The sequence below is a fragment of the Pseudomonas asiatica genome, assembly GCF_040214835.1.
Classification (GTDB): Bacteria; Pseudomonadota; Gammaproteobacteria; order Pseudomonadales; family Pseudomonadaceae; genus Aquipseudomonas; species Aquipseudomonas putida_Z.
Genome location: NZ_CP157874.1, coordinates 3,683,712 through 3,914,397 on the forward strand (window position 1 = coordinate 3,683,712; position 230,686 = coordinate 3,914,397).

Sequence of the window (230,686 nt, forward strand, 5' to 3'; positions counted from 1 at the left end):
ATTTGATCTGATCCCACGGGATCGTGTGGCGCTGCGCGTACTCTCCCTCGCCATCGCATATCTCACAGCCCTCAATCGGCTCATCCAGTTCGCGGCATTCCGGGCATTCCTGGGTGACCTCCAGCTTGAACTCACCGAGCAGCAGCGCCTTGGCGCCGTTCTCGGCCGTGAGCCGCTTGGGCATCAGGCAGTATCCTTCAGGGATGGATACCGACGACCCAACAGGGACAATCGGCAGCCCAGTCGCAGCCGCATCCCGTTCTGCCTCTTCTTTGGTCCACCAGAGGGCAGTACCAACCATCCAGGCTATAGGCTCGGGGTGGGGCTGCGGCTCGGCATGCGTTTCGCGGTAGCCCGCCAGGAACAGCAGGTAGTCGCTGTGGGTGCGCTGGTCTTCGAAGCCGGTGCTGTCCTTGCGCAGTGCTTGCTCGCCCAGGCCGAGCGGGTTGAGCCTAATGAACACATCGCGTGGGTCGGTGTTGCTGGATCGGTTTTCTGTGGGCATGGAGTACCTCAAGCCGGGTACGTCCGGCTGCGTCAGTGGCATTTTGATATTGAATTGTGGTTTATTGCTGCACTTAGTTTTCGATCTAGAGGCAGAGGCTGGTGGGTATAGAAAATTTGATGATGACAGTTAACAGAATTCCTAAAATTGAACTGGATACTGGAACGGACTGGACGGCTGTTTGGACTGCGGTAGGAACTTCTTTTGCGACGATAGCTGTAGTTCTGGTGACCACTATCTATACAGCTTATTCCTTTCGTAAGACTATTAGAGCTCAAAAAGAATTGGCCGATGCACAAGAGGCTAGTCGCATAGCGCACTCTAAAGCTGAGGCTGTTGCGCGCAGCAGGCAGGAGTGGATCAACAGCTTGAGGGATGTGGTTGCATCGTTCATCTCCACAGGTGACGATCTCGCAACCGCGTCCGTGAAGCTTATTGACAATACGGATCAGACACCCCGTCTTGCTCAAATTATGCAGCGCGCAGATCTACAGAATCCATTTTATGTAGAGTATAGTCGAATTTTATTGGCGGCAAAATTGCAACGCGCCAAAGTTCAGTTGTTTACAAATCCTCGTGAAAAAGAAACCGGTGAACTTATAAAGGCTATGGATGCATACATACAAGCGTCTATGGTGGCCGACTCCACTGCTCATTTAGGTGAAGAGGTGATTAGAAATACCCAAGTAATCATAAAAAACGAATGGGTGAGAGTTAAAGAGATGAAATAGTTAATCGCCACAGAGGCAGTCGATGTCTTCGCCCAGGTGATTGAAATCAAAATCGGTCTGCCTGGCTCGCTGGTCCGCTGACCAGGCCAGCGACCGGTAATTGGGCCGGTCCTGCCGGAACACCTGGCCGAACCGCTCCTCGGTGCCAGACCACCAGATCACCCGGGAAGGATCTTCCTGAATGGTCCTGATCAGCTTCGCCTCGTTCTTCTTCCAGCACAGATCGCAGTTGCCGTAATCCGAATCCATGCGCAGTTCAAAGGGCTGCGCTGACCAGAAGGCCGCCACCTCCTCTTTGGTGATGCCGGCGACGTACGAGGGGCAGACGCTATCCCAACGTGCATTGCCGCGTTCGTTGGCCGTCATCATCCGGCTGTAGCGTCGGGGCTCGTCGTAGCGGATTCCGACGATGCAGTCCCACTCGTCGTAGCCCAGGGCGCGCATGTGCTTCTTGCCAATCTTCACCTTGAGGTAGGCGGTGCACATGTTGTTGCTGAAGTTCGGCAGCACGGCCGGCAGCTTCTTTTCAGCCTTCCGGTACGACTGGTAGTACTCGAGCATCATGGTGAAGGGTTCGCCGTTGCGGCTGGCTGTCTCGAAGTCGACGATCTTGTACCATGGCGCGTCGTCCGGCTGGCCGTACACCCGGCACCACTCCATCCAGACGATTTTGACGCCCCAGTGCTTGGCCATGGCGTCGATGAATACCAGCGTCTCCTCGCGTTCCTTGCCGGTGTTCTGGAAGAAGGCGTGCACATCTGCCGGGAGCTTGCCGCCGTGGGCCTCGAGGATTTTCCAAAGCATGTGCCCGCTAGTGCGGCCACCACTGACGCCGATCTGCGCCGGCCCAGTGATCTGGTAGGGGTTCATGGCAAATCTCCTTTGTAGGCTCACCTAGGAGGCTATTTCTTCGATGAGTGTTATGATCTTTGGCCCGCCATGGAGGAGCCAATTAGATGGAAGCGCTATCAGTAGTCTATATCGAGAATGTATCTCAATACGTAAGCGCGATAGTTAACATCAATAGACATGAAACGAAGGGCTCTTTATATCGCGGGCAACCCGATTACAGCTTTGGCTTGACTTCAACTTTGCAAAGAGCGCTGACTCGTGAGGTAGGTCCTATCCATCTGCAAAGCGCAAAAAACGCTTGGTGGATTTTTAAAAAAGAGCGCCACCTCTATCATCCTAGTGGTGATCTGGCTCCTTGGGATGAACTTTGTCTTGCTCAGCATTACGGGATGCCTACGCGGTTGCTGGACTGGACTCTCGATCCACTTATTGGGCTGTATTTTGCCTTGGAGTCAGTCGAAGATTTTCTACCAGAAGCCGATGCATGTGTTTATGTAATTCCTGCCCGAGGTGATGTGGGGTGGGTAAATAGTGAAGATCTAGGAGCTGATGTATTCGCTGAATTATCGCTAGCGGGAAGCTCTTATGAACATTATATTCTTGTGCCTGATTATAGAGAGATTAGAGTTCGAAGTCAGTCGGGGGTTTTCTCTTTGACGAAAAATATCAGTGACGAGTTTCCTAAGTCCTTGACTCATCACGTTGTTATTCCTGCCGCTTGTATCAACACCATCAAAAAAGAATTGATCATGTTTAACGTTACTAGAAAGAGGGTATATTTAGACGCCGCATCGTTGTGTCTTGATCTAAAGTCCTCGTATTTTTAGTCCGCAATCCACGATCTCCTCTCGCGCGGAAGGCGTTCATGGTTTGAGAGGGGAAGGTGCTGGCGGGCAGCGCCGGAGGGTCAAGCGGCTTTGACCTCGTCCTGTTGGGCGACGATTGCCTTGGCTGCGTGATTGAGCAGGTACAGCCGGCTGATCAGGCTTTCGCGCGGCTTGTCGATGGTGATCTCCCAGTAGTCGCAGCCCAGGCCCAGCTCTTCGTGGTGCTCGCTCATGAACATGCTGGCTTGCTCGGCGTAGCAGATGTCGTCGGCCTCGCTCAGGAGGTCATTCAACGAGTCCCAGAAGTCGCGGCCATCCCCGCCATATTCAATGGCTGCGAGATGCTCTTTAACCAGCCTGCGGAGTTCGTTCCAGCGACCGGCCTCATGGCGTCCGCCGTCGTTTCGCATCCACTCAGGCAGGGCGCTGTACTGGTCCTCGTCGATTTGCTCGCAGACCTTGTTGCATACGCCAGTCACCAGTGCCGCGCGAAAGGCTTGCTCGTCAAACTCACGCTCGCGGCAGTGCTCTTCAAGCTTCGAATGGATGTAGTAGCCGATGTCGTCACCGGCCAGGAACTCGATGCCGTAGGACAGGCCGACGTTGAAGGTCAGGCCGTCGATGTCACCAATCGTGGCGATACCGAAGCGGGTGATCAGGATGTCGAATGCGTAGCTGGTGGTTCGCGGTGCCTTGCAGCGCCAGACCTTCAACTGGTCGGTGTCAGCCAGCACGGTGTATTCGTGGTCCTTCAGGCACTCGGCGGCGCGCTCGCGGCGCTTGGCCTTTTCGGCTTTTCGCTGGTCGATCCATTCTTGGTGGCGTTGTTCATCGTTCATGGCTTTCTCCATGCATGCGCCGCCCTCCGTGGCCGGATGCGGCATGGTGGCAATTTGGTTTGGGATGGGGTATTACGGGTGACCGGCATGGGGCCGGCGAGGGAGAAAAAGGTGAAAGTTTTTATCAGTTGGTCTGGCAGTCGCAGCCGCGCTGTGGCTGAGGTTTTGAGTGACTGGATCAAATGCGTATTGCAAGCGTCTGAGCCTTGGATTTCCACGCGCCATATCGATCGAGGCTCGTTATGGTTTTCGGAAATTAACGAGAAGCTACGTGACATCTCAGTAGGTATCGTTTGCCTAACGCAGGATAATAAAGATAAACCTTGGATTTTATTTGAGTCTGGAGCACTTGCAAAAGGCCTGAGTGGAAACAGGGTTTGCACTTTCCTTGTGGATCTTCAGCCTCACGATCTTACAGATCCCCTCGCTCAGTTTAACCACACAAAGCCTGACAAGGAAGGTGTCTGGGAACTTGTGAGGACGCTTAATGCGTGTTTGGCTGATAGGGCCCTCGATGAAAGAGTGCTTGAGAAAGCGTTTCTAGTTTACTGGCCTCAGTTCGAAGCAGATTTTGCATCGGCGTTGGCTGCCAATGAGCCTGATAAGGTGACAAAGCCACGCTCACAGCAAGATGTTCTTACCGAGATCTTGGGTGCAACCCGAGAGCTCACTAGGCGTATTTCTAAAATTGAAAGTGCTCAGCGTTCAAATGCGAATACTGATCGTGCCGCTATCAAGGATTTTGATAATTTGCTAATTTCGCCTAGCAATTGGGTGCACAACGTTTTTCGTAGTAAGTACACGGCAGAAGAGTTGGATAACCTTGCGAAATTAGTTAAAGATGGTCGTGCTGCTCCTATAGAAACACCGAAGGAAGATGAAGATTAAATGGTCTTGGCCATTAGGTAGAGATGAATAGGCTGATTTAGTGTTGCTAGAACAGCCGGGCGAGCATGCTGTTGGGCTTGCGCTTACTCATTGTATGCCGCCTTGCTTGTTCGCCGCACCTGCCTCCATCGCCTCCACAAACCGCATTGCAGTGCGGTAGCTGAAGGCGAAAACGCGTCACGGCCGCCATGCTTCGCCATCGCTGGGACGATGCCCGGGAGGAAGCAGTGAAAGCAGCGGTAGCCGCCGGCGACCAGATGCTGGCTGGTCGTATTAGCCAATTCCAGTTCCGTGACATCCGCCCTAAAGCAGCATCCGAAATTGTCGATGTCGACCACGCCAGCCTGCTGCTGGGCCACACCAAGGGCGACATTACCGAGCGGGTATATCGCCGAGTTGGTGCCCTGGCGAAACCGACCAAGTAAGAAAGTATCGGAAGCGCTTCCGAAATAAACCATTCCCAAGGGTGTTCCCATGGGTAGTTTTTCTATGCCCCAGAAACGCAAAAAGCCCTGAATAATCAGGGCTTTGAATGTGGCGGAAGCGTAGAGATTCGAACTCAACAAAATGGCGAAAGCTGGGCTGAAGGCCTTGATTTCTGTGGGCTGGAGCGTGCGTTTGTGAGCGTTTTTGTTCCCAGAGTGTTCCCAAGGTGGGTGTGCACGTCATCTGCCAGGGTGCTTCCCAATAGGGAATCGCCGTTTAAGGTTGACCCCTCAAAAAAAGGTAATTTTGGTAATTGAGATCTGAAAATGGTCTGGAGGCCGCGTAAATCAAGGGCTACAGGGATTTTGGAAAAGGTAATTTTTTGGTAATTGAAAGGTAATTGGATTACCTCCATCACTGGTTGTATGACGAAAAAACCCTACCCTTTAAAATCAAACACTTACGGAAAAATTACCTTTCTCCTTACCTTTAATTACCTTTTTTGGTAATCGCTCAAACCTTTGTCCCATAAGGCTTGCAGGGGTGTTATACCCCCCTCCTAACCGAAATTACCTTTTTTTGATGGGTCTCCCTAAAAATGGAAGGACGCGAGCCCTGTGCCCGCAAAATCAGGCCTTGCTGCAGGGATACGCAGAAGCGCGCCCTCCCCTATACCTACCCGGCCGCCCAGTAACTGCGCTGAGCTGGCGGTCGTGCAGGTGCGCAGAAATTCCGACACGTTTAGCCCGCAGGCGTGGCGGGGGGACGAGGGCGCGCGCCGGGGTAAGCATCAAGTTGCTTCCACTCCTTTAGTCGGTGAAACTACGGTTCTCTGCGGGTGCCTCTATCGATTCAAGACCCAGCTTTCTCACTACGTAGCCAACCCAGGAAGCTGACCGCCCTTCCCGTCCCAACGCGACTACAGCCAGATAAGGAATATCATGTCGAATTACAATCCTTTTGAAAAAGGGATTCACGAACTAACGATCGATGATCTCAACGCTCTGCGCTTCGTTTCGGAGGGCTGGTATATAGAGTACAAACAGGAGCTTTCTAAAGCTGACGCAATCGCTAAGTCTATCTCTGCGCTGGCCAATAGCTATGGGGGCTGGATTTTCTATGGAGTTGCGGAAGAATCAAAAGAAAACTCTGTAGCTGGTTCTTTTCCCGGAATAGGGAAAGATGAGATTGACGGAGCCTTACAGCGTATTCGACAGGCAGTCGCCACTAAAATAAGTCCGGACTCTCACTATGAAGTGGTGGCATTGTATGGACCCAGTGAAGTCCTTAGCCTTGAAGCGGGAAAAGCTATAATATGCGTATCAGTACCTCAAAGCTTAGAGGCTCCCCACATACACAGTAAGGGAGTAATCTACAGACGCGTAGCCGACGGATCAGAACCGGTACCTGAAAACGATCGACACATGATTGAAAAAATGTTCGACCGTTCGAAGGCTACAATTGATTTATACAAGGAGTGGGTATCAGAAGACCCTGAACTTTCAAAAGCCGAGGCCACCAACCCACATGTCAGGATTATCATTTCAACACACCCATGGAAGAAACCCAGACCAAGCTTCCACCTCAACATTGAACGAGCAAGGGAAGCGCTTGGCGCTGATAAAAAAAATTTCCGCTCGGTCACCTTCGATACTTTCTACTCAAGTACTCAAGGTATAGTTGCCAGGCAATGCGGTGGATCCGACCCTACAACTACGAGACTAACGTGGAACATTTACCCTTCACTGAGCGGTGATGTGTCAATTCCTCTGCAGATGATAGATCTACCTACTAGGCGAGTCGCTGAATTATTAAGCAAATTCGAAACAGGGAGAGAATTTGCAACAATATTCACCGACTCAAAGGCCGAGAATTTACGCCTAGTAGATATGAACGTTCTATTCCATGTCATAATGGGCATTGTACAATCGCATAGAGCCCTTTTAAAAACTGGAGGGCTACCTTGCGAATTTTATATAAAAATAAAATTAATCAACACCTGGAGAACAACCCCATTCCTCGACGCAAACTTCTACTTAGATCACATCAAAAAAAATGGAATTCCGCTGTGCTTGACGGAAGAATGCATCAACCCACCTGGCTCACACCCTGACACCTTCATACATGTTAAAGACGTGCCAGATGCAGAAAGCGATGAAGTAAGTGTAGCCATACAAGCCGTGAACATATTTACACCGATAGCTGAAGCATTTGGAATTCCAATGAAGGAGCTGTGGCTAAACTACTCCTCTGAGACCACCACAATTTACAGCGAATTGATTGGTGCCGGAGAACGTTCCGTAGCCCTTGGGGCGATACGGGAGTAAATTGTTAAATCGAAGCTGCTTCGGTCATTGAAGGGAATACAACTGCCCGCCCAATATGGCGGGCAGTATTGCTTGAATTTCAGTGAACTCATGCCGTATCGAGCTGTTAGATCTACCTCAATTACCATTTGATATGGGAATCTCATAGGGCTTAAAGCGGATAATCTCTTCACCCATCCACTCATTGATCTGATGCAATCGAGCCTGTTCCGGCTCCAATTCATTCATAGCCCATACCTCAGTGGCATCCCGGACAGAGCCAAAGCCGCCTGCGTTCTGAGGCACCACACCCATTAACTGCGGTGGGATGCGTAACATGGCCAGTTGGTCGTCGCGGCTGATATTCTTTATCGCGCCGAAGTCATCCTTGGCTGCAACTTCGCTGATCGGTATGAGTTGGATACCGTCCTTCTTGCCGTTTGGCGCGTACATGAACAGGTTGCGGAAGTTGCCCGGGCCCTTGCTGCTCTTCATCGCCGTGCGCAGGTCGTCGACGAAGTCTTCATTCTGGGCTGCGTCGGTCATGTACAGAATGAAGCCCGCATGGCTCCCGTTCTGGTAGTACTTTCGGCGGAACAACGTGGCCGACTCATTGAGCAATGCGGCCTGCAGCGCTGGCAACCACTCCGGCAGGCCATACACCTCTTGGTTGATATCAGCCACTCGCAGGTGGCAGATGCTGCCCGCCCTGAACTCATGCTCATCACGCCAACCGCGCACCTGGTAATACGTCTCCAGATCCGCACCGCGGCGCATGTACTTCGCCAGGCAAGGCCGAAGCCCCATCGCTCGGCCCAACATGTTGTCGCGCTTTTCCAGGTAAAGATTGCCCGACCACCCCAGATCCATGACGATCTGCTCGAACGCTTGGCGGGTCAGCAGCCTGTGGGGAATGAATGTCCGCGCCAAGGCGTTGCGCTTGAAGATCAGCCCAGACTGCAGGTAGACGCTGGCCTTCGACGATCGGGCCAGTCCGTCCAGCGAAACTGGCGGCTCATACCACCGACCGTTGCTGTAGCACTCCAGGTAATCCAGGATCTCGCGCCCGTCCAGGACCGGTACCGGATCGCCAAAGGTGAAGGCCTCAGCCCGGGTGTTCGGGTTGGCGAGCAGCTCGCCGGCAGTCGCCGGCGCGGCGCCGGCCAGGTCGATGTTGCCCATCAGAAGATCTCCATGATGCGAGTATTGGTTGCGGTCTGCCCTTCAAGCGGCTCGTTGTGCAGCGCGTGAAAGAGCGCCCAGGCCAAGTCGGCATGACCGGTGGCCTCGTTCCGGCCTGCTGTGTAGGTAAATTGGCGACCACCAGGTGTAATGGTTTTGCGAATGGCCATGAGGGACTGCGCTACGTCTGTTGCACCGGCATCGAACTCCAACCGCCCTTTGCTGATGACGTCCCACGCTTTCATGACCAGGCGGGTTTTAACCTCGGGGCTGTAAGTGAAGGTGCGCAGCGCTGGGAAGAATTGGCGCACCAGCTGGGCCACGGCGCTGCCCATACCACGGGCACCGGAAGACGACCAGGAGCAACTTCGCCAGCGCGCTGACGATTTGGCTAAACAGGCTCCCGCCTTGGTCAACCCCAAGGCCGGCGGTTACATCGGCGGGACGTCCGAGCATCAACGGCTCGCCCAGGCTCGCCAGATCGACGAGATAGCAGCTCTTGAATCGGCCAGCTGGGGCGCCTTCCAGGTGATGGGTTTTCATTGGAGGCGCCTCGGATATGCCAGTGTCCACGACTTCGTGGCAGCGATGGTCAGGAGCGAAGCCGACCAGCTGGAGGCCTTTGTCCGCTTCATCGAGACCGACGCAAGCCTCCTCAAGGCACTGAAAGGGCTGAAATGGGCGACAGTGGCCAAGCTCTACAACGGTCCGGACTACCAGCGAAACCTGTACGACGTGAAGCTTGAACGGGCATTTGAACGGCACCAGGACCGCGCCATGGTGGCTGCCTGATGGACGTTCGCGCCGGCCTTCTGGCTGCGGCCCTGATAGCAGCCGTGGCCTCCGGCCTTTGGGGCTGGGGGCAACGCAGCATGCTGGCCACCGCACAGGCGACCGTCGAGCGCGTTGAGGACCAGCGCAAGCGTGCGCAAGAGGACGCTGATCGAAACCTAGCAACCGCCAATCACCTGAACGTCACCCTGCGGCATCGCTACGCCAGAGTGGATTGCAGACCAGATGGGGCACACGTCAACGGCGATGATCTTCAAGCACTACGCGAAGTGGATCAGCGAGGACGGCCCGGACGTGATAGGGCTATTGAACAAAGCGCTCAGACTAGCCTGAGAAAATGGTGCTGAAATGACTTCATATCGCCATTGACGAAGGTAATCGATGTTGAAAAAATTGCGCCCCTAAAAATCGAGCAAGGCTATGGCTGTGGAAATGGAACTTAAGTGGCTCGTCATGGAAGGGGCGGTGCCTCTTCTTGGGGCTGCAGTGCTCTACACCGCGCTGGGTATCTGTACATACATCGTTTCGACGGCCAAGGGGACCTTCGCCTTTCAGTGGTCTCAAGCGCTAGACTCGCTAGGCTGGCTGTATGGCGGTGCGATTTTGGCGATGCAGTCAGGCATGAAAGGGTGGGATGTCAAGAACGTTGGGGTGCTTCCTCAAGCGTGCTTCGCTGTAGCCGTAGTGTGCCTGCTGATCTTGATTGCAGCTATGATGGAAAGAGGGAAGAATCCCAGTTGGCAACCGCCGAAGCTGCTCAAAGCACTTTCGGCCCTACTCGTTGTCATCATCCTTTATGCAGGCTTTGAGACTCAGCTGACCATCAAGGGAGCTCAACAATGAACGCAGTGAAAAAAGAAGACGTTACACCTAGCCGGGATACTCAGCTGAAGGAAGCTGACCTGGAGGTTATCCTTCACTACCTGCGGAGCGCCCATCCTCGCCCTGAAGATCTAAAGATCAAAAATTTCAAGCGCATACTCATAGACGCTCGCAAGCACGAAGCAGACGAAGACGCTGAATTTGATACAAAGAGCCTGTGGTCTCATCACCTTGGATCGAAGTGGGCGACCGCACTGAGTAGCTCCGCTGTTGCTGGCCTAGCTACGGCGATTACGGCACCGACCATTCCATTTCTCGTGGTCGCTACTGCGGCAGCAGGACTAGTTGCCGGCTGGGTAGCTGCAAACAAGATTGAAGACACCGCGTCTGATGCCAAAAAGCCTGACTGATCTCGTCAAATCCGGTCTCATTGAAAAGCCACCCTCCTAGGGTGGCTTTTTTGTGGGTTAGCTTGACTGATGTGGATCAGCAAACGAAAAAAGGGGCCTAGAAAGGCCCCTTTTTTTGCTCATGATTCCCAGAATGTTCCCAAAACGTTCCCTTTTCGCGGGATGCGGGCGGCGAACACCAATGAAATCAAGCATTTGTATGGCGGAAGCGTAGAGATTCGAACTCTAGGATAGTTGCCCATCGACGGTTTTCAAGACCGTTGCCTTAAACCACTCGGCCACGCTTCCAGCTCGTTTTGCGGCCGCCATAATACCGTAATGAAACAAGCTGTCAAACTCTCTGTGTCGCGGGTTGCGGGAGCTCTGATAGACTCCTAGCATCTGAACGTCTGAAAACCACAGGTTTACCAAGGAGTGTCGCCATGCGCGAACAGGATTACGCCGTACACCACGGCCAGCAGGTCGAGCAGCAGGAGATCAGCAAGGTCCTGCGCAACACGTACAGCCTGCTGGCGCTCACCCTCGCCTTCAGCGGTGTCATGGCCTTCGTGGCCCAGCAGATGCGCGTCGGCTACCCGAACGTGTTCGTGGTGCTGATCGGCTTCTACGGGCTGTTCTTCCTTACCAACAAACTGCGTGATTCGGCCTGGGGCCTGGTGTCCACCTTCGCCCTCACCGGCTTCATGGGCTTTATCCTGGGCCCTATCCTCAACCGCTACCTGGGCATGGCCGGTGGCGCCGAGGTGGTCAGCTCGGCATTTGCCATGACTGCCTTGGTGTTCGGTGGTCTGTCGGCTTATGTGCTGATTACCCGCAAGGACATGAGCTTCCTCAGCGGCTTCATCACTGCGGGCTTCTTTGTCCTGCTGGGTGCTGTAGTGGCCAGTTTCTTCTTCCAGATCAGCGGCCTGCAACTGGCGATCAGCGCTGGCTTCGTGCTGTTCTCGTCGGTCTGCATCCTGTTCCAGACCAGCGCGATCATTCACGGTGGCGAGCGTAACTACATCATGGCGACCATCAGCCTGTATGTGTCGATCTACAACCTGTTTGTCAGCCTGCTGCAGCTGTTTGGCATCATGGGTCGTGATGACTGATTGATTGCTGCAGGAGAAAGCCCGCTTCGGCGGGCTTTTTTGTGGGAGCGGGTTCACCCGCGAACACCGGCGCAGCCGGTGCCAGGCACCGCGTTGGTTTCTTCGCGGGTAAACCCGCTCCCACAGGGTCCGCGCAGGTTTCAGGCTTGAACAAACAGCACCAATAATTGACCATAAAGTCAGATAATCAGGCAAATGGTCGTCGATCATGCCGCCATCGTGCTTTTCTCTACCCCAATTCGCCATCACCCCGTAGAATGCGCTCCTTTTTTCTTCCGGGGCAGCTTTTCGCAATGAGCTCACACGAACACAGCCCAGGCGCGGCGGCGCCTGCCAATGAACTGGTGCTTGGTCTTGAGGACAAGCCACGGCTGTTGATCGGCCTGCTGGCAGCACTGCAGCACCTGCTGGCGATCATCGTCCCGATCGTCACCCCTGGCCTGCTGATTTGCCAGGCGCTGGGGGTTTCCGCACGTGATACCAACCTGATCGTCTCCATGTCGCTGGTCATCTCGGGTATCGCCACCTTCGTCCAGTGCAAGCGCTTCGGGCCGTTCGGTGCCGGGCTGCTGATCGTCCAGGGCACCAGCTTCAACTTCGTCGGCCCGCTGATTGCCGGCGGGGCGCTGATGGTCAAGCAAGGTACGCCGGTGGAAGGCGTGATGGCGGCCATCTTTGGCGTGGTAATCGCCGGCTCGTTCGTCGAGATGGGCGTGTCGCGCATCCTGCCCTTCGTCAAACGCCTGATTACCCCGCTGGTAACCGGCATCGTGGTGCTGATGATCGGCCTGACCCTGATCAAGGTCGGCCTGATCAGCATGGGTGGTGGCTTCGGCGCCATGGCCAATGGCACCTTCGCCAATGGCGAGAACCTGCTGCTGTCGGGCGTGGTGCTGGCGATCATCGTCATCCTCAACCGCATCCCGGTGGTGTGGATGCGCAGCTGCGCCATCGTTATCGCCCTGGCGGTCGGCTATGCGCTGGCCGGTTACCTGGGCCGCCTGGATTTCACCGGCATGCACGAAGCCGCGCTGTTCCAGGTGCCGACGCCGCTGCACTTCGGCCTGGGCTTCTCCTGGGCACTGTTCATCCCGATGCTGGTGATCTACCTGGTAACTTCGCTGGAAGCCATCGGTGACGTCACCGCCACCAGCAAGGTGTCGCGCCAGCCGGTCGAAGGGCCGGTGTGGATGCAGCGGATCAAGGGCGGTGTGCTGGTGAACGGGGCCAACTCGCTGCTGGCCGGCTTGTTCAACACCTTCCCGAGCTCAATCTTTGCCCAGAACAATGGCGTGATTCAGCTGACCGGGATCGCCAGCCGCCATATCGGTATGTGGATTGCCGTGATGCTGGTGCTGCTGGGGCTGTTCCCGAGCGTTGCCGGGGTGATCCAGGCGGTGCCGGAGCCGGTGCTGGGTGGTGCGGCCATGGTCATGTTCGGGGCGGTTGCGGCTTCGGGGATCAATATCCTGGCCAGCACTCGCCTGGACCGTCGTGCCCTGCTGATCATCGCTGTATCCCTGGCCCTGGGCCTGGGTGTGGCGCAGGTGCCGGAGTTCCTGGCGCACATGCCGGCGGCGATTCGCAATGTGCTGGAGTCGGGCGTGGCTACCGGGGGTATCTGTGCCCTGCTGTTGAACTGGTTCTTGCCGGAGAGCAAGGAACAGGCCTGAGCCTGGAGTCCTTCTGTCAGGGCCATGGGGCTGCTTTGCAGCCCATCGCGACGCAAGGCCGCTCCTACACGAGGCCGCGTAGACCTGAAGATTGGTGCAAGACAGAAAGCCCGCCCCGCCATGCACAAGCGGGCGCGGGCTTTTTTGCTTTATCATGGCACCATTCCTTTTGCATGAGTTATCCATGAAATTCGCTATCGCGGTGTTCTCCCCGGCCCATGCGCCCTCCTCGCGGCGCGCCCTGCGCTACGCCGAGGCGGTGCTGGCCGGCGGGCATGAGATTGCCCGGCTGTTCTTCTACCAGGACGGGGTACACAGTGCCTCGGCCAACGTGGTCGCCCCCCAGGACGAGCTGGATGTTGCCGGCCAATGGCGCGCCTTCATTGCAGCCAACCAGCTGGACGCCGTGGTGTGCATCGCCGCCGCGCTGCGCCGTGGCGTGCTCGACGAGGCCGAGGCCAACCGCTACCAGCGCCCGGCCGTGAACCTGCCCAAGCCTTGGGAGCTGTCGGGGCTTGGCCAGCTACATGAGGCGGCACAGGTTGCCGATCGCCTTGTCTGCTTCGGAGGCGACTGAAATGGCCAAATCCTTGTTGATCATCAGCCGCCAGGCGCCCTGGAACGGCCCATCGGCCCGTGAAGCACTGGACATCGCCCTGGCTGGCGGCGCGTTCGATTTGCCGCTGGGCATGCTGTTCCTCGATGACGGCGTGTTCCAGCTCGCTGCAGACCAGCAGCCCACCGCCGTGCAACAGAAGAACCTGGCCGCCAACTTGCAGGCGCTGCCAATGTTCGGCGTCGAGGAACTGTTCGCCTGCAGCCACAGCCTCACTTGCCGCGGCCTGGCAGCCGACACTCTGACACTGCCGGTGCAAGTGCTGGACGACGCGGCCCTGACCGCACTGATCGCCCGTTTCGACCAGGTGGTAACGCTCTGATGACGACCCTGCATGTAATTGCCCACTCCCCGTTTGGCGACGAGCGCCTGGCCAGCTGCCTGCGCCTGCTCGGCACCGACGACGCCCTGCTGCTGTGCGGCGATGCTGTATATGCCCTGCGCAGCGGCAGCGAACCGCACCAACAGCTGCAAGCCGCCGGCCTGGCCCAGCGCCTGTTCGCCCTGGAAGAAGACGTGCAGGCCCGCGCGGTCGGCAACGAGCTGGCCAAGGCCGTGGACTACGCCGGGTTCGTCGAACTGTCGCTGCATTACGACAAGGTCAACAGCTGGCTATGAATACCCTCAACGTTGGCGATCAGGCGATCGCCCTGGACAAGGACGGCTTCCTGGTCGACCTGCAAGACTGGTCGCATGCCGCCGCCGAGGCTTTGGCCGCGCGCGAGGGCATCCCGTTGACGGCGGACCACTGGGAAATCCTCGAACTGCTGCGCCAGTTCTACCAGGAATTCCAGCTGTCCCCGGCCACTCGCCCGCTGATCAAGTACACGGCCCTCAAACTGGGCCCGGACAAGGGCAACAGCCCGCACCTCAACCGCCTGTTCAACGGCACTCCCGCCAAACTGGCCGCCAAGCTGGCGGGCCTGCCCAAGCCGACCAACTGCATATGACAGAACCTCGCCCGCTTACCCTGGAAACCCCTGCCGAACACCCGTTCGCCGAGTTCGTGCGCATTCTTGGCAAAGGCAAGCGCGGCGCGCGTGGCCTGACCCGTGAAGAAGCTCGCACGGCCATGACCCTGCTGCTGGAAGGCAAGGTCGAAGATGCCCAGCTCGGTGCCTTTCTCATGCTGCTGCGGCACAAGGAAGAAAGCGCCGAAGAACTGGCCGGCTTCACCGAGGCCCTGCGCGCCCACTTGCAGGCGCCGCGCATCGCCGTTGACCTGGACTGGCCCACCTACGCTGGCAAGAAGCGCCACCTGCCCTGGTACCTGCTGGCTGCCAAATGCCTGGCCAACAATGGTGTGCGCATCCTGATGCACGGTGGCGGTGCGCATACCGCCGGGCGCATGTACACCGAGCAACTGCTGTCCCTGCTGGAAATTCCACTGTGCCGTGACTGGGCTGCGGTCAGCCGGGCCCTGGACCAGCAGCGCCTGGCCTTCTTCCCGCTGCAGGACTGGGCCCCGCAGTTGCAGCGCATGATCGATCTGCGCAACACCCTGGGCCTGCGTTCGCCCATCCACTCGCTGGCCCGGGTGCTCAACCCGCTGGCTGCGCGTTGTGGCCTGCAGAGCATCTTCCACCCCGGTTACCAGGCGGTGCACCGCGAGGCCAGCCGCCTGCTGGGCGACCATGCCATGGTAATCAAGGGTGATGGCGGCGAGATCGAGGTAAACCCCGATGTCATCAGCCATCTGTACGGCACCACCGCCGGCGAAGCCTGGGACGAGGAATGGGCAGCGCTGAGCGAACGCCGCCACGTGAAGCCGCCAAGCCTGCAACCCGAGCAATTGCTGGCGGTCTGGCGTGGCGAGGCCGAGGACAGCTACGGTGAAATGGCCGTGGTCGCGACCATCGCCCTGGCCCTGCGCGGCCTGGGCCAGGACCGTGAGCAGGCTTTCGCCACGGCACGCGGTTACTGGGGCGCACGCAACCAATCGAATAACTAGATAGTAAGAGTGCAGTCTTTGCGCTAGTTATTCGAACGTTTTCCCCTAGACTGGGCTCCAACGACAAACAACTTTGTTCCGAGGAGCTCACCATGGGCCTTTTGATCGACGGCCGCTGGCATGACCAGTGGTATGAAAACGGCAAGGACGGCACGTTCAAACGCGAAAACGCCCAACGCCGCAATCAGCTGCCCGCTCCCGAAGCTGGCCGCTACCACCTGTACGTCTCGCTGGCCTGCCCATGGGCGCACCGCACCCTGATCTTCCGTGCCCTCAAGGGCCTGGAGCCGTTGATCGATGTGTCGGTGGTCAGCTGGCTGATGCAGGACCATGGCTGGACTTTCGACCAGCAGCAAGGTTCCAGCGGCGACCACCTCGACGCGCTGCAGTACCTGCACCAGCGCTACACCCAGGATGACCCGCACTACACTGGCCGCGTGACTGTACCGGTGCTGTGGGACAAGAAAGAGAAACGCATCGTCAACAACGAGTCGTCGGAGATCATCCGCATCTTCAACAGCGCGTTCAACGAACTGACCGGCAATACACTGGACCTGTACCCAGAGCCGCTGCGCCCGACCATCGAGGCGCTGAACGAACGCATCTACCCGGCGGTGAACAACGGCGTGTATCGCGCAGGCTTTGCCACTACGCAGGAAGCCTACGAGGCTGCGTTTGACGAAGTGTTCAACGAACTGGACTACCTGGAAGACTTGCTGAGCCGCAACCGCTACCTGGCCGGGGAATACCTGACCGAGGCCGATGTGCGCCTGTTCACCACCCTTGTGCGCTTCGATGCGGTGTACCACGGGCATTTCAAGTGCAACCTGCGCCGCCTGAGCGATTATCACAACCTGTCGAACTGGCTGCGTGAGCTGTACCAGTGGCCGGGGGTGGCGGGCACAGTGGACATGGAGCATATCCAGAAGCACTACTACATGAGCCACAAGACCATCAACCCGAACGGGATCGTGCCCAAGGGGCCGCTGCAAGACTTCAACCTGCCACATGACCGGGAGCGGTTGGCAGGCAAGGGGATTTGGCAGGCTTGAGATTGCAGGGGCTGCTCTGCAGCCCATCGCGACACAAGGCCGCTCCTACAGGGGATCGCTATCTCCTGTAGGAGCGGCCTTGTGTCGCGATGGGCCGCAAAGCGGCCCCAACGATTTCAGCTGTTCTGCGAACCTTCGAACCAGGCCAGCTTGTCACGCAACTGCACCACTTCCCCGACAATCACCAGGGTTGGCGCATGCACTTCATGCTGGGCCACCAGGTCCGGCAAGTCCGCCAAGGTGCCGGTGAACACCCGCTGATTACGCGTAGTCCCCTGCTGCACCAGCGCCGCCGGGGTACTGGCCGCGCGGCCATGGCGAATCAGCTCGGCGCAGATGGTCGGCAAGCCCACCAAGCCCATGTAGAACACCAGGGTCTGTGCCGGCGCCACCAGGTCATGCCAAGGCAGGTTGCTGGTGCCATCCTTCAGGTGCCCGGTCACGAAACGTACTGACTGGGCATAGTCGCGGTGAGTCAGCGGAATTCCACCATAGGCGGAACACCCACTGGCCGCGGTAATGCCCGGCACCACCTGGAACGGGATGCCATGCTCGGCCAGTTCTTCGATCTCTTCGCCGCCCCGGCCGAAGATGAACGGGTCGCCGCCCTTCAGGCGCAGCACACGCTTGCCCTGCCGGGCCAGGTCGACCAGCAGGCGGTTGATCTGGTCCTGAGGCACGGCATGGTCGGCGCGACGCTTGCCCACGTAGATACGCTCGGCATCGCGGCGGCACATCTCGATGATCGCCGGTGCCACCAGGCGGTCGTACAGCACCACATCCGCCTGCTGCATCAGGCGCAAGGCACGGAAGGTCAGCAAGTCCGGATCGCCCGGGCCCGCACCCACCAGGTACACCTCACCGCCCTGCTGCACCGGCGCACCGTCGACCATCGCCTGCAACAGGCGCTCGGCCTCGGCGCCCTGCCCGGCCAGCTGACGCTCGGCAATCGGCCCCTGGAACACGGTTTCCCAGAAGCCACGGCGCTGGTTGACGTCCGGGTACAAGGCCTTGACCTTGTCGCGGAAGCGTGCGGCCAGGCCGGCCAGTTCGCCGTACGCGGACGGGATCCAGGCCTCCAGCTTGGCGCGAATCAAGCGCGCCAGCACCGGAGCATCACCGCCACTGGACACCGCAACCACCAACGGCGAACGGTCGACGATCGCCGGGAAGATCACCGTGCACAGGGCCGGCGCATCCACCACGTTGACCGGCAGGCTGAGGGCCTGCGCATCCGCCGACACCTGGGCATTGAGCCCGGGGTCGTCGGTGGCCGCGATCACCAGCCGGCAACCGACCAGGTCGGCTGCCTGATAGCCGCGCACCAGCACCTCGCCGCCACCTTCCCGGGCCAGCGCGGCCAACTGGCCGTCGACATCCGGTGCCACCACGCGCAGCGCGGCGCCGGCATCGGCCAGCAGGCGCGCCTTGCGCAAGGCGATCTCACCGCCGCCAACGACCAGCACGCGGCCGCCCTGCAGCTTGTGGAACAGCGGCAGGTAATCCATTTAGCGGATAACCTCGACGCCGCCCATGTAAGGCTTCAGCACTTCCGGCACACGGATCGAACCGTCGGCCTGCTGGTAGTTTTCCAGCACGGCAACCAGGGTACGGCCTACGGCCAGGCCGGAGCCGTTGAGGGTGTGCACCAGCTCTGGCTTGCCGGTTTCCGGGTTGCGCCAGCGGGCCTGCATACGGCGCGCCTGGAAGTCACCGCAGTTGGAGCACGAGCTGATTTCGCGGTACTTGTCCTGGCTTGGTACCCACACTTCCAGGTCGTAGGTCTTCACCGCACCAAAGCCCATGTCGCCGGTGCACAGGGCCAGCACGCGGTACGGCAGCTCCAGCAGCTGCAGCACGCGCTCGGCGTTGGCAGTCAGGCCTTCCAGGGCTTCCATCGACTTGGACGGCTCGACCACCTGCACCATCTCGACCTTGTCGAACTGGTGCTGGCGGATCATGCCGCGGGTGTCACGGCCGGAAGCACCGGCTTCGCTGCGGAAGCACGGGGTGTGGGCAACCAGTTTCAGTGGCAGCTGCTTGGCGTCGAGGATTTCACCGGCCACCAGGTTGGTCAGCGACACTTCGGCGGTCGGGATCAGGTAGAAGTCGGCCTCGCCTTCGCGGCTGATCTTGAACAGGTCTTCCTCGAACTTCGGCAGCTGGCCGGTGCCCTGCAGGGCCGGGGCCTGGACCAGGTACGGGGTGTAGTGCTCCTCGTAGCCGTGCTCGCCGGTGTGCAGGTTGATCATGAACTGCGCCAGGGCGCGGTGCAGGCGGGCGATCGGGCCGCGCAGCACGGCAAAACGTGCGCCAGACAGCTTGGCGGCGGCTTCGAAGTCCAGGCCACCGCTGACTTCGCCAAGGGCGACGTGGTCCTTGATTTCGAAGTCGAAAGCCTTCGGCGTGCCCCAACGGCGCACTTCGACGTTGTCGTCTTCGCTGGCACCGACCGGTACGCTGGCGTCCGGCAGGTTGGGGATGGTCAGCAGGATGCCATCCAGTTCGGCCTGAATGCCGTCCAGCTCGGTCTTGCCGGCAGCCAGTTCGTTGGCCATGCGCTCGACGTCGGCCATCAGCGGCGCAATGTCTTCGCCCTTGGCCTTGGCCTGGCCGATGGACTTGGAACGGGCGTTACGCTCGGCCTGCAGCTGCTCGGTGCGGGTCTGCACAGCCTTGCGGCGCTCTTCCAGTGATTCGATGCGCGCGACATCCAGGCTGAAGCCACGGGAGGCCAGGCGATCCGCCACTTCCTGAAGTTGGCCGCGTAACAGTTTGGAATCGAGCATATCGTTCTCTCGTTATGTGTAGGTGTTGGTTCAGAATCGGGTCAGGGACAGGCCGGCCCAGGTCGCGAGCAGCCCGCCCACCACGCTGATACCGGTATAGCCCAGAGCCAGCGGCACTTGCCCGCTTTCCAGCAGGCGTACGGTATCCAGCGAAAAGGAGGAAAAAGTCGTCAGGCCACCGAGGAAGCCGACGATCAGCCCGGCGCGCAGCTCGACCGGCACGATCGGCTTGTGCAGGAACAGGCCATAGAGCAGGCCGATCAGCAGGCAGCCAATCAGGTTGACCGCCAGCGTACCGAGATAGAAGTGCCGTGGCCAGTGGGCAGCCACCCAGTTGGTGGTAGCAAAGCGCAACAAGGTACCGGCAATACCGCCAGCGCTGACGGCGGCAATCAGTGCAATCACGGTTTTCTCCGCTGGCGGGGGCTGTTGCGGTCAAGGTCGGCCAAGTGGCGCAGCTTCTCGCCAATCTTCAGTTCCAGGCCACGAGGCACCGGCTGGTAGTACTGGCGCGGCTCGAGCTCCTCGGGGAAGTAGTCTTCGCCGGCGGCATAGGCGTCGGGTTCATCGTGGGCATAGCGGTACTCGTCGCCATAGCCCAGTTGCTTCATCAGCTTGGTCGGGGCGTTGCGCAGGTGCAGCGGCACTTCCAGCGAACCGTGCTCGGCGGCCTCGCGCAGGGCGGTCTTGAAGCCCATGTACACCGCGTTGCTCTTCGGTGCGCAGGCGAGGTAGGTGATGGCCTGGGCCACTGCCAGTTCGCCCTCGGGGCTGCCCAGGCGCTCTTGCACATCCCAGGCCGCCAGGCACAGGCTGAGCGCGCGCGGGTCGGCGTTGCCGATGTCCTCGCTGGCCATGCGCACCACGCGGCGGGCGATGTACAGCGGGTCGCAGCCGCCGTCGAGCATGCGCGCGAACCAGTACAGGGCGCCATCGGGGTTGGAGCCGCGCACCGACTTGTGCAGCGCGGAAATCTGGTCGTAGAACGCCTCGCCCCCCTTGTCGAAGCGGCGGCGGCTGTCGCCGAGCAGGCTCTGCAGCATCTCGACGTCGATCTCGCTGCCGTCTTCAGCCAGGTCCGAGGCGTTTTCCAGGAAGTTGAGCATGCGCCGGCCATCGCCATCGGCGGCGGCCATCAGCATCTTGAAGGCGTCGTCACCAACCCGCAGGTTGCGCTTGCCCAGGCCGCGCTCTTCAGTCAGCGCGCGGTTGACCAGCTTGCGCAGCGCCGCCTCGTCCAGGCTCTTGAGCACATACACCCGCGCCCGCGACAGCAATGCGTTGTTCAGCTCGAACGACGGGTTTTCGGTGGTGGCGCCAATGAACAGCAGGGTGCCGTCTTCCACATAGGGCAGGAAGGCATCCTGCTGCGACTTGTTGAAGCGGTGCACTTCGTCGACGAACAGGATGGTACGGCGGCCGTACTGGCCAGCCTGCTGCTTGGCCACTTCGACCGCCTGGCGAATCTCCTTCACCCCGGCCAGTACCGCCGACACCGTTTCGAAGTGCGCGTCGCAGAACTGCGCCAGCAGCCGCGCGAGGGTGGTCTTGCCCACCCCTGGCGGCCCCCAGAAGATCATCGAGTGCAGCGCACCCTGCTCCAGCGCCTCGCGCAGCGGTTTGCCGCGCGCCAGCAGGTGCTCCTGGCCGACGTACTCGTCCAGGTTGGACGGGCGCAGGCGAGCGGCCAGGGGCTGGGCGACGGGTTCGCTTCGAAACAGGTCCATGGCGAGCTCTGGTTACTCCTTGATGACGTCCGCGCCTTTGGGGATGTCGAACTTGAACTTGCTGTCCGGCACCGCCTGGTTGGCTTTCACGCCATTGAACAGGATGTTGGTGCGCTGGCCGACGCTGTCGATCAGCTGCATGTCGTTGATCAGGCCCTTGCGGAACGACACACGCAGCGAGTCGAACAGGGTGTCCTTGGTCTTCGGCTTGAGGGTGAAGTCCATCACTTCGCCCTGCTCCTTCGAGCTGATGTCGAAGCTCTGGCTGATCTTCGACACGTCACCGGACAGCAGCAGCGCCGGGGTCTGGTTCAGGCGCTGGTCAAGCTTCTTGATGGTCGCCTGCTCCAGGTCCGGGTCCCACAGGGTGACGTTCTTGCCGTCGGATACCACCACCTGCTCCTGCGGCGCATCGGTGTGCCAGTAGAACAGGCCCGGGCGCTTGACGGTCATCTTGCCGGATGTTTCCTGCAGGCTGGTGCCGCCGGCGTCCAGGGTCAGCTGGGAAAAGTTGGCCTCGATGGTCTGCGACTTTTCCAGCAATTGGGTCAGGCGTTGTACGTCTTGCTCACCGGCATAAGCCGATACGGTGGCCGACACAGAAACCGCGGCCAGGGCAGAAACCAACAGCATGCGAATCGCGCGCATGGGAGTCCTCATCGAGCATTGAAAAGGCCGGGCGCCACCGTTGGCGCCCGGCAAGGTGTTCGTCAGTCGCGCGGGCCGCCCGGGGCTATCACTTCCCGCGAGCCGTTGCTGTTCATGGGGGTGACCACGCCGGCCATTTCCATGGCTTCGATCATGCGGGCGGCGCGGTTGTAGCCGATCTTCAGTTTGCGCTGCACGGCCGAGATGGACGCGCGGCGGCTTTCCAGCACGAACTGCACGGCCTCATCATACAGGGCGTCGCTTTCCGAATCTTCGCCATCGCCACCACCGCCGCCGCCTTCGAAGCCGCTGCCGGCCTCCTCGACGCCGTTGAGGATGTCGTCGTTGTAGTCCGGGGCGCCGCGCAGCTTCCACGCTTCCACCACGCGGTGCACCTCGTCGTCGGAGACGAACGCGCCGTGCACACGAATCGGCAGGCTGGTGCCCGGCGGCATGTACAGCATGTCACCGTGGCCCAGCAGCTGTTCGGCACCACCCTGGTCGATGATGGTCCGCGAGTCGATCTTGCTCGACACCTGGAACGCCATGCGGGTCGGGATGTTGGCCTTGATCAGGCCGGTAATCACGTCCACCGACGGGCGCTGGGTAGCGAGGATCAGGTGGATACCGGCCGCACGTGCCTTCTGGGCGATACGGGCGATCAGCTCTTCGACCTTCTTGCCGACGATCATCATCATGTCGGCGAATTCGTCGACCACCACCACGATGGTCGGCAGGGTTTTCAGCGCAGGCGGCTCATCGTCCATGCTCTCGCGGCGGTACAGCGGGTCATGGATGATCTCGCCGGCTTCCTGGGCGTCCTTGATCTTGCGGTTGAAGCCGGCCAGGTTACGCACGCCCATGGCCGCCATCAGCTTGTAGCGCCGCTCCATCTCGGCCACGCTCCAGCGCAGGGCGTTGGCGGCATCCTTCATGTCGGTGACCACCGGGCACAGCAGGTGCGGGATGCCCTCGTAGATCGACAGTTCAAGCATTTTCGGGTCGATCATGATCAGCCGCGCGTCTTCCGGGCTGGACTTGAACAGGATCGACAGGATCATAGCGTTCACACCCACCGACTTACCGGAACCGGTGGTACCGGCCACCAGCAGGTGCGGCATCTTGGCCAGGTCGGTGATCACCGGCTTGCCGCCGATGTCGTGGCCCAGGGCCAGGGTGACCGGCGACTTCTGCTCGTCGTACTGCGGCGTAGCCAGCACTTCGGAGAAACGCACCATCTGCCGGTTCTCGTTGGGGATCTCGATACCCACGGTGGTCTTGCCGGGGATGACCTCGACCACACGCACACTGGTCACTGCCAGCGAGCGCGCCAGGTCCTTGGCCAGGTTGGCGATACGGCTGACCTTCACGCCGGCGGCCGGCTGGATTTCGTAACGGGTAATCACCGGGCCCGGGTGGATCGAGTCCACCGCCACTTCCACGCCGAATTCCTTGAGTTTGATTTCCAGCAGCTGGCCGACACCGGCCAGGGATTCAGGCGAGTACTCGATCTTCTTCTGTTCGGCCGGGTCGAGGATGGAGATCGACGGCAAGGTACCTTCCACCGCGCTGTCGACGAACAGCGGCGCCTGCTTCTCCTTCATCACCCGCTTGCTCGGCTCCGGCGCCCTGGCGGGTGTCGGCGGCACGATCATAGGGGCCGCGGCAGGTTGTTCGCGGGAGATTACCGGCTCACGTGGTGCCGGCGACTCGCGTGGCACCACAGGCTCGCGCGACAGGGTTGGCTCACGTGGCTCGACCGGCTGGGCAGGTGCTTCTTCACGCTTGAAGATGCGCTCGCGCAGCGCCGGCTTGGCCGGTTCGCGCTTGTCGGCGGCCATTGGCGCGGCCTTGACCACCGGTTCATCCTCGCGCAGCTGCGCCTCCAGGCGCTTGCGTTCGTTGCGTGCTTCCCACCAACGGTTGGCGGCGCCCTGCACCAGCTCGAACAGGTCGAGGGTGATCTTGCCGGTCAGGTCCATCACCTTGAACCACGACAGGTCGGTGAACACGGTCAGGCCGAACAGGAACAGGGCAATGAACATCAGCGTGCTGCCCTGCACGTTCAGCAGGTTGCGCGCCAGGTCGCCCAGGCTCTCGCCCAGTGCACCACCGGCGGAGAACGGCATGCTCGCAGGCGGGTGGAAATGGATATGCGCCAGCGCCGCACCAGACAGCACCAGGAACACCAGGCCGATCAGCCGCCAGGAGAACAGCCAGCCGCTCCAGTCCCATGGCTGGTGGCGTTCGCGGAAGATCTGCCAGGTCTTTATCGCCAGCAGCAGCGGGAAGATGTAGGCGAAGTACCCCAGCACCATGAACAGGATGTCGGCGAAGTAGGCACCGGCACGCCCGGCGGCGTTCTGCACCTGGTCGATGTTGCTGGTGTGGCTGAAGCCCGGGTCGGACGTATCGTAGGTCAGCAGCGCCATCCACAGGTACAGGCACAGGGCGCCGACAGCGATCAACGCACCTTCCTTGAGGCGATAATGCAGCTGCTGCCGCCACAGGGGGACGGGCAAGGGAGCTGGAGTTGCGGTGGATTTCTTCAAAACGCGTCTATTCCTGCGCGTGCTGCGCGTCCAATAGTGATCGGCCGACGGTGCGGCCAATGAACCACTACTTTTAACATTACTGCCCGCCAGCCGCCATGGCGGCACGCCAGATGGGGGTATGGCCGGGGGCGACTTTCATATAACTGCAATTTGAGCATGCATTTTCTTTTGTGACAAAGGCTTATGCTGTGTTTTTGCACAGGTGTGACAGCAAATGTAGCGGATGGTGCCTGCTGTTCCATGAATGTGTAGGAAATTGCCTATTTTCATCGCCTGTGCCGGCCTCTTCGCGGGCTTGCCCGCTCCCACAGGTACCCCAGCAGGCTTCAGCGCCTGCACATGGCCTGTGGGAGCGGGCGCGCCCGCGAAGAAGCCAAAGAGATTGACCCTGCTTTTCACCCGCGCCATGCTGCCCTCTCCCCTCCCCCACCGCACGATAGACCATGCTCACCTGGCTGACCCGCGACTCGCTGACCTTCCCGCCCCTGGAAAAGGCCCTGCACGACCCCAACGGCCTGCTCGCTGCCGGCGGCGACCTGAGCCCCGAGCGCCTGGTGCAGGCCTATCGCCATGGCTGCTTCCCGTGGTATCAGGACGGCCAGCCGATCCTCTGGTGGTCGCCCGACCCGCGCACGGTGCTGCTCCCGGAGCAGCTGCACGTGTCGCGCTCGCTGGCCAAGCTAATGCGTCAGGGTCGTTACCAGGTCAGCTTCGACACCGACTTCCCGGCGGTGATCGCCGCCTGCGCCGCGCCACGCGACTACGCCGACGGTACCTGGATCACCGACACCATGCGCGCCGCCTACTGCGAGCTGCACCGGCGCGGCATCGCCCATTCGGTGGAGGTGCGCCAGGATGGCGAGCTGGTCGGCGGCCTGTACGGCCTGGCCATGGGCCAGCTGTTCTTCGGCGAATCGATGTTCAGCCGCGCCGACAATGCCTCCAAGGTCGGCTTCGTGACCCTGGTCAACCACCTGCGCCAGGCCGGTTTCGTCCTCATCGACTGCCAGATGCCGACCAACCACCTGCACAGCCTGGGCGCCCACGCCATCAGCCGCGCCGAGTTCGCCGGCTACCTGGCACGCCACCTCGACCAGCCCAACAGCGCCACATGGCGTCCCTAGGCGAGTTCCCATAGCTGGCTTACACTTAAAGCAAAGTCTCACCGAGGGGGTTGATCATGACAGAGTTGGCGCGGTTGAAGTTCTATGCCACTCAGCCCCACTCCTGCAGCTACCTGCCCGACGAACAGGCAACCACACTGTTCCTCGACCCCAGCCAGCCGATGGATGTGCACGTGTACGCCGATTTGTCGGAAATGGGCTTCCGCCGCAGTGGCGACCACCTGTACCGCCCGCATTGCCAGAACTGCAATGCCTGCGTGCCGGCACGCATCCCGGCGGCGCGTTTCATCCCCAACCGCCAGCAACGGCGCATCCTCAAGCGCAACGCCGACCTGACCGTGACCGCCGCGCGCCCGGCGTTCAAGGAAGAGTACTTCGAGCTGTACCGGCGCTATATCGAAACGCGCCACGCCGACGGTGACATGTACCCGCCCAGCCGCGACCAGTTCTCCACCTTCCTGGTGCGCGACCTGCCGTTCTGCTGGTTCTACGAGTTCCGCCTGGAAGGCCGCTTGGTGGCGGTAGCGGTGTGCGACCTGCTGCCCAACGGCCTGTCAGCGGTGTACACCTTCTACGAGCCGGACGAAGAACGCCGCAGCCTGGGCCGCTTCGCCATCCTCTGGCAGATCACCGAAGCCCTGCGCCAGGACCTCGAGGCGGTTTACCTGGGTTACTGGATCAAGAACTGCAAGAAAATGAACTACAAGACGCAGTATCGGCCTATCGAACTGTTGATAAATCAGCGCTGGGTCACCCTCAACTGAAAGGCATTGGCTTGACACACAGTTTTCGGGCATAATCCACGCCACTTTTTTGCCCGGTGCGGTTATGCGTCGGGCCAACACTGGATCCGAGGGCTCTACTGCATGTCGAAAGAAGACAGCTTCGAAATGGAAGGTACTGTCGTCGACACCCTGCCCAACACCATGTTCCGCGTGGAGTTGGAAAACGGGCACGTCGTAACCGCGCACATCTCCGGAAAGATGCGCAAGAACTACATCCGTATTCTCACTGGCGACAAGGTCCGCGTCGAACTGACGCCCTACGACCTGAGCAAGGGCCGCATCACCTACCGTGCGCGCTAAGCTCAAGCCATGAAAAAGCCCGGCCATGTGCCGGGCTTTTTTGTGCCTTCAGGATTGTAGGGGCTGCTTTGCAGCCCTTCGCGGGCACGCCCGCTCCCACAGGTATTAACTATCCCCCTGTGGGAGCGGGCGTGCCCGCGAAGGGCCGCATAGCGGCCCAATCTGTCACGCAACCTCAGCCGTGGTCTCGAAGTCGAACACCAGCTCGCCATCGCGCAGGTCGACGTGCACCACACCACCATGCTCGGCCAGTTCGCCAAACAGGATCTCCTCGGCCAGCGGCCGCTTGATCTTGTCCTGGATCAGCCGCGCCATCGGCCGCGCACCCATCTGCACGTCGTAGCCCGAGGCCGCCAGCCAGCCGCGTGCATCATCGCTGACTTCCAGCAGCACACGTTTGTCTTCCAGCTGCGCCTGCAGTTCGATAAGGAACTTGTCGACGATGCTCTTGATCGTCTCGTGGCTCAGGCGGCCAAACTGGATGATGGTGTCCAGGCGGTTGCGGAACTCCGGCGTGAAGCTCTTGCGGATGACTTCCATGGCATCGGACGCATGGTCCTGATGAGTAAAGCCGATCGAGGCCCGGGCGGCGGTTTCTGCGCCAGCGTTGGTGGTCATGATCAGGATCACGTTGCGGAAGTCGGCCTTGCGCCCGTTGTTGTCGGTCAGGGTACCGTGGTCCATCACCTGCAGCAGCAGGTTGAAGACTTCCGGGTGGGCCTTCTCGATTTCGTCGAGCAGCAATACGCAGTGCGGTTGCTTGGTGATCGCCTCGGTCAGCAAACCACCCTGGTCGAAGCCAACATAGCCAGGAGGCGCACCGATCAGGCGCGACACGGTGTGGCGCTCCATGTACTCGGACATGTCGAAGCGCACCAGCTCCACGCCCAGCGCCTTGGCCAGCTGCCGTGCTGCTTCGGTCTTGCCGACGCCGGTCGGGCCGGCGAACAGGAACGAACCGACAGGCTTGTCCGGCGACTTGAGGCCGGCGCGGGACAGCTTGATGGCGGTGGCCAGCGAATCGATCGCCTGGTCCTGACCAAATACGGTCAACTTCAGGTCACGCTCGAGGTTGCGCAGCAGTTCCTTGTCGGAACTGGTGACGTGCTTCGGCGGAATCCGCGCGATCTTGGCGACGATGTCTTCGACCTGCGGCACGTCGATGCGCTTGACGCGGTTGGCCTCCGGCTGCAGGCGCTGGTAGGCACCGGCTTCGTCGATCACGTCGATGGCCTTGTCCGGCATGTGCCGGTCATTGATGTAGCGCGAGGCCAGTTCAGCGGCGGCGCGCAAGGCTTCGTCGCTGTACTCGATGTTGTGGTGGCTTTCGAAGCGCCCTTTCAGGCCACGCAGGATGCCCACGGTGTCTTCGACCGACGGCTCGCTGACATCGACCTTCTGGAAGCGCCGCGCCAGGGCACGGTCCTTCTCGAAGATGCCGCGGAATTCCTGGAACGTAGTCGAACCGATGCAACGGATCTCACCGGACGACAGCAATGGCTTGAGCAGGTTGGACGCATCCATCACCCCGCCCGACGCCGCACCGGCACCAATGATGGTGTGGATTTCGTCGATGAACAGGATCGCCTGCGGGCGCTTGCGCAGCTCGCCGAGCAGCGCCTTGAAGCGCTTCTCGAAATCGCCACGGTATTTGGTACCCGCCAGCAGTGCGCCGAGATCGAGGGAATACACCACGCTCTGCGCCAGCAAATCGGGCACCTGGCCATCGACGATACGCTTGGCCAGGCCTTCGGCGATGGCGGTCTTGCCCACGCCTGCCTCACCCACCAGCAGCGGGTTGTTTTTGCGCCGACGGGCTAGGATTTGCGCCACGCGCTCAACTTCCTGCTCGCGGCCTACCAGCGGGTCGATACGGCCGGCACGGGCCAGTTCGTTCAGGTTGCTGGCATAGGCATCCAGCGGGTTGCTCGAAGAGGCGGTATCGCCGCCCTCTTCATCCTGCATTTCCTGGTCGTTTTCGGAATGCGGACCATGGCCCGGCACCTTGGAGATGCCATGGGCGATGTAGTTGACCACGTCGATGCGGGCCACGCTCTGCTGCTTGAGCAGGAACACGGCCTGGCTTTCCTGTTCGCTGAAGATCGCCACCAGCACGTTGGCGCCAGTGACTTCACGCTTGCCGGAGCTTTGCACGTGGAACACGGCACGCTGCAGTACACGCTGGAAGCCCAGGGTCGGCTGGGTTTCACGATCTTCGTCGTTGACCGGGATCAGGGGTGTGGTGGAATCGATGAACTCTTGCAGGTCGTGCTTGAGTTTGTCGAGATTGGCGCCACAGGCGCGCAGAACGGTCGCGGCAGCCTCATTGTCAAGGAGTGCCAGCAGCAGATGTTCGACGGTCATGAACTCATGACGCTTCGAACGAGCCTCCTTGAAGGCAAGATTGAGGGTGACTTCGAGCTCGCGGTTTAACATAGCTTCACCTCATACCCAAGTGGTCGGCGATTAACCGTCCTTCTCGATTTCACAGAGTAGCGGATGCTGGCTTTCCCTGGCGTATTGGTTGACCTGCATAGCCTTTGTTTCGGCGATGTCACGGGTAAACAATCCGCACACTGCCCGCCCTTCGGTATGGACGGTCAGCATGATCTTGGTCGCCAGCTCGCGGTTCAGATTGAAGAACGTCTCGAGCACTTCGACGACGAAATCCATCGGCGTGTAGTCATCGTTGAACAAAACCACCTTGTACATCGGTGGCGCCTGCAGGATCGGCTTGGCTTCCTGAACTGCAAGACCCGAGCCGTCGTCCTCATTCGATTGCGGGCGATCCTGATTGAATGTTAGTCGAATCTCACTAGGTGCATGCATGGAAAGAATTTCATCATGAGCGACAGGTTAAGGTTGTGGGTTGACTGCGAAGGGCACGGCCAGCGCAGGCGCCGGGCGACCTTGACTATCGGCAAAACGGTGTTACAACCAATAAGAACCCACCGTGGTCGATAAAGATCCGCGCAGTCAACCAGATTTTTCGCATGGTTCGTATGCGGATGAAGTGGATGATACTCCAGTGATGGAGTCCTTTGCAGAGGGACATAGGGATGGCAAGCGGTAAAGTCAAGTGGTTCAACAATGCCAAGGGCTACGGATTCATCAATGAAGAGGGCAAGACTGACGACTTGTTCGCTCATTATTCAGCCATCCAGATGGACGGGTACAAGACGCTCAAGGCCGGCCAGGCCGTGAGCTTCGACATCGTCCAGGGCCCCAAAGGCCTGCACGCGGTGAATATCAGCAGCGCCACTGCCGCCGCGGCCGCCAGGGCTCCGCACACCAGCAGCACTGCCGACGCCTGAACTGCCGCGCTGCCTGCCGGTACACGAAAAAAACCGGCCGCCTCCTGACTGGAAGCGGCCGGTTTTCCGTTGCCTTACATATGCTTGATCATTTCATCGCCAAAGCCTGAACTGCTCACCAGCCTGGCGCCGTCCATCAGGCGTTCGAAGTCATAGGTCACGGTCTTGGCAGCAATCGCGCCATTGGTACCCTTGATGATCAGGTCCGCCGCCTCGGTCCAGCCCATGTGCCGCAGCATCATCTCCGCCGACAGGATCACCGAACCCGGGTTGACCTTGTCCTGCCCGGCATACTTGGGCGCGGTGCCGTGGGTGGCCTCGAACATGGCCACGGTGTCGGACAGGTTGGCACCCGGCGCAATGCCGATACCGCCCACTTCCGCCGCCAGGGCATCGGACAGGTAGTCACCGTTGAGGTTGAGGGTGGCGATCACGTCGTACTCGGCCGGGCGCAGCAGGATCTGCTGCAGCATGGCGTCGGCGATGGCGTCCTTGACGATGACCTCGCGGCCGCTCTTGGGGTTCTTGAACTTCATCCATGGGCCACCATCGAGCAGCTCGGCCCCGAACTCGTCGCGCGCCACTTCATAGCCCCAGTCCTTGAAGGCACCCTCGGTGAACTTCATGATGTTGCCCTTGTGCACCAGGGTCAGCGACTCGCGGTCGTTGTCCACCACATACTGCAGGGCCTTGCGCACCAGGCGCTTGGTGCCCTCCTTCGACACCGGCTTGACGCCAATGCCACAGTCCTGGTCGAAGCGGATCTTGGTAACGCCCATTTCCTCCTTGAGGAACTTGATCACCTTGTTCGCCTCGGGCGAACCGGCCTTCCACTCGATGCCGGCATAGATGTCCTCGGAGTTCTCGCGGAAGATCACCATGTCCACATCGCCGGGTTTTTTCACCGGGCTGGGCACGCCCTGGAACCACAGCACCGGGCGCAGGCACACGTACAGGTCCAGTTGCTGGCGCAGGGCCACGTTGAGCGACCGGATACCGCCGCCCACCGGGGTGGTCAGCGGCCCCTTGATCGACACCACGTAATCACGCACGGCATCGAGGGTTTCCTGGGGCAGCCAGGTGTCCTGGTCGTACACCTGGGTGGCTTTTTCGCCGGCGTACACCTCCATCCAGGCGATCTTGCGCTTGCCGCCGTAGGCCTTCTGCACGGCGGCGTCGACCACCTTGATCATTACCGGCGAGACATCGACGCCAATCCCGTCGCCCTCGATATAAGGAATGATCGGGTTGTCGGGAACGTTGAGCGAATGGTCTGCATTGACGGTGATCTTCGCGCCGTCGGTCGGAACCTTGATTTTCTGGTATCCCATGCTTGCACTACTCCGCTGTCGGGTGTGATTGGACATCATGCGATCCACTGAGCCTAAACCACATCTGCCGACCTGCAAGGCATGCGACAACCCGCCACATTGCCGCTTAGTCTTTGGTCTTATAAATGGGCCGATATCACTTGGCCTTGCTGATTAGCCCGAATGGTTTGGTATACTCCGCCGCGACCGAAGGGTCATCGGGGCGATCCCTTGGAAAAATGCGGACCGCCCTTGGCCATGAATGGACACAAAGCCTGGCCACGAAGCCTGGACTGTTACCGCAGCCCAGCACTTGACGCTCGACTGATGCATCCACCATCACCGCTCGCAGCCTCTCGACTTTCCGCTCATGGCGTTGCCAGGGCGATGCGCCTACCCTGCGCACCACGAGACTCGAGCACGCTCAGCACACAGAGAGTTAACCCGCATGCCCACCCGTTCCAAGATCATCTATACCTTCACCGACGAAGCCCCCGCCCTCGCCACTTACTCGCTGCTGCCGATCATCGAAGCCTTTACCGCTTCGGCTGACATCGCCGTCGAAACCCGCGACATCTCCCTGGCTGGCCGTATCCTCGCCGCCTTCCCGGAGCAACTGGGCGCAGAGAAGCAAGTAGGCGATCACCTGGCGGAACTGGGCCAGCTGGCTACCACCCCTGAAGCCAACATCATCAAGCTGCCGAACATCAGCGCCTCGGTACCGCAGCTGAAAGCCGCGATCAAGGAACTGCAGGGCAAGGGCTTCAACATCCCTGACTACGCCGACGAGCCGGCCACCGCGGAAGAGAAAGAATCCCGCGCCCGCTACGACCGCATCAAAGGTTCCGCCGTGAACCCGGTCCTGCGCGAAGGCAACTCCGACCGCCGCGCGCCGCTGTCGGTCAAGAACTACGCCCGCAAGCACCCGCACAAGATGGGCGCCTGGGCTGCCGACTCCAAGTCGCACGTTGCCCACATGACCCAGGGCGACTTCTACGGCAGCGAGAAAGCCGCACTGATCGAGGCTGACGACAGCCTGCGCATCGAGCTGGTCGGCAAAGACGGCAACACCACCGTACTGAAAGAAAAGACTGCGGTAAAAGCTGCCGAAGTCATCGACTGCGCCACCATGAGCCGCAAGGCCCTGAAAGCCTTCATCGCCGAGCAGATCGCCGATGCCAAGGCTTCCGGCGTGCTGCTGTCGGTACACCTGAAAGCCACCATGATGAAGGTCTCCGACCCGATCATGTTCGGCGTCATCGTCGAAGAGTTCTACAACGACGTGCTGGCCAAGCACGCCGCCGCCCTGGCTGAAGTAGGCTTCAACGCCAACAACGGCATCGGCGACCTGTACGCCCGCATCAAGGACCTGCCAGCCGAGAAGCAGGCCGAGATCGAAGCCGACATCCAGGCCCTGTACGCCCAGCGTCCGGCCCTGGCCATGGTCAACTCCGACAAAGGCATCACCAACCTGCACGTGCCGAGCGACGTCATCGTCGACGCCTCGATGCCGGCCATGATCCGTGACTCGGGCAAGATGTGGAACGCCGCCGGCGAACTGCAGGATGCCAAGGCGATCATCCCGGACCGCTGCTACGCCGGCATCTACCAGGCCACCATCGAAGACTGCAAGGCCAACGGCGCCTTCGACCCGACCACCATGGGCAGCGTACCGAACGTCGGCCTGATGGCACAGAAGGCCGAAGAATACGGCTCCCACGACAAGACCTTCCAGATCAAGGCCGACGGCGTCGTGCGCGTGGTCGACAGCAAAGGCCAGGTCGTTCTCGAGCAGAACGTCGAAGCCGGCGACATCTTCCGCATGTGCCAGGTCAAGGACGCGCCGATCCAGGACTGGGTCAAGCTGGCCGTCAACCGTGCCCGCCTGAGCAACACCCCTGCAGTGTTCTGGCTGGACCCGGCCCGCGCCCACGACGGCGTGATGATCGAGAAGGTGCAGAAGTACCTGAAGGATCACGACACCTCCGGCCTGGACATCCGCATCCTGGCACCGGTAGACGCCATCAAGTTCTCCCTGGCCCGCATCCGCGAAGGCAAGGACACCATCTCGGTGACCGGCAACGTGCTGCGCGACTACCTGACCGACCTGTTCCCGATCATGGAACTGGGCACCAGCGCCAAGATGCTGTCGATCGTGCCGCTGATGAGCGGTGGTGGCCTGTTCGAAACCGGCGCCGGCGGTTCGGCACCGAAGCACGTGCAGCAGCTGGTGGAAGAGAACTTCCTGCGTTGGGACTCGCTGGGTGAATTCCTGGCCCTGGCCGCTTCCCTGGAGCACCTGGGCAACACCTACGACAACCCGCGCGCCAAAGTGCTGGCCAACACCCTGGACCAGGCCACCGGCAAGTTCCTCGACACCAACAAGTCGCCTTCGCGCAAAGTCGGTGGTATCGACAACCGCGGCAGCCACTTCTACCTGACCCTGTACTGGGCCCAGGCCCTGGCTGCGCAGAACGACGACGCTGCCCTGCAGGCACGCTTCGCACCACTGGCCAAGACCCTGACCGAGAACGAGGAGACCATCGTCGCCGAGCTCAACGCCGTCCAGGGCAAGCCGGCCGACATCGGTGGCTACTACGCTCCGGATGCCGAGCTGACCGCCAAGGTGATGCGCCCAAGCCAGACCCTGAACAGCGCCATTGCCGCCCTGTAAGGTTCGCTTGAAGTAACAGCACAAACCCCGGCCACGCACCGGGGTTTGTGCTTTCTGGATAAACGATTTCTGGCCGCCAGCGCGGACCCTGTGGGAGCGGGTTTACCCGCGAATGCGATGGCGAATCCACTGACGCATTCGCGGGTAAACCCGCTCCCACAGGGGCTGTGCAGGCCTCTAAGGAGCTGTTCATGACCTGGCAACCCCACATCACCGTCGCCACCATCGTCGAACACGAAGGCAAGTTCCTCTTCGTCGAAGAATTCAAAGCCAACCAGCACGTCTTCAACCAGCCCGCCGGCCACCTCGAACCCAACGAGACCCTGCCCCAGGCCGCCCTGCGCGAAACCCTCGAAGAAACCGCCTGGGAAGTCGAGCTCACCGGCGTGGTCGGCATCTACCTGTACACCGCCCCAAGCAACGGCGTGACCTACCAGCGCATCTGCTTCGCCGCCCGCCCCGTGCGCCATCACGCCGACCTGGCGCTGGACAGCGACATCGTCCGCGCCGTGTGGCTGACCCGCGACGAACTGCTGGCCGACCCCACCCGCTGGCGCAGCGAGCTGGTGCCACGCTGCCTCGACGACTACCTGAAAGGCCCCTTGCACAGCCTCGACCTGCTGCGCGACTGACGCGCCGCCGCAGGTTTGATAGAATCGGCGTTTTTCCCCCTTGATACACACCGGTAACCATGACCAGCCCAGCACTCAAAGACCCCGCCAAGACCCGCGTTATCGTCGGCATGTCCGGCGGCGTGGACTCTTCCGTCTCCGCCCTTCTGCTCATGGAGCAGGGCTACCAGGTGGAAGGGCTGTTCATGAAGAACTGGGAAGAAGACGACGGCACCGAATACTGCACCGCCCGTGAAGACCTGGCCGACGCCCAGGCCGTGTGCGACCGCATCGGCATCAAGCTGCACACCGCCAACTTCGCCGCCGAATACTGGGACAACGTGTTCGAGCACTTCCTCGAAGAGTACAAGGCCGGCCGCACGCCCAACCCGGACATCCTCTGCAACCGCGAAATCAAGTTCAAGGCGTTCCTCGACTACGCCCTGTCGCTGGGTGCCGACCTGATCGCCACCGGCCACTACGTGCGCCGCCGCGACACCGGCGAGCTCACCGAACTGCTCAAGGGCCTGGACCCGAACAAGGACCAGAGCTACTTCCTGCACGCCGTCGGCGGCAAGGAAATCGCCCGCACCCTGTTCCCGGTTGGCGAGCTGGAAAAGCCCGAAGTACGCGCCATTGCCGAAAAGCACGGCCTGGCCACCGCCAAGAAGAAGGACTCCACCGGCATCTGCTTCATCGGCGAGCGCCGCTTCAGCGACTTCCTCAAGCAATACCTGCCGGCCCAGCCGGGCAACATCGAGACCACCGACGGTGAAGTGATCGGCCGCCACCACGGCCTGATGTACCACACCATCGGCCAGCGCCAGGGCCTGGGCATTGGCGGCCTGAAGGACGCCGGTGACGAGCCGTGGTACGTGCTGCTCAAGGACCTGACCCGCAACGTGCTGGTGGTCGGCCAGGGCAATGAACACCCGTGGTTGTTCTCCCGCGCCCTGCTCGCTTCGGAAATCTTCTGGGTCAACCCGGTCGACCTCGGCAGCCCGCGCCAGCTCACCGCCAAGGTGCGCTACCGCCAGAGCGACCAGCAGTGCACCCTGGAACTGACCGAAAGCGGTTACCGTGCGGTGTTCGACGAACCGCAACGTGCCGTTACCCCGGGCCAGTCGGTGGTGTTCTACGACGGCGAAGTGTGCCTGGGTGGCGGCGTGATCGAAGCCGCCGAGCCGTGGAGCCCGCGCGCATGAGCAACCTGCAGGAGCAGCTGATTGCGTTGGGCGGTGTGTTCCAGGCCGCTGTACTGGTCGACCGCATTGCCCGCACCGGCCAGGCCAGCGAGGCCAACATCGGCTGCATGCTGGGCAGCCTGCTGGTCCGTGACCCCAAGGACACCCTGGAGGTGTTCGGCGGTGACGACCTGAACCTGCGCGACGGCTATCGCGCGCTGGTCGGCGCGCTGGAGCGCGACCCCAGCAGCCTGCAGCGCGAGCCGCTGCGCTACGCCCTGTCGATGCTGGGCCTGGAGCGCCAGTTGAACAAGCGCGGCGACCTGCTCGACACCATCGGCAACCGCCTGCCGCAAATCCAGTCCCAGGCCGAGCATTTCGGCCTGGTTCATGAAAACGTCATTGCTTCCAGTGGAGCCTTGTACCAGGACACCCTGAGCACCTTGCGCCAGCGCATCCAGGTACATGGCGACATGCGCTTCCTGCAGCAGGCCAGCAACGCCTCGAAGATCCGCGCCCTGCTGCTGGCCGGCATCCGCGCCGCACGCCTGTGGCGCCAGCTGGGCGGGCACCGCTGGCAGCTGGTATTCAGCCGGCGCAAGCTGTTGAACGAACTGTACGACATGATGCGCAGCCCCTCCTGACAGGGGCTGACAGTTCCGGCCTCATCGCCGACAAGCCAGCTCCCACAGGATATGCACTGTGCTCAAGACCGGTGCAGTACCGTGGGAGCTGGCTTGCCGGCGATAGGGCCAGAACAGGCAATGCACAATGCACAGCTGATTTATGGCCCGACCTTTGGTCAGCCACCCGACCTGAGCGCATTTTTCATGTATGATATGCGCCCTTCCAAAAGCCTGACTGTCCGAGAACACCCCATGCAGCTTTCTTCGCTCACTGCGGTTTCCCCTGTAGACGGCCGTTATGCCGGCAAAACCCAGGCCTTGCGCCCCATTTTCAGTGAATTCGGCCTGATCCGTTTCCGCGCCCTGGTCGAAGTGCGCTGGCTGCAGCGCCTGGCCGCCCACCCGCAGATCGGCGAAGTGCCGGCGTTCTCCGCCGAAGCCAACGCCCTGCTGGACAGCCTGGCCACCGACTTCAAGCTCGAGCACGCCGAACGCGTCAAGGAAATCGAGCGCACCACCAACCACGACGTCAAGGCGATCGAATACCTCCTCAAGGAGCAGGCCGCCAAGCTGCCTGAGCTGGCCAAGGTCAGCGAGTTCATCCACTTCGCCTGCACCAGCGAGGACATCAACAACCTGTCCCACGCCCTGATGCTGCGCGCCGGCCGTGACGAAGTGCTGCTGCCGCTGATGCGCCAGATCGCCGACGCCATCCGCGCCCTGGCCCACGCCCACGCCGACGTGCCGATGCTGTCACGCACCCACGGCCAGCCGGCTTCGCCGACCACCCTGGGCAAGGAACTGGCCAACGTCGTGTACCGCCTGGAGCGCCAGATCGCCCAGGTTGCCGCCGTACCGCTGCTGGGCAAGATCAACGGTGCCGTGGGCAACTACAACGCCCACCTGTCGGCCTACTCGCAGATCGACTGGGAGCAGAACGCCCGCGCCTTCATCGAAGACGAGCTGGGCCTGCAGTTCAACCCGTACACAACCCAGATCGAGCCGCACGACTACATCGCCGAGCTGTTCGACGCCATTGCCCGCTTCAACACCATCCTGATCGACTTCGACCGCGATGTGTGGGGCTACATTTCGCTGGGCTACTTCAAGCAGAAGACCGTTGCCGGCGAAATCGGCTCGTCGACCATGCCGCACAAGGTCAACCCGATCGACTTCGAAAACTCCGAAGGCAACCTGGGTATCGCCAACGCGCTGTTCCAGCACCTGGCCAGCAAGCTGCCGATCTCGCGCTGGCAGCGTGACCTGACCGACTCCACCGTGCTGCGCAACCTGGGCGTGGGCTTTGCCCACAGCGTCATCGCCTACGAAGCCAGCCTGAAAGGCATCGGCAAGCTGGAAGTCAACGAAGCCCGCATCGCCGCCGACCTGGACGCCTGCTGGGAAGTCCTGGCCGAGCCGATCCAGACCGTGATGCGCCGCTTCAACATCGAAAACCCCTACGAGAAGCTCAAAGAGCTGACCCGTGGCAAGGGCATCACCCCGGAAGCGCTGCTGACCTTCATCGACGGCCTGGACATGCCAGCCGAAGCCAAGGCCGAGCTCAAGCAGCTGACCCCTGCTACCTACATCGGCAACGCGGCAGCACAGGCCAAACGCATCTAAGCTGACCGTCGCGTTCAACGCCCGGCCTGGCCGGGCGTTTTTATTCCCGAACGAAAATTACATTTTTTCAATAGGTTGAACATGAATCCTGATACTCCACTGCAGCTGCTGGGCGGCATCTCGGCCCGCGAATTCATGCGCGACTACTGGCAGAAGAAGCCGCTGCTGGTGCGCCAGGCCTTCCCGGACTTCATCAGCCCGATCGACCCCGACGAGCTGGCCGGCCTGGCCCTGGAAGAGGAAGTAGAGTCGCGTATCGTGCTCGAGCACGGCGCGCACCCGTGGGAGCTGCGCCGCGGCCCGTTCACCGAAGATACCTTTGCCGAGCTGCCGGAAAAGGACTGGACCCTGCTGGTGCAGGCCGTGGACCAGTTCGTCCCGGAAGTAGCCGAACTGCTGGAAAACTTCCGCTTCCTGCCCAGCTGGCGCATCGATGACGTGATGATCAGCTTCGCCGCCCCCGGTGGCAGCGTCGGCCCGCACTTCGACAACTACGACGTGTTCCTGCTGCAGGGCCACGGCCAGCGCAACTGGAAAATCGGCCAGATGTGCAGCAGCGACAGCTCGCTGCTGGAGCACGCCGACCTGCGCATCCTCGCCGACTTCGAGCAGAGCGATGAGTGGACCCTGGAGCCGGGCGACATGCTCTACCTGCCACCACGCCTGGCCCACTACGGCGTGGCCGTGGACGACTGCCTGACCTACTCGGTAGGCTTCCGCGCGCCAAGCGCCGCCGAAGTGCTGACCCACTTCACCGATTTCCTCGGCCAGTTCCTGCCCGACGAAGAACGCTACAGCGACGCCGATGCCCAGCCGGTCAGCGACCCGCACCAGATCCAGCACGACGCCCTCGACCGCCTCAAGGCGCTGCTCGACAAGCACATGGGCGACAAGGACCTGCTGCTGACCTGGTTCGGCCAGTTCATGACCGAGCCACGCTACCCCGAGCAGATCGTCGGTGAAGAGCTGTCCGAGGAAGAGCTGATCGATGCCCTGGAACAAGGCGCCATCCTGATCCGCAACCCGAGCGCGCGCCTGGCCTGGTCGGAGTTCGAAGAAGACCTGCTGCTGTTCGCCAGCGGCCGCAGCTGCCCGCTGCCGGGCAAACTGCGCGAGCTGCTGAAGCTGGTTTGCGCGGCCGACGCCCTGCACATCGACAACCTGGGCGAATGGCTGCAGGATGAAGATGGCCTTATGCTGGTACAGCAGCTGGTCAAACAAGGAAGCCTGGGATTCGCCAATGAATAAGATTCGTGTGCGCCTCGCCGACTGGCACAAGGACAACGCCGACATCCGCCGCATCCGCGAAGCGGTGTTCATTGCCGAACAGCACGTGCCGCCGGAGCTGGAGTGGGACTCGGACGACCCGACCGCCGCGCACTTCCTGGCCCTGGAAGGCGACTACCCGATCGGCACCGCGCGCCTGCTGCCTGACGGCACCATCGGCCGGGTCTCGGTGCTGAAGGACTGGCGCGGGCTGAAGGTGGGTGACGCGCTGATGAACGCGGTGATTGTCGAAGCGCAGAACCGTGACCTGAAGCAGCAGATGCTCAGCGCCCAGGTGCACGCCACGCCGTTCTACGAACGGCTGGGCTTTCGCGTAGTCAGCGAAGAGTTCCTCGAAGCCGGCATCCCGCACGTGGACATGGTGCGCGACTCGCGCGCCTGATCCACGACCTTCCCACAGGCCCCCACAAATTCTGAAAATTGTGGGGGCCTGTGGGAGCGGGTTCACCCGCGAAGAGGCCGGCACAGCCAAGACATCCCCTCTGACAAAAAAACCTGTACATCCATCCAGATAAAACTTGCCTCCGCGCCCTCGCTTGCGCATCCTATCGCCCATCACCCCCGATGAAGCGTCCCCGGCCATGCGCCTGTTCCTCTGCGAAAAACCCTCTCAGGCAAAAGACATCGCCAAAGTGCTCGGCGCCAACCGCAAGGGCGATGGCTGCTGGCAAGGCACTGACGTCTGCGTGACCTGGTGCATCGGCCACCTGCTGGAAACCGCCCCGCCCGACAGCTACGACGAACGCTACAAGCGCTGGAACCTGGCCGACCTGCCGATCATCCCGGAAAAGTGGAAGATGCTGGTCAAGCCCAAGACCGCCAGCCAGTTCAAGGCAGTCAAGCGCCTGCTCGGCGAAGCGCGCGAACTGGTAATCGCCACCGACGCCGACCGCGAAGGCGAAATGATCGCCCGCGAACTCGTCGAGCATTGCCGCTACCGCGGCCCGGTGCAGCGCCTGTGGCTGTCGGCACTGGATGACGCGTCCATTCGCAAGGCCCTGGCGCGGCTGCTGCCGGGCCACGAAACCTTCAACCTGTACCACTCGGCGCTGGGCCGTTCGCGCGCAGACTGGCTGATCGGCATGAACATGAGCCGGCTGTTCACCCTGCTGGGCCGCCAGTCGGGCTATCAGGGCGTGCTGCCGGTGGGCCGGGTGCAAACGCCCACCTTGCGCCTGGTGGTCGACCGCGACCGCAGCATCGCCGACTTCGTGCCGGTACCGTTCTGGGCCATCGACGTGCAGCTCGAACACGCAGGCTTTGGCTTCAACGCCCAGTGGCGCGCCCCCGAGGACGCCTGCGACGACCAGGGCCGCTGCCTGAACCAGGCCCTGGCGCAGCAGGCGGCCGCCGACATCGGCAATGCGGGTACTGCCCGGGCCGTAAAGGTGACCACCGAGCGCGTGCGTGAAGCGGCACCCCTGCCCTTCGACCTTGGCACCCTGCAGGAGCTGTGCTCGAAAAAGTTCGGCCTCGGCGCCCAGGAAACCCTCGACATCGCCCAGGCCCTGTACGAAACCCATAAGCTGATCACCTACCCGCGCAGCGACTGCGGCTACCTGCCGCAAAGCCAGCACGCCGAAGCGCCAGCCATCCTCGCCGCCCTGCAACGGGCCGATGCCAGCCTGGCGCCGCTGCAGCCCTACCTGGAGCCGCAACGCCGTTCACGGGCGTGGAACGACGCCAAGGTCAGCGCCCACCACGGCATCATCCCCACTGCCGCCGCCAGCGACCCGTCGCGCCTGCCGGCCAAGCACAAGGCGGTGTACACCCTGATCCGCGCCCGCTACCTGGCGCAGTTCCTGCCCAACCACGAGTACGACCGTACCCAGGCCGACTTCGACTGCGCCGGCCATGCCCTGCGTGCCGTAGGCAAGCAGATCGTCGAACCAGGCTGGCGCCGTGCGCTGCCCGAGGCGCTGACCCCGTCCAAGGGCCGCGAGGCAGCACCGGCCCAGGTGCTGCCGGCGCTGCGCGAAGGCCAGGACTGCACAGTGCAGGGCCTGCAACTGAAAGACCTGTGGACCCAGCCGCCCAAGCCGTTTACCGAAGGCGACCTGATCAAGGCAATGAAGAACGTGGCCAAGCTGGTGGACGACCCGCGGTTGAAGCAGAAGCTCAAGGAAACCACCGGTATCGGCACCGAAGCCACCCGCGCCAGCATCATCCAGGGCCTGCTTGACCGCGGCTACCTGGTGAAGAACGGCAAGGCGCTGTCCGCCACCCCTGCGGCCTTCAGCCTGATCGACGCCGTGCCACGCGCCATTGCCGACCCAGGTACCACGGCTATCTGGGAGCAGGCGCTGGACATGGTGCAGAGTGGCGAGATGACGCTGGAGGAGTTCGTCGCCCGGCAGTCGGCATGGATGGGCAAGCTGGTCGAACGGTGCAGCGGCATGCGCATGACCATCAGCGGGCCGGCAGCCGGGGCTGCGCCGCCGTGGAAGAAGAAGCGTCGGGGTGGCGGGAAGGGCAAAGCGGCCGCAGGCAAGCCAAGACAGCCTCGAAAAAAGGCGACAACCTGAAGATTTTGCACTTTCAGGTCAGGCCCCTTCGCGGGTGAACCCGCTCCCACATTTACAGCACCAACCTCGAGACCGGTGATGACTCTGTGGGAGCGGGTTTACCCGCGAAAGGGCCAGGACAGGCAACACAACAACCCGAGGTAAACCACAAACCCGGCCAATGCATTGGCGACATGAAATTTACATGCTAAATTTTCATGAAAATAAACACAATAATTTTCATGAGCCCCCTGCATGTTCAAACAATCCGCCCAGCACGTCGCCAGCTACTACGCCCAGACCTACCCCGCCAGCATTCCCCTGCACCCTACCCTGCAAGGCAGCCACGACACCGAAGTCCTGATCATTGGCGCCGGCTTCAGCGGCCTGCACACCGCCTTGCGCCTGACCCAGGCCGGCAAGCGCGTAACGCTGCTGGAAGCCAGCCGCGTGGCCTGGGCCGCGTCCGGCCGCAACGGCGGCCAGGCACTGCTCGGGTGGTCATGCGACATGCCGCCGCTGGAAAAGGCCCTGGGCGTCGAACGCACCCGACGCCTGTGGGCCAGCATGTGCTGGGCCGCCGATGAAATGCGCGAACTGCCCGAGCGCCATGGCTTCGACATCGACTACCGGCAGGGCAGCCTGTGGACCGCCGTGCTGCCGCGCCGGGTGAAGATGCTGGAAGAAGCCCTGCACGAGGCCGAACACAAATGGGGCTACGACGCCCTGCGCCTGATCGGCCGCGACGAGCTGCCGCAATGGATCGACAGCCCGCGCTACCAGGCCGCGCTATACGATGCCAAAGGCGCCCACCTCAACCCGCTGAAGCTGGCTCAGGGCCTGGCCAGCACCATCGAGGCTGCTGGCGGGCGGATCTACGAACAGAGCCAGGTGCTCGACTACCAGAAAGCCGGCGACGGCTATGTGGCCCGTACCGACCGCGGCGAAGTACGCTGCCAGGTGCTGGTGCTGGCCTGCAACGCCTACATCGATCGCCTCGACCGCAACCTGTCGCGCCGCCTGTTGCCGGTTGGCTCCTATCAGGTAGCCACCGCACCGCTGGATGCCGACTTCGCCCAATCGCTACTGCCGCGCAACAGTTGCGTGATCGACAACCAATTCGTGCCCGACTATTTCCGCCTCACCCCGGACCATCGCCTGCTGTTCGGCGGCGGCTGCACCTACCTGGGCGGTATTCCCAAAGATGTCGCCAGCGCTACCCGCCCCTACCTGGAGCGGGTGTTCCCGCAGCTGGCCGGGGTGGCCATCGACTATGCCTGGGGCGGCCATATCGACTGCAGCATCCAGCGCACCCCGGATGTCGGTCGCGAGGGCCAGCGCTACTGGCTGCAGGGTTTCTCTGGCCATGGCGTGCTACCAACACTGGCGGCGGCGCGGGCGGTCAGCGATGCCATTCTTGGCGACGACGACCTGCTGACGCTGTACCAAGGCATCAACAACGGCCGCTTCCCCGGCGGAGACCTGCTGGCAGCACCGCTGGAAGCTGCGGCCAAGGCCTGGTACCGGATGCGCGACCGCGTCTGATCGGTTGACACGGCCCGTTGTAGGAGCGGCCTTGTGTCGCGAAAGGGCTGCAAAGCAGCCCCAGGGTTTCAGCACAGATGCACACATTGCCGGGGCTGCCTTGCAGCCCTTTCGCGACACAAGGCCGCTCCTACAGGGGACCGAGCAGAGCCGGGAGTGCCCCACAAATTCCAGCACCAGGCAAAATACCTCCTATTCTCAATAGCTCCCTTCGCTTCCTGCACACAGGAGACCCGACCATGAGCTATGTAACCACGAAGGACGGCGTACAGATCTTCTTCAAGGACTGGGGCCCGCGTGACGCACCGGTCATCCACTTCCACCACGGCTGGCCGCTCAGCGCCGACGACTGGGATGCCCAGCTGTTGTACTTCCTCGCCCATGGTTACCGCGTGGTCGCCCACGACCGTCGCGGCCATGGCCGCTCCAGCCAGGTATGGGACGGCCACGACATGGACCACTACGCCGACGATGTGGCGGCGGTCGTCGCTCACCTGGGCATCCAGGGCGCCGTGCATGTCGGCCACTCGACCGGTGGCGGTGAAGTGGTGCGCTACATGGCCCGGCACCCTGAAGACAAGGTGGCCAAGGCCGTGCTGATCGCCGCCGTACCGCCACTGATGGTGCAGACGCCCGCTAATCCCGGTGGCCTGCCCAAATCGGTGTTCGACGGCTTCCAGGCCCAGGTTGCCAGCAACCGTGCGCAGTTCTACCGGGATGTGCCGGCCGGGCCGTTCTACGGCTACAACCGCCCCGGTGCAGAAGCCAGCGAAGGCATCATCGGCAACTGGTGGCGCCAGGGCATGATTGGCAGTGCCAAGGCTCATTACGATGGCATCGTGGCGTTTTCCCAGACCGACTTCACCGAAGACCTGAAGGGCATCCAGCAACCGGTGCTGGTGATGCACGGCGATGATGATCAGATCGTGCCGTATGAGAACTCCGGGGTGCTGTCGGCGAAACTGCTGCCCAATGGCACGCTGAAGACTTACAAGGGCTACCCGCATGGCATGCCGACCACCCATGCCGATGTGATCAATGCGGATTTGCTGGCGTTTATCCGTAGCTGATGTGATCAGCTTGTCCCAGCCTTTTCGCGGGCACGCCCGCTCCTACAAGTACTGCACAGGTCCTGAATACTGTGATGTTCCTGTAGGAGCGGGCGTGCCCGCGAAAAGGCCGCTACTGTCATACCCCTGTCCAGTCAATATAAGCAACTGACAATTTTACCAGTTGTGCATCTGCCCCTTTTATCCGAGATTAGTCTCAATTAAATATTCCACCCGCAAGCAGCCTGATCATGCCATCGAACCGGAAGTATTTATTCTACAAGAGTGGCCAACTGTCCTCGGAGATGAGCAGCGGTCTAGACGTAACGTTACTTTCAGCGGATGACATACCGTTGGCGGAGCGTTCTGCCAAAACAATGCTAATGGCATCAAACGCACAGCGCTCCATCGTTAACGCAAATCGCAACAACTGTAAAGATATCATCTATACCGCTTATGGGCACAGTCAGATGCACTGCATCTTGGGATTCACCGGGCAGCGCTATGATCGCTTCACAAAGTGTTACCTCCTTGGGAACGGGTACCGCGCGTTCAGCCCGTGCATAATGCGTTTTTTTTCGGCCGATAGCCTGAGCCCCTTCGGAAGCCGCACCCTTAATGCCTACGCCTATTGCATGGGGGACCCCATCAACCGGGACGATGCCTCTGGTCACATGTGGCGAGCCACGAAAACCAGAACAAAAAAAATGTACACCGCTGCAAAGGCACGATTTAAAAAGCCCGACTACCGTGATGAAGCTAACGCGGCGCTTGCTTCAAGCCCTGAACTGAACGCCAAATACGGGCATGTGATTGGCGCGCCGGGTGTAACCCGTAAGCATTATAAGGCCATCGCCCTGATCCCAAAAATAGAAACCTCACTTGAAAAACACAAACAAACGGCCTTCAGAAACCTGCGCCTTTGGAAGCGCGAAGACGCCCTGCCTTTAGACAGCGAAAACATTGACATGGAAAAATATCTGGATTTCGAAGACTTTCTCAATTACTCAGGCCTGACGTTAGACCTGCATAAATATGAGGAACGGCTAAAACATTTCACACCTTCATCATCTACTTCGCAAGCAGCCATCGATCAAATCCGAAAAGGATGGGAAACATTTGAAAGCTGAGCCTGAATTTAGTCGAAGAGAATGGGTGGACCTGAGTCAATAATATAGACTGTCAAGTGTGCGCTTTTGCCTTTATCATTACCTCTCATTTGCGCTCCCTACCCAGCCTGCCCTTCAGCTTGAAGCCCCCATGCCCTTCGAACTCACCGTAGAACCCCTCACCCTGCTGATCCTGGCCCTGGTCGCCTTCGTCGCCGGCTTCATCGATGCCATCGCCGGCGGTGGCGGCCTGCTCACCACCCCGGCGCTACTCACCGCCGGCATGCCGCCACACCTGGTACTGGGCACCAACAAGCTCAGCTCTACCTTCGGCTCGGCCACCGCCGGCTTCACCTACTACAGGCGCAAGCTGTTCCACCCGGCGCAATGGCGCCCGGCATTGTTCGCCACCTTGGTCGGTGCTTTGCTCGGTGCAGTGATCGCCCACTACATGCCGGCCGAATGGCTGAACAAGATGCTGCCGGTGATCGTCTTCGCCTGTGGCGTCTACCTGCTGTTCGGCGGCACGCCCAAGGCGCCGCTGGATGCCGATGCGCCGATCAGGAAAAAGTGGCAAGTGCCGCAAGGCTTCACCCTGGGCTTCTATGACGGCGTGGCCGGCCCGGGTACCGGGGCGTTCTGGACGGTCAGCACCCTGCTGCTCTACCCCATCGACCTGGTCCGTGCCAGCGGCGTGGCACGCAGCATGAACTTCGTCAGCAACATCGCAGCGCTGACGGTATTCATCATTTCCGGGCAGGTGGACTACATCGTCGGCCTGTGCATGGGCCTGTCGGTGATGGTTGGCGCCTTCTTCGGCGCACGCACGGCGATCAGTGGCGGCAGCAAGTTCATCCGCCCGGTGTTCATCACCGTGGTGCTGGCATTGACCGTGCGCCTAGCGTGGCAGCACTGGTTCGGCCAAGCCTAAGCGTCTGGCTACATAAAGGTCGATCAGATACCGGGCAATCGACCGCCCGGCCGGCAGCGGCGGCAGGTCGTGGACGCTGAACCACTTGGCATCCTCGATCTCGTCCGGCTGCATGACGATATCGCCGCCGGCATACTCGGCATGGAAGCCCAGCATCATCGAATGCGGAAACGGCCAGCACTGGCTGCCGACGTACTGGATGTTCCTGACTTCCACCGCCACTTCCTCACGCACCTCACGCACCAGGCAGTCCTCGGCCGACTCGCCCGGCTCGGCAAAGCCTGCCAGTGTGCTGTACACCCCGGTGACGAAGCGTGGCGAACGCGCCAGCAGGATTTCGTCGCCACGGGTCACCAGCACGATCATGCTCGGCGAAATGCGCGGGTAGCTGCGCAGGTCGCAAGGCTGGCAGTACATTGCCCGTTCCCAGCGGATCTGCGTCATTGCCTGGCCGCAACTGCCGCAGAAACGGTGCTCGCGGGCCCAGGTGCCGATCTGCGCGGCATAGCCCAGTACTTTGTAGGTGTCGAAGTCACCCTCGAGCATGAACGCGCGCAGGCCGCGCCAGGCGCAGCCGGGCACGTTGGTGGCGCTGCGCAGCTCCAGCAGGAACACCGGCTGGCCGTCGAAGTGGCCGATGCCGTGCTCGCACAGCACGTCGAGGTCCTGGCGCTTGAGCCAGTCGCGAGGGAACAGCGCGCCGTTGTCGTCCACCAGGAACCCTTCCGGGCTGCGGGCCACGGCCAGCCCCCCGGTGATCTGCGGGTCGAGTACTGCGGTAGTCCAGCGTGCTGACATGTCGGGGGTTCCCTTACTGCGCGTCCCCCGGCCTGATCAGTCGGCGAACGTCGGTTTCTGTTTGCTCATGTGCGCCGCCACCGCCACGCGCAGGTCTTCGGACTGCAGCATCGCGGCGTTCCAGGTGGCGATGTACTCCAGGCCATCGTCGATGCGATGGTCACGCATGTAGCTGAGCATTTCCTTGGTGCCGGCCACGGCGATCGGCGATTTTGCGGCAATCTCGCCGGCGATGGCAAAGACCCCGTCCATCAGCGCGGCCTGATCATCATAGACCCGGTTGACCAGGCCGATGCGCAGCGCCTCTTCGGCCTCGACATTGCGCCCGGTGAAAGCCAGCTCACGCATCATGCCGTCACCGATGATACGAGGCAAACGTTGCAGTGTGCCGACATCGGCGGCCATGCCCATGTCGATTTCCTTGATCGAGAACTGCGCGTCGCTGCTGCAGTAGCGCATGTCGCAGGCCGAGATCAGATCGATGGCGCCGCCAATGCAGTAACCCTGCACCGCGGCCAGCACCGGCTTGCGGCATTTGTCCACGGCATTGAACGACGCCTGCAGGCGCAGGATGGTGCTGCGCAGGAAGCGTGCGTTACGGCCGACGTCCTTGCCCATCTGCCCGGCCAGCGAAGCCAGCATCATCAGGTCGATACCAGCGGAAAAATGCTTGCCGGCTCCGCTGATCACCACCGCCCGCACCGCGTCGGTGTCGTCGACCCACCGGAAGATGTCGATGATCTCCTCCCAGAAGGCCGCGTTCATCGCATTGCGCTTGTCCGGGCGGTTGATCTGAACGTGGGCGATGCTGTTGGTCAGTTCGACCTTGAATGCGCTGTACTCGGTCACGGGCGGCACTCCTGCGGGTGAAGGGTTCATGGCACGGATGGTAACCCACCCCGATGACCGCACTTGTGCCAAAAACGGGACTGTACGCCTTGCCTAAGACGCGCTGATCCGGCACCGTGCGCCATCGCCGAATCATAAGGATACAAATTCATGTCGCGCTCCCTGACCGGCGCCCTCGCCCACAGCTTTCTGGGCCAGTCGCCGCTTTGGTACAAGGCAGTCATCTGCCTGTTCCTGACGCTCAACCCGCTGCTGCTGGTGACCGTAGGCCCGGTCGCTGCCGGCTGGGCACTGGTGCTCGAATTCATCTTCACCCTGGGCATGGCCCTGAAGTGCTACCCGCTGATGCCTGGCGGCCTGCTGCTGGTCGAAGCCCTGCTGTTGCAGATGACCACCCCGCAAGCCCTGTACGAGGAGCTGCAGCACAACTTCCCGGTGATCCTGCTGCTGATGTTCATGGTCGCGGGCATCCACTTCATGAAGGAACTGCTGCTGTTCCTGTTCTCGCGCATCCTGCTGGGGGTGCGTTCGAAGGCGATCCTGGCGTTGCTGTTCTGCGTGCTGTCGGCATTCCTCTCGGCGTTTCTCGATGCGTTGACCGTGACCGCCGTGATCATCAGCGCCGCGGTCGGTTTCTATGCGGTGTACCACCGCGTCGCCTCCGGGGCCAACCCGCGCGAAGACAGTGCGCTGGACAGCGACCAGCAGGTCGCACAGTTGCACCGTGAAGACCTCGACCAGTTCCGCGCCTTCCTGCGCAGCCTGCTGATGCATGGCGCGGTGGGTACCGCCCTGGGCGGCGTGTGCACGCTGGTGGGCGAGCCGCAGAACCTGCTGATCGGCCATGAGATGGGCTGGCACTTCGCCGATTTCTTCCTGAAGGTGGCACCGGTGTCGCTGCCGGTGCTGGGCGCCGGCTTGCTGACCTGCGTGCTGCTGGAGAAGTTGCGCCTGTTCGGCTACGGCACGTTGATGCCCGAGCCGGTGCGTCAGGTACTGGCCGCCTACGCTGCCGAGGACGATGCTGCACGCACCACTGCCCAGCGCATCGCGCTGTGGGTGCAAGGGTTCGCCGCACTGATCCTGATCGTCTGCCTGGGGCTGCACGTCGCCGAGGTCGGCCTGATCGGCCTGATGGTGATCGTGCTGATCACGGCATTCACCGGCATTACCGACGAACACCGCCTGGGCCGTGCCTTTCAGGACGCCATGCCGTTCACCGCATTGCTGGTGGTGTTCTTCGCCGTGGTGGCGGTGATTCATCAGCAGCAATTGTTCAGCCCGTTGATTGCCTGGGTGCTGGCGCTGCCGGCCGAGCAGCAACCGGGCATGCTGTACCTGGCCAACGGCCTGCTGTCGGCGATCAGCGACAACGTGTTCGTTGCCACCATCTACATCACCGAGGTGAAGCAGGCGTTCCTCAATGGCGGCATGAGCCGCGAGCATTTCGAGACGCTCGCGGTGGCGATCAACACCGGCACCAACCTGCCGAGCGTGGCGACGCCGAATGGGCAGGCGGCGTTCCTGTTCCTGCTGACTTCGGCAATCGCGCCGCTGATCCGGCTGTCGTATGGGCGAATGGTGTGGATGGCCTTGCCCTATACCGTAGTGATGGGTGGGCTGGGGTGGTGGGCGGTGACCTACTGGCTGTGATGTAGCTTGTACCGGCCCTATCGCCGGCAAGCCAGCTCCCACAGGTTTTACGCTGCACTCAAGGACTGTGGTGCACCTGTGGGAGCTGGCTTGCCGGCGATAGGGCCAGTGCAGACAAAGCACAAGGCCCTGTCGATTCTGCTGCCTGCCATTCGACTATCCCATGCCCCCAGCCACCCCGGCTGCCAACAGGAGAGTCCCCATGCGCAAACTCATCGTAGCCGCCTTCATCAGCCTCGACGGTGTCATGCAGGCCCCCGGTGGCCCGCAGGAAGACACCAGCGGCGGCTTCACCTACGGCGGCTGGATCGTGCCCTACGCCGAGGAAGTCTTCGGCCAGGCCATGCAGGCCCTGTTCAGCCAGCCCTTCGAGTTGCTGCTGGGCCGGCGCACCTACGACATCTTCGCCGGCTACTGGCCAAAGGTAAAAGACAGCTCGGAAGACTTCTCCATCGCCAACCTGTTCAACAGCGTGCCCAAGCACGTGGCCACCCACACTCCCGCAACCCTCGACTGGCACAACAGCCATGCTCTGGGCGAAGACATCACAGCAACGGTCCGCGCCCTGAAACAACAGGACGGCGCCAACCTGCTGACCCAGGGCAGCAGCGATGTGGTGCAGCAACTGCTGGCGGCGGGCCTGGTCGATGAACTGCAACTGCTGATCCACCCGTTGCTGCTCGGCCACGGCAAGCGACTGTTCGGGGACGATGCTGCAGCGGCGGCCTTCACCCTGCAGCACTCGCAGGTTTCGCCCAAGGGCGTGGTCATCGCCCGTTACGTGCGTGCCGGCGAAGTGCAGACCGGTTCGTTCTGAAAGGCACGATTGCGTACAACTTTTGCCTCTCGCTCGCATCGAAACACAGGTAAGCCCCGTCCGTATCAAGGAGGTTCACCATGGCGCTACGCACCACGCTGCTGTTTTGCTGCATGACCCTGGCCCTGCTCGGCTGCGCCGGCAACGATCACCCGGCGCCGCCGCGCACCCAGCAGGTCGACCTGCAACGTTACCAGGGCACCTGGTACGAACTCGCGCGGCTGCCGATGTTCTTCCAGCGCAACTGCGTGCAGTCCGAAGCGCACTATGGCCTGCGAGAGGACGGCCGCCTCGACGTGACCAACCGCTGCCAGGAAAAGGACGGCCAGTGGAACCAGGCCAAGGGCATCGCCGAAGCCCAGCAACCGGGCAGCACCGACAAGCTCTGGGTGCGCTTCGACAACTGGTTCAGCCGCCTCGCGCCCGGCCTGACCAAGGGCGAGTACTGGGTGCTGTACCACGACCAGGACTACCGCGTAGCCTTGGTCGGCCACCCGAACCGCGAATACCTGTGGCTGCTTTCGCGCACGCCCGCGGTCACCGACCAGCTGCGCGAGCAACTGCTGACGATTGCCCGGGAGCAAGGCTATGACACCAGCAAGCTGATCTGGCGGCAGGCCGAGTAGGCAACACCTGGCGGGCCATCGACGACATGCGGCAATCCGGCTAAGGTGTGCGCCCTTACTACCTCGAAGGAACGAGCCCGTTGAGTACCACGCCGCTACCTGCACCCCGTATCCGTCCGACACCCATCCGCCCGCTGGTGCTGACGTCACTGCTGGACTGAAACAAGGAGCCAGACCATGGATTTGCTGTTCCTGGGCACCTCCGCCGGCGTGCCGACCAAGGCACGCAACGTCAGCGCCACCGCAGTGATCGAAGCCAGTGGCAGCCACTGGTACCTGGTCGACTGCGGCGAAGGCACCCAGCACCGGCTGCTGCATACGCCGCTGTCGATCCGCGACCTGCGCGCCATCTTCATCACCCACGTGCACGGCGACCATTGCTTCGGCCTGCCGGGCCTGCTGGCCAGCGCCGGCATGAGCGGGCGCACCCAGCCACTGGACCTTGTCCTGCCCGCCGCCCTGCACGACTGGGTGCGCCAGGGGCTGGTGGCCAGCGATACCTTCCTGCCGTTCGAACTGCGCCTGCTGGCCGTGGAAGAGCTGGTCGAATGGCGCAATGACGCCCTGCAGGTGACCAGCGTGCAGCTTTCGCACCGGGTGCCGAGCGTCGGCTTCGTGTTCACCGAGCTCAACCCCGAACCGCGCCTGGACATCCCGCGCCTGGAAGCCGACGGCATCCCCCGCGGCCCGCTGTGGGGCGAGCTGGCCAAGGGCTTGACGGTGCAGCATGGCGGGCAGCGGCTGCACGGCTGTGATTACTTGCGCCCTTCGCGACCGCCACGGCGAGTGATCGTGTGCGGCGACAACGACAACCCCGAATTGTTGGCCGACGTCGCCAAGGGCGCGGACGTGCTGGTGCACGAAGCCACGTTCACCCAGGCGGTGGTAGAGCGCACGGGGGTAACCTTCGGCCACAGCACCGCGGCTGCGGTGGCGCGCTTTGCCGAAACTGCGGGCGTGCGCAACCTGGTGCTGACGCATTTCAGCGCCCGCTACCAGAACGACCCACGGCGCAGCCCGAGCATCGACAATGTGCGCGACGAAGCCCTCGCCCACTACAGCGGGCAGCTGACCCTGGCGCAGGACCTGCAGCGCTATCACATCGGGCGCGATGGCTGTCTTGAGCCCGCGGGATGAATTGTGGCGAGCACATGCGAAGCCCTCCACAACCAGCCGCTCCACTATGCCGCCAACCGCCCACTGGCAATCGCCTCCGACGCTGCCAGCATCGCACGCAGCAACACCGCGCAGCCCGCGGCCAGGTCCTCGGGCGTGGCGTTCTCGATCTCGTTATGGCTGATACCGTTCTCGCACGGCACGAAAATCATCCCCGCCGGCCCCAGTTCGGCCAGGAAGATCGCGTCGTGCCCCGCGCCGCTGACGATGTCCATATGCGGCAGGCCCAGCGCCTGCGCCGATTGGCGCACGGCTTCGACACAGGCCTTGTCGAAGTACAACGCCGGGAAATCGGCCGTGGGTACCAGTTCGTGGCTCAGGCCATGCCGGGCACAGGTCGCCTCGATCACCGCGCGCACATCGGCAATCATCGCATTCAGCTGCTCACCCTCCAGATGACGGAAATCCAGGGTCATGCGCACCTCGCCCGGGATCACGTTGCGCGAGCCCGGGTAGGCCTGCAGGCAACCCACCGTGCCACAGGCATGGGGCTGGTGGCCGAGGGCGGTGCGGTTGACTGCCTCCACCACCGCCGCCGCGCCGACCAGGGCGTCCTTGCGCAGGTGCATGGGCGTAGGGCCGGCATGGGCCTCGACACCGCGCAGGGTCAGGTCGAACCACTTCTGGCCCAGCGCGCCCAGCACCACGCCGATGGTCTTGCGCTGATCTTCGAGGATCGGGCCCTGCTCGATATGCGCTTCGAAGTAGGCACCCACCGGGTGGCCTGATACGGCGCGCGGGCCGGCGTAGCCGATGGCGTTCAACGCCTCGCCAACGCTGACACCCTGAGCGTCGCGCTTGGCCAGGGTTTCCTCCAGGGTGAACTTGCTGGCGAACACCCCGGAACCCATCATGCACGGCGCAAAGCGCGAACCTTCTTCGTTGGTCCACACCACCACTTCCAGCGGTGCTTCGGTTTCGATGCCCAGGTCGTTGAGGGTGCGGAGCACCTCCAGCCCAGCCATCACTCCGAAGCAGCCGTCGAACTTGCCACCGGTGGGCTGGGTGTCGATATGGCTGCCGGTCATCACCGGGGGCAGCTTGGGGTTACGCCCCGGGCGACGGGCGAAGATGTTGCCGACGGCGTCGATGCTGACCGTGCAACCGGCGGCCTCGCACCACTGCACGAACAGGTCGCGGGCCTGGCGGTCGAGGTCGGTCAGGGCCAGGCGGCAAACGCCGCCCTTGGCGGTGGCACCGAGACGGGCCAGGTCCATCAGGGACTGCCACAGGCGGGTGCTGTCGATGTGGTGCTGGGTGGATTGCAGTACATGTTGGGCTGGGGTCATGGGATTTTCCTCAGGCATTTTTGTTGTCTGTGCCGGCCTCTTCGCGGGTAAACCCGCTCCCACAGGTACAGCGTTGGCCTCAGGACCTGCGCTGTACCTGTGGGAGCGAGTTTACCCGCGAAGAAGCCAGCGCGGTCTCACGGCAAGGGCTTGGCCACCCGCGCCGGGCTGCGCGCGACCACGCCGGCGAAGAGGTAATACAGCGCCCCGCCCAGCAGCGAACCGGTGAACCAGCCGTAGTCGTAGAACCAGCTGAAACTGCTGTTGCCAATGGCCATCACGGTCAGCGCGACCGGCAACGCAAAGGCGGCAAAACCGGCCCAGTTCCATGCCGGGTACACGTCGTCGCGGTACAGCCCGGCCAGGTCCAGCTTCTGCCGGCGGATCAGGAAGTAGTCCACCACCATGATCCCGGCGATCGGCCCCAGCAGGCTGGAATAGCCCAGCAGCCAGTTGGAGTACACGCTCTCCAGGCTCAGGTCGGAGACGATCCAGCCCAGCTTCTTCAGCAGCTCATGGCCCATCAGCGCCAGGCCGATGAAGCCGGTCAGCCACACCGCGCGGCTGCGCCCGATCAGGCGTGGGGCGATGTTCTGGAAATCGTTGGTCGGCGACACGATGTTCGCTGCGGTGTTGGTCGACAGCGTGGCGATCACGATCAGCGCCATGGCCAGGGCCACCCAGAACGGGCTGTGGATCTTGCCGATCAGGCTGACCGGGTCGGACACGGTCTCGCCAACCAGCGATGCCGAAGCAGCGGTGAGCACAACGCCCAGCGCGGCGAACAGGAACATGGTCAGCGGCAAGCCGAAGATCTGCCCGAGAATCTGGTCCTTCTGGCTGCGTGCGTAGCGGCTGAAGTCGGGGATGTTCAGCGACAGCGTGGCCCAGAAACCGACCATGGCGGTAAGCCCGGCGCAGAAGTAGCCGAACATGTTCGCCCCTTCCGGGCGCTTGGGCGGCTGGGCCAGCAGTTCGGTCATCGACATGTGCGGCAAGGCCCAGAACAGCAGGCCGACGCCGACCGCCACCAGCAGCGGTGCCGAAAGCGTTTCGAGCCACTTGATCGACTCGGCGCCGCGCAGCACCACCCACAGGTTCAGGCACCAGAAGATCATGAAGCCGATCACCTCGCCGGTGCCGCCCAAAGCTTTCCAGCCGTCGAACACCGAGCCCAGGAACAGGTGGATGGCCAGGCCGCCGAACATGGTCTGGATGCCGAACCAGCCACAGGCGACCACTGCCCGGATCAGGCATGGCACGTTGGAGCCGAGGATGCCGAACGACGAACGCAGCAGCACCGGGAACGGAATGCCGTACTTGGTGCCAGGGAAGGCGTTGAGGGTGAGCGGGATCAGCACGATCAGGTTGGCCAGCAAAATCGCCAGCAAGGCCTCGCCCACGCTGAGGCCGAAGTAGGCGGTGAGCACGCCGCCGAGGGTGTAGGTGGGCACGCAGATGGACATGCCCACCCACAGGGCGGTGATATGCCATTTGTTCCAGGTGCGCTGGTGCACCTTGGTCGGGGCGATGTCGTGGTTGTAGCGCGGGCTGTCGAGGACATCGCTGCCCTCGGACAGCTCGAACAGGCCATCCTGCTCGACCACTTCCGATCTGCTCTGCTGCATGGGGGCCTTCTCCAGATGTTCTTGTAGTTGTTTGCCCATCGGGTTGATGCGATGGCCGGAGTACACACGCTTTATGTGCTTGAAAATCTCGACCAGATTTTCATCTTGTCAAGTCAGTCAACGTTTCAAAAAGCCCCGTAGTCAGCACCGCAAAACAGATAATCTCCTTAATTTCAATGAGTTAAAAACCACAAAATTAATGGGAAAATTTTCTTGCTGAATACCGTATCTGCATCTAGCCTCCAATCTTGTCAGGTCTGACAGGATTAACCGCCCTGCCCGCCCTGCATCAAGACAATTCCAAGAACCGGCCCAGACCGGTCAGCCTGCGAGGAAAACGGCATGTCCCTGTTGATCCGTGGCGCCACCGTGGTCACCCACGAAGAGAGTTACCCCGCCGATGTCCTGTGTGCCGATGGCCTGATCCGCGCCATCGGGCAAAACCTCGAACCGCCCACCGACTGCGAGATCCTCGACGGCAGCGGCCAGTACCTGATGCCCGGCGGCATCGACCCGCATACCCACATGCAACTGCCGTTCATGGGCACCGTGGCCAGCGAGGACTTCTTCAGCGGCACCGCCGCGGGCCTGGCCGGTGGTACCACCTCGATCATCGACTTCGTCATCCCCAACCCGCAGCAGTCGTTGCTGGAGGCCTTCCACACCTGGCGCGGCTGGGCGCAGAAAAGCGCCAGCGACTACGGCTTCCATGTCGCCATCACCTGGTGGAGCGAGCAGGTGGCCGAAGAAATGGGCGAACTGGTGGCCAAACATGGGGTAAACAGCTTCAAGCACTTCATGGCCTACAAGAATGCGATCATGGCCGCCGACGACACCCTGGTGGCCAGCTTCGAGCGCTGCCTGCAACTGGGTGCGGTGCCCACCGTGCATGCCGAGAACGGCGAACTGGTGTACCACCTGCAGAAAAAACTGCTGGCCCAAGGCCTGACCGGGCCGGAAGCCCACCCGCTGTCACGCCCCTCCCAGGTCGAGGGCGAGGCGGCCAGCCGCGCCATCCGCATTGCCGAGACCCTGGGCACGCCACTGTACCTGGTGCATGTTTCCAGCCGCGAAGCGCTGGACGAAATCGCCTATGCCAGGGGCAAGGGCCAGCCGGTGTACGGCGAAGTCCTGCCCGGCCATCTGCTGCTGGATGACAGCGTCTACCGCGACCCGGACTGGGCCACCGCCGCAGGCTACGTGATGAGCCCACCGTTCCGCCCGCGCGAACACCAGGAGGCGCTGTGGCGCGGGCTGCAGTCGGGCAACCTGCACACCACCGCCACCGACCATTGCTGCTTCTGCGCCGAGCAGAAAGCCATGGGCCGCGACGACTTCAGCCGTATCCCCAACGGCACTGCCGGCATCGAGGACCGCATGGCGGTGCTGTGGGATGCCGGGGTGAACAGCGGGCGCCTGTCGATGCATGAGTTCGTCGCGCTGACCTCCACCAACACCGCGAAAATCTTCAACCTGTTCCCGCGCAAAGGTGCCATTCGTGTTGGTGCCGACGCCGACCTGGTGCTGTGGGACCCGCAAGGCACGCGCACCATTTCGGCCAAGACCCACCACCAGCAGGTGGACTTCAACATCTTCGAAGGCCGTACCGTGCGCGGCATCCCCAGCCATACCATCAGCCAGGGCAAGGTGCTCTGGGCCGATGGCGACCTGCGTGCGGAAAAAGGCGCGGGCCGGTATGTGGAACGGCCGGCGTATCCGTCGGTGTACGAGGTGCTGGGGCGCAGGGCCGAAGTGCAGCGGCCGACGCCCGTCCAGCGCTGAAGCCATTGGGGCTGCTGCGCAGCCCATCGCGACGCAAGGCCGCTCCTACAGGAGTGCGCGGTTCCTTGTAGGAGCGGCCTTGTGTCGCGATGGGGCGCGCAGCGGCCCCAGAAACCACCGCAATGCTTGTCGCCTGCATCCATAAAAATAGAGAGGCTACAACCGTGATCGACGCCCTGAACCACTTGCCGCGCCCACGGGCCGGCGCCGACCAGCTGGCCGAGCGCTTCAGCGACCTGGCCCCACCCCTCACCGCCCGCCAGGCTGCAGTCGAAAGCGCACGCTGCCTGTATTGCTATGACGCCCCTTGCGTCAACGCTTGCCCCAGCGACATCGACATCCCGTCGTTCATCCACCGCATCAGCGACGAAAACCTGCAAGGCGCCGCCGAGCGCATCCTCTCGGCCAACATCCTCGGCGGCAGTTGCGCCCGCGTCTGCCCCACCGAAATCCTTTGCCAGCAAGCGTGCGTGCGCAACAACGCGCAGGAATGCGCACCGGTGCTGATCGGCCAGCTGCAGCGCTATGCCCTGGACAACGCCCAGTTCACCGAGCACCCGTTCCAGCGCTCGCCGGCCACTGGCAAGCGCATCGCCGTAGTGGGTGCCGGCCCCGCCGGGCTGTCGTGCGCCCACCGCCTGGCCATGCACGGGCATGATGTGGTGGTGTTCGAGGCCAGCGACAAGGCCGGTGGCCTCAACGAGTACGGCATCGCCCGCTACAAGCTGGTGGACGACTACGCCCAGCGTGAAGTGGAATTCCTGCTCGGCATAGGCGGCATCGAGATCCGCCATGGCCAGCGCCTGGGCAGCAACCTCGGCCTGGGCGAACTGCGCGATCAGTACGACGCAGTGTTCCTCGGCCTGGGCCTGAATGCCGTGCGCCAGCTCGGCCTGCCGGATGAAGAGGCCCCCGGCCTGCTCGCCGCCACCGCATACATCCGCGAACTGCGCCAGGCCGACGACCTGAGCCAGCTGCCCCTGGCCGACCGCTGCCTGGTGATCGGCGCCGGCAACACCGCCATCGACATGGCCGTGCAGATGAGCCGCCTGGGTGCCCGTGACGTCAACCTGGTGTACCGCCGTGGCCATGCCGACATGGGTGCCACCGGCCACGAGCAGGACATCGCCAAGGCCAACCAGGTACGCCTGCACACCTGGGCCCGCCCCGATGCCGTGCTGCTGGACGACAGCGGCAAGGTGCGCGGCATGCGCTTTGCCCGCACCGAGCTGGCAGACGGCCGCCTGCGCGACACCGGCGAAACCTTCGAACTGGCCGCCGATGCCATCTTCAAGGCCATCGGCCAACGCTTCGACGACGCCAGCCTCGGCGACCCGGTGGCCGCACAACTGGCTCGCGACGGCGAGCGCATCCGCGTCGACGAAAGGATGCAAACCAGCCTGCCGGGCGTATATGCCGGCGGCGACTGTACCGCCCTGGGCCAGGACCTTACCGTCCAGGCGGTGCAACACGGCAAGCTGGCCGCCGAAGCCATCCATGCCCAACTCATGCTCAACGTGGAGGCTGCGTAAATGGCCGACCTGTCCATCGAATTTGCCGGCATCAAGGCACCCAACCCCTTCTGGCTGGCTTCCGCACCGCCAACCGACAAGGCCTACAACGTGGTCCGCGCCTTCGAGGCCGGCTGGGGTGGCGTAGTGTGGAAAACCCTGGGCGAAGACCCGGCGGCAGTCAACGTGTCGTCGCGCTACTCGGCGCATTACGGCCCCAACCGCCAGGTGCAGGGCATCAACAACATCGAGCTGATCACCGACCGCTCGCTGGACATCAACCTGCGCGAAATCACCCAGGTGAAGAAGGACTGGCCCGACCGCGCGCTGATCGTGTCGCTGATGGTGCCGTGCGTGGAAGACTCGTGGAAGTTCATCCTGCCGCTGGTGGAAGCCACCGGGGCCGATGGCATCGAACTGAACTTCGGCTGCCCGCACGGCATGCCGGAGCGCGGCATGGGTGCTGCGGTCGGCCAGGTGCCGGAGTACGTGGAGATGGTCACCCGCTGGTGCAAGACGTACTGCTCGCTGCCAGTGATCGTCAAACTCACGCCGAACATCACCGACATCCGCCAGTCGGCGCGCGCCGCGCACCGTGGTGGGGCCGATGCAGTGTCGCTGATCAATACCATCAACTCGATCACCAGCGTCGACCTCGATCGCATGGTCGCCCACCCCATCGTTGGCGACCAGAGCACCCATGGCGGCTACTGCGGTTCGGCGGTGAAACCGATTGCCCTGAACATGGTGGCGGAAATCGCCCGCGACCCGCAAACGCGCGGCTTGCCGATCTGCGGCATTGGCGGCATCGGCAGCTGGCGTGACGCAGCCGAGTTCATGGCCCTGGGCAGTGGCGCCGTGCAGGTGTGCACGGCAGCGATGCTGCACGGCTTCCGCATCGTCGAGGACATGAAGGACGGCCTGGCGCGCTGGATGGACCAGCACGGGCACCGCAACATCGAGGCGTTCCGCGGCCAGGCGGTGGGGCATACCACCGACTGGAAGTACCTGGACATGAACTACAAGTCGGTGGCGCACATCGACCAGCAAGCATGCATTGGCTGCGGGCGCTGCCACATTGCCTGTGAGGATACTTCGCACCAGGCGATTGCCAGTACGCTGAAGGCAGACGGCACGCATGCCTACAGCGTGATCGAGGAGGAATGCGTGGGCTGCAACCTGTGCCAGATCACCTGCCCGGTGGAGAGCTGCATCGAGATGGTGGCTCAGGATACCGGCAAGCCGTACCTGAACTGGACGCAGGACCCGCGTAATCCCTACCGCGAGGCCAGTTGAGGCAATTGGGGCTGCCTTGCAGCCCTTCGCGGGCGTGCCCGCGAAGGGCCGCAAAGCGGCCCCAATCGCTCAGCGTACAACGACCTCAAGGCTCCAGCCCAATCCCCCGCAAGATCACGCTGGTCACCGTCTGTACGGCATTTTCAAAGGCCATGTCCGACAACGCCTCCCCGCCATTGAGCAACGTCACCTGGTAACCAAAGTCGGCATAGTGCTGGGTCGAGGCCCAGATCATGTACAAAAGCGCCGACGGCTCCACCGGCAGGATGCGCCCCTCCTCCACCCAGCGGCGGATCTTGGCTTCCTTCAGCTTGGCCCAGGGCACCAGACTTTCATCCAGGTTCACTCCCAGCACCGGCGCCCCATGCAGCATCTCTTCGGCCCAGATCTTCGAGCCCAGCGGCCGCGAGCGCGAGTGGCCCATCTTCGCCCGGATGTAACTGGTCAGCACCACGCGCGGGTCGTCGAAGTTCTCGAAGCACAGCGCGTCCTGCTTCCACACATCCAGCAGGTCCTGCAGCACCGCGCGGAACAGGTCGTCCTTGGTGCTGAAGTAATAATGCAGGTTGGAACGCGGCAACTCGGCCTGCTCGGCGATATCACCCATCGAGGTGGCGCCGTAGCCCTTCTCGGCGAACACCTTTTCCGCCGCCTGCAGAATCTTCTCGATATTGCGCCGGCGGATTTCGATCTTGTGGTTGGCCATCAGGCTTGGGCCGTCCACACCGCCAGCTCATAACCGTCTGGGTAGATGAAAATGAACACCATGTTGTCGATCTGCCGATCAGTACCGCGAATGCCCATGTGTGCTCCGTGCCGAAGGGGTTTGCCCTAGTCTACTCCGCTTACTCCAAGCCAGCGCAATCCCTGTAGGAGCGGCCTTGTGTCGCGAAAGGGGTGCGTAGCGCCCCCGGGATTTCAGCCTCACTGCATGAATTGCCGGGGCTGCTTTGCAGCCCGATCACGCACCGGGCACTGTGCGCGGTGCAGGTTCAGTGCGGTGTTGATGATGCCGATATGGCTGAACGCCTGGGGGAAGTTGCCGAGCATGCGCTGGCCCGCCGGGTCGTACTGTTCGGCCAGCAGGCCAAGGTCGTTGCACAGGCCGGTCAAGCGTTCGTACAGTGCCTGCGCTTGTGCCTGGCGGCCCAGCAATACATACACGTCGGCCAGCCAGAACGAACACACCAGGAAGGTGCCCTCCCCGGGTGTCAGGCCGTCGCTGCAGCGGTCACTGTCATAGCGCAGCAGCAGGCCGTTTTTCAGCAGGCGCTGCTCGACCTGTTCGAGCGTGCGCAAGAAGCGTGGGTCATCCGCCGGCAGGAAGCCGGTCAGGGCGATGTGCAACAAACTGGCGTCCATCTCGCTCGAGCCATAGGCCTGGACGAAAAAGCGGCCGCTGGGGTCCAGGCCCTGCGCGCACACTTCACGACGAATCTCGTCAGCTACCTGGCGGTAATGCCGCCCGCGCTCGCGGCCTTCCTCGGTGGTGTCGGCCAGCCCCGCGGCACGGTCGAAGGCCACCCAGGCCATGACCTTGGAGTGCACGAACTGCTGCCGGCCGCCGCGCACCTCCCAGATGCCCTCGTCCGGCTGGCGCCAGATGCGCTCGACGTAAGGCAGGATCGAGCGGGCGATGGCGGCGCTGCGCGGGTGGCGGGGCAAGCCGCCCTTGATTGCCTGGGTCATGGCATCGGCGAGTTCGCCATAGATGTCCAGCTGCATCTGCGCTGACGCTGCATTGCCCACCCGCACCGGTTGCGAGTGCTCGTAACCGGCCAGCCACGGCAAGGTGTATTCCTGCAGGTCGCGCTCGCCGGCCAGGCCGTACATGATCTGCATCTGCTCGGGGTTGCCGGCCACCGAGCGCAACAGCCATTCGCGCCAGGCCTGGGCTTCGTCGAAGTAGCCGAGGTTCATGAAGGCCAGCAGGGTCATGGTCGCGTCGCGCAGCCAACAGAAGCGGTAGTCCCAGTTGCGCTCGTGGCCGATGCGCTCGGGCAGTGAGGTGGTGACGGCGGCAACGATGCCGCCGGTGGGCGCGTAGGTCATGGCCTTGAGGGTCAGCAGCGAGCGGCGCACCAGGGCGGAGTATGGGCCCACCTGTGGGCAGCGGGCGGCGAAGGCCTGCCATTGGTCGATGGTCTGCGCCAGCGCTTCGTCGCTATCACAACCGGGCTGCACTGGCAGGTGCGAGGGCTGGTGGCGCAGGCTGAACACCTGACGTTCGCCCGCACCAACGCGAAAGCGCGCGACGGTGTGCTGGTCACGGGCATGCGGGGGGACGGTGCTGCACAGGATCAGCCGGTCGGGGCCGGCGACGGCGCTGAGGGTCAGCGGGTCGAGCCGTTCCACCCAGGGCACGCTGCGGCCGTAGTCGAAGCGCATGACCAGGTCCATTTCGAAGTTGGTTTCGCCAGCGAGGCCCTCGACGATGCGCACCAGCGCGTTGGCCTCGCCCAGCGGCATGAAGTCGAGCACACGGGCGCGACCGGTGGCGGTGACCCAGGTGGTTTCCAGCACCAGGGTGTCGTCCAGGTATTGGCGGCTGCTGTGTTCGACCGGGTCGCAGGGGGCCAGGCGCCAGCGGCCGTTTTCCTCGTTGCCCAGCAGTGCGGCGAATACCGCGGGGGCGTCGAAGCGTGGCAGGCACAGCCAGTCGAGCGAGCCATCGCGGCTGACCAGGGCGGCGCTGCGGCAGTTGCCCAGCAGGGCATAGTCTTCGATGTGGGCAGGCATTGGGGCTCCTTTGTGTGTTTGCCTGTGCTGGCCTCTTCGCGGGTAAAACCCGCTCCCACAGGTACATCACAGGCCTTGAAACCATCGATATCCCTGTGGGAGCGGGTTTACCCGCGAAAGGGCCGGCACAGGCTCTACAAAAAACTCACCCCAACCGATGCCACTCGCGCTTGTCCCGCACCAGCAACTCATTGCCGGCCTCGGGCCCGTCTTCACCGGCCGGGTACTCATGCACCTCGCCGCCCTGGGCCCAGGCATCGAGGAACGGCTGCACCGCGCGCCAGCCGTTCTCGATGTTGTCAGCCCGCTGGAACAGGGTCTGGTCACCGGTCAGGCAGTCGTAGATCAGCGTCTCGTAGCCGGTCGCCGGGGTCATCTTGAAGAAGTCCTTGTAGGCAAAGCCCAGCTCGACGTTCTCCATCACCAGCTCCGGCCCGGGGCGCTTGGCCTGCAGGTCGAACCACATGCCTTCGTTGGGCTGGATCTGGATCTTCAGGTAATTGGGCTTGGGCCGCTCCAGCTCCGACTCGCGGAACTGCGCATAAGGCGCCGGCTTGAAGCAGATGGCGATCTCGGTATCACGCACGCTCATGCGCTTGCCAGTGCGCAGGTAGAACGGCACGCCGGCCCAGCGCCAGTTGTCGATCATCACCTTCAGAGCCACATAGGTCTCGGTCTGGCTATCCGCCGCGACGTTGGCCTCGTGGCGGTAGCCGGGCAACTGCTTGCGCCCCTGCTTGCCGGCACTGTACTGGCCACGCACGGAGTTTTTCAGGGCCATCTTCGCCGACCATGGGCGGATGGCGCCGACCACCTTGGCCTTTTCGCTGCGCACGGCATCGGCGGCGAACGCGGCCGGGGGTTCCATGGCCACCATCGCCAGCAACTGGAACAGGTGGTTGGGCACCATGTCGCGCAACGCCCCGGTGCTGTCATAGAACGCACCACGGGTCTCGACGCCGACGGTTTCCGCGGCGGTGATCTGCACATGGTCGATGTAGTGGTTGTTCCAGAACGATTCGAACAAGCCGTTGGAGAACCGGCTGACCAGGATGTTCTGCACCGTCTCTTTGCCCAGGTAATGGTCGATGCGGTAGATCTGCCGCTCGCCCATCACCTTCAGCAGGCAGGCGTTGAGCGCCTCGGCGCTGGCCAGGTCGGTGCCGAAGGGCTTTTCCACCACGACCCGGCGAAAGCCGCCGGCCGATTCGTCGAGCAGCCCGGCCTGCCCCAGGCGCTGCGCCACTTCGGGGAAGAAGCGCGGCGAGGTCGCCAGGTAGAAGATGGCGTTGCCGTGGCGGGTTGTGTCGATGCGCCTGGCGAGGGCCTGGTAGGTGGCCGGGTCGAGGAAATCGCCGGTCTGGTAATCCAGGCGCTTGGCCAGGCGTGCCCACAGCTTCTCATCCAGGCACTTGGCCCTGCCCTCGCCACCTTTGTCACGCTCGACCATGAACGCATGCAGGCGCTCAGCGAATTCCTCGGCAGTGGCCGGGTTGTGGTCGACACCGACGATACGCAGGTTGCGGTCCAGCAGACCGTCACGGCTGAGGTTGTAAAGCGCCGGCATCAGCAGGCGCTTGACCAGGTCGCCATTGGCGCCGAACAGGAACAGAGTACATGGCGGAGCGGCCGGAATGCTCTGTTTGGTCATTCGGCTTTTTTCTCGACGTGGCCACCGAAGCCCAGGCGCATGGCCGAGAGAATCTTGTCACCATAGGTGCCTTGCTGCTGGCGCGAGCGGAAGCGGGCGAACAGCGCGCTGGACAGCACCGGTACCGGCACCGCCTGCTCGACGGCGGCGTCGATGGTCCAGCGGCCTTCACCACTGTCGGACACCGAGCCACTGAACTGCGACAGCTGCGGGTCGGCCACCAGCGCATCGGCGGTGAGGTCGAGCAGCCACGAGGTGACCACGCTGCCACGCCGCCACACTTCGGCGATTTCGGCCACGTTCAGGTCGAAACGCTGGTCTTCCGGCAGTTCGTTGCCGCCCTTGCTGCGCAGCAGGTCGAAACCTTCGGCATAGGCCTGCATCAGGCCGTATTCGATGCCGTTGTGCACCATTTTCACGTAGTGCCCGGCACCGGGTGGGCCGGCGTGGATGTAGCCGTGTTCGGCACGCTGGTGCTCGCCGCTGCGGCCATGGGTACGCGGGATGTCACCCACGCCCGGGGCCAGCGCCTTGAACAGAGGCTCCAGACGCTCGAACACGTCCTTTTCGCCACCGATCATCATGCAGTAGCCACGGTCCAGGCCCCACACACCACCCGAGGTGCCAACATCCAGATAATGCAGCCCGCGCTTGGCCAGCTCGGCGGCGCGGCGCATGTCGTCCTTGTAGAAGGTGTTGCCGCCATCGATGATCGCATCGCCCGGCTCCAGCAGTTCGGCCAGTTGGGCGATGGTCTGCTCGGTGGGCTCGCCAGCGGGCAGCATGACCCACACCGCGCGCGGTGCTTTCAGCTTCTGTACCAGCGCACCGAGGTCGTGCGCACCCTGGGCGCCCTCGCCCTCCAGGCTGGTGATGGCCTCGCGGTTGCGATCGTGTACCACGGTGCGGTGGCCGGCGCGCATCAGGCGCCTTGCGATATTGCCGCCCATGCGGCCCAGCCCGATGATTCCCAGTTGCATGAGCCGATGCTCCCCTTTCGAAATAAATGACAACACAATCCAGCTTTTCAGATTAGTCCAGCGAACCGCTCGAGGGTTCAGCGACGAACGGCGAGACCACGATAAACAAAAAAGTTCCCAAGACCTGCGAAAGAATTCAAAATGCGCCCGCGTGAAGCGTCTACGCTTTGACTTGTCACTAGCCAATACCGCGAGGTGTGCTCATGGGTACCTTGATGCCTGCAACCCCAACCCAGACCCTCTATGTCTCCGTGCGCCGTGATGAGCTGCGTAAACTGAAGGACGAACGTGACCAGCTGCGTCAGCAGGTCGCCCAACTGAACCTGCTGCTGGCGCAGGCGCGCACAGACGGCAAAGCCGTTACCCTCTGAGTTTGCCCCTCCCCTGTGGGAGCCGAACTGCTCCCACATCGCTCAATCGAGCAGCCAGCTATTATCGCCATTTTCCAAGGTACCGCCATGACTGGTGGCATCGCCGACCCTGGCAAGCGGCTGCCCATCATCCATCATCAGTGCCGAGCCGCTGGTAATCACCGCCCCACACCCGAGCCTGTCGCCAACCCTGGCGGCTGCCCTGCCGTTGACGAAGAACAGACTGGAGCCGCTGCTGATGCTGGTCGGGCCGCACAATGGGCAGTGGTGAGTGTGACCCAGCAGAACGATGGCAGGCATTGTTGCCACTCCCGAATCATGTGAGGCGCCAGGCACGCATGCCGGCAGCGCCAATCAGAACGTTCTCGACAGCCGCCAGTGCACGACCTGGCCATCGATCTCAGGGAACGGTACCTGGTGCATGAACACCTGCTCGCCCACCATGCGCTCGACGCAGACGTAGTACCCTGGCCATGGGCAAGGCGTGCCGGAAGGCCAGCCTGGGGCATCCTCGCGCCTGGCGGTTTCCGGGTCGCGGAACTGCTTGCCCAGGCGTCGGTAATGCGCCCTTTCGACGAGCGCCTGCGGGTAAAAGCGGGGAGCGCTTTCCAGGGCATCACCCTGCACAGACCATAAAAACGCCACCAGTGCCGCCTCGAAGGCCCAATAACCCAAGTGGTCACTCCGTGCCCGGGTGTGGCGCTCGTGCCAGTAGCAACCGTGCGCATTGGCGTACCACTGCCCGAGATAGTGCATGAGCGCGTCATGCTGCGCGGGGCCTTTCAGGTCGAGGCACTCCAACAAGGCGCCGTAAGGTTCGGGGTGAAGCAATGAGGTGCCTGGGTAGGCCTTGCCAAGCCGCTGGAACAGGCGATGCAGCAGCAGGTCGGGGCTGCGCTCGTCGTCCTGGTTCAGCCAGCCCAGTACCTGGTCGACACGCTCGGGGTAACCGCACAGCACCGCCAGCGACAGCAGCCACAAGGCAAGCCGGTATTCATCCGACACCCACGGGCGCAACTGCTCGCTGGTTGCCGGGTACGCCGAAAAATGCCGGGCGAACTGGGCAAACGCATAGTCTGCATAGGCCTCCACCAACTCCATCGGCTCGCCACCGGAATACCGCTGCACTGTCAGCTCCAGTGCCATGTGTGCCCAGTCGCGGCTAAGGCCACGGTAGTGATGCCTGTGCTCGGCTGGCCCGATCAGCAATGCCTGGGCGTCAGGGTCGGCGAATTCCTGCTCTTTTTCACGCGTCGAAGCCAGGTAATGCTGCTCGACCATCCACGGGTCGCGCTTGATGCTGTCGAACTGGCCCATTGGCCCTCCCGCACGCTATAAGCCTTTCACCAAGCGCCAAACCAGAGAGCGCCCATTTTCGCTCGGCATCTCTACACCTTGCATGAATGTCTGAGGCCCCACCGCCCATTCATCACATACCCACACCCCCGTGCGCGGGCAAATTTCGCCCGACCTGGCAAGCGCATCCGAATACGGCGCGCTTTGCAGTTGTTCAGGGAAGCTTTTGATAACTTGACGCTTGCGAGCATCGTCTACCAAATCCTTCGGGTAGAAAGGAAGATCTCTATAGGGCGTATCGTCGACGCCCCACAACACAGTGACCAATCCTGCCTCAAAGGCCCAATAGCCGAAGAAACCCGCATCGCTTCGTGCCTTGTGCCGGTCATGCCAATAACAGTTGCGCATGCCGCGATACCACTGCTTCAGGTAACTACGCACTGCCTGTTGCTGCTCATCCTTCTCGGTAGTTACGGCATTGAGCAATTCATGGTAGGGGCGCTCATGAATCAACGTACTCCCGGGGATCGTCACCCCCACACGGGAAAACAGTTGCCGCAACAGGATGTCCTCACCGTCATCTGGGGCTTCACTCAAAAAACCTGCGATTTGCCTGATGCGCCCGGGTTTGTTGAACAGCACTGCAAACGATAGAAGCCAGAGTGTGTACTGATAGGCATCCGACTCCCACAGTTTCAAGCTGAAACTCGGATAAGCTTGCTTGTGACGTTGAAACTGGGAAAACAGGTGATCCGCGTAAAACTCAAGCGCTTCAATGGGTTCCCCTCCCGAATATAGAGCAATGAGCAACTCCATAGACTGAAAGCACCACCTCCAGCTCAACATCTTGACATTTACATACTCGGGACGCTCAATTTCGAGAAAAGACTCAGCCTGGCGCTCTACATAATTCTCCTTCCAAAAAGAAACACTATCGAGATAGGCTGCCTCTTGCAAAAAAGGCTCACGCTTGACCCGATCAAATCCAGTCATTACACACCCCTATTGGATCACATCACCGATAAATTTAGCATTTTCGTCGAGCTTGACTATTTCCGTTACCACACCACCTTCATCTACGATCATTAACCAACGTTCATATCCGGCGAATGCAACTTCTTCCGCCTGTTTTTTCCCAAGCTCCAAGTCAAGTCTCGGCTCAATCCACGCATCACTCATCTGCCTGGCGCTCGGAAACCCCTTACTCCTTTTTTGTAACCGGCAAACTACCCGGCGAAAACGCGCCCCCGTTCAGGGTTGGCGAACTCCCGCTCTTTTTCACAGATCGAGGCCAGGTAACGCTGCTCGTCCATCCACGGGTCGCGCTTGATGCTGTCGAACTGGCCCATTGGCCCTCCCGCACGCTATAAGCCTTTCACCAAGCGCCAAACCAGAGAGCGCCCATTTTCGCTCGGCATCTCTACGCCTTGCATGAATGTCTGGGGCCCCACCGCCCATTCATCGCATACCCACACCCCCGTGCGCGGGCAAATTTCGCCCGACCTGGCAAGCGCATCCGAATACGGCGCGCTTTGCAGTTGTTCAGGGAAGCTTTTGATAACTTGACGCTTGCGAGCATCGTCTACCAAATCCTTCGGGTAGAAAGGAAGATCTCTATAGGGCGTATCGTCGACGCCCCACAACACAGTGACCAATCCTGCCTCAAAGGCCCAATAGCCAAAGAAACCCGCATCGCTTCGTGCCTTGTGCCGGTCATGCCAATAACAGTTGCGCATGCCGCGATACCACTGCTTCAGGTAACTACGCACTGCCTGTTGCTGCTCATCCTTCTCGGTAGTTACGGCATTGAGCAATTCATGGTAGGGGCGCTCATGAATCAACGTACTCCCGGGGATCGTCACCCCCACACGGGAAAACAGTTGCCGCAACAGGATGTCCTCACCGTCATCTGGGTCTTGACTCAAAAAACCTGCGATTTGCCTGATGCGCCCGGGCTTGTTGAACAGCACTGCAAACGATAGAAGCCAGAGTGTGTACTGATAGGCATCCGGCTCCCACAGTTTCAAGCTGAAAGCCGGATAAGCTTGCTTGTGACGTTGAAACTGGGAAAACATGTGATCCACATAAAACTCAAGCGCCTCAATGGGCTCTCCCCCCGAATAAAGTGCTACTAGTAACTCCAGAGATTCAAAGCACCAATCCCAACTCAACCCTTCAACACTTACGAAATCTGGGCGTTCCAACGCTAGAAACTCTTCAGCCTTTAGCTCCACATAGTATTTTTTCCAAAAATCAACAGAGTTTAGATAGGCTGCCTCTTGCAGCAAAGGCTCACGTTTGATCTCATCAAATTTCTTCATTTTCAGACCCTACTGAATTACATCACCTATAGATCTCGCATGCCCATCAAGCTTGACTATCTGGCTTACAGCACCCCTCTCATCTACGGTTATCAACCAACGCTCATATCCAGCCGAGCGAATATTCATTGCCTGTTCTTTCCCCAAACTTTCGGAAAGCCTTGGACGAATCCACGCATCACTCATCTGCCTGGCACTCGGAAACCCCTTACTCCCCTTTGTAACCGGCAAACTACCCGGCGAAAACGCGCCCCCCGTTCGATACTTGGTCTCGGTAATGATGAACGGCGGCGGTGGATGGGCATTACGATAGACGCCATCCAGCCCGCGCCCGGTAGGTTTCATTTGCAGGCTGCGAGGCCCACGAGCGGCCGACAGCAGGTTCTCATGGCCTTTGCCGAGCATGTACTGATCACTGACCACCTCCCCATAAATGCCCTTCTGCGTCCGGGTCGCCGTGGAATGATCGAACACGTGCACATTGGCGCCATGCGTGGCAGCTGCCGCAGAGGTGGGCACTGGCGGGCCGAGCGCACCTTCGGGGCGCTCGAGGTAACGCGGACGCATGCCAATGCCAGAAGTCACCCGCCCACCACTCATCGCCATGGGCACCGGCTTAGGCGCATGCACCCCGGCCTGCGCAACCTGCGCGGGCAGATCGCTGGCCTGTTCCAGCACCTTGGCCAGCCTGGCGTCGAGGTGCATCAACGCCCGTGGGATTTCCCGCACTGCATGCACCTGCACCGCGTAGAACTGGGCTTCCATGGCCTGCAGCCGCACCAACAGGTGCGCGGCCGCCTGGTTGAAGGGCCAGTTGCCCAGGTAGCTGCGAAGCTTTGCCGTTGCCGCGATGACCTTGGTCAAGAACTGGTTCAGATAGGCCAGCAAATCCTTTTCATAGCTCGTGAACCTGACCTGGCGCAGCCAGAACTCCACGCTGCCGCGGGTGAACTTGCCAAGAAACGCAACCACGGTCCGCAAGATGATCTGGCTTTCACGGATAAGCAGCAGGCACAAACCTCGCAGAAACGCTGCCGCTTCCTGGCCGACCAATGCACCTGCCACCGAGCCCACGGGGGTGCCCACCGCCCCCACCACGGCACCGATGATCGGCGCGATCAAGGTAAGCAGGCAGGCAACCAGCAGCACCCACTCCTGCCACTGTGGCGGCTGCGCCGTTGCCTGGCTGTCATCCGCCGTGTAGCGCTTGCCCAAGCGCAGGCACACTGCGGCCAGGTCACGGGCGCTGAGCACGATCACCACCCTAGGCACCAACGACAGCAGCATGTCGGCAATGACCACGCTCAGTGGCCGTTCCTCGGCAAACTCGCCCAGCACCAGGTCACGCAGCCAGCCAAAGCCGCCTGCCACCCTTTCTACCGCTTCATCCAGCCAGTCAGCGGCGGAGTTCATGACTGGCCACCTGCCGAGGTGCAGCCGGCAAGCAACGCCTGCAAGGCAGCATCCGGCTCGGTTGCGGTCGTCAGCTGCAGCGAGCCTTGGCCAACCTCGTAGCGCACCTGGGCGCTGCAACCGGGGGTAACGCCAGCCAGGCGGGCATAGCCGTTCTGGTCGACCATACCCTGGCGCTGGGTGCCATCGGACAACGTCGCCACGTAGGCCGTGCCCGCAATTGGCGTACCGTCGGCATGCACCAGGCGAAACTCGATTTCCTCCTGCGACGGTGCAGGCGGCTCACCGTAACGTGCAGGCGCCTTTACCTGGGCGATGGCATGCAACAGCAGTGGCTCGGGGCAACCGATTTCGATGCGGCCATCACCCAGCTTGATGAACGCCCCGCCGCAACTCAGGGTCAGCGACGTTCGGCTATCGATGTGCACATGGCCGTGATGGCTGGTGATCGACACATCGTCATTGGCATCGACCCGCAGTTGCCCGCCGACCTGCACACGCTTGTCCTGCGCGACCTGCTCGCTGGCCTCGAGGCCAACCATCACGCTCAACGCCCCGCCAACGGCCAACGACTTGCCCAGGCCTATGCTTTCGACTTTGCCAAGGGCGACCGTTTCGCTCTTGCTGGCGCCGACCTTGACACTGCGGTTGCCACCTATGTGCACCACTTCGTCATGCTCGACGCGCTCGCTACGGTCATTGCCGATGAGCGTGGTTTCGTTGTGTTTCACGACGTTGTTCTGGTCGCGCTCGGCATGAATGAATACTTCCTGGCGCCCCAGTTCGTCCTCGAAGCGCAACTCGTTGAAGCCATCGCCTTTATGGGTCTGGCTCTTGATGGTCATGCGGGTCTTGTGTTCGGGCAGGTCGTAAGGCGGCAGCTGGTCACCGCAGTAGGTGCGCCCGGTGATCATCGGCTGGTCAGGGTCGCCATTGACGTACTGGACAATCACATCCTGGCCAATACGTGGAATGGCCATCGAACCCCAACTGCCACCGGCCCAGCCTTGCGACACCCGCACCCAGCAGGAACTGAATTCGTTGTTGCTGCTTTCACGGTCCCAGGGGAAGCTGACCTTGACCCGCCCCCACTGGTCGCAAAAAATCTCTTCGCCCGGCGGGCCGACTACGGTGGCCATGTGCGGGCCATCGATGCGCGGCTTGGCCAAGGGTGCCGGGCGCCATTCGGCCATGCCTTGCACCAGCAGCGCATCGTTCACATAGCAGGTACCTTGTTCGGCGCCGGCGGCTTCTTCCTGCAGGCTGGTGAACTGCGTACCTTCGTGGCACAGGCTGATCACGCGCCAGTGCACATTGAGGTCTTCACGCGGGTGGCCGACGAGGGTGAAGCTCAGGCCTGGCTGCAGGCGCACGTCATCGCCCTGTACTTCGGCCAGGCGGGCGTCATGGCGCAGGGCCGTCAGCCGCGTTTCAGTGAAGGGCTTGCCGACCGCATCGCGCTTGTAGCGGCCCGGGTAATCAAAAAACTCGTAGTCCAGCGACTGGTGCGTGATTCCGCTGGCCTGAGCCTTGTGCTCCTGGCGATAGGCCGGGTTGGTGAAGGTGTAGTCGCGCTGCACCTGCTGCGCGGTACGCACCTGCTCGCAGTAGCGCAAACGCCGCAGGCAGGCACGGGCTTGGTCGCCACCGCTACTGGCGTGGTACAGCACCTTGTCGGGGCCGAGATCATCTTCATCCAGCCAAAGCGCCTCCTCATCTACGGTCTTTAGCGTGCCCCGGCTGAGCAACCCAAGCGATAGCAGGCGATCGGTAACGATCAGCGTGTGGTGCCTGGCGCAGTGCACAAAGCGGTAGACGAAGCCCTCTTCAGCGGCAAGGCGATGGATGAAGTCGAGGTCGGTTTCCCCTGCCTGGACACAGAACTCACGCACCTGGTGTTCGGCGCTGCTATTGAGCTCAAACCGGGCAATGCCCTGACGCTTGAACATCAGTTCAAGAATCTGCGGCACGGTTTTCTGCTGGAAGATGCGCCAGTTCGAACGCAAGCGGGCACGGGCCAGTTGCGGCTCGACCACAGCGTGGTAGCGCGTGCGACAGAAGCCGGTTTCACCTTGGCTGAAGGCACTGACCAAGCCATGCACATGACGCAGTGGCCGGTCTGCGCAATAAAGGGTGAATAGCGCAGGCTTGTCGAGCACCTGGCCGAAGTCGACATCACTGTCGTAGCTGACAAGTTCAAGGTTCAGCACAAATGGCTGGCTGATAGCTTCTTCCAGCTTGAATGAAACCACTTCGAACTCCGTGCGCCCGGCAAGCGCCTGAAATCCGAAACGAAAGTCCGACTGTTTCATGAGTTGCTCTACCCGCCATCATGTTTACCGGCGAAAAAACAACCACATCCTGGCTTTCTTCAAGATGAGTACGTCGAATGAAAGTTGCCCGTCGCCAACGTTCAAGCCGGCTAGATCCGTGGCATTTGCGGACTTGACCGATGACGACAGTGAGGATGAGGCAGTGACTGAAGAGCAACTTAAACCGTACCGCCCCGGCATGACAGGAACGATGGGTTTCATGCATTGACGATTTCGTAGGAAATTTCTTAAAGCATCAACTTACAAAATTTTGCCCGCGCGAGTCCGATCACTGAAACAGCAGAAATTCAAGCCAGGAAAATAATAAATACAGTTACTGAAAAGTTCGCGAAACAGCCCCTTTCATTCATCCTGAAATCACTTGGAATCCGAAATGCACCATTCTGTTGGAGGGCGATGACCTTGGCACCCCTCAAGCGCACCAAAAAGGTGCATGACTGGCAGAAATTGGGGCATGCCGTCTGCCCCCCATCCACCGCTCCAGCCCCTGCATTCACATCCGGTCACAAACGCCAACGTTTGCGTCTATTCCGCGGCACGACAATGGTGACCAGCGGGTCACCTTTTTATCTCTTTCTCTCCTACACTCGGGTTTCGGCCCGCCATTTGCTCAACGGAAGAGTGACGAAAAAAAGTCGAACTTTCCGGAACGCGGGCAGGTCAGGAACTAAGTAGGCCAAACGCAAAGGGACTTCCCAGCATCGGCCCACACACCCCAACCAGCGCAATCGCCTTCGGCCGGAATGCCGATCGCGCCGTGCCTGCGCGCACGACCCTGGGGCATGGAACGCACTACGCAGAATCCAGAATCAGAGAGAACCAACACGAAACATCGCCACGGGTGCCAGCACCCGGCCAAGCATAGGGACGGAGAGAAGTATGATCAGTGCCGCTGTCGAGCCTCACGTAGATTCATTCAACCCGGACAACCGCGAACCGCTCACCCCGGACTTCGCCACGACAGGCAAGGCACCCGGCGCCCAGCGCCAGCACAACCGCAACAAGCGCAAGATTTTGTTCGTGACCTCGGAAATCGCCGACCTGGTGAAAACCGGTGGCCTGGGTGACGTGTCTGCAGCCCTGCCCCGTGCCCTGGCGCACCTGCATGATGTACGGGTACTGATCCCCGGCTACCGCCAGGTGATGGAAAGCGACAACCCCATCCACATCGTCGGTGAACTGGGTGGCCACGCCGCCCTGCCGCCGTGCAAGATCGGGCGCATGGACATGGCCGACGGCCTGGTCATCTATGTGCTGATCTGCCCCGAACTGTACCAGCGCGACGGCACCCCCTATGGCGCCAACAACGGCCGCGACTGGCCCGACAACCACATCCGCTTCGCCCGCCTGGGCCTGGCCGCCGCCGAAATCGCCGCCGGCGAAGGCAGGATCCACTGGAAGCCCGAAGTGGTGCACGCCCACGACTGGCCCGCCGGCCTGGCTCCGGCCTACATGCACTGGCGCGGGCTGAGTACGCCAACCCTGTTCACCATCCACAACCTGGCCTACCAGGGCGTGTACAGCCGCGGTTGCAGCCCGGAACTGGCGATCCCCGAGCACGCCATGCAACAGGAAGGCATGGAGTTCTACGGCAAGCTTTCGTTCCTCAAGGCCGGCCTGGCCTACGCCAGCCACATCACCACGGTCAGCGCCACCTATGCCCGGGAAATCACCACCCCGGAATTCGGCTGCGGCCTGGACGGCTTCCTCGCCAGCAAGGCCCAGCAAGGCCTGCTCGGCGGCATTCCCAATGGCATTGACGAAAGCTGGGACTCGGCCACCGACAAGCACCTGCAGCACAACTTCAGCATCAACGACTGGGAAGGCAAGGCGCGCAATGCCCAGGAAGTGCGCGAGCTGTTCAAACTGCAACCCTCCGAAGGCCCGCTGTTCGCCGTGGTTTCGCGCCTGGTCTACCAGAAAGGCCTGGACCTGACCCTGGGTGTGGCCGACTACATCGTCGAGCAAGGCGGGCAGATCGCGATCATCGGCCGTGGCGAGCCGGAAGAAGAGCAGGCCATGCGCGAACTGGCGCTACGCCACCCGGGCCGTATCGGCGTACGCATCGGCTTCAACGAGACCGATGCCCGGCGCATGTTCGCCGGCAGCGACTTCCTGCTGATGCCGTCACGCTACGAGCCATGCGGCCTCAGCCAGATGTACGCGCAGCGTTTCGGCTCGCTGCCGGTGGCGCGCAACACCGGCGGCCTGGCCGACACCATCGAGTGCGGCGTCACCGGTTTCCTGTTCAACGAGTCCACCGTCGAGAGCTATCGCCAGGCACTCAGCCGCGCCTTCTATGTATATGGCAAGAAGGACCTGCTGAACGCCATGCGCTGCCTGTCGATGACCCAACCGTTCAACTGGTGCCAGGCCGTGGAACCCTACGCACGCCTGTACGAAGACTTGGTCAAGCAGGCACAGCACAGCCACTACTGAACGGGGAATCGAAGATGCACAGACATGGCGCACACCTGCTGGACGCCACGTCGGCGCGCTTCGCCCTCTGGGCCCCGGATGCGCGCAGCGTGAGCGTGGAACTGGAGCAGCAGCCGGCCATCGAGCTGTTGCCCGACGATGATGGCTGGTTCACCGGCGTGGCCCCGTGCCAGGCCGGTGACCGTTACCACTACCGTATCGATGGTGCACTGCAGGTGGCCGACCCGGCCTCGCGCTACCAGCCCGATGGCGTGCAGGGGCCGAGCCAGGTGGTGGATGTGGCCAGCTATGCCTGGCAACACCCCTGGCAAGGCCGGCCCTGGCACGAAGCGGTCATCCAGGAGCTGCATGTCGGCCTGCTCGACGGCTACGCCGGGGTCGCCCGGCAACTGCCGCGCCTGGCCGAACTGGGCATCAGCGCCGTCGAGCTGATGCCGCTGGGGCAGTTCCCTGGCGAGCGCAACTGGGGTTACGACGGCGTGCTGCCCTATGCGCCGCAAAACACCTATGGCAGCCCCGAGCAGCTGTGTGCGCTGGTCGACCAGGCACATGGCCACGGGCTGATGGTGCTGGTCGATGTGGTGTACAACCATTTCGGCCCCGACGGCAATTACCTGCACCAGTACGCCAGCCCGTTCTTCCGCGAAGACCGGCAGACCCCCTGGGGCGCAGCCATCGACTTCCGTCGCCCGCAGGTGCGCGAGTACTTCATCCAGAACGCCCTGATGTGGTTGTGCGACTACCGCTTTGATGGCCTGCGCCTGGATGCCGTGCACGCCATCGACCAGCCCGACTTCCTGGTCGAGCTGGCGCAAAGGGTACGTGCTGCGGTGGAACCCGGCCGCCACGTATGGCTGGTACTGGAGAACGAGCACAACCAGGCCTTCCTGCTGGAGCAAGGCTTCGACGCCCAGTGGAACGACGACGGCCACAATGCCCTGCATGTGCTGCTCACCGGCGAAACCGAAGGCTACTACGCCGACTACCAGCAGCGCCCCATCGACCAGCTGGCCCGCTGCCTTGCCGAAGGTTTCGTGTTCCAGGGCCAGGCCAACCGCCATGGCACGCCCCGCGGCGAGCCCAGCGCGCACTTGCCACCCAGCGCCTTCGTGCTGTTTCTGCAGAACCATGACCAGGTCGGCAACCGTGCCCTGGGCGAGCGCCTGACCCGCCTGTGCCCACCGCAGGCGCTGCGGGCGGCCACCGGGCTGTTGCTGCTGGCACCGATGATCCCGCTGCTGTTCATGGGCGACGACGATGGCAGCTGCCGGCCGTTCCTGTTCTTCACCGACTTCCATGACCAGCTGGCCGACGCCGTGCGCGAAGGCCGGCGCGGCGAGTTCGCCCATTTCGCCGCCTTCGCCGACCCCGAGCAACGCCAACGCATCCCCGACCCCAACGCCGAACAGACCTTCGAGGCCTCCCGCCCGCAAGGCAAGGAAGTAATCGCCGGCTGGCACGGCCTGTACCAGCACCTGCTCGAACTGCGCCGCCGCCATGTGATCCCGCACCTGCCCGGCAGCCGCGCGCTGGGCGCCGAAGTACACGGCGACAAGGCCCTGACCGCACGCTGGTGCCTGGGCAATGGCACCACCCTGCGCATCGACCTGAACCTGGCCTCCACCCCACAGGGGGTCGAGTTGCCCGCGCCGGCCAACCGCCTGTTCGACAGCAGCGACACCCGGCACCCCGATACCCACCTGGCCGCCTACAGCTGCGTGGTCAGCCTGCTTCCCCCTGCACTGGAGCGCCCATGAGCGAAACCGCCCTGCACCGCCTGGCGACCCGCGTCGGGCTGAGCCGCGACTGGATCGACGCCAATGCCCGGCCCCAGCGTGTCAGCGACGAGGTACTGCGCAACATCCTTGAAGGCCTTGGCCACCCGGCCAGCGATGACGCCGCCATTGCCGCCAGCCTGCGCGCCGTGGACGCTGCCGAAGACAGTGAGCACCTGCCGCCGCTGCTGACCGCCGACCTCGGCCAGCCACTGGCATTGGCGCGCTACTTCAGCGCCGCCAGCGTCGCGCACTGCACCTTGGAGGACCACAGCGCCCTCACCCTCAGCCTTGACGACCAGGCCCGCCTGCCCGGAGCGCTGCCCATCGGCTACCACCAGGTGGAAATCGACAGCCGCCGCTTCACCGTGGCTGTGGCCCCGCCACGCTGCCACAGCCTTGAAGACCGCGTGCAGCAGCCGCCACCGCGCTGCTGGGGCCTGGCGGTGCAGCTGTACAGCTTGCGCCGCCCCGGCGATGGCGGCTACGGCGACTGCCTGGCCCTGGAACAACTGGCCCGCGCGGCCGCCGAGCGCGGTGCCGATGCCTTGGCCATCAGCCCGATCCACGCCTTGTCGGCCATCGACCAGACGCACTACAGCCCCTACTCGCCCTCCAGCCGCCTGTTGCTCAACACCCTTTACGCCAGCCCTGCCGCGCTGCTGGGCGAGCGGGAGGTGCGCGTGGCCATCGAAGCCTGCGGCCTGGAGCAACAGCTGGAAGACCTGGAGCAAGGCCCGCTGGTCGACTGGCCGCGTGCCGCCAGCGCCCGCCTGCGCCTGCTCGAAGCCCTGTATCAGGGCTTCAGCCAGGGCGACCACCCGCTACGCAAGGATTTCGACAGCTTCCGCGAAGCCGGTGGCCAGGCCCTGGAGCACCATTGCCGCTTCGAGGTGCTGCAGGCCCAGGCCGTGGAGCATGGCCTGGGCGCCGATTGGCGCCACTGGCCCAAGGCCTGGCACGACCCGTACCACCCGGAAGTGGAGGCCTTCGCCAACGCCTACCCGGCCAAGGTCGAGTTCCATGCCTTTTGCCAATGGCTGACCGAACGGGGCCTGCAACGCGCCCAGGAAGCGGCGCGCGGCAACGGCATGGCGGTCGGCCTGATCGCTGACCTGGCGGTGGGCGCCGACGGTGCCGGCAGCCAGGCCTGGAGCCGCCAGGACGAGCTGCTGGCAGGCCTGAAGGTAGGCGCACCGCCCGACATCCTCAACCGTGCCGGCCAGGACTGGGGCATCTGCGCCTTCTCGCCCGAAGGCCTCAAGCGCAACGGCTACCGCGCTTTCATCGAAATGCTGCGGGCCAACCTCGCCCACGCCGGCGGCCTGCGCATCGACCATGTCATGGGCCTGCGCCGGCTGTGGCTGATCCCGCAGGGAGCCAAGCCCAGCGAAGGCGCCTACCTCAACTACCCGCTGGACGACCTGCTGCGCCTGCTGGCGCTGGAGTCGGTGCGCCACCAGGCAATCATCCTCGGCGAAGACCTGGGCACCGTGCCGGACGGCCTGCGCGAGCAACTGGCGGCCAAGGCCGTGCTGGGCATGCGTGTGCTGCCCTTCGAGCAGACCCAGCCCGGCCATTTTAAGCCGATTCTCGACTGGCCGGACAACGCCCTGGCCACCACCGGCACCCACGACCTGGCGCCGCTGGCCGGCTGGCTGGAAAACCGCGACATCGACTGGAGCCACCGCCTGCAACTGATCGATGCTGCCACCGAACTGCACTGGCGCCACGAGCGGCAAAAGGAGCACGACGGCCTGCGCCGCACCCTGGAGGCCAACTACGGCACGCTACCGGACAACGATGCGCTGATCGACGCCGCCATTCGCTACGTTGGCCACACCCGCGCACCGCTGGTGCTGGTACCGCTTGAAGACCTGCTGGGTTGCGACGAGCAACCCAACCTGCCGGGCACCACCTCCGGCCACCCCAACTGGCGCCGACGCTTCGCCCGGCCGGTACGTGAACTGCTCGACGACGAAGACGCCGCACGGCGCCTGGAACTGCTGGCCCAGGCCCGCGAACAAGCCTGGGAGCGTGACCGATGAAAGCGCTGACCGCGACCCTGCGCCTGCAGTTTCACAGTGATTTCACCCTCGATCACGCCGTGCCGCTGGTGCCGTACTTCGCCCAGTTGGGTATCAGCCACCTGTATGCCTCGCCCATCCTCAGGGCCCGCGCCGGCTCGCGCCACGGCTACGACGTGGTCGACCCGACCTGCGTCAACCCCGAGCTGGGCGGCGAAGCGGCGCTGCAACGGCTGGTTGCCGCCCTGCGCCAGCACGGCATGGGGCTGATCCTCGACACGGTGTCCAACCACATGGCCGTGGGCGGTGCCGACAACCCCTGGTGGCAGAGCCTGCTGGCCTGGGGCCGGCGCAGCCCCTATGCAGAATTCTTCGACATCCAGTGGCACTCCAGCGACCCGCTGCTGGCCGGTCAGTTGCTGTTGCCGTTCCTCGCCAGCGACTATGGCGTGGCACTGAAGAATGGCGAGATACCGCTTGAGTTCGACAAGCACCATGGGCTGCTGCAAATCGCCCATTACCAACACCGCTTCCCGATCTGCCCTGTCGACTATGGCTGGATTCTCGCCCTCAGCCCGGAGCCGGCGCTCAAGGCCCTGGCCGAACGCTTCACCGCGTTGAACGCATCGGCCACGCCGCTGGCCGACGCCCTGCCCCTGCAAGCCGAACTGGCGCGCCTGGCAGGCGAAGGCGCCGACCTCGAATCGGCCCTGGTGGCGTTCGACAGCCGTAGCGAGAATGGCTTCAAGCGCCTGCACCTGCTACTGGAGCGCCAGACCTACCGTCTGGCCAGCTGGCGTACCGCCGCCGACGACATCAACTGGCGGCGCTTCTTCGACATCAACGAGCTGGGCGGCCTGCGGGTGGAACGCGCGGTGGTGTTCGAGGCCACCCACGCCAAGCTGTTCGAACTGATCGAGCGCGGCCTGGTGGACGGCCTGCGCATCGACCATATCGACGGCCTGGCAGACCCGCGCGGCTACTGCCGCAAGCTGCGCCGGCGGGTCGATGGCCTGCTGGCACGGCGGCCGTTGAACGCTGCCCTGGAGCATTTCCCGATCTACGTGGAGAAGATCCTCGGCGCCAACGAGCACCTGCACCGCGACTGGCTTACCGACGGCACTACCGGCTATGAATTCATGAACCAGGTTTCGCTGCTGCAGCACGACCCGGCGGGCGAAGCAGCGCTGACCGAGCTGTGGGCCAATGTGAGCGAACGCCCCGACTTCCCCGAAGAAGTGCGTCAGGCCCGCCACCTGGTGCTCAATGCCAGCCTGGCCGGCGACTGCGAGTCGGTGGCCCAGGCGCTGTTGCAGGTGGCGCGCAACGACCTGATGACCCGCGACCTGACCCTTGGCGCGATCCGCCGCGCCTTGCAGGCGCTGGTGGCGCATTACCCGGTGTACCGCACCTACTTCAATGCCTGCGGGCGCCCGGCAGAAGACGAAGGGTTTTTCCAGCAGGCCCTGGCCAATGCCCGGCAGGACCTGGGCGAAGCAGACTGGCCGCTGCTCGAGCACCTGCAACAATGGCTGGGCGGGCAAGCCTGGCGCCGCCTGCCAGCAGGCCGGGCGCGCAAGCAGCTGCGCCACGCCTGCGTGCGCTTCCAGCAACTGACCGCGCCCAGTGCCGCCAAAGCCGTGGAAGATACCGCGTTCTACCGCAGCGCGCGGCTGCTGTCGCGCAACGATGTGGGCTTCGACGCCGAGCGTTTCAGCGCCCCGCTCGAGCACTTCCACAACGAGGCCCAGCGGCGCCTGCGCGATTTCCCCGACAACCTGCTGGCCAGCGCCACCCATGACCACAAGCGCGGCGAAGACACCCGTGCGCGCCTGGCCGTGCTCAGCGAGCGCGGCCCGTGGCTGGCCAGCCGCATGGAACACTGGCGCGAACTGGCCACGCCGTTGCGCACGCAACTGGATGACGGCCCGGCGCCCAGCCCCGGCGACGAGCTGATGCTGTTGCAGACCTTGCTGGGCAGTTGGCCGCTGGACCTCGACCTGCACGATGACAACGCCCTGCTCCAGTACGCCGAACGCATCCGCCAGTGGCAGCAGAAGGCCCTGCGCGAGGCCAAGCTGCGCAGCAGCTGGAGCGCGCCGAACGAAGCATATGAAAACGCCTGTGCCGGCTACATCGACGGCCTGCTGCTGGACGGCGAGAACCAGCAGCTGCGCAAATCGCTGGCCGATGCCGCCCACCTGCTGGCCTGCCCCGGTGCCCTCAACGGCCTGGTCCAGGCCCTGCTGCGCATGACCACGCCGGGCGTGCCGGACCTGTACCAGGGCAACGAATACTGGGATTTCAGCCTGGTCGACCCGGATAACCGCCGCGCCGTGGACTACGCTTGCCGGCGTCGCACCCTGGACGATGCAACGCCGGTAGCCGAGCTGCTGGAACACTGGCGCGACGGCCGCCTCAAGCAGGCGCTGATCGCCCGGGTGCTGGACTGCCGCCGGGCCCATGCCGAGCTGTTCCGCCGTGGCGCCTACCTGCCGCTGACCGTGCATGGCCGGCATGCCGACAAGGTGGTGGCGTTCGCCCGCCTTGGCGAAGGCGAACGGGCCGTCATCATCGCGCCACGCCTGGCCAGTACCCTGCTGGCAGGTGCACCGATACCCCTGATCCCGGCACAGAACTGGGACGACACCCGGGTAAGCCTGCCGTTTGCCTTGTCGCCTGCCAACTCGACGGGACTTTTCCCCAGTGCTGCGGTCAGCTCTTCCAAGGAGCTGATGTTGAGCGCCGTGCTGGCGGAGTTTCCGGTCAACCTGCTGATACAACAATCTTGAGCATCAGGAGCGTCATGATGAGTGTTGATGAAAAGCGTATCCGCGAATTTGCCTACCAGATCTGGGAATCTGAGGGTAAGCCCGCCGGCCAGGAAGAGCGCCATTGGGACATGGCGCGCAAGCTGGCCGAAGCCGAGGCGCTGGCACCCAGGGCGGCGCCGCGCAAGCGGGCGCCGGCCAAGCCCAAGGTAGCGGCTGAACCGGTTGAGAAGGCCGTGGCTGTGAAGAAACCCCGGGCGGTGAAAAAGCCGGCTGCCGGTTGAGCCTGCACCGGCCTCTTCGCGGGTAAACCCGCTCCCACAGGTACACCGTCATACTCAAGCCTGGCGCTATCCCTGTAGGAGCGGGTTCACCCGCGAAGAGGCCGGTACAGGCCTACGCAGCTCCCTCCACCACCACGGCCACAGAGGACCGCCATGAGCCCCCGCACCCCGAAGAAAACCCGCTCGGTCGCCCCGTCGCGTATCCGCGAAGGCCTGCCCTTCCCCCTCGGCGCCACCTGGGATGGCCTTGGGGTCAACTTTGCCCTGTTCTCGGCCAACGCCACCAAGGTCGAGCTGTGCCTGTTCGACTCCACCGGCGAGCACGAAATCGAACGCATCGAGCTACCCGAATACACCGACGAGATCTACCACGGCTACCTGCCCGACGCGCACCCAGGGCTGGTCTACGGCTACCGCGTGCACGGCCCGTACGAGCCGGAGAACGGCCACCGCTTCAACCCCAACAAACTGCTGATCGACCCGTATGCCAAGCAACTGGTCGGCAGCCTGCAATGGTCCGAAGCACTGTTCGGCTACACCATCGGCCACCCCGACGGCGACCTGTCGTTCGACGAGCGCGACAGCGCGCCGTTCGTGCCCAAGTGCAAGGTGATCGACCCCGCCTTCACCTGGGGCCGCGACCAGCGCGTGCTGATCCCCTGGGAGCGCACGATCATCTACGAGGCCCACACCCGTGGCATCAGCATGCGCCACCCGGCGGTACCGGAAGAACTGCGCGGCACCTTCGCCGGCCTGGCCAATGACGAGTTGCTCAAGCACATCAAGGAATTGGGCGTTTCCAGCATCGAGCTGCTGCCGATTCACGCCTTCGTCAACGACCAGCACCTGCTGGACAAGGGCCTGAACAACTACTGGGGCTACAACAGCATCGCCTTCTTCGCCCCCCACCCGCGCTACCTGGCCAGCGGCAAGATCGCCGAATTCAAGGAAATGGTCGCGCACCTGCACGACGCCGGGCTGGAGGTGATCCTCGACGTGGTCTACAACCACACCGCCGAAGGCAACGAGCGCGGCCCGACGCTGTCGATGCGCGGTATCGACAACGCCTCCTACTACCGCCTGATGCCGGACGACAAGCGTTACTACATCAACGATTCCGGCACCGGCAACACCCTGGACCTAAGCCACCCCTGCGTGCTGCAGCTGGTCACCGACTCGCTGCGCTACTGGGCCGGCGAAATGCACGTGGACGGCTTCCGCTTTGACCTGGCGACCATCCTTGGCCGCTACCACGACGGCTACAGCGAACGCCACGGCTTCCTCGTCGCCTGCCGCCAGGACCCGATGCTGAGCCAGGTGAAGCTGATTGCCGAGCCCTGGGACTGCGGCCCGGGCGGCTACCAGGTGGGCAACTTCGCCCCGGGCTGGGCAGAGTGGAACGACCGCTTCCGCGACACCGTGCGCGCCTTCTGGAAAGGCGACGAAGGCCAACTGGCCGACTTTGCCTCGCGCATGACCGCCTCGGGGGACATGTTCAACAACCGTGGCCGGCGCCCCTATGCCTCGGTCAACTTCGTCACCGCCCACGACGGTTTCACCTTGCGCGACCTGGTGTCGTACAACCACAAGCACAACGAAGACAACGACGAGAACAACCAGGACGGCACCGATAACAACCTGTCGTGGAACTGCGGTGTCGAGGGGCCGACCGACGACCCAGCCGTGAATGCCCTGCGCATGCGCCAGATGCGCAACTATTTCGCAACCCTGCTGCTGGCCCAGGGCACGCCGATGATCGTCGCCGGTGACGAGTTCAGCCGCACCCAGCACGGCAACAACAATGCCTATTGCCAGGACAGCGAGATCGGCTGGGTGAACTGGGACCTGGACCAGGAAGGCGAAGAGCTGCTGGCCTTCGTCAAGCGCCTGACCCGCCTGCGCCTGGCCTACCCGGTATTGCGCCGCTCGCGCTTTCTGGTGGGCGACTACAATGAGGCGATCGGCGTCAAGGACGTGACCTGGCTGGCACCGGATGGCAACGAGATGAGCGTTGAGCAATGGGAAGACCCGCACGGGCGTTGCCTGGGCATGCTGATCGATGGCCGTGCCCAGGTCAGCGGCATTGCCCGGCCAGGCGCCGAGGCCACCGTGTTGCTGATCGTCAATGCCCACCATGACATCGTTCCGTTCGAGTTGCCGACCGTGCCCGAAGGGGATTACTGGAGCTGCCTGGTCGATACCGACCGGCCAGAGCTGCGCAAGGGGCAGCATCTGCAGTTCGACAGCACCTTTGAGGTGAAGGGGCGATCGTTGCTGCTGATGGTGTTGCAGCGTGATGAGGAGTGAACCTGAACCCGCTGGTATGTGTCCCTTGTGTAGGAGCGGCCTTGTGTCGCGATCGGGCCGCACAGCGGCCCCAACTATTCTTGCCTTGGTGCTGACAAACGGGGCCGCTGCGCGGCCCGATCGCGACACAAGGCCGCTCCTACAAGGATCCGCGCAAACCCGTTGCCCGAGGAGTAACCGTGAACCCCGAAGCCGGCAGTAAAGGTTTCGCCAGTGTCAACCAGGCCCCGGCCGTGAAGCGGCTGCAGGTGCTGACGGTGAATACCCACAAGGGCTTCACCGCCTTCAACCGGCGCTTCATCCTGCCGGAACTGCGCGAGGCGGTGCGCAGCACCCAGGCCGACATCGTCTTCCTCCAGGAAGTGCTCGGCAGCCACGACCGCCACGCCGCGCGCTACCCCGGCTGGCCGCAGACTTCGCAGTACGAGTTCCTCGCCGACAGCATGTGGAGCGACTTCGCCTACGGCCGCAACGCGGTCTACCCCGACGGCCACCACGGCAACGCGCTGCTGTCCAAATACCCGATCATCGAACATCGCAACCTCGACGTGTCGATCACCGGCCCCGAACGACGTGGCCTGCTGCACTGCATCCTCGATGTGCCCGGCCAGCACCAGGTGCATGCCATCTGCGTGCACCTGTCGTTACTGGAAAGCCATCGCCAGAAACAACTCCAACTGCTGCGCAAGCTGCTCGAGTCCTTGCCCGCCGAGGCCCCGGTGATCATCGCCGGCGATTTCAACGACTGGAAATCCCACGGCAACCGCACCCTGGGCCTGCAGCGTGACCTGCACGAGGCCTTCGAGCGCCACCATGGGCATCTGGCCCGCACCTATCCTGCGCGGCTGCCGCTGTTGCGCCTGGACCGCGTCTACCTGCGCAACGCCGAAAGCCATGGGCCGCGGATTCTGGGGCACAAACCTTGGTCGCACCTGTCGGACCACCTGCCGTTGTCGGTCGAAGTCAGGCTTAGCAATCATTCTTCATAGCCACGCCACGACAAATAGCGAACCCCGCTATACCTCGCAGACTTATCAAAAGAATCAACACGTTGAACAAAACCACGGATCCTGAACACTTCCTTCACACTTTCTTGACGCAAGCGGCGGCCTCTCCTTAGCTGAACATATCAAGCAGTAAAGATCTCGCGCCGGGCCTCTAGCTCGCGCCTTCGTGCGCGCTGGCGAAAGCCTGGCGTGCTGGTTTGGGTCGCCCACTGTTTTTGCCGTACAGCTCGTGACAACAGGCCAGGTCCTAGGGCTGTAACACAAAAACAAAGGAGATCCGCCATGAAAAGCACCTCGAACCTCTTGCGCTTCGACAGCATTTTCTACGCGGTTTCCACGTCGCTGCTTCTGGCAACCCCGGTGGAAACTATCGCGTATGAACTGCAGGACGACCCGGCCTCGCCCGGTTTCCTGCACCAGCCGGCAGTACCACAGCTGTCGCTCGACCCGGTCAGCGCCAGTGGCTTGAGTATCGGTACCTTGAATGCGTTCTCGCAGAAGATGAGCGAGCGCCACGGGCAGGCTGCACCGGACCTGGTCGCCAGCCAGTGGGCGCAGTTCTTCCCCACCACCGCGCGCGGTGGCGCGCAGCCCCCGGACCAGCTGGAGGCACCCAGCCAGCAACTGACGATCGGCCCGGACCTGTTCGTGCGTGAAACTGCAGCGGGCAATGTGCACCGCGCGGGGATCTTCGTGGGGCAAAACAACCTGCAGACCAGCTTCAACGGCATGCGCCGGCTGTTGGGCGACAAGCAACGCAACGCCGTGAACCTCAGCGGTGAAAGCCTGGGGGTTTACTGGAGCATGACCCATGAACAGGGCTGGCACCTGGATGCCGTGGCCATGGGTTCGCGCATCGACGTCAATGGCCGTGGCGAGAACGGCCAGCGACTGGACGACAGCGGCCACGCGATGACCTTCTCGCTGGAAGGCGGCATCCCCATCGGCCTGGGTGGCGGCTGGGTGATCGAGCCGCAGGCGCAGTTGATCAACCAGCAGTTCTTCCCCGGCAGCCGGGCGCAGGAAGAGACCTTGCAGGCCTTCGACAGCCAGCCGAGCTGGAGCGGCCGAGTCGGCGCCAGGCTGTCCGGGCGTTATGAAGTACGCGGCATGCCGATCGAACCCTATGTGCGGACCAACGTGTGGTATGACTTCAGCAATGCCGATGAGGTGAAGCTGGACCAGGTCGACAAGATCTCCAGCTCGCGCTACTCGACCACGGTGGAACTGGGGTTGGGGCTGGTGGCGCGGGTGACGCCTTCGGTGGCGCTGTTTGTCAGTGCCGATTACAGCAGTGATGTGGACGACAATGATCTGAATGGGTTGATTGGCAGCCTAGGGGTGCGGATGCGGTGGTAGGCAGGTTCGGCCCTTTCGCGGGTGAACCCGCTCCCACAAGGACCGCACAGGGTCTGAAGCTTGTGCAATACCTGTGGGAGCGGGTTTACCCGCGAAGAGGCCAGTACAAGCAACACATCAGGCTGGTTTCATTATCAGAACCCCAAGCGGCGGCAGGTTCAGGGCCAGCGACTGCGGCTGGCCATGGCTGGCAATCTCGTTACTCTCCACCACCCCCAGGTTGCCGACATTGGACCCGGCATACAGCTCTGCGTCACTGTTCAACAGCTCCTCCCAGCGCTCACCAAACGGCACGCCAATGCGATACCCCTCGCGCGGCACCGGGGTGAAGTTGGCCACCACCAGCACCGGCTCGCCACTGCTGCTCCAGCGCAGCCAGGCATACACGCTGTTCTGCGCATCGTCACCAATCAGCCACTGGAACCCCTGCGGCTGGCAATCCTGCTCGTGCAACGCCGGCACCTCGCGGTACAGGCGGTTGAGGTCGCCGACCAGGCGCTGTACGCCCTGGTGCTCAGGGTACTGCAGCAGGTACCAGTCCAGCTCGCCATCGTGGTCCCACTCGCGCCACTGGCCGAACTCGCAGCCCATGAACAGCAGCTTCTTGCCCGGATGCGCCCACATGAAGGTGAGGTAGGCACGCAGGTTGGCGAACTTCTGCCAACGGTCGCCGGGCATCTTGTCGATCAGCGAATGCTTGCCGTGCACCACTTCGTCGTGGGAAATGGGCAGGATGAAGTGCTCGGAATAGGCATAGATCAACCCGAAGCTCATCTCGTTGTGATGGTAAGTGCGGTGCACCGGGTCGTTCTGGATGTAATGCAAGGTGTCGTGCATCCAGCCCATGTTCCACTTGTAGGCAAAGCCCAGGCCGCCCTGCTGAGTCGGCTGGCTGACGCCGGGCCAGGCGGTGGACTCCTCGGCGATGATCAGCGCGCCCGGGGCCTCGTGGGCCGCCACGCCGTTGAGGTGGCGGATGAAGTCGATGGCCTCCAGGTTCTCGCGCCCGCCGTGGCGGTTTGGCACCCATTCGCCGGCCTTGCGCGAATAGTCGCGGTACAGCATCGAGGCCACTGCATCGACACGCAGGCCATCGATGTGGAAGTGCTTCAGCCAGTGCAGCGCCGAGGCCATCATGAAGCCGCGCACTTCGTTGCGGCCAAGGTTGTAGATCAGTGTGTTCCAGTCCTGGTGGTAGCCCTCCAGGGGGTTGTCGTATTCGTACAGGGCGGTGCCGTCGAAACGCGCCAGGCCGTGTTCATCGGTGGGGAAATGCGCTGGCACCCAGTCGAGCAGCACGCCAATGCCGCCCTGGTGGCAGGCGTCGATGAAGGCGGCGAAGTCCTCGGCGCTGCCGTAGCGCGAGGTGGGCGCGAACAGCGACAGCGGCTGGTAGCCCCAGGAGCCGCCGAACGGGTGTTCCATGATCGGCAGCAGTTCGATATGGGTGAAGCCCAGCTCCTGAACGTACGGCACCAGGCGCTCGGCCAGCTCGCGCCAGTTGTAATAGCGCCCCACCTCGCCCGCCTCGTCCAGCTCGCAGCGCCACGACCCTGGGTGCAGCTCGTAGATCGACAGCGGCGCACTGTAGGCATGGCGCTGCGCGCGTTGCGCCATCCAGTCGTGGTCTTGCCAGTCGTGGCTGAGCGCCCCCGCTACCTTGGAGGCGGTGCTTGGCGGCAGTTCGGTCGCGCGCGCCAACGGGTCGGCCTTCAGGGGCAGTATGCCGTCCTTGCCCAGCACCTCGAACTTGTAGGTTTCGCCCACGCCCAGGCGCGGCACGAACAGCTCCCACACCCCGGCGCTGTGGCGCAGGCGCATGGGGTGGCGGCGGCCATCCCAGTTGTTGAAGTCACCCACCACCGACACCCGCCGCGCGTTCGGCGCCCACACCGAGAAACACACGCCGTCGACACCATCGACCTGGATAGGCTGGGCGCCGAAGCGCCCGGACAGGTCGCGGTGGTTGCCTTCGGCAAACAGGTACAGGTCCATGTCGCCCAGTTGCGGGCCGAAGCTGTAGGGGTCTTCGGTAATCTGCTCGCCACCGGCCCAGCCGATCTGCAGCAGGTACGGGTGTGCCTCATCGAGGTGCGCGGTGAACAGCCCCGGCAGGCTGCCCTGCTCCATTTCGGCGAGGATGCGCCCGTCATGCCGGGCCAGGATGCGCACATTCAGGGCATTGGGCAGGAAGGTGCGGACCACCTGCCCGCCCGCGCCGTCGCCATGGGGGCCGAGTACCGCAAATGGATCGGCGTGCTCGGCGCGGGCCAGGGCGTCGAGGTCCCGTTGCCGAAGGCCGCCGTTTTCACGCGTGGTTGCATTCATCTATGACTCTCCCCAGGTACTGATCAGTCCATGCAGGCCATGCAAAGGCACGGCCAGCCAGCTCGGACGGTTCTCGGCTTCGTATGTGATTTCGTAGGCAGCTTTTTCCAGGCAGAACAGCTCCAGTGCGGCACGCTCGCCCTCGGCCTGTTGCCAGGCGTGGGGCATGGCCGCGGTGGCCAGGCCATAGGCTTCGACAAAGGCATGCCGCGATTGGTGCAGGTACTGCCTGGCAACCCGTTGCCGGGCTTGGCGCGCCGGGTCGGAAAGGTCGACCGCAGACGCGCTGCGCAAGATCATGGCAGCAGCATAGTCGAAGGATCGCAGCACGCCGCTGACATCCTTGTACGGGCTGTGTCTTGCCCGACGCTCTTGCAGCGGCCGGGCCGGTTCACCTTCGAAATCGATGAGGTAGGCGTCGCCCTGCACCACCAACACCTGGCCCAGGTGCAGGTCGCCGTGCACGCGCATCAGCAGGCCGCCCTGGGCCTGGCGGGTCAGGTTGGCGATGTGCTGGGCCAGGCCGTCGCGCTGTTGCTGCAAGTCGTCGACCAGCGCCTGGCTTTCGCTGTCGAGGCTGTCGCGGTGCTGGGCCAGCAGGTCGAGGGCATGGGTGAGTTCGGCGCTGATCTGCGCACTCCAGCGTTCGCTGTCGTCGGCATCGCTCGGGCGCGGCTGAAAGGCCTCGTCATTGGTCGGTGCAGCCAGCAGCAGGTGCATCTCGCCCAGGCGCTGGCCGAGCAAGGCGGCAAAGCCGGTGAGTTCGGCCAGTGCATCGGTGTGCGCATCGGCGTCGAGGCTGGAAGGTTCCATCTGGTCGCGGATGGCCCGTTCCAGGGTGTTCTGGGTCCAGGCCCAGGCGTCGCCCTGGTTGCTCAGGTAGCCTTGGGCGATCATCAGCAGGTGTGGCGCACCCTGCTCATCCACCCGGCTGACCCAGGCCAGCAGCGGCGAAATGTTGGCAAAGCCTGCGGCGGTCAGGTAGGCACTCATTTCCAGCTCTGGGTGCACACCCGGGTTGACCCGGCGAATCAGCTTCAGCACCACCTGGTCGCCGATCACCACCGAGCTGTTGGACTGCTCGGCGCTGAGGTAGCGCACGCTGCTTTCGTCGCTCAACGCCAGGCCCGCCAACTGCTGCGTGCTTTCGAAGCGCAGCTCGCCCTCGCCGTTGCCACAAGGCAGACGCATGCCGCCCTCACAGGCACGCAGCACCGCGCGGATGAATGGCTCGAGGACGAAGGCATCGGTGATCAGCCCAACCTGATGGGCACGGCGCACCCGTGACAGGGCCAGCTGTTGTGGCAGTGCGCTGTTGATCTGCTCTTCGGGCAGCAGGCCGAACGGCAGCTGATAGCGGGTAGCTACACCCTCGCTGAGCACTTCGATTTCACTAAGCAGCACCGGTGTGGTGGCGGTGCCGAAACGCACGCCGTAGCACAGGCGCACCTGGTCGATCGGCCCTTCCTTGCCGGCGAACCAGCGCCGCTTGGGCAGGTACTGCGGCAGGATGGCGCTTTGCAGGGTATCGCTGGAGGGAGCCTCCAGCAGTTCTTCCAGGCGTTTGCGCAATACCAGTGTGGTCAATTCGGGTAACCCCTCGGTGGCCTGGATGTGCCAGCTGGGCATGCGATCGTGGCTGGCCAGCAGGAACCAGTAGAAGGCGTAGGGTGGCAAGGTCAGCAGGAACGGCAGTTGCCCGATTGGCGGGAAAGCGCTGCCGCCGAGCATCTCCACCGGTACTTTGTCGGCGTATTGTGACAATTCCAGTTCAGCCGCCTGGGCGGCGCGGGAAACGTTGGCCACGCACAGGATGACTTCGGTGTTGCCATCGGCGTCGGTGTACTCGCGCAAGTAGGCGAGGATGCGCCGGTTGTTCGGCGTGAGGGTGCGCAGGCTGCCGCGGCCGAAGGCCTTTTGCTGCTTGCGCACCGCCAGCATGCGCCGGGTCCAGTTCAGCAGCGAGTGCGGGTCGTTGGCCTGGGCTTCGACGTTGACGGTCTGGTAGCCGTACAGCGGGTCCATGATCGGCGGCAGCACCAGGCGCTGCGGGTCGGCGCGGGAGAAACCGCCGTTGCGGTCCGGCGACCATTGCATGGGCGTGCGCACACCGTCGCGGTCGCCCAGGTAGATGTTGTCGCCCATGCCCAGTTCGTCGCCGTAGTACAGGGTGGGCGTGCCGGGCATCGACAGCAGCAGGCTGGTGAGCAGTTCGATGCGCCGCCGGTCACGCTGCAGCAACGGCGCCAGGCGGCGGCGGATGCCCAGGTTGATGCGGGCGCGGCGGTCTTCGGCGTAGTAGTTCCACAGGTAGTCGCGCTCGCGGTCGGTGACCATTTCCAGGGTCAGCTCATCGTGGTTGCGCAGGAAGATCGCCCATTGGCAGTTGGCGGGGATTTCCGGGGTCTGGCGCAGGATGTCGGTGATCGGGAAGCGGTCTTCCATGGCCAGGGCCATGTACATGCGCGGCATCAACGGGAAGTGGAAGGCCATGTGGCATTCGTCGCCCTCGCCTTCGCCAAAGTACGGGCGGGTGTCCTCGGGCCATTGGTTGGCCTCGGCCAGCAGCATGCGGTCGGGGTAGTTGGCGTCGATTTCGGCGCGGATCGCCTTGAGCACGTCGTGGGTTTCGGCAAGGTTCTCGTTGTTGGTGCCATCGCGCTCGATCAGGTAGGGGATGGCGTCCAGGCGCAGGCCATCGACACCCAGGTCCAGCCAGAAGCGCATCACCCCGATCACAGCCTTGAGCACTTGCGGGTTGTCGAAGTTGAGGTCGGGCTGGTGCGAGTAGAAGCGGTGCCAGAAGTACTGGCCGGCGACCGGGTCCCAGGTCCAGTTGGACTTCTCGGTGTCGAGGAAGATGATGCGCGTGCCGTCGTACTTCTGGTCGTCATCCGACCACACGTAGAAGTCCCGTGCCTTGCTGCCGCGCTTGGCATGGCGGGCGCGCTGGAACCAGGGATGCTGGTCGCTGGTGTGGTTGATGACCAGCTCGGTGATTACCCGCAGGCCGCGTTTGTGCGCCTCGGCGATGAAGCGGCGGGCATCGGCCAGGTTGCCGTAGTCGGGGTGCACGGCCTTGTATTCGGCGATGTCGTAGCCGTCGTCGCGGCGTGGCGAGGGATAGAACGGCAGCAGCCACAGGGTGTTGACGCCCAGCTCGGCAATGTAGTCGAGCTTGCTGATCAGGCCGGCGAAATCGCCGATGCCGTCGTTGTTCGAATCGAAGAACGACTTGATGTGCAGCTGGTAGATGACGGCGTCCTTGTACCACAGCGGGTCGTCGATGAAGGCTGCCGGGCGGGAACGCTTGGCCATGTGCGACTCCTTTCAATTCCTGGTTGCTCTGGCCCCAATGCACAAGCAACTGACTTGACACGACCCCTGTGGGAGCGGGCGTGCCCGCGAACACCGGCGAAGCCGGTGCCATGCTCCGCGGCGCCTGCTTCGCGGGCACGCCCGCTCCCACAGGTTAACGGGCCTTTTCGATGCGCCAGATACCGAACGGCAGATGCCAGGGTTCGATGCGCATCCATTGGGTCTTGCCGTACCACGACCAGCGATGGCCGTTCATCAGATCTTCACCCTGGGTTTCGGCGTTGTCATCCAGCCCCAGCTCCCACAGCGGCAGCTCGAAATGCGCCTCCTGGGCGTTGTGCGGGTCGAGGCTGATTGCCACCAGGATGTAGTTGTCGCGCTCGGGCGTGCGCTTGGCGAAGTACAGGATGTTGTCGTTCCAGCAGTTGAAGAACGCCACGCCCAGGTGGGTCTGCAAGGCGCGGTTCTGCCGGCGGATACGGTTGAGCTGGGCGATCTCGGCAATGATGTTGCCGGGCTGGCTGAAGTCGCGTGGGCGAATTTCGTACTTCTCCGAATCCAGGTACTCCTCCTTGCCCGGCAGCGGTGTGCCTTCGCACAGTTCGAAGCCCGAGTACATGCCCCACAGCCCCGAACCCATGGTGGCCAGCGCCGCGCGGATGAGGAAGCCGGCACGGCCGGAGGTGTGCAGGAAGTACGGGTTGATGTCGGGGGTGTTGACGAAGAAGTTGGGCCGGTAGCACTGGCTCCATGGCGGCTGGTTGAGCTGCTCGAAGTACTCGCGCAGTTCCTGTTTGTGGTTGCGCCAGGTGAAGTAGGTATAGCTCTGCGCGTAACCGACCTTGCCCAGGCGGGCCATCATCGCCGGCTTGGTGAAGGCTTCGGCGAGGAAGATGACCTCGGGGTGCCGGCTGCGCACATTGGCAATCAGCCATTGCCAGAACGGCAGTGGCTTGGTGTGCGGGTTGTCGACGCGGAAGGTTTTCACCCCCTCCTCGACCCAGCCGACCACCACGTCGCGCAGGGCCAGCCACAACGAGGGCACGGCCTCGGGGGCATAGAAATCGACGTTGACGATGTCCTGGTACTTCTTCGGTGGGTTCTCGGCATAGCGGATGGTGCCGTCCGGTCGCCAGCTGAACCAGCCGGGGTGCTGCTTGAGCCAGGGGTGGTCCTGGGAGCACTGGATGGCGAAGTCGAGGGCGATTTCCAGGCCATGCTCGGCCGCTGCGGCCACCAGGCGGCGGAAGTCGTCGCGGCTGCCCAGCTGCGGGTGAATCGCCTCGTGGCCGCCTTCCGCGCTGCCGATGGCATACGGGCTGCCCGGGTCGCCGGGCTCTGCCGTGAGGGCATTATTGCGGCCCTTGCGGTGCTGCATGCCGATGGGGTGGATGGGCGGGAAGTACAGCACGTCGAAGCCCATGTCGCGGATCATCGGCAGGCGCTCGTGCACATCATTGAAGGTACCGTGGCGCTCGGGGCTGTCGGTGATCGAGCGCGGGAACAGCTCGTACCAGCTGGCGAACTGCGCGGCCGGGCGGTCGACATCGACGGGGAATTCACGGCTGCGGGCCAGGTAGCTGCGGTGCTCGGCATCGCTCATCAGGCGGGCGGTGGCGGGGTCGAGAAACAGCGCCACCTGGTCGTCGGCATTCAGCGTGGGCAGGCGCTGCTGCAAGGCCTGGAGCTCCTCGCGCAGGGCACCGTTGCACAGCTCGATGCCCTTGCCCAGCATCAATCGGCCCTCTTCCAGCTCCAGCCGGACCTCGACACCGGCGTGGTACTTCTTCTCCAGGTCGTGGCAATAGGTAGCGAACGGGTCGATCCAGGCCTCGATGCTGAACAGGTGCGGGCCCAGTTCGGTGGGGGTGAACTCGGCCAGCCACAGGTCGTTGCCCGGCGAGTGCATGGGTATGCAATGCCAGCGCCGGCTGTGGGCCTGGCGCCAGTTGAGCATCACCGCCAGGCGGTCGTGGCCGTCGCTGTAGACCTTGCTGCTGACCGCCACCGGTTGGCCGCTGATGGCCTTGGCGGCGAAGGTGCCGGCTTCGAGCACGGGTTGGGTGTCTTCGATCACGATGCGCGGCGCCAGCAGCGCCTGGGACAGGCTGATGGCCTGGTCCGGGTGATCGTTGGCCATGGGCACGCTTTCGAAGGGCTCGTTTCGTGACATCGGACCTTGCTCCCTCAGGCTGGTGGCGGTAAGGGTTCAGAGCCGGGCACAGGCGTGGGGTTCAAAAAAATTGAGCGAACGGCAGCTGCCAGGGGTCGAAGCCTGCAGCACCTCTTCAATTACCCAAGCGAGGTCAGGCCATGAACATTCCCATTCCACCGGAGACTCCCGATCCCAACATCGACGACCCGAGCCTGCCGCCGCCCGTGCCGGAGGAAGACCCGGACGAGCTGCCGATCAAGCCGACCGTGCCGCCGACGGTGGGTGACCCGCCGAGCCAGGAACCACCGGTGAAGGCTTAAGGGTAGACCAGGATCGACATAGGCAGGACCGGCCCTTTCGCGGGTGAACCCGCTCCCACAGGTACAGCGCCGCGTTCGAGGTCGGCGCGGTCCCTGTGGGAGCGGGTTCACCCGCGAAAGGGCCGGCAGCATCAATGCATCAACCAGCAGTTGAAGCCGATATCTCCGCCACACTGATCTCCCGCATGCGGAACTTCTGCACCTTGCCGGTCACCGTCATCGGGTACTCGTCGACAAAGCGGATATGCCGCGGCACCTTGAAGTGGGCAATGCGCGCCTTGCACCAGCCCTGCAGTTCCTCGACCGTGGCACTGTGCCCCGGGTGCAGCTTGATCCAGGCGACGATCTCCTCGCCATAACGGCTGCACGGGATGCCGATCACCTGCGCATCAGCTACCGCCGGGTGGGTGTAGAAGAACTCTTCCAGTTCACGCGGGTAGATGTTCTCGCCGCCGCGAATGATCATGTCCTTGTTGCGCCCGACAATGCGCACGTAGCCGTGCTCGTCCATCACCGCCAGGTCGCCCGAATGCATCCAGCCGGCTGGGTCGATGGCATCTGCCGTGGCCTGGGGGTTGTCCCAGTAGCCGAGCATCACGCTGTAGCCGCGGGTGCACAGCTCGCCGATCTCGCCGCGCGGGACGATGCAGCCGTCTGCGTCCACCAGCTTGTTCTCCAGCTGCGGCTGGGTGCGGCCGACGGTGGTCACGCGCAGCTCCAGGTCGTCGTCCGGGCCGGTCTGCAGCGACACCGGGCTGGTTTCGGTCATGCCGTAGGCGATCTGCACTTCGGCCATGTGCATCTGGTCGATGACCCGGCGCATCACCTCGATCGGGCAGGTGGCGCCGGCCATGATGCCGCTGCGCAGGGTCGACAGGTCCATTTGCGCGCGCGCGGGGTGGTCGAGCATGGCGATGAACATGGTTGGTACGCCATAGAGAATGCTGGCGCGCTCTTCGGCCACGGCGCGCAGGGTGAGCTCGGCGTCGAAGGCGTCGTTGGGGTAGATCATGGTGCTGCCGTGGGTGATGCAGCCGAGGTTGGCCATGACCATGCCGAAGCAGTGGTACAGCGGCACCGGGATCACCATGCGGTCGCGTGCGGTCAGGCCCAGGCTTTCGCCGACCATGAAGCCGTTGTTGAGGATGTTGTAGTGGCTGAGCGTGGCGCCCTTCGGTGCGCCGGTGGTGCCGGAGGTGTACTGGATGTTCACCGGCTGGTCGAACTGCAGGCTTTGCTGGCGCTTCGCGTAAGCCTCGACGCAGGTCTGCCCTGCCCGCGCGGCCAGCGCTTGCCAAGGCAGGAAGCCTGCCGGCGGGTTGGCGGCCAGGCTGACCACACCGCGCAGGTCGGGCAGGCGTTCACTGGCCATTTCACCGGGGGTGGCGCTGGCCAGCTCCGGCGCCAGCTCCTGGACCATGGCGTGGTAGTCAGACGTCTTGAAGGCATCGGCACACACCAGCCAGCGGCAACCGGACTGGCGCAGCACGTATTCCAGCTCGCCCACGCGGTAGGCCGGGTTGATGTTGACCAGAATCGCGCCGACCTTGGCGCTGGCCAACTGCAGGATGCACCACTGGGCGCAGTTGGGCGACCAGATGCCGACCCGATCGCCGGTGTTCACGCCCAGGGTCATCAGGGCACGAGCATGCACCTCGACCTGCTCGGCCAACTGCCGCCAGCTGTAGCGCAGGCCCTGATGGTGCGACACCAGGGCCTCGCCGTCGGCACAACGGGCCACGGTGGCGTCGAAGGCCTGGCCGATGGTCTGGGTCAGCAAGGCTTGGTCCTGGCGACCGCGGGTATAGCTTGGTTGACTCATGGGTGTCCCTTCTTGTGGTTGTTCTGGGCACGACTGAAGCAAGCGGGAATACTCTGGCGCAGATTTACGTTTACGTAAAGGTGATGAGTCGATTGACAGTAAGCGCATGCAGGTTTACGTTAACGTAAAGGTGAAAACGACATCGGGTTTGTCGGCGCACCACCGACCCTGTGGGAGCGGGTTTACCCGCGAATGCGATCATCCAGGCAATGACGGTGGCCCTGCTGACGTATTCGCGGGTAAACCCGCTCCCACAGGGCCGGTGGATAGCCCTTGAGCTACGGTGTTACCCAATTTCAAGAACAAGAAGGTGCCCCCAGCATGCATTACCCCACCCTGAACTTCGCCCTGGGCGAAACCATCGACATGCTCCGCGACCAGGTGCGCACCTTCGTCGCCGCCGAACTGGCCCCGCGCGCCGCGCAAATCGACCACGACAACCTGTTCCCGGCCGACATGTGGCGCAAGTTCGGCGACATGGGCCTGCTGGGCATCACCGTGCCGGAAGAATACGGCGGTGCCGGCCTGGGCTACCTGGCCCACGTGGTGTCGATGGAAGAAATCAGCCGTGGCTCGGCCTCGGTGGCCCTGTCCTACGGTGCCCACTCCAACCTCTGCGTCAACCAGATCAACCGCAACGGCAGCCACGAGCAGAAGCTCAAGTACCTGCCCAAGCTGATCAGCGGCGAGCACATCGGCGCCCTGGCCATGAGCGAGCCCAACGCCGGTTCCGACGTGGTATCGATGAAGCTGCGCGCGGAAAAGCGCGGCGACCACTACGTGCTCAACGGCAGCAAGACCTGGATCACCAACGGCCCGGACGCCAACACCTACGTGATCTACGCCAAGACCGACCTGGACAAGGGCGCGCACGGCATCACCGCGTTCATCGTCGAGCGTGACTGGAAAGGCTTCAGCCGCAGCAACAAGTTCGACAAGCTGGGCATGCGTGGTTCCAACACCTGCGAGCTGTTCTTCGACGGCGTCGAAGTACCGGAAGAAAACATCCTCGGCCAGCTCAACGGTGGCGTGCGCGTGCTGATGAGCGGCCTGGACTACGAGCGCGTGGTACTGTCCGGCGGCCCGACCGGCATCATGCAAAGCTGCATGGACCTGGTGGTGCCCTACATTCACGACCGCAAGCAGTTCGGCCAGAGCATCGGCGAGTTCCAGCTGATCCAGGGCAAGATCGCCGACATGTACACCCAGCTCAACGCCAGCCGCGCCTACCTGTATGCCGTGGCCCAGGCCTGCGACCGTGGCGAGACCACCCGCAAGGACGCCGCCGGGGTGATCCTGTACACCGCCGAGCGCGCCACGCAAATGGCCCTGGAGGCGATCCAGATTCTCGGCGGCAACGGCTATATCAACGAATTCCCGGCAGGCCGCCTGCTGCGCGACGCCAAGCTGTACGAGATCGGTGCCGGCACCAGCGAAATCCGCCGGATGCTGATCGGCCGCGAACTGTTCAACGAAACCCGCTGAGCACAAGGGGACGGGCGCACATGGCTACCTTGCACACCCAGATCAACCCGCGTTCGGCGGAGTTCGCCGGCAACAGCGCGGCCATGCTCGAACAGGTCCAGGCCCTGCGCGGCCTGCTCGCCCAAGTGGCCCAGGGCGGCGGGCCCAAGGCCCAGGAGCGGCACACTTCACGTGGCAAGCTGCTGCCGCGCGAGCGTATCGACCGCCTGCTGGACCCGGGCTCGCCGTTCCTCGAAATCGGCCAACTGGCTGCCCATGAGGTATATGGCGAAGACGTGCCTGCTGCGGGCGTGATCGCCGGCATCGGCCGCGTCGAAGGCGTGGAATGCATGATCGTGGCCAACGACGCCACGGTCAAAGGCGGTTCCTACTACCCGCTGACGGTGAAGAAGCACCTGCGGGCGCAGACCATCGCCCTGCAGAACCGCCTGCCGTGCATCTACCTGGTGGACTCCGGCGGCGCCAACCTGCCACGCCAGGACGAAGTGTTCCCCGACCGCGAACACTTCGGGCGGATCTTCTTCAACCAGGCCAACATGAGCGCACTGGGCATTCCGCAGATTGCCGTGGTGATGGGCTCGTGCACTGCCGGCGGTGCCTACGTGCCCGCGATGGCCGACGAAGCGATCATGGTGCGCCAGCAAGCGACCATCTTCCTCGCCGGCCCCCCACTGGTAAAGGCCGCCACCGGTGAAGTGGTGAGCGCCGAAGACCTCGGCGGCGCCGATGTGCACTGCCGCACCAGCGGCGTGGCCGACCACTATGCCGACAACGACGAACACGCCCTGGCCCTGGCCCGACGCAGCGTGGCCAACCTCAACTGGCACAAGCTGGGCAAGCTGCAGCGCCTGGCCCCGGTGGCACCGCTGTATGCCGCCGATGAGCTGTATGGCGTGGTGCCGGCCGATGCCAAGCAACCGTTCGACGTGCGCGAGGTGATCGCGCGCCTGGTCGACGGCTCGGTGTTCGACGAGTTCAAGGCGCTGTTCGGTACCACCCTGGTGTGCGGCTTCGCCCACCTGCACGGCTACCCGGTGGCGATCCTCGCCAACAACGGCATCCTGTTCGCCGAGGCCGCGCAAAAAGGCGCGCACTTCATCGAACTGGCCTGCCAGCGCGGCATCCCGCTGCTGTTCCTGCAGAACATCACCGGCTTCATGGTCGGCAAGAAGTACGAAGAAGGCGGCATCGCCAAGCACGGCGCCAAGCTGGTCACTGCCGTGGCCTGCGCCCAGGTGCCAAAGTTCACGGTGATCATCGGCGGCAGCTTCGGCGCCGGCAACTACGGCATGTGCGGCCGTGCCTACGACCCGCGCTTCCTGTGGATGTGGCCCAACGCGCGGATTGGCGTGATGGGGGCCGAACAGGCCGCCGGCGTGCTGGCCCAGGTCAAGCGCGAACAGAGCGAGCGCAGTGGCCACCCGTTCAGCGCCGAAGACGAAGCCCGGCTCAAGCAGCCGATCCTCGACCAGTACGAGCACCAGGGCCACCCCTACTACTCCAGCGCCCGCCTGTGGGACGACGGTGTCATCGACCCGGCACAGACCCGCGACGTGCTCGGCCTGGCGTTGTCCGCCGCGCTGAACGCACCGATCGAACAGAGCCGCTTCGGCATTTTCCGGATGTGACCCATGAGCGATTTCAGCACCCTCGAAGTGATCCGCGACCCGCGCGGCTTCGCCACCCTGTGGCTGAGCCGCGAGGACAAGAACAACGCGTTCAACGCCTTGATGATCCGCGAACTGATCATCGCCCTCGACCAGTTGGCGGAGGACGCCAGCCTGCGCTTCGTGCTGCTGCGCGGCCGCGGCCGGCACTTCAGCGCCGGCGCCGACCTGGCCTGGATGCAGCAGTCGGCGCAGCTGGACTTCAACACCAACCTGGATGATGCCCGCGAGCTGGGCGAGCTGATGTACGCCCTGCACCGCCTCAAGGCGCCGACCCTGGCCGTGGTGCAAGGCGCGGCCTTTGGCGGCGCGCTGGGCCTGATCAGCTGCTGCGACATGGCCATCGGCGCCGAAGACGCCCAGCTGTGCCTGTCGGAAGTACGCATCGGCCTGGCCCCGGCAGTGATCAGCCCGTTCGTGGTCAAGGCCATCGGCGAGCGTGCCGCGCGCCGCTATGCCCTCACCGCCGAGCGTTTCAGCGGCGTGCGGGCCCGCGAGCTGGGCCTGCTGGCCGAGGTCTACCCGGCCAGCGAACTGGACGCCCAGGTCGAAGCCTGGGTGAGCAACCTGCTGCAAAACAGCCCGCAAGCGCTGCGCGCCACCAAGGACCTGCTGCGTGAAGTGGACGACGGTGAACTCAGCCCGGCCCTGCGCCGCTACTGCGAAAACACCATCGCCCGCATCCGCGTCAGCACCGAAGGCCAGGAGGGCCTGCGCGCCTTCCTGGAAAAACGCCGCCCCGCCTGGCAAACCGACGACAAGAAGGAGCCGCGCCCATGAGCCGCCCCGCTTTGACCACCCTGCTGGTCGCCAACCGCGGCGAAATCGCCTGCCGGGTGATGCGCACCGCCAAGGCCATGGGCCTGACCACCGTGGCCGTGCACAGCGCCACCGACCGTGATGCCCGGCACAGCCGCGAAGCCGATATCCGCGTCGACCTCGGCGGCACCAAGGCTGCCGAAAGCTACCTGCTGGTCGACAAGCTGCTGGCCGCAGCCAAGGCCAGCGGCGCCCAGGCCATCCACCCGGGCTATGGCTTCCTGTCCGAGAACGCAGGCTTCGCCCGCGCCATCGAAGAGGCCGGGTTGATCTTCCTCGGCCCACCGGCCAGCGCCATCGACGCCATGGGCAGCAAGTCGGCGGCCAAGGCACTGATGGAAGCCGCTGGCGTGCCACTGGTGCCGGGCTACCACGGCGAAGCCCAGGACCTGGACACCTTCCGCGCCGCCGCCGAACGCATCGGCTACCCGGTGCTGCTCAAGGCCAGCGCCGGCGGCGGTGGCAAGGGCATGAAAGTGGTCGAGGAAGAAAGCCAGCTGGCCGACGCCCTGGCCTCGGCCCAGCGTGAGGCACAGTCGTCGTTCGGCGATGCGCGCATGCTGGTGGAAAAGTACGTGCTCAAGCCGCGCCATGTGGAAATCCAGGTATTCGCCGACCAGCACGGCAACTGCCTGTACCTCAACGAGCGTGACTGTTCGATCCAGCGCCGCCACCAGAAGGTGGTGGAAGAAGCCCCTGCGCCAGGCCTGTCGGCCGAATTGCGCCGGGCCATGGGTGAAGCGGCGGTACGCGCGGCCCAGGCCATCGGCTACGTGGGCGCCGGCACCGTGGAGTTCCTGCTCGATGCCCGTGGCGAGTTCTTCTTCATGGAGATGAACACCCGCCTGCAGGTGGAGCACCCGGTCACCGAGGCCATTACCGGGCTCGACCTGGTGGCCTGGCAGATTCGCGTGGCCTGCGGCGAGGCCCTGCCGATCACCCAGGAACAGGTGCCGCTGATCGGCCATGCCATCGAAGTGCGCCTGTATGCCGAGGACCCGGCCAACGAATTCCTGCCCGCGACCGGCAAGCTGGCGCTGTACCGCGAGTCGGCAGCCGGCGAGGGGCGACGGGTGGACAGCGGGGTCAGCGAAGGTGATGTGGTGTCGCCGTTCTACGACCCGATGCTGGGCAAGCTGATCGCCTGGGGCGAAGACCGCGAGCAGGCGCGCCTGCGCTTGCTGGCCATGCTCGACGAGTTTGCCATTGGCGGGTTGAAGACCAACATCGCCTTCCTGCGGCGCATTCTCGCCCACCCGGCGTTTGCCGCAGCGGAGTTGGATACTGGCTTCATTCCGCGTCACCAGGAGGTTTTGCTGCCCGCGCCTCGAGCGCTGCCGGCAGGCTTCTGGGAAGCCGCGGCCGAGGCCTGGTTGCAGGGCCAGGCCGTACACCAGCGAGAGGACGACCGCAGTTCGCCGTGGGCCGAGCGCAACGGCCTGCGCCTGGGCCTGCCGGCGCGCAGCAGCCTGCACCTGGCGAGTGGTGGGCAGGACCAGGCGGTTGCCCTGGAACGCAGCGCTGCGTCTACCTGGCAGTTGCTGGGCGAGCAATTGGTGCATGACCAGGCTGGCGTGCGACGCCAGCATCTGGCGATTCGCCGCGGTGGCACGTTGTACTTGCAGTGGGATGGCGAGATGCATGCCATCGAAGCCTTCGACCCGATTGCCGAGGCCGAGGCCAGCCACAGCCACCAGGGCGGCCTGGGCGCGCCCATGAACGGCAGCATCGTGCGGGTGCTGGTGGAGCCTGGGCAGGTGGTGGAAGCAGGTACGGCGCTGGTAGTGCTGGAGGCCATGAAGATGGAGCACAGCATTCGCGCGCCACATGGCGGCACGGTGAAGGCGTTGTTCTGCCAGGAAGGGGATATGGTCAGCGAAGGGACGGTGCTGGTCGAACTGGCGGAGTAAGACTCCTGGGGGGCCGCTTTGCGGCCCTTTCGCGACACAAGGCCGCTCCTACAGGTACGGTGCATGCCCTGAGGTTGGTGCGGTACTTGTGGGAGCGGCCTTGTGTCGCGAAAGGGCTGCGCAGCAGCCCCGGCAATCTAGAAGGAGCCATGCACTCGCACGACCACCCCCAGAAACTCGCAACCATCCTCACACAGCAGCGCCGGGTAGTTGCTGTTGAGTGCCTTCAGGTACCGTTGCCCACCTTCCTCCGCCAGCTCACGGAAAATCGCCGGTTTGCCCGGCTGACGAGCGATAACCAGACGCCCTGGCTCGGCATCTACCCCAGGGTCCACCAACATCCGCATGCCCTGCGGCACACTGCGGCCACTGGCGGCACTCATCGCATCATTCTCGACAGTCAGCCAGAACGCCTTGCCTTGGGCCAGATAGTCCGTCTGCTCGAACACACCTGGCTCCGCCCCATCTGCGATACCTAGCTCATCCCAGCCCAGCACCGGGTAGCGGAAGCACACGATGTATTGCATGAGGTCCAGGTCATCATCGGAGTCATCGACCTCGTAAATGCCACGCTCCTCGCCAACCTGACCAACAATGCGCAACTGTAGGCTGACGTTGTAATGGGGCATGCCAATCTCGACGAATGTGCGATTCATCGACTCGATCTTCGGCTGACGCCGCTTGTTCACCCAATGCCCCACGCTGCCTTGAGACACGCCAACGCGCTCGGCAAGCTGCTCTTGAGTAAGCCCTAGCTCCTCCATCCGGTCACGGACGAGGGCAATCCATTTATCCATATTCATCGCTGGCACGATACGGACTGCCTTCTAGCGCTCAATAAACATTCAGTATTATTTATCGGAAAGCACAAAAATACTTTAGGTATTAGTATCGACCTGAACCCTTTCCCTACTGGTGTTAGCAGGTATCAGGATGAAACCACCGAAAAACGACGAAACAGATCTCGACAGCGAAGCCGCCCGCCGCGCCCTCGACTACTACCTCAACCCCAACCCGCCGCGCCCCACCCTGGACAACAGGATCTGGACCCTGCACGAGGGTGTAACCGGCGACCAGGCCCATGAACACGCCATCGCCCTGCTGCGCTGCGCCGCCGCCACCGCGCAGGAAACCGCCACCCACCAGCACGGCAGCCAGCGCGAACTGACCTTTGCCCTGATGCACATGATGGACATGGCGCGCGCACTGCTCGAGCACAAACGCACCGTGGAGTCGGGTTTGTAAGCAGGAAAGAAGGGAGAGAACGTGATGGCCGGGTAACGGCGAAGGCCCCGATTGCCGGGACAAGGAAGCGCACCGGTAAACTTTTTTACCGGATTAGCGAAAATTCATTTGACCGGCAAATGATAACGATTATTATTGCACTCAGCTGATCGCGAGATCTGCTGGATAACCTGGAGCTTAGGTCGCTCTCAGATTATCTCCTCATCAGGCTAATCACGGTTTTTGACCCAGCTTTTTGCTGGGTCTTTTTTTTGGCTCTTCAGGCTAATGAAGATCGTGATGGCGCGCATGATAGCAAAGGTGTTTCAGGGCGTGAACGCTCATTACAAAACTTTGCGGAATCAGCACTTGAGAATCAATCTCGTTTCACCTACGCTGATCACGCATCACGGAAGATGCCCCCATCCCTCCCCCTCCATAGAGCAAGGAGCTGTCCATGACCCGTCTGCTGCTGCCCCTTGAGCACCCAACCCCTGCTGCCGAACATCATGCCGACGACGCCTTGCTGCACGCCCTGAAACGCCTGCCACGGCGTGTGCAACAAGTATTCCTGCTCAACCGCCTCGACCAACTGGACTTCGCCAGCATCGCCGCCCGCCTCGACCTGCCATTGGCGAGCATCGAGCGGCACATGGACAAGGCACTGCAGGCCGGTCGCTCGCGCCGGGATGTGCTGGCGAGTGTTGCCGGGCAATGGTATGTGCGCTTGCAGAGCCCACAGGTGACGGCGTGCGAGCGGATCGATTTTCGCCGTTGGCTGGATGCGGACATGGCGAACTTGCAGGCGTTTCATGACACGGAACTGCACTGGCGCAGCCTGTTGGCACCGGCACGGCAGCTGGGCCAGGATGGTTGGTACCGGCAAGGTCGGGCGGCACTGTCGTTGGGCGGCTGTTCGGTTGCGGTCGGGCTTGGCGTGGCGGCGTTGGTGCTGTTTGGTTTCTGGGCCTGATCAACACCTGCGCTACACCGTTATCGTTTTCACCGCGGATGGCTCGTTTGTTACTTCCGATAGAGTTGTAGGGCTTTTCCCTTGTCACTTATTACCGTTGAGTTCTGGTGCTATCCAGCCTTCTGCTGACTTGATAGCCGGCCCCTACCGCAGTTCATCTGTTGTGCAAACTGCTCTCAGTAGTTGAAATCATGACCGAGCTGGCCCTGCACCCATTCAAGGAATTGTCGAACCCTGGGGGTTTCAGCATGGCCTCGCGGAAATACCAGGTGGTGGGCACTGACGGGCGTCGCCAAGTCTTCCGCAAATACCGGTACCAACTCGCCCCGGGCGATATAGTCCTGCGCCAGCAGGGAACTCTCCAAGGCCAACCCATACCCATGGCTGGCGGCCTCCAGGCTCATGTAGGAGCGATCGAAGCTCAGGGCGTAGGGGGTTTGTGGCAACGCCACGCCTTGCTGGGCGAACCATTGGGGCCATTGCACCAATGCGGCTTCCGACAGGATCAGGTTCTGCCCCAGCAGATCGCCCGGCTGCTTGATAGGCGTACGCTCGAGAAGCTGTGGCGAGGCCAGCACAGTTGCACGCTCATGCCGGATGGTGCGCACTTCCAGGCTGGGCCAGTTGGGGTAGCCATGGCGGATATCCAGATCGATCTGATGGCGGCCGAAGTGCAGCGACTCGTAGGAGCACGACAGGTTGATCTGGATCTGCGGATGACTGTTCCGAAAATGGTCCAGGCGCGGCAGCAACCAGAGCAGGCCAAAGCTAGGCGCGGAATGAAGCCGCAAGCAATCGAAGCCCACCGAGTTGCCGGCGCGCTCGGTGGCCGTAGCCAAGCTTTGCAATATGCCTGACACCTCGCGCAGGTACTGCTCTCCGGCCGGGGTCAATGCAACACCGCGCGCCTCGCGAATGAACAATGGACGACCGATCAAGGCTTCCAGATTAGCTATCTGGTGGCTCACCGCAGAGGGCGTGAGGTTCAACTGCTCTGCGGCCCGTGCAACGTTGCCGAAGCGAGCGACTTGCTCGAAGGCCTGAATTGCTTTCAGGGAAGGGATCTGAGGCGATTTTCTGAGGATGTCCAGGCTCATGACCATTTCCTGAAAGATTCGAAGCGATACCAAGGCTTTTACCTTCCTGTAAGCCCAGGGCACAAGTCGAGGGCTGAATTTTTTTCAGCACCGGGTGAAGGAGGCAGCGTTGCTCGGGGTCCTGTCCCGAACGAAGCTGTGCCTATCGGTTCTGCCGGAACCGCCGCTCACAACAACAACCATCTGGAGCACCTTCGATGCTGTTAACAGGAAAATTTGCCGTGATCACTGGCGCGGCCTCTGCCCGCGGCATCGGCCGCGCAACAGCCCAGGCGTTTGCCGCTCAGGGCGCCAAAGTCGCGATCCTGGACCTGGACGCCTCTGCCGCAACCGAGGCTGCCGCTTCACTGGGCGAAGGCCACCTCGGCGTGGCTGCCAACGTTGCCGATGAAGCACAAGTGCGTGATGCCATCGCTCAAGTGCTCGCGCAATTCGGCCGGATCGACGTGCTGGTAAACAACGCCGGCATCACTCAACCGGTGAAAACCCTGGAAATCACAGGGGCTGACTATGACCGGATTCTCAACGTGAACCTTCGTGGCACCTTGCTGATGTCCCAGGCGGTGATCCCAACCATGCGGGCGCAACGCGCTGGCAGCATCATCTGCATGTCTTCTGTGTCTGCCCAGCGTGGTGGCGGCATCTTCGGTGGCCCTCACTACAGCGCGGCGAAGGCTGGCGTGCTTGGATTGGGCAAGGCGATGGCCCGTGAACTGGGACCGGACAATATTCGCGTCAACTCGATCACACCAGGCCTGATTCACACTGACATCACCGGTGGCCTCATGCAGGATGAGCGCCGTCACGCCATCATCGAAGGCATCCCGCTGGGCCGCCTGGGTGAGGCGCGCGATGTCGCCAATGCAGCTTTGTTCCTGGCCAGTGACCTGTCCAGCTACATGACGGGCATTACCCTGGATGTCAACGGCGGGATGCTGATCCACTGAGCACCCGGTGCATCGTGACCTGCACCCGAGCCCGGCGCAGGCCACGCGTTCGATAACAACAAGAGATCAGAACGAATGACCACATTAGCGCTCGATGCGGTATCCGCCGCGCGCAGCAGTGCCTACCGTAAAACGGCCTGGCGACTGATGCCTTTTCTCATGCTCTGCTACCTGTGCGCCTATCTGGACAGGGTCAATGTCGGCTTTGCGAAGCTGCAGATGATGGACGACCTGGCCCTTTCCGAAGCGGTCTACGGACTGGGCGCCGGCATGTTCTTCATTGGCTATTTTCTCTGCGAGGTGCCCAGCAACATCATTCTGCACAAAGTGGGCGCTCGACGCTGGATCGCTCGCATCATGATCACCTGGGGCATCATCTCGGCGATGTTCGCCCTGGTGGAGACAGCCTGGCAATTCTATACCCTGCGGTTTTTGCTGGGGATCGCCGAAGCAGGCCTGGCACCAGGGCTTCTGCTGTACCTGACCTATTGGTTCCCGTCTTACCGCCGGGCGAAGATGACCGCGCTGTGGTTCATCGCGATTCCGCTCTCGGGCATGGTCGGTGGCCCGTTGTCGGGTTGGATCATGGAGCGCTTTGCCGGCGTTCACGGCTGGGCGGGCTGGCAGTGGATGTTCCTGCTCGAAGCCATCCCAACGGTACTGGTGGGCGTTCTGGTGCTGAGCTACCTGAAGGATGGCGTCGATCAGGCTCACTGGTTGAGCGACGAAGAAAAAGGCCTGGTGCGCAAGGAACTGGCTGAAGACGAGCAACACAAGGTAAACCACGGCTCGGTGGCCGACTTCATCCGCGACCGTCGGCTCTGGTTGCTGGCGGGCATCTACTTCTGCGTAGTGATGGGCCAGTACGCAATCACGTTCTGGCTACCCACACTGGTACGTAATGCCGGCGTCAGCGAACCTTTGCACATCGGCCTGCTGACCAGCCTGCCGTACCTGTGTGCCATCGTCGCGATGCTGTGGGCCGGGCGCAGCGGCGACCGTCACCGTGAACGCCGCTGGCATCTGGCGATCCCCATGCTGATCGGCGCACTGGGCCTGAGCCTCGCCGCAGCACTGGGCAGCAGCCTGACGCTGTCGATCCTCAGCCTGTGCCTCGCAGCAGCTGGAGTGCTATCCGCCTCTTCACTGTTCTGGATGCTGCCCACCACGCTGCTGGGAGGTGTATCGGCGGCGGCAGGCATCGCGGCGGTGAACAGTTTCGCCAACCTTGCCGGCTTCTGCTCGCCGTACCTGATCGGCTGGGTCACTACCACCTTGGGCAGCAATGCCATCGGCATGTATCTCATCACGGCCGTACTCATGTTTGGCGCCTTCCTGGTGTCGCGAGTACCGGCTCATCTGGTCAATCGTTGATTCGATAAAGGAGTCACTTCAATGACTGCTGTGCCTACCTACACCGAGGCGCTGCCGCTGGCTGTGCGCGCTCGCAATATTCGCCGCCACGCATTGCGCATGGGGCAAGTCCAGGGCCAGGGCTATGTCGGCCAGGCGCTGGGCGCCGCCGACCTGCTGGCGGTCGCGTATTTCCATGCGCTGCGCCTCGACCCCGGCAACCCCGAATGGGAGCAGCGCGACCGCTTCTATCTGTCCATCGGGCACTACGCGATCGCCCTCTATGCCGCACTGATCGAGGCCGGCGTAATCCCCGAGGAGGAGCTTGAAACCTACGGTAGCGACGACAGCCGCTTGCCCATGTCTGGTATGGCTGCCTATACCCCAGGCATGGAGATCACCGGTGGCTCGCTCGGCCACGGCTTGGGCATCGCCGTCGGCGCTTGCCTCGGGCTCAAACGCAAGGGTTCGGACAGCTGGGTCTACAACCTGCTGTCCGATGGCGAGCTCAACGAGGGCTCGACCTGGGAGGCCGCCATGTCGGCCAGCCATTGGCGCCTGGACAACCTGATCGCCATCATCGATGTGAATAACCAGCAGGCAGATGGCCATTCCAGCGAGGTACTGGCCTTCGAGCCAATCGTCGACCGTTGGCAAGCCTTTGGCTGGTTCGTTCAACGCGTGGACGGCAATGACCTGGATGCGCTGGTCGGCGCCTTCGACCAGGCCCGCGCCCACACCGGGGCGCAACCGCGCGTGATCATATGCGATACCCGCATGGGCAAAGGCGTGCCTTTCCTCGAAAACCGCGACAAGACGCACTTCATTCGCGTCGATGAAAACGAATGGGACCTCGCCCTCAAGGCGCTGGACGCCGGGAGCCAAGCATGAGCACTGTGAACTCACCCAAGAAACGCCTGACCACATCGGCCATGATCGCTTCGATTGCCGCCGACGGCCAGCCGACCCGCCCTGCCCCGTTTGGCCATGCCCTGGCAAGCCTTGCCGAGCAACGTCAGGATATAGTTGGGCTAAGTGCCGACCTGTCCAAGTACACCGACCTGCACATCTTCGCCAAAGCCCACCCCGAGCGCTTCTATCAAATGGGCATGGCCGAACAATTGCTGATGAGCGCCGCTGCTGGCATGGCACGGGAAGGCATGACCCCCTTTGCCACCACCTATGCGGTATTCGCTTCCCGTCGGGCCTATGACTTCATCTGCATGGCAATCGCAGAAGAGAACCTCAACGTCAAGATCGTCTGCGGGCTGCCCGGCCTGACCACCGGTTATGGTCCTAGCCACCAGGCCACGGATGACCTGGCCATCTTCCGGGCGATGCCCAACCTGATGATCGTCGACCCCTGCGATGCGCTTGAGATCGAACAGGCTGTGCCAGCGATCGCTGCCCATCAAGGGCCGGTCTACATGAGGCTGCTGCGCGGCAACGTACCCTTGGTGCTCGATCGCTACGATTACCAGTTCCAGCTGGGCAAGGCACAGGTGCTGCGCGGTGGTCGGGATGTGCTGTTGATTGCCAGCGGCCTCATGACCATGCGTGCGCTGGAGGCTGCCGAGCAGCTGCAAAAGGACGGTGTGGATGTATCGGTGCTGCATGTACCCACCATCAAACCGCTCGATGAGCAGACCATCCTCGCCGAGGCACGCAAGCCTGGTCGCCTGGTGGTCACTGCGGAAAACCACTCGATCATAGGCGGCCTGGGAGAGGCCGTGGCGGGCGTGCTGTTGCGCAATGGGGTCACTCCAACCTTCCGCCAGATCGCGCTACCGGATGCATTTCTCGATGCGGGTGCACTTCCGACCTTGCATGACCGTTACGGGATCTCCACTGACGCTGTGTCCAGGCAAATCAAGGCGTGGCTTTAACCGCAGTTATGGGTAGCATTTTCTGAAGCAACGAAGATAGCGTTAACGGGGCTGCTACGCAGCCCATCGCCGGCAAGCCAGCTCCCACAGAGATCGCTCTACTCCTGAGTTCTGCGCAGTACCTGTGGGAGCTGGCTTGCCGGCGATGGGCCGCAAAGCGGCCCCCAATTACTTAGCTGACAGGTATTAGCCTTCCAGCCCTTTCTTCAGCGCCGCCAGGCCATCTTCATAGATGCCAGCGAACAACGCAGTTGCCTCAGCATCGCTGACACCCACCGGCACGAACGAACCGGACCATTCCACACGAGAGCCGCTACCTTCAGCCACCACGCGCAGGGTCGACTGGTAGTCACGCACCGGCGCCGGGCCCGTGAGGATGGTGTAGCTGTAGCTGCGGCCGGCTTCGTTGAAGTCCAGCAGGCGCTCGATGATGGTGTCGCCAGCCACGCTCTTCAGGGTGCGGACGCGGCCGCCTTCGCTCAGGGCGCTTTCGGGAATGAACGGCAGCCAGTCGGGCAGCGCGTCGAAACCGCCAATCAGTTGCCAAACGCGGTTGGCATCGGTTGCCAGGGTGATGGAAGCTTGTGCAGTTGCCATGATGATTCTCCTGGGGCGCGGCCCCATTGATTCGGGTAGGCAGGGCCGCGCAGCGGCCCTTCAAGATCGGTTTAAATAGCAGGTACCGGGGCCTGGGCGTTGATCAGCCCTTGCTGGCGCAGGTCATTCCAGAAGGCCATCGGGATCACCTTGCTCAGGGCGGCGAGGTCTTCGTTGGCGTGTGCCGGACGGGTGGAGCCCGGGATCACCGAGACCACGGCCGGGTGGGCCAGGGCGAACTGCAGGGCGGCCGCCTTCACATCCACACCATGAGCACGGGCCACGGCGCGGATGCGCTCCAGCTTGGCCAGCACGGTCGCGTTGGCCTTCTGGTATTCGAAGTGCTCGCCACCGGCGGTGACACCCGAGCTGTACGGGCCGCCCACGACGATGCCTACACCCTGCTCCACCGCTTGCGGCATGACGCGTTGCAGTGCGCGGTCATGGTCCAGCAGCGAGTAGCGGCCGGCGAGCAGGAAGCCATCCGGACGGGCTTCTTCGAGGTCGAGGGTCAGCTCGATCGGCTCGACGCGGTTCACACCCAGGCCCCAGGCCTTGATCACACCCTCTTCACGCAGACGGGTCAGTACGCGGAAGGCACCGGTACGGGCGGTTTCGAACTGGCTCAGCCATTCGTCACCGTAGAAGTCCTGGGCGATGTCGTGAATCCAGACGATGTCCAGGCGGTCGGTCTTCAGGCGGCGCAGGCTATCCTCGATGGAGCGCAGGGTGGCGTCGGCGCTGTAGTCGTTGACGATGCGGTTGCGGTTGCCGTGCTCGAACAGGCCGCTTTTTTCGCCCAGTTCACGGGCTGCCGGGTCTTCCAGTTCGTCGAGGATGATGCGGCCAACCTTGGTGCTGAGCACGTACTCGTCACGTGGGCGGCCGACCAGGGCATTGCCCAGGCGAGTTTCGGACAGGCCGGCGCCGTAGAACGGGGCGGTATCGTAGTAGCGCACACCGTTGGCCCAGGCGGCGTCGATGGTGGCCTGGACTTCAGCCTCGGGAACATTGCGGAACATGTTGCCCAGCGGTGCGGCACCGTGGCCCAGTGGATTGGCGATAAGGGATTTGAGGTTCATGTGCGTTTTCCTGATGGGGGAGTTGGTTGTGAACTCCAGTGGCTGCAATCCTATGCCCCACCCACCAAGACCGTCCAAGTCATATTTCGAACGACTTGAGACCTTTTATGCAACACCCAACAACCTCCGGAATGGACTGATGCATGCCCCGCCCAATGACTAGTCCGCCAAACGCCGGAACACCAAACCGGAAATTCCACACATGACAGCGCACAGCAACATCACCGTGGCGATATCTGCCACCGAGGTTTCGCTACGCCCATCCATCCCGGCCAGCATCCCCAACAGCCCCCCTGCCAGGCTCACCGACATGGCCATGGTCAACTGCACGGACATCGCCGACAACGAACTGGCCGCCGCCGAACGCTCACCGGGCACGTCCTGATAACTGGCAGCCCCCAACGTCGAGAACTGCAGTGAACGCACCAGGCCTGCGGCGAACAGCACCGCAGCCATCAGCCACACAGCGGTATCACGATCAAAACTGGCGCACAGGGCAATCCCCACCCCACTGAGCACGGCATTGCAACTGAGCACCCGTCGATAGCCGTAGCGCCGTACCAATGGCACTGCCAGCAGCTTCATCAGCAGCGCGCCAGCGCCACCACTGACCACCAGCCCCCCCGCCGCCAACGGGCTCAAGCCCAGGCAGTTCTGCAGCAGCAGCACGATCAGGAACGGCTGGGCTGCCGAACCCAGGCGGAACAGCCCGCCACCCGCCTGGGCCACGCCAAAGCTGCGCAGGCGCAGCAGCGACAGGTCCACCAACGGACTGGGGTGTCGCCGCGCGTGCAGCAGATACCCCAACGCACAGGCTGCTCCACCGGCCACCAGCACCATGGCCCAGGCCTGGGGCAACTGCCCCAGCCCCAGTGCTTCCAGGCCGAACACCAGCATGGCCAGGGCCCCGCCGCTGAGCAGCAAGCCACGCACGTCCAACGGTGGCACCGGTCGTGCCGGATAATCCGGCACATGGCGCAGGATCAACCAGCAACCGAGCAGGCAGATTGGCAGGTTGATCAGGAAGATCCAGTGCCACGACAGCACCGTCACCAGCAAACCGCCGAGCAACGGCCCCACCAGCGGCCCCACCAGCGCCGGCAGGGCCAGCCACGACATGGCCTGCAGCAGCTGCTCGCGGCTCGACCAACGCAGGATGATCACCTGCCCCACCGGTGTCATCAATGCCCCGGCCGCCCCCTGCAGCATGCGCCCCAGGCACAGTTGCCAGAGCGTATCGGCCAGGGCGCAGGCCAGCGACGCGCAGGTGAACAAGCCCATCGCCGACAACATGACCTGGCGCGGGCGAAAGCGCTCGGCAGCCCAACCGCTGACCGGCACGCACAGGGCCAGGGCAAGCATGTACAGCGACACCACCAGATTCATGCGCAGCCCCGGCTCGCCGAAATCGGCGGCCATCTGCAGCAAGGCGGTCATCACCGCTGTGCTGTCGAGCAGCTCCATGAACAAGGCGGCACCGATGATCACCGGGACCTTGGGGCTTTGCACATGGCCGGCCAGCAAGGCCGGCTGGGCAGTCAAAACAGCCCCGAGACAGGTGGGCGAGTGCCCTTGAGCTGCCAGGCACCGACCACCGCCGCCTTCCATTGGCGCGGGTTATGATTGGCCACGGTGCGAGCGTTGCGCCAGTGGCGGTCGAGGTTGTGCTGGCGGCCGGTGGTGGAGGCACCGCCAACGTCGAACAGCGTTTGCGCAGCCTTGAGTGCCAGCTCGGCGACCAGGTACTGGGTCTGCGCCACCTCGATCGCAGCCTGCTCCACGGCGGCTTCATCCAGTTGCGTGGCCCAGGCCTTGTCGATGGTTGCAGCGGCCTTGAGGACCATGGCCTCAGCGCCATAGGCACGGGCGGCGATATCACCTACCGACAGCTCTACGTAGGGGTCGTCCACCGAGCGGCTGGCCGTGCTGTGCTTGATCGGGCGGGCATGCTCGCGGGCGAAGCGGGTGGCGTCGTCCAGCGCATTGCGGGCGATACCGGCCAGCACGGTGGCAAGGAACAGCTGCAGGAACGGCGTGACGATGGTGCGCTTGCCTTCCTCCACGGTACGCGTGCGGATATCGCTGGCCTCGACGCGCACATTGCGCAAGTGAGTGGTGCCGCTGGCGGTCAGGCGCTGGCCCATGGCGTCAAAGTCATCGACCAGCTCCAGGCCCTCGCGGTCGCGCGGCAGGATGAACGAAACCGGCTGCTCGTCCTCGTCCAGGGCAACGGCGCTGACGTAATCGGCGAACAGCGCACCCGTGCTGTAGAACTTGCTGCCATTGGCGCGAAAATGCTCGCCCTCGCGCACCAGGCGCGCGGCGATGGCGCCGTTGGCACCGCCCAGTTCCCAGCCGGCATTGCCGATTACCGCACCCTGCAGATAGCGCGCGAACCAACGCTCGCGCTCCTGCTCGGCGCCTTCGGCCTGTGAAGCCAGCAGGCCTTCGACAAATGCAAAACCCGGGCGCAGGGCCTGGGCCACGTTGGAGTCGACCGAGGCGATTTGCAGCAGCAGTTCGATCACATCGCTGACACTGCCGCCGGGGCCGCCGTACTGGCCTGGGATACGCACGGTGTAGAGCCCGGCTGCCGCAAGCTGGGCGATGGCCTCATGGGGCAACAGGCGTTCGCGTTCGCGCTGCGCGGCGCCTGCGCCGATGGCGGGCAGCAGGGCTGCGATGCGGGCTTTCAGCTCCGCGACGCTGGTGGCCGGAGCCTGGGTTGGGAAACGTTGAAATGTAGTCATGGTTCAGTCCTTTAAGTACATCTTTCGTTTAGGCGACCCGAGCCCTGTGGGAGCAGCGCTCTTGCCAATTTCCTGAAGCTGGCGCTATCCCTGTGGGAGATTACCCAGCCCTTTGGGCTGCGCTGTCGCGCAGAGAACTCAGTGCGCAAGCGATCCGCGTGTGGGAGCGGGCGTGCCCGCGAAGAATCCAACACGGTGCCTGGCACCGGCTCCGCCGGTGTTCGCGGCGGTTCGACGCCTCGACACGCCCGCTCCCACAAGTTCGGTGCAGGGCTTGGCGTCTCAGTTCAAATGGCGATCTTCCACAGGCGGGTTTCGTCGAACAGGTCGAAGGCTTCGTGTTCCAGGTCCAGCGGCGGCACCACCAGTTCGGCGCCGCTGCCGGGCAGGCGCGGCACCGCGCCGAGCAAGCGCTGGGTGTATTCGTGGGCCGGGTTATCGAACAACTGCTCGACCGGTGCCTGCTCCACCACCTGACCGTGGCGCATCACCAGCACGTCGTCGCTGACATGGCGGATCACCCCCAGGTCGTGGGAGATGAACAGGTAGGCCAGGCCCAGTTCGTCCTGCAGGTCGGCCAGCAGGTCGAGCACCTGGGCCTGCACCGACACGTCCAGGGCGGACACCGGCTCGTCGCAGATGATCACCTTGGGTTCGCTGGCGATCGCCCGGGCGATTGCCACCCGCTGGCGCTGGCCGCCCGACAGTTGCAACGGCCTGCGCTGGCCGAGATCTGCCGGCAAACGCACCTGGTTGAGCAGCACAGCGATACGTGCGGGCCTGGCTGGTGCCTCGATACCGGCTACCTGCAAGGCGTCATCAAGAATCTGCGCCACGCTCCAGCGCGGGTCGAACGAGCCCAGCGGGTCCTGGTAGATCACGCTGATGTCGCGCCGCAACGGCCTGCGCACTGCCTCGCTCACGGCGTTGGCCGGGCGGTTCCAGGGTTGCCCGCGATAAAGCACTTCGCCCTCATCGGGCTGCAGCAGGCCGAGGGCGATGCGTGCCACGGTGGTCTTGCCCGAGCCGGACTCGCCGACAATGCCCAGGGTACGCCCGGCACGCAGGGTGAAGTCGACGCCCTGCACCACCTGCCGCACCAGCCCGTCCGGGCCGAGGTAGCGCTTGCCCAGGCCACGGCCTTCGAGCAAAACGTCGCTGTGCGAGCGTGCCCGCGGCTCACTGCGCACGCCAACCCGCTCGGGTGACAGCCGGCTGCCGCGCGGGTGCTCGGCGGGTACTGCCGCCAGCAAGGCCTGGGTGTAGGCGTGACGCGGCTGGCGCAGCACCTGCTGCATCGGCCCCTGCTCCACCACCTCGCCATGGCGCAGCACCACCACCTCATCGGCCAGTTGGGCGACCACTGCCAGGTCGTGGCTGATGATCAGCAGCGAGGCGCCACGGGCCTTGATCTGCTGGAACACTTCAAGAATCTGCGCCTGCACGGTGGCGTCCAGCGCGGTGGTCGGCTCGTCGGCGATGACCAGCGCGGGGTCCATGGCCAGGGCACTGGCAATCAGTGCACGCTGGCGCAGGCCACCGGACAACTGCCCGGGCCGCTGGCGAGCACGCAGTTCGACATCCGGCACGCCTACCCGTTCGAGCAACTCATGCACGCGCGCAGTACGGGTATGGCGGTCACCGTATCCGTGGGTCTGCAGCACTTCGAGAATTTCCTTGCCCACCGGCCGCAGTGGGTCCAGCGACACCAGCGCATCCTGCAGCACGAAGCCGATATCCTTGCCACGCACGGCGCGCCACTGGCGCTCGCTGAGGTCGAGCAGGTCGTGGCCGCCGAAACTCAAGCGACGGGCACTCACCTGCGCTCGCCCTCCGGCCAGCCCGACCAGGCAGCGGGCACTGACGCTCTTGCCCGAGCCAGACTCACCGACCAAGGCCAGGCAACGGCCAGGCGGCAAGGTGAAGGACAGATCACGGACCACGCTGGCGCCATCAAAGGCCACGTTCAGCCCTTCGACGATCAAGGTCTTGTCGCTCATGGCAGGCGCCCCTCCAGACGTTGTTGGATGTAGCGGCCAGTCACGGTGGTCGCCAGGGTGGTGAGGACGATGAACAGGCCAGGGAAGAAGGTGAGCCACCAGGCATTGGCGATGAAGTCACGCCCCATGGACAACATGGTCCCCCACTCCGGCGCCGGCGGCCGCGCGCCCAGGCCGAGGAAGCTCAGCGCCGAGGCCCAGACGATGGCCTGGCCAACGCCCATGGTCAGCGTCACCACCAATGGGCGCATGGCGTTGGGCAGCAATTGGCGCAGCACGATGCGCGAAGTCGGGTGCCCCAACGCCCGCGCCGCTTCGATGTAGCCGGCGTTGCGTACCGCCAGCACCTGGCCACGGACCATGCGCGCGTACCCCGGCGCACCGCCCAGCCCGGTGGCGACGATCAACGGGCCGACACCGCTGCCGAACACCGCCACGAACAGCAGCGCCAGCACCAGGCTGGGGAAGGCGAACAGCACTTCCAGCAACCAGCCCACCGCACGGTCCACGCGTGCGCCGCCAAGGCCACCGAGCAGGCCGAGGGCGATGGCGATGACCATGGAAATGGCCGTAGCCGCAAGGCCGATCAGCAGGCTCTGGCGGGCGCCGTGGATGATCCGCGCGAAGATGTCGCGGCCCGACTGGTCGGTGCCCAGCCAGTGCGCCCAGCTGGGTGGCTGGAAAGCCTCTCGCGGCACGATGGCCAGTGGATCAATGCGGGTGAACAGCCCCGGCGCCAACGCGGCCAGAAGCAATGCGAACAGGAACAGGATCGCCAGGCTTGCGCCCAGCGGCGGCAGTTTCACTTGGCGCTGCCGGCGCAATGGCGCGAGCACTTGGCCATGGGTCAGGTCTGTCATGCTGCAGCCTCCTGCTGCCGAGGGTCGATCCACTGGTACAGCAGGTCGACCAGAATGTTGGCCAGCACATAGCCAGCCGCCACTACCAGGCTGATGCCGATCACCAGCGGCAGGTCCTGGGCCTGCACCGCCTGGTACAGCTGGCGGCCCACCCCCTTGCGGGAAAAGATCACCTCGCACACCACCGCACCACTGATCAGCGCGCCGATGGCCCAGCCCGACAGCGACACACCTGGCAGCAAGGCATGGCGCAAGGCGTGCCGAAAGCGCACGGCCAGGTCACTGAGGCCACGTGTGCGGGCGGTGAGCACGAAGGGTTGATCGAGGGTCAGTTCCAGCGACTCCCGGGTGACCTGGGCAATGAAACCGGCCAACGGAATCGCCAGGGAAAACGCCGGAAGTATCAGGCTGGCAAAGCTGTCGCTACCGGCCGGCGGGAACCAGCGCAGGCCGAAGGCGAATACCGCCAGCAGCACCACGCCGAGCCAGAAGTGCGGCAGCGCCGCGCTGAGGGTTTCCGCCAGCGAGGCGATACCGCCGACCAGCCTGCCGCGCCCGGCAGTGACCACTGTCAGCAGCAGCACCAGCAACCAGGCCAGCAGCAGGGCGGCGATGGTCAGTTCCAAGGTCGCCCCGCCCTGCTCGGCCAGCACACGGGTGACCGGCAGGTGCTGCGAGTAGGACACCCCCAAGTCACCTTGCAGCAGGCGCCCGAGGTAGAACACGTACTGCACGGCCAACGGCTTGTCGAGGCCGTACTCCACGCGCGCAGCTTCAATCGCTTCCGGCGTCGGGTTGCCACTGGGGCCACCGAGAATCGCCAGCACCGGGTCACCCGGCATCAGCCGCAGTGCGAAGAAGGTCAGGGTCGCCACCGCCCACAGCACCAGCACGCCACCGGCCAGGCGGATGGCAGCGCGCCGGCCCAGGGCGGCAAGGCGTTCGCGACGCGGGTCGGTCACTGCGAGTGTCGTCGTAGTCATTTGTTCACCCATGCGTCGTAGAGGTAGGTCACCGCCAGCGAAGGTTCCAGTCGCACGCCATGGGCGCTCTTGTAGATACCCAGGCGCGTGCTTTGTGGGTACGTGGTGAGTTGCAGGTACTGCGCGGCGGCCTGTTGCTGTGCCTGGAAGTAGCGCTGGCGGCGCAGGTCCGCGTCCTGGGTGGCCAGGGCACTGTCGAGCAGTGCGTCGTAGCCCGGGTCGGCGTAGCCGGAGGAGTTCTGGTGATAGCCGCCAACCCCGGCTGGCTGCACGAACGCGGTGGTGAAGATGATGCGCAGCACGTCAGGGGTGTTGGTGTTCCAGTAGCCGGTGCGGATGTCATAGTCCCAGGCGGCCTGGCGGGCGGTGACCTGGGCATCGCTCATCTGGTCCAGCACCAGTTCCAGGCCGGCCTGCCGGGTAGTGGCCTGTACCTGCTCCCACAGGGTCAGTTCCGACGGCGGCGTGCGCGCGCCGATCAGCACGACGGCGCGCAGCCGCTGGCCGTTCCTGGTGCGGTAGCCTTCGCTGTCGCGGCCGGTCCAGCCAGCCTCGTCGAGCAGCCTGGCGGCGCGGGCAGGGTCATAGTCCTGGCTGCGCTCGAAGTCACCGCTGTAGAACGGCGTGGCCAAGCTCAGCGGCCCACCGGCGCGGGGGAACTCGCCGAAGTACACACTTTTCAGTGCACCCTCGACATCGGCGCTGCGAACGAAGGCCTCGCGTACACGGATGTCGTCGAACGGTGCGCGGCGCAGGTTGAAGGTGCCATTGGTGGGGTTGCCCGGGCGCTGGGCGATGATCAGTTCCACGTCCGGGTTGCGCCGTGCTGCTTCGTGCGACTCTGGTGGCAATGCTTCGATCACATCGACCTCACCGGCCTGCAGCGAGGCGAAGCGCACCGACGGTTCCTGGATGAACTTCCAGACGATGCGTTCCAGGTACGCCGGGCCTTGGTGGCGTGCGGTAGGTGGCGCCCAGTTGTAGGCCGGGTTGCGCACCAGCTCCACCTGATTCTGCCGGTCCCAGCGCACCACCTTGAACGGCCCGCTGCCAACCGGGCTTTCGCAGTTCTGGTCACGGCTGCGTTGCAATGCGGTGGGCGACTGGATGCCGAGAAAGCCCTGGGCCAACACTTCGAGGAAAGCCGCATAGGGCGTCGCCAGAGTGACTTCGGCCGTGTAGGTGTCGAGCACCTTGGTGCCGCGGTACTGGCGGATGTAGCCACCGGCGGTACTGGATTGGGTCTTGGGGTTGGCCATATGGTCGAGGTTGGCCTTGACCGCTTCGGCATTGAACGGTGTGCCGTCGGTAAATTGCACGTCGCGGCGCAGGTGGAAGGTGTAGCGCAGGCCATCTGGCGAAACCTCCCAGCTTGTCGCCAGCCAGGGGCCGATCTGGCCGTTGCTGTCCATCGACACCAGCGAATCGAGGTACTGCTGGGCAATGAAAACCTGCGGCATGTCGCCGGCCACATGCGGGTCCAGGCAGGTGGGCTCGCGGTCGGTGGCATAGACCAAAGTGCCGCCCTGCTGCGGCTGGGTACTTTGCGCCGTGTGCTGCTCGTTCGGCTTGCAGCCGAGCAAGGCCAGTACGGTGCAGAGCGGGATCAGGGGGAGGATGGGTGTGTTCAAGGGCGCTCCTGCGGTGACTGGGCTTCGATAGGCCTGTTGCAGGAGTTGTGCCGGGTTCAAGAGGTTGATTTTGTTGGGGTTTGCCGAGGGTGAGGTGCTGTTGCGGGGGCAAAGTGTGTGAGGGCTGTTCGAATGGCAACAGTGCTGTTCCGGCCTGTCGCCAGCCAGCTGGCGACAGGCCGCGCTCGGGGGCCCGTTGCGGGGCTCAGGCCGCCTCCCCTTGCCGGCTCCACAGCCGATGGTAATACCCCCGCCGCGCCAGCAGCTGCGCATGGCTGCCATCCTCGACAATGCGCCCGTCCTCGAACACCACGATCCGGTCAAGGTGCGCCACGGTCGACAGCCGGTGTGCCACCACGATCACCGTCTTGTCGTCCATGATCTCGTCGAGCTTGTCCTGGATATAGCGCTCGGTGATCGAGTCGAGGCTTGACGTGGCTTCGTCCATCACCAGGATCGGCGCGTTCTTCAACAGCACCCGGGCGATGGCGATACGCTGACGCTGCCCGCCGGACAGCTTCACACCACGCTCGCCCACCAGCGATTCGAAGCCCTGCTCCATGGCTTCGATGAAATCCCGGGCACCGGCCCGGTCGATGGCAGCGGCCAACGCATCGTCGCCAGCTTCCAGGCAGCCATAGTGGATGTTCTCGCGAATGCTGCGGTGGAACAGCCCCGGCTCCTGCGGAATCAGCCCGACCTGCTGGTGCAGCGAATGCTGGGTCACCGTGCGCACGTCCTGCCCGTCGATCAGCACCTGGCCCTCATCCACGTCGTACAACCGTAGCAACAACCCGAGCAAGGTCGATTTGCCCGAGCCGGACGCCCCCACCAGGCCGACCCGTTGGCCCGCCGGAATATGCAGGTTCAGGTGCTGAAAGATCGGCCGCCCGGGGTGATAGCCAAAGGTCACGTCGGCAAAATGCACCTCGCCCCGCTCCACTTTCAACGACGTTGCGCCGGCCGTGTCGCGTACCTCGTGTGGCCGCACCAGGGTGCGCACGCCATTGGCGATATTGCCCATGGCCTCGAAGAACTCCAGCAAGCGCCGCGACAGCCCGGCCACATCCGTGATGATCATCAGCGACAGGCTGGTAGCGGTAACGAAGGTGGCGATGTCGATGCTGCCGCGCTGCCACAACCACAGCGCCAGCAGCAGGATGCCAAGCTTGAGCAGCACCCCGCAGCTGTTCTGCAACCAGCGAATCTTCTCCATGTAACCGAGCGATCGGTCTGCCGCTACCACCTCGTGGTCGAGGAACTTGCCCAGGTAGCCATGCTCGTAGGGGTGGCGGGCGAACAGCCGGATATTGGTGAGGTTGGTCACCGCGTCCACCACCTTGCCGGTGCTGACGCTGCGCGCTGCGGCAAAGTCGCGGGCCAGCGGGTGGCTGCGCCTGGCCAGGAACCAGCACAGGATGAGAAAACCGACCGCCCACAGGCCCATGAATGCCGCCAGCCAAGCGTTTGCGGTGGCCAGCAGGATGACTGCCAGGGCCAGGGTCACAAGCAGCGGGATGAGATCGAAGATCAGGATCGCCAGGGTCTGCGTAGTGCCGATCGAGACCTCGCTGATACGGTGCGCCAATGCCCCGGCGAACTCGCTGGTGATGTAGCGATGCGAATGGCGTTGCAGGTAGGCGAACAAGGCCTGGGTCACCGCGCGCCGCTGACGGGGCACGGTGTAGATATGCAAGCCACTGGCGGCACGCGTGCTGACCATCTCGAGCACCAGCATCAAGGCAAAACCCGCCAGCGGCCAGCGCAATGCCGTGACGACCTGGCTCGCGTCCAGGCCCTGGCTGACCAGACGGGTGATCTGGCCAAGTTGCCAAGGGACCAGCACGGCGCAGACCATGGCGAAGGTCTGCAAGGCGAGCATGCCGGAGTAGGCCACCGGGTGGCGCAGGATGAATGCGCGAAGGAAGGCCTGCGGGGTGTCTGGCAGGTGACGGATGTCCCAACCATCGGGCAGGCGGCGGGTAGATGTCACAGTGTTCTCCTTGTGTCTTGCCTACACGGCGATGCGACTGAACCAGCTTGGCCGCGCCGCCGGAAGATGAGGCACGGCGTCGAGCAAGGCGCGGGTATAGGCCTGACGCGGCTGGCCGAGCACCTGGGCTGCCGCCCCTTGCTCCACCACCCTTCCCCCTTGCATCACCAACACGTGGTCACTGACCTGCTCCACCACCCCAAGGTCGTGGGAGATGAACAGGCAAGCCAGGTTCAGCTCCGCCTTGAGTTCGGCCAGCAATGCCAGGATTCGCGCCTGCACCGACACATCCAGCGCCGAGACCGGTTCGTCCAGCACCAGCACCCTTGGCTTCATGGCCAGCGCCCGGGCAATCGCGATGCGCTGCCGCTGCCCGCCCGACAACTCCAGCGGGCGGCGGTCGAGCAACCCCACCGGCAACTGCACCCGCTCCAGCAACGCCGCCGCCTCGGTGCGCTGCAACGCACGCGGTACACCCGCATGCGCCAGCGCCTCGGCCAATACCCGCAGCACGGTGTAGCGTGGGTCGAACGAGGCCTGCGGGTCCTGGAACACCACCTGGATCCCCTGCCGTGCCTGGCGCTGCTGCGCGGCAGACAACGCAAGCCAATCCTGCCCGGCCAGTTGCAGGCTGCCTTGCTCCGGCCGCTCCAGCCCCAGCAGGATGCGCCCCAGCGTGCTCTTGCCGGAACCGGACTCGCCCACCACGCCAAGGGTTTGCCCGGCGCGCAACTGCAGCGACACATCGTCCAGCACCTGACGCAGCCGGCCGTCCGGCCCGACAAAGGCCTTGCTCAGGCCGCGCGCCTCCAGCACCACGGGTTGTTCGTCCACGCCATCCTCCACCAGCGCCAGGGCCGGCGCCGCCGGACGTTTGAAATGTACCGCCCGAGCCGCGCTCAGCAGGCGCTGGGTGTAGGGGTCCTGCGGGTCCTGCAGGATCTGTTCGACACTGCCCTGCTCCACTACCACCCCATGGCGCATCACCGCCACCCAGTCGGCCAGGCGCGCGACCACGGCCAGGTCATGGCTGACCATCAACAGGCTGTTGTCGCGCTCGCGCAGGTGCTCCAGCAGGTCGAGAATCTGTGCCTGCACGGTCGCGTCCAGCGCGGTGGTGGGCTCGTCAGCGATCAACAGGCGTGGCTGACAGGCGATGGCCGAGGCGATCAGGGCGCGCTGCCTGAGGCCTCCGGAAAGCTGCCACGGGTATTGCCGGGCACGGACTTCGGGTTCAGGCACCCCGACCTGGCGCAACAGCTCAAGTACCCGCAGACGGCGCTGCTCCGCGGCCAGGTCGGTGTGCAACAGCAATGGCTCTTCGATCTCTGCACCCACGCGTCGCAGTGGGTCGAGCGAACCCAGCGCATCCTGCATGACAAAGCCGATGTGCTCGCCACGCAAGCGCTGCCACGCGCGCTCATCGAACTGGCGCAGGTCCTGCCCGGCAAAGGCCAGGCGCTGCGCCTGCACATGGGCACCGGCCCCGGTCAGGCCGACCAGGGTACGCGCCGTGACGCTCTTGCCCGAGCCCGATTCGCCCACCAGTGCCAGGCACTGCCCTGCGCGCAACTGCAGGTCGACGCCGTGCACCACTGGCACACCATTGAAGCTCACGTGCAGGCCGCAGATGTCCACCAGCGGTGCCTGGTTCTTCTCGAAGATGTTCATGCGCGTCTGCCCTCGCTACGGCGCAGCCAGTCTCGGCCGATGACGGTGATGGAAATGACGGTCAGGGTGATCGCCAGCGCAGGCCAGGCCATCAGCCAGGGCGCGTTGGCCATGAAGTTGCGCGCCACTGCCATCATCGCGCCCCACTCCGGCGCGGGCGGCGGTGCGCCGAAGCCGAGGAAGCTCAGCGCAGCGGCGGCGGTGATGGCGCCACCCAGGCCGATGCAGGCCAGGATCAGCACGGGTTGGACTGCGTTGGGCAGCACATGCCAGAACACCACCGCCAAGGGCCTGCGGCCCAGCGTGACGGCTGCTTCGACGAAGCTGGCACGCCGGATGGTCAGGGTCTGGGCGCGTACCAGGCGCGCATAGCGCGGCACTGAGGCGATGCCGACGGCAAGGATCAGGTTGCTGGTGCCTTGGCCGAACAGGGTGATGATGACCAGCGCCAGTAGCAGGTCCGGGAAGGCCAGCAGCACATCGACGGCGCGCATCAGCAGGTTGTCCAGCCAGGCTGGAGCCAGGCCGGCGAGCAAGCCGAGCAGCGTGCCCAGGCCAAGCCCGACCAGGGTGGCGGCCAGGCCGATGAAGAGCGATGGGCGGGCGCCATGGATCAGGCGGCTGAGGACGTCACGGCCGTTCTCGTCACTCCCCAGCCAGAAGGCGGGGCTTGGCGGGTGGTAAGCCAGGCGGGCGTCGGCGGCCAACGGGTCGGTTGGCGAGAGCCAGTCGGGGAAGGTTACTGCCAGCAGTATCAGGCCCAATGTGATCCAGGCCAGCGCCAGGCCAGGGCGAACCTGCCAGCTGCTGGTCACTGTGTTTGGTATGGATACGATCGCGTTCATGTCTGTCCTTCTTGTGTCGCCTGTACTGGCCTCTTCGCGGGTAAACCCGCTCCCACAGGACCACCGAAAAAGCTGAATCCGTGCGGTCCCTGTGGGAGGCTAGGGCGAACCTTCCAGCTACTGGGCACTGTGTTTGGTATGGATACGATCGCGTTCATGTCTGTCCTTCTTGTGTCGCCTGTACTGGCCTCTTCGCGGGTAAACCCGCTCCCACAGGATCACCGCAACGGCTGAATCCGTGCGGTCCCTGTGGGAGCGGCTTCAGCCGCGAACAAGGGCGAAGCCCTTGCCATGTGGGCTACGGTGCCGGGTTGGGAATACGGCGGTGCACGGCCTGGATCTCGGCCAGTACTTCATCGCTCAGTTGCACATCCAGTGCACTCAGGTTTTCCTGCAGCTGCAGCAAGGTGGTCTGCCCGGTAATGGCACTGGCCACGAACGGCTGGCGTATGACGAAAGCCAGGGCCAGTTGCGCCGGTGTCAGCCCATGCTCCCGCGCAATCCGCACGTAGCTGGCAATCGCGTCGTTGGCCTCCTCGCTGCCGTAGCGATTGAACGTGCGATACACCGACGACAATCGCGAACCCTCCGGCCTTGCCCCGTTCAGGTACTTGCCGGTCAACGCCCCGAACGCCAGCGGCGAATAGGCCAACAGGCTGATCCCTTCGCGATGGCTGAACTCCGACAGGCCATTCTCGTACAAGCGATTGAGCAGGCTGTACGGGTTCTGGATGCTGGCAATGCGCGCCAGGCCCTTGTCCTCGCTGTGCCGCAGAAACTGCGCCACACCCCACGGTGTTTCGTTGGAGACACCGATATGGCGCACCTTGCCGGCCTTTACCTGTTCGTCCAGCACCGCAAGGGTTTCTTCGATGGCTGCCGTCTGCGGATGGTCATCGACGTAGGGGTATTCACGGATGCCGAAGAAGTTGCTGGTGCGGTCGGGCCAGTGCAGTTGGTAGAGGTCCAGGTAGTCGGTGTGCAGGCGGCGCAGGCTGCCCTCCAGGGCCGCGACGATGTTCTTGCGGTCGTGGTGCGACAGGCCATCGCGGATGTGCACCTGGCCGCCTGGGTCACGGGCCGGGCCGGCGATCTTGCTGGCCAACAGGACCTTGTCGCGGTTGCCGCGGGCCGCGAGCCAGGTGCCGATGTAGCGCTCGGTGGTGGTCCAGGTTTCAGCGCGGGTAGGTGTGGGGTACATCTCGGCGGTGTCGATGAAGTTGATGCCTGCAGCAAGGGCAGCGTCCAGTTGCTGGTGAGCATCCTGTTCGCTGTTCTGGTGCCCCCAGGTCATGGTGCCGAGGCTGAGCAGGCTGACTTGCAGGTTGGTGTGGCCGAGTGGGCGGTAGCGCATGGGTGCATCCTTTTGAATGTGTGTCGGGTTTCAAATCCTGGGGCTGCCTTGCCGGCGATTGGGGCGCAAAGCGCCCCCTAAGCAGCGAACTGGTTGTGTGCCTTGGGCAACCCCAGGTGCTCACGCAAGGTGGTGCCGGTGTATTCGGTGCGGAACAACCCACGTTTCTGCAGCAGCGGCACCACCTCTTCGACGAACACCCGAGCACCCGACGGGAACATGTCGGGCATGATGTTGAAACCATCCCCCGCCCCCGCCAGGAACCACTCGGCCAGGGTATCGGCAACCTGTTCCGGGGTACCGACGGCCAACCGGTGCCCGACCAGAATCCGCCGCGACAGCTGGCGAATGGTCAGGTTCTCGCTGCGCGCCAGGTTCAACTGGGCCTCCAGAAAACCATGCGACCCCCGCTCGAAATCTGCCACCGCGCCAATTCGCGCCCAAGGCAATGGCGCATCCGGATCCAGCTCGCTGGCATCGATGCCGATACGCCCCGCCACCTGCTGCAACAGGCCGTGCTCGCCATGCCAGGCATTGAGTTCGTCGAAGCGTGCATGGGCCTCGGCCTCGGTGCTGCCGATCACGGTCGACAGGCCGGGCATGATCTTCAGGTGCTGCGGGTCACGGCCCCAGGCTTTGGCCCGTGCCTTCATCTCCCGATAGAACGCCTGCCCGTCGGCCAGGGTGGTCTGGGTGGTGAAGATCGCATCGGCATAGCGCGAACCCAGTGCCTTGCCACCTTCGGAAGAGCCAGCCTGCACCAGTACCGGCCTGCCCTGCGGCGAGCGCGGCAGGTTCAGCGGCCCCTTGACCTGAAAGTGCTTGCCCTTGAAATCCAGGGTGTGGACCTTGCCCGGGTCGGCGAAACGGCCGGCGCTGCGGTCACCGATGATCGCGTCGTCCTCCCAGCTGTCCCAAAGCTTCAGGGTCACGTCGACGAACTCCTCGGCCCGCCCGTAGCGGTCCACATGCAACGGTGCGCCAGCCAGGCCGAAGTTGTGTGCTGCCGCGTCACCGGCATTGGTCACCACATTCCAGGCTGCGCGGCCGCCGCTGATGTGGTCCAGCGAGGCAATTCGCCGGGCCAGGTTGAAAGGTTCGTTGTAAGTGCTGGAGCAGGTCGCGATCACCCCGATGCGCTCGGTGGCGGCCGCCACTGCGGTAAGCAGCACGGTCGGCTCCAGGCGCCCGCCGGGCTGGGCGGACACATCCGGCGGCAACGCCGGGCCATCGGCAAGGAAGATCGCATCCAGGCAACCGCGCTCGGAAATACGCGCGATATCGCGGTAATAGTTGACGTCGATATAGGCGTCGATTGCCGCCTCACCCTGGCGCCAGGCGCCGGAATGCGAGCCGAAGCCGAGGATGTTCATGCCCAGGCTCATCTGTTTCATGGTCATGCCGGTTCTCCTGATCAGACTGCGCTGGCTTCGTCGCCGCTGCCCTGCCCTTCGCTGGCGCTGGCATGAAGGGCACGCCAGGCCTGGGCCGGGCTGATGCCATTGAGGTAGTAGTTGCCCAACGCCTGCTCGCGGTAGATCGCCGGGTTGTGCGAAGCCAGGGTGCGGGCATTGCGCCAGTGGCGGTCGAGGCGCCGGGCATTGCTGGTGGCCGATGCGCCGCCGACTTCGAACAACAAGGTGCTCGCTTCCAGCACTTGCGGCAGGACGATCTGCTGCGCCTGAAAGGCATGGATCTCGGCGTCGGTGTAAAGCTGCTCGGCTACCTCCCCGTGCTGGCCGGCTTCGTACACCGCCTGCAGGCTCTGGCCCACGGCGGTGACTTGCGCATTGGCGGCGAAGGCCAGGCTCGACAGGCGACCGATCACCGCCTGCACCCGCGGGTCTGCGGCCGGCTGCGACTGCCCCGGCACACCGAAGGCGCGGGTGCGGCCCTGGACGAACGCTACGGCATCGGCCAGTACCGCCTGGCCGATACCCGCCAGGGTGGCCAGATGCACCGCCTGGTAGAACGCGGTGAGGTACGACTCGGCACGCAACTCGCCCTTGGCGAAACGGCGCAGCAAATGCTGCGGCTGCACGCTGACCCGGGTGAAACGGGTGGTGCCACTGCCAGTCAGCCGCTGGCCGAAGCCGTCCCAATCGTCGACCCGCTCCACGCCCGGCGCACGGGTCGGCACCACGAGGCTGACAAAGTCGTCGCCATGGTTGGCCACTGCCGCCACCCAATCGGCGTACAACGTGCCGGTGCAGTAGTACTTTTCGCCGTCCAGGCGGTAACCGCCTTCGTCTTCGCTCAACTGCACGCTATTGCCGGTACTGTCGGTGCGCTCGGCCATGGCCGCGCCCCATAGTTCACCGGCGACCACGCGGGCTAACCAGTAGTCCTGGGAGGCGGCGTCGCCGGACGACAGCCGCCCTTCGACGAAGCCGAAGTGGGCGCGGAAGATTTGCGGCAGGTTGGAATCGGCCTGCCCCAGGCGCACCAGCTGGCGCAGCAACTGCGGCAAGGTTGCGCCTGAGCCGCCGTGGCTGCGTGGCACGCGCAGGGCACCGAAGCGGGCCTCGCGCAACCAGGCCACCGGCTCATGGGCCAGGGTGCGCTGCTGCTCGCGGGCCACCGCGCCTTCGGCAATACGCGCATAGATCGGCGCAAAACGCGCATCCAGTTCGGCATCGGTAATCGTGGTTTGGCTCATGATGGTTCCTTTCTCGTGAATTCAGACGCGTGCGGTGCGCGGGTCGATGGCCTGGGTCGCCAGGTCCACCAGCAGGTTGACCAGCACGTAGATCGCTGCCGCCAGCAGGGTTACGCCGAGCACCAGTGGCACGTCCTTGCTGGCGGTAGCGTCGAGCATCAAACGGCCAATGCCTTGGCGGCCGAACAGCAGCTCCAGCACCACGGCGCCGCCGAGCAGGCTGGCGAACACGTAGCCGGCCAGGGTCACCAGCGGCACCAGGGCATGGCGCAGGGCGTGGCGCAGACGCACAGCGATATCCCCCATGCCACGTGCACGGGCCTGGGTGATGAAGGGTTGTTCCAGTACCTGCTCCAGCGACTGGCGCAACACTTGTGCAAGCACCGCCGCGATCGGCAGCGCCAGGGCCAGGCTCGGGAGCACCAGCGAGCGCCAACCGCTGGACCCGGACGGCGGTAGCCAATGGAAGTGAAACGCGAAGGCCAGCAGCAGCACCGTGCCGATCACGAAGTTGGGGGCCGAGGACAGCAACAGCTCGATGCCCGACACCACCGCGCGTAAACGCCGCCCGCGGTTGGCGGTGAGCAGCGCCGAGGCCACTGCCAGCAGCACCGCCAGCACAGCCGCGCTGCTGGCCAGCGCCAAGGTCGCGGCGGCCTGCTCGCCAATCGCCTGGCCAACCGGTATGCGCAACCGGTACGACTCGCCCAGGTCGCCCTTGGCCAGGCGCGCCAGGTAGTGGCCGTATTGCACCCACAGCGGTTGATCGAGGCCGTATTCGGCGCGCACCTGGGCCAGCAGCGCCTCGCTCGGCATGGCATCCGGGCCGCCGAGGATCGCCAGGGCGGTGTCGCCACCGCTGTGTTGCATGCCAAGGAAGGTCAGGCTGGCCGCCGCCCATAGCACGATCACACCGTCACGCAGGCGGCGCAGCAAGATGATCAGCAGTTTCATGGTTGCTCCTTTGCCAGCCACACGCTGGTAAACAGGGGAACGTTGTGCGAACCATCGAACAGCACGCCGCCGACTGCGTTGCGGTACGCCAGCAGCATCTGGCTTTCCACCGAGGGCACGGCCGGCACGGTCTCGCCCAGGCGTTGCTGGGCCCGGCGATACAGCTCGCGGCGCTGCGTCGGGTCGGTGCTGCGCCGGGCGGCACCGAGCAACTGGTCGAGGGTGGCGTCACGGAAGTGGCCGACGTTCTGGCCGATCATTCGTGCGCTGGGGATGGATTGGCTGTGGTAGAGGATGTACAGGCCATCGGCCGTGTTGGTGTGCCAGTAGCCACCGCCGATGGCGTCGAAGTTGCCGAGGTAACGCAGCTCCATGACCTTGCTGAGCGGCAGCAGCTCGATGCGCAGGTCGAAGCCGACCTTGCGCAGGTCTGCCTGGGCAGCCACCGGAACATTGGCCGGGAACGCCGGGTTGTCATAGGTCAGCAAGGTCGCCCCGAGGCGCCGGCCATCACGGCTGCGATAGCCTTCGCCGTCACGCCCGGTCCAGCCGGCGGCGTCGAGCAAGCGCCCTGCTTCGACCGGGTCGAAGGCCAGGGCATCGCGGGCCACCGGGTCATAGCCGGGGGTATTCACGGCGAGGAAGTCCCCCTTGGCCAGGTACTCGCCGAAGCCGGAGATCCATGCCAGGCCATCACGGTCGATGGCCTTGGCCACGGCCTGGCGCACCCGCACGTCATCGAACGGCGCACGGTCGACATTGAAGGTGATGCTGCGCGACGGGTTGCCCTTGCGAATGCGGTTGCGCAGGGTCAGCTTCGGGTTGGCGCGGATCGCCGCGGCATTCTGCGCCGGTGCGTCCAGGGCCATGTCGCTGTCGGCAGCCTCCAGGGAGGTGTAGCGGATCATCGCTTCGGGCACGTAGCTGAGCTCGATGCCGTCCAGGTAGGCCTCGCCCTGGTGGTTGATTGCCGGCGGTGCCCAGTTGTACCCCGGGCGGCGGACAAAGCTGGCACGCTGGTCGCGCACCCAGCCGGTCAGCACGAAAGGCCCGGTGCCGATGGGCTGGCTGGCGATGGTCTTCGGCGCCTCGAGGATCTGCCGTGGCGAGATCATCCCCAGCCAGGCCTGCGACAGCACATCGAGAAACGGCGCATAGGGCGCACGCAGGGTCGCCTCGAATGTGTACTCGTCCACCACCCGCCCCTTCAGGTACGGCGCGATATAGGCGGCGGCCAGTGGCGACTTGGTCACGGGGTCACGCATGTGTTCGAGGTTGACCCGCACCGCCTCGGCGTTGAAGCGCTCGCCATCGCTGAAAGTGACGTCGTCACGCAGGTGGAAGGTGTAGGTCAGGCCGTCGGCGCTGATGTCCCAGCTTTTCGCCAGCCACGGCGTGAGGGTGCCGTCCTCGGCCTGGTACACCAGGCAGTCGAACAGGATGCGGCCCATCCACTGCATGTTGCCATTGGACAGCGCGTGTATATCGAAGCTGCCAGCGTCGCTCGCCGCCGACACGCGCAGGATGCCACCGCGCTTGCCGGGCTGCTGCTCGACGAAGTCGCTGGCCGGGTAGCGCATCACGCCGTTCACTTCGCTGAGCGCTTCGCCCTTGAGCAGCGCCTGGCTCTGCGCGGACGTGGCGGGTGAGCAGACGGCAACCAACAGCGCACTGGCCACCAGGCATGTATTGAATAATCGGGAATTCGGCTGCACAGCGGGCCCTTTGTATAGACGGCTACATAAAGGGCTATTGCAGTTGTCGTGCCAGCGTTAACACTGCGCATTCATTGAGGCTAGTTCAAACCGCCTGACGCATTAACCATACAAACTGTTTCATCCCTGTTGCGCTGACAACATCCAACCCTTTGGGCTGCGCTGTCGCGTAGATAACTGAAATTGCAAGCAATCCGCATCCCCTGTGGGAGCGGCTTCAGCCGCGAATAATCCAACGCGGTGCATGGCACCGGCTGCGCCGGTGTTCGCGGCTAAAGCCGCTCCCACAGGTTGCACCATAGCATTCGGATATTTGGATATAACCTGCACTGTTCCGCAAACAACAGGAGCGCAACAAAATTTGCTGTTTTATTCAGCACTTCACACTAAAACTTTGGCCACACCCCCAAACTTCCGGCCTTTCGCCAGCTGGCACAGAAACTGCTCTTACACATTTCGACAGGCCTGACTATTCCCATAGAACGCCGAGGACCTACGATGACTTGCAAGGAATTGAACGATGCGTGCGATTCAACCCCAACCACTGCGCCTGGCCATCCGCCACGCCGCCCTGGCCACCGCGGCCACGGCCCTGCTGGCCCCGGTCACGGTACTGGCCGCTGAGCAAACCCTGGGCACGGTGACCGTGCAGGCCGCCAAGCAATCCGAAGTACAACAGGCCGCCAGCGCCCTGGCCGAGGTGCCCGGCGGCACCAGCGTGGTCGACAGCGAAGAGGTCGCCAAAGGCCGCACTGCCACACTGCAGGACACCCTCGGCTACCAGCCCGGGGTATTCGTGCAGTCCACCGGCGGCAACGACGCGGCGAAGATCTCGATCCGCGGCTCCGGTGCCAATACCTCGCCCGGCTATTTCCGTGAGGGCATCAAGTTCCTGTTCGACGGCCTGCCGCTGACCGGCCCTGGCGGCACACCCTATGAATTCCTCAACGCCAGCGGCGTGAACTACACCGAAATCCTGCGCGGCGCCAACGCCTTTCAATATGGCGCGCTGACCCTCGGCGGCGCGGTCAACTTCGTCAACCACAGCGGCTACAGCGCCCCCGGCCTGCGCGTGCGCGCCGAAGCCGGCAGCTACCACTACCAGAAGCAGAGCATCAGCTACGGTGGGGTCGAGGGCGACCTGGACTACTACCTGCAGGCCGACAACTACCGCAACGAGGGTTTCCGCGACTACAGCCTGTCGAAGAGCTCGGGCATCGTCGCCAATGCCGGCTACCGCTTCAGCCCCAAGCTGGAAACCCGCCTGCTGCTGCGCTACCGCGACGAAACCCACAACGACCCCAGCGCCACCACCCTCGACGCCGCGCTGCACCACCCGCGCCGCGCCAGCGCCACCGCCGAGACCAGCGGTGCCGGTGCACGCCGCCCGGGCAGCATCTGGGTGGGCAGCAAGACCACTTATACCTTTGACGACGATGCACGGCTGACCTTCGGCCTGTCGTATCACGACTATCGCCACACCAACAGCCCGCGCAGCCCGAGCAATCCCAGTTACTGGGACTGGCACGACCTCGGCCTGCTGCTGGGCTACGACCGGGTCGACTACCTGTTCGGCCACGAAAGCCGCAGCAGCATCGCCTTCACCTCCACCCAGCACCTGCGTGGCGGGGTGAACTCGGCCAACGACGACAAGCTGTCGCTCAAGCAGGTCAACTACAAGGATTCGTTCGACCGGGTGATCGCCCTGGGCAACGATATCAACCTGGTCGACAACCTCTGGCTCACCAGCGGCGTGTCGTTCATCAACGTGCGGCGCAAGATCAACATCGACCACGCGGTGAACCCCAACACCACCAACTTCCCGCAGCATGTGGACTACGACAACTGGAGCGTCGCCCCGCGCATCGGCCTGCGCTACGAGTTCAGCCCGAACCTGCAGGTATTCACCAACTTCAGCCGCAGCATCGACCCGCCTGCTTCCTGGGAATATTCGGGCTCCGGGCCGACCCTGCCTTACATCCGCCCGCTGGTGGAGCAGAAGGCCAACACCTTCGAGGTCGGTATCAAGGGCTCGCACGGCATCTTCGATGGCAGCCTGGCACTGTACCGCTCGTGGATCCACGACGAGCTGCTGAATGTGCAGATCATCCCCGCCACATCATCGTCGGCAGCGGTCACCGGTGCCTTCAACGCCTCACCGACCATCCACCAGGGTGTCGAGGCCGGCCTCAACACCCGTCTCTGGGAAAACCCGCAGGGCGACCTGGTACGCTGGCGCCAGGTGTACACCTACAACGACTTCTACTACCGGCATGACGACACCTTCGGCGACAACCAGTTGCCGGGCGTGCCCAAGCACATCTACCAGGGCGAGCTGCAGTATCAGGACCACAGCGGCTGGTACACCGGAATCAACGTGCAGTCGGCCTCGCGCACGGCAGTGGACTATGCCAATACCCTGTATGCGCCGTCGTACACCATCTGGGGGGCGAACCTGGGGTATGAGGCACCGAAGGGCAACTGGAAGGTGTCGCTGGACCTGAAGAACCTGGCAAACAAGGCGTACGTGACGGCGGTGACGCCGGTGTACAACGCGCGCGGGCAGGATACTGCGTCGTTCTGGCCCGGGGATGGGATTGGCGCGTACGTGGGGGTCGAGTTCAGGTACTGACCACGCAGCAACGTGGTTGATAGCGCGTCCATTACGCATTCGAAATCGAGCGCCGCCCCACGGCGCTCGGTTTCCAGGAGCGCTGTTCGCACCGAAGGGCTTCACAGGGCAAGTGGAAGGTTTCAGCATTGACCTGAATCAATCAAACGCCATAGGCGGTGTTGTAAACAGCACACCAAACATATGGGAATGCAGTTTGATGAGCGAGTCCAACCCGGCAACCAGAATTATCTGCAACAATCTTGAACTGGCCGATCAATTGCGCCAGCTGTTGGCGCCTATAGCACCTGATTGCGAGGTACTGAGTACGCCTGGCAATTGCAGCGCCGTGCCGCTTTGCCGCTGGCTCGGTGAAGCAAAGTTGGGCTCGGCTGGGCAGGTACAGGCCGCTTTGCTGGATGCCACCGAGGTTCTCGAACAGACCCGACACGCCTTCAAATCCCGCGAACTGGGGCTGCTGCGGCGACGCTTGGTTGCATTGCTGGATAAATTGTCGGAAGATCCTCAATGATGTGAATGTGCCATCACCAGGTTCCGCCCTGCGGGAACCGGCTTTGCCGAGCAGGATAATAGGCCTGAAAGACGAAGCGCCGTGGCAACAAGTTCTTGAACAGAACTTGTTGCCACGGCGCTTTTTTTTGGTTCAGCGGAAAGGAACTTCACCAACACCGGGGGAAGCGAATGAAGGTTACAAAAGACCTCGAGGAATTGCTCAAGCGTATCCGTCTCGATCACGCGGAGATTGCCGAACGCTTTCGCTTTCTCGACTGGAGCGCCGAAGACGCCAGGCGACTAGGTGCGGCAGCTCAGTACATGGCCCCGTCCCAGCAGGCTTTCGTCGACCATCTGTACCGTCACCTGGCGGAATTCTCCACGCCCTCTGCATTGCTTCGCACACCGGAGGTCACCGCCCGTTTGAAGCAGAGCCAGGCCGAGTACTACCAGTGCCTGTGGGGCGGCCCCTACGATGAAACCTACGTCAACGGCCGCCTGCGTATCGGCGTGATCCACCAGCAGATCGGCCTGGAACTGAAGTGGTACCTCGGCAGCTATCGGCTGTACCTCGACGACATGCTGGAAAGCGTGTTTGGCAACAGCCCGGATGCCACGCTCTATTCAAGCCTGTTGAAGGCGGTGTTCTTCGACATGACGCTGGCCATCGATACCTACAGTGCGGCCCAGCACAAGGCGCTGGAAGATAGCGAGGCTCGCTTCGCCCGCGCGCTACGCGGTGCCAACGACGGGCTGTGGGACTGGCACGTCGACCAGGATCGGCTTTACGTCTCGGAGCGCTGGGCCAGCATGCTCGGCCTCAGCCGCGATAGCATCGGCGAGAGCAGTTCCAGTTGGTTCGGCCGCGTGCACCCGGATGACCTGCCGGATTTTCGCCATGCCATCGATGCCCATCTACAAGGGCAGATATCGTCCGTTCACCATGAGTACCGTATCCGCAAGCACAACGGTGACTACATCTGGGTCCTCGTGCGAGGGGTCGCCGAAATGACCACCCCTGGCGAGCTACGCATGGCTGGCTCGCAGTCCGATATCAGTGCGCGCAAGGATGCCGAGCAGCGCCTACAACATACCGCCCAGCACGACCCGTTGACCGGCCTGGCCAACCGCATCCGGCTTGACGAGCAGATGCAGAAGACCTTCAGGAAGCAGCGCAAGGGCGGTGACTACGAGGCGTTGCTGTTCATCGACCTGGACCGCTTCAAGCTGATCAACGATAGCCTCGGCCACAACGTCGGTGATCGCGTGCTGGTGGAAGTGGCTGTGCGCTTGAAAGAATCCCTGCGCCCCACTGACCAACTGTTCCGCTTCGGCGGCGACGAATTCATCGTCCTGCTTCACGACCTCACCTGCGACCGCGACGCCGAGCAGATATCCCAGCGCATCCTCGACAATCTGCATCAACCGCTGCACATGGACGGTCGTACCCTGGTGGTCAGCGCCAGCATCGGTATCGCGCCATTGCACGACAATGGCAAAGCCCTGGATGTGCTGCAGGCTGCCGACCTTGCCCTCTACCGAGCCAAGTCTGCCGGCAAGGCGCGCTTCGCCCACTACGACGAAACATTGCAGGACACCGCACAGCAGCATCTGGAACTGGAGTCCGCGCTAGGCCAGGCACTGCAACAGAATGAATTCGAACTGTACTACCAACCGATCTATCGCCTGGACCAAGGGACACCGCTGGTGACCGGGGTCGAAGCGCTGCTGCGGTGGCGCCATGGCGAACGCTTGATCTCGCCACTGGAGTTCATCCCTGCGCTGGAGGAGTCGGGAGAGATCATCCGCGTCGGCGAATGGGTACTGCGCCAGGCTTGCCAGCAGACCCGAGCCTGGCAACTGGCCGGGCATGAGCGCCTGCGCTGTTCGGTGAACATTTCCAGCACCCAATTGCAACAAGCCGACTTCACCCTCCGGCTGATCGATATCCTGCAAGAAAGCGGCCTGCCTCCCGCCAGCCTGATCCTGGAGATCACCGAAAGCCAACTGATGCATGACGACATGGACACATTGGCCTGCCTGCATGAGTTGACCAGCCTTGGTGTTCTGCTGGCGCTTGACGACTTCGGCACGGGTTACTCCTCGCTTGGTTACCTCACACGCTTTCCGCTGCACATCCTCAAGCTCGACAAGAGCTTCATCACCGGCGTTCCTTACGAGAACAAACAGAGCGCGATCAGCCAGGCGATCATCGTTCTCGGCCGTAGCCTTGGTCTGGAAGTAGTGGCCGAAGGCATCGAGAGTTCGGCACAACTCGAATTCGTGGTGGGTGAAGGCTGCCATTACGCCCAAGGCTACTGGTTCAGTCGGCCACAACCTGCCGCCCAGATACAACATCTGCTCAGCACAGAAGACCGTTTCGAGGGGAGCGCAGTTACCCGGCGGGTACCCATCAGTTCAGGAGAAAAACAATGAAAACCAATCTTCCGGTCAGTGGTCGTGCCGTCGAATTCAGCGCAAACGCGAACATTCTTTCAACAACCAACCCCAAGGGCGCCATCACCTACGTCAATCCCGACTTCATCAACATCAGCGGGTTCAGCGAAGCCGAATTGCTCGGCGTCAATCACAACATCGTGCGCCACCCGGACATGCCGCCAGAAGCTTTTGCGCATATGTGGCAGACACTCAAGGATGGGCGCTCGTGGATGGGGCTGGTAAAGAATCGCTGCAAGAACGGTGACCACTACTGGGTCAGCGCCTACGTCACGCCGATGCAGCGCAATGGCGAAACAGTGGAATACCAATCGGTTCGCACGCTACCGGCCAAAGCGCTGGTGGATGCTGCTGAACATCTCTATGCACAGTTGCGTAGTGGTAGAAAGACCAACTGCCTGCGTATGTCACGGCTGTCCGTCGGCATGCGCCTGGCACTTGTCAGCACTGGCGTGAACTTGCTGTTCTTTGCGGCCTTGGGATTACTGGGCGCGTTGTCCTGGAGCCATGCCGCCCTCTCCATGCTGCTATCGAGCTTGCTGCTCGGCGGCCTGTTACGCTTCAGCCTGCGCCCCCTCGACGCCCTTGCCCGAAAAGCCAGGAATATCGCCGACAACCCTCTGAGCCAGATACTTTACAGTGGCCGCCGCGACCAATTTGGCCAGATCGATTTCACTCTGCAGATGCTCGAAGCCGAGACCCGGGCAATAGTCGGACGCATTGCCGATTCGTCCCGCCAGTTGAGCAAGGAAGCCGAAGAGCTCGTGTCTGCAGTGGACAACAACAATTGCGCGACCCTCCGCCAGCAGGGGGAAACTGCCCAGGTAGCCAGCGCAATAACCCAGATGGCCAGCAGTGTGCAGGAAGTGGCGCGCAACGCTCAGCTCACCGCCAGCGCCGCGAACCTGGCCAACCAGGAATCCGACCGCGGCCACCAACTGGTCGAGCAGACCCGCCAGCACATTGATAGCCTCGCCAGCGAGGTACAACAGACCAGCATGGTGATTCATCAACTGGAACAGCATGGCAATGAAATTGACCGCGTACTCGAGGTGATTCAAAGCATCGCCGAACAGACCAACCTGCTTGCCCTCAATGCCGCCATCGAGGCTGCCCGCGCCGGCGAGGCCGGCCGCGGTTTTGCAGTGGTCGCCGACGAGGTGCGCGGGCTGGCTTCGCGGACCCAGCAATCTACCGCGCACATCCAGGGCACCATCGATACCTTGCGACGCTCCACCGGGGATGCCGTACTTGCGATGCAGCGCAGCCACAGCAAGGCCGGCGTCAGCGTCGAGCAGGCACTGCTGGCCGCCCGGGCGCTGGACGGGATCACCCAGCGTGTCGATGAGATAAGCGGCATGAGTGTGCAGATCGCTGCCGCCGTAGAGGAGCAGAGCGCGGTGGGTGACAGCATCCAGTGCAACCTGGCCGGTATCAGTCAAACCACCCAGAAAAGCGTGCTTGCCAGCAACCAGAGTCGCACCACTGCCGCCCACGTCGCCAAGCTGGCCGAACGCCTTCAACTGCTGTCGGCGCAGCTTTGGGGGCGCAAGCGCAATGATGGCAGCCACTCCCAGCTGGACGTTGCTGGCTGGGAGGGGCTGGACTCCGAGACTGGTCAGTTGAGGGTCAAATCCCTGTGTTCTGCGAGTGGCAGGGCCAGCACGATGTACCCTTCGAAAACACCGTAAGCACCGCTGTCGTAGGTAGCGCTGATCAAGGCGAAGCGCGCCTTCTGGTCACTGCCTGGGGTGTAGACGCCCGCCTCGGCGCTACCGGGGCCGTAGCGCAATTGCCAATCGATTTGATTCGGCTCCTGGAGGTTGCCATTGATCCTTGCCTCCAGGACCGCCTCCCGGCCCGTCGGGTCAACTTTGGCACTGATCACTATCGGGGTTTTACTCCCCATTTCGGTGACCAGCACACATTCGCAAATTTGTTTGCTCACGGGGTCCTGCACCTGGACCTCTTCAACGACAAAGGCAGCTGTGCCAGTGTCCGCAGGGCTGGTGACCGACATGGCCTGCCCCTTGCCCAGGGGCTTGCCTTGATATTGCCATTGCAATGCAAGGGGGTCACCGAGCACCCAGGCATTGAAGTCCACTTTGCTGTTGGGCGGTGCAACCACGATCGAAGGGTTGGCGTGCAGTGTCTGGCTCACCACCGTTATCAAGGCGCAACGTTGAATGGCGCGGTTCGCCTTGTCGGTCGCCGTCACCAGCACCTGGGCAAACGACTTTGTCATGTCGCTGGCCGCTGGTGCGGTCAGAACACCCTTGGGGTCAATGGAAATCCGCACATTATCCGCCAAACCAGACACTGCTTCGGCGGACCACTCCACATTGCTTGAGGCAGGCTCGGTCACGAATGACTGCCTAGCAGTTGCAAGCAGGGTTTTCTCCATCGGGCTGATAGTGAAACTGGCTGCTGCAGGGTTAACCTGGCCGAAATAGACTGTGTCGCTTGGTGTCTGCAGGTTTGTGCCCTTGATGGCGTTATCAAAATTGAGCCGCACAATGTCGTTTGCCAGTGCCTGTGTGGTAGGTAACACAGACATGTCGTGTTTCAACTTCGCTAACAGGATGTCCTGAATACTGGTCAACTTCGGAGAAGCAAGCCCTTTGAAAAGGTCTCTGAGTCCGCTTGTCAACTGACTGATAATAGGCCACAACAGCAAGTTTGTTATAGGGTCTACCCCCCAACCTGCAGGCGGCTTGATTTTAGCGAAAGCAGGCTGATAAGCGATCGATTCGCTAAATGCATAGGAATCATGTACCAGGCGCATCTCGGCACGACCATCCAGATGATATTCGAACAGCATATGATAATGAAATCTGCCTTCGGCAGGTTTCAGAAAATCACTTTGATCAAACTTGAACTCATCCAACATCCGCTGGAGGTCGCCAGTGGTATCATCGAAGGCCAGGATCTCGGCGAACACGGAGCCATGCGGAGACAGACTAAGCGTAACCTTGTCAGCGGTCTTGGAGATAACCACCTCACCGCGCATGTCCAGACTGGCTTCTTTCAGTTCAAGTTCCGCGTTGACCTTCCAAACCCTGGAAGGCGTTGTAATATCGAACGTCTCTTTCACCCGCTGTGTCGGCAAATGGATATGTCCCGCCGTACAGGAAAGGAATTGCCGTTGATCAAGGGCTTGACGCATTGTGAACTCAGCCCCTTCGATCACTTTCTTCAGTTGCTCTGCCACTTGGGCCAGCATCAGGCGTTCTGTATCAAACAATATGCTAGCGGAATAATCACCGTCATTGGGTATCGCATACCTGTAATCCGCACCGGGGTAATTCCCGCCTGCCCCATCCTGCATGTCGACAAGAACCATAACTCCACCTGCCGCATCGGACGACGACCTTGCCCTGGCCCGAGTACGCAGGGCAAACGAGGCCGGGCGGTGCAGCTCGATCGCACTTCCTGCCAACTTGCCGAGAGGAAGCTGACGTTGAGCATCACCCCATGCAGAAAACTTCTGCCTGAAAAACTCGGTCAACAGTCGACTTTCACCGTTATAGTACGGCATGGAAAATTCTTCACTGTTGCTGAGGTCAAGTTTTATCATGCAATCGGAGTCCACCGTACCGCCTGACGCCGCCAAAGCAATATCCAGGTTCAGTACAGCAGCTTGCACAGGCGCTATCACATTCAGTTGGAGCAAACGCCATTGACCGCCTTTGTTCACCATTGAGTACGCATTCGCTTCTGCAATTGCCATTTGCAGGTGAGCCTTGTTCTGGGCAAGGTCGGCATCAAACACCAATCTTGGCAAATTCAGGCTACACTTGGACAAGGCAAAGCGATGGGCCGCCCCATTGCGGATATAACCGGAAATGGGCGGCCATTTTTCCGCCGTTCTGGAGCGCCTGATGGATTCTTCCTTCAAGACAAGGTTGATCTTGTCTCCATCAATAAAGCAGAGCATATCCCATCCCAGCAAGCGTGTTTCCTTGCCCAGCCATGCGAGGAGTTCGGAGGTTGAATAATCCATGTTCTTCTCCGTTGGTGTTCTCAAAACGGTAAAGCCTATTACGCCGAGAATTTGCTTACGCAACAACTGGCAGTTCTGATAGGCGTCATGCCTGGAGCACGGGGGTAAACTACTGCGCTGCTTCTTCAGAGCAGAAAACGAGACGCCAACCTCACAAGCCGGCCTGCGTGGTCGGCCCCAGCTTGGGCGACTTCTGCAGCAACCCTCGTGGCAACTGGAAACCTTTGAAAGGCTCTTGCGTGATAGGGTTGAAGGCTTTCTGCGCGTTAAGCCTGTAGCGCATCACACCATCGCCGGCCCTGAAGCTCAGGTCCACGCTGGTCGCCGTGCGCCCATTGAGCGAGCCACGGCTGAGCAAGCGGAACATCGACCAGGGGCCACGGTACTCAAGGCTGCTGCTGTTCCCGTTCTGCCGGAGCAAGGTCAGGTTACTGCGCACCTGCTGCCCCAAGGTATTGGGCCAGACGATACCGGTGATCTGGCTCGGGCCATGGGTGTAGGGAATCAATTGACCGTCCAGGTCCAGCAAGCTTGTACGCTGGTTGGCACTCAGGCCCAACGGCTCGATGCTGAACTGCACACTGAGGTTGCCGCGCTGATCGAAGAAGGTCTCACGGATACGATCTGCCCGCTCCAGCTGTTCGAGCACATCACTGCGGATCAGCGACTGCCCCTGCTGGCCGGCCTGCAGGGCTTCGAGGTTATCCCTCAGGAAGACCTTCAGGTATTGATCATGGAACTGCTGCAGCCGCCCCTTCGGCCCGAAGAAGGCTTCAAAGTCGTCCAGCGAAGCGTCGGGAGCTTTCACGACGAAGGGGTAGCGCCCTGCCAGGCGCTGCTGGAAGAAGCTGTACACCTCGGCGTCCCAGCGTCGCTCCAATTCGCGCAGGGCTTCGACATTCAGCACTTGTGCTGTTTGATCGGCCATTTTTCTGACCTGGTGGTTGATCGGTTCCGGTAAGCCGGTGGCCACCCGCTGCAGGGTGCCGATGGGGTCTTGCCCTGTCATCGAGAATCGCTGATGCACGGCCTGCAGCGCGGCCTTGCCTCGGTCGGGGCTGTCCTGCACCGCCTTGGCGTAGTCGTGCACGGCCGCGATGGCAGCAAGAGTCTCGTCGTAGTAGCTGGGTTTCTCACCGGTTGCCTGCAGCATGGCACTCAGCCCGGCAAAGGCCCGCTGAATGGCCCAGGCCTGTTGTTGATCAGGCCTGCCACTTGTCGGCTGCAACGCTTCGACCTCCCCGGCTGCCTCAGCGACAACGGCTGATGAAAGCGAAGTGTTGTCCCTCACTGTGTCCAGCAACCGATGCAGGGGCGCTGCTGACCCGGTCAACTGCTGCAGGATTGCGACACCATGATCCAGGTCGCGGAAGTCGGCCACCGAGAAGGCGTTCAAGGCACGCCGCCAACTGTCAATGAAATCGGCGCTGTACAGGTTACGTAGCCGCTCGCCCAGCGCCTCCCGGTCGGCATCCGAGTAATCGAGCTGGTCGCGCTCGCCCAGTGCCCACTGGTCGATCATCGCCATCTCTGCAAACCGCTGGCTACGTGGCTCGAAGTACTCTTTGAAGCCCTTGGCGGTGAGCATTGGCGCTATCAGGACACCCTCCCCCTGCCTGAAGCCGGGTGAGGACTGATACACCAAATCGAATGCTGGCCCCACCTGATGACGCAGGTCCAGGCCGGCATTCAACTGCTCGCCAGCCTGCTGTTTCAGGCTCGCGTAGACCCGCTCTGGCAGTGGTACCTTGCGCAGCACCTGCTGCACCTGTGCCATACGCTGGCTGTACTGCGGAAGTTCGGTATCTGCATAGGCCAAGGCATACTTCAAGTGCCGCATGAGGTCGCGTTGCAATTGCCCCTGCCCGGGGAACTTCTGTTGCCACTGGCGGGCCATCCAGTCCTCGACCCATTCGGGGCGGCGGCTCTGGCGGTCCTCCAGCATTCGATAAACCCGAAGCGCAGCCATCTGCTGTTCGCTGCCCGGCGGCGCGGCGTCCATGGCATCGATCACACCGCTGGCCAAGGCTGGCAGAAAGCGCCTGGAGAGCAGGCTCAGGTAGGCCTCGTCGACGCGTGGGCCAATGGCGCGCCCCTGATACAAACCAAGGTCGGAAACACCCGGCCACGCGGCACGATAGTTGCCAAACACCGACACGGCATCGCGTATCTGGTCCAGCGGTTCCAGCAGGTTGCGCCCGGAGGGGTCCAGACGCTGGTCCACCTCGTGATGACTGTACTCTCTGCTCTTGGCGAGCACATTGGCGGCCTTGGCGCCATTGATGTCAAAGTAGCGTTGCCAACTGGCGGTGGCGACACTGAAGGCCAGAACGCCTACTGCAGAACCCACCCAGAGCAACCGACGTTTGCTGCGCGCTACCTTGATGTTGTCCCCGGCAAGGCCGGCCTCCTGGTAGATGACTCGCCGGAAGGCGTGCTGAATGAAGTAGACCAGCGCCTGCCCCTGCGCCTTGCCTTCACGCAGCGGAAACTCGGTCTTGTACGGCTGTGCCGCCTCACGCACGAACGCATTGAGCATGTCGCCCTGCTGCATGACCGAAGACCAGTACACGCCGCGTACCAAGGCAGGCGTGGTGAAGCGGTCACTTGCGAGGGTTTCTTTCAGGAAGGCCAACAGTATCGGACGCAGCCCGATCAACTGGGCATGCAACGAGAACAAGCGAACTCGCAATGGCGCACCGCCCAATACATCGAGCCGGTCCACTACCTGTTCAAACAATCGCCTGATCAACCGATCGTAATGATCGCCATATTCGTCCAGCCAGGCATCGAACGTGCCGACCGCATCCAGTTTGAAGGTGAAGCCCAGCATGTTTTCCCGCATGGCGGCGGGAAGCCCAGCGTAAAGCTGGTCGAAACCGTCCAGCAGATCGAATTTGGCCAGTACCACATACAGCGGCAAGCGCGAGCCCGACTGACTGCTCACTTCATACAGCCGCGTGCGTAGCACATGCGCCAAGGCGACACGTTGCTCAGGCGTGCCATGCAATAGCGCAGGCAGGTCAACGACCAACAGCAAGCCGTTGAGTGCTCTCTGGCTTCGGTTACGCACCAGCCAGCCCAGCATGTGTTCCCACAACCTGGCCGAGGTGGCGGGTGGTGCTTTCGACGTGTCCGACTCCTCGGCTGATGACCCTGCCAACGATTCCTGACGGACGAAAGCGCCCGGCGGGTCGATGATCACCGCATCGTTGCTGACCCACCAGCCTATCGGATAAGCCAGCACTTGCGCTTGCCTGCCTCGCGCTTGTGCCTTGTCGATACGTGTCAGGGAAAAACTCTGTTCGGTACGGTCGATGAAGCTGGTCTTGCCGGCCTGTTGGTCGCCCACCACCAGGTACCACGGCAGTCGGTACAAGGCACGCCTGCCACCCGCATTGTCCAGATAGCGTGCCAGCCCTTGGTCCAAGGCTTTCTCCTGTGCCTGGACGAAAGGCAACACGTTGTCCAGTTCAGCGTCCACCGCCTGCTTGCGTTCGGCCTGCAAACGGCGAAAACGCCTGCGCAGCACCAAAAGCCAGCAGAGTAGCGGCACCAATACAAGCGCCAGGCTGGCCAAGCCGCGATGCGCCACGCTAGCCAGCGGCTGCTGCTCGCGCCAGACCCATTGCGGGCCGAGCCACCAGATTGCAACCAGCATCAATGCGGCACCCAGCCCGAGCAGCAGCGGCATGGCCAGGCCGATGCGGGCCAGCAGGGGCAAGCCCCAACGTTTAAGATGCTTCCACAGTTGATTCATCCTGACTCCCGTTCCTTGTTCCAATCAGCCCGTGATGGACCGTGCACGCGTACTGCTGAAGGCGTTGAAACACCTCAGGCTCCCAGGCGCTGGCGGTGGTTTCCTGCATCGTTCGGGCAACGCCTGCGCACAAGTCCTGGGCTAACCAGGACACGCCCCGAGCAGCCAGCAGGTCAGCCGCGATCACCGTGGTATGGCAGCGCTCACGCAGGCTGCGGAAGCCTGCCTGCATGCCCTGCAGCCTGAGCAACACCGCTTCCACGCCGCTGGTTTCCAGTTGGCAGGCCAGCTCCTCTCGCAACGTGGCGAACTCCTGAGAGGCTGCGTCCGAATCGGATTGCCCTTGTGCGCCCCTGAGCCACGCCAGACATTGGTCATCGACAAATACCTTGCCGTCGCTGAAGCACAACTGCTGCAGCGCGGGCATGCGCTGCACGAACCGCGCGGTCGCAGCGCGAATGGCCTCAGCCACCTCGCCCATCGCCAGCCGCGTGGCAGCGCTCGCTGCCAGAAAGCTGCCGCGAATCCAGTAGGGGCAAGCCGTCACGCTCTTTTCGATCCGCTGCAGCAGGGCCGCGTCGATTGCAGTAGCGGCAATGGCATCTTCATAGTCCCCGGCAATGTCCTGCGGCACCGCCATCAGTTCCGTGCGGTTGCCCTGCCTGGTTTGAGGCGGCGTCTGGATGTGCGCCCACAAGCCGAACCGACGCAATTGGTAGCCAGCAGGATCGTAAGGGTCCTGTTGGTTGATCAGCTCGGCCATGGTCAGCATGGCCCTTCGTGATTCCCGCTCGTTGCCCAACGACACACGGGGCATTGGTGTGGCGATGACCTCGGCCAGTGGCGCAGCCTTGATGCCTTTTGCAGGGGGCTTGTCCGTGGTGGGCTCGGCAAGGCCGTTTGAAAGTTCCGTGTGCTTGCGTAGCAGGCGCTCCAGTTCGCCAAGGGCCGCTTCATCGAGCTGCGCTGCTTCCCGCTGCTGTTGCAGGCGTTGCAACGCGCCCTGAGCCGCCGCGGCGTACGCGGGGCTGAACGTGAAACGGTCCAGGCGCGGCAACGCCACGAGCAAACGGTTGATCATCAGGCCAACCAGCTTGCGCTTGCCGAGGAACCCTTTGGGGCCCGGTTTCGGGTATGCGCTTTCCCAATAGGCTTCGACCATGCCGGCCAGCAGTGCGAGGGTAAAACCCCAGCGCTCCCAGCATTGGCTGCGCAGCCAAGCGACACCCAGGTGGGCGGCGATGCGCAGGTGCTTGCACTCTTGGCCCAGGTACTGGCGGGACGCTTCTTCGATATACGCCCAGTCGATGGAAGGCTCCTGCAACCCACCCAGCTTGACCATTTCCTGGTCGATGGCCTGGTAGGTTTCGTTCTCCGCATCGAACAGGCCGGCAGGGTTCTGCGCGTCGATGGGCGCAAGCAACCGGGCAATTTCCTGTGCGGTGACCTCTGCTACCAGCGACATGCCTTGCGCGCCTCATCGATGAGTGGGTCCAGCCCCTGAGCGTCGAAAACCAGCCCATCAACGGCTGGGTTGTCGCTCTCGACCTGAATGCGATGGGCCCCGATCAGTGGCTTGATCTGCTCGATGCCCGGCAAGCCCCTGCCAGCGTCAAGCACCTGGCCGTTCTCCGTCACCTGCCAGGGGGTAGCGAGAGTGGAGCCACGCTCCCCCTGCAATCGCACCATCACCCGGCCGGCATCGATGGGTTGTGCGGTAACCAGTTGCAACCTGGAAATGTTCTGCACACAACTGATCACCAGGTAGGGGTACGGTGCGACCGAAGCGATTGCGGGCGCCGAGATCATCAGCCCGTCATCCCCTTTTTCGAGGCGAAACGTCAGCTCTTCCGGCGACCGCCCCGCCTCATGGGTCATCACACGGCGCAGCGTGGGCGAATCCTGCTCCGGCGCGGACCATTGCAGTTTCGTCACATGCGCCGGGGTGCCAGCGGCCTGGTCGAAACAAGCCAGACGTTCGATGTTGGAAACGATCTGCGGGCAGTCCCTGGCCTGGCTTGCCAAACTTGGCGCCAGGGAGAGCAACATCGAAAGCCCAACGCCATATGCATAGCGGACAATCATTGGTTTCACTCACTCATCAAATACGGCAACAGCGCTACCCGACTGGCCAGTCACGCTTCAACAGTAGTCATCAAATACAATTACTGGATAGTGGAGCATCGAAACGAAACAAAGGCTAGTACAGACAAAACAATATTCACAACCAAATATTTCCTTACACTTTCACGCTCGACGCACAATATTTTTTCGGTGCATGGTTTTTTACACGCACATAGCGAGAAGCCAATTACGTTTAATTTAAACATAACTTTGTAGGACGCTTCCTACATATATTAAAACTTCACGAAGGCTGAAACTCATGAGTAAAAGCTCAGGCTCCGTTGCACCCAAAGAACGCATAAACATCAAGTACGTACCGGCCACCGACGGCGAACAAGCCGAGGTAGAGCTGCCGCACAAGATGTTGGTCCTAGGCGATTTCGGCCTGGATGATGCCCGCGCGCTGGAAGACCGTTCGATCATGCGAATCGACAAACACAGTTTCAACAATGTGTTGAACGACGCCGATGTCAGCCTCGCCATGTCCGTGCCATCCATGCTCAGCACTGCCCCCGACGCAGAGCTGGCGGTCAACCTGCAGTTCAAGTCCATCAACGATTTCGGGCCAGACAGCATCGCCCGCCAGGTACCGGAGCTGAACAAGCTGCTGGAGCTTCGCGAGGCATTGGTCGCACTGAAAGGCCCACTGGGCAACGTGCCCACGTTCCGCAAGCAACTGCAGCACCTGCTGAACAACGAACAGGCACGCAAACAACTGGCAGAAGAACTTGACCTGGTGCTCGAGGCGCCAAAAGAAGACTGAGACAACGGAGCGTCCCCATGCCAAAGCAAAACAGCACGACCGTCGCGGTTGAAACAACAACCGAAACACTGAGCAACGCCACCCTGCTCGACCAGATCATGGCAGAAACCAAGTTGGTACCTACTCAAGAGGGCTATCAAGTCGCTCGCCAGGGTGTATCTGCTTTTATCGCCGAAATCCTTAAAAGCCATGACCCTGATCAACTCATCAACAAACATCGCGTCGACCAGATGATCGCTGAACTGGATCGGGTGCTCAGCAGGCAGATGGATGCAATCCTGCATCAGCCCGAGTTCCAGCAACTTGAATCCGCGTGGCGCAGCCTCAAACTTTTGGTCGACCGAACCGACTTCCGCGAGAACATCAAGCTTGAAGTCTTGCATGTCAGCAAAGATGACTTGCTCGATGACTTCGAGAATGCCGCCGATATCACTTGCAGCGGCATCTACAAGCATGTTTACACCGCAGGTTATGGCCAATTTGGTGGTGAACCCGTTGCTGCGATGGTTGGCAACTACAGCTTCGGCCCCTCTTCTCCCGATATAAAACTGCTGAGTTACATGGCCTCGGTCGGTGCCATGGCACACGCACCTTTTCTCGCGGCGCCCTCTCCTGAGTTCTTCAACCTGAGCAGCTTTGAAGAGCTGCCCAATCTGAAGGAGATCAAGGACATTTTCGCCGGCCCCCGGCATGCCAAGTGGCGTGCGTTCCGTGAAAGCGAGGATGCCCGTCATACCGGGCTGACCGGGCCGCGATTCATGCTCCGCTCTGCCTATCACCCGCAAGAAAACCCGGTCCAGAGCTTCACCTACGACGAGGACATCGCCGGGCGGCACGACAACTATCTGTGGGGCAACTCCGCCTTCCTGCTGGCCAGCTGCATCAATGACAGCTTTGCCCGCTACCGCTGGTGCCCGAACATCATAGGCCCGCAGTCGGGTGGTGCCGTCGAGGACCTGCCGGTGCACCTGTACGAGTCACTGGGTCAGCTGCAGGCCAAGATTCCGACCGAAGTCCTGATCTCCGACCGCAAGGAGTTCGAGCTGGCCGAAGAGGGCTTCATCGCCCTGACCATGCGCAAGGACAGCGACAACGCCGCGTTCTTCTCGGCCAACTCGGTACAGAAGCCGAAGAACTTTCCCAAGACCCCGGAAGGCCTGCAAGCGCAAACCAACTACAAGCTCGGCACCCAGCTGCCCTACCTGTTCATCGTCAACCGGCTGGCCCACTACATCAAGGTGCTGCAGCGCGAGCAGATCGGTAGCTGGAAAGAGCGCAAGGACCTTGAGTCCGAACTGAACAAATGGATCCGGCAGTACGTCGCCGACCAGGAGAACCCGTCAGCCGATGTGCGCAGCCGTCGCCCATTGCGTGCGGCAAGGGTCGAGGTGTCGGACGTTGCCGGTGACCCGGGCTGGTATCAGGTCTCGCTCGCCGTGCGCCCGCACTTCAAGTACATGGGGGCGAATTTCGAGATCTCCCTGGTCGGTCGGCTTGATACCCAATGAGTGGATTTTTCGACCGTTTGGTGACGGATCAACTCGCAAGCCGGGTGCCCTCCAGGCAAGAGAACGCTACCCAGAAGTTCGCCGCCATCAAGCGCCACCTGGAAACGCTGCTCAATGCTCGCCAGGGTTGCTCGCAAAGCAGCCCTGAGCTGGGCCTGAGTGACTTCAACGGGCACGACGCAAGCAGTGGCGACCTGCTGAAACAGGTGAGCGCGGACATCCGCCGCACCATTCAGCGCTTTGAGCCGCGTGTGCACGTGCGCGCGCTCAAGGCCGTCCCCGATTGCCATGCCCCGCTGGAACTGCATTTCAGGCTGGACTGCCACGTGCAGGTCAACAACCACACGGAGCAGCTGCAACTGGAGCTGCTGGTCAATGGCCATAACCGCCACACCCGAGTGAGGTGACCTATGTCACTCAAGGACCGATTCAGCGAAGAGTTGCGTTACCTCCATGAACTGGGGAACGACTTCGCCCAGGACAACCCACAACTCGCCCGCCTGCTCGGCAAGGGTGGCAGCGACCCGGATGTCGAACGCCTGATGGAAGCCTTTGCATTCCTCACGGCCAAACTGCGGCTCAAGCTGGAGGACGACCTGCCCGAGCTGACGCACCCCATGCTGCAGTTGCTGTGGCCCAACTACCTGCGGCCCCTGCCGAGCGCCACGATCATCCAGTTCACGCCGCGCAAGCAAGCGCTCAGCCAGTCGCAACCCATCGCCAAAGGCTCGCGGTTGTTCTCCAGCCCCGTGGATGGGGTGCCCTGCGAGTTCCGCACCTGCACGGCGGTGGACATTCACCCGTTCGAGATCGAGTCGGTGAATGCAACCCAGACACTCGACAGTTCGGTGGTTCGCATCGGCCTGCAAACCTTGGTCGAGCGGCCGCTGAACACCCTGGGCTGCGCCAGCCTCGACTTTCACCTGAGCGGTGACACCCAAACTGCCCGCACGCTGTACCTGTGGATCGCTCAATACCTCAAGCATGTCTGCGTGACAGTCAATGGTGGGGTACGCCGGCTGCCGGCCAGCAGCATCGTGTTCCCAGGCTTCAGCCCGGACGAAGCGCTGCTGCCTTACCCACAGAACGTCTTTGACGGTTACCGGATCCTGCAGGAGTACTTCGTATTTCCCGAGCGTTTCCACTTCGTCAGCATCACCGGCCTGGAGAAAATCTGGCCTGATCAAGCGACTCAGCGGGTCGGCCTCGAATTTCACTTCACCCGACAGTTACCGGATTCGCTGCGTGTCGGCAAAGCAGACTTCCGCCTGTTCTGCACCCCGGCAGTGAACCTGCTCAGCCACAGCGCCGAGCCCATCGACCTGTCCAACCGGCCCGCCCAGGTCGAGCTTGTGCCCAGAGGCAAGGAGCGGCACGCCTATGAAATCTTCAGTGTCGATCGGGTCATCAGCACCCGCACCACGACTGACGGAAGTACCGGTGAGCACCTGAGAACCTTCCGCCCCTTCGAGTCGTTCGCCCATGAGATCGAGCATGTGCAAGGGCGCACGGCGCTGTACTACCGCTACACACTCGAGGACTCCCTGCGCGGTGATGGCGTCACCCACCGCATCGCTTTCGTGCGCGCCGATGCCAACGCCTACATCGGCGAGCTGGAAACAGCGTCCATCGACCTGACCTGCACCAACCGCGACCTGCCGCTGGCGTTGGGTATCGATGACATCAACGTGCTCACCGAGATCACGCCGCCCCTGACCACCTATACCAACATCCGTGCCCCCACCCGCCCCTACCGGCCGGTGCTGGATGGCCAGTTGCAGTGGGCCCTGATCTCCAACATGTCGCTCAACTACCTGTCGCTGCTCTCGGCCGAGCCACTGAAAGCGGTCATCCGCGCTTACGACTTCGCGGCCTTGCACGACATCCAGCAGACACGCACCACCCGCAAACGCCTCGATGGCATCCGTGATGTGCAAACAGAGCCGCTGGACTGGCTGATCAAGGGCCAGCCCATTCGTGGCTTGCGCACGCGGCTGAAGCTGGATCAAAGCGCATTCCTCTGCGAAGGCGACCTGTACCTGTTCGGTTGCGTGCTCGCGCACTTCTTCGCCCTGTACGCCAGCATCAATTCCTTCCACCAACTGGAAGTGATCAACACCACCAACAACGAGCACTACACATGGCCAATCCAGACCGGCAAACAACCGCTGATCTAGCCGACAAGCTGTTCGCCGAGGCGCACCAGTACAACTTCTTCCAGTTGCTGGAACGCCTGCACGGCTTGCACGGGGATGACCTGGAACCACGCTGGCCAGATCAGGCCACCCGGCTGAGGGTGCGGCTTGCCAGTGACCCGCGGCTGAGTTTCCCGGTTTCCGACATATCCAAGGTCGAACGCATGCCCGGGGAAGCTGACCGCTACCGCGTGTGCACCACCTTCATGGGTTTGCATGGCACCGACTCGCCGCTGCCCACCTATTATCTGGAGCAGGTGGCATACGAGCATGCACAGGGCATCGGTGTGCGGCCGGCGTTCTTCGATTTCTTCAACCACTACCTGCTCAGCCTGCTGCATCGCATCTGGCGTAAATATCGCTACTACATCCGCTTTCAGCCGGGAGCTACCGATGGGTTCTCCCAGTACATCTTTGCCCTGCTCGGGTTGAATGACAGACAGTTGCGCGGGGACACGGCACTGCCGTGGAGCCGGCTGCTCAGTTTCGCCGGCGTCATTGCCAGCCGCAGCCGTGCGCCGGGCACGGTCGCCGGCATCATCGCCCACTGCTTCGACTTGAAGCAGGTACAGATCCGCGAGTTCGAAACCCGCTCGGTCCCTACTGCCGCCAAGCAACTGGTCAGCCTTGGCCGCAGCAACGGCGAACTGGGCAGCACTTTCATGGTGGGCAGCCGCACGCGAACACGCAGCAGCAAGTTCACCATCGTGATCAGCGAACTCGACCCAGCGCAATTGCATGACCTGCTGCCCAGCGGCATCAACTTCGGCCGGTTACGGGCATTGATCGACTTCCTGCTGCGTGATGGCCTGGCCTACGACCTGGAGCTGCGCCTGAAGCAGAACGCACTGCCGCCCTTTTGCCTGCACCGTAGCCTGGGTGCCTACCTGGGCTGGACCAGCTTCGTCGATGACCGTCACGGCCAGAGCAGCCCTGTGGTGCGGTTCCGGGGGCGCTCATGAGCATTTTGACCTTGAGCATCACCAACCTGGATCAGTTGCAACACAACGTCACTGCCCGACATCAGTTCGATCGCACAGGCGGCACCATCGGCAGCGCGACGGCCACCTGGCAGATCAACGACCGTGACCAGACCGTTGCACCGATCCATTGCGAGATCCGCTGGATCGAGGGCAGCTTCTGCGTCATCGATCGCTGTCAGCGCACCTACCTGAACGACAGCCTCCACAGCCTGGGGTCGCTTACCGCCAGGCGGCTGCTCGAGGGTGACCAGTTGCGCATTGGCGCCTATCGGCTGCAGGCCCAGCTTGCGCAGGCCGACGCACGCTCACTGGAGGACCTGTTCAGCCCTGAACAGAGAACCCTTGATCACTGGTTGCTGGATGTTCCACCCGAGGCTTGTCATGCCGCTGCAACCGCCCCCCAGACTGTCGCGGACATCTGCTCGGCATTCGAACCGGGCATGGGCAACGACCCCTTGGCGGCACTGGACACAGAGGCAGCGCCAGCGCAGCAGAGCCCACTGGAACACCTGATTGCAGGAGAGCGACCATGATGCGTCCAACATGCGTGGCCGCCCTGCTGACGGCGCTGATCGGGCTCTCGGGTTGCACCTCCCTGAGCAAGATTGGCCAGGTGGTGATGGACCCTTCATTGCCCGTCGGACCGCCCGGGGAACACCCCACCCAGGTCGCGTTCAGCATCAACGCCAGCCCAACGCTCAATGGCAACCCGAACAGCCTTGAGGTGGCGCCCGAGCCCGGGCCGGTTGTGGAGCCCAGCCCTTACGCGGTCAGCCTGAGTGCAGGCGACCCCTACGTGCTGACCGAGAAAGTCGGGGCCTTGTTCGAGTACCTGCAGGAACAATTCCCGGCCATGTCGCCTGTCGATTCGCCAGTTGACGATGGCGAGGATCCGGCGCGCTCCCCCATGGAAGAAAGTACCCCGGGCAGCTACGACGACCCGACCGTGGTGCTGACCTTGCCGCACACCACCACCGTAGCCGCCGAGCCCGTCGCCACGCCCATGGCCGTGAAGATCCTGCAACTGCGCGACGACTCTCTCTTGCGCAACAGCGTTTACGAACTGCTGGACAAGGACCCTGCCGAGGCGCTGCGCAGCACCTACATACGCGATGACGATTACCTGCTGCGCCCTGGCCAGTTCAAGTTCATCCCCTTTGCGCCCATCGAGGCCGAAACGCGCTTCGTCGCGGTGATCGCCGACTACCGGAACCAGGAAAACGCCACCTGGAGCCAAGTGCTGCGCATTCCGCCCCGCGGGCACCAGATCATCCTGTCGGTGTTGCTCAACGACACGCAGCTCCTGCTCAAGGAGGAAGACTGATGGCGCCTGTAACCCTGCCCTTCTCGCTTACTCACGCTGACATGGAGCGCTCATGAGTTCACGTAACCCTGTCCTGTGGCCGGAAGGCCTGTTCGTCAAACCACAGCATTTCCAGCAAGCTGCTCGTGCCGCCGAAGCGTCCCTGCATCAACGTCTTGGCAGCCTGAATGCAGCCTTCTATGGCTTCAGCGAGCTGCAGTTGAACGACGAGTATCTGAGCCTGGGCAAGGTCGCCATCACCCGTGCACGGGGTATCATGCCGGACGGCACGGTGTTCGATATCCCTGCAGACCTGCCACCACCGCCACCGCTGGAAATCGAAGACGACGGCGCGAAAGACAGCGAGATCTACCTGTGCCTGCCGCTGCGCACCGAAGGTGGCCGTGAAGTAAGCTGGCCCGATAACCCCGCCAACTTCCGTTACAGCGCCCAGGCCCTGGAAATCAAGGACACACACAGCGCCGACGGTGACCTGGTACAGGTTGACCTGGCGGTGCCCAACCTGCAGCTCAAACGCAAGGCCGACGACAGCAGCGCCTACACCCGCCTGGCCGTGACGCGCATTCTGGAACGGCGCCCCGATGGCAGCCTGCAACTGGATGAAGGCTTCTATCCCACCAGCGTTTCAGTGCGCGCCGTACCCGCGCTGCAACGGTATCTGGAAGAAATCACCAACTCCCTGCGCGAACGTGCGCGCAACCTCGCCGCCCGCATTGGCGCCTCAGGGCAGTCCGGCATCGCCGACATTCGCGACTTCAACTTGCTGCAGGCCATGAACCGCTGGTGGCCATGCTTCCAGCATCTGGCCAGGCAAGGGCAGACCCACCCCGAACAGTTGTACCTGTGCATGAGCCAGGCCTGTGGCGAGTTCGTGACGTTTACCGACGAGAGCCGGCTGCCGCAGGAATACCCCGCCTATCACCATACCGCGCTGCGCACCTCCTTCAAGCCGCTGGAGGACACGCTACGCCGGGCACTGAGCACGGTGCTGCAACCCCGCGCCGTTTCGCTGCCGCTGGAGACGCTGGAGTACGGCTTGCTGACAACCACGCTGGAGGATCGCCGCCTGATCGACGAGGCCGACTTCATTCTGGCAGTGCGAGCCAACATGCCGCCTCAGACATTGCGTCGAATGTTCGTGCAGAAAGCAAAGGTCGTCTCGCTGGAGTCGTTGAACGAGGTAGTGCCGCTGCAGCTTCCGGGGATTCCACTGGTGCCGCTGCCCGTGGCTCCTCGGGATCTGCCCTTCCATGCAGGCTTCACCTACTTCGAGCTGGACCGTCGTTCCCCGGCCTGGGCGGGCATGGAGGCATCCAGTGGCTTCGGTATCCATGTCGCAGGGGAGTTCCCGGGGCTGGAACTGCAGTTCTGGGCGATCAGGAGTGAATGAAATGAAAGAAGAAAACAGCCCCCCAACTGATGCCGAACAGGTCGAAAGCGAGCAACTGCACGCAATGCTCGAGGCGTCTTTGTCCAACGACTCACCCGCACCAGCAGCGGCTGATGGCGCTGAGCGAAAGCCGAAGGCAGAGCCGGTGTATGAAGGCTACCCGGCAGACCCAGATTTCCAGCTACGTGGCGGCTACGACAACCTGATGCTGGATGCAGCCGCGCCACTGTTCGGCCTGGTGATACGCCTGCGCACACTGGATGCCTTGCCCAACATCAAGCAGGTGCACCAGCAGGTGCGCAACCAGATCGAAAACGTGCGGGAAGAGATGCGCCAGCACGGCTACGAGCCCGCTCAGTTGCTGGCGTACTCATACGGTCTTTGCCTTTTCATCGACGAAGCTGTCATGGACAGGCCTTGGGGTAAAACCAGCTGCTGGAGCCAGGAACCCCTGCTCAGCATCTTCCACGACGAAACCTGGGGTGGAGAGAAAGTCTTCACCGTGCTGTCGCGCCTCATGCAGGAACCCAAACGTTACCAGGACGTATTGGAGTTCATGTACTTCGCGCTTTGCCTCGGTTTGAAGGGCAAGTACGCCATCGCGCCGAAGGGCGAAGAATCCCTCAACGCATTGATACATCAACTGCACGGGATCATTCGCGAGCTGCGCGGCCCTACGCCGGAGACCGTCTGCGATCCGTACACCAACGTCGCCCCAAGCAACTTCCGCATGAACCGGCAATGGCCGTGGTGGAGTCCGTTGGTCATTTCCGCCCTCGCCATGGCGGTGGCCTACGGCATCTACAGCTACCGCCTGCACCTCATTACCACCGAGGTGCTGGAGTCGCTGAACGGCATCTTGCAGCAGTAGCGAGCCCACACACGGCTCAACTGATTTCAAGGAATTAGCGAAGCGTTTGCTTCGTTGACAAGCCCATCGTTCCCGATGGCCACGCCACCCTGGGTGCGCGTGTTTATATCCACATGGACGCAGGAGAAACTGCCATGCCAACACCCGCTTACATCAAGATCATTGGTCAAACTCAAGGCAACATCACTGCTGGCGCATTTACCGCTGAATCCGTCGGCAATGTTTACCAGGAAGGCCATGAAGATGAAATCCTGGTTCAGGAAATCCAGCATGAGGTGACCACGCCTACTGACCCGCAGAACGGCCAACCCACCGGTCAGCGCGTGCACAAGCCGCTCAAGTTCACCAGTTCGCTGAACAAGGCCACGCCTCTGATGTATCAAGCGCTGGCCACTGGCGAAATGCTGCCGACCGTTGAAGTCAACTGGTACCGCACTTCAATGGAAGGCAAACAGGAGCACTTCTTCACGACCAAACTCGAAGACGCCACCATCGTCAGCATCAACACCGTGTTACCTCACGCTCAAGACAAGGAGAACGAAAACTACACGCAGCTGATCGAGGTTGCGCTGACCTATCGAAAGATCACTTGGGCGCACGATGTGGCCAATACTGAAGGGTCTGACGACTGGCGCGCACCCGCCGCCTGATATTTACGAATGCTCCGGGTGGGTATACCTGCCCGGACTTTGTATTACTTCAGACGGCGGACAAGGATTGCTTATGCCTAGCCAATCTGATTTGCGTTACAGCTTCCAGCCTTTAGTTGGAAAAGCTGAATTCGAAGTGGTGTCGTTCGAACTCCGAGAGGGGATCAGCATGCCCTTCGAGTTGGAGCTGAAACTCATCAGCTTCGAAAACGATATCGACTTCGGCCACCTGCTCGACAAGCCCGTACTTTTTACCATCTGGGACGGCGAACGCCCGGTGCGCTACGTGCACGGCCTGGTCAGCCGCTTCAGCCAGGCTGAAAGCGGCTTCTACCGCACCTACTATCACGCGCTGGTCGAGCCCCAGCTGGCCCGGGCCGACCTGCGCTCGAACTGGCGCATCTTCCAGCAAAAGACTGTCCCGCAAATTCTCGAGATGATGCTCCAGCGCCAGGGCATCAACCAGTACGAACTGCGCGCCAGCATGGACCATCAGGTCCGCGAGTTCTGCGTTCAGGCCGGTGAGACGGACCTGGCGTTCATCGCCCGCCTGGCTGCTGAAGAAGGCTTCGTCTACCGCTTTGCGCACAGTGAAAAGCTGCACAAGCTGATCATTACCGATCGGCTGCAGTCATTCGGGCTGATCAGCCATGGGACCATCAAGGCCGAGGATGACGACGAGGGCTTCTTTGATGTCGACGAGCCTGTAGACCCTGACAGCGTGCTGTACCAAGCCACCGGCGGTGGCGACCAAGCCATGCCGTGCCTTCGCCGCTTGCGCTACAGCGAGCAGGTGCGCACCGCTCGCCAGGTTCAGCGCGACTACACCTTTACCAACCCGGCCTACCGCCAGGAACACAGAGCTGCCGGGCCCTTCTTGGAGCATCAGTCCAAAGAGTACGAATTCTTCGATTACCCAGGCCGTTACAAACGCGATGCCGTCGGCAAGCCGTTCACTGAAAACCGCATCACTGCGCTCCGCCATGATGTCCGTATTGCCGAGGTTGAGGGTGACGATGTTCGCCTGCAACCGGGCCTGAGCTTCACCCTGACAGGTCACCCACGTGACGACCTCAACGCGCATTGGCGGGTGAACACGGTTACCCACAAAGGCAAACAATTCACCAGCCTGCAGGAAGAAGCCGCCGGCGCAGATGTAAGCACGCACTACGAGCAGACCGCCGTGCTGGTCCCCGGCCGGACCGAATGGCGCCCTGCCCCACTGTCAAAACCACGCGTTGATGGCCCGCACATGGCTACCGTGGTCGGCCCGAAGGGAGAAGAGATCTATTGCGATGAGTGGGGCCGGGTGAAGGTCAGCTTTCCCTGGGACCGTGAAAGCCAGAACAACGAGTTCAGCTCCTGCTGGGTGCGTGTGTCGCAAGGCTGGGCCGGTGGCAGCTGGGGCGCGATGGCGATCCCGCGCATCGGCCAGGACGTGATCATCCAGTACGTCAACGGTGACCCCGACCAGCCGATGATTACCGGGCGTACCTATTGCGGCGATCAACTCCCGCCCTACGACCTGCCCGACCACAAGACCCGCATGACCATCAAGAGCCAGACCCACAAGGGGGATGGCTTCAACGAGCTGCGTTTCGAGGATGAGCTGGGTCGGCAAGAGGTGTTCATCCATGCCGAGAAGGACCAGAACAACGTCGTCAAGCACAACGAAACCACTTTCGTCGGCAACGACCGCAGCGAGCGCGTCGATCACAACGAAACCATCTCCATCGGCGACCACCGCACCGAAGACGTTGGCAAGAACGAAACCATCAGCATTGGCGCCAACCGCAGCGTGACCATCGGCGCCAACAAGACCGAAACCATCAAGCTGGCCAAGGCAGAAACCATCGGTTTGGCCAAGGCCCTGACCATCGGTGCCGGATACCAAGTGAGCGTGGGCGCGGCCATGAACACCACTGTTGGGCTTAGCCAGAGCGAACAGGTGGGGATTCATAAGTCAGTGGTGGTCGGAAACAAGTTCAGCATCACCGCAGGCGACGAACTGAGCATCACGGTTGGCAAGGCCACTTTGGTGATGAAGTCCGACGGTACCGTGCTGATCAACGGCAGCAACTTTGACTTCAGTGCCACAGGGCCTGTGCAAATCAACGGCAAGGATGTCGATCTCAACTGAAGGGGGCAACCCGACATGGAATTTCGCAACCTGACGCCATTTGACGTCATGTGCTTCAGTGCGCTCGCGCCCGACGGACAGGAACATCCTGTCATCGCTATGAAGGTCGGATATCGACTCAGACCGATTGAGGGCTGTCTTGGTCGACTCCGGGCCGTCGTCATCGATGATGAACCACTGCCGCTGTGCATGGCCGACACTTATTACGCAGAAACCGGCAGCAGCTCCATCCTCGAAGAAAGCGACCTGGCGCCATTCAAGCCACGCTGCGATGTCATCGTCGTCGGCCATTCCTATGCGCCGGCAGGGCAACCTGCGACTTCGTGGCAGGCCGGTGTCCGTATTACATCAACCCGTCCCAAGCAAGTAATCCCTGATCCGCCACCTCCGAAGCGGGCGCCAAATGTTTACCTCACAGCCGATGAATTACAGGCGCACCAAGCAAGAATACTCGAGGTTCGACAACGCAACAGAGAGCAACTTACACCACACATATTGTTGGACAAGACCCTGCGCTTCACCGGTCCACGAGAGTTTCATCACAACTTTTTCGGCTGGCATCTCACCGACCCAGAGCTTGCCACACGCGTTCCTCTGCGCTGGGAACATGCTTTTGGTGGCGCCAGCCAGTTCGCCAACCCCGAATATGGGCATAGCCCCGATGCCTCTGAGTTCCTGATCAATGAAGTCTGCTTCAGTAATCCGCTGGGCTGTGGCTGGCTGGAACATCGCCATGAGAAGCTGCACTACGAGCAGACCGGCGAAAAGCTCGCCAGCCTGCCTGCACCTCAGATCGAGCATTTGGACGACCCAATCGAGCGGCTGCTGCGCTCGCGGCATCCATCTGGCCCGCTAAATGCCGCTGCCATGGCGGAGGTGGCGGCCTCTTATGGCTGCAGGCCGGCCGGCTTCGGCATCGTTGGCCGCGCTTGGGCACCGCGCTTGGCACTTGCTGGTACTTATGACGAAAGCTGGGAATACAACCACTGGCCGGGATTGCCACAGGACTTCGATTTTGGCTATTGGAACGGATCCCCGGTTGACCAGCAAGTTGCTTTTCCTACACCAGATGCACGCGTTGCCCTGTTCAACCTGATTGATCCATCCCTGAGCCAGGATGGGCAATGTGAAGTCCAGCTTCCAGGCCATCGCCCCTTCGTGCTCATGCGCATGACCAACGGCGTAATGCTGCCGCTGCCGATGCTCACCGACACATTGCGCATCGACACCGATGCCATGACCCTGTCGATGACGCACCGCATCAGCCTGCCCAGTTCGCTTGATATTCGCGTGCTCGAAGCGCGTTTCGAAACCAATCCCGACGCTCCCATCATTCGGCGCGCCCCACACCGCAGCAGGGAGCACGTCTGATATGGCCGATAACGTAATGGCTCGACAACAGACGAAATGGACGGTCATCAGCATCGCGCCAGACGTTTGCAAAACACCGATGGGCAGCAGCGTTCCACCCGTTCCCTATCCGGTCACGGCCGAGCTGGATACCAGCACCGGTGTAGCAAAGAGCGTTCGCGCCAATGGGCATCCGGTAGTCGTGTACAAGCGCAGCTTCACACCCAAAACCATCGGTGACGCCGCCGGCCAAGCCAAAGGCGTCAAGAGCGGTACCGTCGAGGGCAAATGCCACCCGTTGGAGCACAGCGGTTCCGTGCGGGCGGAAGGGCATCACTTGGTTCGCCATGGGGACCTGTTCTGGATGAATGGGAGCTGATGCCGTGAGTGAACAGCCCATTCAACTGGACACACTTGTCGTTCGGGTTCGCGAAATACCACTGCGTAAGATTCGAGGCGGACCGGACAGGATGTTCGTGCAAACCGATGGCACCGGCAAAGTCCTGGTCGACTTTGCCGACGGGGTGGACGTTTGGGGCAAAGCCCTTGAGCTTAACGAAGCCGAGTACGAAGCCGTGCGCCAGGAAGCCTTCCGTATGGAGCTGGCAGACCTGGATGACATTCCGACCTACACTGAGCTCTATCCTTCGTCGCGCAGTGGTGGCGCTGCTACCACGCCGAATGGCAATACGCTGGGTCGGGTGAACGGTGAAACACCTGCTTCCGGTAAAGCCGCCAATGACGCCAACACAGAGGTTGCAAGCGAAACACCGGCGGAAGGCGTTACGGGTGAAGAGATACTCGATGGTGTTCAGCTGGGGCTGGATATCGTTGGCCTGATTCCGGTGGTGGGCGAAATCGCCGATATCGCTAACGCGGGTATCAGCCTTGCTCGGGGGGATTATGCGGGCGCGGCGCTGTCCCTGGTTTCGGCTATTCCCTTTGCAGGGTATGTTGGCACTGCAGGCAAAGTCGTGCGACATGCGACAAAGGCAACGGCGGAAGCTTCGGCCAAGGCTGCGAAAGAGGTAGCCGAGCGCTCAACTAAAGAAACAGCAGAGAGGACTGCAAGGGAAGGCTCAGAGCAATTTACTAAACATGCCGAGGACATACCTTACAGAGGAAAAGATGGCGCAAAAGTAAATGAGCTTGTCGTCCGAGATGGTTCACACCTCGGACCAAACGGAAGACCAAAACCCAACAGCAGATACAAGACTGGAGAGCACGAATATATTTATGAAACCGACAACCTAGGTCGAATCAAAGAAGTAACAGCCAACGACCTTAAATTGACGAACAGGGAAAAACGACTTCCTCACAGCCCAAACTCGCCAGAAAAAATGAGCGGCGATCACGCAGGACATCTGATTGGCGATAGATTCGGCGGATCTCCCAAATTGGACAATATTGTAAGCCAATCAGCCTCTACCAATACCGGACCATACAAAAGGCTTGAAAATGAGTGGGCAAAAGCAATAAAAAATGGTAAAAATGTCTCTGTAAAAATCACCCCAAATTACTCAGGAGCATCATCAAGACCAAACAGTTTCACCATCGAACAAGTCATCAACGGAAAAACCAAAAGAGTCAGATTAAAAAATTAGAAGGCATAATCATGGAAAAAATCTTTGAAGATCATCTTTCCAAGATCCAAGCAGACATGGTCAGCATCGCACTAGAATATATCGAGCACAGGGCCGATGAAATTTACATCTATGCCGCAAACGAAGATGGAATAACTGCGTTCGATGTTCTTTATAAAATAAACGGAACCATAGTAGAAAAAGAAAATATAAATAGCGCCCTGAAAACAGGAGAACCCAAATATGATACATCAGAAAACAGAATGAACTCCATGCTGGACATAGGTCTCGACGACCTGGAAGCCCTTGAAGAAAAATGCAACGAGTTCAACCAAGAAGTACCTAGTGAAATGCGTATCCACTACGTCGTAAAAAGCAATGAAATGCGAGCAAAGCTCAGATACGATAAAGTATTTTCTGGAGACGCTGAATTAACACCGGGACACATATTCGACTCTTGGGTTCAAAGCATAACTCAAGGAAATTCTGCACTTTAGCTCAATCACCGATACCAATATCCATCTCGGCGCAGAAGATTCCTGTCTGCGCTGATAATGGATCAGGAGAGTTTTTTAAATCCACTAACGCAGCTAAGAGCGCCTGGGGTTTACCTCACGGTAGACGAGCTGCAAGCGCATCAGGCCCGGATCCTGGACAACTTATGACGAAAGCTGGGAATACAACCACTGGCCGGGACTGCCACAGGACTTCGATTTTGGCTATTGGAACGGAGCCCCGGATGACCAGCAAGTTGCTTTTCCTACACCAGATGCACGCGTTGCCCTGTTCAACCTGATTGATCCATCCCTGAGCCAGGATGGGCAATGTGAAGTCCAGCTCCCAGGCCATCGCCCCTTCGTGCTCATGCGCATGACCAACGGCGTAATGCTGCCGCTGCCGATGCTCACCGACACATTGCGCATCGACACCGATGCCATGACCCTGTCGATGACGCACCGCATCAGCCTGTGCCCAGCTCGCTTGATATTCGCGTGCTCGAAGCGCGTTTCGAAACCAATCCCGACGCTCCCATCATTCGGCGCGCCCCACACCGCAGCAGGGAGCACGTCTGATATGGCCGATAACGTAATGGCTCGACAACAGACGAAATGGACGGTCATCAGCATCGCGCCAGACGTTTGCAAAACACCGATGGGCAGCAGCGTTCCACCCGTTCCCTATCCGGTCACGGCCGAGCTGGATACCAGCACCGGTGTAGCAAAGAGCGTTCGCGCCAATGGGCATCCGGTAGTCGTGTAATACCAAGCATTTGTAGAAGCGGCACAACTCAAGGGCAGCGAACACTCAGAACGGAGGCTCACTGCCCTTCCAAATAACTAGCGCTATGGAATACACAATCTGTTCACCCTATAAAATTTCAGCATAGGCCTTCCCACCCGCTCCTTAAAAAATCGACAAAGGCATTCAAGTAGTTAAAAGGCTGAATTCGAAGTGGTGTCGTTCAAAGTTTGCCCGGGCGTTGGAGCTAGCCAAAAAATCTCGCCAACGTCTGACCAAAAGTCAGATTGATGCATTAAAAGGAAAAATTGAACGCCACGCACAAGCAGTCAGCGTTCCAGTAGAGATCCACCGTATAGGCATAACGAACAGCAATCCTGAAAATAAAAATACCCTGGGGATTTACAAAGTATTGCGAAAGACGAGAGCAGAAACCATCGAGAAAACATGAGACGAAGCGATAAAAATCATCGCTGCCTTGGCGCCCTCCAAAAAAGCAACTGGAGAAATAGGCAAAATCACGGACAAGCAGTATGATGATTTTCTTGAAAAATCAATTAAAGACTCGGTGAGAGGTTCAAGAACAACCAACCCATGGAAAGGCATACTCTAGGAGCAGAAAAATGAACCACCCAACATTTGAAGAATTCGCTTGCGCAATAAATAAAAATTCAGAATCCGCCGAACTCAACCTTGTATTTTCAAAGATTGGCATTACAGTCCAAAACCTTCACGACTATAAACTTGATGTCCCAAGACAGCGTTTATGGTCAGACGATGCTGCGGCTCTGCAACTAGAATTCAAGGACGTCGGAATACTGAATGAAATTCCCTATCATGATATTGATGAAGGTCCTTGGGTGCTAACCGATGTTATCTTTTGGGGCTGGCAAAGAGAGACAAACTCCTACTACACAGGCCCCCTACCATACGAACTAAACTTCCAATTAAATCGAGACTCAATCAGAGACAAGCTGCTCAAGAAACTGGGGAAACCTAGCGTATACGGAATCTCAGACAACGTCGATGTATGGACACTGGAAACAATCGAGATGGCTATCGATTACGATGGAGAAAAGGGAATACGCTGCATTAGCCTTGGACTCCCCCCAGACTGATTAACCAGCAGCATCTAGGCTCTGTACGAAAAGAGATATCGCAAACACCGCATGGAACAAGCTAGCGAGACCATGGCGGCATAGCTTTTCGCGAGCTTGTCGAAGCGTGTCACGATCCGGCGGTTCTCTTTCAGCCAGCCAAACATGCGTTCGGATGTTGCGCTGTCGATACTTGGGCCGATCAAACAGTCTGGGTAAGCCAGGCTTGGGCTTGCGCTTCATCGAGCGCATCGGAATGACGGGCTGCACTGTCAGGCCACCGCGACTGCGGCCTAGAGCGTGATCGGCAGGCTCGTCAGCCCCCCTTTTTTCCCGGCGCCAGAAGAGGCTCGGGCTGCTTGTACAGCAGCTGAGTCGATCATCCAGGTTTGCAAATCGATCAAGCCTCGCTCATTCAATCTCAGGTGCAAGCGTTTGAGCATCTGATCGAATGTGCCCTGCTTTCGCCAACCACGGAACCGTTGATACACAGTTGACCATGGGCCCAAGCGTTCCGGCATATGTCGCCACGCTGCGCCCGAACAGAGTATCCAGAGCACGCCAGCGAGCATCAGGCGGTCGCTCAGGCGGGCTGCCCGCGGCCATGGCTTTCAGTGATGAGATCGGCGACCACAGTCCAAGCCTCATCCTAGAGTTCGTAACGCTTTGCCATCACAGAATGCCTTTCCGTCGATGCGGGCGGACTCTGCAGTTTCAGCGTTCGAGGGGCGGTGATTGGGTTACTTGGGATTTCGTACAAAGCCTGGAAAGGCCCGAATGCCCATGGATCCTGATGGATCTGACTGAAACGAAAAAAGACGCCGAAGCGTCTTTTTTCAATGATCTACAGACTTTCATGAAACCCTGTAAATCTATATTTGGAGCGGGAAACGAGACTCGAACTCGCGACCCCGACCTTGGCAAGGTCGTGCTCTACCAACTGAGCTATTCCCGCGTCGTGATGGGTGCCATTCTAGCGATTTCTAAAACAGCGTCAACCCCTTGATTCAAAAAAACTTTTATTTCTGCTCAGAGCCTTCGCGCAGGTGCGGCCAGGCGGCCAGCAGGTAGTGCACCATCGACCACAGGGTCAGCCCCGCCGCCACCAGCAGCAGCGCGTAACCGAGGATTACCCAGAAGGTCACCGCCGGCGGGTTGCCCAGCAGGATCACCAGCGCCAGCATCTGTGCCGCGGTTTTCCACTTGCCAAGGTTGGACACCGCCACATGCGCGCGCGCGCCCAGCTCGGCCATCCACTCGCGCAGCGCCGAAACCACGATCTCGCGGCCGATGATCACCGCAGCCGGCAGGGTCAGCCAGAAGTTGGCGTGGGTCTGCACCAGCAGCACCAGGGCCACCGCCACCATCAGCTTGTCGGCCACAGGGTCTAGGAAGGCACCGAACGGCGTGCTCTGCTGCAGGCGGCGCGCCAGGTAGCCGTCCAGCCAGTCGGTGGCGGCGGCAACGGCGAACACGCTGCTGGCGGCCATGTAGCTCCAGTGATAGGGCACATAGAACAGCAGGATGAAGATCGGGATGAGCAGGACGCGTAGAACGGTGAGCAGGTTTGGAATATTCATCGGTACGACTGGCCGCAAGTTGAGCCCGCATTCTACTCGCTATGCAGGCTGGCATAAATCGACTCGGCAAGCTTTTTACTGATGCCGGGTGCTTTGGCGATCTCATCGACACTGGCGCGGTTGAGCTCCTGCAGGCCGCCGAAATGTTTCAGCAGGTCGCGCCGGCGCTTGGGCCCTACCCCTGCCACATCCTCCAGGCTGGACACCCGGCGGGCCTTGCCGCGGCGGGCGCGGTGGCCGGTGATGGCGAAACGGTGGGCCTCGTCGCGAATCTGCTGGATCAGGTGCAAGGCCGGTGAGTCGCCCTTGAGGGTGAACTCATGGTGCACGTCGTTCAGGTACAGGGTTTCGAAACCGGCCTTGCGCGTCACGCCCTTGGCCACGCCAAGCAGGGTCAAGTCGCTGAAGCCCAGCTCCTGCATCACGTCACGGGCCATGTTTAGCTGGCCTTTGCCGCCGTCCACCAGCAGCACGTCGGGCAGCTTGCCCTCGCCATCCTTGATGCGCCCGTAGCGGCGGGTCAGGGCCTGGTGCATGGCGGCGTAGTCGTCACCAGCGGTGACGCCTTCGATGTTGAAGCGGCGGTAGTCGGACTTGAGCGGGCCTTCGGGGCCGAACACCACGCAGCTGGCCACGGTGGCTTCGCCGCTGGAATGGCTGATGTCGTAGCACTCCAGGCGCTGCGGCACCTCGTCCAGGCCCAGCACCTCGGCCAGGGCCTCGAAACGTGCGGCCATGTGCTGGCGGTTGGCCAGGCGGGCATTGAGCGCCTGCTCGGCGTTGGTCACCGCCAGCTGCTGCCAGCGGGCGCGGGTACCGCGTACCCGGTGGCTGATGGTCAGCTCGCGGCCGCGCAGGGTCTGCAGGGCTTCGCTGATGGCGGCGAAGTCTTCGTGCACCACGTTGACGATCAGTTCGCCCGGCAGTTCGCGCTCGGCATTGCCCAGGTAGTACTGGGAAAGGAACGCGGCCATCACTTCGGCCACTTCCTCCTCGATGCCTACCTGCGGGAAGAAGTTCTTGCTACCCAGCACCCGCCCGCCGCGCACGCTGATCAGGTGCACGCAGGCGCCGCCGGGGTTGACGAAGGCGGCGATAACGTCGACGTCGCCGCTGCCGCCTTCGATGTACTGCTGGTCCTGGACGCGGCGCAGCAAGGCGATCTGGTCGCGCAACTCGGCGGCCTTCTCGAAATTGAGGGACATGGCGGCCTTCTCCATCTCGGCATTGAGCTCGTTGCCCAGTTGCTGGCTACGCCCTTCGAGGAACATCACCGAGTGGCGCACATCCTCGGCATATTCCTCGGCGGTCACCAGGCCCGTGCAGGGCCCTTTGCAGCGTTTGATCTGGTACTGCAGGCATGGCCGGGTGCGGTTGGCGTAGTAGCTGTCTTCGCACTGGCGCACCGAAAAGGCCTTTTGCAGCAGGCTGAGGCTTTCGCGAATGGCGCCGGCGCTGGGGTACGGGCCAAAGTAGCGGCCCTTGGCCTTCTTCGCCCCACGGTGAATGCCCAGCCGCGGGAACTCGCCGTCGGAAAGGAACACGTAGGGGTAGGATTTGTCATCGCGCAGCAGGATGTTGTACGGCGGCCGCCACTCCTTGATCAGGTTCTGCTCAAGCAGCAGCGCCTCGGTTTCGTTGGCGGTGATGGTGGTTTCGACCTGGGCGATGCGGGCCACCAGCGCGGCGGTCTTGGGCGCCAGGCCGGTCTTGCGGAAATAGCTGGCCAGGCGCTTCTTGAGGTTTTTGGCCTTGCCCACGTAAAGCAGCCGGGCTTCGCCGTCGAACATCCGGTAGACGCCCGGGCGACCACTGCAGGTAGCCAGGAATGCGCTGGCATCGAAAACTTGGGACATGAGGTTTTACAGGCTTGCGTCGACCATACCGTGGCGAACGGCCAGCAAGGTCAGTTCGACGTCGCTGGTGACCGAGAGTTTTTCAAAGATCCGATAACGGTAAGTATTGACGGTCTTGGGCGAGAGGCACAACTTGTCGGAGATGATCTGCACTTTCTGGCAGCCGACGATCATCAGGGCAATCTGGATTTCCCGCTCCGACAAGGCATCGAACGGCGAGCCCTGTGGCTGGAATGGCTTCAGCGCCATCTGCTGGGCAATCTGGGGGCTGATGTAGCGCTGGCCGGCGAAGGCCAGGCGGATGGCCTGGACCATTTCGTCAAGGCCGGCGCCCTTGGTCAGGTAGCCAGCAGCGCCGGCCTGCAGCAGGCGCGTGGGGAACGGGTCTTCCTCGCACACGGTCACGGCAACCACCTTGATGTCCGGGTGGCTGCGCAGCAGCTTGCGGGTGGCCTCCAGGCCGCCGATGCCGGGCATTTTCACGTCCATCAGCACCACATCCGGCTTCAGTTCACGGGCCAGCCTGAGCGCCGACTCGCCCGAATCGCCCTCACCCACCACCTGCAGGCCATCGATGTCGGCCAGCATGCGTGTAATACCGGTTCGTACCAGATCGTGATCGTCGACCACTAAGACCCTAATCAAGCACACACCTCGTCAGCAGGGCGATTGGATCCCGCCACCTTAACAAAATTTTTCACGGCGGACCTAACGCATTCCTTCCGTAAGAAACGCCTGACGTTCAACCGTGAGCGGCCTCACTGTCTGCCGGGATTTGTCGTTGTTGGTCAAACGCCGCAACAAGTGCCAGAGTGCGGCCTGATCGTCGCACGACAACTGCCGGAAAGCCCCCAGCAAACCGGACTCATCGGCGCTCAGCCCCTCGAGCGGTGCCGGGGTGCGGATACCGCTGAGCACATAGAGTGCATCCACGCCCTGGGTTGCCAATGCCGCCAGGTAATCGACCCGCGGCGAGCGTTCACCACTCTCGTATTTGCCCTGGGCATTGGGTTCGACCCCGCCGATATCGCCAAACACGCGCTGGGTCATCCCCAGACGCTCACGCTCTTCCCGCAGCCGCGGACCGATTCCATTCATGGGGGTCTCCTTATCCCTGATCACACTCATGTACGGCCTACCCACCTGCAGGCGGCCGTGAACGCCTGGGTTCACTATGCCGATGCTCACCAGTCGCGACAAGCCATCATTGAGCTATTAGTCGATCGTGCGCTGCATGCGCACAAAGCATTCGTCCTCACCCATTTCGACGAAGCCGTGGCGCTGGTAGAGCACACGCGCCGGGTTGCTGCGAAACACCATCAGCCGCAGCAGCGGCAGGTGCCGCTGGCGGGCCCACAGTGCCAACTGCTCCAGCACCCGGCTGCCGACCCCACGCCCACGGTGCTCGGGTAGCAGGTGCAACTCGCGGATGAACAACGCCTGGCGGTCCTGGCTGAGGCTGCAGAAGCCGAGTACCGCGTCGCCTTCGGTCACCAGCCACTGCTCGCGCCAGCCCCAGGCTTCGTCGAAGGCTTCCTCTAGCCACAGCAGGTCGTATTCGCGGTAGTACGGCAGCATGGCGCGGCGCGTGAGGTCGCGGGCGAAGGTGCGGTGGGAGTCGTTGGCGGGGGTCAGTTGTAGAGGCATGGGTTCTCTGGTCTGGCAGCTCTTGCACTGTCGTTTGTAGGAGCGGCCTTGTGTCGCGACAGGGCTGCACAGCAGCCCCGGGATTTCGGCATGGAGCCATTATTGCCGGGGCCGCTCTGCGGCCCTGTCGCGACACAAGGCCGCTCCTACAGGGGTCAGCACAGTCCCGATAAATCATTATCGCTCATTGGGCGTAGCACACGGGCGAACTGCCGGGCCCACGGCGATCCAGTTCGTCCTCCAGCCATTCGGCCAACACCCGGGCATTGTTGTGCTCGGTATCCTTGCCCGCATAAAGCAATGTCAGCGTGCCCTTTCCGGCCAGGTCCAGCAGCGGATACCAGTGCTCGGGGTGGGCCGCCAGCTCTTGCTGGTAACGCTTGGTGAAGCCGGCGAAATCCACTTCACCCTGGTGAAACGCCTTGCGCAACTCATCCGAGGGTGCAACTTCGCGCAACCACTGCCCGTGCAGGTCGTCCTTGCGTTTGTTACGCGGCCAAAGGCGATCGACCAGCACGCGCTGGCCGTCGTCTTGCTCAACCGCATCGTAGACACGCTTGCAGCGAATCACGGGTTTCTCCTGCCACTACCGTCCGTCTTGAGCCTAGATAAATCATTGATCGAGGTCACGGCCGGGTTACGAATTGTTTCTATGCTCAAGGCCTTCGGCACCCTTGCCCCACCCCGACCGGAGCCACCATGGCAACCCCTTCACTGGCCAGCCTGCCGCAACTGGCCCAACGCGATGCACGCCCGCAACTTGCCCACAAGCCCGGGCGAGCCACCCTGGTGTTGTTCTTCGGCCTGCTGCTGGCCGGTATCGCCTACACCGCCTGGAGCCTGAAGCAGGATGTGACGGCCAGCGGCACGGTAATCACCACGGTCACACCATTCCTGCTGCTGGGCCTGGCGTTGCTGATTGCCCTGGGCTTCGAGTTCGTCAATGGCTTCCATGACACCGCCAACGCAGTGGCCACCGTCATCTACACCCACTCGTTGCCTGCCCCCGTCGCCGTGGTCTGGTCCGGGCTGTGCAACTTCCTCGGCGTGCTGCTTTCCAGTGGCGCGGTGGCGTTCGGCATCATCGCCCTGCTGCCGGTGGAGCTGATTCTGCAGGTCGGCTCCTCGGCCGGCTTCGCCATGGTCTTCGCCCTGCTGCTGGCGGCGATCATCTGGAACCTCGGCACCTGGTGGCTGGGCCTGCCGGCCTCATCCTCGCACACCCTGATCGGTTCGATCATCGGCGTGGGCGTGGCCAATGCGCTGATGCACGGGCGCGACGGTACCAGCGGCGTGGACTGGGCCCAGGCCAGCAAGGTCGGTTATGCCCTGCTGTTCTCGCCACTGCTCGGCTTTGCCTGTGCCGCCCTGTTGCTGCTGGCCCTGCGCACGCTGGTCAAGCGCAAGGCACTGTACCAGGCGCCGGAAGGCCAGACACCACCACCGTGGTGGATTCGCGGCGTACTGATCCTGACCTGCACCGGGGTGTCCTTTGCCCACGGCTCCAACGACGGCCAGAAAGGCATGGGCCTGATCATGCTGATTCTGGTTGGTACCCTGCCGATGGCTTACGCATTGAACAAGACCATGCCCAATGAGCAGGCCATGCAGTTTTCCGCGGTCGCCGAGGTTACCCGCCAGGCACTGGTGCGCGGCGCCCGGCAAGCAGCACCGGCCGACCCACGCCAGGTGCTGACCACGTTCATTGCCGAGCCCAGGGCCAACCCGCAACTGATACCGGCGCTGGCGGCACTGGCCGGCATGATCGGCGAAGAGGTCAAAGGTTATGGCTCGCTCAAGCGGGTACCGGCCGAAGCCATGGCCAACGTGCGCAACGACATGTACCTGACCAGCGAAGCCATCCGCCTGATCGAGAAGAACCAGCTGGTGGTGTTCGATGCAGGCACCCGCAGCCAGGTGCTGCTGTTCAAGACCCAGCTGGACGATGCCACCCGCTACATCCCGCTGTGGGTGAAAGTGGCCGTGGCCATCGCACTGGGGCTCGGTACCATGGTCGGCTGGCGGCGCATCGTGGTGACGGTAGGCGAGAAGATCGGCAAGACCCACCTCAGCTATGCCCAAGGGGCTTCGGCCGAAGTGGTGGCAATGTGCACCATTGGTGCGGCGGACATGTTCGGGCTGCCGGTGTCGACCACCCACGTGCTGAGTTCCGGGGTGGCCGGGACCATGGTGGCCAACGGGTCGGGGATACAGAAGCGCACGCTGGTCAACCTGCTGATGGCCTGGGTGCTGACCTTGCCGGCAGCGATGCTGTTGGCCGGCAGCCTGTACTGGCTGCTGCACCACATTTTCTGAAAAGCTCGAATACGCCCCTTGTAGGAGCGGCCTTGTGTCGCGAAAGGGCTGCAAGGCAGCCCCAGCGATTTATGCATCAGTGCTGAAATCCCGGGGCCGCCTTGCGGCCCTTTCGCGACACAAGGCCGCTCCTACAATGGCCGGTGCATGCACATAAGGCCAGTGTTGCCTGATCAGCCTGGGATTTTCAGGCCCCGCTGCACGGCCGGCCGCTCGAGGAACGCCGCCAGCACCCGCTGCACTTCCTTGAACTGATCGAAGCCAACCAAATCTCGGGCGTTGTAACGCTCAACCAGGTTACGCACCCACGGGAAGATCGCGATATCGGCAATGCTGTACTCGTCGACCATCCATTCCCGGCCTTTCAGATGGCGGTCCAGAACACCGAGCAGGCGCTTGGACTCGTTGACATAACGGTCCCGCGGGCGCTTGTCCTCGTATTCCTTGCCAGCAAAGAAATGGAAGAACCCGACCTGGCCGAACATCGGCCCGATGCCACCCATCTGGAACATCAGCCACTGCAAGGTCTGGTAACGCTGGGCCGGGTCGTGGCTGAGCAACTGGCCGCTCTTCTCCGCCAGGTACTGCAGGATCGCTCCCGACTCGAACAGCGGCAGCGGCTGGCCGCCCGGGCCATTGGGGTCGAGGATGGCGGGGATCTTGTTGTTGGCGCTGAGCGAGATGAACTCGGGGCTCAGCTGGTCATCGTTGTCGAAGCTGACCTTGTGCGGCTCATAGGCCAGGCCGATCTCTTCAAGCATGATCGACACCTTGACGCCGTTGGGCGTCGGCAGCGAATACAGCTGCAGGCGCTCGGGATGTCTGGCGGGCCACTTGCGGGTAATGGGGAAAGCACTGAGATCGGTCATGATCAACCTTGCCTGGGGAATGAACCTCTCACTTTAGAGACATCCCCGGCCGCTGACCATCACCGACCACTCATCAGCACCGGCGGCTCAGGCCTGGCCGTGGGCCTTGAGCTTGAGCTTTTCGGTATCGACGCGAACGAACACCGAGTCGGCAGTCACTGTCAGCACATCGTCGGCCCAGACTTCGCAGAGCACCCGGGTCTTGCGCCCTACCTCACCTTCCACACGCGCCTTGAGCAACAATTCGACGCCCATGGGCGTGGGCTTGAGGTAGTTCAGGCCAAGGCTGCCAGTGACACAGTCGATGCGCGGCAGGCTGCCCGCTTCGCGACCTTCGTTGCGGTAGTGGTAAGCCATTGCCGTCCAGTTGGAGTGACAGTCGACCAGCATCGCCAGCAGCCCACCGTAGACCAGGCCGGGCCAGCCGATGAAGGTGCTGTCAGGCGCGTGTCGGCACACTAGGTGGATGCCGTCGGTGTCCCAGTGGCTTTGCAGGTGCAGGCCGCTGGGGTGGGAGCAACCGCAGCCGTAGCAAGTGCCGTCGGGTGCGGCAAGGGCCTGGAGGGAAAGGGGGTGGTCGTTCATACGCTTCCTGTGCTTATTGATATGGGGGGCGCGCAACGCCCCCACATTAAAGCAGAAACATCAGGCCGTCTGGGCAACCACCCTGGCGCGCCGCTGGGTCAGCGAAACCAGCAGGATGAACGCGGTCACCCCGGCGGTCATCAGCGTCTCGTAGCGGTAGGCATCGCTGAACAGCATGTAGCCCAGCACCATGACGATGGTGCCGATCACCAGCCAGGTCAGCCATGGGAACAGCCACATCTTCAGCTCCAGCGGCCGCCCTTCACGCTCGGCACGGGCCCGCATGCGCAGCTGCGAAACGGCAATCACCAGGTACACCAGCAAGGCGATGGCGCCGGTGGTGGACAGCAGGAAGCCGAATACCTTGCCCGGGAACACATAGTTGACGAAGCACCCGGCAAAGCCGGCCAGGGTCGAGAAGATGACCGCCACGGTCGGTACGCCAGAGCCGGAAATACGCTTGGTAACGCTCAGCGCCTGGCCGCGGGCACCCAGCGAATAGAGCATGCGCGACGCGGTGTACAGGCCCGAGTTCATGCAGCTGGTCACGGCCACCAGCACCACGATATCCACCAGCAGCTTGGCGCCCGGCACGTTCAGCACTTCCAGCACGCGCTGGAACGAACCCACTGCTTTCAGGCCCGGGTCGTTCCACGCCACCAGCGATACCACCAGGAAGATCGACGCCAGGTAGAAGATGGCGATGCGGTACACCACCAGGTTGGTAGCGCGGCGGATCTTGTCTTTAGGGTTGGCGGTTTCGTCAGCGGCAATGGTGACGATTTCGGCACCGAAGAACGAGAAGATGGTGATCAGCACGCCACCGAGCACGGTGCCGAAACCGTTGGGCATGAAGCCGCCGTTATCCCACAACCGGCTGACCCCGGACACCTCGGCCAGCGGCCAGACGCCAAACACCGCCAGGCTGCAGACCACGATGAAGGCGATGATCGCCACCACCTTGACCAGCGCGAACCAGTACTCGAAGGCACCGAAGTTCTTCACGCTGATCAGGTTGGTACCCGACAGCACCAGCATGATCAGGAAGGCGAACAGCCACGACGGCACGCCAGGGAAGTAGGCATGCAGGATGTCGGCGCCGGCAATGGCCTCGACCGGAATGATCAGTACCCAGAACCACCAGTACAGCCAGCCGATGGTAAAGCCCGCCCAAGGGCCGATGGCTTCGGAGGCATAGGTGGAAAACGAGCCGCTGTTGGGGTTGGCGATGGCCATTTCGCCCAGCATGCGCATCACCAGCAGGACCAGCAGGCCGGTCATGGCGTAGGAGATGAGGATGGCCGGGCCGGCGGTGGCGATGGCGTTGGAGGAACCGATGAACAGGCCGGCGCCGATGATGCCGGCGATGGAGATCATGGATACCTGACGGGACGTCAGACCGTGCTGCAGGGAGCGCTGTTTGTTGTTGTGTAGCGAAGCCATGAAGAACCCTCGAATGGGTCGGCCGCAGCGGGGCGGCTGAAGACTGGAGCAGAATTCTTATAAATTTCTGATGTTCGTTGTTGTTGTTTTGCAGATGCCGGAAGCGGGTACTGACCTCCTCTTCGCACGACCGGTTGTAATCGTTGATCCAGGTCAGTATTAATCTATAGGCCGGGGTCAACAAACGACCTTTTCGAAACACATGATTCCGTTACGGAATGAACTCCTTCCTTTTTTGCTCGGTATTTGCCCGTCATGTCCAAACGCCTGATGCCTTCGACCACCGCCCTTCAGTGCTTCGAAGCGGCCGCCCGCCACCTCAGCTTCACCCGCGCGGCCCAGGAACTGCACCTGACCCAGAGCGCCGTCAGCAAGCAGGTGGCGCAGCTCGAGGACATGCTGTCGCACTCGCTGTTCCAGCGCATTCGCCGGCGCCTGCACCTGACCCCGGCCGGCGCGCTGTACCTCACCGAAGTGAACAAGATCCTCACCCAGATCGATATTTCCAGCCGCTACATCCTCAGCTACGGCGATGAGACCGAAGTGCTGCGCATCGCCACCCAGCCCACCTTCGGCGCGCGCTGGCTGGTACCCCGGCTGAAGGGTTTTGGCGACCGCTACCCGCGCATTCACCTGGATATCCGCAATGAGCTGGAGCCGTTCGACCTGGTGCAGGCCAAGGCCGACATTGCGTTTTTCTTCGGCCAGGGCACCTGGCCCGGGGCAACCTGCATCGAGCTGTTCAGCGAGGAAGTGGTGCCGGTGTGCAGCCCGCAGCTGCTGGCCAACCACCGGTTCGACAGCGCCCAGGCGCTGACCGAACACCGCCTGCTGCAGTGCGTGTCGCGCCCGGAGGCCTGGCACGAATGGTTCCTGGGGCTGGGGCTGCATAGCCAGAACAGCTACCACGGGCCCCGCTTCGACACGTTCTACCTGTGCATCCGCGCAGCCATTGCCGGCTGCGGCATCGCCCTGATTCCGCGCTACCTGGTGGCCGAAGAGCTGAGCGAGGGCAAACTGGTGGTGGCCTGGGACCACCCGGTGGCGAGCAATGGCCGGCACTTCATCGCCCATGCCGAGCATGCGGCCGAAGTGCCCAAGGTCAGGGCCTTCGTGCAGTGGATTCGGGAGCGGGTGGCCGAGGGGGAGTGATATCACCTGGGCGAGCCTCTTCGCGGGTAAACCCGCTCCCACAGGGATCGCACAGCTTTCAAGCGTGGCGCCGTACCTGTGGGAGCGGGTTCACCCGCGAAGAGGCCAGTGCCAGCAATACAAAATCAGCCAAGATCAAGAATCCAGGGAATGATCGCAATCGAATAATTCGTTTGCGGAATAACCTGCCAACACGCTTGGATAATAAGAAATTCGAACAAAGGTCCGCGTGCCCATGAATCAGGAAAGTATCAGCCAATCCATTGCCATCGTTCACCCGATCACACTTTCCCATGGCCGTAATGCCGAAGTCTGGGACACCGACGGCAAACGTTACATCGACTTCGTCGGCGGTATCGGTGTACTCAACCTGGGCCACTGCAACCCGGCCGTGGTCGAGGCGATCCAGGCCCAGGCCGCTCGCCTTACCCACTACGCCTTCAACGCAGCCCCCCACGGCCCATACCTGGCGCTGATGGAGCAACTGAGCCAATTCGTACCGGTCAGCTACCCGTTAGCCGGCATGCTCACCAACAGCGGTGCGGAAGCTGCGGAAAACGCCCTGAAAGTGGCCCGTGGTGCCACCGGCAAACGCGCCATCATCGCCTTCGACGGCGGCTTCCACGGTCGCACCCTGGCCACCCTGAACCTCAACGGCAAGGTCGCCCCGTACAAGCAGCGGGTCGGTGAACTGCCGGGGCCGGTGTACCACCTGCCCTACCCCAGCGCCGACACCGGGGTTACCTGCGAACAGGCCCTCAAGGCCATGGACCGCCTGTTCAGCGTCGAGCTGGCAGTGGAGGACGTGGCGGCGTTCATCTTCGAGCCGGTGCAGGGCGAAGGCGGCTTCCTCGCCCTTGACCCAGCCTTCGCCCAGGCCCTGCGCCGCTTCTGCGACGAGCGCGGTATCCTGATCATCATCGACGAGATCCAGTCGGGCTTCGGCCGCACCGGCCAGCGCTTCGCCTTCCCGCGTCTGGGCATCGAGCCCGACCTGCTGCTGTTGGCCAAGAGCATTGCCGGCGGCATGCCGCTGGGAGCGGTGGTCGGGCGCAAGGGGTTGATGGCAGCACTGCCCAAGGGCGGCCTGGGTGGCACCTACTCAGGCAACCCGATCGCCTGCGCAGCGGCCCTGGCCAGCCTGGCGCAGATGACCGACGAGAACATCGCTACCTGGGGTGAGCGCCAGGAGCAGGCAATCGTGCGCCGCTTCGAGCATTGGAAGGCCTCGGGTCTGAGCCCGTTCATCGGCCGCCTGACCGGCGTCGGCGCCATGCGCGGGATCGAGTTCGTCAATGCCGACGGCAGCCCGGCACCGGCGCAACTGGCCAAGGTGATGGACGCGGCGCGGGCCAAGGGCCTGTTGCTGATGCCCAGCGGCAAGGCGCGGCACATCATCCGCCTGCTGGCACCGCTGACCATCGAGGCCGAAGTGCTCGAGGAGGGCCTGGATATCCTCGAGCAGTGCCTGGTGGAGCTGGGCTCCTGAGAGGAACGGGGGCTTAAAGACCCAGTTCCTGCGGGGTGAGCATGTCGGACTCGAAGGCAATCCAGCCGCCTTCGAGTTCGGCGTGGCCGTTGACGATCGGGCCGTAGTAGGTCAGGCCGTTCTCCAGGGTCACGCAGATGTGCGTGGCGTTCTTTTCGGGGGCTGCGAGCGTACCGACGAAATGCACCTTCTTCAGCGTTTCGGTCACCGCTTCCAGGCCAACGCGCATGTTGGGGTTTTCCGAGGCTTCGGCGTCGCCGCCACGGTCTTCGGCGCTGACGGTGATGGTGGCGATGTACGGGTACTTGGTGCTCAAGCGGGTTACCTCTGTGGGTGTGTAGGCGTATGGGCGCGTAGAGTACGGCAGGTGGTCTCCATTGTCTCTACTGGCCTCTTCGCGGGTAAACCCGCTCCCACAGGTACTGCGCACGCCTTGGGCAATGTGCGGTCCCTGTGGGGAGCGGGTTTACCCGCGAAGAGGCCGGGCCTGCAAAAGGTGATCTGAATGCCCCGATCTGTTAGGGTGCCCGCCGATGCACGCCACACCACACGAGGATCCCGAGTGAGCGCCGAAGAACCCCTTATCGCCGACCTGTTCGAGGTCGACAAACGCCTGTCCCTCAAGCCCGTGGTGGACTTCAACAGCTACCTGCGCAACGCCTTCGGCGAAGGCCCGTGCCGTTGCCATCGCTGCACCGAAGGTGGCGACCAAGGCACCTACAGCCACGCCCACACCTTCACCTTCGACGGCCGCCAATGGCACCGCCGCTTTGCCAGCACCTCCGGCAGCGACGTCGCCCAGGCCCTGAAAAAGGCCTGGCTGTCGTACACCAAGGCCGATCTCAACCTGATCGGCGCACTGGACCTGGCCACCCTCAAGACCTTCACCGAAGCCGCCCTGCACACGCGCCTGCTGGCCCTGCTGCCTGCCAGCGGCCTGGCCCGCGAAGTGGATGGCCAGTGGCTGCTGCAAGCCCAGGCCGACTGACGGCCCGGCGGTAAAGCAGGATTCTCCCGTTCTGCTACCGTGGGAGAATCCGCTCATCCGCAGGTAGTCCGCCATGGCCCGTACAACGCCCATCGAGCTGTACCGCAATATCGGTATCGTCGCCCACGTGGACGCCGGCAAGACCACGACCACCGAGCGGATCCTGTTCTACACCGGGGTCAACCACAAGATGGGCGAAGTGCACGATGGTGCCGCGACCATGGACTGGATGGCCCAGGAGCAGGAGCGCGGCATCACCATCACCTCGGCGGCGACCACTGCCTTCTGGCAGGGCTCGACCAAGCAGTTCGCTCACAAGTACCGCTTCAACATCATCGACACCCCGGGCCACGTCGACTTCACCATCGAGGTGGAGCGCTCGCTGCGCGTGCTCGATGGCGCGGTAGTGGTGTTCAGCGGCGCGGACGGGGTCGAACCGCAGTCCGAGACCGTATGGCGCCAGGCCAACAAGTACCATGTGCCGCGCCTGGCCTACATCAACAAGATGGACCGCCAGGGCGCCGACTTCCTGCGCGTGGTCAAGCAGATCGACCAGCGCCTGGGCCACCATCCGGTGCCGATCCAGCTGGCCATCGGCAGCGAAGAGAATTTCATCGGCCAGATCGACCTGGTGAAGATGAAGGCCATCTATTGGAACGATGCCGACCAGGGCACCAGCTACCGCGAAGAAGACATCCCTGCCGAGCTGCAGGCGCTGGCCGACGAATGGCGCGCGCACATGATCGAGGCCGCCGCCGAAGCCAATGATGAGCTGACCATGAAGTTTCTCGATGGCGAGGAACTGAGCGTCGATGAAATCAAGGCTGCCTTGCGTCAGCGCACCATCGCCAATGAAATCGTGCCGACAATCCTCGGCTCGTCGTTCAAGAACAAGGGCGTGCCGCTGATGCTCGACGCGGTCATCGACTACCTCCCCGCCCCGTCGGAGATCCCGGCCATCAAGGGCACCGACCCGGATGACGAAGAAAAGCACCTGGAGCGACACGCCGACGACAGCGAGCCGTTCTCGGCCCTGGCATTCAAGATCGCCACCGACCCGTTCGTCGGCACCCTGACCTTCGCCCGGGTCTACTCCGGCGTGCTCAGCTCCGGCAACGCGGTACTCAACTCGGTAAAGGGCAAGAAGGAACGCATCGGCCGCATGGTGCAGATGCATGCCAACCAGCGGGCTGAAATCAAGGATGTGTGCGCCGGCGACATCGCCGCGCTGATCGGCATGAAGGACGTGACCACCGGCGACACCCTGTGCGACATGGACAAGCCGATCATCCTCGAACGCATGGACTTCCCCGACCCGGTAATTTCCGTGGCGGTGGAGCCCAAGACCAAGGCCGACCAGGAAAAAATGGGCATCGCCCTGGGCAAGCTGGCCCAGGAAGATCCGTCATTCCGCGTGCGCACCGACGAGGAAACCGGCCAGACCATTATCTCGGGCATGGGCGAGTTGCACCTGGACATCATCGTCGACCGCATGCGCCGCGAGTTCAACGTCGAGGCCAACATCGGCAAGCCGCAGGTGGCCTACCGCGAGAAAATCCGCAACACCTGCGAGATCGAGGGCCGCTTCGTCCGCCAGTCCGGCGGCCGAGGCCAGTACGGCCACTGCTGGATCCGCTTCGCCCCCGGCGACGAGGGCAAGGAAGGCCTGGAGTTCATCAACGAGATCGTTGGCGGCGTGGTACCACGCGAATACATCCCGGCTATCCAGAAAGGCATCGAGGAGCAGATGAAGAACGGCGTGCTGGCCGGCTACCCGCTGATCAACCTGAAGGCGGCGGTGTTCGACGGCTCGTACCACGATGTCGACTCGAACGAAATGGCCTACAAGATCGCCGCCTCGATGGCCACCAAGCAGCTGTCGCAGAAAGGTGGGGCGGTGTTGCTGGAACCGGTGATGAAGGTGGAAGTGGTGACCCCGGAGGAATACCAGGGTGACATCCTCGGCGACCTGAGCCGGCGCCGCGGGATGATCCAGGACGGTGACGAAACGCCGGCCGGCAAGGTGATCCGTGCCGAGGTGCCGCTGGGCGAGATGTTCGGCTACGCCACCTCGATGCGCTCCATGACCCAGGGCCGGGCCAGCTTCTCGATGGAGTTCACCCGTTATGCCGAGGCACCGGCGAGCATTGCCGATGCCATCGTCAAGAAGAACCGCGGGGAATAAATCCTTCTCCTGCACCGGCCTCTTCGCGGCTAAAGCCGCTCCCACAGGGAATGCATAACCCCTGTAGGAGCGGCTTTAGCCGCGAAGAGGTCAGAACAGGCAACAACCCTTCTCAGTGCTGCTCCCCAGCCCGCTTCAGCAGCTTCTTGCAGCGCTCGGACAGATGCACCACCCGCAACTGCTTGCCCGCCCTCGCATACCGCTCCCGCAAGGTCTTCAACGCCGCAATCGCGGAATAATCGACAAAGCTCAAATGCTGGCAATCCAGGGTCACCTTGGCCGGGTCGTTAGCCGGGTCGAACTGGTTCAGGAACACCGTAGTCGAGGCAAAGAACAGCGTGCCATGCACCTGGTAATGCTTGCCCTCCTCCGCATCCTCATGGCTGTCGGCATACAGCTCCCGCGCATGCTGCCAGGCAAAGTTCACCGCCGCGATGACGATGCCGAACAGAACCGCCACCGCCAGGTCGGTGAGCACCGTTACCAGGGTCACGGCAATGATCGCCAGCACATCGCTCAGCGGCACCTTGTGCAGCACCCGCAACGACGCCCAGGCAAAGGTCTGCTGCGCCACCACGAACATCACCCCGACCAGCGCCGCCAGCGGAATACGCTCGATCAGCGGCGACAGGAACAGCACGAACAGCAGGACCATCACCCCGGCCACCACACCTGACAGCCGGCCACGGCCATTGGAGCTGAGGTTGATCACCGTCTGGCCGATCATCGCGCAACCACCCATGCCACCGCACAGGCCGGAAACCATGTTGGCCGCGCCCAGCGCCACACACTCGCGGTCCGGGTAGCCACGGCTCTCGGTGATTTCATCGGTCAGGTTGAGCGTGAGCAGGGTTTCCAGCAGGCCGACCATGGCCATCAGCACCGCGTAGGGGGCGATGATCTTCAGGGTCTCGAGGTTCCACGGCACGTCCGGCAGGGCCAGCTGCGGCAGGCCACCGGCGATGCGCGCCATGTCGCCCAGGGTGCGTGTGGGCAGGCCGAGCAGGTACACCAGCAAACCAACGCCAAGGATCGCCACCAGCGCTGGCGGCACCGCACGGGTCAACTTCGGCAGCACGTAGACTACCGCCATGGTCAGCGCCACCAGGCCGATCATCAGGTACAGCGGCGTACCGCCGAGCCAGTGCCCGCCCTCCTTGAAGTGCTCCAGCTGGGCCATGGCAATGACGATCGCCAGGCCGTTGACGAAGCCGAGCATCACCGGGTACGGCACCAACCGCACCAGCTTGCCCAGGCGCAGCAAGCCGAACAGGATCATCACCACGCCGCCCAGCAAAACCGTGGCCAGCAGGTACTGCGCACCGTGCTGCACCACCAGCGCAACGATTACCACCGCCATCGAGCCGGCGGCCCCGGAAATCATCCCCGGTCGACCACCGAACAGCGCCGTCAAGGTGCAGATGATGAAGGCGCCATACAGGCCCATCAGCGGGTTGAGGTGAGCCACCAGGGCAAAGGCGATGCACTCGGGCACCAGGGCGAATGAGGTGGTCAGGCCGGCGAGCACGTCGGCGCGAAGTCGGGCGGGTTTCATGGGCATCCTGTGGTGCAGTCCGGATGGACGGATCGAAAACAAGCGGGCGCGATGTTACGGAATTTGTCTGGCAGCGGCCACCGTTCAGCGCACCCGCTCCCGGCTTTGCACGGCCAGGTCCAGAGCGCGCTGCATGTCCAGGCGCGCCGAACGCCCAAGGTCGGGGTGGTTCAGTTGGCCGCCACGCTCAGACGGCAGGATCGGCGCCGTCAGGTCCTCGGCGTCCATCGCTTCGAAATCCTGCTCGGCGCCCAAGGTCAAGGCGCTGCGCCGCAACAGCATGCGCACCTGTTCGGGGGTCAGCGCCGGGTTGATCGACAGCATCGTCGCCACGGTTGCGGTCACCAGCGGTGTTGCGTACGACGTGCCACAATGCGCAGTGCCCGCACCCGGGCGAATGCAGGCCGCCGCACTGACATCCACGCGCATGTCGATGTTGGAGCTATGGCGCTTGCCCACATGTCCAGGGTGTTCGACCGCCACTGACTTGTCACTGCGCTGGTGCCCGCCCACCACCAGCAATTGTTCGGTGATGAACGACGATGGCAGGCGATATTCATCGGTACCCGACCAGGACGCACCATTACCCGCCGAGTTGACCACCACCACATCAGGGTGCTCGGCGCGCAGCCACAGGAAGAACTCCTCGAGCAGTTCCTCATAGCCACTCATGGCCAGCCCGGAACGCACCAGCGAATCGACTTCGTCACCTTTGACATCGCGCGCGCCTACCCGATGGATGCCCCAGCTCCAGTTCAACACCCGCACCCCATCCTCGACCAGGTTCACCGATGCAGCGATGTTGGCGGTGATACCGGCATCCGAGTTGCGCTCGACAATCACCTCGAAGCCAGGACTGTGCTTGCCCAGCCTTGGCAGAAAGCCTTCATCCTGGTTCGCCAGGATACCGGCCACATGGCTGCCGTGACTGCCTGGGCGATCACCGTCGCGCGCATACAGGCATGTCTGCGCCTGCTCGCAGCGCCCTCGATAATGGCTGAAGCCTGGCGCGTCGAAGTCCACCTCTCGCTCGATCACCCCGACCCGCACCGGTTGCACCGGCAAGCTGGAAGCGGCAATTCGCCGCTGGTAGTAGTACAGCGCGTCCATGAAGCGGTTGGCGGCCCACTCATCCGCCTGATCGATGGCCAGGGCGTCACGCCCGCTGCCTTCCTCGCCACGCTCCGGGGCAGACTCCTCGACAATCACTGCGTCCACGCTGACTTCACTGCCCATGCGCAGGATCATCGCGTCGCGCTGCACCAGGTCGCCCACCGGCAAGCGCAACTGGTAGACATTCAGCGGCGGTATGGCACCCACGACCTGGGCGCCGTACTTCCCGGCGATCCGTCGGGCTTCGCCGAGGCCATCATGTTTTTCCTCGATCAAAAGGCTTACCAGGTCCACATAGGTGGTGAGGCCATCCATGTTCTTCGCCACTTCATCAGGCCCGGCGGCCACAACATGGCTGCGCTGGCGGGTCAGCCAAACCGGGTTGCTGGTGCGCTCGCCGTCCTCCAGCCACAGCGGAGCACTGCGCAGGGCTTGTTTGGCAAATTTCAGCGTAAGCCGGTCACCTTGCCGCTCGAAATCGGCTGTCGGCAGCCGCGCACCACCGAGCCAGACCGTCGGCAGCTGCGCCCCGAGCCCCTCGGCGCGCAGGCACCATTGCTGCTGGCCATCGCCAAACAGGTCGCCACAACGCTGCAGCTGTTTGATGCGCAACGAATCAGCTGCAGCCTGGGCACCAAGGCTGCAAAGCCACAACAACAGAATCAGACCACGCTTCATGCCATCAGCCCCACTCACTCCCTGTGAATGCGACTGACGGGAAAGATCAAAGGTTCAGCTATGGCGGACAGCCGTCTCGCCCCAGGTGCTTTCGTAGCCACTTCCCCATCATCGACATGATCCAGACCCGGCAGGAAGTCAGTAAATTTGCCATCATGTCCATTCCACCTGCGGAGATCATGGACATGCCGCTACGCCCCCTATTCGCCGCCTTGCTGCTGGCCGCCAGCCTCACCGCCCAGGCCGCCACCGAGGTATTGCCGCTACAACACCGCAGCAGCGCCGAACTGCTGCCCGCCGCCCAGGCGTTCATTGGCAAGGACGGCACGGTCAGCGCCTTCGAGAACAAGCTGATCGTCAACGCCAGCCCCGAGCGCATCGACGACCTGCGCACCCTGCTGCAACAGCTGGACACCGCACCCAAGCGCCTGCTGATCAGCGTCGACAACAACGACAGCAACTTCCAGGACAACCGTGGCAACGCACGTGTCATCCACTACGGCACCAGCAACCGTGACGGCGGCATGCAGCAGATTCAGGCCAGCGAAGGCCAGCCGGCGCTGATTCAGGTTGGCCAGAGCATCCCGATCACCAGCACCAGCACCGACGGCTACGGGCGCATCCAGAGCAACACCGAATACCGCAACGTGACCCAGGGTTTCTACGTCACGCCCAGCCTGAGCGGCGATACGGTTCGTCTGCAAATAAGCACCAATAATGACCGCATCAGCCAGGAACGTGCTGATGTAGTGAAAGTGCAAAGCACCGACACGACAATCACCGGCAAGCTCGGAGAATGGATCACCCTGGCCGGCTACAACCAGCAGAGCCAAGCCGACCGTAGCGCGTCAAGCCACAGTTACAGCACCCAACGGGGTGAAAACATGACTTTGCGTGTCAAAGTCGACCTTCTCGACTGATCCCAGGCAATTCAAGGCCTCGACCAAAGGCCTTGAAACTGACTGCCAAGTCGCATTAGACCAAAGATGTAGTAAGTGAAAAAAACCACTACAAAACATTTGACAGGGTCTTTTTCCCAAGGGCATGATGGCCTCGCTCCCGCTAATCAGGGGCCCTGGCAAGGGCCTTCGAGGCGCACTCCTCCCACCCCTGGAGGCGTCTCGTGTCTATACGACCCACAAGGCGGTTCGACGGGATTGCGACTGCAACGAAGAAGTTGTCCCGAGGGACGGAAGCGCATCACCGCAGTACTGGCAATCGCGTAGCACCGCAGCAAGGCAACCACGAGCCAACCTGCCGGAGCACCCTTTCGCCTGGCCTGCACACCCTTCCCCTTCGAGCCTTCGCGTTCGCCGCCGCACTCCTGCGAACAGGACAGCCGCCAGCTCCTGATCTGCTCCGAGCATCAGCACAATTACCCCAAGATCGATGCGACGAGGTTTATTTCCATGGCACTGACACGCGAACAGCAAATTGCAGCCCTCGAGAAAGACTGGGCCGAGAACCCGCGCTGGAAAGGCGTGACCCGTACCTACACCGCCGCTGATGTCGTTCGCCTGCGTGGCTCCCTGCAGCCGGAGCACACCCTGGCCCGCCTGGGTGCAGAAAAACTGTGGAAGCTGGTCACCGAAGGTGCCCACCCGTCCTTCCGCCCAGAAAAAGATTTCGTCAACTGCATGGGCGCCCTGACCGGCGGCCAGGCAGTGCAGCAGGTCAAGGCCGGCATCCAGGCCATCTACCTGTCCGGCTGGCAGGTTGCCGCCGACAACAACTCGGCCGAGTCCATGTACCCTGACCAGTCGCTGTACCCGGTCGACTCGGTACCGACCGTGGTCAAGCGCATCAACAACGCCTTCCGCCGCGCCGACCAGATCCAGTGGAAAGCTGGCAAGAACCCGGGCGACGATGGCTACATCGACTACTTCGCACCGATCGTGGCCGACGCCGAAGCCGGTTTCGGTGGCGTACTGAACGCCTACGAGCTGATGAAGAACATGATCGAAGCAGGCGCCGCCGGCGTGCACTTCGAAGACCAGCTGGCCTCGGTGAAAAAATGCGGCCACATGGGTGGCAAGGTACTGGTACCGACCCAGGAAGCCGTGCAAAAGCTGGTGGCCGCGCGCCTGGCAGCTGACGTATCGGGCGTGCCGACCATCATCCTGGCCCGTACCGACGCCAACGCCGCCGACCTGCTGACCAGCGATTGCGACCCGTACGACCAGCCGTTCGTGATTGGCGAGCGCACCCGTGAAGGCTTCTACAAGGTACGCGCCGGCCTCGACCAGGCCATCGCCCGCGGCCTGGCCTACGCGCCGTACGCCGACCTGATCTGGTGCGAAACCGCCAAGCCGGACCTGGACGAAGCCCGCCGCTTCGCCGAAGCGATCAAGAAGGAGTACCCGGACCAGATCCTGTCGTACAACTGCTCGCCTTCCTTCAACTGGAAGAAGAACCTGGACGACGCGACCATCGCCAAGTTCCAGCGCGAGCTGTCGGCAATGGGCTACAAGCACCAGTTCATCACCCTGGCCGGCATCCACAACATGTGGCACGGCATGTTCAACCTGGCGCACGACTACGCCCGCAACGACATGACCGCCTACGTGAAGCTGCAGGAGCAGGAATTCGCTGACGCCAACAAAGGCTACACCTTCGTGGCGCACCAGCAGGAAGTGGGCACTGGCTACTTCGACGACATGACCACCGTGATCCAGGGTGGCGCATCGTCGGTGACTGCACTGACCGGTTCGACCGAGGAAGAGCAATTCCACTGATAGTGGGTTGCTGTTGAAGAAAGGCCCGAGGCTTGTTGAAGCCCCGGGCCTTTCTTTTTGGTCTGTATCACACCCTTCAAGGACAACAGGTTAGCGCCGAACATGTGGGAGCGGCCTTGCGTCGCGAAAGGGCCGCAAAGCGGCCCCGGCAATCTTGCGATGATGCACAAATCCCGGGGGTGCTTCGCACCCCAATCGCGACGCAAGGCCGCTCCCACAGGAGAAATCGCGCCTGTCGGTAGCACCTCAGTGCTTCATGCCCAGTTCCGCATCATCCATCAGCGCCTTGGCCATCGCGCTCAGATAGTGGGCGGCCCAGATCATCATCGGTTTCTCATCCATCAGGCCGGTGATGGTCAGTTCGCGCACGTAACCCATCAATTCCGAGGACTGCTCGCGGGCGTCGCGACAGGGAATGCCTGGTTCGATGCGGAACAGTGGGTGGGTGCCGTTTTCGCCTTGGTAGAACGTGGTCTTGCCGACAGTGAACTGGGTGGCTTCTGTGGTCATTTTTGAATCCCCTGAAAATTCTCGACTGCCTGGACGGGCCCTTTCGCGGGTAAACCCGCTCCCACTGGGACTGTGCAAGTCTTGAAGACTGTGGTGATCCTGTGGGAGCGGGTTCACCCGCGAAGAGGCCCGCCCAGACAACACATCACTCAAGCCTCAGTGCAAAGTCCGAGGCTCAGCGGGCATCTGCACCTGGATCAATGCCGACTCAAGCAAAGCCCGCAGCGCCTCAAGCTCATGCATCGAGGTCATCATCAGGATCGACGCCGGTGATTTGGGCTGCACCAGCAAGGCCTGATGCACCACGGTCGCCGCGCACAGTGCGTAGTCGGTGGCCTGGATCAGGGTGTCTTCGAGGGAATGGGGGTTGTGGGGTGGATCGGGGACAACTTTCAGCATAGCTATTTACCTTCTATGGCCGGGCACCCGCCTGCTGTCAAACAGAAGGGTGGCAGCTGTACGTGGGTTGACAGACCGGCGGAAATAGCTAAGTTCCGGCGCACGCAAGCGTGCCCGCACGCACAGCCACCATAAGGGCGAGCCGCACACTATTTACCGTCACAGCCTGTCAAAGCTGTATCGTTGATGAGCAACGACATGCCGAGACTAGAGCGCTGCCTGAGCAGCGGCAACGGAAAATGCGCGGCAGGAGTATGTTTGGGAAATGGCCTACATGGAAGGGGACAAATCTGTTTTATGCCGCACTTCGGCAGCACCCGCACCGACCTATTCGCGGGTAAACCCGCTCCCACAGGGCCTGTGCAAGTCTTGAAGACTGTGGTGATCCTGTGGGAGCGGGTTTACCCGCGAAAGGGCCGGTACAGGAGGAAGCAAAACCGGGGATCAGGTCTATGCTTGAGGCAGCACAGCCGCAAGGACCACCCATGCTTCGTCCAAGCCACCTGATGATTCTCGCCCTGGTCGCCGCCGCCCTCTATATATATGCACTGGCCAGCGACAACACCTTGCTCGCCCTGCTGGCCAAACCGCTCCCGGTACTGGCCCTGATCGCCTGGCTGCGCAGTGCTCCCGCCACACCTTATCGCCGCTGGATAACCCTCGGCCTGGCATTCTCGGTACTCGGCGACATCCTGCTGGCCATCCCCGCCGACCTGTTCGTGTTCGGCCTGGCTGCCTTCCTCTGCGCCCACCTGGCCTACCTGCGCGCCTATTGCAGCCAGACCCTGCGCCCAGCCCTGCCCGCACTGCTGCTGAGCGCCATCACCGGTATCACTTTGCTCGGCGTGCTGGCCAGCCACGGCCTCGGCCCGCTACTGATCCCGGTCGTGCTCTATGCCTTGGCCATCAGCGCCATGCTCTGGCGCGCCCTGGCCTGTGGCGGGCTCGCCGCGCTCGGCGCCTGCCTGTTCGTGCTCTCCGACAGCCTGATCGGTATCGACCGCTTCGTCAGCCCGTTCGCCGCCGCCCCGTACCTGATCATCCTCACCTACTGGCTCGGCCAGTGGGCAATCGCTTCATCAGCCAGCCATCGCTCAATCGATAAAGTATTGACCCAGAGCGGGGCAAGCAGCGTCGGAAGCTGCTAGAACAGGCGTTTTTCGCATTTGCAAGTAGGGGGAATCGCCAGATGAACTTTACAAGACGCAGAACAGGGAAATTATCAGGCATCAGGTCAAATGATATCAATTATCATTACGAAACTTGCAATTCGTTACCCGTCGCAAGAAACATAATTAACAAAACCGCACGCAATGCCCGAATCTCAAGGCTTTCAGCCAGTTACAAGCGGCTTTTGTACTTAATCCTACGAATAAATTTGCGACAGAAATTTTACTTGCACGGGGTTTACCCATAAAATCAGCGCGATTGATTCAGCTGCGACATTTGGTCACTGCATGTGCGACACCAAGTCGCCGCTCTACACTTATTTCAGACTGCAGAGCTGGGTCTCTGTATAAGGATCTCTAGCATGTCCGATTCGGCAGGACTCATCGCCCACAACTGGGGCTTTGCCATCTTCCTCCTGGGTGTCGTCGGCCTGTGCGCCTTCATGCTCGGCCTGTCCAGCCTGCTCGGTAGCAAGGCCTGGGGCCGCGCCAAGAACGAACCCTTCGAATCCGGCATGCTGCCCGTCGGCAGCGCCCGCCTGCGCCTGTCCGCCAAATTCTATCTGGTCGCGATGCTGTTCGTGATCTTCGATATCGAAGCCCTCTTTCTCTTTGCATGGTCTGTGTCCGTCCGCGAAAGCGGCTGGACCGGATTCGTCGAAGCACTCGTTTTCATAGCAATTCTGTTGGCTGGTCTTGTCTACCTATGGCGCGTCGGGGCACTTGATTGGGCTCCCGAAGGTCGCCGCAAGCGGCAAGCGAAGCTGAAACAATGAGGCTTTGGCATGCAATACAATCTCACCAGAATCGATCCGGATGCGCCCAACGAGCAGTACCCGGTCGGTGAACGGGAAACCGTCACCGATCAACTGCTGGAGGACCAGGTCCACAAGAACATCTTCATGGGCAAGCTTGAAGATGTGCTGCGTGGCGCGGTCAACTGGGGTCGCAAGAACTCCCTCTGGCCGTACAACTTCGGCCTGTCCTGCTGCTACGTGGAAATGACCACGGCCTTCACGGCACCCCACGACATCGCCCGCTTCGGCGCCGAAGTCATCCGGGCATCGCCGCGTCAGGCCGACTTCATGGTCATCGCCGGTACCTGCTTCGTCAAGATGGCGCCGATCATCCAGCGCCTGTACGAGCAGATGCTCGAGCCGAAATGGGTCATCTCCATGGGTTCGTGCGCCAACTCCGGCGGCATGTACGACATCTACTCGGTCGTTCAGGGGGTCGACAAGTTCCTCCCCGTGGACGTCTATGTGCCTGGCTGCCCGCCACGCCCTGAGGCTTTCCTGCAAGGCTTGATGCTGCTGCAGGAGTCGATCGGCCAAGAACGACGCCCGCTTTCCTGGGTTGTTGGTGATCAAGGTATTTACCGTGCCGAGATGCCAGCCCAGAAAGACCTGCGTCGTGAGCAGCGCATTGCAGTAACCAACCTGCGCAGCCCCGACGAAGTCTGATCCAGCGACCTGCCGCCCGCTCCCCTGGAGCCGGCGGCCTGGCTTCATTCTTAACGTTGACCCAAAGCGACCGAGACCATGACAGCGGACAACGCTATTTTCATTCCGCCCTACAAGGCTGACGACCAGGATGTGGTCGTCGAACTGCACAACCGTTTTGGCGCCGAAGCATTCGTCGCCCAGGAAACCCGCACCGGCATGCCCGTGCTGTGGGTCAAGCGCGAGCAGCTCAAGGAAGTGCTCAGCTTCCTGCGCGGCGTGGCCAAACCGTACAGCATGCTGTACGACCTGCACGGCGTCGACGAGCGCCTGCGCACCCAGCGCCGCGGCCTGCCAGCTGCCGACTTCAGCGTGTTCTACCACCTGCTGTCGATCGAGCGTAACAGCGATGTGATGATCAAGGTGTCGCTCAGCGAAGGCGACCTGAACCTGCCGACCGTGACCGGTATCTGGCCGAACGCCAACTGGTACGAGCGCGAAGTCTGGGACATGTTCGGCATCGACTTTGCCGGCCACCCGCACCTCAGCCGCATCATGATGCCGCCCACCTGGGAAGGCCACCCGCTGCGCAAGGACTACCCGGCCCGCGCCACCGAGTTCGATCCCTACAGCCTGACCCTGGCCAAGCAGCAGCTTGAAGAGGAATCGGCACGCTTCAACCCGGAAGCCTGGGGCATGAAGCGCCAGGGCGCCAACGAGGACTACATGTTCCTCAACCTCGGCCCCAACCACCCTTCCGCGCACGGTGCGTTCCGTATCGTCCTGCAGCTGGACGGTGAAGAGATCGTCGACTGCGTACCGGACATCGGCTACCACCACCGTGGCGCCGAGAAAATGGCCGAGCGCCAGTCCTGGCACAGCTTCATCCCCTACACCGACCGTATCGACTACCTCGGCGGGGTAATGAACAACCTGCCGTACGTGCTCGCGGTCGAAAAGCTGGCCGGCATCAAGGTGCCACAGAAGGTCGACACCATCCGCGTGATGCTGGCCGAGTTCTTCCGTATCACCAGCCACCTGCTGTTCCTGGGTACCTACATCCAGGACGTCGGCGCCATGACCCCGGTGTTCTTCACCTTCACCGACCGCCAGCGCGCGTACACCGTGATCGAAGCGATCACCGGTTTCCGCCTGCACCCGGCCTGGTACCGCATCGGTGGCGTCGCCCACGACCTGCCGCGCGGCTGGGACAAGCTGGTCAAGGACTTCGTCGAATGGCTGCCCAAGCGCCTCGACGAGTACGAAAAGGCTGCCCTGCAGAACAGCATCCTCAAGGGCCGTACCATCGGCGTTGCCGCGTACAACACCAAGGAAGCCCTGGCCTGGGGTACCACCGGTGCCGGCCTGCGTGCCACCGGTTGCGACTTCGACCTGCGTAAAGCCCGCCCCTACTCCGGCTACGAGAACTTCGAGTTCGAAGTACCGCTGGCCCACAACGGCGATGCCTACGATCGCTGCATGGTCCGTGTCGAGGAGATGCGCCAGAGTATCCGCATCATCGACCAGTGCCTGCGCAACATGCCGGAAGGCCCGTACAAGGCGGATCACCCGCTGACCACGCCGCCGCCGAAAGAGCGCACCCTGCAGCACATCGAAACCCTGATCACGCACTTCCTGCAAGTCTCGTGGGGCCCGGTCATGCCGGCCAACGAGTCGTTCCAGATGATCGAGGCGACCAAGGGCATCAACAGTTACTACCTGACGAGCGATGGCGGCACCATGAGCTACCGCACCCGGATCCGTACCCCGAGCTACCCGCACCTGCAGCAGATCCCCTCGGTGATCAAAGGCAGCATGGTCGCCGACCTCATTGCGTACCTGGGCAGTATCGACTTCGTTATGGCTGACGTGGACCGCTAAGCATGAACAGCACGCTTATCCAGACAGACCGTTTCGCCCTGAGCGAAACCGAGCGCTCGGCCATCGAGCACGAAATGCATCACTACGAGGACCCGCGCGCGGCGTCCATCGAAGCCCTGAAGATCGTCCAGAAGGAACGTGGCTGGGTGCCGGACGGCGCCATCCACGCCATCGGCGAAGTACTGGGCATCCCGGCCAGCGACGTCGAAGGTGTCGCCACCTTCTACAGCCAGATCTTCCGTCAGCCGGTCGGCCGCCACATCATCCGCGTGTGCGACAGCATGGTCTGCTACATCGGCGGCCATGAATCCGTGGTCAGCCAGATTCAAAGCGAACTGGGCATCGGCCTGGGCCAGACCACCGCCGACGGGCGCTTCACCCTGCTGCCGGTATGCTGCCTGGGCAACTGCGACAAGGCCCCGGCGCTGATGATCGACGACGACACCTTCGGTGACGTGCAGCCGGCTGGCGTTTCCAAACTGCTGGAGGGTTACGTATGACCATTACTTCCTTCGGCCCGGCCAACCGCATCGCGCGCACGGCCGAAACCCACCCGCTGACCTGGCGCCTGCGTGACGACGGCGAGCCGGTCTGGCTTGCCGAGTACGAATCGAAGAACGGCTACGCTGCCGCCCGCAAGGCGCTGGCGCAGATGTCGGCCGACGACATCGTGCAAAGCGTCAAGGACTCCGGCCTCAAGGGCCGCGGTGGTGCGGGCTTCCCCACTGGCGTGAAGTGGGGCCTGATGCCCAAAGACGAATCCATGAACATCCGCTACCTGCTGTGCAACGCGGACGAAATGGAGCCGAACACCTGGAAGGACCGCATGCTGATGGAGCAACAGCCCCATCTGCTGGTCGAGGGCATGCTGATCAGCGCCCGCGCCCTGAAGGCCTACCGTGGCTACATCTTCCTGCGTGGCGAATACACCACCGCAGCGAAAAACCTCAACCGCGCCATCGAGGAAGCCAAGGCCGCCGGCCTGCTGGGCAAGAACATCCTCGGCAGCGGTTTCGATTTCGAGCTGTTCGTGCACACCGGTGCCGGCCGCTACATCTGTGGTGAAGAAACCGCACTGATCAACTCGCTGGAAGGCCGCCGCGCCAACCCGCGCTCCAAGCCGCCCTTCCCTGCCGCCGTTGGCGTGTGGGGCAAGCCGACTTGCGTGAACAACGTCGAAACCCTGTGCAACGTCCCGGCCATCGTCGCCAACGGCAACGACTGGTACAAGTCGCTGGCCCGCGAAGGCAGCGAAGACCACGGCACCAAGCTGATGGGCTTCTCCGGCAAGGTGAAGAACCCGGGCCTGTGGGAACTGCCGTTCGGCGTCACCGCCCGCGAACTGTTCGAAGACTATGCCGGCGGCATGCGCGACGGCTTCAAGCTCAAGTGCTGGCAGCCAGGCGGCGCCGGTACCGGCTTCCTGCTGCCCGAGCACCTCGACGCGCAGATGTACGCCGGCGGCATCGCCAAGGTCGGCACCCGTATGGGTACCGGTCTGGCCATGGCGGTGGACGACAGCATCAACATGGTTTCGCTGCTGCGCAACATGGAAGAGTTCTTCGCCCGCGAGTCGTGCGGCTGGTGCACTCCATGCCGTGACGGCCTGCCGTGGAGCGTGAAGATGCTGCGCGCACTGGAAAAAGGCCAGGGCCGCGCCGAAGACATCGAGACGCTGCTGGGCCTGGTCAACTTCCTCGGCCCTGGCCGTACCTTCTGTGCTCACGCACCAGGTGCCGTCGAGCCGCTGGGCAGTGCCATCAAATACTTCCGCTCGGAATTCGAGGCAGGTGTCGCTCCAGCTGGTGCTGGCGATGCGCTGCGTCCGAACCTGGCGAAGCCGATCGTGGTCGGCGCATAACAAGATGATTGAGGCGGGTGGTCCGTGCCACTCGCCAGCTTGCCGGCAGGCCCGAGAAATCGTGGCGTGTCGCAAGCTCACCGATTTCCATTAGCCACGCCCGCTCACGCGGGCCAACGAAGAACTTTGAACAATGGCCACTATCCACGTAGACGGCAAAGCGCTCGAAGTCAACGGTGCAGACAACCTGTTACAGGCCTGTCTGTCGCTCGGCCTCGACATCCCTTATTTCTGCTGGCACCCGGCGCTTGGCAGCGTTGGCGCCTGCCGGCAGTGCGCGGTCAAGCAGTACACCGACGAGAACGACACCCGCGGTCGTATCGTCATGTCCTGCATGACCCCTGCCTCCGACGGCACCTGGATCTCCATCGACGATGAAGAGTCCAAGGCATTCCGCGCCAGCGTCGTCGAATGGCTGATGACCAACCACCCGCACGACTGCCCGGTGTGCGAGGAAGGCGGTCACTGCCACCTGCAGGACATGACGGTAATGACCGGCCACAACGAGCGCCGCTACCGTTTCACCAAGCGTACCCACCAGAACCAGGACCTCGGCCCGTTCATCGCCCATGAGATGAACCGCTGCATCGCCTGCTACCGCTGCGTGCGCTACTACAAGGACTATGCCGGTGGTACCGACCTGGGCGTTTACGGCGCCCACGACAACGTGTACTTCGGCCGCGTCGAAGACGGCGTGCTGGAAAGCGAATTCTCCGGCAACCTGACCGAGGTCTGCCCGACCGGCGTGTTCACCGACAAGACCCACTCCGAGCGCTACAACCGCAAGTGGGACATGCAGTTTGCCCCGAGCATCTGCCACGGCTGCTCCAGCGGCTGCAACATCAGCCCGGGCGAGCGCTACGGCGAACTGCGTCGGGTGGAAAACCGCTTCAACGGTTCGGTCAACCAGTACTTCCTGTGCGACCGCGGCCGCTTCGGCTATGGCTACGTCAACCGCAAGGATCGCCCACGCCAGCCACACCTGGCCGACGGCACCAAGCTGGGCCTGGACGCCGCCCTGGACAAGGCCGCCGACCTGCTGCGCGGCCGTACCATCGTCGGTATCGGCTCGCCACGCGCCAGCCTGGAAAGCAACTACGGCCTGCGTGAACTGGTCGGTGCCGAGTACTTCTACTCGGGCATGGAAGCCGGTGAACTGGCCCGCGTACGCCTGGCCCTGAACGTGCTGAACAACAGCCCGCTGCCGGTGCCGACCCTGCGCGACATCGAAGACCACGACGCCGTGTTCGTGCTCGGTGAAGACCTGACACAGACCGCTGCCCGCGTCGCCCTGGCCGTGCGCCAGGCCACCAAGGGCAAGGCCGAGGCCATGGCCGAAGCGATGAAGGTGCAGCCGTGGCTCGACGCCGCCGTGAAGAACATCGGCCAGCACGCGCTGTACCCGCTGTTCATCGCTTCGCTGGCTGAAACCAAGCTGGACGACGTTGCCGAAGAATGCGTGCACGCCGCCCCGGCCGACCTGGCCCGCATCGGTTTCGCCGTGGCCCACGCCATCGACCCGAGCGCTCCTGCCGTAGAAGGCCTGGACGCCGAAGCGAAAGCCCTGGCCCAGCGCATCGCCGACGCCCTGGTCGCGGCCAAGCGCCCACTGGTCGTGGCCGGTACCTCGCTGGCCGACCCGGCGCTGATCGAAGCCGCCGCCAACATCGCCAAGGCGCTGAAGCTGCGCGAGAAGAACGGCTCGCTGAGCCTGGTGGTGCCTGAAGCCAACAGCCTCGGCCTGGCCATGCTCGGTGGCGAGTCGGTCGATGCCGCGCTGGACGCGGTCATCAGCGGCAAGGCCGACGCCATCGTCGTGCTGGAAAACGACCTGTACGCCCGCGTACCGGCCGCCAAGGTCGATGCAGCCCTGGCCGCGGCCAAGGTAGTGATCGTTGCCGACCACTCGAAAACCCCGACTGTCGACCGCGCCCACCTGGTGCTGCCGGCCGCCTCGTTCGCCGAAGGCGACGGTACCCTGGTCAGCCAGGAAGGCCGCGCCCAGCGCTTCTTCCAGGTCTTCGACCCGCAATACCTGGACAGCAGCATCCAGATCCACGAAGGCTGGCGCTGGATGCACGCCCTGCGTGCCACCCTGCTGAACAAGCCGGTCGACTGGACCCAGCTGGACCACGTCACCAGCGCCTGCGCCGAAGCCGCCCCGCAACTGGCCGGCATCGTCAACGCCGCGCCAAGCGCCGCGTTCCGCATCAAGGGCATGAAACTGGCCCGTGAGCCGCTGCGCTACTCCGGCCGTACCGCCATGCGCGCCAACATCAGCGTGCACGAGCCGCGTACCCCGCAAGACAAGGACACCGCGTTCGCCTTCTCCATGGAAGGCTACTCGGGTTCGGCCGAACCACGCCAGCAGGTGCCGTTCGCCTGGTCGCCGGGCTGGAACTCGCCGCAAGCCTGGAACAAGTTCCAGGACGAGGTCGGTGGCCACCTGCGTGCCGGTGACCCGGGCGTACGCCTGATCGAATCGCAAGGCGACCGCCTGCACTGGTTCAACGCCATTCCGGGCGCCTTCAACCCGGCCCGTGGCACCTGGACTGCCGTACCGTTCTTCCACCTGTTCGGCAGCGAAGAAAGCTCCTCGCGCGCCGCCCCGGTGCAAGAGCGCACCCCGGCAGCCTACGTGGCCCTGGCCAAGTCCGAAGCCGACCGCCTGGGCGTCAACGACGGTGCCCTGCTGAGCCTGAACGTTGCCGGTGTGGCCCTGCGCCTGCCGCTGCGTATCAATGAAGAGCTGGGCGCTGGCCTGGTCGCGTTGCCGAAAGGCCTGGCCGGCATTCCGCCTGCCATCTTCGGTGCATCCGTCGAAGGTCTGCAGGAGGCAGCACAATGAGCTGGTTCACCCCCGAAGTGATCGATGTGATCCTGACCGTGCTGCGGGCCATCGTGGTCCTGCTGGCGGTGGTGGTCTGCGGCGCGCTGCTCAGCTTCGTCGAGCGCCGCCTGCTGGGCTGGTGGCAGGACCGTTACGGTCCGAACCGCGTCGGCCCGTTCGGCATGTTCCAGATCGCTGCCGACATGCTGAAGATGTTCTTCAAGGAAGACTGGAACCCGCCCTTCGTCGACCGCGTGATCTTCACCCTGGCACCGGTAGTGGCCATGAGCGCCCTGCTGATCGCCTTCGTGGTCATCCCGATCACCCCGACCTGGGGCGTCGCCGACCTGAACATCGGCCTGCTGTTCTTCTTCGCCATGGCCGGTCTGTCGGTCTACGCGGTGCTGTTCGCCGGCTGGTCGTCGAACAACAAGTACGCCCTGCTGGGCAGCTTGCGTGCCTCGGCACAGACCGTGTCGTACGAAGTGTTCCTGGGCCTGGCGCTGATGGGCGTGGTGGTGCAGGTGGGTTCGTTCAACATGCGCGACATCGTTGAATACCAGGCCCAGAACCTGTGGTTCATCATTCCGCAGTTCTTCGGCTTCTGCACCTTCTTCATCGCTGGCGTCGCCGTGACTCACCGTCACCCGTTCGACCAGCCAGAAGCGGAACAGGAACTGGCCGACGGCTACCACATCGAGTATGCCGGCATGAAATGGGGCATGTTCTTCGTCGGTGAGTACATCGGCATCATCCTCATCTCGGCGCTGCTGGTAACCTTGTTCTTCGGCGGCTGGCACGGCCCGTTCGGCATCCTGCCGCAACTGTCGTTCCTGTGGTTCGCGCTGAAGACCGCGTTCTTCATCATGCTGTTCATCCTGCTGCGCGCCTCGATCCCGCGCCCACGCTATGACCAGGTGATGGACTTCAGCTGGAAGTTCTGCCTGCCGCTGACCCTGATCAATTTGCTGGTGACCGCTGCGATCGTGCTCTACAACACGCCAGCCGTCGCGGCCCAGTGAGGATTTGACCCATGTTCAAGTATATCGGCGACATCGTTAAGGGCACCGGCACCCAGCTGCGCAGCCTGGCAATGGTGTTCTCCCACGGGTTCCGCAAGCGCGACACCCTGCAGTACCCCGAAGAACCCGTGTACCTGCCGCCGCGCTACCGCGGCCGCATCGTCCTCACCCGCGACCCCGATGGCGAGGAGCGCTGCGTAGCGTGCAACCTCTGCGCGGTGGCCTGCCCGGTCGGCTGCATCTCGCTGCAGAAGGCCGAGACCGAGGACGGCCGCTGGTACCCGGAGTTCTTCCGCATCAACTTCTCGCGCTGCATCTTCTGCGGCCTGTGTGAAGAAGCGTGCCCGACCACCGCGATCCAGCTGACTCCGGATTTCGAAATGGCCGAGTTCAAGCGTCAGGACCTGGTGTACGAGAAAGAAGATCTGCTGATCTCCGGCCCCGGCAAGAACCCTGACTACAACTTCTACCGTGTTGCCGGCATGGCAATCGCTGGCAAGCCGAAGGGCTCTGCACAGAACGAAGCCGAGCCGATCAACGTGAAGAGCTTGCTCCCATAAGGACAGAAAGATGGAATTCGCTTTCTACTTCGCATCCGGGATCGCCGTGGTCTCCACCCTTCGGGTGGTGACCGGCACCAACCCCGTGCACGCCTTGCTTTACCTGATCATTTCGCTGATTTCCGTGGCCATGATCTTCTTCGCCCTGGGTGCGCCGTTCGCCGGCGCCCTGGAAGTGATCGCCTACGCCGGCGCCATCATGGTGCTGTTCGTGTTCGTGGTGATGATGCTCAACCTCGGGCCGGCTTCGGTCGCCCAGGAACGGGGCTGGCTCAAGCCCGGTATCTGGGCCGGGCCGGTGATCCTCGCCGCCCTGCTGCTGCTGGAGCTGCTGTACGTGCTGTTCGTCACCCCGAGCGGCGCCGGCATCAGCGGTACCACCGTGGGCCCGAAAGAAGTCGGCATCAGCCTGTTCGGCCCCTACCTGCTGGTGGTCGAACTGGCTTCGATGCTGCTGCTGGCCGCGGCCGTCACCGCCTTCCACCTGGGCCGCAACGAGGCGAAGGAGTAAATCATGGGTGCTATCCCTCTCGAGCATGGTCTGGCAGTCGCCGGCATCCTGTTCTGCTTAGGTCTGGTTGGCCTGATGGTCCGCCGCAACATCCTCTTCGTGCTCATGAGCCTGGAAGTCATGATGAACGCCTCTGCCCTGGCGTTCGTCGTCGCCGGTGCCCGTTGGGTCCAGCCCGACGGCCAGGTGATGTTCATTCTGGTGATCAGCCTGGCAGCCGCCGAGGCCAGTATTGGCCTGGCCATCCTGCTGCAGCTGTATCGCCGCTTCCACACTCTCGACATCGATGCTGCCAGTGAGATGCGCGGATGAACCTTCTCTTCCTGACTTTCGTCTTCCCCCTCGTCGGCTTCCTGCTGCTGTCGTTCTCGCGCGGGCGGTTCTCGGAGAACCTGTCCGCCCTGATCGGCGTCGGCTCGGTAGGCCTTTCGGCCGCCACCGCCGCCTACGTCATCTGGCAATTCAACGTCGCCCCGCCTGAGGGCGGCGCGTACAGCCAGCTGCTGTGGCAGTGGATGTCGGTGGACGGCTTCGCGCCGAACTTCACCCTGTACCTGGACGGCCTGTCGGTCACCATGCTCGGCGTGGTCACCGGTGTCGGCTTCCTGATCCACCTGTTCGCCTCCTGGTACATGCGTGGCGAAGCCGGCTACTCGCGCTTCTTCGCGTATACCAACCTGTTCATCGCCAGCATGCTGTTCCTGGTGCTGGGCGACAACCTGCTGTTCATCTACTTCGGCTGGGAAGGCGTGGGCCTGTGCTCGTACCTGTTGATCGGTTTCTACTACAGCAACCGCAACAACGGTAACGCGGCACTCAAGGCATTCATCGTCACCCGTATCGGCGACGTGTTCATGGCCATCGGCCTGTTCATCCTGTTCGTCCAGCTGGGTACCCTGAACGTGCAGGAACTGCTGGTGCTGGCCCCGCAGAAGTTCCAGGCTGGCGACACCTGGATGGTGCTGGCAACCCTGATGCTGCTGGGTGGTGCGGTCGGTAAATCGGCCCAGCTGCCACTGCAGACCTGGCTGGCCGACGCGATGGCCGGCCCTACTCCGGTCTCCGCACTGATCCACGCGGCAACCATGGTGACCGCGGGCGTGTACCTGATCGCCCGTACCAACGGCCTGTTCCTGCTGGCGCCGGACATCCTGCACCTGGTAGGCGTGGTCGGTGGCGTGACCCTGCTACTGGCCGGCTTCGCCGCGCTGGTACAGACCGACATCAAGCGTATCCTCGCCTACTCGACCATGAGCCAGATCGGCTACATGTTCCTGGCCCTGGGCGTTGGCGCCTGGGACGCGGCGATCTTCCACCTGATGACCCACGCCTTCTTCAAGGCCCTGCTGTTCCTTGCCTCCGGTGCGGTGATCGTTGCCTGCCACCACGAGCAGGACATCTTCAAGATGGGCGGCCTGTGGAAGAAACTGCCGCTGGCCTACGCCAGCTTCGTGGTCGGTGGCGCTGCCCTGGCTGCCCTGCCGATCGTGACCGTGGGCTTCTACTCCAAGGACGAGATCCTCTGGGAAGCCTTCGCCAGCGGCAACACCGGCCTGCTGTACGCCGGCCTGGTCGGTGCGTTCATGACCTCGCTGTACACCTTCCGCCTGATCTTCATCGCCTTCCACGGCGAAGCCAAGACCGAAGCCCACGCTGGCCACGGCATCAGCCACTGGCTGCCGCTGGGCGTGCTGATCGTGCTGTCGACCTTCGTCGGCGCCTGGATAACCCCGCCGCTGGCAGGTGTGCTGCCTGAAAGCGCCGGCCACGCCGGTGGCGAAGCCAAGCATGCGCTGGAGCTCACTTCGGGCGCCATCGCCATCGCCGGTATCCTGCTGTCAGCCCTGCTGTTCCTGGGCAAGCGCCGCTTCGTCAGCGCCGTCGCCAACAGCGGTATCGGTCGTGTCCTGTCGGCCTGGTGGTTCGCCGCCTGGGGCTTCGACTGGATCTACGACAAGCTGTTCGTCAAACCTTACCTGCTGATCAGCCACATCCTGCGCAAGGACCCGGTTGACCGCAGCATCGGCCTGATCCCTCGCCTGGCTCGCGGCGGCCACGTCGCCATGAGCAAGACCGAGACCGGCCAGCTGCGCTGGTACACCGCTTCGATCGCCGTTGGCGCAGTGCTGGTACTCGGCGCTGTGGTAGTGGCCGCGGTATGACCATGAACCTTGTGAACCTTGCGACCCTGCAAAAGGAAACGAACCCGTCATGATTTTGCCTTGGCTGATCCTGATCCCCTTCATCGGCGGCTTCCTGTGCTGGCTGGGTGAGCGCTTCGGCGCCACCCTGCCGCGCTGGATCGCGCTGCTGACCATGTCCCTGCTGCTCGGCATCGGCCTGTGGCTGTGGGGTAACGGCGACTACACCCTGGCCCCCGCTCCGGGCGCCGAGCCTGCCTGGGCCCTGGAATACAAAGTCCAGTGGATCCAGCGCTTCGGCATCAGCATCCACCTGGCCCTCGACGGCCTGTCGCTGCTGATGATCCTGCTCACCGGCCTGCTCGGTGTGCTGTCGGTACTGTGCTCCTGGAAAGAGATCCAGCGTCACGTCGGCTTCTTCCACCTCAACCTGATGTGGATCCTCGGCGGCGTGGTCGGTGTGTTCCTGGCCCTGGACCTGTTCCTGTTCTTCTTCTTCTGGGAAATGATGCTGGTGCCGATGTACTTCCTCATCGCGCTCTGGGGTCACAGCTCGTCGGACGGCAAGAAGACCCGGATCTACGCGGCGACCAAGTTCTTCATCTTCACCCAGGCCAGCGGCCTGATCATGCTGGTGGCGATCCTCGGCCTGGTGCTGGTCAACTACACCAACACCGGCGTGATCACCTTCAACTACAGCGACCTGCTCAAGGCCGAACTGCCAGCCGGTACCGAGTACCTGCTGATGCTGGGCTTCTTCATCGCCTTCGCGGTGAAGCTGCCGGTGGTGCCGTTCCACTCCTGGCTGCCTGACGCTCACGCCCAGGCACCGACCGCAGGCTCCGTGGACCTGGCCGGTATCTTGCTGAAGACTGCGGCCTACGGCCTGCTGCGCTTCGCCCTGCCGCTGTTCCCGAACGCCTCGGCCGAGTTCGCGCCAATCGCCATGACCCTGGGCCTGATCGGTATCTTCTACGGTGCCTTCCTGGCCTTCGCGCAAACCGACATCAAGCGCCTGGTCGCCTTCTCCAGCGTCTCGCACATGGGCTTCGTGCTGATCGGTATCTACTCCGGCAGCCAGCAGGCCCTGCAAGGCGCGGTGATCCAGATGCTGGCCCACGGCCTGTCCGCTGCCGCGCTGTTCATCCTGGCCGGCCAGCTGTACGAGCGCCTGCATACCCGTGACATGCGCCAGATGGGTGGCCTGTGGCACCGCATCGCCTACCTGCCGGCCATCAGCCTGTTCTTCGCCGCCGCCTCCCTGGGCCTGCCCGGTACCGGCAACTTCGTCGGCGAGTTCCTGATCCTGATCGGCAGCTTCGCCAGCGTGCCGTGGATCACCGTGATCGCCACCACTGGCCTGGTGTTCGGTTCGGTGTACTCGCTGATCATGATCCACCGCGCCTACTTCGGCCCGGCCAAGACCGACACCGTGCTGGCCGGCATGGACGGTCGCGAGCTGATCATGGTCCTGGGTCTGGCGGTACTGCTGATCCTGCTGGGCGTGTATCCGCAGCCGTTCCTCGACACCTCTGCCGCCACCATGAGTGGTGTGCAGCAGTGGCTCGGTTCCGCTTTCACTCAACTCGCTTCGGCCCGGTAAGAGCGCTATGGAATTCACCACTCAACACTTCATCGCATTGGCGCCGATGCTGATCACCACCATCACCACGGTGGTGGTGATGCTGGCGATCGCCTGGAAGCGCAACCACTCGCAGACCTTCCTGCTGTCCACCGTGGGCCTCAACCTGGCCCTGCTGTCGATCCTGCCGGCGCTGAAGGTTGCGCCGCTGGCGGTCACCCCGCTGATCACCATCGACAAGTTCGCCTGCCTGTACATGGCGATCATCCTGGTGGCGACGCTGGCCTGCGTCACCCTCGCCCACGCCTACCTCGGCGAAGGCTCCAAGGGCTTCCCGGGCAACCGTGAAGAACTGTACCTGCTGCTGCTGATGTCGGCCCTCGGTGGCCTGGTGCTGGTCAGCGCCAACCACCTTGCCGGCCTGTTCATCGGCCTGGAGCTGCTGTCGGTACCGGTCTACGGCCTGGTGGCGTATGCCTTCTTCAACAAGCGCTCGCTGGAAGCCGGCATCAAGTACATGGTGCTGTCGGCCGCTGGCTCGGCCTTCCTGCTGTTCGGCATGGCCCTGCTGTACGCCGACGCCGGCAGCCTGAGCTTCGACCAGATCGGCAAGGCCCTGGCCGCCACCAGCATGCCAAGCCTGGTGGCCCAGCTGGGCCTGGGCATGATGCTGGTCGGCCTGGCCTTCAAGCTGTCGCTGGTACCGTTCCACCTGTGGACCCCGGACGTGTACGAAGGCGCCCCGGCACCAGTCGCCGCCTTCCTGGCCACCGCCAGCAAGGTCGCGGTGTTCGCCGTGGTCGTGCGCCTGTTCATGCTCTCCCCTGCTGCCAGCAGCGGCGTGCTGAGCACGGTACTGGCGGTGATTGCCGTGGCCTCGATCCTGATCGGTAACCTGCTGGCACTGACCCAGAGCAACCTCAAGCGCCTGCTCGGTTACTCGTCCATCGCCCACTTCGGTTACCTGGTCATCGCCCTGGTCGCCAGCAAGGGCCTGGCCCTGGAAGCCATGGGCGTGTACCTGGTCACCTACGTGATCACCAGCCTGGGCGCCTTCGGCGTCATCACCCTGATGTCCTCGCCTTACGGCGGCCGTGACGCCGATGCACTGTACGAGTACCGCGGCCTGTTCTGGCGCCGTCCGTATCTGACTGCGGTACTGACCGTGATGATGCTGTCGCTGGCGGGCATCCCGCTCACCGCCGGCTTCATCGGCAAGTTCTACATCATTGCCACTGGCGTCGAGTCGCACCTGTGGTGGCTGGTCGGTGCCCTGGTGATCGGTAGCGCCATCGGTGTCTACTACTACCTGCGCGTCATGGTCACCCTGTACCTGGTCGAGCCGAACCTGCGTCGCCACGACGCCCCGCTGAAGTGGGAACAGCGCACCGGCGGCGTCATGCTGCTGGCCATCGCCATTCTCGCCTTCGTGCTGGGTGTGTACCCGCAACCGCTGCTGGAAATGGTCCAGCAAGCCGGCCTGCAACTGATCGGCTGATCGCACCGGCAAAACAAGACACCCCGCTCATGCGGGGTGTTTTTTTATCTGCGCGCTTTTTATCCGTGAGCATGAAGGCTCATTCACCAGAGTTGTCCTGGGCGGCCCCCGGCAGCGCTGCCTTGCGTAAATCACCATTGGCCGAGGGCAGGTACACTTCCGGGTTGGGCATGCCGCTGGGCGAGAGTTCATGGGTCATTTCGAACTCGGCGCGCACCGACCAGCCACATGCCTCGTTGCTGCATTGCAAATAGGCGATCCGCAGGAAAATATGACGCCCTTCACTGGTGCGTATGCGCATCCGGCTGTGGCAATGCGGGCAAACCAGCTTGTATGTACTCACGGCAAGTACCTGCAAGCATTGTTCAGGCTTACCTTCTGTGAGAATAGTCGTCCGGTTTTATCAGTATTGGCTGCATATATAGGTGTATTCTTCAGTTTGATGCTTCTCATTGCAGGAACGCTCCTTAAAACGCAGGGCTGTATTCATAGCGAGTAGTTTAAGCCCATGGAATATCATTAAACCAGTCATGGATATTTGTTATGAGTACCCACGTACTTGCTTCGGTGCTGACCCGGCTGAAGCTTCTGACCGCTACGGAATCTGACGCCGAGCTGTCCAGAGCGCTTTCGATCAGCCCGCAGACATTGAGCAGCTGGAAGGTGCGCGACAGCATTCCTTATTCACTCTGCATAGACATTGCCAAGCAATACGCATGCTCACTGGACTGGCTTCTGCTGGGTGAACCCGAACGACATCGCGCAGGCCTGGACGAAGACGGCTGGGAACACGACATGCTCGCGCGCCTGCGCACCTTGTCGCTTGCCGATCGCCAGGCCGTTCTCCTGCTGGTCCAGGACAAGCAACGCATCCAGCAGCTGGAACGGCAATTGAGCGCGCTGACCAGTCGCTTGCCCAATGCCGCCAGCGGCTAGCCCCGGCGGCGCCAGCGCTGGATGAGTTCGCGCGGGTCCAGCGTATCCAGCCAGACCATCACCTTGAGGCTGATGGGGATCACCACCACGGCAGCCACGAACGCCGCCATGCCACGGCTCAGCAGGGGCACCAGTGACGAGACCAGCGGCTCGAACAGGTGACCCACCCCCACGGTCACGAATACCAGCAACAGTTTCTTGCCCAGCGTCAGGCGCCTGGCCTTGTTGGTGATCAACCGGTCGCGCGCCGCGCTCACCAGCAAAGCCCCCAGCAGCGCAGCAAACAGGACATTGCCATCCACGCCCAGCAACTCCACCAGTGCCGGGGCCAGGCTGTCGAAAACAGATTCTTCAGTCATGGGCAGCCCCTCGGTGTGCGGCGGGCAGGTAGGCGGTCGAGCCCAGGCTATGCATGACCGCGGCTTCGACAAAGCGGATGTAGCACACCCGCAATGCACGCCCCTGGTCATGCCCGGCCACATCCTCGAGGCGCTTGTAGCCCCGTTCTCGCAACACCGCGCGCCAGCGCGCGAACTCGCGTGCCGCGTCGATGGCCGCGCAGCGTGCGGCCACTTCCAGCGCAGCCTCACTGACAGGCCGCTGCAGCTTCAGGCGCTCACGCAACCTGCCCAGGTCCACCCGTGGCCAGAACGGGTCATGGCAGTCGGCAAAACGCGGTAACCGAGGATCGTTGCCCATGCTTCACCCCCTCACTGCTCGGCCAGCATGCCGTAGCGAATGGCCTTGATCACCGCAGCCACCCGCGTGGGCACATCGAACTTGCGCAGGATGTTCGACACATGGAAGTTCACCGTCGATTCCTTGCATTCCAGGATCCGGCCAATCTCCCACGAGCTCTTGCCGTAGGCACACCACAACAGCACTTGCCGTTCACGTGGCGTCAGGCGAACCGGGGCGTCCGCCAGGGGTTGCTGCGAGTTTCGTGCGTTGTCAGTCATGTTTGAACTCCACGGGTGATTGAGCGAGGCATCGCTGCCGGTCTGCAATCACCTTACGAAGCGCGGGTCGCCCTGCTCCATCGCTACGGCTTGTAAAGAACTTTCGTACAAAACCCTCTGACGAAGGTTGCGCGATATTTGTCGACTTTCCTCGTGCTCCAAGCGGCATTTCGCTCGTCTCAACGCCGTTGTCCATTCGCCTTTCGCCTGGAGTCGTACAATGCGTTGCGTTTTGCCCCCACCATCCTGCCTCGGCCTGCTGGCTGCTTTCGCTGCCTCCCAGCCCGCCCTGGCGGCACCCTCGGTCGAGTTGGGCCAGGTGCTGATCACCGATGAGGAGCAGAACGACCTGACCGCCGCCAGCGAACGCCTGCACGAAGTGCCGGGCGCCAGCAACCTGGTGGACATGCAGCGTGTAGGGCAAGGCCGGGTTGCCAGCAACCAGGATGTACTTGCCTACCAGCCCGGGGTGTTCGCCCAATCGGCGGGCAACGATGGCATCAAGCTGTCGATCCGCGGTTCGGGCATCAACCGCGCACCGGGGGCCCACGGTTCCGGGGTGTACACGATGTTCGACGGCCTGCCCCTGACCGGCCCGGGCGGTACGCCCTACGAGCTGTTCGAGCCGCTGTGGCTGAGCCGCGCCGAAGTGCTGCGCGGCGCCAACGGCTTCGACCAGGGGGCCCTCGCCCTTGGCGGTGCAATCAACTACGTCACCCATACCGGCTACGACGCCGCGCCGCTGCAGGTGCGCTACGAAGTCGGCAGCCGCGGCTACCAGCATCGGCACATCAGCTCGGGGCAGGTGCTGGGCAACCTCGACTACTACGTGGCCCTGACCGATTCGGAATATGACGGCTACCAGGCGCACAGCAGCGGCAGCGCCAAGGGGGTTGCCGCCAACGTCGGCTACCGCTTCAACCCGAACCTGGAAACCCGCTTCTACCTGCGCTACCGGGAAACCGAGAACGAGTTGGCCGGGCGCCTGACCAAGGAGCAGATCAAGCACCACCCCCGCGCCGCGAACCCGGCCTACCTGGCCCGCGACGACAGCCGCCCGCAACCGGGCAGTACCTGGGTGGGCAACAAGACCACCTTTTACCTCGACGACGATGCGCGCCTGGAAGCTGGCCTGGTCTACCACGACTACCCGATGGACCTGCGCGAAGGCCCGATGCGCCTGAAGGTGGCCTATACCGATGTGAGCGGCACCTTGAACTACTTCCGCCGCGACACCCTGTTCGGCCACGAGAGCAAGACCACCGTCGGCTGGCGCACCACCAAGCACCTGCCCAACAGCGGTGCTTCGCAGTTCACCCGCAATGGCGACGTGTTCGGTGAGCGCACCCGCGACTTCACCTACCAGGGCTCGGACACCGTGCTGCATGTGGGCAATGACCTGGAGCTGGTACCGAACCTGTGGCTGACCACTGGCCTGGCGATGATCTATACCCGCCGTGAAAGTGATGTCACTTACCACCCTGCCGGGGGCGGCAAAGTGAGCCAGCATGACTGGGACTATGCACCACGCCTGGGGCTGCGCTATGACATCAGCCCGGACCTGCAGGTGTACGGCAACCTGAGCCGCTCGGTCGAACCACCCCATCCCTGGGCCCTGATCTGGAGTGCGCCCACAGCCAACCAACCGATCGAAATGCAAAACCAGACGGCCACCACACTGGAACTGGGCACACGCGGCGAATCGGCATTGGGGCATTGGGACCTGGCGTGGTACTACTCGCAGGTTCGCCATGAATTGCTGGCGGTGGAGATCGTGCAAGGCGCTCCGGCCAAGGAATTCAACGCCAGCGCCACCGTGCACCAAGGCGTGGAAGCCGGCCTCGACAGTACCCTGTGGGAACGTGCCGGTACTGGCAGGCTGAGCCTGCGCCAGGCCTATACCTTCAGTGACTTCCACTACCGCGATGACGACAAGTTCGGCGACAACCGCCTGCCGGGCATTCCGATGCACTACTACCAGGCCGAGCTGCGCTATGACTGGCCGAGCGGTTTCTACGCCGGGGTGAACACGCAGATGGCGTCGAAGGTGCAGGTGGACTACGCCAACAGCTACCACGCCGATGAATATGCCTTGCTCGGCGCACGCCTGGGCTGGGATTCACCGAAACAGGACTGGCAGACCTGGCTGGACCTGCGCAACCTCACCAACAAGCGTTATGCGGCGACGGTGACACCTGGCTACAACGATGCTGGAAAGGATGAGGCCCGTTCGACGCCGGGCGAAGGCTTTGGCGTGTATGCCGGGGTTTCCTACAGCTTCCGCTAATCCGCTGCGCACAGCTTTTTGTAGGAGCGGCCTTGTGTCGCGAAAGGGCTGCGCAGCAGCCCCGGCAATTTATGTTGCGAAGCTGAAATCCTGGGGCTGCTGCGCAGCCCTTTCGCGACACAAGGCCGCTCCTACAGGGTTCGTGCGCTCAGCGATGATTGCTCAAGGCAGGTCAAACTGCCCTGTTCAACTTCACCCAGGAAGCGAACTTGTCGATAAACGCCTGCAAGAACGGTCGGGTCTTGTCACTGAGCTTGCCCGCATCGTCGAACAGGCTAGCCGCGCCGCCAATGTAGGCCTCGGGCATCTGCATGCACGGCATGTCCAGAAACACCAGCGACTGGCGCACGGCATGGTTGGCGCCAAACCCACCAATGGCACCAGGCGACACACTGACCACTGCCGCCGGCTTGCCACTCCAGGCGCTTTGCCCGTAAGGCCGCGAGCCCACATCGATGGCATTCTTCAGGCCGCCAGGTACCGAGCGGTTGTACTCCGGGGTGACGAACAGCACTGCATCACTGCGGCGGATCTCGTCGCGAAAACGCTTCCACGCTTCCGGCAGCGCTTCGGCCTCGACATCCTCGTTGTACAACGGCAAATCGCCAATCTCGACGATTTTCAGGGCAAGGCTGGACGGCGCCAGCTCCGAGAGTGCGCGGGCGATCTTGCGGTTGTAGGAGTCCTTGCGCAAGCTACCGACGACCACTGCTACCGAATACACCTGGCTCATGGCAATTTCCAACCTCTGCTGGGTAAAGGGACGTTGTAGTTATAGATGACCGTTCCTCGGCGCTTTGGTTTTTTTTCCGCGGGGCGAAAACTTCCGACGCTGTTCCACGGTCTATGCCTGCAGACATTTCCCACGTAATTCAGAGGTTTCCACCCAAATGGCAGCAGTAATGGTCGGCCAATTCCACGCCCGTGACGCCGAAGGCCGCATCTACCCCGTGCACGAGTTCCAGGAATCGACCCTGCAAACCGACGGCAGCACGCTGGGCGCCCCCATCACCACCTATCGCCTGGCCATCGGCGACAAGGTCAACCACCTGGGTGAAAACCGCTTCGAACTGGCGCGCAGCGGCGTCGAGATCATTCGCATTCCTTGATGCAATCCACCGTGTAGCGGCCGCTTTCGTTCTGCAGGCCGTGCACGTCGGCGACGAAACCTGGGAAGCCCTGGTTGAACGCCCGGGCGAACGCCAGGTAATCGACTATCGAGCGGGTCGCCTCGGTGAACCGCTCCCCCGGCATGATCAAAGGAATACCAGGCGGGTACGGCACCAGCATCACCGCCGCCACTCGCCCCAGCAGCGCCTCGATCGGCACCGCCTCCACCTCACCGCGCACCATCTGGTCATAGGCCCGGGCCGGGCTCACGGCTACCTCCGGCAAACGCGTGAACAGCCGCTTCAGCTGCTTGGCCGTGGCATTGGCGCGGTAGCAGCCATGCAACTGGTCGCACAGGTCGCGCAGGCCCATGCCCTGGTAGCGTGAGGCATCGGCAGACACCACACTCGGCAGGCAGTTGCTCAGGGCGGTATTGCCGTCATAGTGGCGCTTGAACTCCAGCAACTCGGTGAGCAAGGTGCTCCACTTGCCCTTGGTGATGCCCATGGAGAACAGCACCAGGAAGCTGTACAGGCCGGTTTTCTCCACCACCAGCCCCCGCTCCCAGAGGAACTTGCTGACCACTGCCGCCGGGATGCCATGCTCGCCCAGCGCACCGCCCGCGCTCAGGCCTGGCATTACCAGGGTCACCTTCAGCGGGTCGAGCAGCACATAGTCGTCCGCCACTTCGCCAAAGCCATGCCACTCCGCCCCCGGCTGCAGCAGCCAGTCCTGAGCGGCCAGGCGGTGGATGCCTTCGGCGCTCGGCGGCTGCCAGATGCTGAACCACCAGTCGTCGGCGGCGATGTGCTCGCGCAGGTTGGCCAGGGCACGGCGAAAGCTCAGCGCCTCGTCGAACATTTCTTGCAGCAGCGAACGCCCGGCCGGCCCTTCCATCATGGTCGAGGCCACGTCCAGCGAAGCGAGAATGCTGTACTGCGGCGAGGTCGAGATGTGCATCATGAACGCTTCGTTGAAGCGGTCACGGTCCAGCTGGCGCCTGGCCCCGTCCTGCACATGAATCATCGAGGCCTGGCTGAACGCGGCCAACAGCTTGTGGGTGGAATGGGTGCTGAACACCAGCGGGCTGTCTGCCGCGCAGGCCGTGCCCATGGCATAGCGCCCGGTGAAGAACTCGTGGAACGCCGCATAGGCGAACCAGGCCTCGTCGAAGTGCAGCACCTCGACACTGGCGCCCAGGGTCTGCTTGATCAAGCCGGCGTGGTAGCACAGGCCGTCGTAGGTGGAGTTGGTCACCACCGCCAGCTTGATGCGCTGCCCGCGATCACGGGCGAGAGGGTTGGCCTGGATCTTCGCCTGGATCGCCTCGGGGCTGAACTCGCTGAGCGGGATCGGGCCGATGATCCCGAGTTCGTTGCGCTCGGGGCACAGATAGAGGGGGATGGCACCGGTCATGATGATCGCGTGCACCACCGACTTGTGGCAGTTGCGGTCCACCAGCACCAGGTCGTCGCGGCCGACCATGGCGTGCCAGACGATCTTGTTGGCCGTGGAGGTGCCGTTGATGACGAAGAAGGTATGGTCGGCGCCAAAGTTGCGCGCAGCCCTGGCTTCGGCTTCGGCCAAGGGGCCGGTGTGATCGAGCAGCGAGCCCAGCTCCGGCACGGAAACGGACAGGTCCGAGCGCAGTGTGTTTTCCCCGAAGAACTGGTGAAAGGCCTGGCCCACCGGGCTTTTGCGATAGGCCACGCCGCCGCCGTGGCCCGGGGTGTGCCAGGAATAGTTGGACTGCGCGGTGTGCTGCACCAGGGCCTTGAAGAACGGCGGCAGCAGGCCGTCGAGGTAGATATGTGCGGCACGCGCCACCTGGCGCGCAAGAAACGGCACGGTGTCTTCGAACAGGTAGAGGATGCCGCGCAGCTGGTTGAGCTCGCTCATGGCTTCGGCGGGGGCGTTTTCCAGGGTCACCTGTTCGCCCAGGGCGAAAATCGGCAGGTTGGGGGCACGCAGGCGGGCCAGGCGGATCAGCTCGGCCATGTTCTGCAGCAGGTGGGTATTCTCGCCGACGCCCTCGGCGGCAACCAGCATGCAGGCCAGGCCATGGTGGGTGGCGGCGACCAGGCAGGCCTCGGCATGGTCGGCGGCGGCGAGGATGGCAAAGCCGTCCTGACGCAGTTCCTCGGCGATGCCCCGCACACGCTCGCCAGCGACGCTGTCGGCCTTGATGGCGCGATGCACGATGAGGATGGGGAACTTGAGGTCCTTGTACATCAGGTGGCTACCTCCGAAGGACATGGCGTCCATTTCAGGGTAGTTGAGCCTTGTATTGCCTGTGCAGGCCTCTTCGCGGGCGAACCCGCTCCCACAGGGACCGCATTGCATTCAAGGCCAGTCGATTTCCTGTGGGAGCGGGTTCACCCGCGAAAGGGCCGGAGCAGGCGAAAGATCAGCCAGCAGGTGTCTCGGTCAGAGCCTGCCACATGGATGGCCCACCCGCCGACTTGGCAATGGCCGCCAGGCGCTCGGCATGCGCCTCCAGCTCCTCGGCACTGGCCATGATCACCCGCCCGGGCGCCCGCCCGGTAATACGGCGAATCTCGCTGCCACCAGCACCCGCCCCTTCATCCCCGGCCTCTGCCCCATGCCCGGCCAGCGACAGGCTGGTCTGGCCACCGGTCATTGCCAGGTAGACGTCAGCCAGCAGTTCCGAGTCGAGCAATGCGCCGTGCAGCTCACGGCCCGAGTTGTCGATGTCGTAGCGTTTGCACAGCGCATCCAGGCTGTTGCGCTGCCCCGGGTGGCGCGAGCGCGCCAGCAGCAGGGTGTCGAGGATGGTGCAATGCTGCGAAATATCCGCGCGGTCCTGCTGGCCCAGCAAGGCAAATTCGTTGTTGATGAAGCCAACGTCGAACGCCGCGTTGTGGATGACCAGCGTGGCGCCCTGGATGAACTCGAAGAACTCCTCGGCAACATCGCCAAAGCGTGGTTTGCCGACCAGGAAGGCATCGGTGATGCCGTGGACGTTGATGGCGCCCTCGTCACTCTCGCGGTCCGGCTGCAGGTAGACGTGGAAGTGCCGCCCGGTCAGGCGCCGGCCGATGACCTCGACACAGCCGATCTCGATGATCCGGTGGCCTTCGCTGACCGGCATACCCGTGGTTTCGGTATCGAGAATGACGAACCGTTTATCTTGCTGCTGCTCCACGCGGGGCGCTCCAACTTGCATCAGTTACAAAGGCCGGAATTGTACCCCAGCTCAACGCTTGGCGCGCACCTCATCGACCCCACGGTTGGCCAGCTGGTCGGCGCGTTCGTTGCCGGGGTGGCCGATATGCCCGCGCACCCACTTCCAGGTCACCTTGTGGCGGTTGACCTGCTCATCCAGCTGCTGCCACAGGTCGGCGTTCTTCACCGGCTCCTTGGCCGCGGTTTTCCAGCCGCGCTTCTTCCAGTTGGTCATCCATTCGTTGATGCCCTTCATCACGTACTGCGAGTCGGTGGTCAGCACCACTTCGCATTCGCGCTTCAGCGCCATCAAGCCCTGGATCGCGGCCATCAGTTCCATGCGGTTGTTGGTGGTTTCGCGTTCGCCGCCCCACAGTTCCTTCTCGACGCCCTTGTAGATCATAAGGACGCCCCAGCCGCCAGGGCCAGGGTTGCCCTTGCAGGCACCATCGGTAAACATCTCGACGCTTTCGCTCATGTACCACTCATGTTCAGTGCTTTTCAGTATCCGGGTTGGCCGCCGCGCGGTTGACCTTGGCCAGTGGCAGCGGCAGCAGCTTGCCCATCGGTTCGCGACGCTCCTGGCGCAACGGCCGCAGGCCCACCACCATCTTGCGCGCTACCAGCAGGTACACCCCGCCACCGGAGCCCTGCCAACCGCCGGCCACCCGTTCCCAGCCCGCCAGGCGCTGCTGCCAGGCCGGTGAGGCAAGCGGCGGACGATAGCACCCGAAGCGGCGTTTCTCCAGCGCGAAGCCCAGCAGGTTGAGCCAGTCGCCCACCCGTGACGGCGAGATGCAACGGGCCTTGCGCAAGGCGCCGTGGCTGAAGAAATGGCGCATGCCCCAGCTGCTCCAGGGGTTGATCCCGACGATCAGCAGGTGCCCGCCAGGGCGCACCGCGCTGGCCGCCTCGCGCAGCAGGCCGTGGGGCGAAAGGCAGAAATCCAGGCCATGCTGCAGCACCACCACGTCGGCGGCGTGCTCGCTCAGCGGCCAGGCCTGCTCCTCGCAGACAATCTCCACCCCCGGCAGCGGTGCACCGAGGCGCACGTTGCGCTGCACCTGGGGCGCGCTGGGCGGTGGCTCGGCGCAGGGCCCGTAGTGCACAAGGTAACCCCCGAAGAAGCGCCCGAGCTCTTCTTCCAGCAGTTTTTCCTCCTCCTTGAGCATCAGTTGGCCGAGTGGGCCGTTGAACCACTCACGGGCCAGGCTGATCAGCTTGACCCAGTCCGGGTCGGCCTGGGCAAAGGCTTGGTCGGTCATTGCGCTCTCCCTCGAAGGTTCTCGCACCGCGCCATCGCGGATAAGATGCCTTCATGTGCCACGCTAGGCGAATCGGATCCGCACCATGATACAGATCGATGCTCTCCCCGCTTTCTCCGACAACTACATCTGGTTGTTACAGGATACTGCCAAACGCCGCTGCGCGGTGGTCGATCCGGGTGACGCCGGCCCAGTGGAACGCTGGCTATCGGCCAACCCCGGCTGGGTACTGAGCGACATCCTGGTCACCCACCACCACAACGACCACGTCGGCGGCGTGGAACGGCTCAAGCAACTGACCGGCGCGCGGGTTTGCGGCCCGGCCCACGAGCGCATTCCCTGCCGTGACCTGGCGCTGGACGAAGGTGACCAGGTGACCGTGCTTGGCGTGACCTTCCAGGTGCTGGCCGTGCCCGGCCATACCCTGGGGCATATCGCCCTGTTCAGCGACCAGCCGGCAACGCCGGTGCTGTTCAGTGGCGACACGCTGTTCGCCGCCGGTTGCGGGCGCATGTTCGAAGGCACCCCCGAACAGATGCAGCCAGCCCTCGCCCGCCTGGCAGCCCTGCCAGAGCAGACCGAGGTGTACTGCGCCCACGAATACACCCTGAGCAACCTGCGTTTCGCCAAGGCGGTGGAACCCGAGAACCCGCACGTTCAGCAGCGGTTCGAGGACGTTACCCGTTTGCGTGCCGACAATCGCATCACATTGCCATCAACGATCGGTTTGGAGCGCCTGACCAACCCCTTCCTGCGCACCTCTGAAACATTAGTTAAACAAAAAGCAGACGAATGGAAGGGACATTCAAACCCCTCGCATGTCGCTGTTTTTGCTGCCTTGAGGTCTTGGAAGGACACCTTCTGATAACCTCAAGATATATCGCAAGCGATGGTCAAAGGTTGACCAGGCCCGGAGCGGTTTCTAGAATCGCCGAAATTTTTCGCCCGGAAACCTGTGTCAGCCGATGTCTTCCCGAAGCCGCAGAACCTCTCATTCCGTCGCCCTGACGCGCCTGGCCCAAATCAGTGCGCTGGCCCTGGCCGCCACTTTGGTGGGCTGCCAGAGCACCCGTCAGCTCGACGAATCCGATAGCGTTCGCGCTCACAACTACCAGGCGCGGATCAAACACAAGCCTTCACCGTTGCTGGTCAAGCCGGCCGAGCAGGCGCCACAGGACGTATGGGAACGCATGCGCCAGGGCTTTGCCCTGCAGGACAACATCGACGTCAACCCGCGCATCGAGCAGCAGCGCCTGTGGTTCGCCAGCAACCCAAGCTACATCGAAAGCGCCGGCGAGCGTGGCAGCCTCTACCTGCACTACATCGTCGAGCGCCTCGAGGAACGCGACATGCCGCTGGAACTGGCCCTGCTGCCAGCCATCGAGAGCGCCTACAACCCGATGGCCTACTCGCGCGCCCATGCCGCGGGGATGTGGCAGTTCATTCCGTCCACCGGCCGCCACTTCAATCTGCGCCAGACCAACTTCTACGATGGCCGTCGCGACGTGACCGCCTCGACCAACGCCGCCCTGGACTACCTCAGCCGCCTGCACGACATGTTCAACGGCGACTGGCTGCTGGCCCTGGCTGCCTACAACGCCGGCGAAGGCACAGTCAGCCGCGCCATCGAGCGCAACGAACGGCTCGGCCTGCCCACCGACTACTGGAACCTGCCGCTGCCGCAGGAAACCCGCGACTACGTGCCCAAGCTGCTGGCCCTGTCGCAGGTGGTACTCACGCCGGAAGCCTATGGCGTGAACCTGAACCCGATCGCCAACGAACCCTACTTCGAGGCGGTGGCCATCAACGACCGCCTCGACCTGTCGCGGGTAGCGGCCTTCGCCAACATCGACGAAGACGAGCTGATCCAGCTCAACCCGGCATTCAAGAAGCGCATGACCGTGGATGGCCCGCAGCAGCTGCTGGTACCCACCGCCAAGGCGCAGCTGCTGAGCGACAGCCTGTCCAACCTCAAGCCCGAGCAACTGGTCAGCCTGCAGCCGAACAAGGCGGTGTTCGCCCGCGCCGTGGCCGAAGCCAAGGCCCCTGTGGCGGCGCGCAGCTACCGGGTCAAGCGCGGCGACAACCTGGGCGCCATCGCCAAGGCCAACCGCGTTTCGGTCAAGGACATCAAGCGCTGGAACCGTCTCACCGGCAACAGCGTGCGCGCTGGCCAGGTCCTGGCCCTGCGCGGTGGCAGCGCGCCGAGCGCTGCTGGCAATCGGGTAGCCGCCTCCGGGCAGCGCTCCACGCAGTACAAGGTACGCAAAGGCGATTCGCTGTACCTGGTGGCCAAGCGCTTCAACGTGGAAATGAAGCACCTCAAACGCTGGAACCCGCGCAGCGGCCATGCCCTGAAGCCAGGCCAGACCCTCACCGTCTACCTCTCGCATTGATCCCCGCCTGCCGCATTGACGCGGTGGCTGTAGGAGCGGCCTTGTGTCGCGATCGGGCTGCGCAGCAGCCCCAGATTATTGAAGGTGATGCCGATATCGCTGGGGCTGCTGCGCAGCCCGATCGCGACACAAGGCCGCTCCTACAGCTACCGCGTCATTCCCATTGGACAGAAGCAGGCACGCCCGCCAACCCCACCTTCAAAACCTCTCTTTTTCCAACCCCACCAAGCTGTTACTGTACCCCGATCAAAGCCCAACGCCTCTGGATCGGATGCCGACTTGATACGTCCCCTCCTGCTGTCACTCAGCCTGGCCTTGAGCTTTCCCGCAGCCGCGATGGTGAGCGAAAGCCACGGATACGCGCAGTTCGGCACGCTCAAGTACCCAGCCACATTCACCCATTTCGACTGGGTCAACCCGCAAGCGCCCAAGGGCGGCACCTTGCGGGCCATGGCTTTCGGTACCTTCGACACCCTCAACCCCTACACCTTCAAGGGGTCGAGCCCGATTACCACGCCCAATTTCCAGCAATACGGCATCAGCGAGCTGAACGAGCCGCTGATGGTCGGCACCGGCCAGTACGACCCGTCCGGCGACGAGCCGACCTCCAGCTACGGCCTGATCGCCCGCTCGGTGGAGTACAGCGAGGACCGCAGCTGGGTGGTGTTCAACCTGCGCCCGGAAGCCCACTGGCATGACGGCAAGCCGATCACCTCGGCAGACGTGGCTTTCTCCTACCGCACGCTGCTCAAGGATGGCCACCCGATCTACCGCACCAACCTGCAGGAAGTGCAGCGGGTGGACATCCTCGGCCCGCTGCGCATCCGCTTCGTGTTCAAGCGCGCCGGCAACCCGCTGCTGATCCTGCGCCTGGGCGAAATGCCGGTGCTGCCCAAGCACTACTGGCAAAAGCGCGACTTCAAGGCCACCACCTTCGAGCCCCCGCTGGGCAGCGGCCCCTACCGCATCACCCAGGTCCAGCCTGGGCGCCGGCTGGTGTTCGAACGGGTGAAGAACTACTGGGGCAAGGACCTGGCGGTAAACCGTGGCAAATACAACTTCAACCGCGTGGAATACGAGTTCTACCGCGACGCCACGGTCGCCTTCGAAGCGTTCAAGGCCGGCGAGTTCGACATCTATATCGAGCACCAGGCGAAGAACTGGGCCAACGGCTACAACTTCCCGGCCGTGCGCCGGGGCGAGGTGATCAAGGCGCAGATCCCGCACCGCATCCCCACGCAAACCCAGGGCCTGTTCATGAACAGCCGCCGGGCCACCTTCAGCGACCCACGGGTACGCCAGGCGCTGGGGCTGATGCTCGACTTCGAGTGGACCAACCGCGCCCTGTTCAGCGGCGCCTACCGCCGCTCGACCAGCTACTACCCCAACAGCGAATTCGCCGCTACCGGCCTGCCTACCGGCAAGGAATGGCTGCTGCTGGCGCCGTTCCGTGACCAGTTGCCGGCCGCCTTGTTCAGCGAACCCTACAAGGTCAGCCAGACCGATGGCCGTGGCATCAGCCGCCAGACCTTGCGCCAGGCCCTCGGCCTGCTCGCCGAAGCCGGCTGGAAGCTGAACGGCCAGCGCCTGGTCGACAGCAAGGGCCAGCAGCTGCGCATGGAGCTGCTGCTGGTAAACCCCAACCTTGAACGCATCCTGCAACCGTATGTCGAAAACCTGGCCAGCATCGGCATCGATGCGCGCTTGCGTACCGTGGACCGCGCCCAGTACAAACAACGCCTGGACCAGTTCGATTTCGACATGATTCTGATGACCCTGAACCAGACCCTGAGCCCGGGCCTCGAACAGTGGCTGTACTTCCACTCCAGCCAGGCCACGACCAAGGGCAGCAAGAACTATGCTGGGGTCAAGGACCCGGTGGTCGACCATCTGCTCGACACCCTGCTCGCCGCCCGTACCCGCGATGACCAGGTCGCCGCCGCCCGCGCCCTGGACCGCGTGCTCTCATGGCAGTACTACATGATCCCCAACTGGTACCTCGACAATCATCGCCTGGCCTACCGCAACCGGTTCGCCTTCGTCACCACGCCGCCCTACACCCTTGGGCTGAACAGCTGGTGGATCAAGACTTCGGAGAAAGCCCAATGACGCCAACGCACCGACTGCGCCGGCTGGCCGGCAGCCTGTTGCTTGCCTGCCTGAGCCTTCCCGCCCTGGCCGCACCGCAACATGCGCTCACCCTGTACGACGAGCCACCCAAGTACCCCGCCGACTTCAAGCACTTCGCCTACGTCAACCCTGACGCACCCAAGGGTGGCACCTTCCGCCAGTCCAGCTTCGGCGGTTTCGACAGCCTCAACCCGTTCATCAACAAGGGCGTGCCGGCCGAGAACATCAGCAGCATCTACGACACCCTGATGCGCCAGAGCCAGGACGAGCCGTTCACCGAGTACGGCCTGGTGGCCGGCAAGATCGAAAAGGCCCCGGACAACAGCTGGGTGCGCTTCTACCTGCGCCCCGAGGCACGCTTCCACGACGGCCACCCGATGCGCGCCGACGACGTGGTGTTCACCTTCAATGCCCTGATCAAGGACGGCGCGCCGCTGTACCGCCAGTACTACGCCGACGTCGCCGAAGTGGTCGCCGAAGACCCGCTGACGGTGCTGTTCACCTTCAAGCACAAGAACAACCGCGAGCTGCCGCTGATTCTCGGCCAACTGCCGGTATTGCCCAAGCACTGGTACGAAAGCCGCGATTTCAACCGCGGCAACCTGGAAATCCCGCTGGGCAGCGGCCCGTACAAGGTCGCCGAGGTCAAGGCCGGGCGCTCGGTGCGCTACGAGCGGGTCAAGGACTACTGGGCCAAGGACCTGCCGATCAACCGCGGCTTCTACAACTTCGACGTCATGACCTTCGACTCCTACCGCGACACCACCGTCGCCCTGGAAGCACTCAAGGCCGGGGCGTTCGACTATGCGCTGGAAGTCAGCGCGAAGAACTGGGCCACCGCCTACAACGTACCCGCCGTGCGCGATGGCCGCCTGATCAAGGAAGAGTTGCCCAACGGCAACCCCACGGGCATGCAGGGCTTCATCTTCAACATCCGCCGCCCGGTGTTCCAGGACGTGCGCGTGCGCCAGGCGCTGAGCCTGCTGCTGGACTACGAGTGGACCAACAAGCAGCTGTTCAACGGCGCCTACACCCGCACCGGCAGCTACTTCGAAAACTCGGAAATGGCCGCCCGCGGCCTGCCCGGCCCCAGCGAACTGAAAATCCTCGAACCACTGCGCGGCAAGGTCCCCGAGCAGGTATTCAGCGAAGCCTTCCGCAACCCGGTCAGTGACGGCAGCGGCATGATCCGCGAACAGCAGCGCCAGGCCTACAAGCTGCTGCAGGAAGCCGGCTGGAAAATCGTCGACGACAAGATGGTCGACGCCCAGGGCAAACCGGTGAGCATCGAGTTCCTGCTGGCACAGACCGAGTTCGAACGCATCCTGCTGCCGTTCAAGCGCAACCTCGCCGACCTTGGCATCGACCTGAATATCCGCCGGGTCGACGTGTCCCAGTACATCACCCGCTTGCGTTCGCGCGACTACGACATGATCGTCGGTGGCTACCCGCAGTCCAACTCGCCGGGCAACGAGCAGCGCGAGTTCTGGTCCAGTGCCGCCGCCGACAACCCCGGCAGCCGCAACTTCATCGGCCTGCGCGACCCGGCCATCGACCAGCTGGTGGAACAGCTGATCAATGCCGATTCGCGGCAGAGCCTGATCGACCACTGCCGGGCCCTCGACCGCGTACTGCTGTGGGGCTACTACGTGATCCCAAACTGGCACATCAAGACCTGGCGCGTGGCCTACTGGAACCACATCGGCCACCCGGACGTCTCGCCCAAGTACGACATCGGCATCGACACCTGGTGGATCAAGCCCGGCGTAACCCCGGCCGTCAGCGAAACCACTGCGGACGAGGCCGAATAACATGCTGGCCTACATCCTGCGCCGCCTGCTGCTGATCATCCCGACCCTGTTCGGCATCCTGATCATCAACTTCATCATCGTCCAGGCCGCCCCCGGCGGCCCGGTCGAGCAGATGATCGCCAAGCTCGAAGGTTTCGAAGGCGCCACCAGCCGCATTGCCGGTGGCGGTGCCGAAGTGTCCGTGGCCGGCTCCAACTACCGTGGCGCCCAGGGCCTGGACCCGGCACTGATCGCCGAGATCGAACGCATGTACGGCTTCGACAAGTCGCCGCCCGAGCGCCTGTGGATCATGATCAAGAACTACGCCCGGCTGGACTTCGGCGACAGCTTCTTCCGCGATGCCAAGGTCATCGACCTGATCATCGAGAAGATGCCTGTGTCGATTTCGCTGGGGCTGTGGAGCACGCTGATCATGTACCTGGTGTCGATCCCGCTGGGCATTGCCAAGGCCGTGCGCCACGGCAGCCATTTCGACGTGTGGACCAGTTCGGCGATCATCGTCGGCTACGCCATCCCGGCGTTCCTGTTCGCCATCCTGCTGATCGTGCTGTTCGCCGGCGGCAGCTACTTCGACTGGTTCCCGCTGCGCGGCCTCACCTCCAACAACTTCGACGAGCTGAGCACCACCGGCAAGGTGCTGGACTACTTCTGGCACCTGGTGCTGCCGATCACCGCGCTGGTCATCGGCAACTTCGCCACCATGACCTTGCTGACCAAGAACAGCTTCCTCGACGAGATCAACAAGCAATACGTGGTCACCGCCAAGGCCAAGGGCCTGAGCCGGCCACGGGTGCTGTACGGCCATGTGTTCCGCAACGCCATGCTGCTGGTGATTGCCGGTTTCCCTTCGGCGTTCATCGGCATCTTCTTCACCGGTTCCTTGCTGATCGAGGTGATCTTCAGCCTCGACGGCCTCGGCCTGATGAGTTTCGAGGCAGCCATCAACCGTGACTACCCGGTGGTCTTCGGCACCCTGTTCATCTTCACCCTGCTGGGGCTGGTGGTGAAACTGATCGGCGACCTGACCTACACCCTGGTCGATCCACGCATCGACTTCGCCAGCCGGGAGCACTGACATGGCCTTGTCCCCCCTCAACCGCCGGCGCTTCGAGCGCTTCAAGGCCAACCGCCGTGGCTGGTGGTCGCTGTGGCTGTTCCTGATCCTGTTCGGCCTGAGCCTGGGCGCCGAGCTGATCGCCAACGACAAGCCGATTGCCGTGCGCTACGACGGCGAATGGTACTTCCCGGCGTTCAAGCGCTACCCGGAAACCACCTTTGGCGGCGAATTCCCGCTGGAAGCCAACTACAAGAGCCCGTACATCCGCGAACTGCTGGAGAAGAAAGACAGCTTCGTGCTGTGGGCACCGATCCCGTTCAGCTACCAGAGCATCAACTACGACCTGCGCGTACCCGCCCCGGCCCCACCTTCGGCGGACAACTGGCTGGGTACCGACGACCAGGGCCGCGATGTGCTGGCACGGGTGATCTACGGCTTCCGCATTTCCGTGCTGTTCGCCCTGACCCTGACCGTGCTCAGTTCCATCGTCGGCGTGATCGCCGGCGCCTTGCAGGGCTTCTATGGCGGCTGGGTCGACCTGGCCGGGCAACGTTTCCTGGAAGTCTGGTCGGGCCTGCCGGTGCTGTACCTGCTGATCATCCTTGCCAGCTTCGTGCAGCCCAACTTCTGGTGGCTGCTGGGCATCATGCTGCTGTTCTCGTGGATGAGCCTGGTGGATGTGGTACGCGCCGAGTTCCTGCGCGGGCGCAACCTGGAATACGTGCGCGCAGCCCGCGCGTTGGGGATGCGCAACGGCGCGATCATGTACCGGCACATCCTGCCCAACGCCATGATCTCGACCATGACCTTCATGCCGTTCATTCTCACCGGCGCCATCGGCACCCTCACCGCCCTGGACTTCCTCGGCTTCGGCCTGCCGCCGGGCGCACCATCGCTGGGCGAGCTGGTGGCCCAGGGCAAGTCCAACCTGCAGGCCCCATGGCTGGGCATCAGCGCCTTCGCCGTGCTGGCGCTGATGCTGAGCCTGCTGGTGTTCATCGGCGAATCCGCCCGCGATGCCTTCGACCCGAGGAAGTGACATGAGTGAACAGAACCTGATCGAAGTGCGCGACCTGGCGGTGGAGTTCGTCACCGGGGACCAGGCCCACCGCGTTGTGAACGGCATCAGCTTCGACATCCGCAAGGGTGAGACGCTGGCACTGGTGGGCGAGAGTGGCTCGGGCAAATCGGTTACCGCACACTCGCTCCTGCGCCTGCTGCCCTACCCCCTGGCCCGCCACCCCAGCGGCAGCATCCGCTACGAGGGCAAGGACCTGCTGCAGCAGAACGAGAAGACCATGCAGCGCATTCGCGGCAACCGCATTGCAATGATCTTCCAGGAGCCGATGACCTCGCTGAACCCGTTGCACTGCATCGAGAAGCAGATCAACGAAATCCTCCTGTTGCACAAGGGCCTGACCGGCAAGGAGGCCACGGCGCGCACCCTGGAGCTGTTGGAGATGGTCGGCATTCCCGAGCCACGCAAGCGCCTGAAGGCACTGCCCCATGAGCTGTCGGGCGGGCAGCGCCAGCGGGTGATGATCGCCATGGCCCTGGCCAACGAGCCGGAACTGCTGATTGCGGATGAGCCGACCACGGCGCTGGACGTGACCGTGCAGTTGAAGATTCTCGAACTGCTCAAGGAACTGCAGGCGCGTCTGGGCATGGCCCTGCTGCTGATCAGCCATGACCTGAACCTGGTGCGGCGCATCGCCCACCGTGTGTGCGTGATGCAGCACGGGCAGATTGTCGAGCAGGCCGAATGCGCCAGGCTGTTCAGCGCACCGCAGCACCACTACACGCAGATGCTGATCAATGCCGAACCCAGCGGGCTACCGGCGCACAACCCGGTGGGCGCGCCGTTGCTGGAGGTGGATGACCTCAAGGTGTGGTTCCCGATCAAGAAGGGCCTGCTGCGGCGCACGGTCGACCATGTGAAGGCGGTTGACGGGGTCAACTTCAGCTTGCCGCAAGGGCAGACGCTGGGGATTGTCGGCGAGTCCGGGTCGGGCAAGTCGACTTTGGGTTTGGCGATCTTGCGGCTGATCTCCAGCCAGGGCGGCATTCGCTTTCATGGGCAGGATCTGGAAGGGCTGAACCAGAAGGCCGTGCGCCCGTTGCGCCGGGAAATGCAGGTGGTGTTCCAGGACCCGTTCGGCAGCCTGAGCCCGCGCATGTGCGTGGAGGATATTGTCGGCGAAGGGTTGCGCATCCACCGCATCGGCACGGCGCAGGAACAGGAAGCAGCGATTATTGCGGCCCTGGAGGAAGTGGGGCTGGACCCACGCACGCGGCATCGCTATCCGCATGAGTTTTCCGGTGGGCAGCGCCAGCGCATTGCCATTGCCCGGGCGTTGGTATTGAAGCCGGCGCTGATCCTGCTGGATGAACCTACCTCGGCGCTGGACCGCACGGTACAGCGGCAGGTGGTGGAGTTGCTGCGCAATCTGCAGCAGAAATACAACCTGACCTACCTGTTCATCAGCCATGACCTGGCGGTAGTCAAGGCGTTGAGCCACCAGTTGATGGTGATCAAGCATGGGCATGTGGTGGAACAAGGGGATGCGCAGGCGATCTTCCATGCGCCGCAGCATCCGTATACCCGGCAGTTGCTGGAGGCGGCGTTCTTGGAAGTGGATGCGGCTAGTTAGCTTTTGACCGCGCCGGCTTCAAGCCATGCGCTATCCCTGTGGGAGCTGGCTTGCCGGCGATGGGCCGCAAAGCGGCCCGCTTTCGGCGAGGTGAAAAACAGACTTATCCCCTTCCTTGTAGGCCATTTCCCAATCCTCGCCGAACCCAAGACTTGCACCAAGGCTGATTAATATGTCGCCAGGGCCGGCCCTTTCGCGGGCACGCCCGCTCCCACAGGGCCACCACAGGTTTCAAGACTTGCGCAGTACCTGTGGGAGCGGGCGTGCCCGCGAAGAGGCCGGCCCAGGCAGTCGAGAATTTTCAGGGGATTCAAAATGACCACGGAATACACCCAATTCACTGTCGAGAAGCCGATGATGATCTGGGCTGCCCACTACCTGAGTGCGATAGCCAAGGCGCTGATGGATCCGGCGCCAGCTGGCCTAGGCTGATGCAGCTCAGAGCCGGCCCAACAACTCCTGCCGCTCGCGCCAGATCTCCTGTACAAAGGGGTCGGTCACCCCATACAGCCCATGCCCCCGACGCATGATCAGGTTAGCGGCCAGCAGTTCGTTGGCAACCGGCTGTATCTCTTCGACACGCACTTCACGCCCCACAGACTTCGAATACTCGGCCGCCGCTTCGTTGGAGAACACCCCACGCGCATCGCCTTCGACCGATGCGATCCGGGCAAAAATCGCCTCAGCCAGGACGCCCAGCTCCTCTACTTTCATCAGCTCCAGGTCAGCAGCCGCCGACCGCAGCGTTGATGCGATTACCGGCAGCACCTCATCCGGCCCTATCCCGGACGCAGGTGAGTGAACCAACTGCCGAAGTGCACGAATGAACTCCTCGGGCCTGCTGCCCAGCGTTTTGAATGCCTGTGTCGCGACATCCAGCGACGGCAAGTTGCCCAGGCCATCTTTTGCGAGCCGCTTGAGCCAGAATTCGACATAGTCTCTGTCCAGCACCGGATACGGCACGTTTGTGGCACCGGCAAAAGCCTGGTTACGCCGCGCGGTCAACTCGTTGACCATCGCCCGGTGAGAGCCGGTACCGATGAACAGGAAGTGCCCTGGCGTGTTCGGGCGCGGATTGATGGCATCGCGCGCAGCCTTGAGCGCAAGCATCATCTGTTGGCCGTCCTCGGTTGTGATTGCCTGCTGCACCTCGTCGACGACCAGCACGACGTCAGTCCTGGCCTGGTCCACAACCTCGGTCAGCGCTTCCGCCAGTGTGACACCGCCCTCTGTGCCCAAGGTTTCCAGGTTGAAGCCAAACTTCAGCCCAGCCACTTCGACCTCCGCGCCACGCAGGGCCTTCAGTTTCTGCAAGAAAGCCGAGGTAGGTTTCTGAAGATCAGCAAGGGCTTTACGCACTGCGGCGAGGACTAGCACGACCGGGCTGGTCTGGGTATCACTCCAGAGGTCGACATAGATCACCAATGCACCCATTTCCTCCAGAGCAGGGATCAAGTCGTTCTTTAAAAAGGTGGTTTTACCAGTCCTGCGCAGCCCGGAGAAAAACAGCCCTGATCTCAAGCCGATATCCAGGGCGGACGGTTTCAACAGCTGCCTGGCCATGTCGGCAGCCAGTTCACGGCGCGGGAAGATGTCGATCATGGCTTTATCCGAAATTATTGAATAACAATAATTATTGGCAGAGAATAATTTAATGTAAAGGCGTACCGGCAGGGCGGATCGAAAGCCATCATCAAATTTTCTGACAACAATCGTCTTCCATCATCAGCCAGATCGGGCATAAATTCTCCACCGTCAACCCCAGCAGCAACGGTAGAGCCCCATGTCCAGCCCACAACACCAGCCCGCCTCCCCTGCCCTGATCACGCTGATCCAGCGCTCCGGCCTGCCCAGCCCTGCGCTCGGCGAAGCCCAGGCACATGCCGTGCTGCAAACGCACTACGGCATTGCCGGCAACCTCTCGGCACTAGGCAGCCAACAGGACCTGAACTTCCGTGTAGACGCACCACAAGGCCGTTTCGTGCTCAAGGCCTGCCACGGCAGCTACGCCCAGCTGGAGCTCGAGGCCCAGCACGCGGCCCTGGCCTACCTGCGCGAACAGGGCTTGCCAGTGCCCGCCGTGCGCCCGGCCAGCGATGGCCAGATGCTGCTGGCGCTGGAAATAGACGGGCAACCGCTGCGCATGCGCCTGCTCGACTACATCGACGGCCAGCCACTGACCCGCCTCAAGCACATGGAACCACGCCTGATGGCCGAGCTCGGCGGGCTCTGCGCGCGGCTGGACAAGGCCTTGGCCACTTTCGACCACCCGGGCCTGGCGCGCACCCTGCAATGGGACCCGCAACATGCCCAGCCACTGATCCAGCACCTGCTGCCCGTGCTGGGCAACGCCGAGCAACGCGCGCGCATCGAGCAGGCCACCCAGCTGGCCGCCGAGCACCTGGCGCCGCTGGTCGACCAGCTGCCAAGCCAGGCCGTGCACCTGGACATCACCGACGACAACGCCGTCTGGGCCCGCGATGGCGAGCGCCAGTGGCAGCTGCAAGGGGTGATCGATTTCGGCGACCTGTTACGCACCTGGCGCATCGCCGACTTGTCGGTGACCTGCGCGGCGCTGTTGCACCACGCCGAGGGCGACCCGCTGCGCATCCTGTCGGCCGTGCGTGCCTACCAGGCGCTCAACCCTCTGAGCGAAGCCGAACTGCGGGCGCTGTGGCCACTGGTGCTCAACCGCGCCGCCGTGCTGGTGCTGAGCAGCGAGCAGCAGCTCGCCGTCGACCCCGGCAACCAGTACACCCGCGACAACATCGCCCATGAATGGGAAATCTTCGACACGGCCACCGCCGTACCTTTCGCATTGATGGAAGCGGCCATCCTGCAGGCTGCGGGCTTGCAGCCTGCCACGCCGGACCTGAGCGGCTGCGTCCCCCTGCTCCCGGAACTGGATGGGCAGGTTGTGACGCACGTCGACCTGGGCGTGCTCAGCGAGCATTGCGAGGCGGGCAACTGGGAGCAACCGGGCTTCGACCAGCACCTGCTGACCACGCAACCGGCCCCGGCCTGCAGCCTGCACGGGCAGTATCGCCTGTCGCAAACCCATATCGACCGCCCCGAAGAGCCCGCCACCTGTGCCCTGGGCGTCGAGCTGCATGTACCCAACGGCAGCCTGGTGCAAGCGCCAGATGCCGGCACCTGGCAGCGCCATGGCGACGGCCGTGGCTGCCTGCGCAGCGCGCACTGGGCATTGTGGCTGCAAGGCCTGGAAGATGCGCCTGCAGATGGCCAGGCCGTGGAAAAAGGCCAGTCGCTGGGCAGCAGTTGTGGCTTCCTCAGCGTGCAGCTGTGCCTGGATAGCGGCATCCAGCCGCCGTTCTTCGCCACCCCATCCCAGGCGGCCGCCTGGCTGGCCCTGTGCCCGTCACCAGCTGCATTGCTGGGCTTCGACTGCAATGCCGAGCCGCTGCCCGATCCACAGGTCCTGCTGGCCCGCCGCGATGCCAGCTTTGCCCGCTCGCAGAAGCACTACTACGCGCAACCGCCTCACATCGAACGCGGCTGGCGCAACTACCTGATCGACATGCAGGGCCGCTCGTACCTGGACATGCTCAACAACGTCGCGGTGCTGGGCCACGGCCACCCGCGCATGGTCGCCGAGTCGGCACGGCAGTGGTCGCTGCTGAACACCAACTCGCGTTTCCACTACGCGGCCATCACCGAGTTCTCCGAACGCCTGCTGGATTTGGCACCCGAAGGTTTCGACCGGGTGTTCATGGTCAACAGCGGCACCGAAGCCAACGACCTGGCGATTCGCCTGGCCTGGGCCTACAGCGGCGGGCGCGACCTGCTCAGCGTGCTGGAGGCCTACCACGGCTGGTCGGTGGCCACCGATGCCATTTCCACTTCCATCGCCGACAACCCGCAGGCCCTGGAAACCCGCCCGGACTGGGTGCACCCGGTCGAGGCACCGAACACCTTCCGCGGCCGCTTCCGTGGCGCCGACAGCGCCACCGACTACCTGCGCGACGTCGACGCCAAGCTGGCCGACCTCGACGCCCGTGGCCGCCAGTTGGCGGGCATCATCTGCGAGCCGGTGTACGGCAATGCCGGTGGTATTTCGTTGCCGGCCGGTTACCTGCGCGAAGCCTATGCCAAGGTCCGCGCCCGGGGCGGCGTGTGCATCGCCGACGAAGTGCAGGTCGGCTATGGCCGCCTGGGCGAGTACTTCTGGGGCTTCGAGGAACAGGGCGTGGTGCCCGACATCATCACCATGGCCAAGGGCATGGGCAACGGCCAGCCACTGGGCGTGGTCATCACCCGCCGCGAGATCGCCGAAGCGCTGGAGGCCGAGGGCTACTTCTTCTCCTCGGCCGGCGGCAGCCCGGTCAGTTGCCGCATCGGCATGGCGGTGCTGGATGTGATGCAGGAAGAAGGCCTGTGGGACAACGCCCGCGACACCGGGCGCTATTTCAAGGCGCGCCTGCAGGCACTGGTGGACAAGCATCCGCTGGCTGGCGCGGCACATGGTTCGGGCTTCTACCTGGGGCTGGAACTGGTGCGCGACCGCGCAACGCTGGAACCGGCAACCGAGGAAACCATGGCCCTGTGCAACCGCCTGCGTGACCTGGGCATCTTCATGCAGCCGACCGGTGATTACCTGAACATCCTCAAGATCAAGCCGCCGATGTGCACCACCCGGGCGAGCGTGGACTACTTTGTCGACAGCATTGATCGGGTGCTCTCCGAAGACCTGTAAAGCATTGCGAAGCTGGCCGAGGAGTGTTCATACTTTTCGGCCACAACGCTTCCTCGTCATCAGGTTTACTGACAATGGCCTTTACCAGCGACTCCCTGGCAATCTTCCTCGCGGTGCTGGAGGCAGGCTCGTTCTCTGCCGCCGCGCGCAAGCTGGGGCGTGTGCCTTCGGCCGTGAGCATGGCCATCGCCCAACTGGAGGCGGAGCTGGACCTGGTGCTGTTCGACCGGGCCACGCGCAAAGCCTTGCCCACCAGTGCCGCCCTGGCCCTGGAGCCCCAGGCCAGGCAGGTGATCTGCCAGCTCAACCTGCTCGACGCCCAGGCCCTGCAACTGCACAAGGGCCTGGAAAAGCGCCTGACCATCGCCATGGCCCCCGAACTGCAGACCGGCCGCTGGAGCCAGCCGCTGGAAACCCTCGCCCAGGAATTTCCCAGCCTGGAAATCGAAGTGCGCTCGGCCACCCAGGCAGAAGCCATCCGCCTGCTGCATGACGGCAGCGTGCAACTGGCACTGGTCTTCGAACGGCCTGGCATCGACGAGCGCGAGTCATTCCTGGAAGCCGGCAGCCAGTTGCTGGTGGCCGTCGCCTCCCCCCGCCATCCAGCCGGGCAGAACAACGGCATGCCATTGCCGGAAGAGGCTTTCGCCGAACAGCGGCAAATCATCGTGGCTTCGGGCAAGGCCACCGGGTCGGACCCGCGCATGGTGCTGTCGCGGCGCATCTGGCTGACCGACAGCTACCTGGCCACGCTCGACCTGGTGCAATCGGGGCTCGGTTGGGCCTACCTGCCGCAGCCGTTGGTCGAGCCATTGATTGCTTCGGGCGCGCTGGCGGAGGTGCGCTTCGACAACATGGCCAGCCGGTTGCGCTTGTGGGTGGATATCATCTGGGTCAAGTCGCGCCCGTTGGGCCTGGGCGCGCGGCGTTACCTTGACGTGATGCGCCAATGCTTTGAAACAGAATCCCCGAGGTCCTGAGCGATACGACCACCTCGTCCGAAAGCGAAAAATCCTACAACTGGTTAGGAAGCCAATAACTACCTGCGGCATTGATTCCCCGTTAGGTTTCTGCTCGCCATCAAGAAGAAAAGGAACTTCTCATGTCGAGCCAGTCCGCGCAGGGCTACGTGCAGTCGGTCGATCACTTCGCCAACCAGCAGCGCCAACCAGAAGAGACCCTCTACCTTTTACTGGACCCATTCGCCGGCTGCCCGCCTGAGCACCCACTGGCCATCGCTGCCCTCAGCGAAGCGCTGGGTAGTGATGCCGTAACGCGCGTCGACTGCAGCGGGCTGGTGCAGGATCCTGAGTGCTGGCCAGCTCTGGTGCGGCTCGCCAAACCCGGCGATGCGCCCACAGCCCTTGCCCCATTAAGCGCGACCTGCGCCGCTCGTGAATCGGCAGCTACCTGGCACTACGTGTGTGGCTGGCTGATCAGCGATCAACCCGCCGACCTCATCGCCCAGCACATCAGCCAGCAGTGTCAGGTGCTGCGTCAACCAGAACCGCACGGTATCACCGCCTGGTTCGAACCCGTGCGGCTGGCGCTGCTGCGCGCAACCCTGAAAAACGCAGGCGAAGTCCTCGGGCCTGTTCGCAGCTGGCTATATCCCGATGGTTGTGGCAGTTGCGAGGTATTCGAGCGAGAACCCATGGCTGGCGAACTGGCCGTCCCCGAGGCCGTAAGGGCGACCCAGCACGTCGCACCACAGATCATTCAACTGCTCGGCGCCTGGCATCGCCTGAGTGCCGTGCAGCATCCCCATGGACCCTGGCACTTCGCAGGTTCCTCAGGCTTGCCGGAAAACGCCCCCACCCATGCCATGAACCTGATCCTCAAGGCCTTCAGGCAAGGCCTGCGCGACCGTGCCGATATCCAGTGCATGTGCCTGCACATGCTCATGATCCACCCACTGCTCCTTCAGCACCCGACCATCCAGCACGAGGTGGAAAAGGCAGCGGCCGGCGAGCAGCGCCTGGCGGACCGCTTCGCCAGCTACGACGACTGCACCTGGTCGCACATCGTCGCCGGCCTGCCGAAGGCAAGGAGTTACTCATGAGCATCAGCAAAGCCATCCACATCGCCATGCAGGAAGAGATCCCCAACACCTACGGCACCTGTAATGCCTGCGAACGCTCCGGCCTGCCGATTCTGCTGCTGCGCGAGGCCTACGCCCCGCGCCCGGATACGGGGCGCCCCTATCGCCTGGCAGATGATAGCGAAATCATTTTCCACCCGATGCACACCGACCAGTTGCGCCTCCTGCGCCAGGGTTATGTCTACGTACTGCTCGACCAGGAAATCTGGCAGGCCTACGAGGTAGCGGCGGAAGGTACCTTGCAGCGCTTTCCGGTATCGCAGATGCCCTTCGGGCCACCCAGGTCGTTACCCAAGGTATGCGCCACCGAAGGCCACGATGTGATCGCCTCGTTCATCAACATCGATACCCTGCTCTACCGCAAGGCC

At 62.7% G+C, this 230,686-nt stretch carries 194 protein-coding genes, 2 tRNA genes and 5 pseudogenes (2 of these 201 only partly in view); 117 read left to right on the forward strand and 84 right to left on the reverse strand.

Translation table 11 applies throughout. From position 1 onward, the window contains the following. Nucleotides 1–505 carry the 5' portion of a hypothetical protein gene (locus ABNP31_RS16535; protein WP_350012539.1) on the reverse strand. 56 nt of this gene lie to the left of the window's left edge, so only the first 505 of its 561 coding nucleotides appear in the window; the start codon lies at nucleotides 503–505; its stop codon lies beyond the left edge, outside the window. 101 nt (nucleotides 506–606) lie between these two features. On the opposite strand from ABNP31_RS16535, the gene ABNP31_RS16540 reads away from it, so the two are divergent. Beyond that, nucleotides 607–1,236, forward strand: a complete 630-nt coding sequence (locus ABNP31_RS16540; protein ID WP_350012540.1) for a hypothetical protein — start codon at nucleotides 607–609, stop codon at nucleotides 1,234–1,236. Here ABNP31_RS16540 and ABNP31_RS16545 read toward each other — a convergent pair whose 3' ends face one another. After that, nucleotides 1,237–2,106 (reverse strand): hypothetical protein, encoded by an 870-nt coding sequence (locus tag ABNP31_RS16545; RefSeq protein WP_350012541.1) that lies wholly within the window; start codon nucleotides 2,104–2,106, stop codon nucleotides 1,237–1,239. Between the two features lie 86 nt (nucleotides 2,107–2,192). Between ABNP31_RS16545 and ABNP31_RS16550 the strand changes: the two genes are divergently transcribed. After that, the gene (locus tag ABNP31_RS16550) at nucleotides 2,193–2,915 is read left to right on the forward strand and encodes an FRG domain-containing protein (protein ID WP_350012542.1); all 723 of its coding nucleotides are present in this window, start codon (nucleotides 2,193–2,195) and stop codon (nucleotides 2,913–2,915) included. Nucleotides 2,916–2,995: 80 nt separating this feature from the next. Here the strand turns inward: ABNP31_RS16550 and ABNP31_RS16555 are convergent, their stop codons facing one another. Further along, a complete protein-coding gene (locus ABNP31_RS16555; protein WP_350012543.1) occupies nucleotides 2,996–3,754 on the reverse strand; it encodes a hypothetical protein in 759 nt (252 codons plus the stop codon). Between ABNP31_RS16555 and ABNP31_RS16560 the strand changes: the two genes are divergently transcribed. The 3 genes and pseudogenes from ABNP31_RS16560 (at nucleotide 3,734) to ABNP31_RS16570 (ending at nucleotide 7,395) form a co-directional block, all read left to right on the forward strand. Continuing rightward, nucleotides 3,734–4,642, forward strand: coding sequence for a hypothetical protein (locus tag ABNP31_RS16560; RefSeq protein WP_350012544.1), 909 nt, complete (start codon nucleotides 3,734–3,736; stop codon nucleotides 4,640–4,642). The two genes, ABNP31_RS16555 and ABNP31_RS16560, sit on opposite strands and share 21 nt — an antisense overlap. A 170-nt stretch (nucleotides 4,643–4,812) precedes the next feature. After that, a pseudogene (locus tag ABNP31_RS16565) lies at nucleotides 4,813–5,067 on the forward strand (integrase); the annotation flags it as partial. 942 nt (nucleotides 5,068–6,009) lie between these two features. Continuing rightward, entirely contained in the window at nucleotides 6,010–7,395 is a 1,386-nt protein-coding gene (locus ABNP31_RS16570) for an RNA-binding domain-containing protein (protein ID WP_350012545.1), read from the forward strand. A gap of 117 nt (nucleotides 7,396–7,512) precedes the next feature. Here ABNP31_RS16570 and ABNP31_RS16575 read toward each other — a convergent pair whose 3' ends face one another. Both ABNP31_RS16575 and ABNP31_RS16580 read right to left on the reverse strand, forming a co-directional pair. Continuing rightward, nucleotides 7,513–8,556, reverse strand: coding sequence for a phage portal protein (locus ABNP31_RS16575; RefSeq protein WP_350012546.1), 1,044 nt, complete (start codon nucleotides 8,554–8,556; stop codon nucleotides 7,513–7,515). Then, nucleotides 8,556–8,894: pseudogene (locus tag ABNP31_RS16580) on the reverse strand (terminase); the annotation flags it as partial. The pseudogene ABNP31_RS16580 and the gene ABNP31_RS16575, both read right to left, overlap by 1 nt. Before the next feature lie 22 nt (nucleotides 8,895–8,916). Between ABNP31_RS16580 and ABNP31_RS16585 the strand changes: the two are divergent. From ABNP31_RS16585 to ABNP31_RS16600, 4 genes and pseudogenes are all read left to right on the forward strand, one after another. Then, nucleotides 8,917–9,348, forward strand: a pseudogene (locus ABNP31_RS16585) (N-acetylmuramidase family protein); the annotation flags it as partial. A 192-nt stretch (nucleotides 9,349–9,540) separates the two neighbouring features. Then, nucleotides 9,541–9,681, forward strand: a pseudogene (locus ABNP31_RS16590) (site-specific integrase); the annotation flags it as partial. 87 nt (nucleotides 9,682–9,768) lie between these two features. Continuing rightward, entirely contained in the window at nucleotides 9,769–10,191 is a 423-nt protein-coding gene (locus ABNP31_RS16595) for a hypothetical protein (RefSeq protein WP_350012547.1), read from the forward strand. Beyond that, the gene (locus ABNP31_RS16600; protein ID WP_350012548.1) at nucleotides 10,188–10,580 is read left to right on the forward strand and encodes a hypothetical protein; all 393 of its coding nucleotides are present in this window, start codon (nucleotides 10,188–10,190) and stop codon (nucleotides 10,578–10,580) included. Before ABNP31_RS16595 ends, ABNP31_RS16600 begins: the two co-directional genes overlap by 4 nt. A gap of 200 nt (nucleotides 10,581–10,780) precedes the next feature. Here the strand turns inward: ABNP31_RS16600 and ABNP31_RS16605 are convergent. Further along, nucleotides 10,781–10,868, reverse strand: a tRNA-Ser gene (locus ABNP31_RS16605). A 134-nt stretch (nucleotides 10,869–11,002) separates the two neighbouring features. Between ABNP31_RS16605 and ABNP31_RS16610 the strand changes: the two genes are divergently transcribed. The 8 genes from ABNP31_RS16610 to ABNP31_RS16645 all read left to right on the forward strand — a co-directional run bounded on the left by ABNP31_RS16610 (nucleotide 11,003) and on the right by ABNP31_RS16645 (nucleotide 16,966). Beyond that, nucleotides 11,003–11,674, forward strand: a complete 672-nt coding sequence (locus tag ABNP31_RS16610; RefSeq protein WP_003251184.1) for a Bax inhibitor-1/YccA family protein — start codon at nucleotides 11,003–11,005, stop codon at nucleotides 11,672–11,674. Between the two features lie 293 nt (nucleotides 11,675–11,967). Next, nucleotides 11,968–13,347 carry a nucleobase:cation symporter-2 family protein gene (locus tag ABNP31_RS16615; RefSeq protein WP_350012549.1) on the forward strand — a complete coding sequence of 460 codons (1,380 nt, stop codon included), beginning with the start codon at nucleotides 11,968–11,970 and terminating at the stop codon, nucleotides 13,345–13,347. A 184-nt stretch (nucleotides 13,348–13,531) separates the two neighbouring features. Beyond that, a complete protein-coding gene (tusD, locus tag ABNP31_RS16620) occupies nucleotides 13,532–13,924 on the forward strand; it encodes a sulfurtransferase complex subunit TusD (RefSeq protein WP_013973276.1) in 393 nt (130 codons plus the stop codon). 1 nt (nucleotide 13,925) lies between these two features. Beyond that, a complete protein-coding gene (gene tusC / locus ABNP31_RS16625; protein ID WP_350012550.1) occupies nucleotides 13,926–14,285 on the forward strand; it encodes a sulfurtransferase complex subunit TusC in 360 nt (119 codons plus the stop codon). Next, nucleotides 14,285–14,581, forward strand: coding sequence for a sulfurtransferase complex subunit TusB (gene tusB / locus ABNP31_RS16630; protein WP_085614914.1), 297 nt, complete (start codon nucleotides 14,285–14,287; stop codon nucleotides 14,579–14,581). Before tusC ends, tusB begins: the two co-directional genes overlap by 1 nt. Beyond that, on the forward strand, nucleotides 14,578–14,913 hold the full coding sequence (locus ABNP31_RS16635) for a TusE/DsrC/DsvC family sulfur relay protein (protein WP_003258880.1): 336 nt from the start codon (nucleotides 14,578–14,580) through the stop codon (nucleotides 14,911–14,913). Before tusB ends, ABNP31_RS16635 begins: the two co-directional genes overlap by 4 nt. Next, nucleotides 14,910–15,914: a glycosyl transferase family protein gene (locus tag ABNP31_RS16640; protein ID WP_350012551.1), complete on the forward strand. Its 1,005-nt coding sequence runs from the start codon at nucleotides 14,910–14,912 to the stop codon at nucleotides 15,912–15,914. The genes ABNP31_RS16635 and ABNP31_RS16640 overlap by 4 nt, the downstream gene beginning before the upstream one ends. A 92-nt stretch (nucleotides 15,915–16,006) precedes the next feature. Beyond that, the gene (locus ABNP31_RS16645) at nucleotides 16,007–16,966 is read left to right on the forward strand and encodes a glutathione S-transferase family protein (protein ID WP_013973281.1); all 960 of its coding nucleotides are present in this window, start codon (nucleotides 16,007–16,009) and stop codon (nucleotides 16,964–16,966) included. Nucleotides 16,967–17,082: 116 nt separating this feature from the next. On the opposite strand, the gene cysG is transcribed toward ABNP31_RS16645, so the two are convergent. The 7 genes from cysG to ABNP31_RS16680 all read right to left on the reverse strand — a co-directional run bounded on the left by cysG (nucleotide 17,083) and on the right by ABNP31_RS16680 (nucleotide 25,093). Next, entirely contained in the window at nucleotides 17,083–18,474 is a 1,392-nt protein-coding gene (gene cysG, locus ABNP31_RS16650) for a siroheme synthase CysG (RefSeq protein ID WP_013973282.1), read from the reverse strand. Then, complete coding sequence (serS, locus tag ABNP31_RS16655; protein ID WP_025339770.1) at nucleotides 18,475–19,755, reverse strand: serine--tRNA ligase; 1,281 nt, start codon at nucleotides 19,753–19,755, stop codon at nucleotides 18,475–18,477. 30 nt (nucleotides 19,756–19,785) lie between these two features. Then, nucleotides 19,786–20,160 (reverse strand): fluoride efflux transporter CrcB, encoded by a 375-nt coding sequence (crcB, locus tag ABNP31_RS16660; RefSeq protein ID WP_075045642.1) that lies wholly within the window; start codon nucleotides 20,158–20,160, stop codon nucleotides 19,786–19,788. Continuing rightward, nucleotides 20,157–21,482: a replication-associated recombination protein A gene (locus tag ABNP31_RS16665; protein WP_013973284.1), complete on the reverse strand. Its 1,326-nt coding sequence runs from the start codon at nucleotides 21,480–21,482 to the stop codon at nucleotides 20,157–20,159. The genes crcB and ABNP31_RS16665 overlap by 4 nt, the downstream gene beginning before the upstream one ends. A 12-nt stretch (nucleotides 21,483–21,494) precedes the next feature. After that, on the reverse strand, nucleotides 21,495–22,130 hold the full coding sequence (gene lolA, locus ABNP31_RS16670; RefSeq protein WP_350012552.1) for an outer membrane lipoprotein chaperone LolA: 636 nt from the start codon (nucleotides 22,128–22,130) through the stop codon (nucleotides 21,495–21,497). Nucleotides 22,131–22,192: 62 nt separating this feature from the next. Next, the gene (locus ABNP31_RS16675; protein WP_433916050.1) at nucleotides 22,193–24,742 is read right to left on the reverse strand and encodes a DNA translocase FtsK 4TM domain-containing protein; all 2,550 of its coding nucleotides are present in this window, start codon (nucleotides 24,740–24,742) and stop codon (nucleotides 22,193–22,195) included. A gap of 78 nt (nucleotides 24,743–24,820) precedes the next feature. Beyond that, entirely contained in the window at nucleotides 24,821–25,093 is a 273-nt protein-coding gene (locus tag ABNP31_RS16680; RefSeq protein ID WP_350012554.1) for a hypothetical protein, read from the reverse strand. Nucleotides 25,094–25,128: 35 nt separating this feature from the next. On the opposite strand from ABNP31_RS16680, the gene aat reads away from it, so the two are divergent. From aat to infA, 3 genes are all read left to right on the forward strand, one after another. Then, nucleotides 25,129–25,809 (forward strand): leucyl/phenylalanyl-tRNA--protein transferase, encoded by a 681-nt coding sequence (aat, locus tag ABNP31_RS16685; RefSeq protein WP_085664677.1) that lies wholly within the window; start codon nucleotides 25,129–25,131, stop codon nucleotides 25,807–25,809. Between the two features lie 56 nt (nucleotides 25,810–25,865). After that, nucleotides 25,866–26,573 carry an arginyltransferase gene (locus ABNP31_RS16690; protein ID WP_085664676.1) on the forward strand — a complete coding sequence of 236 codons (708 nt, stop codon included), beginning with the start codon at nucleotides 25,866–25,868 and terminating at the stop codon, nucleotides 26,571–26,573. A gap of 102 nt (nucleotides 26,574–26,675) precedes the next feature. After that, nucleotides 26,676–26,894 (forward strand): translation initiation factor IF-1, encoded by a 219-nt coding sequence (gene infA / locus ABNP31_RS16695; protein ID WP_002553999.1) that lies wholly within the window; start codon nucleotides 26,676–26,678, stop codon nucleotides 26,892–26,894. 165 nt (nucleotides 26,895–27,059) lie between these two features. Here infA and clpA read toward each other — a convergent pair whose 3' ends face one another. Both clpA and clpS read right to left on the reverse strand, forming a co-directional pair. Continuing rightward, nucleotides 27,060–29,330, reverse strand: a complete 2,271-nt coding sequence (clpA, locus tag ABNP31_RS16700; RefSeq protein WP_025339774.1) for an ATP-dependent Clp protease ATP-binding subunit ClpA — start codon at nucleotides 29,328–29,330, stop codon at nucleotides 27,060–27,062. A 30-nt stretch (nucleotides 29,331–29,360) separates the two neighbouring features. Then, nucleotides 29,361–29,723 carry an ATP-dependent Clp protease adapter ClpS gene (clpS, locus tag ABNP31_RS16705; protein ID WP_013973290.1) on the reverse strand — a complete coding sequence of 121 codons (363 nt, stop codon included), beginning with the start codon at nucleotides 29,721–29,723 and terminating at the stop codon, nucleotides 29,361–29,363. 230 nt (nucleotides 29,724–29,953) lie between these two features. Between clpS and cspD the strand changes: the two genes are divergently transcribed. Further along, complete coding sequence (gene cspD, locus ABNP31_RS16710) at nucleotides 29,954–30,208, forward strand: cold shock domain-containing protein CspD (protein ID WP_025339775.1); 255 nt, start codon at nucleotides 29,954–29,956, stop codon at nucleotides 30,206–30,208. Between the two features lie 74 nt (nucleotides 30,209–30,282). On the opposite strand, the gene icd is transcribed toward cspD, so the two are convergent. Then, nucleotides 30,283–31,539, reverse strand: coding sequence for an NADP-dependent isocitrate dehydrogenase (gene icd, locus ABNP31_RS16715; RefSeq protein ID WP_025339776.1), 1,257 nt, complete (start codon nucleotides 31,537–31,539; stop codon nucleotides 30,283–30,285). A 427-nt stretch (nucleotides 31,540–31,966) separates the two neighbouring features. Between icd and ABNP31_RS16720 the strand changes: the two genes are divergently transcribed. From ABNP31_RS16720 to ABNP31_RS16775, 12 genes are all read left to right on the forward strand, one after another. Beyond that, entirely contained in the window at nucleotides 31,967–34,192 is a 2,226-nt protein-coding gene (locus tag ABNP31_RS16720) for an NADP-dependent isocitrate dehydrogenase (protein WP_085664675.1), read from the forward strand. A 191-nt stretch (nucleotides 34,193–34,383) separates the two neighbouring features. Further along, a complete protein-coding gene (locus tag ABNP31_RS16725; RefSeq protein ID WP_003251227.1) occupies nucleotides 34,384–34,824 on the forward strand; it encodes an NUDIX hydrolase in 441 nt (146 codons plus the stop codon). A gap of 59 nt (nucleotides 34,825–34,883) precedes the next feature. Next, on the forward strand, nucleotides 34,884–36,008 hold the full coding sequence (mnmA, locus tag ABNP31_RS16730; protein WP_238066588.1) for a tRNA 2-thiouridine(34) synthase MnmA: 1,125 nt from the start codon (nucleotides 34,884–34,886) through the stop codon (nucleotides 36,006–36,008). After that, complete coding sequence (hflD, locus tag ABNP31_RS16735; RefSeq protein WP_015270973.1) at nucleotides 36,005–36,631, forward strand: high frequency lysogenization protein HflD; 627 nt, start codon at nucleotides 36,005–36,007, stop codon at nucleotides 36,629–36,631. The genes mnmA and hflD overlap by 4 nt, the downstream gene beginning before the upstream one ends. Before the next feature lie 234 nt (nucleotides 36,632–36,865). Continuing rightward, complete coding sequence (gene purB, locus ABNP31_RS16740; protein ID WP_013973297.1) at nucleotides 36,866–38,236, forward strand: adenylosuccinate lyase; 1,371 nt, start codon at nucleotides 36,866–36,868, stop codon at nucleotides 38,234–38,236. An 81-nt stretch (nucleotides 38,237–38,317) separates the two neighbouring features. Further along, a complete protein-coding gene (locus ABNP31_RS16745) occupies nucleotides 38,318–39,484 on the forward strand; it encodes a cupin domain-containing protein (RefSeq protein ID WP_013973298.1) in 1,167 nt (388 codons plus the stop codon). Next, nucleotides 39,477–39,905, forward strand: coding sequence for a GNAT family N-acetyltransferase (locus tag ABNP31_RS16750; protein ID WP_003258855.1), 429 nt, complete (start codon nucleotides 39,477–39,479; stop codon nucleotides 39,903–39,905). Before ABNP31_RS16745 ends, ABNP31_RS16750 begins: the two co-directional genes overlap by 8 nt. A 199-nt stretch (nucleotides 39,906–40,104) precedes the next feature. After that, a complete protein-coding gene (locus tag ABNP31_RS16755) occupies nucleotides 40,105–42,048 on the forward strand; it encodes a DNA topoisomerase III (protein WP_350012555.1) in 1,944 nt (647 codons plus the stop codon). A gap of 234 nt (nucleotides 42,049–42,282) precedes the next feature. Further along, on the forward strand, nucleotides 42,283–43,572 hold the full coding sequence (locus ABNP31_RS16760) for an NAD(P)/FAD-dependent oxidoreductase (RefSeq protein WP_350012556.1): 1,290 nt from the start codon (nucleotides 42,283–42,285) through the stop codon (nucleotides 43,570–43,572). A 239-nt stretch (nucleotides 43,573–43,811) separates the two neighbouring features. Then, entirely contained in the window at nucleotides 43,812–44,642 is an 831-nt protein-coding gene (locus ABNP31_RS16765) for an alpha/beta fold hydrolase (RefSeq protein ID WP_085664672.1), read from the forward strand. Nucleotides 44,643–44,872: 230 nt separating this feature from the next. Next, nucleotides 44,873–45,751: an RHS repeat-associated core domain-containing protein gene (locus tag ABNP31_RS16770; protein WP_085664671.1), complete on the forward strand. Its 879-nt coding sequence runs from the start codon at nucleotides 44,873–44,875 to the stop codon at nucleotides 45,749–45,751. A gap of 130 nt (nucleotides 45,752–45,881) precedes the next feature. Then, nucleotides 45,882–46,661 (forward strand): TSUP family transporter, encoded by a 780-nt coding sequence (locus ABNP31_RS16775; protein ID WP_013973303.1) that lies wholly within the window; start codon nucleotides 45,882–45,884, stop codon nucleotides 46,659–46,661. Here the strand turns inward: ABNP31_RS16775 and nudC are convergent. Then, nucleotides 46,629–47,459, reverse strand: coding sequence for an NAD(+) diphosphatase (nudC, locus tag ABNP31_RS16780; RefSeq protein ID WP_085664670.1), 831 nt, complete (start codon nucleotides 47,457–47,459; stop codon nucleotides 46,629–46,631). The two genes, ABNP31_RS16775 and nudC, sit on opposite strands and share 33 nt — an antisense overlap. A gap of 36 nt (nucleotides 47,460–47,495) precedes the next feature. Then, entirely contained in the window at nucleotides 47,496–48,308 is an 813-nt protein-coding gene (locus ABNP31_RS16785) for a crotonase/enoyl-CoA hydratase family protein (protein ID WP_039613165.1), read from the reverse strand. Between the two features lie 150 nt (nucleotides 48,309–48,458). On the opposite strand from ABNP31_RS16785, the gene nhaB reads away from it, so the two are divergent. The 4 genes from nhaB to ABNP31_RS16805 all read left to right on the forward strand — a co-directional run bounded on the left by nhaB (nucleotide 48,459) and on the right by ABNP31_RS16805 (nucleotide 52,541). Continuing rightward, nucleotides 48,459–49,961 carry a sodium/proton antiporter NhaB gene (gene nhaB, locus ABNP31_RS16790; protein ID WP_085664669.1) on the forward strand — a complete coding sequence of 501 codons (1,503 nt, stop codon included), beginning with the start codon at nucleotides 48,459–48,461 and terminating at the stop codon, nucleotides 49,959–49,961. Nucleotides 49,962–50,163: 202 nt separating this feature from the next. Beyond that, nucleotides 50,164–50,778: a dihydrofolate reductase family protein gene (locus tag ABNP31_RS16795; protein ID WP_085664668.1), complete on the forward strand. Its 615-nt coding sequence runs from the start codon at nucleotides 50,164–50,166 to the stop codon at nucleotides 50,776–50,778. Between the two features lie 80 nt (nucleotides 50,779–50,858). Beyond that, entirely contained in the window at nucleotides 50,859–51,404 is a 546-nt protein-coding gene (locus tag ABNP31_RS16800) for a lipocalin family protein (protein ID WP_025339788.1), read from the forward strand. 177 nt (nucleotides 51,405–51,581) lie between these two features. Continuing rightward, nucleotides 51,582–52,541, forward strand: coding sequence for a ribonuclease Z (locus tag ABNP31_RS16805; RefSeq protein ID WP_238066596.1), 960 nt, complete (start codon nucleotides 51,582–51,584; stop codon nucleotides 52,539–52,541). 44 nt (nucleotides 52,542–52,585) lie between these two features. Here ABNP31_RS16805 and ABNP31_RS16810 read toward each other — a convergent pair whose 3' ends face one another. Both ABNP31_RS16810 and ABNP31_RS16815 read right to left on the reverse strand, forming a co-directional pair. Further along, entirely contained in the window at nucleotides 52,586–53,869 is a 1,284-nt protein-coding gene (locus tag ABNP31_RS16810) for a Zn-dependent hydrolase (RefSeq protein ID WP_085664665.1), read from the reverse strand. Between the two features lie 137 nt (nucleotides 53,870–54,006). Further along, the gene (locus ABNP31_RS16815) at nucleotides 54,007–55,497 is read right to left on the reverse strand and encodes an NCS1 family nucleobase:cation symporter-1 (protein ID WP_350012557.1); all 1,491 of its coding nucleotides are present in this window, start codon (nucleotides 55,495–55,497) and stop codon (nucleotides 54,007–54,009) included. Between the two features lie 342 nt (nucleotides 55,498–55,839). On the opposite strand from ABNP31_RS16815, the gene hydA reads away from it, so the two are divergent. The 3 genes from hydA (at nucleotide 55,840) to preA (ending at nucleotide 60,086) form a co-directional block, all read left to right on the forward strand. Then, entirely contained in the window at nucleotides 55,840–57,279 is a 1,440-nt protein-coding gene (hydA, locus tag ABNP31_RS16820; RefSeq protein ID WP_063912606.1) for a dihydropyrimidinase, read from the forward strand. 164 nt (nucleotides 57,280–57,443) lie between these two features. Next, the gene (locus ABNP31_RS16825; protein ID WP_085664664.1) at nucleotides 57,444–58,811 is read left to right on the forward strand and encodes an NAD(P)-dependent oxidoreductase; all 1,368 of its coding nucleotides are present in this window, start codon (nucleotides 57,444–57,446) and stop codon (nucleotides 58,809–58,811) included. Next, nucleotides 58,812–60,086, forward strand: coding sequence for an NAD-dependent dihydropyrimidine dehydrogenase subunit PreA (gene preA, locus ABNP31_RS16830; RefSeq protein WP_085664663.1), 1,275 nt, complete (start codon nucleotides 58,812–58,814; stop codon nucleotides 60,084–60,086). An 85-nt stretch (nucleotides 60,087–60,171) separates the two neighbouring features. Here preA and ABNP31_RS16835 read toward each other — a convergent pair whose 3' ends face one another. From ABNP31_RS16835 to gnd, 4 genes are all read right to left on the reverse strand, one after another. Then, the gene (locus ABNP31_RS16835) at nucleotides 60,172–60,792 is read right to left on the reverse strand and encodes a TetR/AcrR family transcriptional regulator (protein WP_015270992.1); all 621 of its coding nucleotides are present in this window, start codon (nucleotides 60,790–60,792) and stop codon (nucleotides 60,172–60,174) included. Nucleotides 60,793–61,010: 218 nt separating this feature from the next. Next, entirely contained in the window at nucleotides 61,011–62,825 is a 1,815-nt protein-coding gene (locus ABNP31_RS16840) for a glycoside hydrolase family 15 protein (RefSeq protein ID WP_085664662.1), read from the reverse strand. Between the two features lie 145 nt (nucleotides 62,826–62,970). Further along, on the reverse strand, nucleotides 62,971–64,476 hold the full coding sequence (gene zwf / locus ABNP31_RS16845; RefSeq protein WP_085664661.1) for a glucose-6-phosphate dehydrogenase: 1,506 nt from the start codon (nucleotides 64,474–64,476) through the stop codon (nucleotides 62,971–62,973). Next, nucleotides 64,473–65,456 (reverse strand): phosphogluconate dehydrogenase (NAD(+)-dependent, decarboxylating), encoded by a 984-nt coding sequence (gene gnd, locus ABNP31_RS16850; protein WP_085664660.1) that lies wholly within the window; start codon nucleotides 65,454–65,456, stop codon nucleotides 64,473–64,475. The genes zwf and gnd overlap by 4 nt, the downstream gene beginning before the upstream one ends. Before the next feature lie 203 nt (nucleotides 65,457–65,659). Here gnd and ABNP31_RS16855 point away from each other — a divergent pair, with 203 nt between their 5' ends. After that, on the forward strand, nucleotides 65,660–65,827 hold the full coding sequence (locus ABNP31_RS16855) for a DUF6026 family protein (RefSeq protein WP_003258397.1): 168 nt from the start codon (nucleotides 65,660–65,662) through the stop codon (nucleotides 65,825–65,827). A 42-nt stretch (nucleotides 65,828–65,869) separates the two neighbouring features. On the opposite strand, the gene ABNP31_RS16860 is transcribed toward ABNP31_RS16855, so the two are convergent. From ABNP31_RS16860 to ABNP31_RS16895, 8 genes are read right to left on the reverse strand one after another with little or no spacing between them, the layout of a single operon-like run. Next, on the reverse strand, nucleotides 65,870–66,127 hold the full coding sequence (locus ABNP31_RS16860; protein WP_176240889.1) for a PAAR domain-containing protein: 258 nt from the start codon (nucleotides 66,125–66,127) through the stop codon (nucleotides 65,870–65,872). A gap of 54 nt (nucleotides 66,128–66,181) precedes the next feature. Then, nucleotides 66,182–67,144: a PoNe immunity protein domain-containing protein gene (locus ABNP31_RS16865; RefSeq protein ID WP_085664658.1), complete on the reverse strand. Its 963-nt coding sequence runs from the start codon at nucleotides 67,142–67,144 to the stop codon at nucleotides 66,182–66,184. A gap of 15 nt (nucleotides 67,145–67,159) precedes the next feature. Further along, nucleotides 67,160–68,116, reverse strand: coding sequence for a PoNi-like cognate immunity protein (locus tag ABNP31_RS16870; RefSeq protein WP_350012558.1), 957 nt, complete (start codon nucleotides 68,114–68,116; stop codon nucleotides 67,160–67,162). A 9-nt stretch (nucleotides 68,117–68,125) separates the two neighbouring features. Then, nucleotides 68,126–68,302 carry a hypothetical protein gene (locus ABNP31_RS16875; protein ID WP_350012559.1) on the reverse strand — a complete coding sequence of 59 codons (177 nt, stop codon included), beginning with the start codon at nucleotides 68,300–68,302 and terminating at the stop codon, nucleotides 68,126–68,128. A 47-nt stretch (nucleotides 68,303–68,349) separates the two neighbouring features. Then, a complete protein-coding gene (locus ABNP31_RS16880; RefSeq protein WP_350012560.1) occupies nucleotides 68,350–68,472 on the reverse strand; it encodes a hypothetical protein in 123 nt (40 codons plus the stop codon). Between the two features lie 15 nt (nucleotides 68,473–68,487). Further along, on the reverse strand, nucleotides 68,488–69,444 hold the full coding sequence (locus tag ABNP31_RS16885) for a PoNi-like cognate immunity protein (protein WP_238066600.1): 957 nt from the start codon (nucleotides 69,442–69,444) through the stop codon (nucleotides 68,488–68,490). 9 nt (nucleotides 69,445–69,453) lie between these two features. Then, complete coding sequence (locus ABNP31_RS16890) at nucleotides 69,454–70,857, reverse strand: hypothetical protein (protein WP_350012561.1); 1,404 nt, start codon at nucleotides 70,855–70,857, stop codon at nucleotides 69,454–69,456. Beyond that, nucleotides 70,854–73,169: a type VI secretion system Vgr family protein gene (locus tag ABNP31_RS16895; protein WP_350012562.1), complete on the reverse strand. Its 2,316-nt coding sequence runs from the start codon at nucleotides 73,167–73,169 to the stop codon at nucleotides 70,854–70,856. Before ABNP31_RS16895 ends, ABNP31_RS16890 begins: the two co-directional genes overlap by 4 nt. Nucleotides 73,170–74,069: 900 nt before the next feature. Here ABNP31_RS16895 and glgA point away from each other — a divergent pair. From glgA to ABNP31_RS16935, 8 genes are all read left to right on the forward strand, one after another. Next, nucleotides 74,070–75,629: a glycogen synthase GlgA gene (gene glgA / locus ABNP31_RS16900; protein ID WP_075045668.1), complete on the forward strand. Its 1,560-nt coding sequence runs from the start codon at nucleotides 74,070–74,072 to the stop codon at nucleotides 75,627–75,629. Nucleotides 75,630–75,643: 14 nt separating this feature from the next. Continuing rightward, a complete protein-coding gene (treZ, locus tag ABNP31_RS16905; protein ID WP_085664655.1) occupies nucleotides 75,644–77,386 on the forward strand; it encodes a malto-oligosyltrehalose trehalohydrolase in 1,743 nt (580 codons plus the stop codon). Then, nucleotides 77,383–79,452, forward strand: a complete 2,070-nt coding sequence (malQ, locus tag ABNP31_RS16910; RefSeq protein ID WP_350012563.1) for a 4-alpha-glucanotransferase — start codon at nucleotides 77,383–77,385, stop codon at nucleotides 79,450–79,452. The genes treZ and malQ overlap by 4 nt, the downstream gene beginning before the upstream one ends. Further along, nucleotides 79,449–82,223 (forward strand): malto-oligosyltrehalose synthase, encoded by a 2,775-nt coding sequence (locus ABNP31_RS16915; RefSeq protein WP_350012564.1) that lies wholly within the window; start codon nucleotides 79,449–79,451, stop codon nucleotides 82,221–82,223. The genes malQ and ABNP31_RS16915 overlap by 4 nt, the downstream gene beginning before the upstream one ends. A gap of 14 nt (nucleotides 82,224–82,237) precedes the next feature. Next, nucleotides 82,238–82,486 carry a DUF2934 domain-containing protein gene (locus tag ABNP31_RS16920; RefSeq protein ID WP_085664652.1) on the forward strand — a complete coding sequence of 83 codons (249 nt, stop codon included), beginning with the start codon at nucleotides 82,238–82,240 and terminating at the stop codon, nucleotides 82,484–82,486. 153 nt (nucleotides 82,487–82,639) lie between these two features. Further along, nucleotides 82,640–84,793 (forward strand): glycogen debranching protein GlgX, encoded by a 2,154-nt coding sequence (glgX, locus tag ABNP31_RS16925; RefSeq protein WP_075045673.1) that lies wholly within the window; start codon nucleotides 82,640–82,642, stop codon nucleotides 84,791–84,793. 179 nt (nucleotides 84,794–84,972) lie between these two features. Beyond that, on the forward strand, nucleotides 84,973–85,782 hold the full coding sequence (locus tag ABNP31_RS16930) for an endonuclease/exonuclease/phosphatase family protein (RefSeq protein WP_025339815.1): 810 nt from the start codon (nucleotides 84,973–84,975) through the stop codon (nucleotides 85,780–85,782). Between the two features lie 300 nt (nucleotides 85,783–86,082). Next, complete coding sequence (locus tag ABNP31_RS16935; RefSeq protein ID WP_025339816.1) at nucleotides 86,083–87,159, forward strand: autotransporter domain-containing protein; 1,077 nt, start codon at nucleotides 86,083–86,085, stop codon at nucleotides 87,157–87,159. 117 nt (nucleotides 87,160–87,276) lie between these two features. Here ABNP31_RS16935 and glgB read toward each other — a convergent pair whose 3' ends face one another. From glgB to ABNP31_RS16950, 3 genes are all read right to left on the reverse strand, one after another. Further along, nucleotides 87,277–89,487: a 1,4-alpha-glucan branching protein GlgB gene (gene glgB, locus ABNP31_RS16940; RefSeq protein ID WP_350012565.1), complete on the reverse strand. Its 2,211-nt coding sequence runs from the start codon at nucleotides 89,485–89,487 to the stop codon at nucleotides 87,277–87,279. Next, entirely contained in the window at nucleotides 89,488–92,805 is a 3,318-nt protein-coding gene (gene treS, locus ABNP31_RS16945; RefSeq protein ID WP_350012566.1) for a maltose alpha-D-glucosyltransferase, read from the reverse strand. A gap of 154 nt (nucleotides 92,806–92,959) precedes the next feature. Continuing rightward, nucleotides 92,960–94,978 (reverse strand): alpha-1,4-glucan--maltose-1-phosphate maltosyltransferase, encoded by a 2,019-nt coding sequence (locus ABNP31_RS16950; RefSeq protein WP_238066606.1) that lies wholly within the window; start codon nucleotides 94,976–94,978, stop codon nucleotides 92,960–92,962. Between the two features lie 140 nt (nucleotides 94,979–95,118). Between ABNP31_RS16950 and ABNP31_RS16955 the strand changes: the two genes are divergently transcribed. Then, nucleotides 95,119–95,280, forward strand: coding sequence for a hypothetical protein (locus ABNP31_RS16955; RefSeq protein ID WP_003251307.1), 162 nt, complete (start codon nucleotides 95,119–95,121; stop codon nucleotides 95,278–95,280). 139 nt (nucleotides 95,281–95,419) lie between these two features. Here ABNP31_RS16955 and ABNP31_RS16960 read toward each other — a convergent pair whose 3' ends face one another. Then, the gene (locus ABNP31_RS16960) at nucleotides 95,420–97,102 is read right to left on the reverse strand and encodes an AMP-binding protein (RefSeq protein ID WP_085664648.1); all 1,683 of its coding nucleotides are present in this window, start codon (nucleotides 97,100–97,102) and stop codon (nucleotides 95,420–95,422) included. Nucleotides 97,103–97,423: 321 nt separating this feature from the next. Here ABNP31_RS16960 and ABNP31_RS16965 point away from each other — a divergent pair, with 321 nt between their 5' ends. Genes ABNP31_RS16965 through ABNP31_RS16980 form a run of 4 tightly spaced genes read left to right on the forward strand, consistent with a single transcriptional unit; the run spans nucleotide 97,424 to nucleotide 102,983 of the window. Then, on the forward strand, nucleotides 97,424–98,587 hold the full coding sequence (locus ABNP31_RS16965) for an isovaleryl-CoA dehydrogenase (RefSeq protein WP_025339821.1): 1,164 nt from the start codon (nucleotides 97,424–97,426) through the stop codon (nucleotides 98,585–98,587). 20 nt (nucleotides 98,588–98,607) lie between these two features. After that, entirely contained in the window at nucleotides 98,608–100,215 is a 1,608-nt protein-coding gene (locus ABNP31_RS16970; RefSeq protein ID WP_013973340.1) for a carboxyl transferase domain-containing protein, read from the forward strand. Between the two features lie 3 nt (nucleotides 100,216–100,218). Beyond that, nucleotides 100,219–101,034, forward strand: a complete 816-nt coding sequence (locus ABNP31_RS16975) for a gamma-carboxygeranoyl-CoA hydratase (protein ID WP_238066608.1) — start codon at nucleotides 100,219–100,221, stop codon at nucleotides 101,032–101,034. Beyond that, on the forward strand, nucleotides 101,031–102,983 hold the full coding sequence (locus tag ABNP31_RS16980) for an acetyl/propionyl/methylcrotonyl-CoA carboxylase subunit alpha (RefSeq protein ID WP_085664646.1): 1,953 nt from the start codon (nucleotides 101,031–101,033) through the stop codon (nucleotides 102,981–102,983). The genes ABNP31_RS16975 and ABNP31_RS16980 overlap by 4 nt, the downstream gene beginning before the upstream one ends. Before the next feature lie 137 nt (nucleotides 102,984–103,120). Here ABNP31_RS16980 and ABNP31_RS16985 read toward each other — a convergent pair whose 3' ends face one another. Then, complete coding sequence (locus tag ABNP31_RS16985) at nucleotides 103,121–103,786, reverse strand: LexA family transcriptional regulator (RefSeq protein ID WP_054572480.1); 666 nt, start codon at nucleotides 103,784–103,786, stop codon at nucleotides 103,121–103,123. Between the two features lie 130 nt (nucleotides 103,787–103,916). Here ABNP31_RS16985 and ABNP31_RS16990 point away from each other — a divergent pair, with 130 nt between their 5' ends. Together ABNP31_RS16990 and ABNP31_RS16995 are read left to right on the forward strand one after the other, a co-directional pair. Continuing rightward, nucleotides 103,917–104,228, forward strand: a complete 312-nt coding sequence (locus ABNP31_RS16990) for a DUF6124 family protein (RefSeq protein ID WP_350012567.1) — start codon at nucleotides 103,917–103,919, stop codon at nucleotides 104,226–104,228. Between the two features lie 436 nt (nucleotides 104,229–104,664). Next, nucleotides 104,665–105,180 carry a DUF4880 domain-containing protein gene (locus ABNP31_RS16995; protein WP_350012568.1) on the forward strand — a complete coding sequence of 172 codons (516 nt, stop codon included), beginning with the start codon at nucleotides 104,665–104,667 and terminating at the stop codon, nucleotides 105,178–105,180. Between the two features lie 176 nt (nucleotides 105,181–105,356). Here ABNP31_RS16995 and ABNP31_RS17000 read toward each other — a convergent pair whose 3' ends face one another. Then, nucleotides 105,357–106,277, reverse strand: a complete 921-nt coding sequence (locus ABNP31_RS17000) for a LysR substrate-binding domain-containing protein (protein ID WP_025339857.1) — start codon at nucleotides 106,275–106,277, stop codon at nucleotides 105,357–105,359. Between the two features lie 197 nt (nucleotides 106,278–106,474). On the opposite strand from ABNP31_RS17000, the gene ABNP31_RS17005 reads away from it, so the two are divergent. The 4 genes from ABNP31_RS17005 (at nucleotide 106,475) to ABNP31_RS17020 (ending at nucleotide 110,463) form a co-directional block, all read left to right on the forward strand. Continuing rightward, nucleotides 106,475–107,224, forward strand: a complete 750-nt coding sequence (locus tag ABNP31_RS17005) for an SDR family NAD(P)-dependent oxidoreductase (protein WP_085664644.1) — start codon at nucleotides 106,475–106,477, stop codon at nucleotides 107,222–107,224. Nucleotides 107,225–107,299: 75 nt separating this feature from the next. Further along, nucleotides 107,300–108,598 carry an MFS transporter gene (locus tag ABNP31_RS17010; RefSeq protein WP_085664643.1) on the forward strand — a complete coding sequence of 433 codons (1,299 nt, stop codon included), beginning with the start codon at nucleotides 107,300–107,302 and terminating at the stop codon, nucleotides 108,596–108,598. Nucleotides 108,599–108,619: 21 nt separating this feature from the next. Next, on the forward strand, nucleotides 108,620–109,468 hold the full coding sequence (locus tag ABNP31_RS17015) for a transketolase (protein ID WP_085664642.1): 849 nt from the start codon (nucleotides 108,620–108,622) through the stop codon (nucleotides 109,466–109,468). Next, complete coding sequence (locus ABNP31_RS17020) at nucleotides 109,465–110,463, forward strand: transketolase family protein (protein ID WP_015271019.1); 999 nt, start codon at nucleotides 109,465–109,467, stop codon at nucleotides 110,461–110,463. The genes ABNP31_RS17015 and ABNP31_RS17020 overlap by 4 nt, the downstream gene beginning before the upstream one ends. A gap of 186 nt (nucleotides 110,464–110,649) precedes the next feature. Here ABNP31_RS17020 and ABNP31_RS17025 read toward each other — a convergent pair whose 3' ends face one another. The 16 genes from ABNP31_RS17025 to ABNP31_RS17100 form a co-directional block, all read right to left on the reverse strand. Next, nucleotides 110,650–111,060 (reverse strand): SRPBCC family protein, encoded by a 411-nt coding sequence (locus tag ABNP31_RS17025; protein ID WP_075045688.1) that lies wholly within the window; start codon nucleotides 111,058–111,060, stop codon nucleotides 110,650–110,652. Nucleotides 111,061–111,131: 71 nt separating this feature from the next. Continuing rightward, nucleotides 111,132–112,142, reverse strand: a complete 1,011-nt coding sequence (locus tag ABNP31_RS17030) for an aldo/keto reductase (protein WP_085664641.1) — start codon at nucleotides 112,140–112,142, stop codon at nucleotides 111,132–111,134. Between the two features lie 159 nt (nucleotides 112,143–112,301). Then, a complete protein-coding gene (locus ABNP31_RS17035) occupies nucleotides 112,302–113,684 on the reverse strand; it encodes an MFS transporter (protein ID WP_350012569.1) in 1,383 nt (460 codons plus the stop codon). Then, entirely contained in the window at nucleotides 113,681–114,892 is a 1,212-nt protein-coding gene (locus ABNP31_RS17040) for an acyl-CoA dehydrogenase family protein (RefSeq protein WP_350012570.1), read from the reverse strand. The genes ABNP31_RS17035 and ABNP31_RS17040 overlap by 4 nt, the downstream gene beginning before the upstream one ends. A gap of 287 nt (nucleotides 114,893–115,179) precedes the next feature. Then, complete coding sequence (locus ABNP31_RS17045) at nucleotides 115,180–116,892, reverse strand: dipeptide ABC transporter ATP-binding protein (RefSeq protein ID WP_238066615.1); 1,713 nt, start codon at nucleotides 116,890–116,892, stop codon at nucleotides 115,180–115,182. Further along, nucleotides 116,889–117,752, reverse strand: a complete 864-nt coding sequence (locus ABNP31_RS17050; RefSeq protein ID WP_085614380.1) for an ABC transporter permease — start codon at nucleotides 117,750–117,752, stop codon at nucleotides 116,889–116,891. Before ABNP31_RS17050 ends, ABNP31_RS17045 begins: the two co-directional genes overlap by 4 nt. After that, a complete protein-coding gene (locus tag ABNP31_RS17055; RefSeq protein ID WP_084785341.1) occupies nucleotides 117,749–118,735 on the reverse strand; it encodes an ABC transporter permease in 987 nt (328 codons plus the stop codon). Before ABNP31_RS17055 ends, ABNP31_RS17050 begins: the two co-directional genes overlap by 4 nt. Continuing rightward, nucleotides 118,732–120,366, reverse strand: coding sequence for an ABC transporter substrate-binding protein (locus tag ABNP31_RS17060; protein WP_433916051.1), 1,635 nt, complete (start codon nucleotides 120,364–120,366; stop codon nucleotides 118,732–118,734). The genes ABNP31_RS17055 and ABNP31_RS17060 overlap by 4 nt, the downstream gene beginning before the upstream one ends. A 205-nt stretch (nucleotides 120,367–120,571) precedes the next feature. Further along, nucleotides 120,572–122,359: an ABC transporter ATP-binding protein gene (locus ABNP31_RS17065; protein WP_085664636.1), complete on the reverse strand. Its 1,788-nt coding sequence runs from the start codon at nucleotides 122,357–122,359 to the stop codon at nucleotides 120,572–120,574. A 21-nt stretch (nucleotides 122,360–122,380) separates the two neighbouring features. Continuing rightward, nucleotides 122,381–124,030 (reverse strand): dipeptide ABC transporter ATP-binding protein, encoded by a 1,650-nt coding sequence (locus ABNP31_RS17070; RefSeq protein ID WP_085664635.1) that lies wholly within the window; start codon nucleotides 124,028–124,030, stop codon nucleotides 122,381–122,383. Continuing rightward, a complete protein-coding gene (locus ABNP31_RS17075; protein WP_085664634.1) occupies nucleotides 124,027–124,875 on the reverse strand; it encodes an ABC transporter permease in 849 nt (282 codons plus the stop codon). The genes ABNP31_RS17070 and ABNP31_RS17075 overlap by 4 nt, the downstream gene beginning before the upstream one ends. 298 nt (nucleotides 124,876–125,173) lie before the next feature. Further along, on the reverse strand, nucleotides 125,174–126,229 hold the full coding sequence (locus tag ABNP31_RS17080; protein WP_075045698.1) for an NADP(H)-dependent aldo-keto reductase: 1,056 nt from the start codon (nucleotides 126,227–126,229) through the stop codon (nucleotides 125,174–125,176). A gap of 77 nt (nucleotides 126,230–126,306) precedes the next feature. Further along, nucleotides 126,307–127,629: an LLM class flavin-dependent oxidoreductase gene (locus ABNP31_RS17085; protein ID WP_085664632.1), complete on the reverse strand. Its 1,323-nt coding sequence runs from the start codon at nucleotides 127,627–127,629 to the stop codon at nucleotides 126,307–126,309. 14 nt (nucleotides 127,630–127,643) lie between these two features. Next, entirely contained in the window at nucleotides 127,644–128,888 is a 1,245-nt protein-coding gene (locus tag ABNP31_RS17090) for an acyl-CoA dehydrogenase family protein (protein ID WP_085664631.1), read from the reverse strand. A gap of 21 nt (nucleotides 128,889–128,909) precedes the next feature. Beyond that, a complete protein-coding gene (locus tag ABNP31_RS17095) occupies nucleotides 128,910–129,842 on the reverse strand; it encodes an ABC transporter permease (RefSeq protein WP_025339885.1) in 933 nt (310 codons plus the stop codon). Beyond that, a complete protein-coding gene (locus ABNP31_RS17100; protein ID WP_414058095.1) occupies nucleotides 129,839–131,506 on the reverse strand; it encodes an ABC transporter substrate-binding protein in 1,668 nt (555 codons plus the stop codon). The genes ABNP31_RS17095 and ABNP31_RS17100 overlap by 4 nt, the downstream gene beginning before the upstream one ends. A 571-nt stretch (nucleotides 131,507–132,077) precedes the next feature. Between ABNP31_RS17100 and ABNP31_RS17105 the strand changes: the two genes are divergently transcribed. The 4 genes from ABNP31_RS17105 to ABNP31_RS17120 all read left to right on the forward strand — a co-directional run bounded on the left by ABNP31_RS17105 (nucleotide 132,078) and on the right by ABNP31_RS17120 (nucleotide 138,829). Beyond that, entirely contained in the window at nucleotides 132,078–134,189 is a 2,112-nt protein-coding gene (locus ABNP31_RS17105; protein ID WP_075045703.1) for a TonB-dependent receptor family protein, read from the forward strand. 199 nt (nucleotides 134,190–134,388) lie between these two features. Then, a complete protein-coding gene (locus ABNP31_RS17110) occupies nucleotides 134,389–134,700 on the forward strand; it encodes a hypothetical protein (protein ID WP_025339888.1) in 312 nt (103 codons plus the stop codon). 170 nt (nucleotides 134,701–134,870) lie between these two features. Then, nucleotides 134,871–137,117 (forward strand): putative bifunctional diguanylate cyclase/phosphodiesterase, encoded by a 2,247-nt coding sequence (locus tag ABNP31_RS17115; protein ID WP_238066620.1) that lies wholly within the window; start codon nucleotides 134,871–134,873, stop codon nucleotides 137,115–137,117. Beyond that, entirely contained in the window at nucleotides 137,114–138,829 is a 1,716-nt protein-coding gene (locus tag ABNP31_RS17120; RefSeq protein ID WP_256578996.1) for a methyl-accepting chemotaxis protein, read from the forward strand. Before ABNP31_RS17115 ends, ABNP31_RS17120 begins: the two co-directional genes overlap by 4 nt. On the opposite strand, the gene ABNP31_RS17125 is transcribed toward ABNP31_RS17120, so the two are convergent. The 4 genes from ABNP31_RS17125 to vasI form a co-directional block, all read right to left on the reverse strand. Beyond that, complete coding sequence (locus ABNP31_RS17125; protein ID WP_350012571.1) at nucleotides 138,757–141,141, reverse strand: hypothetical protein; 2,385 nt, start codon at nucleotides 141,139–141,141, stop codon at nucleotides 138,757–138,759. The genes ABNP31_RS17120 and ABNP31_RS17125 overlap by 73 nt on opposite strands. Nucleotides 141,142–141,292: 151 nt before the next feature. After that, nucleotides 141,293–144,901 carry a type VI secretion system membrane subunit TssM gene (tssM, locus tag ABNP31_RS17130; protein WP_350012572.1) on the reverse strand — a complete coding sequence of 1,203 codons (3,609 nt, stop codon included), beginning with the start codon at nucleotides 144,899–144,901 and terminating at the stop codon, nucleotides 141,293–141,295. Next, on the reverse strand, nucleotides 144,876–146,366 hold the full coding sequence (gene tssA, locus ABNP31_RS17135) for a type VI secretion system protein TssA (protein ID WP_350012573.1): 1,491 nt from the start codon (nucleotides 146,364–146,366) through the stop codon (nucleotides 144,876–144,878). The genes tssM and tssA overlap by 26 nt, the downstream gene beginning before the upstream one ends. Next, complete coding sequence (vasI, locus tag ABNP31_RS17140; RefSeq protein WP_350012574.1) at nucleotides 146,354–146,986, reverse strand: type VI secretion system-associated protein VasI; 633 nt, start codon at nucleotides 146,984–146,986, stop codon at nucleotides 146,354–146,356. The genes tssA and vasI overlap by 13 nt, the downstream gene beginning before the upstream one ends. 298 nt (nucleotides 146,987–147,284) lie before the next feature. On the opposite strand from vasI, the gene tssB reads away from it, so the two are divergent. The 18 genes from tssB to ABNP31_RS17230 all read left to right on the forward strand — a co-directional run bounded on the left by tssB (nucleotide 147,285) and on the right by ABNP31_RS17230 (nucleotide 164,139). Then, nucleotides 147,285–147,788: a type VI secretion system contractile sheath small subunit gene (tssB, locus tag ABNP31_RS17145; protein WP_025339893.1), complete on the forward strand. Its 504-nt coding sequence runs from the start codon at nucleotides 147,285–147,287 to the stop codon at nucleotides 147,786–147,788. Nucleotides 147,789–147,805: 17 nt separating this feature from the next. Further along, nucleotides 147,806–149,296, forward strand: coding sequence for a type VI secretion system contractile sheath large subunit (gene tssC / locus ABNP31_RS17150; RefSeq protein ID WP_025339894.1), 1,491 nt, complete (start codon nucleotides 147,806–147,808; stop codon nucleotides 149,294–149,296). Further along, a complete protein-coding gene (tssE, locus tag ABNP31_RS17155) occupies nucleotides 149,293–149,703 on the forward strand; it encodes a type VI secretion system baseplate subunit TssE (RefSeq protein WP_025339895.1) in 411 nt (136 codons plus the stop codon). Before tssC ends, tssE begins: the two co-directional genes overlap by 4 nt. 3 nt (nucleotides 149,704–149,706) lie before the next feature. Further along, the gene (gene tssF / locus ABNP31_RS17160) at nucleotides 149,707–151,473 is read left to right on the forward strand and encodes a type VI secretion system baseplate subunit TssF (protein WP_350012575.1); all 1,767 of its coding nucleotides are present in this window, start codon (nucleotides 149,707–149,709) and stop codon (nucleotides 151,471–151,473) included. Beyond that, on the forward strand, nucleotides 151,437–152,453 hold the full coding sequence (gene tssG, locus ABNP31_RS17165; RefSeq protein ID WP_350012576.1) for a type VI secretion system baseplate subunit TssG: 1,017 nt from the start codon (nucleotides 151,437–151,439) through the stop codon (nucleotides 152,451–152,453). The genes tssF and tssG overlap by 37 nt, the downstream gene beginning before the upstream one ends. Then, a complete protein-coding gene (locus ABNP31_RS17170; protein ID WP_350012577.1) occupies nucleotides 152,450–153,007 on the forward strand; it encodes an FHA domain-containing protein in 558 nt (185 codons plus the stop codon). The genes tssG and ABNP31_RS17170 overlap by 4 nt, the downstream gene beginning before the upstream one ends. Next, nucleotides 153,004–153,798: a type VI secretion system lipoprotein TssJ gene (tssJ, locus tag ABNP31_RS17175; protein WP_350012578.1), complete on the forward strand. Its 795-nt coding sequence runs from the start codon at nucleotides 153,004–153,006 to the stop codon at nucleotides 153,796–153,798. The genes ABNP31_RS17170 and tssJ overlap by 4 nt, the downstream gene beginning before the upstream one ends. 52 nt (nucleotides 153,799–153,850) lie before the next feature. Then, entirely contained in the window at nucleotides 153,851–155,188 is a 1,338-nt protein-coding gene (tssK, locus tag ABNP31_RS17180; RefSeq protein ID WP_350012579.1) for a type VI secretion system baseplate subunit TssK, read from the forward strand. Between the two features lies 1 nt (nucleotide 155,189). Continuing rightward, nucleotides 155,190–156,059: a type IVB secretion system protein IcmH/DotU gene (gene icmH, locus ABNP31_RS17185; RefSeq protein WP_350012580.1), complete on the forward strand. Its 870-nt coding sequence runs from the start codon at nucleotides 155,190–155,192 to the stop codon at nucleotides 156,057–156,059. A 134-nt stretch (nucleotides 156,060–156,193) separates the two neighbouring features. Further along, complete coding sequence (locus ABNP31_RS17190; RefSeq protein WP_025339902.1) at nucleotides 156,194–156,709, forward strand: Hcp family type VI secretion system effector; 516 nt, start codon at nucleotides 156,194–156,196, stop codon at nucleotides 156,707–156,709. A 73-nt stretch (nucleotides 156,710–156,782) separates the two neighbouring features. Continuing rightward, nucleotides 156,783–158,849: a type VI secretion system Vgr family protein gene (locus tag ABNP31_RS17195; protein ID WP_350012581.1), complete on the forward strand. Its 2,067-nt coding sequence runs from the start codon at nucleotides 156,783–156,785 to the stop codon at nucleotides 158,847–158,849. A gap of 15 nt (nucleotides 158,850–158,864) precedes the next feature. Continuing rightward, entirely contained in the window at nucleotides 158,865–160,220 is a 1,356-nt protein-coding gene (locus tag ABNP31_RS17200; protein ID WP_350012582.1) for a DUF2169 family type VI secretion system accessory protein, read from the forward strand. Nucleotide 160,221: 1 nt separating this feature from the next. Then, nucleotides 160,222–160,578: a DUF4150 domain-containing protein gene (locus tag ABNP31_RS17205; RefSeq protein WP_135002454.1), complete on the forward strand. Its 357-nt coding sequence runs from the start codon at nucleotides 160,222–160,224 to the stop codon at nucleotides 160,576–160,578. Nucleotides 160,579–160,582: 4 nt separating this feature from the next. Next, nucleotides 160,583–161,803, forward strand: a complete 1,221-nt coding sequence (locus tag ABNP31_RS17210) for a DNA/RNA non-specific endonuclease (protein WP_350012583.1) — start codon at nucleotides 160,583–160,585, stop codon at nucleotides 161,801–161,803. A gap of 11 nt (nucleotides 161,804–161,814) precedes the next feature. After that, nucleotides 161,815–162,279, forward strand: coding sequence for a hypothetical protein (locus ABNP31_RS17215; RefSeq protein ID WP_350012584.1), 465 nt, complete (start codon nucleotides 161,815–161,817; stop codon nucleotides 162,277–162,279). A gap of 199 nt (nucleotides 162,280–162,478) precedes the next feature. Then, on the forward strand, nucleotides 162,479–163,042 hold the full coding sequence (locus ABNP31_RS17220; protein WP_350013425.1) for a DUF2169 domain-containing protein: 564 nt from the start codon (nucleotides 162,479–162,481) through the stop codon (nucleotides 163,040–163,042). A gap of 220 nt (nucleotides 163,043–163,262) precedes the next feature. Then, on the forward strand, nucleotides 163,263–163,472 hold the full coding sequence (locus tag ABNP31_RS17225) for a hypothetical protein (protein ID WP_350012585.1): 210 nt from the start codon (nucleotides 163,263–163,265) through the stop codon (nucleotides 163,470–163,472). A gap of 172 nt (nucleotides 163,473–163,644) precedes the next feature. After that, the gene (locus ABNP31_RS17230; RefSeq protein WP_350012586.1) at nucleotides 163,645–164,139 is read left to right on the forward strand and encodes a hypothetical protein; all 495 of its coding nucleotides are present in this window, start codon (nucleotides 163,645–163,647) and stop codon (nucleotides 164,137–164,139) included. Between the two features lie 14 nt (nucleotides 164,140–164,153). On the opposite strand, the pseudogene ABNP31_RS17235 reads toward ABNP31_RS17230, so the two are convergent. The 8 genes and pseudogenes from ABNP31_RS17235 to ABNP31_RS17270 form a co-directional block, all read right to left on the reverse strand. Beyond that, nucleotides 164,154–164,752: pseudogene (locus ABNP31_RS17235) on the reverse strand (transposase). Between the two features lie 245 nt (nucleotides 164,753–164,997). Continuing rightward, nucleotides 164,998–165,073: transfer RNA gene (locus ABNP31_RS17240), tRNA-Gly, on the reverse strand. 64 nt (nucleotides 165,074–165,137) lie between these two features. After that, nucleotides 165,138–165,698 carry a CDP-diacylglycerol--glycerol-3-phosphate 3-phosphatidyltransferase gene (gene pgsA / locus ABNP31_RS17245; protein WP_025339908.1) on the reverse strand — a complete coding sequence of 187 codons (561 nt, stop codon included), beginning with the start codon at nucleotides 165,696–165,698 and terminating at the stop codon, nucleotides 165,138–165,140. A 32-nt stretch (nucleotides 165,699–165,730) separates the two neighbouring features. After that, nucleotides 165,731–167,554: an excinuclease ABC subunit UvrC gene (uvrC, locus tag ABNP31_RS17250; protein ID WP_238066623.1), complete on the reverse strand. Its 1,824-nt coding sequence runs from the start codon at nucleotides 167,552–167,554 to the stop codon at nucleotides 165,731–165,733. A 6-nt stretch (nucleotides 167,555–167,560) separates the two neighbouring features. Further along, a complete protein-coding gene (gacA, locus tag ABNP31_RS17255) occupies nucleotides 167,561–168,199 on the reverse strand; it encodes a response regulator transcription factor GacA (protein WP_015271036.1) in 639 nt (212 codons plus the stop codon). Between the two features lie 63 nt (nucleotides 168,200–168,262). Then, nucleotides 168,263–168,652: a helix-turn-helix domain-containing protein gene (locus ABNP31_RS17260; protein WP_350012587.1), complete on the reverse strand. Its 390-nt coding sequence runs from the start codon at nucleotides 168,650–168,652 to the stop codon at nucleotides 168,263–168,265. A gap of 117 nt (nucleotides 168,653–168,769) precedes the next feature. Then, nucleotides 168,770–169,201 carry a GNAT family N-acetyltransferase gene (locus ABNP31_RS17265; protein ID WP_350012588.1) on the reverse strand — a complete coding sequence of 144 codons (432 nt, stop codon included), beginning with the start codon at nucleotides 169,199–169,201 and terminating at the stop codon, nucleotides 168,770–168,772. 184 nt (nucleotides 169,202–169,385) lie between these two features. After that, nucleotides 169,386–169,772 (reverse strand): DUF488 domain-containing protein, encoded by a 387-nt coding sequence (locus ABNP31_RS17270; protein WP_350012589.1) that lies wholly within the window; start codon nucleotides 169,770–169,772, stop codon nucleotides 169,386–169,388. A 128-nt stretch (nucleotides 169,773–169,900) separates the two neighbouring features. Here ABNP31_RS17270 and ABNP31_RS17275 point away from each other — a divergent pair, with 128 nt between their 5' ends. Next, nucleotides 169,901–171,517 (forward strand): inorganic phosphate transporter, encoded by a 1,617-nt coding sequence (locus ABNP31_RS17275; protein ID WP_350012590.1) that lies wholly within the window; start codon nucleotides 169,901–169,903, stop codon nucleotides 171,515–171,517. Between the two features lie 173 nt (nucleotides 171,518–171,690). Here ABNP31_RS17275 and ABNP31_RS17280 read toward each other — a convergent pair whose 3' ends face one another. From ABNP31_RS17280 to ABNP31_RS17290, 3 genes are all read right to left on the reverse strand, one after another. Next, entirely contained in the window at nucleotides 171,691–172,386 is a 696-nt protein-coding gene (locus ABNP31_RS17280; protein WP_085664622.1) for a glutathione S-transferase N-terminal domain-containing protein, read from the reverse strand. 87 nt (nucleotides 172,387–172,473) lie between these two features. Further along, on the reverse strand, nucleotides 172,474–172,971 hold the full coding sequence (locus tag ABNP31_RS17285; protein ID WP_085664621.1) for a PaaI family thioesterase: 498 nt from the start codon (nucleotides 172,969–172,971) through the stop codon (nucleotides 172,474–172,476). Nucleotides 172,972–173,031: 60 nt separating this feature from the next. After that, the gene (locus ABNP31_RS17290; RefSeq protein WP_025339914.1) at nucleotides 173,032–174,414 is read right to left on the reverse strand and encodes an amino acid permease; all 1,383 of its coding nucleotides are present in this window, start codon (nucleotides 174,412–174,414) and stop codon (nucleotides 173,032–173,034) included. A gap of 255 nt (nucleotides 174,415–174,669) precedes the next feature. Between ABNP31_RS17290 and gcvA the strand changes: the two genes are divergently transcribed. After that, complete coding sequence (gene gcvA, locus ABNP31_RS17295) at nucleotides 174,670–175,566, forward strand: transcriptional regulator GcvA (RefSeq protein ID WP_085614407.1); 897 nt, start codon at nucleotides 174,670–174,672, stop codon at nucleotides 175,564–175,566. 235 nt (nucleotides 175,567–175,801) lie between these two features. Beyond that, nucleotides 175,802–177,055: a 2-aminoadipate transaminase gene (locus ABNP31_RS17300; protein ID WP_238066627.1), complete on the forward strand. Its 1,254-nt coding sequence runs from the start codon at nucleotides 175,802–175,804 to the stop codon at nucleotides 177,053–177,055. A 13-nt stretch (nucleotides 177,056–177,068) separates the two neighbouring features. Here the strand turns inward: ABNP31_RS17300 and ABNP31_RS17305 are convergent, their stop codons facing one another. After that, nucleotides 177,069–177,371 carry a hypothetical protein gene (locus ABNP31_RS17305; RefSeq protein ID WP_013973376.1) on the reverse strand — a complete coding sequence of 101 codons (303 nt, stop codon included), beginning with the start codon at nucleotides 177,369–177,371 and terminating at the stop codon, nucleotides 177,069–177,071. Between the two features lie 246 nt (nucleotides 177,372–177,617). Between ABNP31_RS17305 and ABNP31_RS17310 the strand changes: the two genes are divergently transcribed. Both ABNP31_RS17310 and fusA read left to right on the forward strand, forming a co-directional pair. Beyond that, the gene (locus ABNP31_RS17310) at nucleotides 177,618–178,043 is read left to right on the forward strand and encodes a hypothetical protein (RefSeq protein WP_039613107.1); all 426 of its coding nucleotides are present in this window, start codon (nucleotides 177,618–177,620) and stop codon (nucleotides 178,041–178,043) included. Between the two features lie 73 nt (nucleotides 178,044–178,116). Next, entirely contained in the window at nucleotides 178,117–180,228 is a 2,112-nt protein-coding gene (fusA, locus tag ABNP31_RS17315; RefSeq protein ID WP_085692323.1) for an elongation factor G, read from the forward strand. A gap of 112 nt (nucleotides 180,229–180,340) precedes the next feature. On the opposite strand, the gene ABNP31_RS17320 is transcribed toward fusA, so the two are convergent. After that, nucleotides 180,341–181,783 (reverse strand): SulP family inorganic anion transporter, encoded by a 1,443-nt coding sequence (locus ABNP31_RS17320; protein WP_350012591.1) that lies wholly within the window; start codon nucleotides 181,781–181,783, stop codon nucleotides 180,341–180,343. A gap of 84 nt (nucleotides 181,784–181,867) precedes the next feature. Then, complete coding sequence (locus tag ABNP31_RS17325) at nucleotides 181,868–183,574, reverse strand: S8/S53 family peptidase (RefSeq protein ID WP_350012592.1); 1,707 nt, start codon at nucleotides 183,572–183,574, stop codon at nucleotides 181,868–181,870. A 155-nt stretch (nucleotides 183,575–183,729) separates the two neighbouring features. On the opposite strand from ABNP31_RS17325, the gene ABNP31_RS17330 reads away from it, so the two are divergent. After that, nucleotides 183,730–184,494: a secretin N-terminal domain-containing protein gene (locus ABNP31_RS17330; RefSeq protein WP_170929302.1), complete on the forward strand. Its 765-nt coding sequence runs from the start codon at nucleotides 183,730–183,732 to the stop codon at nucleotides 184,492–184,494. A 489-nt stretch (nucleotides 184,495–184,983) separates the two neighbouring features. Further along, nucleotides 184,984–186,309: an isocitrate lyase gene (gene aceA / locus ABNP31_RS17335; RefSeq protein WP_013973380.1), complete on the forward strand. Its 1,326-nt coding sequence runs from the start codon at nucleotides 184,984–184,986 to the stop codon at nucleotides 186,307–186,309. A gap of 246 nt (nucleotides 186,310–186,555) precedes the next feature. Here aceA and ABNP31_RS17340 read toward each other — a convergent pair whose 3' ends face one another. Together ABNP31_RS17340 and ABNP31_RS17345 are read right to left on the reverse strand one after the other, a co-directional pair. Continuing rightward, nucleotides 186,556–186,819 carry a DUF3077 domain-containing protein gene (locus ABNP31_RS17340; RefSeq protein ID WP_085664616.1) on the reverse strand — a complete coding sequence of 88 codons (264 nt, stop codon included), beginning with the start codon at nucleotides 186,817–186,819 and terminating at the stop codon, nucleotides 186,556–186,558. 156 nt (nucleotides 186,820–186,975) lie between these two features. After that, nucleotides 186,976–187,218, reverse strand: coding sequence for a hypothetical protein (locus ABNP31_RS17345; RefSeq protein ID WP_015271051.1), 243 nt, complete (start codon nucleotides 187,216–187,218; stop codon nucleotides 186,976–186,978). Between the two features lie 485 nt (nucleotides 187,219–187,703). Between ABNP31_RS17345 and ABNP31_RS17350 the strand changes: the two genes are divergently transcribed. From ABNP31_RS17350 to nuoN, 14 genes are all read left to right on the forward strand, one after another. Continuing rightward, nucleotides 187,704–188,366, forward strand: coding sequence for a lysoplasmalogenase (locus ABNP31_RS17350; protein ID WP_085664615.1), 663 nt, complete (start codon nucleotides 187,704–187,706; stop codon nucleotides 188,364–188,366). Nucleotides 188,367–188,749: 383 nt separating this feature from the next. Then, nucleotides 188,750–189,163: an NADH-quinone oxidoreductase subunit A gene (locus tag ABNP31_RS17355; RefSeq protein ID WP_003251427.1), complete on the forward strand. Its 414-nt coding sequence runs from the start codon at nucleotides 188,750–188,752 to the stop codon at nucleotides 189,161–189,163. A 9-nt stretch (nucleotides 189,164–189,172) separates the two neighbouring features. Then, nucleotides 189,173–189,850, forward strand: a complete 678-nt coding sequence (locus tag ABNP31_RS17360; RefSeq protein WP_003251429.1) for a NuoB/complex I 20 kDa subunit family protein — start codon at nucleotides 189,173–189,175, stop codon at nucleotides 189,848–189,850. A 78-nt stretch (nucleotides 189,851–189,928) separates the two neighbouring features. Next, nucleotides 189,929–191,710, forward strand: a complete 1,782-nt coding sequence (gene nuoC, locus ABNP31_RS17365) for an NADH-quinone oxidoreductase subunit C/D (RefSeq protein ID WP_013973384.1) — start codon at nucleotides 189,929–189,931, stop codon at nucleotides 191,708–191,710. Nucleotides 191,711–191,712: 2 nt separating this feature from the next. Continuing rightward, entirely contained in the window at nucleotides 191,713–192,210 is a 498-nt protein-coding gene (nuoE, locus tag ABNP31_RS17370) for an NADH-quinone oxidoreductase subunit NuoE (protein ID WP_003251433.1), read from the forward strand. Then, entirely contained in the window at nucleotides 192,207–193,571 is a 1,365-nt protein-coding gene (gene nuoF / locus ABNP31_RS17375; RefSeq protein ID WP_025339923.1) for an NADH-quinone oxidoreductase subunit NuoF, read from the forward strand. The genes nuoE and nuoF overlap by 4 nt, the downstream gene beginning before the upstream one ends. A gap of 133 nt (nucleotides 193,572–193,704) precedes the next feature. Next, nucleotides 193,705–196,419: an NADH-quinone oxidoreductase subunit NuoG gene (gene nuoG, locus ABNP31_RS17380; protein ID WP_085664614.1), complete on the forward strand. Its 2,715-nt coding sequence runs from the start codon at nucleotides 193,705–193,707 to the stop codon at nucleotides 196,417–196,419. Then, the gene (gene nuoH / locus ABNP31_RS17385; protein ID WP_003251440.1) at nucleotides 196,416–197,423 is read left to right on the forward strand and encodes an NADH-quinone oxidoreductase subunit NuoH; all 1,008 of its coding nucleotides are present in this window, start codon (nucleotides 196,416–196,418) and stop codon (nucleotides 197,421–197,423) included. Before nuoG ends, nuoH begins: the two co-directional genes overlap by 4 nt. 11 nt (nucleotides 197,424–197,434) lie before the next feature. Further along, nucleotides 197,435–197,983 carry an NADH-quinone oxidoreductase subunit NuoI gene (gene nuoI / locus ABNP31_RS17390; RefSeq protein ID WP_003251442.1) on the forward strand — a complete coding sequence of 183 codons (549 nt, stop codon included), beginning with the start codon at nucleotides 197,435–197,437 and terminating at the stop codon, nucleotides 197,981–197,983. A 10-nt stretch (nucleotides 197,984–197,993) separates the two neighbouring features. Beyond that, nucleotides 197,994–198,494 carry an NADH-quinone oxidoreductase subunit J gene (gene nuoJ, locus ABNP31_RS17395; protein WP_003261007.1) on the forward strand — a complete coding sequence of 167 codons (501 nt, stop codon included), beginning with the start codon at nucleotides 197,994–197,996 and terminating at the stop codon, nucleotides 198,492–198,494. A gap of 3 nt (nucleotides 198,495–198,497) precedes the next feature. Next, on the forward strand, nucleotides 198,498–198,806 hold the full coding sequence (gene nuoK / locus ABNP31_RS17400; protein WP_003251446.1) for an NADH-quinone oxidoreductase subunit NuoK: 309 nt from the start codon (nucleotides 198,498–198,500) through the stop codon (nucleotides 198,804–198,806). Next, entirely contained in the window at nucleotides 198,803–200,656 is a 1,854-nt protein-coding gene (gene nuoL / locus ABNP31_RS17405; RefSeq protein WP_350012593.1) for an NADH-quinone oxidoreductase subunit L, read from the forward strand. The genes nuoK and nuoL overlap by 4 nt, the downstream gene beginning before the upstream one ends. 49 nt (nucleotides 200,657–200,705) lie before the next feature. After that, nucleotides 200,706–202,238 (forward strand): NADH-quinone oxidoreductase subunit M, encoded by a 1,533-nt coding sequence (gene nuoM, locus ABNP31_RS17410; RefSeq protein WP_015271056.1) that lies wholly within the window; start codon nucleotides 200,706–200,708, stop codon nucleotides 202,236–202,238. Between the two features lie 7 nt (nucleotides 202,239–202,245). Then, nucleotides 202,246–203,715 (forward strand): NADH-quinone oxidoreductase subunit NuoN, encoded by a 1,470-nt coding sequence (nuoN, locus tag ABNP31_RS17415; protein WP_025339926.1) that lies wholly within the window; start codon nucleotides 202,246–202,248, stop codon nucleotides 203,713–203,715. Nucleotides 203,716–203,794: 79 nt separating this feature from the next. Here nuoN and ABNP31_RS17420 read toward each other — a convergent pair whose 3' ends face one another. Further along, a complete protein-coding gene (locus ABNP31_RS17420) occupies nucleotides 203,795–204,058 on the reverse strand; it encodes an ogr/Delta-like zinc finger family protein (RefSeq protein ID WP_085664613.1) in 264 nt (87 codons plus the stop codon). Between the two features lie 200 nt (nucleotides 204,059–204,258). On the opposite strand from ABNP31_RS17420, the gene ABNP31_RS17425 reads away from it, so the two are divergent. Then, entirely contained in the window at nucleotides 204,259–204,651 is a 393-nt protein-coding gene (locus ABNP31_RS17425) for a helix-turn-helix domain-containing protein (RefSeq protein WP_085664612.1), read from the forward strand. On the opposite strand, the gene ABNP31_RS17430 is transcribed toward ABNP31_RS17425, so the two are convergent. From ABNP31_RS17430 to ABNP31_RS17440, 3 genes are read right to left on the reverse strand one after another with little or no spacing between them, the layout of a single operon-like run. Next, nucleotides 204,648–205,010 (reverse strand): hypothetical protein, encoded by a 363-nt coding sequence (locus ABNP31_RS17430; protein WP_075045812.1) that lies wholly within the window; start codon nucleotides 205,008–205,010, stop codon nucleotides 204,648–204,650. The genes ABNP31_RS17425 and ABNP31_RS17430 overlap by 4 nt on opposite strands. Continuing rightward, a complete protein-coding gene (locus ABNP31_RS17435; protein ID WP_085664611.1) occupies nucleotides 205,003–205,350 on the reverse strand; it encodes a head completion/stabilization protein in 348 nt (115 codons plus the stop codon). The genes ABNP31_RS17430 and ABNP31_RS17435 overlap by 8 nt, the downstream gene beginning before the upstream one ends. An 11-nt stretch (nucleotides 205,351–205,361) precedes the next feature. Further along, on the reverse strand, nucleotides 205,362–205,610 hold the full coding sequence (locus ABNP31_RS17440; RefSeq protein WP_085614418.1) for a helix-turn-helix domain-containing protein: 249 nt from the start codon (nucleotides 205,608–205,610) through the stop codon (nucleotides 205,362–205,364). Nucleotides 205,611–205,830: 220 nt separating this feature from the next. Between ABNP31_RS17440 and ABNP31_RS17445 the strand changes: the two genes are divergently transcribed. After that, complete coding sequence (locus ABNP31_RS17445; protein ID WP_085664610.1) at nucleotides 205,831–207,897, forward strand: TonB-dependent receptor family protein; 2,067 nt, start codon at nucleotides 205,831–205,833, stop codon at nucleotides 207,895–207,897. Nucleotides 207,898–208,069: 172 nt separating this feature from the next. Here ABNP31_RS17445 and ABNP31_RS17450 read toward each other — a convergent pair whose 3' ends face one another. Next, the gene (locus tag ABNP31_RS17450; RefSeq protein ID WP_054572488.1) at nucleotides 208,070–208,630 is read right to left on the reverse strand and encodes an NADPH-dependent FMN reductase; all 561 of its coding nucleotides are present in this window, start codon (nucleotides 208,628–208,630) and stop codon (nucleotides 208,070–208,072) included. 157 nt (nucleotides 208,631–208,787) lie between these two features. Here ABNP31_RS17450 and ABNP31_RS17455 point away from each other — a divergent pair, with 157 nt between their 5' ends. Then, nucleotides 208,788–209,006 (forward strand): hypothetical protein, encoded by a 219-nt coding sequence (locus tag ABNP31_RS17455; protein ID WP_003261019.1) that lies wholly within the window; start codon nucleotides 208,788–208,790, stop codon nucleotides 209,004–209,006. On the opposite strand, the gene ABNP31_RS17460 is transcribed toward ABNP31_RS17455, so the two are convergent. The 4 genes from ABNP31_RS17460 to ABNP31_RS17475 form a co-directional block, all read right to left on the reverse strand. Next, on the reverse strand, nucleotides 208,990–211,239 hold the full coding sequence (locus ABNP31_RS17460; RefSeq protein ID WP_350013426.1) for an Orn/Lys/Arg decarboxylase N-terminal domain-containing protein: 2,250 nt from the start codon (nucleotides 211,237–211,239) through the stop codon (nucleotides 208,990–208,992). The genes ABNP31_RS17455 and ABNP31_RS17460 overlap by 17 nt on opposite strands. A 175-nt stretch (nucleotides 211,240–211,414) precedes the next feature. After that, nucleotides 211,415–212,173, reverse strand: a complete 759-nt coding sequence (gene dnaQ, locus ABNP31_RS17465; protein WP_085590408.1) for a DNA polymerase III subunit epsilon — start codon at nucleotides 212,171–212,173, stop codon at nucleotides 211,415–211,417. A 51-nt stretch (nucleotides 212,174–212,224) separates the two neighbouring features. Next, entirely contained in the window at nucleotides 212,225–212,671 is a 447-nt protein-coding gene (gene rnhA / locus ABNP31_RS17470) for a ribonuclease HI (protein ID WP_003261021.1), read from the reverse strand. 13 nt (nucleotides 212,672–212,684) lie between these two features. Continuing rightward, the gene (locus ABNP31_RS17475; RefSeq protein WP_085664609.1) at nucleotides 212,685–213,458 is read right to left on the reverse strand and encodes a class I SAM-dependent methyltransferase; all 774 of its coding nucleotides are present in this window, start codon (nucleotides 213,456–213,458) and stop codon (nucleotides 212,685–212,687) included. Between the two features lie 85 nt (nucleotides 213,459–213,543). Between ABNP31_RS17475 and gloB the strand changes: the two genes are divergently transcribed. From gloB to ABNP31_RS17510, 7 genes are all read left to right on the forward strand, one after another. Further along, entirely contained in the window at nucleotides 213,544–214,323 is a 780-nt protein-coding gene (gene gloB / locus ABNP31_RS17480) for a hydroxyacylglutathione hydrolase (protein WP_013973400.1), read from the forward strand. Between the two features lie 100 nt (nucleotides 214,324–214,423). Further along, complete coding sequence (locus tag ABNP31_RS17485) at nucleotides 214,424–215,854, forward strand: lytic transglycosylase domain-containing protein (RefSeq protein ID WP_085664608.1); 1,431 nt, start codon at nucleotides 214,424–214,426, stop codon at nucleotides 215,852–215,854. Nucleotides 215,855–216,133: 279 nt separating this feature from the next. Further along, nucleotides 216,134–217,963: an extracellular solute-binding protein gene (locus tag ABNP31_RS17490; RefSeq protein ID WP_212734927.1), complete on the forward strand. Its 1,830-nt coding sequence runs from the start codon at nucleotides 216,134–216,136 to the stop codon at nucleotides 217,961–217,963. Beyond that, nucleotides 217,960–219,795 carry an extracellular solute-binding protein gene (locus tag ABNP31_RS17495; RefSeq protein WP_238066638.1) on the forward strand — a complete coding sequence of 612 codons (1,836 nt, stop codon included), beginning with the start codon at nucleotides 217,960–217,962 and terminating at the stop codon, nucleotides 219,793–219,795. Before ABNP31_RS17490 ends, ABNP31_RS17495 begins: the two co-directional genes overlap by 4 nt. Nucleotide 219,796: 1 nt before the next feature. Continuing rightward, on the forward strand, nucleotides 219,797–220,870 hold the full coding sequence (locus ABNP31_RS17500) for a microcin C ABC transporter permease YejB (RefSeq protein WP_009686399.1): 1,074 nt from the start codon (nucleotides 219,797–219,799) through the stop codon (nucleotides 220,868–220,870). A 1-nt stretch (nucleotide 220,871) separates the two neighbouring features. After that, the gene (locus ABNP31_RS17505; RefSeq protein WP_085664605.1) at nucleotides 220,872–221,891 is read left to right on the forward strand and encodes an ABC transporter permease; all 1,020 of its coding nucleotides are present in this window, start codon (nucleotides 220,872–220,874) and stop codon (nucleotides 221,889–221,891) included. A 1-nt stretch (nucleotide 221,892) separates the two neighbouring features. After that, nucleotides 221,893–223,503 (forward strand): ABC transporter ATP-binding protein, encoded by a 1,611-nt coding sequence (locus ABNP31_RS17510; RefSeq protein WP_085664604.1) that lies wholly within the window; start codon nucleotides 221,893–221,895, stop codon nucleotides 223,501–223,503. A gap of 438 nt (nucleotides 223,504–223,941) precedes the next feature. Here ABNP31_RS17510 and ABNP31_RS17515 read toward each other — a convergent pair whose 3' ends face one another. Next, nucleotides 223,942–225,105, reverse strand: coding sequence for an ATP-binding protein (locus ABNP31_RS17515; protein WP_350012594.1), 1,164 nt, complete (start codon nucleotides 225,103–225,105; stop codon nucleotides 223,942–223,944). Between the two features lie 181 nt (nucleotides 225,106–225,286). On the opposite strand from ABNP31_RS17515, the gene ABNP31_RS17520 reads away from it, so the two are divergent. From ABNP31_RS17520 to ABNP31_RS17535, 4 genes are all read left to right on the forward strand, one after another. Next, a complete protein-coding gene (locus ABNP31_RS17520; protein ID WP_350012595.1) occupies nucleotides 225,287–228,217 on the forward strand; it encodes an aminotransferase in 2,931 nt (976 codons plus the stop codon). A gap of 74 nt (nucleotides 228,218–228,291) precedes the next feature. Next, the gene (locus ABNP31_RS17525) at nucleotides 228,292–229,197 is read left to right on the forward strand and encodes a LysR family transcriptional regulator (protein WP_025339945.1); all 906 of its coding nucleotides are present in this window, start codon (nucleotides 228,292–228,294) and stop codon (nucleotides 229,195–229,197) included. Between the two features lie 122 nt (nucleotides 229,198–229,319). Next, the gene (locus ABNP31_RS17530; protein ID WP_238066642.1) at nucleotides 229,320–230,279 is read left to right on the forward strand and encodes a hypothetical protein; all 960 of its coding nucleotides are present in this window, start codon (nucleotides 229,320–229,322) and stop codon (nucleotides 230,277–230,279) included. Continuing rightward, a protein-coding gene (locus ABNP31_RS17535) for a T6SS effector BTH_I2691 family protein (RefSeq protein ID WP_350012596.1) crosses the window boundary here: on the forward strand, nucleotides 230,276–230,686 show its 5' end (the start). Its footprint extends 2,790 nt past the window's final position; 411 of the gene's 3,201 nt are visible here — the first part of the coding sequence; the start codon lies at nucleotides 230,276–230,278; its stop codon lies off the right edge, out of view. Before ABNP31_RS17530 ends, ABNP31_RS17535 begins: the two co-directional genes overlap by 4 nt.

Excerpts from the sequence above, each read along its gene's own strand:
- gnd (WP_085664660.1), bottom strand. The coding sequence starts at position 65,456 with ATGCAACTGGGAATCATCGGGCTGGGCCGCATGGGCGGCAATATCGCA.
- vasI (WP_350012574.1), bottom strand. The coding sequence starts at position 146,986 with ATGATTGTCCGCTATGCATATGGCGTTGGGCTTTCGATGTTGCTCTCC.
- nuoI (WP_003251442.1), top strand. The coding sequence starts at position 197,435 with ATGTTCAAGTATATCGGCGACATCGTTAAGGGCACCGGCACCCAGCTG.
- ABNP31_RS17360 (WP_003251429.1), top strand. The coding sequence starts at position 189,173 with ATGCAATACAATCTCACCAGAATCGATCCGGATGCGCCCAACGAGCAG.
- ABNP31_RS17455 (WP_003261019.1), top strand. The coding sequence starts at position 208,788 with ATGGCAGCAGTAATGGTCGGCCAATTCCACGCCCGTGACGCCGAAGGC.
- ABNP31_RS16775 (WP_013973303.1), top strand. The coding sequence starts at position 45,882 with ATGCCCTTCGAACTCACCGTAGAACCCCTCACCCTGCTGATCCTGGCC.
- ABNP31_RS16880 (WP_350012560.1), bottom strand. The coding sequence starts at position 68,472 with ATGGGCCAGTTCGACAGCATCAAGCGCGACCCGTGGATGGACGAGCAG.
- ABNP31_RS17350 (WP_085664615.1), top strand. The coding sequence starts at position 187,704 with ATGCTTCGTCCAAGCCACCTGATGATTCTCGCCCTGGTCGCCGCCGCC.
- cysG (WP_013973282.1), bottom strand. The coding sequence starts at position 18,474 with ATGGATTACCTGCCGCTGTTCCACAAGCTGCAGGGCGGCCGCGTGCTG.
- infA (WP_002553999.1), top strand. The coding sequence starts at position 26,676 with ATGTCGAAAGAAGACAGCTTCGAAATGGAAGGTACTGTCGTCGACACC.
- tssB (WP_025339893.1), top strand. The coding sequence starts at position 147,285 with ATGAGTAAAAGCTCAGGCTCCGTTGCACCCAAAGAACGCATAAACATC.
- tssC (WP_025339894.1), top strand. The coding sequence starts at position 147,806 with ATGCCAAAGCAAAACAGCACGACCGTCGCGGTTGAAACAACAACCGAA.
- clpS (WP_013973290.1), bottom strand. The coding sequence starts at position 29,723 with ATGCATGCACCTAGTGAGATTCGACTAACATTCAATCAGGATCGCCCG.
- ABNP31_RS16995 (WP_350012568.1), top strand. The coding sequence starts at position 104,665 with ATGACCCGTCTGCTGCTGCCCCTTGAGCACCCAACCCCTGCTGCCGAA.
- ABNP31_RS17055 (WP_084785341.1), bottom strand. The coding sequence starts at position 118,735 with ATGACTACGACGACACTCGCAGTGACCGACCCGCGTCGCGAACGCCTT.
- ABNP31_RS16640 (WP_350012551.1), top strand. The coding sequence starts at position 14,910 with ATGACAGAACCTCGCCCGCTTACCCTGGAAACCCCTGCCGAACACCCG.
- tusC (WP_350012550.1), top strand. The coding sequence starts at position 13,926 with ATGGCCAAATCCTTGTTGATCATCAGCCGCCAGGCGCCCTGGAACGGC.
- ABNP31_RS17045 (WP_238066615.1), bottom strand. The coding sequence starts at position 116,892 with ATGAGCGACAAGACCTTGATCGTCGAAGGGCTGAACGTGGCCTTTGAT.
- ABNP31_RS17495 (WP_238066638.1), top strand. The coding sequence starts at position 217,960 with ATGACGCCAACGCACCGACTGCGCCGGCTGGCCGGCAGCCTGTTGCTT.
- ABNP31_RS17425 (WP_085664612.1), top strand. The coding sequence starts at position 204,259 with ATGAGTACCCACGTACTTGCTTCGGTGCTGACCCGGCTGAAGCTTCTG.
- ABNP31_RS16615 (WP_350012549.1), top strand. The coding sequence starts at position 11,968 with ATGAGCTCACACGAACACAGCCCAGGCGCGGCGGCGCCTGCCAATGAA.
- ABNP31_RS17475 (WP_085664609.1), bottom strand. The coding sequence starts at position 213,458 with ATGACCGACCAAGCCTTTGCCCAGGCCGACCCGGACTGGGTCAAGCTG.
- ABNP31_RS16965 (WP_025339821.1), top strand. The coding sequence starts at position 97,424 with ATGCATTACCCCACCCTGAACTTCGCCCTGGGCGAAACCATCGACATG.
- ABNP31_RS17125 (WP_350012571.1), bottom strand. The coding sequence starts at position 141,141 with ATGGATTATTCAACCTCCGAACTCCTCGCATGGCTGGGCAAGGAAACA.
- ABNP31_RS16970 (WP_013973340.1), top strand. The coding sequence starts at position 98,608 with ATGGCTACCTTGCACACCCAGATCAACCCGCGTTCGGCGGAGTTCGCC.
- ABNP31_RS17080 (WP_075045698.1), bottom strand. The coding sequence starts at position 126,229 with ATGCGCTACCGCCCACTCGGCCACACCAACCTGCAAGTCAGCCTGCTC.
- zwf (WP_085664661.1), bottom strand. The coding sequence starts at position 64,476 with ATGACCAAACAGAGCATTCCGGCCGCTCCGCCATGTACTCTGTTCCTG.
- ABNP31_RS16555 (WP_350012543.1), bottom strand. The coding sequence starts at position 3,754 with ATGAACGATGAACAACGCCACCAAGAATGGATCGACCAGCGAAAAGCC.
- ABNP31_RS17525 (WP_025339945.1), top strand. The coding sequence starts at position 228,292 with ATGGCCTTTACCAGCGACTCCCTGGCAATCTTCCTCGCGGTGCTGGAG.
- icd (WP_025339776.1), bottom strand. The coding sequence starts at position 31,539 with ATGGGATACCAGAAAATCAAGGTTCCGACCGACGGCGCGAAGATCACC.
- ABNP31_RS16765 (WP_085664672.1), top strand. The coding sequence starts at position 43,812 with ATGAGCTATGTAACCACGAAGGACGGCGTACAGATCTTCTTCAAGGAC.
- nuoF (WP_025339923.1), top strand. The coding sequence starts at position 192,207 with ATGACCATTACTTCCTTCGGCCCGGCCAACCGCATCGCGCGCACGGCC.
- nuoL (WP_350012593.1), top strand. The coding sequence starts at position 198,803 with ATGAACCTTCTCTTCCTGACTTTCGTCTTCCCCCTCGTCGGCTTCCTG.
- nuoK (WP_003251446.1), top strand. The coding sequence starts at position 198,498 with ATGGGTGCTATCCCTCTCGAGCATGGTCTGGCAGTCGCCGGCATCCTG.
- ABNP31_RS16915 (WP_350012564.1), top strand. The coding sequence starts at position 79,449 with ATGAAAGCGCTGACCGCGACCCTGCGCCTGCAGTTTCACAGTGATTTC.
- ABNP31_RS17205 (WP_135002454.1), top strand. The coding sequence starts at position 160,222 with ATGGCCGATAACGTAATGGCTCGACAACAGACGAAATGGACGGTCATC.
- ABNP31_RS16745 (WP_013973298.1), top strand. The coding sequence starts at position 38,318 with ATGAATCCTGATACTCCACTGCAGCTGCTGGGCGGCATCTCGGCCCGC.
- ABNP31_RS17300 (WP_238066627.1), top strand. The coding sequence starts at position 175,802 with ATGAATCAGGAAAGTATCAGCCAATCCATTGCCATCGTTCACCCGATC.
- ABNP31_RS17030 (WP_085664641.1), bottom strand. The coding sequence starts at position 112,142 with ATGAACCTCAAATCCCTTATCGCCAATCCACTGGGCCACGGTGCCGCA.
- preA (WP_085664663.1), top strand. The coding sequence starts at position 58,812 with ATGGCCGACCTGTCCATCGAATTTGCCGGCATCAAGGCACCCAACCCC.
- ABNP31_RS16570 (WP_350012545.1), top strand. The coding sequence starts at position 6,010 with ATGTCGAATTACAATCCTTTTGAAAAAGGGATTCACGAACTAACGATC.
- clpA (WP_025339774.1), bottom strand. The coding sequence starts at position 29,330 with ATGTTAAACCGCGAGCTCGAAGTCACCCTCAATCTTGCCTTCAAGGAG.
- ABNP31_RS16595 (WP_350012547.1), top strand. The coding sequence starts at position 9,769 with ATGGCTGTGGAAATGGAACTTAAGTGGCTCGTCATGGAAGGGGCGGTG.
- ABNP31_RS16770 (WP_085664671.1), top strand. The coding sequence starts at position 44,873 with ATGCCATCGAACCGGAAGTATTTATTCTACAAGAGTGGCCAACTGTCC.
- tssJ (WP_350012578.1), top strand. The coding sequence starts at position 153,004 with ATGATGCGTCCAACATGCGTGGCCGCCCTGCTGACGGCGCTGATCGGG.
- ABNP31_RS16895 (WP_350012562.1), bottom strand. The coding sequence starts at position 73,169 with ATGAAACAGTCGGACTTTCGTTTCGGATTTCAGGCGCTTGCCGGGCGC.
- aceA (WP_013973380.1), top strand. The coding sequence starts at position 184,984 with ATGGCACTGACACGCGAACAGCAAATTGCAGCCCTCGAGAAAGACTGG.
- ABNP31_RS17265 (WP_350012588.1), bottom strand. The coding sequence starts at position 169,201 with ATGCCTCTACAACTGACCCCCGCCAACGACTCCCACCGCACCTTCGCC.
- ABNP31_RS16855 (WP_003258397.1), top strand. The coding sequence starts at position 65,660 with ATGGGTACCTTGATGCCTGCAACCCCAACCCAGACCCTCTATGTCTCC.
- tusB (WP_085614914.1), top strand. The coding sequence starts at position 14,285 with ATGACGACCCTGCATGTAATTGCCCACTCCCCGTTTGGCGACGAGCGC.
- ABNP31_RS16840 (WP_085664662.1), bottom strand. The coding sequence starts at position 62,825 with ATGCCTGCCCACATCGAAGACTATGCCCTGCTGGGCAACTGCCGCAGC.
- tssM (WP_350012572.1), bottom strand. The coding sequence starts at position 144,901 with ATGAATCAACTGTGGAAGCATCTTAAACGTTGGGGCTTGCCCCTGCTG.
- ABNP31_RS17485 (WP_085664608.1), top strand. The coding sequence starts at position 214,424 with ATGTCTTCCCGAAGCCGCAGAACCTCTCATTCCGTCGCCCTGACGCGC.
- ABNP31_RS17015 (WP_085664642.1), top strand. The coding sequence starts at position 108,620 with ATGACTGCTGTGCCTACCTACACCGAGGCGCTGCCGCTGGCTGTGCGC.
- ABNP31_RS17325 (WP_350012592.1), bottom strand. The coding sequence starts at position 183,574 with ATGAAGCGTGGTCTGATTCTGTTGTTGTGGCTTTGCAGCCTTGGTGCC.
- ABNP31_RS16720 (WP_085664675.1), top strand. The coding sequence starts at position 31,967 with ATGCCCACCCGTTCCAAGATCATCTATACCTTCACCGACGAAGCCCCC.
- glgA (WP_075045668.1), top strand. The coding sequence starts at position 74,070 with ATGATCAGTGCCGCTGTCGAGCCTCACGTAGATTCATTCAACCCGGAC.
- gloB (WP_013973400.1), top strand. The coding sequence starts at position 213,544 with ATGATACAGATCGATGCTCTCCCCGCTTTCTCCGACAACTACATCTGG.
- tssE (WP_025339895.1), top strand. The coding sequence starts at position 149,293 with ATGAGTGGATTTTTCGACCGTTTGGTGACGGATCAACTCGCAAGCCGG.
- tusD (WP_013973276.1), top strand. The coding sequence starts at position 13,532 with ATGAAATTCGCTATCGCGGTGTTCTCCCCGGCCCATGCGCCCTCCTCG.
- ABNP31_RS17095 (WP_025339885.1), bottom strand. The coding sequence starts at position 129,842 with ATGAAACTGCTGATCATCTTGCTGCGCCGCCTGCGTGACGGTGTGATC.
- tssK (WP_350012579.1), top strand. The coding sequence starts at position 153,851 with ATGAGTTCACGTAACCCTGTCCTGTGGCCGGAAGGCCTGTTCGTCAAA.
- ABNP31_RS16800 (WP_025339788.1), top strand. The coding sequence starts at position 50,859 with ATGGCGCTACGCACCACGCTGCTGTTTTGCTGCATGACCCTGGCCCTG.
- ABNP31_RS17440 (WP_085614418.1), bottom strand. The coding sequence starts at position 205,610 with ATGACTGACAACGCACGAAACTCGCAGCAACCCCTGGCGGACGCCCCG.
- nuoE (WP_003251433.1), top strand. The coding sequence starts at position 191,713 with ATGAACAGCACGCTTATCCAGACAGACCGTTTCGCCCTGAGCGAAACC.
- ABNP31_RS16545 (WP_350012541.1), bottom strand. The coding sequence starts at position 2,106 with ATGAACCCCTACCAGATCACTGGGCCGGCGCAGATCGGCGTCAGTGGT.
- ABNP31_RS16980 (WP_085664646.1), top strand. The coding sequence starts at position 101,031 with ATGAGCCGCCCCGCTTTGACCACCCTGCTGGTCGCCAACCGCGGCGAA.
- glgX (WP_075045673.1), top strand. The coding sequence starts at position 82,640 with ATGAGCCCCCGCACCCCGAAGAAAACCCGCTCGGTCGCCCCGTCGCGT.
- nuoG (WP_085664614.1), top strand. The coding sequence starts at position 193,705 with ATGGCCACTATCCACGTAGACGGCAAAGCGCTCGAAGTCAACGGTGCA.
- ABNP31_RS17120 (WP_256578996.1), top strand. The coding sequence starts at position 137,114 with ATGAAAACCAATCTTCCGGTCAGTGGTCGTGCCGTCGAATTCAGCGCA.
- ABNP31_RS17105 (WP_075045703.1), top strand. The coding sequence starts at position 132,078 with ATGCGTGCGATTCAACCCCAACCACTGCGCCTGGCCATCCGCCACGCC.
- ABNP31_RS17430 (WP_075045812.1), bottom strand. The coding sequence starts at position 205,010 with ATGACTGAAGAATCTGTTTTCGACAGCCTGGCCCCGGCACTGGTGGAG.
- hflD (WP_015270973.1), top strand. The coding sequence starts at position 36,005 with ATGAGCAACCTGCAGGAGCAGCTGATTGCGTTGGGCGGTGTGTTCCAG.
- ABNP31_RS16865 (WP_085664658.1), bottom strand. The coding sequence starts at position 67,144 with ATGGGCCAGTTCGACAGCATCAAGCGCGACCCGTGGATGGTCGAGCAG.
- ABNP31_RS17340 (WP_085664616.1), bottom strand. The coding sequence starts at position 186,819 with ATGACCACAGAAGCCACCCAGTTCACTGTCGGCAAGACCACGTTCTAC.
- ABNP31_RS17345 (WP_015271051.1), bottom strand. The coding sequence starts at position 187,218 with ATGCTGAAAGTTGTCCCCGATCCACCCCACAACCCCCATTCCCTCGAA.
- ABNP31_RS16600 (WP_350012548.1), top strand. The coding sequence starts at position 10,188 with ATGAACGCAGTGAAAAAAGAAGACGTTACACCTAGCCGGGATACTCAG.
- ABNP31_RS17230 (WP_350012586.1), top strand. The coding sequence starts at position 163,645 with ATGAACCACCCAACATTTGAAGAATTCGCTTGCGCAATAAATAAAAAT.
- ABNP31_RS16860 (WP_176240889.1), bottom strand. The coding sequence starts at position 66,127 with ATGCCTGCCATCGTTCTGCTGGGTCACACTCACCACTGCCCATTGTGC.
- ABNP31_RS16690 (WP_085664676.1), top strand. The coding sequence starts at position 25,866 with ATGACAGAGTTGGCGCGGTTGAAGTTCTATGCCACTCAGCCCCACTCC.
- ABNP31_RS17330 (WP_170929302.1), top strand. The coding sequence starts at position 183,730 with ATGTCCATTCCACCTGCGGAGATCATGGACATGCCGCTACGCCCCCTA.
- ABNP31_RS17115 (WP_238066620.1), top strand. The coding sequence starts at position 134,871 with ATGAAGGTTACAAAAGACCTCGAGGAATTGCTCAAGCGTATCCGTCTC.
- ABNP31_RS17000 (WP_025339857.1), bottom strand. The coding sequence starts at position 106,277 with ATGAGCCTGGACATCCTCAGAAAATCGCCTCAGATCCCTTCCCTGAAA.
- ABNP31_RS16760 (WP_350012556.1), top strand. The coding sequence starts at position 42,283 with ATGTTCAAACAATCCGCCCAGCACGTCGCCAGCTACTACGCCCAGACC.
- treZ (WP_085664655.1), top strand. The coding sequence starts at position 75,644 with ATGCACAGACATGGCGCACACCTGCTGGACGCCACGTCGGCGCGCTTC.
- ABNP31_RS17450 (WP_054572488.1), bottom strand. The coding sequence starts at position 208,630 with ATGAGCCAGGTGTATTCGGTAGCAGTGGTCGTCGGTAGCTTGCGCAAG.
- ABNP31_RS17260 (WP_350012587.1), bottom strand. The coding sequence starts at position 168,652 with ATGAATGGAATCGGTCCGCGGCTGCGGGAAGAGCGTGAGCGTCTGGGG.
- pgsA (WP_025339908.1), bottom strand. The coding sequence starts at position 165,698 with ATGAATATTCCAAACCTGCTCACCGTTCTACGCGTCCTGCTCATCCCG.
- ABNP31_RS16890 (WP_350012561.1), bottom strand. The coding sequence starts at position 70,857 with ATGAACTCCGCCGCTGACTGGCTGGATGAAGCGGTAGAAAGGGTGGCA.
- ABNP31_RS17050 (WP_085614380.1), bottom strand. The coding sequence starts at position 117,752 with ATGACAGACCTGACCCATGGCCAAGTGCTCGCGCCATTGCGCCGGCAG.
- malQ (WP_350012563.1), top strand. The coding sequence starts at position 77,383 with ATGAGCGAAACCGCCCTGCACCGCCTGGCGACCCGCGTCGGGCTGAGC.
- ABNP31_RS16750 (WP_003258855.1), top strand. The coding sequence starts at position 39,477 with ATGAATAAGATTCGTGTGCGCCTCGCCGACTGGCACAAGGACAACGCC.
- ABNP31_RS17460 (WP_350013426.1), bottom strand. The coding sequence starts at position 211,239 with ATGTACAAGGACCTCAAGTTCCCCATCCTCATCGTGCATCGCGCCATC.
- tssA (WP_350012573.1), bottom strand. The coding sequence starts at position 146,366 with ATGTCGCTGGTAGCAGAGGTCACCGCACAGGAAATTGCCCGGTTGCTT.
- ABNP31_RS16725 (WP_003251227.1), top strand. The coding sequence starts at position 34,384 with ATGACCTGGCAACCCCACATCACCGTCGCCACCATCGTCGAACACGAA.
- ABNP31_RS16920 (WP_085664652.1), top strand. The coding sequence starts at position 82,238 with ATGATGAGTGTTGATGAAAAGCGTATCCGCGAATTTGCCTACCAGATC.
- nuoN (WP_025339926.1), top strand. The coding sequence starts at position 202,246 with ATGGAATTCACCACTCAACACTTCATCGCATTGGCGCCGATGCTGATC.
- ABNP31_RS17200 (WP_350012582.1), top strand. The coding sequence starts at position 158,865 with ATGGAATTTCGCAACCTGACGCCATTTGACGTCATGTGCTTCAGTGCG.
- uvrC (WP_238066623.1), bottom strand. The coding sequence starts at position 167,554 with ATGTCCCAAGTTTTCGATGCCAGCGCATTCCTGGCTACCTGCAGTGGT.
- purB (WP_013973297.1), top strand. The coding sequence starts at position 36,866 with ATGCAGCTTTCTTCGCTCACTGCGGTTTCCCCTGTAGACGGCCGTTAT.
- ABNP31_RS17320 (WP_350012591.1), bottom strand. The coding sequence starts at position 181,783 with ATGAAACCCGCCCGACTTCGCGCCGACGTGCTCGCCGGCCTGACCACC.
- ABNP31_RS16960 (WP_085664648.1), bottom strand. The coding sequence starts at position 97,102 with ATGAGTCAACCAAGCTATACCCGCGGTCGCCAGGACCAAGCCTTGCTG.
- icmH (WP_350012580.1), top strand. The coding sequence starts at position 155,190 with ATGAAAGAAGAAAACAGCCCCCCAACTGATGCCGAACAGGTCGAAAGC.
- ABNP31_RS17025 (WP_075045688.1), bottom strand. The coding sequence starts at position 111,060 with ATGGCAACTGCACAAGCTTCCATCACCCTGGCAACCGATGCCAACCGC.
- ABNP31_RS16575 (WP_350012546.1), bottom strand. The coding sequence starts at position 8,556 with ATGGGCAACATCGACCTGGCCGGCGCCGCGCCGGCGACTGCCGGCGAG.
- ABNP31_RS17505 (WP_085664605.1), top strand. The coding sequence starts at position 220,872 with ATGGCCTTGTCCCCCCTCAACCGCCGGCGCTTCGAGCGCTTCAAGGCC.
- gcvA (WP_085614407.1), top strand. The coding sequence starts at position 174,670 with ATGTCCAAACGCCTGATGCCTTCGACCACCGCCCTTCAGTGCTTCGAA.
- lolA (WP_350012552.1), bottom strand. The coding sequence starts at position 22,130 with ATGCGCGCGATTCGCATGCTGTTGGTTTCTGCCCTGGCCGCGGTTTCT.
- ABNP31_RS17075 (WP_085664634.1), bottom strand. The coding sequence starts at position 124,875 with ATGAACGCGATCGTATCCATACCAAACACAGTGACCAGCAGCTGGCAG.
- ABNP31_RS17085 (WP_085664632.1), bottom strand. The coding sequence starts at position 127,629 with ATGACCATGAAACAGATGAGCCTGGGCATGAACATCCTCGGCTTCGGC.
- treS (WP_350012566.1), bottom strand. The coding sequence starts at position 92,805 with ATGGCCAAGCGTTCCCGCCCGGCAGCCTTCATCGACGACCCGCTGTGG.
- nuoC (WP_013973384.1), top strand. The coding sequence starts at position 189,929 with ATGACAGCGGACAACGCTATTTTCATTCCGCCCTACAAGGCTGACGAC.
- ABNP31_RS17070 (WP_085664635.1), bottom strand. The coding sequence starts at position 124,030 with ATGAACATCTTCGAGAAGAACCAGGCACCGCTGGTGGACATCTGCGGC.
- serS (WP_025339770.1), bottom strand. The coding sequence starts at position 19,755 with ATGCTCGATTCCAAACTGTTACGCGGCCAACTTCAGGAAGTGGCGGAT.
- nuoH (WP_003251440.1), top strand. The coding sequence starts at position 196,416 with ATGAGCTGGTTCACCCCCGAAGTGATCGATGTGATCCTGACCGTGCTG.
- ABNP31_RS17195 (WP_350012581.1), top strand. The coding sequence starts at position 156,783 with ATGCCTAGCCAATCTGATTTGCGTTACAGCTTCCAGCCTTTAGTTGGA.
- ABNP31_RS17435 (WP_085664611.1), bottom strand. The coding sequence starts at position 205,350 with ATGGGCAACGATCCTCGGTTACCGCGTTTTGCCGACTGCCATGACCCG.
- ABNP31_RS17500 (WP_009686399.1), top strand. The coding sequence starts at position 219,797 with ATGCTGGCCTACATCCTGCGCCGCCTGCTGCTGATCATCCCGACCCTG.
- ABNP31_RS17355 (WP_003251427.1), top strand. The coding sequence starts at position 188,750 with ATGTCCGATTCGGCAGGACTCATCGCCCACAACTGGGGCTTTGCCATC.
- ABNP31_RS16935 (WP_025339816.1), top strand. The coding sequence starts at position 86,083 with ATGAAAAGCACCTCGAACCTCTTGCGCTTCGACAGCATTTTCTACGCG.
- ABNP31_RS16975 (WP_238066608.1), top strand. The coding sequence starts at position 100,219 with ATGAGCGATTTCAGCACCCTCGAAGTGATCCGCGACCCGCGCGGCTTC.
- ABNP31_RS17110 (WP_025339888.1), top strand. The coding sequence starts at position 134,389 with ATGAGCGAGTCCAACCCGGCAACCAGAATTATCTGCAACAATCTTGAA.
- fusA (WP_085692323.1), top strand. The coding sequence starts at position 178,117 with ATGGCCCGTACAACGCCCATCGAGCTGTACCGCAATATCGGTATCGTC.
- ABNP31_RS16550 (WP_350012542.1), top strand. The coding sequence starts at position 2,193 with ATGGAAGCGCTATCAGTAGTCTATATCGAGAATGTATCTCAATACGTA.
- ABNP31_RS16795 (WP_085664668.1), top strand. The coding sequence starts at position 50,164 with ATGCGCAAACTCATCGTAGCCGCCTTCATCAGCCTCGACGGTGTCATG.
- ABNP31_RS16835 (WP_015270992.1), bottom strand. The coding sequence starts at position 60,792 with ATGGCCAACCACAAGATCGAAATCCGCCGGCGCAATATCGAGAAGATT.
- ABNP31_RS16950 (WP_238066606.1), bottom strand. The coding sequence starts at position 94,978 with ATGTCACGAAACGAGCCCTTCGAAAGCGTGCCCATGGCCAACGATCAC.
- ABNP31_RS17280 (WP_085664622.1), bottom strand. The coding sequence starts at position 172,386 with ATGACCGATCTCAGTGCTTTCCCCATTACCCGCAAGTGGCCCGCCAGA.
- nhaB (WP_085664669.1), top strand. The coding sequence starts at position 48,459 with ATGTCGCGCTCCCTGACCGGCGCCCTCGCCCACAGCTTTCTGGGCCAG.
- ABNP31_RS17290 (WP_025339914.1), bottom strand. The coding sequence starts at position 174,414 with ATGGCTTCGCTACACAACAACAAACAGCGCTCCCTGCAGCACGGTCTG.
- nuoJ (WP_003261007.1), top strand. The coding sequence starts at position 197,994 with ATGGAATTCGCTTTCTACTTCGCATCCGGGATCGCCGTGGTCTCCACC.
- nuoM (WP_015271056.1), top strand. The coding sequence starts at position 200,706 with ATGATTTTGCCTTGGCTGATCCTGATCCCCTTCATCGGCGGCTTCCTG.
- ABNP31_RS17090 (WP_085664631.1), bottom strand. The coding sequence starts at position 128,888 with ATGAGCCAAACCACGATTACCGATGCCGAACTGGATGCGCGTTTTGCG.
- rnhA (WP_003261021.1), bottom strand. The coding sequence starts at position 212,671 with ATGAGCGAAAGCGTCGAGATGTTTACCGATGGTGCCTGCAAGGGCAAC.
- ABNP31_RS16755 (WP_350012555.1), top strand. The coding sequence starts at position 40,105 with ATGCGCCTGTTCCTCTGCGAAAAACCCTCTCAGGCAAAAGACATCGCC.
- ABNP31_RS16875 (WP_350012559.1), bottom strand. The coding sequence starts at position 68,302 with ATGAGTGATGCGTGGATTGAGCCGAGACTTGACTTGGAGCTTGGGAAA.
- ABNP31_RS17515 (WP_350012594.1), bottom strand. The coding sequence starts at position 225,105 with ATGATCGACATCTTCCCGCGCCGTGAACTGGCTGCCGACATGGCCAGG.
- ABNP31_RS16610 (WP_003251184.1), top strand. The coding sequence starts at position 11,003 with ATGCGCGAACAGGATTACGCCGTACACCACGGCCAGCAGGTCGAGCAG.
- mnmA (WP_238066588.1), top strand. The coding sequence starts at position 34,884 with ATGACCAGCCCAGCACTCAAAGACCCCGCCAAGACCCGCGTTATCGTC.
- tssG (WP_350012576.1), top strand. The coding sequence starts at position 151,437 with ATGGCCAATCCAGACCGGCAAACAACCGCTGATCTAGCCGACAAGCTG.
- ABNP31_RS17005 (WP_085664644.1), top strand. The coding sequence starts at position 106,475 with ATGCTGTTAACAGGAAAATTTGCCGTGATCACTGGCGCGGCCTCTGCC.
- ABNP31_RS16815 (WP_350012557.1), bottom strand. The coding sequence starts at position 55,497 with ATGCAGCAGAGCAGATCGGAAGTGGTCGAGCAGGATGGCCTGTTCGAG.
- ABNP31_RS17215 (WP_350012584.1), top strand. The coding sequence starts at position 161,815 with ATGGAAAAAATCTTTGAAGATCATCTTTCCAAGATCCAAGCAGACATG.
- ABNP31_RS17190 (WP_025339902.1), top strand. The coding sequence starts at position 156,194 with ATGCCAACACCCGCTTACATCAAGATCATTGGTCAAACTCAAGGCAAC.
- ABNP31_RS17275 (WP_350012590.1), top strand. The coding sequence starts at position 169,901 with ATGGCAACCCCTTCACTGGCCAGCCTGCCGCAACTGGCCCAACGCGAT.
- ABNP31_RS16635 (WP_003258880.1), top strand. The coding sequence starts at position 14,578 with ATGAATACCCTCAACGTTGGCGATCAGGCGATCGCCCTGGACAAGGAC.
- ABNP31_RS16665 (WP_013973284.1), bottom strand. The coding sequence starts at position 21,482 with ATGGACCTGTTTCGAAGCGAACCCGTCGCCCAGCCCCTGGCCGCTCGC.
- ABNP31_RS16680 (WP_350012554.1), bottom strand. The coding sequence starts at position 25,093 with ATGGCGCGGGTGAAAAGCAGGGTCAATCTCTTTGGCTTCTTCGCGGGC.
- ABNP31_RS16955 (WP_003251307.1), top strand. The coding sequence starts at position 95,119 with ATGAACATTCCCATTCCACCGGAGACTCCCGATCCCAACATCGACGAC.
- ABNP31_RS16645 (WP_013973281.1), top strand. The coding sequence starts at position 16,007 with ATGGGCCTTTTGATCGACGGCCGCTGGCATGACCAGTGGTATGAAAAC.
- ABNP31_RS16985 (WP_054572480.1), bottom strand. The coding sequence starts at position 103,786 with ATGAATATGGATAAATGGATTGCCCTCGTCCGTGACCGGATGGAGGAG.
- tssF (WP_350012575.1), top strand. The coding sequence starts at position 149,707 with ATGTCACTCAAGGACCGATTCAGCGAAGAGTTGCGTTACCTCCATGAA.
- ABNP31_RS16810 (WP_085664665.1), bottom strand. The coding sequence starts at position 53,869 with ATGACCCCAGCCCAACATGTACTGCAATCCACCCAGCACCACATCGAC.
- ABNP31_RS17040 (WP_350012570.1), bottom strand. The coding sequence starts at position 114,892 with ATGACTACATTTCAACGTTTCCCAACCCAGGCTCCGGCCACCAGCGTC.
- ABNP31_RS17020 (WP_015271019.1), top strand. The coding sequence starts at position 109,465 with ATGAGCACTGTGAACTCACCCAAGAAACGCCTGACCACATCGGCCATG.
- hydA (WP_063912606.1), top strand. The coding sequence starts at position 55,840 with ATGTCCCTGTTGATCCGTGGCGCCACCGTGGTCACCCACGAAGAGAGT.
- ABNP31_RS17530 (WP_238066642.1), top strand. The coding sequence starts at position 229,320 with ATGTCGAGCCAGTCCGCGCAGGGCTACGTGCAGTCGGTCGATCACTTC.
- ABNP31_RS17010 (WP_085664643.1), top strand. The coding sequence starts at position 107,300 with ATGACCACATTAGCGCTCGATGCGGTATCCGCCGCGCGCAGCAGTGCC.
- ABNP31_RS17285 (WP_085664621.1), bottom strand. The coding sequence starts at position 172,971 with ATGAACGACCACCCCCTTTCCCTCCAGGCCCTTGCCGCACCCGACGGC.
- ABNP31_RS16990 (WP_350012567.1), top strand. The coding sequence starts at position 103,917 with ATGAAACCACCGAAAAACGACGAAACAGATCTCGACAGCGAAGCCGCC.
- ABNP31_RS17445 (WP_085664610.1), top strand. The coding sequence starts at position 205,831 with ATGCGTTGCGTTTTGCCCCCACCATCCTGCCTCGGCCTGCTGGCTGCT.
- ABNP31_RS17520 (WP_350012595.1), top strand. The coding sequence starts at position 225,287 with ATGTCCAGCCCACAACACCAGCCCGCCTCCCCTGCCCTGATCACGCTG.
- cspD (WP_025339775.1), top strand. The coding sequence starts at position 29,954 with ATGGCAAGCGGTAAAGTCAAGTGGTTCAACAATGCCAAGGGCTACGGA.
- ABNP31_RS16805 (WP_238066596.1), top strand. The coding sequence starts at position 51,582 with ATGGATTTGCTGTTCCTGGGCACCTCCGCCGGCGTGCCGACCAAGGCA.
- glgB (WP_350012565.1), bottom strand. The coding sequence starts at position 89,487 with ATGAATGCAACCACGCGTGAAAACGGCGGCCTTCGGCAACGGGACCTC.
- aat (WP_085664677.1), top strand. The coding sequence starts at position 25,129 with ATGCTCACCTGGCTGACCCGCGACTCGCTGACCTTCCCGCCCCTGGAA.
- ABNP31_RS16870 (WP_350012558.1), bottom strand. The coding sequence starts at position 68,116 with ATGACTGGATTTGATCGGGTCAAGCGTGAGCCTTTTTTGCAAGAGGCA.
- ABNP31_RS17510 (WP_085664604.1), top strand. The coding sequence starts at position 221,893 with ATGAGTGAACAGAACCTGATCGAAGTGCGCGACCTGGCGGTGGAGTTC.
- ABNP31_RS17170 (WP_350012577.1), top strand. The coding sequence starts at position 152,450 with ATGAGCATTTTGACCTTGAGCATCACCAACCTGGATCAGTTGCAACAC.
- ABNP31_RS16885 (WP_238066600.1), bottom strand. The coding sequence starts at position 69,444 with ATGAAGAAATTTGATGAGATCAAACGTGAGCCTTTGCTGCAAGAGGCA.
- nudC (WP_085664670.1), bottom strand. The coding sequence starts at position 47,459 with ATGTCAGCACGCTGGACTACCGCAGTACTCGACCCGCAGATCACCGGG.